We start from the raw sequence: 226,299 nt of genomic DNA on the forward strand, positions 1-226,299 counted from the left end.
CACGCTCAACAACGGTGTCGCCATGCCGCAGCTCGGCTTCGGTGTCTGGCAGGTGCCCGACGACGAGGCGGCGCAGGCCGTCACCACGGCCCTGGAGGCCGGCTACCGGAGCATCGACACGGCCGCGGTCTACAAGAACGAGACGGGCACCGGCAAGGCCGTCGCGGCGTGCGGCATCGCCCGCGAAGAGCTCTTCGTCACGACAAAGCTGTGGAACGGCGACCAGGGGTACGACGCGACGCTGCGCGCGTTCGACGCCTCCCTGGACAGGCTGGGCCTCGACTACGTGGACCTGTACCTCATCCACTGGCCGCTGCCCGCCAAGGACGCCTACGTGGACACGTACCGGGCCTTCGAGAAGATCCACGCGGACGGCCGCGCCAAGGCCATCGGCGTCTCCAACTTCCTGCCGGAGCACCTGGAGCGGCTGATCGGCGAGACGTCGGTCGTCCCGGCCGTCAACCAGATCGAACTGCACCCGCAGCTGCAGCAGTCGGCGTCGCGCGAGGCCCATGCCAGGCACGGCATCGCGACCGAGGCGTGGTCCCCGCTCGGCCAGGGCAAGGGCCTGCTGGAGGTGCCGACGGTCGTCGCGATCGCCCGGAAGCACGGCCGCACCCCCGCCCAGGTGGTACTGCGCTGGCACCTCCAGCTCGGCAACGTGGTGATTCCCAAGTCCGTGACGCCGTCCCGGATCCAGGAGAACATCGACGTGTTCGGCTTCGAGCTGGACGCCGACGACCTGGCCGCGTTCGCGGCGCTCGACGAGGGCAGGCGGCTCGGCCCGGACCCGGCGGAGTTCGACGTCGCCTGACCCGCAGGGCCGGTCCGACCCGGACGAGACGGCGCAGCCGCGCGCACGCGGCTGCGCCGTCGGTCGTACGCGGGCGCCGGCTGCTCGGGGCGGGTCGACGCACTGCACGGCGTCTTCCACGTCGGTTGCGCACAGCGGTAGTCCAGGCCGCAGGCGGAGTCCGCAGGACCGACTGCCGGCTGCTCGCTGCCGGCTCAGTGATGTGACAAGCACGGGAGCGGGTTCTTCGGGGCGCGGATGCGCGGGAGCGGTGCGCTGGGCCACGACGCATCCCGACCGTGCCGGCATCCCGGCAGCCCGGGCGGACGGATCGCGTCGCACCGGCTGCCCCCTGTGCCGCTGCGCCCGGTGCGCGCGGTGCGAGGATGGTGGCGATCGTCGGGGAGAGGCAGGGACAGTGAGCGGGCCACTCGAATCGGGGCTCTACCTGGTGCGCAACGTCGGCAGCGGGCTGGTGCTGGAGGTGGCGGGCGGCGCCAGGGGCAGCGGCGCGCGCGTGCAGCAGGCGAAGGAGTCGGGTGCACCCGGCCAGCGGTGGCGGATCGACCCCGTGCCCAACGGCAGCGGGCTGTACCACTTCGTGAACGAGGCGAGCGGCAGACGTCTCGACGTCGCGGGCGCCTCCACGGAGAACGGCGCACGCATCCAGCAGTGGAAGGCCAACAACTTCGGGGCCCAGGAGTGGATCGTCGAGCGGCATCTCGACGCCCCCGGCACGGTCACGCTCGTGAGCTTCGTCAGCGGGCTGCTGCTGGAGGTCGCCGATGGCAGCACGGCGGACGGCGCGGACATCCGGCAGTGGGAGGACACCAACGGGCCCCACCAGTGGTGGCAACTGGAGCCCGTCGGCCCATGAGCGCGCCCGGGGTCAGGGCACGGCCGTCCGGACCCCGGTGCGGTGCTCCTGCGGGCTGATGCCGCGTACGCGTTTGAACGCCGCGCTCAGGGCGAACGACCCGCTGTAGCCCACCTTCCGGGCGATCGCCTCCACGGTGGCGTCGCCGTCGCGCAGGAGGTCCGCCGCCAGGGCGAGCCGCCAGCCGGTGAGGTACGCCATGGGCGGCTCCCCCACGAGGTCCGTGAACCGCCGGGCGAGGCCCGCCCGGGACACCCCGCACCCGGCCGCGAGCGAGGCCACGGTCCACGGGCGGGCCGGATCGTCCTGCATCAGCCGCAGCGCCCGGCCGACGACCCGGTCGCCCATCGCCCGGTACCAGCCAGGCGTTTCGGCGTCCGGCCCGGAGAACCACGCGCGCAGCACCGCGATCAGCAGCAGATCGAGCACGCGGTCCAGGACGACGCTCTGGCCGGGGTCGTCCCGTGCGATCTCGTCGGCGAGGACGTCCGTCAGGGGGCAGTTCCATGCCTCGGCCGGCAGCCGCAGCAGCGGCGGCAGGGCGTCCAGCAGGCGGCCGCTGACCTCGCCCCGCATCCGGTACGTGCCGATGAGCATGGCCGTGTCGCCGTCGGGGGCGTTCCCCCACGTACGGACGCCCAGGTGCATGGACCGGGCCAGCGGCTCCCCCCGCAGGGTGTGGCATGTTCCGCCCGGACCGATCCTGGCCTGCGGCTCGGCACCGGGCTCGTGCGAGACGGTGTAGGGCTCCGGACCGCGCGCGACCGCCACGTCACCGGGCCGCAGCCGTACGGGAGCGCCGGCGGCGGGGGTGATCCACGCCTCGCCCTCGGTGACGCACATCAGGCACAGCGGCGCCCGGTCGTCGACGCGTACGGACCAGGGCGGCGCCATCACCATGCGGAGCAGGAAGGCGCCCTTGGCCCGTGGCCCGTCCAACAGTCCGGCGAGAGCGTCCATGACGCCCAGCGTAGACGGACGCGTATGCGGTTGAGCCTTTGACGCATGGAGAGTCCAGCCGCGGGCCGCGAGCCTTGAGGCATCACGGGGAAACGACAGCGAGGGGAACGGACATGACGACCATCGGCACGGTGCTGGTGACGGCGGCGACGGGCAAGACGGGCCGGCGGGTGGCGCGCCGCCTCGCGGCCGCCGGTGCGGACGTGCGCGCCGGGTCACGCGGCGGCGACGTCCGCTTCGACTGGGAGGACGAGTCGACGTGGGAGCCGGCGCTGCGGGGTGCGGACGCGGCATACGTGAACTACTTCCCCGACCTCGCCTCGCCCGCGGCCCCGCCGGCCCTGCGGACCTTCGGCCGGCTCGCCGCCGGGACCGGGGTGGGGAGACTGGTGCTGCTGTCCGGCCGCGGGGAGCCGGAGGCGGTGGTCGCCGAGGGCGCGCTGCGCGAGTCGGCGGTGGACCTGACGGTGGTGCGGGCCGCCTTCTTCGCGCAGAACTTCAGCGAGGGCCTCCTCCACGAGGGTGTGCTGGCCGGGGAGTTCGCCTTCCCGGCGGGGGCGACGGCGGAGCCGTTCGTCGACGCGGACGACCTGGCGGAGGTGGTGGTGGCGGCACTGACCGAACCGGGCCACGGCGGCGCGGTCCACGAACTGACGGGCCCCCGGCCGGTCACCTTCGCGGAGGCGGCCCGTGAGATCGGCCGCGCGACGGGCCGTGAGGTGCGGTACGTGCCGGTGGAGGCCGGGGAGTACGCGCGGATGCTCGAGGGCTACGGCCTCCCGGCGCCGGAGGCCCGCTGGCTGGCGGACCTTTTCGCGGGCCTGCTGGACGGCCACAACGCGTCGGTGACGGACGACGTGGAACGCATCCTGGGCCGCGCACCGAGGGACTTCACGGAGTGGGCGAAGGAGACGGCGGCATCCGGCACATGGGACGCGTGAGACGCGCCCGCCGGGCGGGGGCGATACGGGCGCAGGCGCACGCGAGGGCAGGCGGCGCCGGCTCAGGGCGAGGCGTGGCGTGCCGCCATCGCGCGGGCCGTCGTCGCGAGGCGGGTGCGGAGCGTCCGGGGCTCCAGCACCTCCACCTCCGTGCCCAGCGCGAGGAACTGGGCGAGCGCACGGTCCTCCGACTCGATCGGGAGCACGGCCCGCGTCCAGCCGTCCGGCTCCCTCACTCCCGTCTCGGCCAGCGCCCGGGCCGCCGCGCCGGTCAGGCCGGCCGCGGCGGCCGGTGAGAGGCGGACCACGGCCTCCCCCCGGTGCAGGTTTGCGAGGAAGTCCGCCTGGTAGCGCTCCCAGTACGCCGCCAGGTCGAAGCCCTCGGGCGGCGTGAACTCCGCGTCCTGCACCGTGAGTTCGAGGATCTGGTCCACGCGGTAGGTGCGGGGCCCCGGCCCGGCCACGACGTACCAGCGGCCCGCCTTCAGCACCAGGCCGTACGGCTCCAACCGCCGGTCCACATCGGTCGGTTCCTTCCAGCGCCGGTAGCGCACGGCGAGCACCCGGCTGTGCCACACCGCGTCCGCGACCGCCGTCAGATACGGGACCTCGTCGTCGGCGGCGTACCAGCCGGGCGCGTCCAGGTGGAAACGGGCCCGCATCCGGTCCGCCTGGTCGCGCAGGGCCTCGGGCAGCGCGGCTCGCAGCTTGAGCTGGGCGGCCGCGAGCGCGGGGCCGAGCCCCAGTTCGGCTGCAGGGCCCGGGATGCCGGACAGGAACAGCGCCTCGGCCTCCCCGGCCGACAGGCCGGTGAGGCGCGTGCGGTAGCCCGCGAGCAGCTGGTAGCCGCCGGCGTGGCCGGCATCCCCGTACAGCGGCACGCCCGCCGCGTGCAGCGACTCCATGTCCCGGTAGACGGTGCGCACGGACACGTCGAGCTCCCGCGCGAGCTGCGCGGCGGTCATCCGCCCACGGGTCTGCAGGAGCAGCAGGATCGAGACGAGACGGCCGGCCTTCACTGACACAGGATGTCAGTGAAGGGGCTCTAGCGTCCACGTATGGCATTCGCAGAGAAATTCCTGTGGTCGCTGCCGCCCGTCGAGGCGGGCGGCCGCCGCATCAAGCGCTACCACGTCACCGCCGACCCGGCCGGCATCGCACCGGAGGTCGAGAAGGCGGCGTACGCGATCCTTCCCGACCTGCTTCCCGAGCCGGACGGTACGCCGCCGGTCACGTTCGTCGTCCTCCACAGGGGAGGGGACGACGGCGCGTACCTCAACGCGTACAGCTGGGTGTGGGACAACGTGCTGCACTTCGCCGGCGCGGCCGCGGGCCAGCCGGTGCTCGGCTGCCCCGACCGGGACCCGGCCCACTTCGTGCGGACGGACCCGGGGAGGTCGTGGATCGGCTGCGTGTGGGAGCTGCCGCCCATCCGGCACGAACGCGACGCGTGGGTCCGGCACATGCTCGCACCGGACCGTCCGGACCTGGACGCCTATCTGTCCGACTCGATGCCGGACGGCATGACGGGGGATGTCGCATGAGCACACCGAACGGCGTCGAAGTCGAGCACGTCCCGGGCGGGCCGGGGCGTCAGTTCGCGCCGTGCCCGGGGGCGATCTTCTCGACGCGGTCGGCGAGCGCGAAGTCCCGTTCGGTGAGGGCGTTCACGTCGTGGGAGTGCACGGTCAGCGCGAGGGTGTTGTAGCCGAGCGTGAGGTCGGAGTGGTGGTTCAGCTCCTCCTGGATCTGGGCGATGTGCACGACCATGGCGGTCGCGGCGAAGTGCGAGGCCAGGCGGTAGGAGCGGGCGATGCGGTCGCCTTCGAGCGACCAGCCGGGAAGCTCCCGCAGGCGGTCCTCGATCTCCTTCTGCGACAGCGGCTCGGTGGGCATACCGTGATCCTTCCGGAAGGGGGCGACGGACGGGGACACCATAGATCCGATGCCCGATAATTCGGATGCCTGCACCGGGACGCGCTGTGTACGTTCCACCGAGTGGAACCTTTGACCGACAAACAGATCCGCACGTCCTTCGTCAACTGCACGAAGGGCGAGGCGTCCCGGATGCGCCTGCCCGCGGACTTCTCCGAACTGCCCTGGGACGACCTCGACTTTCTCGGCTGGGTGGACCCGGGTGCGCCGCTGAAGGCGCACCTGGTGCTGCCGCGCGAGGACCGGCTGGTCGGCATCACCCTGCGGATCCCCTCCACCGGCCGCACGAGCGCGCTGAAGTCGAGCATGTGCCACGCGTGTCTCACCGGGCACGCGTCCTCGGGGGTGACCCTGTTCGCCGCGCCGCTGGCCGGTGCGGCGGGCCGCGAGGGCAACACGGTGGGTACGTACCTGTGCGCGGACCTGGCCTGTTCGCTGTACGTACGGGGCAAGAAGCAGCCGAAGCTGCGGCACGGGCGCTACGAGGAGAGCCTGACGCTCGAGGAGCAGATCGCGCGCACGACCGGCAATCTGTCGGCGTTCGCGGACAAGGTGCTGGGGCTGCGCTGACACCGCCGTCGGGACGGCGTCACGCCCGCGCGGACGCGAGGACCTGGTCGATCGTGTCGGCCTGATCCGCCGGCTTGTCCGGCCGGTGGCGCAGCACGCGGGCGAACCGCAGCGCGACGCCGGCCGGATAGCGCGGCGAGCGCTGCAGCCCGTCGTAGGCGATCTCGACGACGAGCTCGGGGCGGACGCGGACGGTGAACCCGTCGTCGTCGACGGCGAGTTCCCGGAGCTTCGCGGTCTGCCAGCGCAGCATCTCGTCGGTGAGACCCTTGAACGTCTTGCCGAGCATGACGAGGCCGCCGTCGTCGGCGCGGGCGCCGAGGTGGAGGTTGGACAGGTAGCCCGTCCGGCGTCCGTGTCCCCATTCGGCGGCCAGGACGACGAGGTCGAGCGTGTGCACCGGCTTGACCTTGAGCCAGGAGCGGCCGCGGCGGCCGGCGACGTAGGGCGTGTCGAGGGCCTTGACGAGGACGCCCTCGTGGCCGAGGCGCAGTGTCTCGGTGAAGAACACCTCCGCCGCGGCGACCTGCTCCTCGGAGGAGGGATCGTCGACGACATGGCGGCGGACCCGCATCGGCGCGGGCACGAGCCGGGCCAGGTACGCGTGCCGTTCGCGGCCGGGCAGGTCGAGGACGGGCTCGCCCTCGGCGGCCAGGACGTCGAAGTAGACGGGCGACAGCGGCAGTGCGGCGTGCGCGGCCTCGACGTCGAGGCGGGAGCCGACGCGCGAGGCGGTGACCTGGAACGGGAGGGGCCGTCCGTCCGGGCCCAGGGCGATCACCTCGCCGTCGAGGATGAACCCGTCCCCCGCCATCTCCCGTGCGCCGCGCACCACTTCGGGCAGGCGGGCCGTGATGTCGTCGAGGGACCTGGTGTACACGCGGACGTCGTCCCCCGTGCGGTGCACCTGCACCCGGATGCCGTCGAGCTTCTCCTCGACCGCGCAGCCGGTGCCGAGCGCCGCGACGGCCTCGGTCACGGACTTCGCGGTGTGGGCGAGCATCGGCTGCACCGGGCTGCCGACCCGCAGCCGGAAGCGGGCGAGGGCCTCGGGCCCGTCGGCGAGCAGCGCGCGGGCGACCCGGGGCAGCGAACCGTCGAGCATCACGGCACGGCGTACGTCGCCGGCGGGGGCGCCGGCGGCCTGGGCGACCGCCTCCAGCGCCACGGCGTCGAGCGCTCCCTGACGTACCTCGCCGGTGAGGAGCCGGATCAGGAAGTGCTGCTCCTCGGCGGTGGCGGCGGCCATGAGGGTACGCACGCGGCGCCGGCGCTCGGCCTGTGCGCCGGGGCCCGCGACCTCGGCGAGCGTGGTGAGGGCGGCGTCCGTCTCGGTGACGGTGAGGCCGGGTTCGGCGGCGGGCGGAACGCGCTCCTTCAGCACACTCCAGCCGATACCGATGCGTCCCTGTGGGACGCGTCCGGCGAGGTACGCGATGACGAGCGCGACGTCCTCGGGCCGGGCCTCGGTGAACAGCTCCGCGAGCGCGGCGATCTTCCGGGAGCGGGCGGAGGTGGCGGCGACCTCTCGGGACACGTCGGCGAGCCGGGCGAGGAGCATGCGCCCATGGTGCCTCGCGCCCCCGCCCCGCGCACCCGTGCACGCCGCGCCTGCGGCCCCGGGTGCCTTGTGCCCGGGGGCGCAGGCGTCCTCGTCGGGGCTCCCCCCCGGGGGCGCCGCGTGCTCGTCGGGGCCTCCGCCCCGAACCCCGCGCCTCGATCTCCCCCTACGGCCCGGAGGCCGTGGGAGGTGCCCCCAGCCCGGCTGAGTTTCCCGGCGGCAGCCCCGGGCCCGAAGGGCGATACGGGCCCGGGGGCGAAGCCCCGGAGGCCAAGGAGTCCGGTGGCGCCCGCGGTCCACGCGCCCCGCCAGGGCGACGCGACCCGAGGCCGAGCCTCGTAGAGGTTGCCGTCGCGGCCGGGTGTGCAACGGCCGGGTACCGTCTCCCCACCCGTCACTCAACTCCCCTACTGTTCCGTCGACTTGACCACTCGACACAAGGACAGAGCCCATGGGGAAGTTCCTGCGCGCCGCCGCGACGGCCACCGTCGCCGCCGGCCTGATCGCCGCCGCACTCGCTCCCGCCGAAGCGGCCCACGCGGCCCAGGCGGCCGAGGCGGCGGACCCGGGGCAGCTGCCCTACTCCGCCACCACCTGGGTCGGCGTGCACAACGCCTACGAGCAGGCGAAGTACCCGTACTTCGCGGACGCGCTCGACTCCGGCGCCGGGATGCTGGAGATCGACGTCTGGACCAACGCCTTCGGCCGATCGTGGCGGGTCTCGCACAACAACCCGCTGGGGAACAACAACAATTGCGTGGGCGCCGCGCACGCCGGTGAGCTGCGCACGAAGCCCAGGAATCAGGACCTCGGCGGCTGCCTGGCCGACATGAGGGCCTGGCACGACGCCCACCCCGGGCACCGTCCGGTGCTCGTGAAGATCGAGCTCAAGGACGGCTTCCAGAACAACCTCGGCCGCGGTCCGGACGAACTGGACGCGCTGCTGACGGCGAAGCTCGGCGACGCGCTGTTCCGTCCGGCGGATCTGGCCGGCGGGCAGCAGGACCTGGACTCGGCCGTGCGCGCGAACGGCTGGCCGGTCCGCTCCGCGATGGCCGGCCGGTTCGTCGTCGAGCTCATTCCGGGCACGGTCGAGGAGGGCAATCCGGCCGACTCGCTGTGGACCGACCGCGAGTACGCCCAGCACCTGAGGGACCTCAAGGCCGCGGGGCGCCTCGGTACGGCGGGCGCGTTCCCGGCGGTGCACAAGGCGGCCGCGGGCGACCCGCGCACCCGGTACGCCGACGCGTCGCTCCGGCCGTGGTTCGTCGTGTTCGACGGCGACGCGAGCACGTACGCGGGCGGCTCGATCGACACGTCCTGGTACGACCGCAACCGCTACCTGGTGGTCATGACCGACGCCCACCAGGTCGCGCCGGCGATCGACGGCACGCGTCCGGCCGAGGCGCAGGCGCGGGACCGGGTCGCGCTGCTGGCGGGGCGGCACGCCAGCGTGGTGTCGGCCGACTGGTATCCGCTGCCGTCGGTGCTGGCGCTGGTGACGCCCCGGGGAGCCGCCGAGTAGAGGGCAGAACTTTACGGGGAGTAACGCACATCACACGGGGTCGGAGGGCGGCCGGGAACGCCGACCGGTGGTTTATCGTTCATCTATATGCGGGTGCGGCACGGGACACCGTCCCAGGCCCCCGCCCCTCTGACCGCCCCGGCCGGAAACCCCCGTCCGGCCGGGGCCCCCTTTCGCTCGCGCGCCCCTTCCCCGCGCACCTCGCTGGCGGTTTTCGGCCACCCCTCCACCGCCCGGAAACCGGACGATCGGACCCGAAGCGCGGAATACACGGACCCGACCGGGCAGGCGTCCCTTTTACGGGGAAATGCGATGGCGCAAAGGTCTGGCCATCCGGCCGCCAGAGTTCGAAGGTGGGTGATGCAGGTCACACGCGCCACTGGTGTAGCTCGCGTACGGGTGAGCCCTGCCGTGACGTCGTCCCATGCAGAAGGAGCAGACCGCACAGCAGTAAGAGGAGCGAGCGATGTCACCCTCCGTCGAGCAATCCGTCGTGGCCCGTCTCATCAGCGACGCGCCCCACTCCCTGGCCGTGCCGGTGATTCTGCGTTACCGCACCACCGACCCGCTCGCCGTCCGCATGGTCTTCCCGCCGGAGGCCTGCCTCAACGACACGGGCGTCACCTGGACCTTCGCCCGCAGCCTGCTCGACTCCGGGCTTCGTGCCCCCGCGGGCGAGGGCGACGTCCACATATGGCCCTGCGGCCGCGTCCAGACCATGGTCGAGCTGCGCTCGCCGGAGGGCGTGGCACTGCTCCAGTTCGACACCGCGACCCTGCGCCGCTTCCTCGTCCACGCGTACGCGGCCGTGCCCGCGGCCGCCGAGAGCGCGGCCATGGACATCGAGCGGGCGCTCGCCGCCCTGCTCGGGGAGGCGAGGGGCTGACACGCGCCGGGAAGCACCGTAATACGGTCGGGGGATGACACCTGTCGTTTCCGGTACGGGCGTAGGCCCGCTGCTGCGGGGCTGGCGCGAGCGGCGCCGGATCAGCCAGCTGGAACTGGCGCTGCGCGCCGACTCCTCGGCCCGCCACATCAGCTTCGTCGAAACGGGCCGCTCGCGGCCCAGCGAGGAGATGGTCCTCCGGCTCGCCGAGCACCTCGACGTGCCCGTGCGCGAGCGCAACGCGCTGCTGCTCGCCGCCGGATACGCCCCGCGGTACGCGGAGACGCCCGTCGACGACCCCTCCCTGGGCGTGCTCCGGGACGGCATCGAACAGCTGCTGCAGGGGTACGAGCCGTACCCGGCGCTCGTCGTCGACGGCTCGTACACCGTGGTGGCGGCGAACCGCGGCATCGCGATGCTGCTCGACGGTCTGCCGGAGCACCTGCTCACACCGCCGCTGAACGCCATGCGGATCACGCTGCACCCCGAGGGGCTCGCCCCGCGGATCCGCAACCTGCGCGAGTGGCGCGGTCACCTGCTGGCCCAAATGGAGCGGCAGATCGCGCTCGCCCGCTCGGCGTCGCTGCGCGCGCTGTACGACGAGGTCGCCGCCTATCACCTGCCGGACGGGGGCGGCGACCCGGACGACCGGGAGGACCCGGCGCCCTTTCCGTATTTCGCGCTGCCACTGCGGATCGAGCACGAGGGGCGGGTGCTGTCGTTCGTCTCGTCCATCTCGACCTTCAACACCCCGTTGGACGTGACCGTCGCGGAGCTGGCCATCGAGACGTTCCTCCCGGCCGACCCGGCGACGGTCGCCCACCTGCGGTCGCTCATGCCCTAGGGAGTGTCTTGTCGATCAGGCCGGACAGGACCTAGCCGTCGCGTTCAGGGCCGACCACTGCATCACCGCGAAGCCGGCGACGGTCAGGGCCTGCATCACGGTCCACACCGCGCCGGCCGTGGTCGGCTCCAGCCAGAGCCCGAGTGCGGCGATGCTGAGGACGGCCCACAGCACATTGGCGTCGACGACGATCTTGACCGGCAACGCGGGCGGTCTGCGCCGGGCGGCGAGCAGGCCGACCGCGGCGCCGAAGAGCGTCAGGAAGACGCCCAGTTCGAGCAGGAGCAGGTCGTCGACCCCGAGGAGCCGGCCGAGCGGCCCGGACGCGGCGGCGTACGCGAGCCCGTTGGCGCCGGTGACGACGGCGTCGACGGCGAGGAAGCGGCGCAGCATCGTCCGGGGCTCGGTGGTACGGGAGATGCCGGCGAGCAGGGCCTGGGACATGACGGATCAGCCTCCATCTGTGCCGCGACCGGCAATGTGTGATTGCCGGGAGGGCACCTGGGTCGTACGGGCGGGACCCGGAGTCCGGACGGAGTGCGCCGCCCGGGCTCCGGTGACCTCAGACTGCCGTGCGGCCGATGGACCGTCGATTACGTGGCAGGTAATGCGCGTGCGTCGCGGGTCGTGCGCGTCAGGGCGCGGCGTGCGGGGTGATCACCGTGACGCCCGTGGCCGGTGCGGTGTCCAGCGCCATGAGCGCGTCGGGCACGGCGTCGAGGGCGATCTGCGCCGTCACGAGCAGTTCGGGGCGCAGCGCCCCGGAGGCGACCATCGCCATCATGGCGGGGTAGTCGTGGGCGGCCATGCCGTGGCTGCCGAGGATCTCCAGTTCCAGGGCGACGACGCGGTCCATGGGGACATGGGCTCCGGAGGGGAGAAGTCCCACCTGGACGTGGCGGCCCTGGCTGCGCAGGCCGAGGACCGAGTTCTGGCAGGTCACGGCCGAGCCGAGGGCGTCGAGCGAGAGGTGGGCGCCGCCGCCCGTCGCCTCGTGGACGGCTTCGGGGACGCCACCGGGCAGCGCGGAGGCGTCGAGGGCCACCTCGGCGCCGAAGGTGTGGGCCATCTCCAGCGCGCCGGGCGACACGTCGACGGCGACGACGCGGGCCCCGGCCGCCGCGGCGATCATCACGGCGGACAGGCCGACCCCGCCGCAGCCGTGCACGGCCACCCACTCCCCCGGCCGCACGCGGCCCTGGCCGACGACCGCCCGGAAGGCGGTCGCGAACCGGCAGCCGAGGCTCGCCGCCGTGGCGTACGGCATGCCGTCGGGCAGGGCCACCAGGTTGGTGTCGGCGTGGTGGACGGGGACGTACTCGGCGAAGGAGCCCCAGTGGGTGAAGCCGGGCTGTTCCTGGCGTTCGCAGACCTGCTGGGCGCCCCGGGCACAGGCGGCGCAGCGGCCGCACGCGCAGATGAACGGGACGGTGACGCGGTCGCCCGCCGACCAGCCGGTGACTCCGGCGCCGACGGCGGCGACCACGCCGGACAGTTCGTGTCCGGGGACGTGCGGCAGGACGATCCCGCTGTCGTGGCCCATCCAGCCGTGCCAGTCGCTGCGGCACAGTCCGGTCGCCTCGACCCTGACGACGACGCCGTCGCGCGACGGGACCGGGTCGGGCACCTCCCGTATCTCAGGCCGCTTGCCGAACTCCTGGAACACGACGGCTCGCATCCGCTTCCTCTCCTTGCTGCCGGGCGGCCTTGATCCTTCGGGCCGACATCCAGGCGTACACCAGCACACCGGCGAAGAGGAAGAGCACTCCTTGTTGAAGCGTTCTCTCGACTTGTGCCGAGAGATTCCCTTCTACCTTGCGGCGACGGGCTTGACGCGACGAGCACGCCTCACGACTGCCCTCCCGGCAGCCGGGATGAGCGCGAGGCCCATCCGGTACAAGTGCAAGACGTTCCGGGAAGCGTTGTGATCGGCGTTGCCTGACCACCCGCAGTCTGGGTTCTTGCACACGAACAGAGCCTGGTTCTCCCGGCTGCCAGGCGTAGTGAAGCCGCAGGCTGAGCACCGCTGGGAGGTGCCAGGGGCTGGAACCTTCTGGAGGGTACCGCCGTTGCGGGCTGTCTTGTACGTCAGCAGCTCGATGGTACGGCCCCATGCCTCAGCGCTGATGGCGCGGTTGAGGCCGCTCTTCTGGGCCACGGTCTTACCCGGGGCCATCACGGTGCCTTTGGCGGACTTGACCATGTTCGTGACGGTGAGTGCTTCGACCACAACTGTGCCGTACTTCTTGGCGATGGCGGTGGTGGTCTGATGCTGCCAGTCCAGACACCTGCGCTTGGCTCTCGCGCGAAGTGCCTGGATCCGGTCGTAGGTGCGATGCAGACGTCGGGAGGTCTTTTCCCCTCGCTCGCGGAAGCTCTTGCGGTGCGCGGCACGCCGCTCCAACCGGACCAGCTTGACCTGCTCCTTCCCGGTCAGCCACGGGCGGTGGGTCTCGGTGCCCCCGTCCGAGAGAGCCAGGGGAACGGTGAGGCCCACGTCGATGCCGACCTCCGGGCCGGTGTGCGGCTTCGGCTTCGGCTCCAGCACCTGGACGCGGAAGGCGATGTGCCAGCCCAAGGCATCCTTGACCATGCGTGCACCGGTGATGCGGTTGTCGCTGTTCGCGCGCCTGCCGACGGGGAGGTCCTTGGTCCAGCGGAACCGAACACGACCGATCTTTGGGATGTTGACCATGCCCCAGCGGCGGTGCACGCGGGTGACGTTCAGGTCCCGGCCCTGCGGGATGTCCACCGACATCACGGTGCGGAACCTGGCTTTGAAGTTCGGCGCCTCAGCACGACCGTCCCAACAGTTCTTCCACGCCTGGAAGTACGTCTTGAGGATGGCCTGCGCGGCCTGCGCCGGGAGCAGACCAAGCCAGTCGATCTCCTTGCGGGCCTGACGGATCGCGGCATCTGCTGCCACGAGAGACCGCTTCTCTTTCGGCAGCATCGTCCACCAGTCATGCAGCAGGTTCCACATCGCACGAGCGGCGTGCGCCTGTTCATCCACGAGACGGGCCTGGGCCGGGTTCAGCGCGAGCCGGGCTGAGTGCCCGAACTTCTTTCTCTCCCAGACCAGTTCATCGTTCACTCAGCGACGGTAACCTGCGCAGGACCAGCAATAGCGACACGGAGCCACAATTCACCACACGAACACGTCATCGAATACCGATCTAGCCTTCCACCGCTTTGTCGCGAGTGACCGGCACCTCCGCCGGCCGGGCGGCGCGCGTCCCGATCGGGACCTGCGGTCCCTCGCACTCCCGCAGCCAGCGCCGGAGGACCCGGTGCACCCGCTCGGCACCGACCAGTTCGACGCCGGGCGGGACCGGCGGCGACAGCTCCAGCGGTGACAGCACGAACGCCGTCGACTGCTCCCCGCCGAGCCCTCCGTGGGAGCCGATCTGCTCCTCGAAGGCGTGCACCACGCCCGTCCTCGGGTCGTACATCGAGTTGACCATGATGTCCGCGACGTGCGGGAACCCGTCGGTGCGCCGCACGGCGTCCACCGCGCCGGGGCCGAAGACGGCGAGCGGCCCGGCGTCCCCCTCCTTGAGATCGGCGAGCGGCACGGCGGTGCCGCCACCGGCGAGCACCACCGACCCCTGCTCCTCGCTGTGCACCAGCAGGAACCCGATGCCCGGGTGGTCGGCCAGGGTCGGCAGCAGAGCGGGGTAGCGGCGCCGGATCTCCTCCCGGCTCACCCGGTGGGGCACGTCGGGGAAGGAGATCAGCGCGAGATTGCCCGACGCCAGCACGATCGGATCGGAGCCCGCCACGGGCTGCTCCAGCTCCCCGTCCTCCTCGACCTCCCGGTGCAGGGCGGTGCGCAGCGCGTCACGCGCCGCGTCGCGGGCCTCCGCCCCGCTCTTGGAGCGCTCGGCGCGGCGCGGCACCGGCAGCCCGCAGCCCGCGCGCACCAGATCGCGCAGGGTCAGCCCGTACGCGTCCTCGAAGGTGCTCCCCGGGCTCTGGCCGTGGTCGGACAGCAGCACGATCCGGTAGGTGCGGGGCGCGTGCTCGGCGACCTTGGCGATCAGGGCGAGCGACCGGTCGAGCCGCTCCAGCACCGCCTGCGCGTCGCGGCTGTGCGGGCCTGAGTGGTGGGCCACCTCGTCGTAGGCGACCAGGTCGGCGTAGACGGCGGTGCGTCCGGCCAGCATGTCGCCCATCACCGCGGCGACCACCACGTCGCGTTCGACGACGGTGGCGAACGCGCGGATGAACGGGTAGAGCCCGCCGCGGCCGACCCTCGGCTCGTCGCCGCGCAGCCGGGCACGCGTCGACTCGCCGATCTCGCGGACGACCTCGGCGACGAACGACACGGCGGTACGGACGGCGTTCGCCGGATCGGAGAAGTAGGCGAAGTAGCCGGCGCGCGAGCGGTTGGCGCGGCCGCGGCGGGCCGCGACCGACAGGACCAGGGCCAGCTGGTCGGCGCCGCCGCTGAACAGGTTGCCGCGGCTCGCGCCGTCCACCGTGAGCAGCCCGCCGTCGGCGGTCCGCGCGATGGCGCGGCGCTGCAGCTCCGCCGCGCTCGCCGGCCGGTTGCTGACCACGATCCGGCGCCGGTCCTTCTCGTACCAGCGGAAGGCGGGCACGTCGTGGTTGGAGCCGTGCAGGATGCCGAGCTGGCTGGCGCTCGTCTGGCTCGACCAGTCGGTCCGCCAGGGGGTGAGGCGGTGCGTGTCGCCGAGCCAGCTCGCGACGGTGGGCATCACGCCGCTGTCGGCCGCCCGCCGCAGCACGTCGTGGCCGACGCCGTCGAGCTGTACGAACACCGTCCCGGGCGCGCGGGAAGCCCCGGGGTCACCGCGGCGGCGGCTGCGGCGGTGGGCCAGCCGCGAGAGCCTGCGCCGGTAGGCGTCGTCGTCGCGGACGGCGAGCGCGGTGGACGTCGCGGAGGCGACCGCGGACATCACGGCGGCCACGACGACGGCGGTCTCCGGTTTCGCGGCGCCGCGGCCGTCCGGGATCAGCCACAGGGCGATGAGCAGCAGCGAGCCGTTGAGGAAGAAGACCAGCAGGCCGAGGACGAGCGCGGGCACGAGCAGCAGGGCCCGGACGATCACGGGCCACACGAGGGCCCCGAGCAGACCGAAGGCGCCTGCCCCCCAACCGGCGGTGACCGCCGTGCGCGTGACGCTGTCCCCGTCGGCGGACTGGAGCCGGAAGTCGGGCAGCAGTCCGGCGAGCGCCAGCATGGTCGCGGTCGACACACCCCACACCACGACGACCCGGAAGACGGCTCCTCCGGCAGTGCGCCACCGCCCTGCGACCACGCGCGCCACCTCACCCCTCGAGCAGGACTCCAGCGTGGCACAGCGCGGCCCCTTCGGAGCGGCGTCCGCCCCGGACCCGGCACGGGCGGGCCGGGGGACAACTACGCTCGTACGGTACGGGGGACCTGCTACGAGGAGGCGTCGCGTGCCGGTGGAGATCACCTGGTGGGGTCATGCCACCTGCACGATCGAGGACTCGGGGGTCCGGGTGCTGACCGACCCTCTGCTCGTGCGGCGGCTGGCCCATCTGCGCAGGCGCCGCGGCGCCCTGCCGCCCCCCGAGGCCACCGCGGTCGAGGCCGTGCTCGTCTCCCATCTGCACTCCGACCACCTCCACCTGCCCTCGCTCGCACGGCTCGTGCCCGGGACGCGGCTGGTCGTGCCGCACGGCGCGGCGCGCTCGGTGCCGGGGCTGCGGCGGGTCGCCGCGTCGGCCGGCCTGTGCGTCACCGAGGTCGCACCCGGCGACGAGGTGCGGGTCGCCGATGTGCGCATACGGGCCGTGCCGGCACTGCACGACGGACGCAGGCTGCCGCTGGGGCCGCACCGCTCCCCCGCGCTCGGCTATGTGGTCAGCGGCGAGGCCGACACGTACTTCGCCGGAGACACCGGTCTGTTCGACTCCATGGCGGACGAGGTCGGCCCGGTCGACGTGGCGCTGCTCCCCGTCGGCGGCTGGGGGCCGTACCTGGGCCACGGTCATCTGGACGCGGGGCGCGCGGCGCAGGCGCTCGCCTCGCTCGCGCCCCGTGCCGCCGTGCCCGTGCACTACGGCACGTACTGGCCGATCGGGATGGACGGCATCCGGCCGCACGAGTTCTACGCGCCGGGCGACGAGTTCGTCCGCAAGGCCGCCCGGCTGGCGCCGAAGGTGGCCGTGCACCGGCTCGGGCACGGCGAGCGGGTCAGACCGGAGGCCGGGCGGTGAACGCCGGCATCCCGGCGGTGGCCGCCCGGCTCGCGGAGGCCGCACCGCTGCTGCCGCCGGAGTCGACGCAGCAGGCGGTCGGCTATCCCTCGCTGTTCCTGCTGGTGGCGCTCGGGGCACTGGTGCCGGTGGTGCCGACCGGCGCGGTGGTCAGCTCCGCCGCGGTGGTGGCCGTCCATCAGACGGCGCCGCTGGCCCTGCTGTTCGTGTTCCTGGTCTCGTCGCTGGCCGCCTTCGCGGGGGACGTGACGCTTTACTGGCTCGGCCGGCGCGGTGTCCGTTCGAGGAACGGTTCGCGCTGGCTCGCCGCGCTGCGGGAGCGCGCGGCGCCCGACCGGCTGGAGCAGGCCCAGGAGAAGCTGGCCGAGCACGGGGTGGCGGTGCTGGTGCTGTCGCGTCTGGTGCCGGCCGGGCGGATCCCGGTCATGCTGGCCTGCCTGCTGGCCCGGATGGAGCTGCGCCGCTTCATGCGCGGCAACGCTCCGGCGTGCCTGGCGTGGGCGGCGACGTACGGGCTGATCGGCATCCTGGGCGGGTCGCTGTTCCCCGAGCCGTGGCAGGGCGTGGTCGCCGCGGTGGCGCTGACCGTGCTGGTCAGCGGGGCGCCGGGGGTGTGGCGCAGGCTGCGGCGGCCGGACACGCAGGGAGAGGCGTGAGGCGTACGCGGGAGCCCGGCGGGGGACGGAAGCCCGGGCCTCCGCTTCACGCGGTCAGCACCCGCGAGCCGCCCACCGGCAGGTCCCACAGCTCGTGGCGCGGCCGGCCCGTGCGGTGCCACGCCACAAGCAGCCGCTCCAGCGGCTCCCCCACGGGCTCCGCGGAGAGCACGAACGTGGCCCAGTGCATGGGCGCCATGATCCGCGCGCCGAGGTCCTCGAAGGCGCGCACCGCCTCCTCCGGGTCCGTGTGCACATCGCTGAGCCACCAGCGCGGGGCGTACGCCCCGATGGGCAGCAGCGCAAGGTCGATGCCGGGATGGCGGCGGCCGATCTCCCCGAACCAGTGTCCGTAACCGGTGTCGCCCGCGAAGTACACCGAACGGCCCCGGCCGTCGGTGAGCACCCAGCCGCCCCACAGCGAGCGGCAGGTGTCGAAGAGGGTGCGCTTGGACCAGTGGTGGGCCGGTACGAAGTCGAAGCGCACGCCGCCCAGTTCGGCACCCTCCCACCAGTCGAGTTCGGTGACGCGGCTGAAGCGGCGCCGGCGGAACCAGCGGCCGAGGCCCGCGGGCACGAACAGCGCGGTGCGGCGGGGCAGCCGCCGCAGCGTGGGTGCGTCGAGGTGGTCGAAGTGGTTGTGGCTGATGACGACCGCGTCCACGGGCGGCAGATCTTCCCAGCGCACGCCCACCGGAGTGATGCGCGCCGGGGTGCCGAGGATGCGGCGGGACCAGACCGGATCGGTGAGCACGGTGAGGCCGCCCATGCGCAGCACCCAGCTGGCGTGCCCGGCCCAGGTGACGGCGACGGTGGTGGCGTCCGCCTCGGGCAGCGTGCCGGGTGCGAAGGGCAGCAGCGGGATGTCCCGCAGGCCGTCGGGGCCGGGCCGTACCGCGCCCTCCCTGGCGAGCCGGGCCAGGGCGCGGACGCCGGGGAGAGGCGCGGTCAGCCGGTCGGCGAAGGACCTGGGCCAGATGCGGGTCCCGCCGAGGGGGCGGGTCGTGCGGGGCGGGGGCGCCGTACGGCCCGGTCGCATGGCGGCCGGGTGCTGTGCGGGTCCGGTCTGTTCTGCCTGCTCCGTCATCAAGGTCTCCCGTCAACGCGTCAGCGCAGCTCGTCGAAGGCCGATCCGAGGTCGCTCAATGCCCGCTCGACATGGGGCAGTTCCAGAGGGGCGGGCGAGGCGAGGGCGGCCAGCTGCTCGTCGGCGGTCGTGCCGAGCAGGGGCCCCGTGGACAGCCGTACCCGCAGCGCGCCGAGCTCGTCGCCGAAGCGGTGCCCGCCGGGGACGGACGTGTGGAGGCGGTCGCTCAGGTACTCCTCCAGTTCCATGGAGTCGCCGACGCCGCGCTCGGCCAGCCGGCCGCGCAAGGGGCCGAGGTCCGCGTAGAGATGGCGGCCCGCCTGCGGAGGGCGGGAGACGGCACCGGCCTTGAGCACGGCGCTGTGCACGGCCGCGGCGACCTGCGCGTGCAGGGCGGCGGCACCGGCGGCGCGTTCGGCCACCTCGGCCGGCTCGCCCAGCGCATGGGCCGCGGCGGCGGAGAGGGGCGCGGGGACGGCGGCGCCCAGGGCGGTGAGGAAGTCGAGCGTGCGGGCGCGCCGGGCGGCGCCCTCCGCGCCGGACGGGAAGCGGGCGATCGCGACGGGCCAGGAGTCGGGCATGAGGGCGCCCGAAAGATCGCTGATGACGGTGACGTCGCCGGGGCACATCTCCGCCGGGCTCACCAGGACGGTGTCCCGCGGCCCGTGGAGCGTGTCGCGCCACGTCTCGTCGCTGATGATGTGCAGACCTTCCCCGACGGCGGCCTCGCACGCCTCGCGCACGGTCTCGGGCGGGGCGACGGTGGCGGTGGGATCGTCGGGGACGCACAGCAGGAGGAGCCGGGGCCTGCCGCCCTCACTGCGGACCCGCCGCACGGTCTCCAGCAGCGCGAACGGGTCCGGCACGCCGCCGCATTCGGCCGGGGTGGGCACGTGGTAGGCGGGGCGGCCCAGCAGCCGTGCCTGCGGGGTCCACCACGCGGGGCAGGGGCGGGGCATCAGCACGTCGCCGTCGTACGCGCCCAGCAGGGCGAACAGCAGGGGCTGCGCACCGGAGGCGGCGACGACCTCGTCGGGACCGCTCGACAGGCCGCGCCGCTGCCAGTACCCGCAGGCGGCCTCGCGGAGCGCGCGGCCGCCGCCGGGCGGCTCGCTCCGGGCGGCGCCGGCGGCACCGGCCAGCACCGCGGCGGAGCCCTGCGGCACCGGCAGGCCGGTCTCGGGCGCGTGCGGCCCGTACCGGACGGGGCCACGTCCCTCGGACGCCGTGCCCTGCATCCCGCCACCTCCACGGCTCGCTCGCTCGCTGCCGGACGCCTGCCCGGCCTCCCAGCCCTTTATACGAAGGTTTGGCCGATGCCGCCGCGCGGGCGGTGGCAGCGGGGCGGACCGGGCTCGGCCGCATGGAGCCGGACGGGTCGCGAGCGGCGTGGGGTGAACGCCCATGGGGTAACCGCCTGGCATGCCAGAAGTCGACGCACAGGCAACCACGCACCTCCGCGAGAGGATCACCGGACTCCTCGGCACCTGGGACCGGCAGCTGCACCGTGCCGTCGCCGAACGGACGTGGCCGGGCGCGGAGCCGGTCCTTCCGCGGCTCAGCAGGAGCGCCGACCACGGGCTGCTCTGGTTCGCGACGGCGGCCGGGATCGCCGTCCTGGGACGCGGGGCACGCTCCCGGCGGGCGGCCGTGCGGGGTGTGGCCTCCCTCGCGGTCGCCTCGGCCGTGATCAACACGGTCGGCAAGCGCGCGGTCCGCAGGAACCGGCCCCTGCTGGACGCGGTACCGGTGATACGGCAGCTGAAGCGGCATCCGTTCACGACGTCCTTCCCTTCGGGGCACTCCGCGTCGGCCGCGGCCTTCACCACCGGGGTCGCGCTGGAGTCCAGGGGCTGGGGCGCCGCCGTCGCGCCGGTCGCCGCGTCCGTCGCGTTCTCCCGCGTCTACACGGGCGTGCACTATCCGAGCGACGTGCTCGTGGGTGCGGCGCTCGGCGCGGGCGCGGCGTTCGCGGTGCGCGGCATGGTGCCGACGCGGTCCCAGCTGCCCGCGCCGGGCCGCCCGAAGGCGCACGCGCCCGCGCTGCGGGGCGGCGAGGGCCTGGTGGTCGCCGTCAACCGCGAGTCCGGGTCGGCGGACTGCGCGTCCGAGGTACGCACCCGACTACCGCTCGCGGAGGTCATGGAATGCGCGCCCGACGAGCTGCCGGCCGAACTCGCCAAGGCCGCGGGCCGGGCCCGGGCGCTGGGCGTCGTCGGCGGTGACGGCACGGTCAACCGGGCGGCTGCCGTGGCCGCGACGTACGGCGTCCCGCTCGCGGTCTTCCCCGGCGGCACGCTCAACCATTTCGCCTACGACCTGGGCATAGAGTCCGTGCGGGACACCTGCCGGGCCGTGGAGGCGGGGGACGCCGTCGGGGTGGACCTGGGGCGCTTCACCCCCGGGCCCGGCGGCAGCACGGAGCCGGGCTATTTTCTCAACACGTTCAGCCTGGGCGTGTATCCGGAGCTGGTCCGCATCCGGGAGCGCTGGTCGCCCCGGATCGGCCCATGGCCGGCCGGAGTGCTGGCGGCGGCCCGGGTACTGCGCGGCGAGCATCCGCTGGAGGCCGAGGTGCAGGGCAGGCGCCGCCCGATGTGGCTGCTGTTCGCGGGCAACGGGGTGTACAGGGGCGTCGGGCCCACACCCGGTCACCGCGGCAATCTGGCGGACGGGCTGCTCGACGTCCGTGTGGTGCACGGCGGACGCGCACCCGGCTGGCGGCTGCTGGCCGCCGCGCTGGCGGGCAGGCTGAAGCGGTCGCCGGTGCACGCGGCGCGGCAGGTGCACCAGGTCCGCATCGGCGGTCTCGCGCCGGGCACACCGCTGGCGTACGACGGCGAAGTGGCCCCGGCTCCGCCCGAGTTGACGGTGGACAAGCTGGTGGACGCGCTGACGGTCTACCGGCCTCAGGAGTTGCTGTAGGGCCGTCGAAGGGCCGGGCCGGTGCCCTGTTCTGCCCGTAAATCGGTTCGACGTGGTCCCCGCGCGTCCCGCACCATGGCACAGCGCGCTTCGGCGGCCGGCCACGGGGGTGCTGGTCGCCGGGGCCCCTCGTTCAGGTCCGTGCGGTGTGTGCGAAGCGCTCGACGTAGCGCCGCTGCCACGGTGTCTCCACCGCGTGCCGGTCGTAGTGGGCGCGGACGTACGCCACCGCCTCGCCGGCCGGGACGCCGTCGAGAACGGCGAGACAGGCCAGGGCCGTTCCGGTCCGGCCGCGGCCGCCTCCGCACGCGACTTCGACACGTTCGGCCGCGGCCCGCTCCCACGCCTCGTGCAGCAGTTCGCGCGCCTGGTCGCGATCCGCGGGGAGACGGAAGTCCGGCCAGCGCAGCCAGCGTGCCTCCCAGTCGGCGGGCGGCGGCTGCTTGCCGAGCAGGTACACGGCGAACTGCGGCCGCGGCCCGTCGGGCAGCGGGCGGCGCAGGCCGCGGCCACGGACCAGCCTGCCGGAGGGGAGCCGGAGCACGCCGGGTGCGGTCGGGTTCCAGGTCTGCGTCATCCGCCGATTGTCGCCCGCGCGGTGGTCGTGCGGGGCGGAACCGCGGAGTCCTGCAGACGGGCCGCGGCAGCGGCGCACCGGCAGGAGGCGGCCCGCCCGCACCCCGTCCTCAGTCCATCATTCGAGATGCATATCTCGCCATTCAGGACGAGCGCGATACGGTGGTGTTTCCCTCAGCGAAGGAGACCGCCATGCCGAAGGAGACCGCCGTCTACACCCACGGACACCACGAGTCCGTGCTGCGCTCGCACACGTGGCGGACCGCCGAGAACTCCGCGGCGTACCTGATCGACGCTCTGCGGCCCGGAATGGACGTGCTGGACGTCGGCTGCGGGCCGGGCACGATCACCGCCGACCTCGCGGCGCTCGTCGCGCCCGGCCGGGTCACCGCGGTGGACGCGGAACAGGACGTGCTGGTGCGCGCCCGTGCGCACGCCGAGGGGCGCGGGCTGGACGACGTCCGCTTCGCGGTCGCCGATGTCCACGACCTGGACTTCCCCGACGATTCCTTCGACGTCGTCCACGCCCATCAGGTCCTGCAGCACGTGGGCGACCCGGTGGCCGCCCTGCGTGAGATGCGCCGGGTGTGCCGTCCCGGCGGGATCGTCGCGGCCCGCGACAGCGACTACGGCGCGTTCACCTGGTACCCCGAGCTGCCGGTGCTGTCCGAGTGGCAGGAGCTGTACCGGCGGGTGGCCCGTGCCAACGGCGGCGAGCCCGACGCCGGACGCAGGCTCGTGTCCTGGGCCCGCGCCGCCGGCTTCACCGACATCACGGCGACCGCCGCCGCATGGTGCTTCGCGGCGCCCGAGGAGCGCGCGTGGTGGAGCGGGTTGTGGGCGGACCGCACGACCGCCTCGGCGTACGCGCGGATCGCGGTGGACGGCGCGCACGCGACCGCCGCGCAGCTCGCCGCGATCGCCGACGGCTGGCGAGCCTGGGGCGAAGAGGACGACGCCTGGTTCATGGTCCCGCACGGCGAGATCCTGTGCCGGGTCTGAGCCTGCCTGCGGACACACGCCCCTGACAGGGCACACCGGGGCCAACTACCCTCCCCTGCATGGAGATCCTCGGAACCACACTCCGCATCTGCGTCGACGACCTGGAGACGTCGGCCGCCTTCTACGAGCGGCTCACCGGCGCCCCGCCGCTGCGCTTCGAACGCGGCGGCGTCTCGGTCGCGGCGGTCGGCTGCTTCCTGCTGATGAGCGGTCCGGAGTCGGAGCTCGAGGTCCTGCGGAAGGTGTCGGCGACGATCGCGGTGAAGGACGTGGACGAGGCGTACGAGACGCTGACCGCGGTCGGTGCCCGGGTCGTGGCCGGTCCGGTGCCGACCCCGGTGGGGCGCAACCTGATCGCCGTCCACCCCGACGGTTCGGTGTTCGAGTACGTGGACCGCAAGGCGGCCTGAGCGCCCGTAAATTCCGGCGGGTTCTCGTCCCGGTCCCCGTAGTCTTGACCGCCGACGGATTCGGGCGCGGCAGGGCGAGGCAGAGGGTGGCGCGGACATGAGCACGCAACACACGTACCGGGTGATCGTGCGGGGTACGTGGGACGGTCTGACCGAGCAGGGGCGCGCGGCGCTCCTCGCGGACGCGGACCGGCACGGCCTCGCGGCGGCACGGTTCACCGAGGAGGGGTCGCTCGCCTACGACAGCGCGCTCCGGCACTTCACGTACCGCTTCGTCGTCGTCTCGGACGCGGCGGACGGCGAGGAGATGGCGGGGGCGATCGCCGAGGACCGGGCCGAGCGGGCGCTCGCGGCGCTCGGACACGGCTGGCGGGACCTCAGGTCGTCGGCGACCGACATGGACACGATGAAGGTCAACGACCGGCGGCGGCGGTCATCTCGCGGGTGATCGCCCAGCGTTCGTGGTCGCGCCAGGCGCCGTCGATGTGGAGGAAGTCGGGCGAGTAGCCCTCCAGCCGGAAGCCGGCCGACCGCACGAGGCCGAGGGACGCGGTGTTGCCCGGCTGGATGTTGGCCTCCAGGCGGTGCAGCCCGAGCGTCCCGAAGGCGTGGCCGATGAGGAGGCGCAGCGCCTCCCCCATGAGCCCGTGTCCGGCGGAGTGGGCGAAGGCCCCGTAGCCGAGCGCACCGCTGAGGAACGCGCCCTCGACGATGTTGTTGATGTTGATGAAGCCCGCGATGGCTCCGGTGCCGCGCTCGCAGACGAGGAAACCGGCTTTCGCCGGGTCCTCGATGAGCCGGCCGGCGTAGGCGGCGTAGGCGTCCGCGGTGAGCGGCGGAAAGAGCCAGGGCCGGTGATGCCCGATGCTCTCGCGGGCACGCGCGGTGAACTCGTCCCCGTCGGCGTACGTGAGGGGGCGCAGCACGATCCGCTCACCGGTGGCGGCAGGGGGAGCGGGAGTCGGCGACATCGCGCCAGCCTAACGGGAGCATCGCGGGTGGGCGGGGGACGCCCACCGGGGCGGCGCGGGGCGGGCCGACGGGCCCGGCGCCGGGCGGGGTTGCGGGCACGCGCCGCGCGCAGGAGGGGCGGACGCGCAGCCCGTGACCCGGACGCGCAGCCCGTGGCCCCGGGCCGCACGGGAGGGACCGCCACCGCCCCGCCGGCGTCGTCAGTGGTGGGCGATCACCAGCGCGGGCTCGTCCGCCGTCTCCGCGTCCGCCGGGTCGGGGCGCTGGATGAGCAGCGAGGTGACGACCCCGACGCCGAGGAGTGCGAGAGCCGTGTACATGGCGTGCTGGTAGCCCGCCGCGGTCGGCCCGTGGGCGTCGCTGCCCGCCGTGATCATGGCCGAGGCGAGGGCGATGCCGAGCGAGGCCCCGATGCCGAAGCAGGCGCCGTTGAGCCCGGAGAGCGAGCCGGGCTTGTCCTTGGGCGCGGTCGTGACGGCGAGGCCGTTGAGGCCGGTCAGCATGAAGCCGCCGTAGGTCACGCCGAGAGCGGCCAGCGAGGCCACGAGGATCCACTCGTGGTGCAGGAAGAGTGTGGCGAAGACGAAGATCGCGAAGTTGGCGACGGCTCCCGTCACCACGATCCGGCGCCAGCCGACCTTCGGCCCCAGCCGTCCGGTGAGGGGCGCGGAGATCACGCCGATGAGCTGGATCGGGGTGAGGAACAGGACGGCGGCGGCGACGGCGGACAGGCCGAGGCCGACCCGGGCGTCCTGCGAGAACAGCGGGATGGTGAGCGCGATCGCGCCGAACGCGCCGCCGAGGGTGCAGATCGTGGTGATCAGCAGCGGCCAGGCGCGCCGAGAGGCGAGTACGTCGATGTCGATGACCGGGTTGGCCGCGGACCTCTGCGAGACGACGAACAGGACGAGGGCCAGCAGGCCGCCGAGCAGGAAGGCGAGGGTCAGCGGGGAGGTCCAGCCCCAGGCCCCGCCCTGGGCCAGGCCGACGAGCACACCGGTGAGGCCGGCCGACAGGGCGGTGATGCCGCGCGAGTCGAAGGGGGCGTTCGCCGTGGTCGGCGGCACGTCGGGGACGTACCTGCGGACACCGATCAGGCCGGCAACGGCGATGAGCGTGGAGCACACGAAGATGCCGCGGAAGCCGATGGTGTCGGCGATCTGGCCGCCGGCGATGGCGTCGACGCCGGCGAGTCCGCCGTTGACGGCGGTGATGATGCCCGCGGCCTTGCCGAAGCCGGCCGGGGTGAGCAGCTGGTTCAGGGTGAGGAAGGCGAGGGTGAACATCGCGGCGGAGACGCCCTGGAGGATGCGGCCCGCGATGAAGATCTCGATGTTCGGGGCGAAGACGCACATCAGGTTGCCCGCGATGAGCACGAACGCGCAGACGATCATCATGGGCTTGCGGCCGCGCTGGTCGCTCAGGCGGGCCAGGGTGACCTGACCGATGGCGGCCATGAGGAAGAACAGCGTCTGCGAGAGGCCGGCGGCCGCCGTGGTGGTCCCGAGGCGCTCGATCACATCGGGCAGGGCGGGGCTGAGCATGGTCGCGTTGATCTGGTAGCCGAGCACGGCGAGCACCATGGCCAGCAGCATCGGGCCCCGGCCCGCGAGATCGGATTCGGACCCGGAACGCGTCCGGCCGAGCGTGGTGGACATGTCGGCCCCTTTGCCTTGGATGTCATGCCTCGACGGAAATACGCACAGGAGCCTTGTCAGACAAGCTGTGCCCACACAGGGTGGAATCTACGTGCGTAGAACGTCAAGACCCCCGTGACGTGACGCACACCGGCCCCGGTTGAAAGGCCAGAAGGGACGCGATCCGCGTTGCTCCGGAGGCGCGCGCTCGCATAACTTGCTGACAAGTGAGCCGAGGAGGGCCAGTGGCAGTCAGCGGGCAGCAGCGGAGACCGGTCGTGGTGCTGTACGAGCGGATCGCGGACGCCATCCACGACGGCACCTATCCGCCGGGGTCCACCCTCCCCTCCGAGCCGCGCCTCGCCACCGAGCTCGGCGTGAGCCGCCCGGCCCTGCGCGAGGCGCTGCTGCTGCTCCAGGAGGACGGCCTGCTCTCCGTGCGAAGGGGCGTGGGCCGTACGGTCAACGCCAGCCCGCCCAGGCGCGGTTACGAGCACATCCAGCCGCTGGAGGAGCTGCTCGGCGCGGGCCGGGCGCTGCGGGTGCGGCCGCTGCTGCGCACCGTCGAGGAGCCCACCGACTTCACCACCCAGCATCTGCTCGCGCCCGCCGCGGCGGAGCTGCGCTTCTGGGAGTCCCTGCTTGCCGGGGACGGTGCGGCGGCCGCGCTCAGCCAGGAGTGGGCGGCCGCGGAGCAGACGCTGGAGCGGTACCACCCGGACTTCGCCGAGGCGCTGCGGTCGGCACCGGATGCGGCCTGTTCCATGGTCGCGGTCCTCGCCGCCGCGTCACGGGGCACGGCCCTGACGGCGCACAGCCAGATCAGCGCGACGCTGCTCGGCCGGCGGCGCGGGGAGCAGCTGGGGCGTCCGGCGGACACGCCCGCGGTCCTGGTCACGCAGGTGGTGCGGGTGGACGGCACCCCGGTCCTGGCGGCCAAGCACATGCTCCCGACGGGCGCACCGGCCCTGCCGGTCCTCCAGTCGAACTGAGGCGCCTCCCGCATCGGCGGGCGGTACCGTACACTCCCGATGCATGCACTTGTCTGACATCCTCCGCGCTCCCAAGGTGGTCCTGCACGACCACCTCGACGGCGGTCTGCGCCCCGCCACGATCATCGAGCTGGCCCGCGCCTGCGGCTACCGGGCCCTGCCCACCCAGGACCCGGAAGCCCTCGCCGTCTGGTTCCGCGACGCCGCGGACTCGGGGTCGCTGGAGCGCTATCTGGAGACGTTCGCCCACACCTGCGCGGTGATGCAGACGCGCGAGGCGCTGGAGCGCATCGCGGCCGAGTGCGCGGAGGATCTGGCCGCGGACGGTGTCGTGTACGCCGAGGTGCGGTACGCGCCCGAGCAGCACCAGGAGGCGGGCCTCACGCTCGACGAGGTCGTGGACGCGGTGAACAGGGGCCTGCGCGAGGGCGAGCGGCGCACGGGCGGGCGCATCACCGTGCGCGCCCTGCTCACGGGTATGCGGCACACCGACCGGTCGCTGGAGATAGCCGAGCTGACCGTCGCGCACCGCGAGCGCGGCGTGGCGGGCTTCGACATCGCGGGCGGCGAGATCGGCAACCCGCCGGCCCGGCACCTGCCCGCCTTCCAGCACCTCAAGCACCACAACTGCCACTTCACGATCCACGCCGGCGAGGCGGTCGGCGCCGAGTCGATCCACGAGGCGGTGCAGGTCTGCGGCGCCGAGCGCATCGGCCACGGTGTGCGCATCACGGACGACATCACGGTCCACGACGACGGCACGGCCACGCTCGGCCACCTCGCCTCGTACGTGCGCGACAACCGCATCGCGCTGGAGGTGTGCCCCACCTCCAACCTCCAGACGGGCGCGGCCAAGTCGTACGACACGCACCCGATCGACCTGCTGCGCCGCCTGGGCTTCCGCGTCACCCTGAACACCGACAACCGCCTGGTGTCCGGGACGGACATGAGCCTGGAGTTCGTGCACATGGCGGAGGCGTTCGGCTACGGCCCGGAGGTCTTCGAGGAGTTCACGATCGCGGCGGCGGAGTCGGCGTTCCTGCCCCTGCCGGAGCGCCGGCGCCTGATCGACGAGGTGATCCGCCCGGGCTACGCGGCGCTCAACGCGTAACCTCCGCAACGAACCACGCCCAGCTCGCCCGGGACACGCGCAGTCCCGGGCGGGCGGTGTCCTTGGAGTCCCTGACGTGGACGGCGTCGACGGACGCGGCGACCTCGACGCAGTCGCCGCCGTCCGATCCGCTGCAGGTGCTCTTGAACCAGTCCAGCCGGGCCGGACCGCGCTGGAGCGCACGGACAGGAGTCCCGGGCCCAAGTGGTGGGTCCCCTGGTGCGGTCGTAGCGTCGATACAGGAGCACCGGGTTCGAAGGGGCCGGGAGCGCCTGTCGGGATGCGCTGCGAGGTGTGGGGCGCGGTGGGCGGTACAGGTGCGTGGGGACGGTTGGCCAGGTGGCTCGGGGAGAGACGGCTGGGAGCAGACATGCAGAGACGTAAGCGGAGGACCGCGGCCGTGATCTTTGCCGCGACATCGCTCGCAGTAGGCCTTGTACCGGCAACCGCCTCGGCGTTCCCCTCCGTGACGGTACAGCCCGGCGACCGAGTCGTGATCGTGGACTGCTTCACGAAGGCGCAGGTGCGCCCGAGCGAGTTCCTGATCGCCTGCGGGGACGGCAACAGTGGGCTGACCGAACTCAAATGGTCGTCGTGGGGGCCGACGTCAGCCGTGGCCACCGGGCTGAACGTGGTCAACGACTGCAAGCCCTACTGCGCCGCGGGGAAGTTCCACTCGTACCCCGTGACCGTCACACTCGAGCGCCCGCAGGCATGGGAGAAGAACCCCGATCAGCAGCGGTACGGGCAGCTCCACCTCAGCTTCCTCGGCAGCAGGCCCGAGCACCTGCCGCCCGAGGTGACGTACAAGCTGTGGGACTGACGGACGGCAATCAGGGCCGATGGGACGCGATGCCCCGGCGCTGGTGTTCACCAGTGACAGAAAAGGCGTGCTCGGCCACACCGGGGACAGCGTGGTCCGCGACCCGGCTGCAGCGCGTGTACAGCAGCGTGTCGTACCCGAGCTCGCCGTCGCCGTCCTCGCCGGTCACGGCGACGGCGTACCCCGCACCACCGGCAGCTCCAGCACCCCCGTGTCCTCCGGCGTGCTCACCACCGTCACCGGCTTGACTCCCCGGTTGCCGAAGTACGCCGTGTCACTCGCCGCGATCACGAACTCCAGCCGGTGGCCCGTCTCGTAGCGGTGCACGATGGCCGGCAGGTCGACCGTGAACGGCTTGGTCACGTCCGGGACGCGGACCGGGGCGACCAGGCGGTTCACCAGGGTTCGCGTGCCGTTCGGCGCGATGTCGTAGATCTTGGCGAACAGCACCAGCTTGTCGGCAGCGTCGTTCGAGTGCTGGACGCGTTCCGTCGCCGGCGAGACCACCTTGAGCCGGGCCCTTGGCGCGCCCACCACGTCGAGCGGTGCCTTCAGCGGCTCGCTGCGCCAGCCCAGGTACGTGCCCGCGGTGTCGTAGGGCTGCGGGTCGGTGAGGCCGATGAGGCCGGACAGGGACGACTCGGAGTGGCTGGTGGGCACCAGCCAGTTCGCGTACGTGCGGCTGCCGCGGGCGACCTCGGCGCGGGTGTCGACGAGCGCGCCGTCGCCGGAGAGGTAGAGCTTCCTGGAGAGGGACGGAACGGCGCCCGCCTCGCCGTAGCCGCTCTGCCAGTCGCGGTAGTAGGCGAAGGCCGGACCGGTGTCCGCGTTCGCGTTCTTCCGCAGGTACCGGTCGAACCAGGCGAGGATGCGCCGCCCCACGTAGCTGGTCTCCAGGTTCCCCTCGCCGATGTTGAGCTCGCCGGACGCGGGATCGGTCATGCCGCCGCTGTGGCCCCAGGACTGCCAGATCATCTTGGTCTCGGTGCCCTGGGCCTTGAGCGTCTCGTAGCTGGCCTGGGCCTCGTTGAGGGTGAACAGGCTGTCGGCCTGGCCCTGGACGAGCAGAGTGGGCGCCTCGACCCGGGACAGATAGGAGACGGGTGACACGCTGCGGGCGAAGTCCTGCATCTCCTCGACCTTGTCGGCCGGGTAGCGGCCGGAGTTGAGCAGGCGCAGGGTGTCGCAGGCCCTGGTGACGAAGTGCAGGCAGCCGAGCGTGTTGATGCGGGACGGGTCGAGGCTCGGCGCGAGCAGCGGCTGTCCTTCCCCGATGAGCCAGAAGCCGTTCGTCCACTGCCACTTGAAGACGCCGGGGACGGTCGTGCCGTCCGCGTTGTTGGGGTCCAGGGAGTGGTTGAGGTCGTTCCAGGTGATCAGGGGGACGAGCGCGTCCACCCGGCGGTCGACGGCGGCGGTCGCGAGCTGGATGGCGCCGCCGTACGAGCCGCCGATCATGCCGAGCCGCGGGTCGCCGCCACCGTCCTTGGTCACGAAGTCGATCGTGGTGCCGTCGTCGGCGGGCCGCGTCCCGGCGAGGAAGTCGATCAGGCGGGAGGCCGCCCGGCCGTCGATGTCCGGGTCGTCGAGGGAGATGAGACAGCCGGAGCCGCCGAAGCCGAGTCCGGAGTAGGCGAGGGCCACATAGCCGCGGGAGGCGAACGCCTCGGCCGTGTCCGCGGTTCCGTCGGACTTGCTGCCGCCGAAGCCGTTGGTGGTGAGGACGGCCGGGGCGGTCCGGTCGCCGTCGACGCCGGCGGGGCGGTAGAGGTCGGCGTCGACGACGCAGGTCCGGTCGCCGGCCTCGACGGTGAACTTCAGTGCGGTGACCGTGTATTCACCCGCCGTCGCGGCCGGGACGGCGGCCGTGGCGGGGGACGCGAGCGCGAGCGGCGCGAGCAGCGCGGCCCCGGCGGCCCATACGAGAGGCTTGCGGCTTCCGGGCAGGGCACGTGACACGAGGACCTCCACATCGAGGACGCCATACCGACCAGTAAGGAGGTGGCCGCCGCCCATGCTGTGACACGTGTCAGATGCACGTCAACGCCCGTGCGCGCACTTCTTGACGCCAATTCAGCGCCCGCCTACGCAAAGGAGAGCGCCCGCGCAAAGGAAACCACCCCCCGCGCCCCCGACCGTCAGAGCAGCGCCGGCTCCACGAGCGTCAGCGTCCTGGCGTCCGCGTCCAGCGTGGCCCGGACGCCGAGCGGCACCGTCAGCCCCGTCTCGCCGTGCCCGAAGCCGAACTCCTCCACCACCGGCACGCCGAGGTCCCCCAGTCGGTCGAGCAGCACCGCACGCACCTGCTCGTACGGACCGCACTCGGCCCACGAACCCAGCAGCACCCCGGCGACGCCCGCCAGCCAGCCGCTGCGCAGGAGTTGGGTGAGCATGCGGTCGATGCGGTAGTCCTCCTCCCCCACGTCCTCCAGCAGCAGGAGCCCGCCGCGGGCGGACGGCCGGGCGTGCGGCGTGCCGACGTCGGCGGCGAGCAGGGCGAGGCAGCCCCCGAGGGTGACACCGCTCGCCTTCCCAGGCACCATCGTGCGGGCCTCCGGCAGGCCCTCGACGGTCCGCACCGACTCCGGCTCGAACAGGGTGGCCCGCAGCGACTCCTGGGTGCGGGCGTCCTTGAGGAAGGTGACCGCACCCGTCATCGGCCCGTGCAGCGTCGCGAGCCCCATCCGGACGGCGAACGCCTCGTGGAGGGCGGTGACATCGCTGTAGCCGACGAAGACCTTGGGGCCCGCCGCCCGCATCGCCGCCCAGTCGACCAGGTCCACCATGCGCTGGACGCCGTAGCCGCCGCGGGCGCAGATCACGGCGGACACGGACGGATCGCACCACGCCTCGGTCAGGTCGCGGGCACGCGCCTCGTCGCTGCCCGCGAGGTACCCCAGACGCGCGTGGGTGTCGCGGACATGGGGCATCACCACCGGGTCGAGGCCCCAGCCGCGCAGGATGTCGAGACCGGCGTCGAGCCGGTCGCCGGGCACGGGACCGCTGGGCGCGACGACGGCGACTCGCGCGCCCGGGGCCAGCCGGTGGGGCCGTGTCATTTCCTGAGCTCCAGCAGGGGGATGTCGGACCGGGTGATGCCGAAGACCTGGGCGTACAGGGACAGTTCCGCCTCCAGCGCCCGGATCATGGTCTCCACCCTGCGGAAACCGTGCCCCTCGCCCTCGAAGGCGATGTACGCGTGCGGGATGCCGCGCCCGGCCATCTGCGCCAGGAACCGTTCGCTCTGCACGGGCGGACAGATGACATCGTCCAGGCCCTGGAGCAGCAGGAACGGCGCCGTGATGCCGTCCGCGCGGGTCAGCGGCGACCGCTCCCGGTAGCGGCCGGGCACCTCGGACAGCGGGCCGACGAGCGATTCCAGGTACCGGGACTCGAAGTCATGTGTCCCGTCGGCGGCCCAGGAGAGCAGGTCGAGGACCGGGTAGATGATGGTGCCGCACGCGTACACGTCCGTGGTGGCGAGCGAGACGGCCGCCGTCCAGCCGCCGGCGCTGCCGCCGCGGATGGCCAGCCGCCGCGGGTCGGCGGTGCCCTCGTCGGCCAGCGCCTCGGCGACTGCGGCGCAGTCCTCGACGTCCACCACGCCCCACTGCTCGCGCAGGCGGTTGCGGTAGGCGCGGCCGTAGCCGGTGGAGCCGCCGTAGTTGACCTCGGCGACACCGATGCCGCGCGAGGTGAAGTAGGCGATCTCCAGGTCGAGTACGAGCGGTGCCCGGCCGGTGGGCCCGCCGTGCGCCCAGATCACGTAGGGCGGCAGCTCGTCGTCGGGTGCGACACGGTCCGGGCTGTGCGGCGGATAGATGTGGGCGTGGATCTCCCGGTTGTCGGGTCCGGTGAAGGTGCGGATCTGCGGCTCGGGATAGTACGCGGGGTCCACCGGGTCGTCGTGGGCGCTGCCGATGACGCGGGTGCGCCCGGTGCGGGTGTCGAGCTCGACGATCTCGGGGGCGCTTCGGGGGCTGGCGGCGACGCCGATCACCCGGTCGCCGCAGACGGCGAGCGTGGACGCCCATTCGCTCCAGGGGCCCGCGGCGTCGACGAGTTCCCCGGTCTCCGGATCCAGTATCCCCAGCGAGGTCGTGCCCCTGCCGTGGACGACGGCGACCAGTCCGCCGGCGAGCGGACGGAACCACTGCTGGCCGGTCTTCCACAGCGGTCCGCCGAACTCCTCGCCCCGGCCCGGACACAGGGCGGTGGCGTGGCCGAAGGCGGTGCCCGACAGGCGGATACGGCGCAGTTCCCACCAGCCGCCGCGGTCGGAGGCGAACAGCAGGGAGCCGTCCGGGGCCCATTCGACCTGGCAGACCGACTCGTCCGCCTCGCCGACGACCGTGCGCACCGCCGTGAAGGGTCCGTCATCCGTCACCTCTGCGAGCATCACCACCGTGGCGTCCCAGGGCATCTGCGGATGGTCCCAGGCGATCCAGGCGACGTGCCGGCCGTCGGGCGACACCTGGGGGCCGGTGACGAAGCGGTGCCGGTCGTCGCCGAGTTCACGGACGGCGCCCCGGTCGTCGGCGGCCGAGCCGTCCAGCGGCACGGCGGCGATCACCCGGCGCACATCGGTGGGCGCCTCGCCCGTGAACTCCTCCATGACACACCAGACTTCACCCTGCTCTACCCGCAGTCGCAGATCGGCCCATCGCAGGCCGCCGCCGACGGACGACAGGGGCGTGAGCGGACGGGGCTGCGCGCCGGGCAGGTCCGGCTCGTACGCGTACAGCCGCTGGTCCGCGAAGTGGACGAAGACGATCAGCGGACCGCCCTCGGCCCGTTCGGTCCCGGCCCAGGGCAGGCCGCCGTATTCCATGACCCGGCTGCGCACGTTCCACGGCACGGACAGCACCGACTCCTCGCGGCCGTCGGGGCGCCGGCGCATCAGGGCGCGCCGGCCGCCCTCCGTGGGGCGCGGCGCGGTCCACCACACCTCGTCGCCGACGATGCCGAGGTGGTCGGGCTGTCCGTCGTGCGAGGCGGCGAGGGCGGCGCCGATCGGTGAGGGCCAGGTTCCGTAGGGCCCGGTGGGTACCATGTGCCGCTTCTCCTTAGGTCCTGTCCGGTCGATCAGGCCAGATCAGTGAGTTGGGGGTCCCCCCACGCCCGCAGGGCGTAGGAGGAGGGTCTGGTGCTGGGGGCACTCCCCCTGGCTTCGCCGGGGGGACCCCCACCCGTGCCCGAAGGGCTACGGGGGTGGGGGTACCTCCCGCGCCGGAGGCTGCGGGGGAGCGTGCCAGGGCACGCGAGCCCGGCAAGATCGGCCGGACAGGGCCTAAGCACTTCGCAGGTAGTGGTCGAGCACGTGGACGCCGAAGTGGAGGGCTTCCACGGGAACACGTTCGTCGACGCCGTGGAACATGGCTGCGTAGTCGAAGCCGGGCGGCAGCTTCAGCGGGGAGAAGCCGTAGCCGGTGATGCCCAGCCGGGAGAACTGCTTGGCGTCGGTGCCGCCCGGCATGCAGAACGGCACGGTGCGGCCGTCCGGGTCGAACCGCTCGACGGCGGCCCGCAGTTTGGCGAACGTCGGGGAGTCGACGGGCGCCTGGAGCGGCACCTCGCGGTGCTGGAACTCCCAGTCGACGTCCGGGCCGGTCAGCCGGTCCATGGTCGCCTCGAACTCGTCCTCGCCGCCGGGCAGCATCCGGCCGTCCACGTACGCGGTGGCCTGACCAGGGATCACATTGATCTTGTATCCGGCCGCCAGCATGGTCGGGTTGGCACTGTTGCGCACGGTCGGCTCGACGAGGGCCGCGGCGGGCCCGAGCTTGGCCATGAGCGCGTCGGCGTCGAAGCCGGGCGCGTGCACGTCGGTCTCGATGCCGTGCAGCACGGCGAGTTCGGCGAGGGCCGCCCGTACGGTGGGGGTGAGCCGCACCGGCCACTCGTGCTCGCCGATCCGGGCGACGGCGGCCGCGAGCCTGGTCACGGCGTTGGCCCGGTTCACCTTGGAGCCGTGGCCCGCCGTGCCGCGGGCGGTGAGCCTCAGCCAGGCCGTGCCGCGTTCGCCGGCAGCGATGGGGTAGAGCGTCATGCCGGGGCCCGCGTGGAAGGTGAAGGCCCCGGACTCGCTGATGCCCTCGGTGCAGCCCTCGAAGAGGCCGGGGTGGCTGTCGGCGAGGTAGCCGGAGCCGTCGATCGCGCTGGCCTCCTCGTCGGCGGTGTAGGCGATCACGATGTCGCGCCGCGGCCGGATGCCGTGCCGCGCCCAGGCCCGTACGACGGCGAGGACCATCGCGTCCATGTTCTTCATGTCGACCGCGCCGCGGCCCCACACCACGTCGTCGCGCACCTCCCCGGAGAAGGGGTGGACGGTCCAGTCCGCGGGCTCCGCGGGGACGACGTCGAGGTGGCCGTGGACGAGGAGCGCGTCGGCCGAGGGGTCGGTCCCCTCGATGCGGGCCACGACGTTGGTGCGGCCCGGTGTGCGTTCCAGGAGGGCGGGTTCGAGTCCGGCGGCGGCGAGCTGCTCGGCGACGTATTCGGCGGCGGGCCGCTCGCGGCAGTCGCCTGCGCCGCGGTTGGTGGTGTCGATGCGGATGAGTTCGGAGGTGAACGTCACCACTTCGTCGAGGGCCTGGGCATCCATGGGCGTCGTCGTCACGTCAGCCATACTGCTCCTCCACGGCCGCGGAGACGATCGTCGTGACCGCCTTGAACGTCCGAATGCCTTCGTACATGGTCTCGCTGGTGTACGCGACGCGCCGCTCGCCGTGTGCCCGGTCGACGCCGGGGACGACGGTCGCGGCGGCGGCCAGATGTTCGGCGTCGAACTCCAGCTCCACGGTGAACGGCCCGCCGTGCACCGGGTCGTGCCGCACGGCGAGCGCCGCGGCCTCCTTGGCGGCGGCCCGGATCTCGGACGCGGTCCTGGCCGGGGTGCGGCAGACGGCCGCGTACCGCGAGACGTGGTCCTTGACGGCGACCTTCAGCGCGCCGGGCGCGTAGCCGAGCGCGTCCTCGCAGGTGAGGTCGTCGCCGGTGACGAGGACGACGGGGACGCCGTACTCGGCGACGACATGGGCGTTGAGCAGTCCCTCGCTCGCGCGGACGCCGTTGACCCAGACCCCGGTGATGGAGTTGGCGAGGTAGGTGTGGGCGAGGACGCCCTCGGACCCGGCGCCGGTGTGGTAGCCGACGAAGGCGATCCCGTCGACGTCCCCGTGCTGCACGCCCTCCACCATGGACAGCGACTTGTGGCGCCCGGTGAGCATCTGGGCACGCTCGTCGAGCTGTTCGAGCAGCAGGTTGCGCATGGACCAGTGCGCCTCGTTGATGAGCACCTCGTCGGCGCCGCCGTCGAAGAAGCCGAGGACGGCGGCGTTGACGTCGGAGGTGAACATCGCACGGCAGCGTTCCCACTGCGGGGTGCCGGGCAGCACGTCGGCCGGCCAGGTCACCCCCGTGGCGCCCTCCATGTCGGCGCTGATCAGGATCTTCACAGCCACTCTCCGTTCCACGGGTGCACGGTGCCCAGGGGCGCGAGTTTAGACGGAGAGTGGCTGTTCAGGGGGGTGCCGGTCGCTATCCGCCGAGGACCTTCTCCAGCGAGGCGAGGGCGCCCCGGAGCTCCTCGGCGGTGATGGTGAGCGGCGGCGCGATCCGGATGGTGGAGCCGTGGGTGTCCTTGACGAGGACGCCCTCGGCCAGCAGCCGTTCGCTGATCTCGCGGCCGGTGCCGACCGCCGGGTCGACGTCGACGCCCGCCCACAGGCCGCGGGCACGGAAGCCGACGACTCCCCGCCCGGTCAGGGCGGCGAGGCCGTCGCGCAGGACGGTGCCGAGGTCGGCCGCCCTGCGCTGGTACTCGCCGGTGGCCAGCAGATCGACGACCGCGGAACCGACGGCCGCCGACAGCGGGTTCCCGCCGAACGTCGAGCCGTGTTCGCCGGGGCGCAGCACGGACATGACGTCACGCCGCGCGACCACCGCGGAGACGGGGACGATGCCGCCGCCGAGGGCCTTGCCGAGCAGCAGCATGTCGGGCAGGACGGACTCGTGGTCGAGGGCGAGCGTGGTGCCGGTGCGGCCGAGGCCGGACTGGATCTCGTCCGCGATGAACAGGCAGCCCGCGCGCCTCGTCAGGTCGCGTACGCCGGTCAGGTAGCCGTCGTCGGGGATGACGACGCCCGCCTCGCCCTGGATGGGCTCGATGAGCACGGCCGCCGTGGTCTCGTCGATCGCCGCTTCGAGCGCCGCGAGGTCGTTGTAGGGGACGATCCGGAAGCCGGGCGTGAAGGGGCCGAAGCCGCCGCGGGCACTCTCGTCGGTGGAGAAGCTGACGATGGTCGTGGTGCGGCCGTGGAAGTTTCCGTCGGCGACGACGATCGTGGCCCGGTCGGGGGCGACGCCCTTGACCTCGTACGCCCATTTGCGGGCGACCTTGACGGCGCTCTCGACGGCCTCGGCGCCGGTGTTCATCGGCAGGACCATGTCGAGGCCGGTGAGGGAGGCGAGGCCCTCCGCGAAGCCGGCGAGCCGGTCGTTGTGGAAGGCGCGCGAGGTGAGGGTGAGCTCGTCGAGCTGGCGGTGGGCCGCGGCGACGAGGTCCGGGTGGCGGTGGCCGAAATTCAGGGCCGAGTAGCCGGCCAGCATGTCGAGGTAGCGGCGTCCCTCGACGTCCTCCACCCAGACGCCCTCGGCCCGGGCGACGACGACGGGCAGCGGGTGGTAGTTGTGCGCGAGGGTGCTCTCCTCGGCGCGGATCAGCTCGGCGGAGGAGCGCTCGGTGCGTTCGGACGTGAGGGTCATGCGCGGATCTCCTGGGTGCAGCACTTGATACCGCCGCCGGCCTTGTGGAATTCCGACAGGTCGACGGGGACGGGGACGTAGCCGTGGGCTTCGAGGCGGCCGATGAGGCTTTCGGCCTGCGGGGCGACGAGGACGTGGCGGCCGTCGGAGACGGAGTTGAGCCCGAAGGCCATGGCGTCCTCGCGCGTGGCGGTCACCGCGTCGGGGAACAGGCGCTGCAGCACCTCACGGCTGCCGGGCGAGAACGCCTCGGGGTGGTAGGCGATGTGGGCCGCGCCGTCCGCGCCGCCGTCGTCGAGGACGAACAGCGCGGTGTCCAGGTGGTAGAAGTACGGGTCGACCAGCTGGAGGCCGATCACCGGGACGCCGAAGAACTCCTGCACCTCGCGGTGCGCGGCGGGGGTGGTGCGAAAGCCGGTGCCGGCGAGGACGAAGCGGCCCGCGGGCACCAGGTCCCCCTCGCCCTCGCACACCGACTCGGGCCGGTGGACCTCGAATCCGGCCGACTTGAACCAGGTCTCGTACGCGGCCTCCTCCGGCCTGCGCTGCGGTGCGTGGAACCGGGAGCCGAAGACCCGGCCGTCGAGGACGAGCGCCGAGTTCGCGGCGAACACCATGTCGACGAGGCCGGGCTCCGGCCTGACGTGCTCGACGGTGTGGCCGAGGTCTTCGTACGTGCTGACGAGGGTCCGCCACTGGGCGAGGGCCAGGTCGTGGTCGACCTCGCTGTCCTCGCGCATCCAGGGGTTGATGGCGTACTGCACGTCGTAATAACGGGGTTCGCAGACCAGGTAACGCCTGGGCCGGGGCACACGTCTTTGTGGCACCGAGGGATTCCTCCCGCTTCGTCTCGATGTCCGGTGGACGTCTCAACGGTAGGAATCGGGACGGAGTGGCGACAAGAATCAAGAGCTGCGTGTACGCGCAGGAATGCTGCGTTGTCGGGCACCTGCGCGGCAGTTCGTTTCACACTCCGCCGGAGGGGGGTTCCTCCCTGGGCGCGGCCCTGCCCGCCCCGGCCTCGGGGCTGGAGGTGAGCAGGTGGGAGAGCACCATGTAGCTGATCGTCTTGCGGATGAAAGGCTCCGCCCGGATGCGCTCCAGCACCTCCTCGAAGTGCTCCACATCGGTGGCCCGCACGTGCAGCAGCGCGTCCGCGCCGCCGGTCACGGTCATCGCGGCCATGATCTCGGGGTAGTCGCGTACGACCTCGGCGAGGCGGCGCGGCGGCGCGGCGCTGTCGCAGTACACCTCGACGTACGCCTCCGTGCGCCAGCCGAGCGCGGACGGGCGGACCGTGGTGGTGAACCCGGTGATGATGTCGGCCTCGCGCATACGGTCCACGCGCCGCTTGACCGCGGTCGCCGACAGGCCGATCGCCGCGCCGATCTCCGTGAAACTCGTCCGCGCGTTGGCGACGAGAGCGGCGACGATCTTGCGGTCCAGCTCGTCGAACGGCTCGGATCTGTTGGTCATGGCGGTGTTCCTCCGGACGGCCCTGCTGCGCGCGGACCCTATCGGAAGATGGCCATGGCCTGCACTTCGAGCACCGAGTCCGCCGCGTTCCAGTCCTGCACCTTGCCGAGGCAGCGCGCCGAGAAGGTGCCTCTCGGGACCTCGTTGCGCAGCCCCTCGGTCGCGCAGGTGACACGGACCCGCGGACCGGACGACGGGTCGTCGGGGTCGCCGTAGGGGGCGAGGAGGACCGTGGACTCGGGCGATTCGCCGATCTTGCGGAACCGGCCGCGGATGAGGACGAAGTCCTCGATGTCGCGCAGCCGCACGTTCTGCGCCGGGGACGTGCCGGACCGCGGGTGGTCGGCGAGCGCGCGGGCGAGCGCGGCGTTGCGCCGTACCGTTTCACCCACGAGGTCGACGTGGACGATGACGTCCTTCTTCTCCAGGACGTCCATGACGACGCCGATGACGGAGATCGGTTCGGCGACCTCCAGGTACTTGCTGACGATCTCGCTGTTGTCCTTGCGACCGCCACCCGCGCTCAGCCCGAAGACCTTCGCCCGTACGCTGCCGTCCTTGCTGTCACTGGTGCGCTGCTCGACCTCCTTGCGCAGCGCCGCCGCGTAGCCGCGCATCTGGTAGTGGTCCATGACGGTCCGGTCGTGCAGGTAGAAGCAGATGCTGTACGTCAGGTCCCGGCCGCCGCGTGCGCCGCGGACCAGCCGCGTCACGGCCAGGGCGAGGAGCGCCCCCGCGCCCGCGGCCGTCATCAGCCACAGGAGCATCCAGGGCCACCACACGCCCCACCACGCCTCAGTGAACACACCCACGGATCTCCTTGAAAGCGCTGAGGAGGGAACGGCCGGTGGCGTCGACCATGCGGCCACCCGTCGCCCGTGCCCCCCGGTCCAGTTCGTCGTCGTCCGCCTCGCCGTAGCGGACGGTGTAGGTGCGCACCGCGCGGACCTCCTCCGGCAGCCGCGCGTGGCGGCGGACGAAGGCGTCGAGACCGATGCCGGCGTTGTTCTCGCCGTCCGTCATCAGCACGATGGACACGCTGCGTCCCGGCCGCTCCCGCAGCGCCGCGGACACGCTCCGGTAGGCGGCCTCCAGGGACGACCAGACGGCGGTGCTGTCGTCGAAGTCGTCGGACGCGACGAAGCCGCGCAAGCGGTCCAGGTCGGCCTGCCCCTCATACGTGACGCTGCGCTCGTCCAGTACGCGCCCGCCGAAGCGCATCACGGTCAGCGTCTCGCCCCGGTAGAAGCGCACGAACTTGCCCGAGCGGGAGTCGTCCGCGCCGGCGAGCCCGTCGAAGGTGGCCCGCAGTCGTTCGATGCGTTCCCCGCGCATCGAGGTGGAGAAGTCGAGCAGGAACACCACCTGGGTGGTGCGGTCGCGCCGCGGGTCGCCGTAGTCGTCGAGGAGCCGGTCGACGACCTTCTGGTCGTCGGGGAAGTACAGCGCGTTGCCGACGCCTTCGCGCAGCGGCGCGATGCGGGGCACCGCCGGGTCGATCGGGCGGCGCAGGGTGCGTTCCATGATCCTTTTCTGGACGGGTTCGCTGCGCAGCCACTCCACCAGCCGGTCGTACGCGGCGCGCTTGGCCGGGTCGAGGAGGAGCAGCGGATAGTCGGACAGGACCATGCCGTCCGCGGGGTAGACGATCTCGAGCGGTTCGCGGAGCCGGCCGCTCCTGTTGAGTACGAGCAGTTCGGACTCGTAGGTGATCAGGGCGTCCAGCTCGGCCTGGCGGGCCACGTAGCCGTCGGCGAGCGAGCCGGAGGCGTCGCTGGTGAGCGCGTGCCCGGCGAAGAAGCCGCGCAGCCGGTCGCAGGAGACGTCCGCCGGGCGCAGGGCGGTGCCGGTGCCGGCGGCGGCGGTCGCCACGCCGACGAGCGCGGCGAGCCCGCTGTTGCTGCGGCGGGGATCGGCCATCCCGAACCGCAGCGAGCCGTCGGCCGCGGCATCGGCCGCGTCGGCCCACGAGATCCGGCCGTCCGGGGTGTTCCCGCGCAGCCGGTCGGCCACCGCGGGCTTCATGCCGATGACGACGGGCGACCGCATGGTGTTGGTCGTCAGCGGCTTCTCGCCACTCGCGCCGTTCGCCTTGGACTTCAGCAGGTAGTACCGGTCCGACGACAGCCATGCCAGGTCGTGCCGGCGGGGGCCGGGCCCGGCCAGCTCGTTGCTGGCGTCCACCGTCCCCCGGTGGTCCATCTCCAGCGTGATGCCGGTCTCGCGGCGCAGGTCGTCCAGCAGGGGTGCCATGTCGGCGAGCTCCGTACTGGCCAGCACCCGCAGGGTGACCGGGTCGGGCCGGTCGGCGGAGCAGGCCGTGGCCGCGGCGAGCCACAGAGTCGCCAGGCACAGGGCGACCAGCCGGGTCGCCCGGCGGGGCGTCCCCATCAGGGCTGCCCGGACGCCACGTCGGCGGCGGGGCAGTCGCCGACGGCGGAGATCATGCGCTCCAGATAGCGGAGCCGGGGCATGGCCGACCTGGTGTCGTCGCCGTCGATGGCGGGCGCGGGGACCTCGCGCTCCTGGAGGAAGCCGGTGAGCTGGTCGCCCGCGACCTGTCCGGCCGGGTCCAGGATCCGGAACCCGAGTTCCATGGCGCGGCGCCGCAGCTCCGGGTCGCGGGTGATGAGTTCGCCGAGCCGGTCGCCGTCCTTGTTGAGGGAGATGAACTGCGGCTGGGTGACGAACTGTCCGGACGGGTAGAGCAGCACGCGCTGCGCGTCCGGCTTGCCGTACTGCTTCCGGTACTGCACCTGGTAGGCGAGGTACTGGTGCTCGTAGGCGACCACCACGGGGGCGATGTTCTTTCCCTCGGGCGAGATGTAGGTGCGGAAGACGTCGGCGGCCGGCAGGCCCTGCTCCATAAGATGCCTGATGTGCCGGCCTCGTTCGTCGGCCTCGCGGTCCGTGTCGGGGACCTCGTCGCCGCCGCCGTTCCAGGTGAAGGCGACCAGCGCGAGGTAGGTCCCGGCGGAGTTGGAGCCGCACACGTCCGGGGTCTGGGCGACGATCCGGTTGGCGTTGGCGATGCCGTGCCGCTGGACCCCGATGTCGTTCCAGCGGCGCTTGTCGTGGATGTGCTGGAGGAACTTCCGCATGTCCAGCACGTAGTAGAACGGCCGGTCGGCCCCGGAGCCCGGCTGCGCGGTCGCGATGCCCGCTTCCGCGAGCGTCTCGGCGTACTCGCGGTAGGTGGCGAGCGCGATGGGGCTGACGAACGGGCGGTGGACCTTGGCGTACCGGTCGGCCGCCGCGCGCTCACCGGTGATCAGGTCGCCGGCGGGCTGCCCGGAGGGGAAGACGAAGTCGTACGAGGAGATGTCGTGGACGGCGACCTCGCGCGAACCCGAGCTCGTGATGTGCACCCGTATGTGATGCTTCATCAGGATGCGCTGGACCTCCGCGTCCTCGAAGAAGTCCCGCTTGGAGGCCATCTTCCCCTCCAGCGTGACGACCCGCTCCAGGGGAAGCAGGATGTTCCCCGACACGGCCAGCGCCGTCGTCCCCGTCAGCACGGCGGCGAGCAGCGGCAGGAACGTCAGGAGGAAGCCGCGCCGCGACCAGGGCGAGCGCGCATCGCGCCTGATGCCCAGCCGCGGTTCCTCGGTGGTCCGTCTCTCGCCGTCCCCCACGGGCGCCGCCTCCCCCTCGTCCCCGGTGTCACCTCAAGGGAGATCCTTTCGGCCCCGGGTGACGGCCTGCGGGACTTACGACCAACCCCTGGTGAACAGCTCAACTCCCTTTGCTTACAAGGCCGTTGACCTTTCCCTCGGGTCGGGCCGGCGGGCCGTCACGGCAGGGACAGTTCGCACCAGACCGTCTTGCCCCGCGCCGTACGGCTCGTGCCCCACTCCCGCGCGAGGGCGCTCACGACGCGCAGGCCCCGCCCCGCCTCCTCGTCCGGCCGCGCACCGCGCAGCGTCGGCAGGGTGTGGTCCTCGTCGGAGACCTCGCACAGCAGCGTCCCGGCCCGTACCAGACGCAGCTCGGCGCGGCGCCCGTCGGTGTGCCGCACGGCGTTGGCCACGAGCTCGCCGACGAGCTGCTCCACGGTGTCGGTGAGCGCGTCGAGCCCCCAGGCGGTGAGCTGTTCCCGGACGAGCCGGCGGGCGCGGGCGGCCTCGCGCGGTGCGAGCGACAGCTCCCAGGACGCGACGGAGTCGGGCTCGATGCCGTTCAGGCGGGCCATCAGCAGGGCCACGTCGTCCTTGCGGCCGCCGCGCGTGTTCAGGGCACGGATGATCGTGTCGCACGCGTCGTCCATGGACGCGGCCGGATGCGCGGCGGACTCGCAGAGCGCCGCGAGGCCCACGCCGATGTCCTCGCCGCGCACCTCCACCAGTCCGTCCGTGCACATCACCAGCCGGTCACCGGGCGACACCGGCACGCGGACGCTCTCGAACGGCACGCCGCCGACGCCGATCGGGGCGCCGGTGGGCAGGTCGAGCAGTTCGCTGCGGCCGTCCTCGGCACGGACGATCACCGGCGGCACATGGCCCGCGTTCGCCAGGTGCAGTTCGCCGCGGATGGGGTCGTACACGGCGTAGAGGCAGGTGGCGAGGTAGTGCTCGCCGAGGCGCTGGGCCAGGTCGTCGAGGCCCCGCAGCAACTGCTCGGGCGGCAGGTCGAGGGCCGCCATGGTCTGCACGGCGGTGCGCAGCTGGCCCATCATGGCGGCCGAGTTGAGGCCGTGGCCCATGACGTCGCCGACGACGAGCGCGGTGCGCGAACCGGGCAGCTTGACCGAGTCGAACCAGTCGCCGCCGACCCGGCCCAGCAGGGTGCCCGGCAGATAGCGGGTGGCCGTGTCGCAGCCCGCCATGCGCGGGGTGACCTGGGGAAGCATCGAGTCCTGGAGGGTCTCGGCGACGTTCTCCTGGTAGGTGTACATGCGCGCGTTGTCGAGCACCAGCCCGGCGCGGGCCGCGAGTTCGGCGCCGGTGACGCGGTCCATGTCGTGGAACTCGGGCCGCTCCGGATGGCGCAGCAGGATCATGCACCCGAGGACCACGTTGCGCGCCTTGAGCGGTGCGATCAGCATCGAGCGGCCGTTGATGAGCGGACGCATGTCGCGCTTGTCGAACTGCTCCGCGATCGCGGTGCCCATCTCCTCGGTGATGCGGGGCACCAGGACCGGCTCGCCGGTGATCATGCACTGGAAGAAGGGCGTGTGCGCGGGGAACGGCATGGACTCGCCGACCGGCACGACATCGTCCCAGCGCCCCGGCTCGTCGACGTGCTCGAAGGCGACGCGGTGCCACAGGGTCGTGGCGTCGGGATCCCCCTCCGAGAGGCCCTCGCCGGCGACGACCTCCTCCCTCAGGTAGGTGCAGGCCACATCGCTGAACCTGGGCACGACGGCCGCGCTGACCTCCTGGATCGTGCGGGCGAGGTCGAGCGAGGAGCCGATGCGGCCGCTGACCTCGTTGAGGAACTCCAGGCGCTCGCGCACCGCGGCGTACTCGAGGTCCTGCTCCGGGTCCGCGGCGTCGACGGGATGCCCGGCCGCGGTCACCTCCTCGGCGGCACGGCGGCGGGCGAGACGCTCGGCCCTGCGCGGCACGCCCCAGTCCGGGGTGACGGGCACCCGGTCGTGGTGGCTGAACTCCAGCACCGGATAGCCGAGGTCGAGTATCTGGGCGACGATCCGGGTGGACTCCCGCACGCTCATGCTGGGCAGGATCTCGGGGAGCCGGCGCGCCAGTTCGCCGAACCCGGGGAAGTCGGTGTGCAGGGCGAAGCCGGGGGCGATGCGCTCGACGCTCTCGTCCGCGTCGGCGAACTGGCCGGCGTCGGCCGCGAGGACGACCAGCCGTTCCCTGCCGGGTCCGACCATGGGGTAGGCCCACCACAGCACGTCGACCCGGCCCCGGCCGGGGTCGGACAGCCGGGCGCGGCCCGCGGCCGGATAGTCGGTGAGGCCGCCCAGGGCGTCGTCCAGGGCCGGGCCGCCGTATCCGTCGACGAAGTCGTCGGCCGCGTCGGCGGCCAGGGCACCGAAGACGGGCAGCAGTTCAACGGCGGGGCAGCCGACCGCCTCCTCGCGCGCCGGGCCGAAGAGGCGCCGGGCACCGGTGGACCAGTGCGAGACCAGGCCGTCGCCGTCCACGACGACCACCGCGAGCGGAATCCGCCCCGCCGCGGCGTACTCCTGCGACGGCGCCGACGGAACACCAGTGTCCATGGGCGGAGCGCTCCTTCCCGGTCGGCCTGGGTCTCCACGGTACGGCGCTGCGAGGTCCACGCGCCGGGCAAACGGCCAAGTGGTGGTGCGCGGGCGCGCAATTGACGGTCGGTCAAGCTCCGGACACATGCCGCTCGCGGCGGTGACGGACCGTGCGCGCCGCCCCAGGGCCCGGCCTGATCGACCGGACAGGACCTAGGGCCTCTCGTTTGGATCATGCCGGGCTCGCGGGCCCTGGCACGCACGCTCGCCGCGTTGTCGTCGGTCGCCATGGCTCCGCCATTGTCTCCCTCCTCCGCCTTGCGATCGCACGCACCAGACCCCGCTCACTGATCCGGCCTGATCCAAACGAAAGACCCTAATCGGCATGGCCCAGCTGGAGGTCGCGTTCCGTGCGGCCGCCGCCCGCGACCTGGAGCACGGTGGCGACCGGCGGGTAGCCGGCGGCGATGACCGTGTACTCGCCGGACGACAGGTCCACGAAGCGGAACGTTCCGTCCGGCCCGGTGGTGAGGGTGTCGACCACATTGCCGGCCGCGTCGAGCAGAGTGACACGGGCGTCGTCGACCGGTCGTCCGTCCCCGGCGCGTACGGTGCCGCGCAGCAGGGCCCCGCCGGCCAGTTCGATGTCCTGACGGGTCTCGCGGGACGGCTGGACGCTCACGGGGTGCGCGGCCGGGCGGAAGGCGGGGGCGCTGGCGGCGAGGGTGTACTCCCCCGCGACCAGCTCGCTGATCACATAGCCGCCCTCCCGGCCGCTGCGGGTGGAGGCCACGACCTCGCCGCGTACATCGGTGAGCGTGACGGCCGCGTCGCGGACCGGTGAGCCGTCGGCGGTGACCACGACACCGGCGAGCCGGCCCGCTCCGCCGAGCACGACGTCGAGTTCGACGGGCCGTTCGCCGACGGTGACCGTGACGGCCTGCGGCTGGTGGCCGCCCGCGGCGGCGATCATCACGTACGAGCCGGAGCCCGGCACGCTCAGCGCGTACCGGCCGTCCTCACCGCTCGCGCCGCGGCCGATCTGCCGCCCCTGGACGTCGATGAGGGTGAGCGCGGCGCGCGGGACGCTGCTCCCGTCGTGGTGCTGCACGGTGCCGCAGACGGGGACGCCGGCGACAGCGGGCGCGACGGGGCCGGGGGCGGTCCCCACGGCGGTGCGGGCGTGCGGGACGGCGGCGGGCTCGGCGGCGGAGGCGTTGTGGGACACCAGCGGTTTCTCCTTGAGGAAGAAGGCGAGGAAGAGGCCGAGGACGAGCACCGGCACGAGGTAGAGGAAGATCCGTGGCATCGCGTCCGCGTACGCCTGGATGTAGCCCTCGCGCAGGGCGGGCGGCATGGCGTGCACCAGCTGCGGGGTGATCGACTCGGGATCGGGCAGGCCCGCACCGGCGGGCAGGCGGCCGGCGAGCGCGTCGGTGAGCCGGTCGGCGAACAGGGTGCCGAAGACGGCGGCGCCGACGCTTCCGCCGATCTGGCGGAAATAGTTGTGGGCGCTGGTGGCGGTGCCCAGGTCGGCGGGCGGCACGGTGTTCTGGACGGCGAGGATCAGGACCGGCATGACGAGTCCGATGCCGATGCCGAGGACGGCCTGCCAGATGCTGTACTCGAGGCGCGGCGTGTCCGCTTCGAGCCGGGAGAGCAGCCACATGCCGACGACGGAGACGGCCCCGCCGGCGACGGGGTAGACCCGGTAGCGGCCGGTTCGGCTGATGAGCTGGCCGGAGACGATGGAGGCGACGACGATGCCGCCCATCATCGGCAGCATCAGCAGGCCGGACTCGGTGGCACTGGCGCCGTCGACCATTTGCAGGAACGTGGGAAGGTAGCTCGCCGCGCCGAAGAGCGCGACACCCACGACGGCGCCGACGAGCGAGGTGACGACGAAGACGGGGTCGCGGAACAGCCGCAGCGGCACGATCGGTTCGGGCGCGAAGTGCTCGACGACGAGGAAGAGGACGGTGCTCGCGGCGGCACCGGCGGCCAGGCCCAGGACGACGCGCGAGTCCCAGGCGTACTCGGTGCCGCCCCAACTGGTGAGCAGGACCAGGCAGGTGGAGGCGGCGGCGAGGAACAGGGCGCCGAGGACGTCGAGCCGGGCCCGGGTGGCGGGCTTCGGCAGCCTGAGCACGAGGGAGACCACGGCGAGGGTGATCAGGCCGAAGGGGACGTTGAAGTAGAAGCACCATCGCCAGGACGCGTGGTCGGTGAAGAACCCGCCGAGCAGGGGGCCAGCGACGGAGGCGAGGCCGAAGGCGGCGCCGATGAGCCCCATGAACCGGCCGCGTTCGCGCGGCGGGACGATGTCGGCGATGATCGCCTGCACGCCGATCATGAGGCCGCCCGCGCCGACGCCCTGGACCGCGCGGAAGGCGATGAGTTCGTTCATGCTGCGCGACCAGCCGGCGAGTGCCGATCCGATCACGAAGACGACGATGGCGAACTGGAACACGCCCTTGCGTCCGAAGAGATCGCCGAGCTTGCCGTAGACCGGCAGGCCGATCGTGGCGGTGAGCAGATACGCGGTGATCGCCCAGGGCATCCGGTCCAGGCCCTGGAGTTCCCCCACGATCTTCGGCAGCGCGGTGGCGACGATCATCTGCTCGAGCGCGGCGAGGAGCAGCGCGAGCATGAGGCTCACGAAGACGAGCCGTACGCGGCGGGGGCTCAGCGCCTCCGGCGCGCCGGAGGCGGGAGGCGGCGGGTCCGCCGGACCGGCGGGGGCCGGTGCGGCCTGCCCGTCCTTCACCAGAGTGCTGCCGCTCACGTCCTGCTCCCCTCATCACGCTGCGCGGCGTCATTCTTCGCATTGCGCATGAAGGGGGAGCAAGTCGGGCACGCCTACCGGCAGGACGTTCGAGAGGCCCCAACAGGCCGTGCACACGGCGCACTTGGGGCGCTCATCAGGGGCTTTCCCGCGGCGCGATGCGCGGGCCGCGCACATCCGGGCCGCGGGGAAAACCACCCGATCCGGTGAGGCTACTTCTCTACGTGGGCGGCGAGCCGGTCCAGCACGCTGTCGTAGATCCGGCCGAGCCCCTTGGGCGCGAAGGTCTTCTCGAAGAAGCCGCCGATGCCGCCGGCGCCGTTCCAGACGGTGGTGACGACGGCCCTGGACTTCCCCTCGCCGGCCGGGGTGACCCGCCAGGTGGTGACCATGGAGGAGTTGCGGTCCTTCTCGACGAGCTCGCCGTCGGTGGGCTCGGTGACCTCCAGCAGGCAGTCGCGGACGCGCTTGCTGGTGGCCTGGAGCTTCCAGTGGACGAGGGTGCCCTCGCCGTCGCCGCCCTCGCGCACTTCGTACTCGCTGAAGTGCTCGGGCAGGAGCTTCGCGCGGGTGCCCTCGTAGTCGGCCAGCGCGTCGAACACCGTCTCCGCGTCCGCCGAGATGATCCGTTCCGTGGTGGCCTCGACCTGCGCCATGTCCTGTTCCTCCAGCAGTCGCTCCATCGGGATGCGGCCAGCCAATCACCTCCCGGGCGCCGTCCCAAATCACGGTTGAAGCGATCATGGGAACAGGTGTTCTATTCTCTCGTGCAGTGCGACCGAGGAGGCACCCCATGCGCTGGGACAATCTGGCCGACAGCCCCGCCACCAACGGGGAAACCGCCCTGTTCGGTGCGTCGGCGGTGACCACCCGGACCTTCGACACCCCCGAGTTCCGGGGCATCACGTTCCACGAGGTCCGCGCGCGTTCGATCCTCAACCGGGTGCCCGGCGCGTCCCGGATGCCGTTCGAATGGACGGTGAACCCCTACCGGGGCTGCACGCACGCCTGCGTGTACTGCTTCGCCCGCAAGACCCACAGCTATCTGGACCTCGACACCGGACTCGGCTTCGACTCGCAGATCGTCGTGAAGGTCAACGCCCCCGAGCTGCTGCGCCGCCAGCTCGCCTCCCGCCAGTGGCAGGGCGCGCACATCGCGATGGGGACGAACGTGGACTGCTACCAGCGCGCCGAGGGCCGCTACCGGCTGATGCCGGGCATCATCGCGGCCCTGCGCGACCACGCGAACCCGTTCTCCATCCTGACCAAGGGCACGCTGATCCTGCGCGATCTCGACCTGCTGCGGCAGGCCGCCGACGTCACCGAAGTCGGCATCTCCGTCTCGGTCGGCTTCACCGACCGCGAGCTCTGGCGCACGGTGGAGCCCGGTACGCCCTCGCCGGAGCGCCGGCTCGATGTCGTACGCGCCCTCACCGACGCCGGGATCGGCTGCGGGGTGCTGATGGCGCCGGTCATCCCGTTCCTCGGCGACCATCCGGACCAGCTGCGGGCGACGGTCCGCGCGATCGCCGCGTCCGGGGCGACCTCGGTGACCCCGCTCGTGCTGCATCTGCGGCCGGGAGCGCGCGAGTGGTTCATGGCCTGGCTGCGCGAACACCATCCGTACCTGGTCGCGCGCTACGAGCGGCTGTACGCGGAGGGGGCGTACGCCCCCAAGTGGTACCAGCGCCGTATCACCCGTCATGTGCACGAGCTGGCGGACGAGTTCGGGATCGGCCCCTCGGCGCGCGCCGGCGAGCACCGGCGCCTACCGGTACGGCCGGAGCCCGCGCTCCCGGAGCCCACCCAGCTGACGCTGCTCTGAGCCACGGGCGACCCGCCCCGGCCTCGGTGTCAGCCACCGGGGCCGCACAGGCGGGTCCCCACCGCGCCGCCCCGGCCGGTGTCGCCAAGGGGCGCGCCAGTCTGCGGGCCAGACAGGCCGGTCGGCACGACGCCGCCCCCAGGGCGGTCACGCGCCCCGCACCACGCCGCCCCCGGCGCGCCCCGCCGCGCGGTTACGCGCCCCGGGGCGGGTCCGGGAGGCGGGCCAGGGCCGCCGAGGCCGCCGCGGTCAGGCGGGGGTGGGGCAGGGACGCCCGCAGCACCCGTTCCGCCCGTGGGTCGCCAAGTGCGCCGAGGCCCTCCACGCAGGCGAGGGCGACCCGCCAGTGCGGGTCGCCCGGGCTCAGGCGGCGGCCGAGGACGGTGATCAGCGCCGGTACCGATTCGGGCGCCCGCAGGCGCGTCAGCAGCCGCACCGGCACGAGCGCGTAGGCAACACGCAGCTCGTTGGTGGCGAGCGCGGCCGCGGCGCGCGGTGTGCGCGGGTCGGCGAGCCGGCCGAGCGCGTGGGCGGCGGAGACGCACCGCTCGGGATCGCGGTGGTTGAGGAGCAGCACCAGCGCCTCGAAGGCCCGCCGGTCACCGGCGCAGCCGAGGCGGAACGCGGCCATCTCCCGTGCCCACAAGGGGCGTTCGTGCTCGGTGAGGACGGCGGCGAGCTCCTCCCGGTCCGAAGTGGCCAACAGCCGTTCGTACGCGGGGCCGCCGCCCGCCTCGTCGCGCAGGCGCGTCGCGAGCGACCGCAGCTCCTCGTCCATGGCGGTCAGCGTATCGGCGCTCCACGGCGGCGATCCAGATCACACCGCCCGAGGGGTGGCGCGCTCGTTACCCGCAAGTTAATCTCATGTGAGCGGGTAACCCCCGCACCCCGCGGCGGCCTGGTGACGCAGCCGCCGCTTGGGGGTCCCCCATGCCGAAGGCTATGGGGGAAGTCGGTTCGGCAGTTCTGCCATGCAGTACGACGTGACAAGGGACAAGTCCGTCGGCCCACGCGAACACCCGCGCGCCCTACGCTCGTTCAGCGTCCTCCGCGCGCGCTCCTCATAGTCGTCACTCATCCCTGGAGTCCCCCGATGGACACCCCTCTGCACACCATCGCCGTCGTCGGCCTCGGCACCATGGGCACCGGCATCGCCGAGGTCCTCGCCCGCGCCGGCCGTGAGGTCATCGGCATCGACGTCAGCGACGCCGCCGCGCGCCAGGCGGTCACCGCCCTCGAGGCCTCCACCGCCCGCGCCGTGGAGCGCGAGCGGATCACCGAGGAGGAGCGCCGCAACACCCTCGCCCGCTTCCGCACCTTCTCCGACCTGCAGGCCGCGGCCGACGCGGACCTCGTGATCGAGGTCGTGCCGGAGTCGTACGAGGCCAAGCAGCAGGTCTTCCGCGAGCTGGACTCCGTCGTCCGCCCGGACACGATCCTCGCCACCGGGACGAACGCCCTGTCGGTGACCCGGCTCGCCGCCGAGTCCCAGCGCCCGGAGCGCGTGCTGGGCCTGCACTTCTTCAATCCGGCCCCGGCGATGAAGCTCGTCGAGGTCGTCTCCTCGGTGCTGACTTCGCCGAAGGCCGTCGAGGCCGTCACCGCGCTCGCCCGCGAGCTGGGCAAGCAGCCGGTCGCGGTCGGCGACCGGCCGGGCTTCATCGCGGACGGCCTGCTGTTCGGCTACCTCAACCAGGCCGCCGCCATGTACGAGGCCCGGTACGCCTCCCGCGAGGACATCGACGCGGCGATGAAGCTCGGCTGCGGCCTGCCGATGGGCCCGCTCGCCCTGCTCGACCTGATCGGCATCGACACCGCCCGCACCGTGCTGGACGCCATGTACGCCGCCTCGCACGACCGGCTGCACGCCCCCGCGCCGATCCTGGGGCAGCTCAGCGAGGCGGGACTGACCGGCCGCAAGGCGGGCCGCGGCTTCTACACCTACGCCGCCCCCGGCTCGGCCGAGGTCGTCACGGACGCGCTCACGCCGCTCGGAACGGCCGCGGCCGCCACCGGCCGTGAGATCCGCTCGGTCGGCGTGGCCGGCTCGGGCACGATGGCGAGCGGCATCGCGGAGGTCTTCGCCAAGGCCGGCTACGACGTCGTCCTGGCGGCCCGCAGCCTGGAGAAGGCCGAGGTCGCCAAGGGCCTCATCACCAAGTCGCTGCGGCGCTCGGTCGCCCGTGGCCGGATGGCCGAGGAGGCCATGGAGGCGACGCTGGCCCGGATCACGCCCGCCGGTTCGCTGGACGCCTTCTCGGACGTCGACCTGGCCGTCGAGGCCGTCGCCGAGGACCTGGAGATCAAGCAGCAGCTGTTCGCCACCCTGGACAAGGTGTGCAAGCAGGGCGCGGTGCTCGCCACCACGACCTCCTCACTGCCCGTCGTGGCCTGCGCCCGCGCCACCTCGCGCCCGCAGGACGTCATCGGGATGCACTTCTTCAACCCGGCCCCGGCGATGAAGCTGGTCGAGATCGTGCGGACGGTCCTGACCGCCGACGACGTCCACGCCACCGTCCGCGAGGTCACCACCCGGATCCGGAAGCACCCGGTGGACTGCGGCGACCGCGCCGGATTCATCGTGAACGCGCTCCTCTTCCCGTACCTGAACAACGCGATCAAGATGGTCGAGGAGCACTACGCCTCCCTCGACGACATCGACGCCGCGATGAAGCTGGGCGGCGGCTACCCGATGGGCCCGTTCGAGCTGCTCGACGTCGTCGGCCTCGATGTCTCGCTCGCCATCGAGAAGGTGCTGCACCAGGAGTTCCGCGACCCGGGCCTCGCGCCCGCGCCGCTGCTGGAGCACCTGGTGGCCGCAGGGTGCCTGGGGCGCAAGACGGGGCGCGGTTTCCGCGAATATGCCCGGCGCTGATACCGACGGCGCGTGGGGCGGGCTGCTCGGTCCGGGGAGCCCGCCCCCCGCGTCCGAGCGGGCCGGGCCCGACCCGCAGGCGCGCCCGGCTGCACGAATGCAGTACGTTCAGGTCATGCCCCAGCCCGCTGACCCCGCCCGCCGGCCCGGCCGCGCCGGTGCCGCCACCGACGCTCCGGAAAGTGCCGCAGGCTCCCGCGCCGCCGCGCAACGCCTGAAGATGCGCCGCGAACTCGCGGCGGCGGCCATGGAGTTGTTCGCGACCAAGGGGTACGAGGCGACGACGGTCGACGAGATCGCCGCGGCGGCCGGAGTGGCACGCCGGACCTTCTTCCGCCACTTCCGCTCCAAGGAAGAGGCGATCTTCCCCGACCACGACGACACCCTGGTGCGTGCCGAGGCGGTGCTGAACGCGGCTCCGCCCCACGAGCACCCGCTCGACACGGTGTGCCGGGGCATCAAGGAGGTCATGCGCATGTACGCGGCCTCCCCGGCCGTGTCCGTCGAGCGCTACCGGCTGACCCGTGAGGTGCCGACGCTGCGGGAGCGCGAGATCGCCTCGGTGGCCCGCTACGAGCGGCTGTTCACGCGCTATCTGCTGGGCCACTTCGACGAGCGGGACCACCACGACGGCAACGACGACCCGCTGCTGGCGGAGGTGGCCGCGTCCGCGGTGGTCACGGCCCACAACCATGTGCTGCGCCGCTGGCTGCGGGCGGGCGGGCAGGGCGACGTCGAGGCCCAGCTGGATCACGCGTTCGCCATCGTCCGCGACACGTTCGGCACCGGGATAGGAGCCGGCCGCAAGGCCGCGCACACCTCGTCAGCCACCGAGCAGCCCGCCGCCGCCGTGCGGAGCGAGGGCGAGGTCCTGGTGGCCGTGGCGCGGACGGACGCGCCGCTGAGCGAGGTCATGCGCACGATCGAACAGGCTCTCAAGGAGTCCTGACCCTCTCCCCCGCCCTCACACGACGGCCGCTCGATTCGGGCGGCCGTCGCCTGTTTTGCGCCCTGATTCGATCGATCATCGCTCATATGTGTCCACCGGATTGCATCTGAGACAAATTCTTGGCACGCAGTGTCTTGTCACCTGGCACGCCGTGCCATACGTTGAAGGAGTCCGGGCGGTCGGCGTGCAGAGAACACTCGCACGCCGGCTGTCCCAGCAACCCTCCCGGTTGCCCGCCCGGACGCCTGCGTCACAGGCACCTTTCGCGCACACCAGCGCTGCCAGCAGCACCACCGGCCGAACCGACGGCACACCTCCACAGCAGCACCACCCGACGTACCCCTCAGCGTCCGCGTACGGACGCTTCTCGCCGGAGGCAACACCGTGAAGGAAATCCTGGACGCGATCCAGTCGCCGGACAGCACGTCCGCCGACTTCGCCGCACTGAAGCTCCCCGAGTCGTACCGCGCGATCACCGTGCACAAGGACGAGACGGAGATGTTCGCCGGTCTCGAGACCCGGGAGAAGGACCCGCGCAAGTCGATCCACCTGGACGACGTCCCGGTGCCCGAGCTGGGCCCCGGAGAGGCCCTGGTGGCGGTCATGGCCTCCTCGGTCAACTACAACTCCGTGTGGACCTCGATCTTCGAGCCGCTCCCGACCTTCGCCTTCCTGGAGCGGTACGGAAAGCTCTCCGAGCTCACCAAGCGCCACGACCTGCCGTACCACATCATCGGCTCCGACCTCGCGGGCGTCGTCCTGCGCACCGGCCCCGGCGTGAACGCCTGGACCCCGGGTGACGAGGTCGTCGCGCACTGCCTGTCCGTCGAACTGGAGTCCTCCGACGGCCACAACGACACGATGCTCGACCCCGAGCAGCGCATCTGGGGCTTCGAGACCAACTTCGGCGGGCTCGCGGAGATCGCGCTCGTCAAGTCCAACCAGCTGATGCCCAAGCCGAAGCACCTCAGCTGGGAGGAGGCGGCGGCACCGGGCCTGGTCAACTCCACCGCGTACCGCCAGCTGGTCTCCCGCAACGGCGCCGGCATGAAGCAGGGCGACAACGTCCTGATCTGGGGCGCGAGCGGCGGACTCGGCTCGTACGCCACGCAGTTCGCGCTCGCGGGCGGCGCCAACCCGATCTGTGTCGTCTCCAGCGAGCAGAAGGCGGACATCTGCCGGGCGATGGGCGCCGAGTCGATCATCGACCGCAACGCCGAGGGCTACAAGTTCTGGAAGGACGAGCAGACCCAGGACCCGAAGGAGTGGAAGCGCTTCGGCAAGCGCATCCGCGAACTCACCGGCGGCGAGGACATCGACATCGTCTTCGAGCACCCCGGCCGCGAGACCTTCGGCGCCTCCGTCTACGTCACCCGCAAGGGCGGCACCATCACCACCTGCGCCTCGACGTCGGGCTACATGCACGAGTACGACAACCGCTACCTGTGGATGTCGCTGAAGCGGATCATCGGCTCGCACTTCGCCAACTACCGCGAGGCGTGGGAGGCCAACCGCCTCATCGCCAAGGGCAAGATCCACCCCACCCTGTCGAAGGTGTACTCCCTGGAGGACACCGGCCAGGCCGCGTACGACGTGCACCGCAACCTCCACCAGGGCAAGGTCGGCGTCCTCGCACTCGCCCCGCAGGAGGGCATGGGTGTCAGCGACCCGGAGATGCGCGAGAAGCACCTCGACGCCATCAACCGCTTCCGGAACGTCTGATGACGGAACGGAAGAAGGACCGGCCCTGGCTCATGCGGACGTACGCCGGTCACTCGACCGCCGAGGCGTCCAACGAGCTGTACCGGCGCAACCTCGCCAAGGGCCAGACGGGGCTGTCGGTCGCCTTCGACCTGCCGACCCAGACCGGTTACGACCCCGACCACATCCTCGCCCGCGGCGAGGTCGGCCGGGTCGGGGTCCCGGTGTCCCATCTGGGCGACATGCGCCGGCTGTTCCAGGAGATCCCCCTGGAGCAGATGAACACCTCGATGACCATCAACGCCACCGCCATGTGGCTGCTGTCGCTGTACCAGGTGGTCGCGGAGGAGCAGGGCGCCGACATCACCAGGCTCCAGGGCACGACGCAGAACGACATCGTCAAGGAGTACCTGTCGCGCGGGACGCACGTCTTCCCGCCCGGTCCTTCGCTGCGCCTGACCACCGACATGATCACGTACACGGTGGCCAACATCCCCAAGTGGAACCCGATCAACATCTGCAGCTACCACCTGCAGGAGGCCGGGGCCACGCCCGTGCAGGAGATCGCGTACGCGATGTCCACGGCGATCGCCGTGCTGGACGCGGTGCGGGACTCGGGCCAGGTGCCGCAGGAGAAGTTCGGCGATGTGGTCGCCCGGATCTCGTTCTTCGTGAACGCGGGCGTCCGCTTCATCGAGGAGATGTGCAAGATGCGCGCGTTCGGCCGCATCTGGGACAAGATCACGCGCGAGCGGTACGGCATCGAGAACGAGAAGCAGCGCCGCTTCCGCTACGGCGTCCAGGTCAACTCCCTCGGCCTGACCGAGGCGCAGCCGGAGAACAACGTCCAGCGCATCGTGCTGGAGATGCTGGCCGTGACACTCTCCAAGGACGCCCGGGCGCGGGCCGTGCAGCTGCCCGCCTGGAACGAGGCGCTGGGGCTGCCCCGGCCCTGGGACCAGCAGTGGTCGCTGCGCATCCAGCAGGTGCTGGCGCACGAGTCGGACCTGCTGGAGTACGAGGACATCTTCGCCGGCTCGCACGTCATCGAGGCCAAGGTCGACTCGCTCGTCGCCGAGTGCCTGGCGGAGATCGACCGGATCCAGGAGATGGGCGGCGCGATGGCGGCCGTCGAGTCCGGCTACCTCAAGTCGCAGCTGGTCTCCTCGCACGCCGAGCGGCGGGCCCGGATCGAGGCCGGCGACGAGAAGATCGTCGGCGTCAACATCTTCGAGACGACCGAGGAGAACCCGCTCACCGCCGATCTCGACACGGCGATCATGACGGTGGACCCGGCGAACGAGGCCCGCGTCGTCGCCAAGCTGCACGAGTGGCGCGCCGACCGTGACGAGTCCCGTGCCGCCGAGGCCCTCGCGGCGCTGAAGAAGGCCGCGGCGGGCACCGAGAACCTGATGGCGGCCACCGTCGAGTGTGCGCGTGCGGGCGTCACCACCGGCGAGTGGGCCTGGGCGCTGCGTGACGTCTTCGGCGAGTTCCGTGCGCCGACGGGCGTCAGCAGCGCCCCGGTGGCGGTCGCCGCGGAGGCGGGCACACCGCTCGCCGCCGTACGCGAGAAGGTGGCCCGCACCGCCGAGGAGCTGGGTGCGGGGCGGCTGCGGCTGCTCGTCGGCAAGCCCGGCCTGGACGGCCACTCCAACGGTGCCGAGCAGATCGCCGTACGGGCTCGTGACGCCGGGTTCGAGGTGGTCTACCAGGGCATCCGGCTGACCCCGGAGCAGATCGTCTCGGCCGCCCTCGCGGAGGACGTGCACTGCGTCGGTCTGTCGATCCTGTCCGGCTCGCACGCCGAGCTGGTGCCGGACGTGCTCACGCGGCTGCGCGAGGCGGGTGCGGCCGACATCCCGGTGATCGTGGGTGGCATCATCCCGAACGCCGACGCCACCGAACTGAAGGCGGCTGGTGTGGCCGCCGTCTTCACCCCGAAGGACTTCGGCATCACGGAGATCATCGGCCGTATCGTCGACGAGATCCGCCAAGCGAACAAGCTCAACCCCCTTGAAAGTACGGAGGTCCACGCATGACCACGCCTGTGCACCCGGTGAACCGTCTCCGTCCGCGCCGTTCCTGCCTGGCCGTGCCCGGCTCGAACCCGCGCTTCCTGGAGAAGGCCCAGGGTCTGCCGGCCGACCAGGTCTTCCTGGACCTGGAGGACGCCTGTGCGCCGCTCGCCAAGCCGGAGGCGCGGCACACCATCGTGAAGTTCCTCAACGAGGGCGACTGGACGGGCAAGACGCGGGTCGTGCGCGTCAACGACTGGACCACCGAGTGGACCTACCGCGACGTCGTCACCGTCGTGGAGGGCGCCGGCCAGAACCTCGACTGCATCATGCTGCCGAAGGTGCAGAACGCCGAGCAGGTCGTCGCGCTCGACCTGCTGCTCACGCAGATCGAGAAGACGATGGGCTTCGAGCTGGGCAAGATCGGCGTCGAGGCGCAGATCGAGAACGCCCAGGGCCTCAACAACGTCAACGAGATCGCCCAGGCGTCCCCGCGCGTGGAGACGATCATCTTCGGCCCGGCCGACTTCATGGCCTCCATCAACATGAAGTCCCTGGTCGTCGGCGAGCAGCCGCCCGGCTACCCGGCCGACGCCTACCACTACATCCTGATGAAGATCCTGATGGCCGCCCGCGCCAACAACCTCCAGGCGATCGACGGCCCCTACCTCCAGATCCGCAACATCGACGGCTACCGCGAGGTCGCCGGCCGCGCCGCGGCCCTCGGCTTCGACGGCAAGTGGGTGCTGCACCCGGGCCAGGTCGAGGCGTCCAACGAGATCTTCTCGCCGTCCCAGGAGGACTACGACCACGCCGAGCTGATCCTGGACGCGTACGACTACTACACGTCCGAGGCGGGCGGCAAGAAGGGCTCGGCGATGCTCGGCGACGAGATGATCGACGAGGCCAGCCGCAAGATGGCGCTGGTCATCTCCGGCAAGGGACGCGCGGCCGGCATGCGGCGCACCACCAAGTTCGAGATCCCGGAGGGCTGAGCGCCATGCAGTTCGGACGCACGTACGAGGAGTTCGAGGTCGGGGCCGTCTACAAGCACTGGCCCGGGAAGACGGTCACCGAGTACGACGACCACCTCTTCTGCCTCCTGACGATGAACCACCACCCGCTCCACATGGACACCAACTATGCGGAGAGGACGACGGACTTCGGCAAGAACGTCGTCGTCGGGAACTACATCTACTCGCTGCTGCTCGGGATGTCCGTGCCGGACGTGTCCGGCAAGGCCATCGCCAACCTGGAGATCGAGTCGCTGCGGCACGTGGCGCCGACCTTCCACGGCGACACGATCTACGGCGAGACCACGGTGCTCGACAAGACCCCGTCGAAGTCGAAGAACGACCGCGGCATCGTCTACGTCGAGACCAAGGGCTACAAGCAGGACGGCACCCTCGTCTGCGTCTTCCGGCGCAAGGTGATGGTCCCGACCGAGACGTACATCAAGGAGCGCGGCGGCGAACAGCCCGGCCGCCCCGAGCTCAAGACGCAGGAGAAGTAGTCATGGCCCGACTCGCCCGGACCGCAGGTCTGACCGACGTCCAGCAGGAGATCCTGTCCACCGTCCGGGACTTTGTCGACAAGGAGATCATTCCTGTCGCCACGGAGCTGGAGCACAAGGACGAGTACCCGCAAGAGATCGTCGATGGCCTCAAGGAGCTCGGCCTGTTCGGCCTGATGATCCCGGAGGAGTACGGCGGCCTGGGCGAGTCCCTCCTCACGTACGCGCTGTGCGTCGAGGAGATCGCCCGTGGCTGGATGTCCGTCTCGGGGATCATCAACACGCACTTCATCGTCGCGTACATGCTCAAGCAGCACGGCACGCAGGAGCAGAAGGACACGTTCCTGCCGCGCATGGCGCTCGGCGAGGTGCGCGGCGCCTTCTCGATGTCGGAGCCGGGGCTCGGCTCGGACGTGTCGGCCATCACGTCCAAGGGCGTGAAGGACGGCGACGAGTACGTCCTGAACGGCCAGAAGATGTGGCTGACGAACGGCGGGACGTCCACTCTGGTCGCGGTCCTGTGCCGGAGTGACGAAGGACACCCGGAGGGCACGGCCCCGCACAAGTCGATGACGACCTTCCTGGTCGAGAAGGAGCCGGGCTTCGGCGAGGTCCGTCCGGGCCTGACCATCCCCGGTAAGATCGACAAGATGGGCTACAAGGGCGTCGACACGACCGAGCTCATCATGGACGGACTGCGCATTCCGGCCAATCGGGTGCTCGGCGGGGCCACCGGCCGAGGGTTTTACCAAATGATGGACGGCGTCGAGGTCGGCCGCGTGAACGTCGCGGCGCGTGGCTGCGGTGTCGCCCAGCGTGCCTTCGAGCTGGGCGTCTCGTATGCCCAGCAGCGTCACACTTTCGGCAAGCCGATCGCCGCCCACCAGGCGATCCAGTTCAAGCTGGCCGAGATGGCTACCAAGGTCGAGGCCGCGCATGCGATGATGGTCAACGCAGCTCGCAAAAAGGACTCCGGGGAACGAAACGACCTGGAGGCAGGGATGGCGAAGTACCTCGCCTCCGAGTACTGCAAGGAAGTCGTCGAGGACGCCTTCCGTATCCACGGCGGCTACGGCTTCTCCAAGGAGTACGAGATCGAGCGCCTCTACCGCGAGGCTCCGATGCTGCTGATCGGCGAGGGTACCGCCGAGATCCAGAAAATGATCATTGGACGTCGGCTGCTCGAGGAGTACCGGTTCCAGGGTTGATTGCCGCTTTTGGGTCGGTTTGGCCGCGAAGAAGATCACACCCTGTCATCATCTTCCGGCCGCCGACTCGACTTCTGGCTTTCCCAGTTGCGGTCCGCACCCGATAACATCGCCGGAAAGCCGCCGTCCCCCGTTACCAGCGCGGCATCATCCGCTACGAAGGTCATCCATGCCCCACAGCCAAACCTCTGCACCACGCGACAGCCGTGTCGGCGTACGCCTCGCGCGCGGAGCATCGCCGTGGCTTCTGCCGACCGTCGCCACCGCTGCACTCAGCCTGGCCCGTGCCCGCCGTTCGCGGCGGGCCGCGGCCATTGCCGTGCCCACCACCGCGCTCGCGGCGGGCATGCTGTGGTTCTTCCGCGATCCCGAGCGTGAGATCGCGTCCGGGCGGGTCATCTCGCCCGCCGACGGAGTGGTGCAGAGCATCATGCCGTGGAAGGACGGGCGCACCCGCGTCGCGATCTTCATGAGCCCGCTCAATGTCCACGTCAACCGCGCGCCGCTCGCCGGCACGGTGACGTCGGTAGAGCACATCCCTGGCGGCTTCGTCCCCGCGTTCAACAAGGAGAGCGAGAACAACGAGCGCGTTGTCTGGCACTTCGACACCGAACTCGGCGACATCGAGATGGTGCAGATCGCCGGCGCGGTCGCCCGGCGCATCGTGCCGTACATCCCGCAGGGCACCAAGGTCGAGCAGGGTGATCGCATCGGTCTGATCCGCTTCGGCTCGCGCGTCGACATCTACCTTCCCGAGGGTGTCGAGGTCGCGGTCGAGGTGGGCCAGACCACGACGGCGGGGGTGACTCGCATTGACCGTGATTGATCCCGACACACAGGCGAACTGGGTGGCGGAGGCCGAGGAAGAGGACGACGCGGAGGAGATGCCGCTCTCTCTGCGGCTGTCGATAGCGGACACCCTCACGCTCGGTAACGCCACGTGCGGATTCATGGCGGTGTACTTCACCACCACCGGAATCCTCATTCCGCACCTCCAGGGCAGCCAGGAGACCGGCATGGCGCGGCACAGCGCCGCGACCGCCGTGATCCTCATGCTGCTCGCGGCCATCTTCGACCTCTGCGACGGGCTCGTGGCCCGCAAGCTGCGGTCGTCGCCGATGGGCGCCGAGCTGGACAACCTCTCGGACCTCATCAGCTTCGGCCTCGCGCCCGCGTACTTCGTGCTGGTCTACGGCATGGTCGCGGACGACGCCCATCAGCGGGTCTCGGCGGTGGCCGCGATCGTGGTGCTGCTGGCGGTGGTGCTGCGGCTTGCGAGATTCTCGTGCGTGACCATGAAGGACGGCATGTTCCAGGGCATGCCGAGCCCCTTCGGAGCGCTGACCGTCGTCTCGATCGTGCTGCTGGAGCTGCCCTTCATCCCGACGCTGCTGGCGATCATCGGCACGGCGTGGCTGATGGTGAGCCGGGTCGAGTACCCCAAGCCGCGGGGTGTCCTCGCGGTGGCGATGCTCGGCTGGATCGTCGCGGCGATGGGCATGCTGGCGGCGTGGGCGTTCGACGCGCCCGGCGGCCAGGTGCTGCTCCAGATGGGCTGCGCCCTGCAGATCGTGATGGCGGCGACGATCCCCCTCTTCGCCACCGCCCGTCGCGTGAACACGTTCCGCGACAACCGCCGCGAGAGCCGCGAGGCGCGTGCGGCACAGGTGCCGTAGCGCGCCGGAGGCGCGCAGATCGTGAACGCCGGGGGCCCCGGATGCAGAGCATCCGGGGCCCCCGGCGTGTTCGGTCGACCGGGCTGGCCCGACGGCGTGCCCGGCGACCGGTGACCGGCGCCCCCGGTGACCGGGCGGCCGACGGCGTGCCCGGCGACCGGTGACCGACGGCGTGCCCGGCGATCGGTGGCCCGATACGCGTCGGCCGGCTCCGGGGGCAACCGGTGAGTGGCGCCGCCGCAAGGCGCATGCGCCGCGTCCCGTCACGGGCGGTAGCGCAGCGGATGGTCCTCGGGTACCTCGACCACCGCGATGCGCACCCCGTCCGGGTCCGCGACCCACATCTCGACCAGGCCCCACGGCTCCTTCAGCGGCGCACGCAGCACCTCGACACCCCGTTCCCGCAGCTCGTCGTGGGCGGCGCGGACATCGGGCACCTGCAGCCACAGGCGCACCGCGGGCGAGGGCGGGGAATCGGAGCGGCCGGAGAGTTCGAGGAACCCGCCGCCCAGGAAGTACACCGTCCCCCGTTCCTCGCCGGTCCCGAATTCGCGGTAGACCGCCAGCCCCAGAGCGCCGCCGTAGAAGTCGCGCGAGCGCTGCGGATCCGTAGGGCTCAGCAGAATCCTGCTGCCAAGTACATGCACCATGCGGCAGAGCGTACGGGTCGGGTCAGCCGGGCTTGATGCGACCGCGCCAGCCTCCGCTCTCGCCGCCCTGGTGCTCGATGTACTCCTTGAAGCGGCGCATGTCGCCCTTGACGCGCCGGTCGATCATTCCGGTCATGTCGGCGGTCTTCTCGGCGGCACCCGAGGGCTCGACGTCCATCACGAGTTCCACCCGCGTGTGCGTGTCGTCCACGCGCCGGAAGCTCACCATGCCCTTCTGCTTGGTGTCGCCGCTGATGGTGCGCCACGTGATGCGTTCGTCGGGGAGCTGGTCGACGATCTCGGTGTCGAACTCGCGCCGCACTCCCCCGATCTTGGTGGTCCAGTGGTTGTGGCGGTCGTCGACCTGGGTGACCGCCTCCACGCCTTCCATGAAGTTCGGGAACTCCTCGAACATCGTCCACTGGTTGTAGGCGGTGCTGACGGGGACCTCGACCTCGACGGTCTCCTTCACCGTGCTCATTGCTGCGCCTCCTCCTGGATGTGCCCGCAGAGCAGTGAGCCCCACGGGGCCGTGCACGTCACGCGGGTACCCCATGGCGGCCTTCCTACAACCGTGCGGGTTCGGCCCCCGGGCCCGGGCCGGAAAAATGACGCCGCCCCGGCGGGCAGGGCCCGCCGGGGCGGCGTCGTGGCGCAGCGCGGGCTCACCCGCGTGCCCCGCTACGTCAGGAAGTCCCGCGCGATCGACTCCGCCGCCTGCTCCAGCAGCGGGCCCGCCTCCGCCATGCACTTCGCCGGGTCCGGCTCCAGCGCCGTCAGGGCGTAGGCGCGGCGGATCCCCGCGCGGCCCAGCGCCTCCGGGGGGAGGGCCAGGCGGCCGCAGACCGCGACCACCTCGATGCCCTGCGCGCGGGCCGCCGCGGCGACGCCCGCCGGGGCCTTGCCGTGCAGGGTCTGCTCGTCCAGCGAGCCCTCACCGGTGATGACCAGCGTCGCCCGCTCCAGCGCCGGCGCGAAGCCCAGCACGTCGAGCATGACCTCGATGCCCGGGCGGAAGCGGGCACGCAGCGCGACCAGCGCGCCGTAGCCGATGCCGCCTGCCGCGCCCGCGCCGGGCGCGTCCGCCAGGTCGGGGCCGAGAACGGCCGCGTAGTGGGCGAGCGCCTTGTCGAGCTCGGCCACGTCCTCCGGCGTCGCGCCCTTCTGCGGGCCGTAGACCGCGGGCGCGCCCTTCGGGCCGGTCAGCGGGTTGTCGACGTCGCTCGCGAGGATCAGGTCGACGTTCTCGAAACGGGCGTCGAGGCCGGACAGGTCCGCTGTCGCGAGGGCGCTCAGGCCCCCGCCTCCCGGCGGCACGGGCTTGCCGTCCGCGTCGAGGAAGCGGGCGCCGAGCGCGGCCAGCATCCCGGCTCCGCCGTCGGTGGTCGCGCTGCCGCCGACACCGAAGACGATCGTGCGCGCGCCCGCGTCGAGCGCGGCGCGCAGCAGTTCCCCGGAGCCGTACGTCGTGGCGGTGAGCGGTGCGAACACGCCGGCCGGGAGGTGCTGGAGGCCCGATGCCTCGGCCATCTCCACGACCGCGGTCGCGTCCCGAAGGGCGTACGCCGCGGTCACGGGCGCGCCGAGCGGCCCGGTCACCCGCACCTCACGGCGTTCGAAACCCGCCGCCACCGCCGCCGCGACCGTGCCGTCGCCGCCGTCGGCGACGGGCAGGGTGTCGACCTCCAGGTCCGGGACGATCCGCCGCAGCCCTGCCGTCACCCGCTCGGCGACCTGCACCGCCGTGAGCGAGCCCTTGAACTTGTCAGCTGCGACGAGCACCCGCGCAGGCTGAGAAACTGCTCCGTCCCTCACCGTGTATCCCTTGCTGTCGAACAGGCAGTCGCGCCGTCCCCGACCCTATCCGCACCCTCGGGCGCCCTGCTACCCCGGCATCGGACGGCATCACGCCACGCGCGTGGGCGTTTCCTCCATATCGTGCACCGCCGGGGCATGGCACGCATGCCCCGGCGAGGGCGCGGGCCTACGCTGCCGCCGTGACGACCTCCGATTACGCCGCCTACATCGCCTCACTCCCCCGCATCCTGGCCGGAGCCGCCGCCCTGTTCCGGGACGCCGAAGGGCGGGTGCTGCTCGTCGAGCCCAGCTACCGCAAGGGCTGGGCACTGCCCGGCGGGACCGTGGAGTCGGACCTCGGCGAGACACCCCGTCAGGCCGCCCGGCGCGAGACGCTGGAGGAGATCGGCCTCGATGTGGAACTGGGCGCGCTGCTCTCGGTGGACTGGGTGCCGGGCGAGGGGCGGCCGCCGATCGCCGCGTACGTCTACGACGGCGGTGTGCTGACCGAGGCACAGCTCGGGGCGATCAGGCTGGCTGAGGACGAGTTGCTGTCCTGGCGGCTGGTGCCGCGGGATGACCTGTCCCACTACCTGCTCGGTTCGCTGGGCCTTCGGGTCGCGGCGTCGCTCGACGCGCTGACCGCCGGCACGGGGGCGGTCGAGCTGGAGAACGGTCTGCCGCCGAAGGCGTGATCCTCACCGCGGGCACCCCAACGTGGGCGTTTCGTCCCGAATGCCGGTAACCGGCGTGCCGTAGACGGGCGTTCATGGGGCGTTGTCCGCACCGCCCCGGTCCGTGCACACCCGCCGGGCAGCCTCCGGATCCCCAGGACTCCGGAGGGACCATGCTCACGCACCTGCGCGGCTGGCTGACCACCGCCGCCGCTCTGGCGCTGACCGTCGCCGGCGCGGCCCCCGCCGCCACCCCGCACGAGATCCCCGCACGACCGACGCAGGCCCCCGCCAGGACGCCCCAGCTGCCCGCACGGCCGCTGCCCGCCGCGGTCGACGGCGGTTCCTGGCGCTCGGGCCATCTCCAGGGCATGGCGCTGGACCGCGCCGGCGGCCATCTGTACTTCTCCTTCACCGACACGCTCGTCAAGACGGACCTGAGCGGCAGGCCGATCGGGTCGGTCCGGGGCATCGGCGGCCACCTGGGCGACCTCGACCTCGACGCCGCGGACGGCCGCGTCTACGGCTCGCTGGAGTACGGCAAGGACGCCGCGTTCTACATCGCCGTCTTCGACGGCAGGCGTATCACGCGCATGAACATGGACGCGCGGACCAGTGGTGTCCTGACCACCGTCCATCTCGGCGAGGTCGCCCGCGACTTCACGGCGGACATGGACGGCGACGGGCATTTCGACGGCGACACCGGCGACACGGCCGACCACCGGTACGGGAACGCCGGCATCGACGGGGTCGCCTTCGGCCCCGCGTTCGGGGCGAAAGGCGGCCCGCTGATGCTGACCGTGGCCTACGGCGTGTACGCCGACACCCGTCGGCGCGACAACGACCACCAGGTCCTGCTCCAGTACGACGTAGGGGACTGGAAGCGGTACGAACGCCCGCTGGACGAGTCCCGCCCGCACCGCAGCGGGCCGGCCGGGCACGACGGCAAGTTCTTCGTCCGCACCGGCAACACGACGTACGGCGTGCAGAACCTGGAGTACGACGGGCACAGCGGCACCTGGCTGATGGCCGTGTACAAGGGCACCAAGCCGGGCTTCCCCAACTACGGCCTCTTCGCCGTCGACGGCGGCAGGCCGCCCGTCGACGGCGACATCCGGGGCCAGCGGCGGCCGGAACGGGGCATGCTGCTCTCGCTGCTGCCGCGGGGCGAGCACCACGCGCCGTCGGGGACGTACGGCTGGCACGCGCCGGGCCAGTTCGGCCTGGTCTCCCTCGACGACGGCCGCTTCTACGTCGGCGAGTCGACGAAGGCGCGCGGCGGGACGGCCACCCAGAAGGGGAAGGCGCTGCTGCACCGCTGGACCGGCCGCGCGCCCATGCCGTTCACCCCGCTCACCGGCTCCGGTGCGGCAACCGGCTGACGCCACCGACGCGCCACGCCGCCCGCCGTCAACGGCCCGGAGGCGGAGCGGCTCTGACAGAGCATCAATGGGTCTGGGTATGCGCTCTTACGGGTGTTGTCCGCCGGAGGGTACGGCGGACAACGCCACCGCCGGGCACCATCCGGACTTCGAGGACACCGGAGGGATCATGCACAGGCACGCGTACGGCCTGCTGACGGCCGCCGTCTTCGTGACCGCCGCGACGATCGGCGTCACGACCCCCGCGACCGCCGCCGGCCCGCCCCCCGCGGCGGACCCGCCACCCCTCACGGTGGACGGCGGCGCCTGGCAGTCGGGGCATCTGCAGGGCATGGCGCTGGACCGGCAGAAGGGGTTCATGTACTTCTCGTTCACGAACCTGCTGGTCAAGACGGATCTGCGGGGCAGGCCGGTCGGCTCCGTGACCGGGTTCACCGGTCATCTGGGCGACCTGGACTTCAACACGGAGGACGGGCGGGTCTACGGCTCGCTGGAGTACAAGGCCGAGCAGGCGTTCTACATCGCGATCCTGGACGGCGACCGGATCGACCGGATGGACATGGACGCGGCGACGAGCGGCGTCCTCACCACGGTCCACCTGCGGGAGGTCGTGGAGGACTACACCGCGGACATGGACGGCGACGGGGTCTTCGACGGCAACACGGGCCGGACCGCCGACCACCGCTACGGGTGCAGCGGCATCGACGGGGTCGCGTTCGGCCCGGCGTTCGGCAAGGAGAACGGGCCGCAGAAGCTGACCGTCGCCTACGGCGTGTACGGCAACGCGACGCGCCGGGACAACGACCACCAGGTCCTGCTCCAGTACGACGTACGCCGGTGGCGCACGTACGAGCGGCCGCTGACCGAGTCGGCGCCGCACCGCAGCGGCCCGGCGCGCCCCGACGGCAAGTTCTTCGTGTACACCGGCAACACCACGTACGGGGTGCAGAACCTGGAGTACGACGGGCACAGGGGCGACTGGCTGATGGCCGCGTACAAGGGCACCAAGCCGGCCTTCCCCAACTACTCGCTGTTCGTCGTCGACGGCGCGGGCAAGCCGCGGTGGGGCGAGGTCCGCGGCCTGCGGGAGCCCGAGCGGGGGCGGCTGCTGCCGCTGCTGCCGGAGGGGCTGCACCACGAGCCCTCGGACACGTACGGCTGGCAGTCGACGGGGCAGTACGGCCTGGTGTCGCTCGACGACGGGCGCTTCTACCTGGCCGAGACCGCGAGGGTCCAGGACGGCGACGCGGTGAAGGAGTCGGGCAGGGCGGTGCAGCACCGCTGGACGGGCTCGACGCCGACACCGTTCGCCAAGGTCACCCCCTAGGGACCGTCCGCGGAGCGGCAGTCAGGCGGGCAGGCGGCGGTCAAATCGGTCGCCGCCGGCCCGCCGGGCTGCGTACGCTCGTTCGTATGACACTCGTCGCGATCCTCAGCGGCGCCGGTATCTCCACCGACTCCGGCATCCCCGACTACCGCGGCCCGCAGGGCCTGTGGCGGCGGGATCCGGAGGCCGAGAAGCTCGTCACGTACGACTACTACATGTCCGACCCCGACATCCGGCGCCGCTCTTGGATCATGCGCCGCGAGAGCGCGACCTGGCGCGCCGAGCCGAACGCCGCGCACCGCGCCGTCGCCGCGCTCGACCGCCGGCCCGGGGTCGCTGTCCGGGTGATCACGCAGAACGTGGACGGACTGCATCAGCTCGGCGGCATGCCCGACCGCAAGGTGCTCGAACTGCACGGCACCGCACGCACGGTGACGTGCGAACGCTGCCATGTGCGCTCGCCCATGGCCGATGCGCTGGCACGCGTGGAGGCGGGCGAGGAGGATCCGGCGTGCACCGAGTGCGGCGGCATCCTGAAGTCCGCGACGGTGATGTTCGGCCAGCGGCTCGACCCGGTGGTGCTGGGCCAGGCCATGGCGATCGCGAAGGCGTGCGAGGTGTTCGTCGCGGTCGGCACCACGCTGAAGGTGCAGCCCGCGGCGTCCCTCGCCGCGATCGCGGTCGAGCACGGGGCGCGGCTGATCGTGGTGAACGCGGAGCCGACGCCGTACGACGAGCTGGCCGACGAGATCGTGCGCGAACCGATCGGCACGGCGCTTCCGCCGCTGCTCGACCGTCTGGCGGCCCAGCCGCCGGAGCACCTGGCGTCCTAGGGGCGGTCCCGGCCGCGCGGACAGGGCCTAGAACAGCGCGTCGTCCGGCGTGCCCAGTTCGAAGGCGAGCAGGCGCTGCTTGCGCGCGAGTCCCCCGCCGTAGCCGACGAGTCCGCCCGAAGATCCGATCACCCGGTGGCACGGGACGATGATCCCGATCGGGTTCCTGCCGTTGGCGAGGCCGACAGCGCGGGAGGCCGCCTTGTTGCCGAGGGCCTCGGCGAGTTCGCCGTAGGTGCGGGTCGCGCCGTACGGGATGCGCCGCAGCTGGTCCCAGACGCTGCGCTGGAACGGTGTGCCGTCGAGGTGCATCGGCAGGTCGAAGTGGGTGAGTTCACGGGCGAAGTAGGCCGCCAGCTGCTCGACGGCCGCGCCGAAGGGCGTCTCGTCGGGGACTCCGAAGGTCTCCTCCGCCGGGCGGTGCCGCTGCCCGGTCATGTAGAGCCCGCTGAGCACGCCGTCGGTGGCGACGAGGGTGAGCGGGCCGTAGGGGCTGTCGACGACGGTGTGCTGCCTGGTCATGCTCCGGACTTCCTTACGCGGGGAGGTGGTTGATGGGGTGGTCGTCCGTGGCCCAGAGGTACTGGACCGCGTACGCCCGCCAGGGGCGCCAGGCCGCGGCGCGTGCGGTGAGCGCGGCCGGGGTCGCGGGGAGGCCGAGTCCGGCGGCGGCGCGGCGCATCCCGAGGTCGGTGGGGAGGAAGGCGTCGGGGTCGCCGAGTGCGCGCATGGCGATCACCTCGACGGTCCAGGGGCCGAAGCCGGGCAGCTCGGTGAGCTGTGCCCGGGCCCGGTCCCAGTCGCTGCCCGGGTCGAGGCTCAGCGAGCCGTCGGCGAGCGCAGAAACGAGGGTGGTGAGGGTGGTGCGGCGGCTGCGCGGCAGCGCGAGGGCCTCCGGGTCGAGCGCGGCGAGGGCGTCGGCGGCCGGGAAGAGGTGGCTGAGGCCGCCCTCGGGGTCCTCGACCGGCACACCGTGCGCCGTGACCAGCCGGCCCGCGTGGGTGCGGGCGGCGGCGGTGGAGACCTGCTGGCCCAGCACCGCGCGTACGGCGAATTCGGCGGCGTCGACGGTACGCGGCACACGCCTGCCGGGTGCCTTGTCGACCAGCGGGGCGAGCTCCGGGTCCGTGCGCAGCCGGTCGTCGACGGCGACGGGGTCGGCGTCGAGGTCGAGCAGCCGCCGGCAGCGGCTGATGGCGATGGTGAGATCGCGCAGGTCGGTCAGGGACAGCCGGCAGGCGACGTGGTCGGGCCGGGGGGTGAGCGCCACGATGCCGTGCCCGTACGGGAGGGACAGGGTGCGCCGGTAGGCGCCGTCGCGCCACTCCTCGACGCCGGGGACGCCGGTGGCGACGAGGTGCCCGAAGACGTTGCTCGGTTCGAGGGGCGCGCGGTACGGCAGCCTGAGCGCGATCACCCCCGGCGTCGTCGGCGGCGCGGACCGGACGCGCGACGCACGGGTGCGCAGGTCGCTCGGGGACAGGGCGAAGACCTCGCGGACAGTGTCGTTGAACGTGCGGATGGAGGCGAACCCGGCGGCGAAGGCGACCTCGGCCATGGGCAGCGAGGTCGTCTCGACGAGCAGCCGGGCGGTCTGGGCCCGCTGGGCACGGGCCAGGGCGAGCGGTCCCGCACCCAGCTCGGCGAGGAGCTGGCGCTCGATCTGTCGTGTGGAGTACCCGAGCCGGGCGGCGAGGCCGGGCACGCCCTCGCGGTCGACGACGCCGTCGCCGATGAGCCGCATGGCGCGGGCGACGGCGTCGGCACGGGCGTTCCAGGCGGGCGAGCCGGGACTGGTGTCGGGCCGGCAGCGCTTGCAGGCGCGGAATCCGGCCTGCTGGCAGGCGGCGGCGCTCGGGTAGAAGGTCATGTTCTCGGCCTTCGGCGGCACGGCCGGGCAGCTGGGGCGGCAGTAGATCCGCGTGGTCAGGACGGCGGTGAAGAACCATCCGTCGAACCGCCCGTCCTTGGACTGGACGGCGCGTACGCAGCGCTCGGTGTCGGTGTGCATGGGTCAAGCATCGGGGACGTGTCGTGCGGGGGCTGGCGGAAATCCGACATCAACGCTCGACTGCCTGGACTGGGCCGATGCCCCGCCCCGGCCGATTGAGTGCCGGGCCCGGGGCGGAGCACCGGCAGCCTGCGCCCACCGCGGCGCAGGACTGCGAGGTCCGGGGCGAAGTCCGGGTCCCCCTGTCGGCCACGAGTGGCACCGGGGCACACCGCCCGGAAGGGGTGGTACCAGCCCGGGGGCGGAATCCAGTCAGCCTGCGCCCGCCACGGCGCAGGGCTGCGGAGTCGGGGGGAGTCCGGGGTCCCCCGTCGGCCACGAGTGGCACTCGGGCGGACGCGGGCGGTCACCGTACCCCTCGCGCCGGTTTCGGCGGGCCGGACGGGGGCACTCACGGCGTCGTCGGCTATTGGTCGCCACGCGCTCAAGAGGCGCATATCGGCATAATCTGGTGGTATTCACCATCCACGATTGCCTGGGGGTAATCATGGAACTCGGCTTCCTCAAACCGCTCTTCGCCCGTCCAGGCCCATGGGCTTCCGTCTACATCGAGACCACGCGTGCGACCGAGGACGCACAGAAGGTGCAGCAGCTCCGCGAGCGCGCCGTCGCGGCCCAGCTCATCGAGGCGGGTGCCGACGCGTACACCGTCAGGGCGGTCATGGACCGGCTCGCCCAGGAACCTGTTTCCGGCGCGCCGCCCGGGCGGGCGCTGTTCGCCGCGGGTGCCGAGGTCGTGCTCGACACCCCGCTCGCGGTGCCTCCGGCCGGCATCCCCTCGACGTGGTCGATCCTGCCCCACGTCGCGCCGCTGGCCGACCTGCGGGGCGACCGGCCCGCATGCCTGGTGGCGTACATCGACCGCGCGGGAGCCAATCTCGAGCTGCGGGACGCGCACCACCGCGAACCCCTGGGCCAGGCGAACGGCAAGGAGTGGCAGGGCCGCGGGCACCGGAGCATTCCCGCCGACCGGTACGAGTGGCACTACCGGAACAAGGTCGAGAACAGCTGGAACGAGACCGCCGACATCATCGCGCGCGAGCTCGCCCGGCAGCTGCCCGAGACGGAAGCCGAGCTGATCGTCCTGACCGGCGATCCCCGCGAGCGCCGGGCCGTGTTCAACCGGCTCCCGGAGCGCGTCCAGGCCGTCACCGTCGAGGCCGAGAACGGCAGCAGGTCGCCGGGCGCGTCCACGGACGTGCTCGACCGGCAGATCGCGGAGGCGTGCGAGAAGTTCGCCCACGACCGGCTCCAGAGGGCACTCGAACGCTTCCGTGTCGGCCGCGGCCGGCCCGGCGAGCACCGCGAGGCCGCCGCCGTCGACACCGGACCCGGAGAGGCAGCCGAAGGCATGCCCGCTGTCGTCGACGCGGTGCGCAAGCACCAGGTCGCCACCCTGCTGCTCACGCCGGACGCGTCCGACGCGGGACGCGAGGTGTGGATCGGCCCCGGTGTGGACCAGGTCGCCGTACAGCGCGGCCAGGCGCAGGCGATGGGTGTGGCCAAGCCCGAACGGGCGCGCGCGGACGACGCGCTGCTGCGGTCCGCCGCGGCGTCGGGCGGCGAGGTCCTGGTGGTCCCCGAGGGCATGCAGGGACCGGCGGGCGGACTCGGGGCGGTACTGCGCTGGAGCATGTGAGGGAGTGGAAGCGCCCGGGCCGGACCCGGACCCGGTGACGCAGCGGTAGGGGCAGGACGACGATGGCGCCCCCGGTGCCGGAAGCGACGTCGGCCTGGGTGGTCGAGCGCCCGGGGCCGATCGCGACCGCCCCGCTGCGGCCAGTGGAACGCCCGACACCGGAGCCCGGGCCGGGCGAACTCCTGCTGCGGGTACGGGCCTGCGGGGTGTGCCGGACCGACCTGCACCTGGCGGAGGGCGACCTGCCGCCCCGCGTGCCGGGCCGCACACCGGGCCACGAGGTTGTCGGCGAGGTCGTCGCCGCCGGGCCGGGCGTGAGCGGTGTGCCGACGGGCGACCGGGTGGGAGCGGCCTGGCTGGCGGGAACGTGCGGACGCTGCCGCTACTGCCGGGCAGGGCGGGAGAACCTCTGCCCGCGGTCCCGCTACACCGGCTGGGACATCCACGGCGGGTTCGCCGACCACATCGTGGTGGACGCCTCGTTCACCTACCGCCTGCCGGAAGGCTGGAGCGACGAGGAGGCCGCGCCGCTGCTGTGCGCGGGCATCATCGGCTACCGGGCCCTGCGCCGGGCGGAGCTGCCGCCCGGCGGCCGGCTCGGCATCTACGGTTTCGGGGCCTCCGCGCACCTCACCGCCCAACTCGCCGTCGCCCAAGGCGCCGCCGTCCACGTGGTCACCCGCTCGCCGGAGGCGCAGCGCCTGGCGCGGGAGCTCGGCGCGGTCTCCGCGGGAGCCGGTGAACCCCCGGAGCCGCTCGACTCCGCGATCCTGTTCGCCCCGGCCGGGACCCTGGTGCCGGTGGCGCTGGCGGCGCTGGATCGCGGCGGCACGCTCGCCGTCGCCGGTATCCATCTGAGCGCCGTGCCTCCGCTGGACTACGCGAGACACCTGTTCCAGGAACGCACCGTGCGCAGCGTCACCGCCAACACCCGGGAGGACGGCCGCGCCTTCCTCGCCGAAGCGGCACGGCTGCGCCCCTCGGTGCGGGTCACGCGCTACCCCATGCGCCAGGCGGACCGCGCCCTGTCGGACCTCGCGGCGGGCCGTATCACGGGCGTGGCCGTGCTCGTGACACCGTGACGGGGCTGCGGGGGGCGAGGCCGGTGCGGCGGGGCGAGGGCCGCCGCACCGCCGGGTCCAGGTCCAGCGGGCCGGGGCACCAGGGCCGGGCCGCCCCGCCACTTCACCGGGGCGAGGCAGCCGGGTCCGCCAGGCCGGGTCACCCGGTCCGCCGGGGGGTGTCCGCCGGAACCGGGTCGCCCGGGCCGTGCCGCTGGGGCCGGGTCGCCCGGACCGCAGCGGCCAAGTCGCCAGGCGCCGGTGCCCGGCGTGACCGAGTCGCCGGGACCGGGCCGGTGGTCCGTGGTGTCAGCCCTCTGACGCCAGCGCCGCCTGGAAGTGCGCGTACGCGTCCTCGTCGAAGAGCACGAAGCGCACTTCGGCGACCGGCGGCCTGGCCGCCTCGCGGACCGTGCGGACCGCGATGCGGGCGCCGTCGTCCATGGGCCAGCCGTAGACGCCGGTGGAGATGGCGGGGAAGGCCACGGTCCGCGCCCCCAACTCGCCTGCCAGGCGCAGCGATTCGCGGTAGCAGGAGGCGAGCAGGTCCGACCGGTCCTCCGCACGGGACCAGACCGGCCCGACGGTGTGGATGACATGGGCGGCGTCGAGCCGGCCGGCCGTGGTCGCGACGGCCGCGCCGGTGGGCAGGCCCTTGCCGTAGCGGGAGGCGCGCAGGGCCCGGCACTCGGCCAGGATCTCGGGACCGCCCTTGCGGTGGATGGCGCCGTCGACGCCGCCTCCGCCGAGGAGCGAGGAGTTGGCGGCGTTGACGATGGCGTCGGCGTGCTGCTCGGTGATGTCACCGCGTACGAGCGTGATGTCCGTGGCGTGCTGGGTCATGCGCTCATGATGTCCCGGAACCCGTCCGGCACAGCCGCGGCAGGCCGCGTCAGCCCTGCCGCAGCCGCCGCCAGACGGCCTTCGCCGCGTGATGACCGGACATGCCGTGCACCCCGGGGCCCGGCGGGGTCGCCGACGAGCACAGGAACACGGCGGGGTGCGCGGTGGCGTAGGGGACGCGGGCCAGCTTGGGGCGGAGCACGGTCTGGAGCCCGGCGAACGCGCCGCAGGCGATGTCACCGCCCACGTAGTTCGCGTTGCGCGCGGCGAGTTGGGGCGGGCCGGCGACGGCCCGGGCGAGGACCAGGTCGCGGAAGCCGGGCGCGAACCGCTCCAACTGCCGCTCGACGACCTCCGTCGCGTCGCCCTCCCAGCCGGCCGGCACATGGCCGTACGCCCACAGGACGTGCCGGCCGGCGGGGGCACGGCTGGGGTCGATGAGGCTCGGCTGCGCGGTGATCAGGAACGGGACCTGGGGGTCGCGTCCCTCGACGGCCCGCCGCAGGGCCTCGTCGATCTCGCCCGCGGTCGGGCCGATGTGCACGGTCCCGGCCGCGCGGGCCTCCTTCGCGGTCCACGGCACCGGGCCCGAGAGCGCATAGTCGATCTTGAACGCGGAGGCGCCGTACCGGTAGCGCCAGTAGGCGTGGCCGAGTCCGGCGATCCTGGCCAGCGCGGTCGGCGAGGTGTCGAAGACGTACGCGCGGGCGGGCGGCAGCTCGTCCAGGCGCCTGACCTCGATGCCGGTGTGGATGGTGCCGCCGAGCTCGCGCAGGTAGGAGGCGAGGGCGTCGGAGATGGCCTGGGAGCCGCCGCGGGGCACGGGCCAGCCGACCTCGTGGGCGGCGAGCGCGAACATCAGGGCGATACCGCCCGTGGCGATGCCGCTCGTGGGCGCGATCGCGTGCGCCGCGAGCCCGGCGAGCAGCGCCCGGCCCTTCTCGCCCTCGAAGCGGCGGGCCAGCCAGGACGCGGGCCGGATCGCGTCGAGCCCGAAGCGGGCGAAGCGGTACGGGTGGCGGGGCAGCCCGTCCCAGGGGGTGCGCAGGAAGTCGGCCGCGAGGGCGTCCCAATGTCCCAGGTACGGGGTGACCAGGCGGCGGTAGGCGCCCGCGTCGGCGGCGCCGAGGGCCATGGCGCTCTCGCCGACCGAGCGGCTGAGGATCGCGGCCGTGCCGTCGGGGAAGGGGTGCGCGAGGGGCAGCTCGGGGTGCAGCCACTCCAGGCCGTGCCGGGCGAGCGGCATGCGGGCGAACGCGGGCGATCCCACGCCGAGCGGATGCACGGCGGAACAGGGGTCGTGGCGGAAGCCGGGGAGGGTGAGCTCCTCGGTGCGCGCACCGCCGCCCACGCTGTCCAGGGCCTCGAACACGGTGACGGACAGGCCGCGGCGGGCCAGTTCGACCGCGGCTGTCAGTCCGTTGGGTCCCGCCCCCACGACGACGGCATCGAGCATCGACGGCACCTTCGGACTCCTTTGTCAGCCGACGCCAAGAGCACCCAGGATATTCCGGGGCACGGACAGCGGGGGCGGCGGTACCGTTCCCCCGCGATGGAGACCTTGATCGAGACGATGTCCCGGCGGCTCACAGCGGTTGCGGGAATCCGCGCGGTGACGCTCGGCGGCAGCCGGGCACGCGGCGCCCACCGGCCGGACTCCGACTGGGACCTGGGCGTGTACTACCGCGGCGAGCCCGATGTCGCGGCCCTCGCGCGGCTCGCGTCCGAGCTGACCGGTCGGCCGGTGGAGGCGGCCGGGCCCGGCGGCTGGGGGCCGTGGGTCGACGGCGGTGCCTGGCTCACGGTGGACGGGGTGCAGGTGGACTGGATCCTGCGGGACCTGGACCGGGTGCGGCGGGTGTGGGCGGACTGCAGCACCGGCCGCTACGAGACGGGTGTGCAGCCGGGGCATCCGCTGGGCTTCTGGTCGCCGGCCTACGCCGGCGAGGTGGCGCTGTGCCGCGTACTGTCCGACCCGTCGGGCGAGTTGACCGAGCTTCGGGCCCGGACCGCGACGTACCCGGAGCCGTTGCGCGCGGCGCTGGTCGAGGCCGCGTGGGAGGCGGAGTTCTCGGTCGCGGCGGCGCGCAAGTCGGCGGGGTCGGGGGACACGCTGCACGTCTCGCTGTGCCTGTCCCGGGCCTTCGGCGTGCTGGTGCAGTCGCTGCACGCGTACCACCGGGTGTGGTGCCTGAACGAGAAGGGCGCGCTGGCAGCCGCCGCCGCGCTCCCGGGCGTGCCGGGTGACTTCACCGCGCGCGTGTCGGCGGCGCTCGCCGGTCTGGACGCGGCGGCGGTCGAGTCCGCGGACGAGCTGGTGCGGGAGATCAGGTCACGGCTGACCTGATGGGGCCCGAGGGTCAGGTCAGCAGCTCCCGTATGCGCCGCGCGGTCGCCTCGTCGCGGGCGGCCGTGAAGGGCAGCGCGTTGCCGCCCGTGATGCGGAACGGCTCGCCGGACACGGTGAGATGCGCGCCGCCCGCCTCCGTGACCAGCAGCAGTCCGGCCGCGTGGTCCCAGGCGTACTCCCACGAGAAGGCGACGGCGTCCAGCGCTCCCCTGGCCACGTCCAGGTACTCGAGACCCGCCGACCCGCACGGACGCGCCTGCACCGCGGGCACCGCGAGGCCGAGCAGCGCCCGCTTCTGCTCGGGGGTCGTGTAGTCCGGGTGGGACATGGCCACGTCGAGTACGGCGCCGGGGGCGGGCGAGCCGGAGCGCAGCACCTCGCCGCCCAGCCGGGCACCCCCGCCGCGCACGGCGACCGCGAGCTCGTCGGGAACGGGCGCGTACGTCCAGGAGGCGAGGACCTCGCCGCGGTGCGCGAGCGCGACCAGGGTGCAGAAGCCGGGGTCGCCGTGGACGAACTGGCGCGTGCCGTCGACGGGGTCGACGATCCACACCGGGGCGTCGCCGTGCAGGGCCTCGTAGACCGCGGGGTCCGCGTGCACGGCCTCCTCGCCGACGACCACGGAGCCCGGCAGCAGGGCGGTCAGCGAGGCGGTCAGATGGGCCTCGGCGAGCCGGTCGGCGGCGGTGACGAGGTCGTGCGGGCCGTTCTTCTCGACGATCTCGTGCTCGGCGAGCTGCCGATAGCGCGGCATGATCTCGGCGGCGGCCGCCTTGCGCAGCGCCTCCTCGACGTCGGAGAGATCACCGGTCAGGAAGTCATCGATCATGCCTCCAGCCAATCACGTCCCGCTGACATCGCGGGAGGCGCCCGGTGCACCGACCCGTAACCCCGCGTTTCTCCCCGGTTCGCTCCGGCCGGCGGCCGGCGGCAGGCGGTCGGCGGCGCAGCTCAGGTGCCGTCGGCGGAGAAGTGCTGGTAGTCGGGCGGCGACCAGTGGCCTCCCCACTCCCACCCCGCGCTCTCCATGGCCCGGGCGACCGGGTCGCCCGGCACGATCAGCCCCTCGGTGGCCGGGTTCCGCTCCAGGTGGCGCCGGGCGGCCGGCGGGTGGACGGCGCCCGCGCGGTCCACGTACGGGTTCTCCAGGGGGTTGATGTCGACGGCGTCGCCGTAGGAGTGGCGGGACAGGTGGCCGGCGTCGCCCGTCACCCGGCGGCAGTTGAAGGCGGAGGTGTTGTCGTCCGCCATGGCGCGCGCGTCGCTCCCGTCGTACTCGGCCATGACCCGCATGCGCCGGATCGGGAAGCGTTCCTCGAAGATCTTCCGGAAGACGCGCAGCACGGGGCGGACGGCGTCCTGATGGACGATCAGTTCGCCGCGGTGGACGCGTCCGTCGAAGCCCCAGTGGTTCATGGTGATCAGCCGCAGCCGCTCCGGCGGCACCGGGCAGCCGGGCGTGTGGCTCGCTCCGAGCTTCTCCCCCGTCACGTCCCGCACGGTGGCGGCGAGCCGGGGCGCGTCGGCCGCGGCGGCGTGGCCGGGCAGGAGACCGAGCGCCAGCCCCAGGGCCAGGGCCGACGCGGCGCATCGGCGAGCGATATGCACCCTTTCAGGGTAATTTTGTGGGGTCCGGCCCGCATCAGCCGGACATCACCGCCCGGCGGGCGGTACGGGCACCCCGGGCCGTACGGGCACACCGTTGCCGTGCCCGGGTGCGACCGCGCCCCGCGCGAGCAGCAGCAGCGCGTCGACCAGGTCCTCGGCGGGCCCACCGGTGGCCAGTCTGCGCAGTTGCAGGCCCATCACCAGGGCGACCGTCGTCGCCGCATACCGCTCGGCGTCGGGGACGCCGAGACCGGTCAGGATCTGGACGGCGAGCCGGTCGTACGCGGCGAACGCCTCGGCCGCCGCCTCCCGCAGCCGCTCGTCGCGCCCGGCCTCGACGTACAGCTCGAACGTGGCGATGTGCTCGCTGTCGAAGCCGATGCCGCCGGCCACCCGGCCGGCGAGTGCCGCCGCGCCCGCGATGTCGATGCCCTCGCTCCGGCACTGGTCGGCGAGCGCGGTGAAGCGCCGGGTCTCGTCGCGGACGAAGTGCAGCAGGCTCTCCCGCAACAGGTCGTGCTGGGTCGCGAAGTGGTATGTCACCGAGCCGAGCGAGACCCCGGCCTCTTTGGCTATTCGCCGGTTGGTGACCGCCGCGACCCCGTCCCTGCCGATGATGTGCAGGACGGCCTCGATGATGCGCTGCCGCGTGGCGGCGGAGCGGGCGGCGGTGGGCATGGGCGTCATTGTCCCATCGGCGCACCTGCGCTGGTCAGGGGGTACCGACGACGGCCGCCGGGTCGTGCGGGGACGGAGGACGTCTCTCGTACCACCGCAGGTCGGCCTCCAGTTGGGCGGCGAGCGAGATCAGCCGTTCCTCGCTGCCTGCCGGGCCGAGGAGTTGGGCACCGACGGGCAGTCCGGCGGAGGTGAGACCGGCGGGCACGTTCACCCCGGGCCAGCCGAGCACGTTCCAGGGCCAGGCGTACGGGCAGGCCGCGGCGATGCCGATGTCCGTGCGCCGCGCGGACAGTCCGTCGAAGGCCCCGATGCGCGGCGGCGGCGCGGCCGTGGTGGGGGTGAGCAGCACGTCGACGTCGTCGAAGAAGGCCCCGATCCTGCGGTGCTGGGCGGCCTCGCGGGCGCGTGCCGCGGGCACGAGGCGGCCGAGGCGGTGTCCGGAGCGGGTCGCGGACCGGGTGCGGGGGTCGAGCAGGGCGGGGTCGGGGTGGCGGTCGGCGTACTCGGCGATGCCGGCCGCCGCGCGGGGCAGGAAGGCAAGCCCGATGAGGCCGTAACGGGGTCGGGCCTCCTCGACGTGGTGGCCGAGGCGGGCCAGGGTCTCGGCGAGCGCGGTGACCGCGCGGCGCACCTCGGGATGCGGGCGGGTGCCGGTGAGGGTGAGCGGCGGTCGCAGCGCGAGGGCGATGCGCAGCCGTCCCGGTTCACGGCGGGCCGCCGCCGTCGCGTCGATCGCGGCCGGCCGGTGACGCTCCCTCGGGTGGGCGCCTGACGCCGCGTCGAGCAGCAGGGCGGCGTCGGCGACGGTCCTGGCGAGGGGGCCGTTGACCGTCAGACCCTGGAAGCAGTCGTCGTACGGGTGGACGGAGACGCGGCCCCGCTGCGGTTTGATGCCCACGAGGTGGGTCCAGGCCGCCGGGATGCGGATGGACCCCGCACCGTCGGATCCGAGCGCCGCGGGCACCAGCCCCGCCGCCACGGCCGCCGCCGAGCCGCCCGAGGAGCCGCCGGGCGTGTGGCCGGGGGACCAGGGGTTGCGGGCGGCGCCGAAGGCGGGGCCCTCGGTGAACGGCCACTGGCCCAGCTCGCACGTGTTGGTCTTGCCGACGACCACGGCGCCCGCGGCCCGCAGCCGGCGCACCGCCTCACCGTCCTCGGCGGCGGGCGGGATGTCACCCGCGCAGCCGAAGTAGGTGGGCACCCCCGCCACGTCGGTGTCGTCCTTGACCGCGACCGGCACCCCCAGCAAGGGCAGCCTCTCGCCCGCCGCGAGCCTGCGGTCGGCGGCGCGCGCCTCCTCGACCGCGGCCTCGCCGCGCACGGTGCGGAAGGCGTTGACGGTGCCCTGCGTGGCCTCGATACGGGCGAGCGCGCCCGTGACGAGTGCCTCGGACGTGGTCTCGCCCGCCGCCAACGCCCTTGCGCATGCGGCCAGTCCGCCGAACAGGTCTGTGGACACGCTTGCCCCGCCTCCTTATTGTTCGTTCGAACGAACAGAACTGGAGGGTAACCAGATGCGGATCAGCGGAGCAAGCGTTCTGCTCACCGGGGCGACCGGCGGTATCGGCGGCGCGCTGGCCGCCGAACTCGCCGCTCGGGGCGCGAAGTTGACGGTGAGCGGCAGGCGGGCCGAGGCTCTTGACCCGCTCGCCGAGCGCCACGGCGCCCGCGCGATCGTCGCCGATCTGGCCCAACCGGACGACGTGCGCCGCCTCGCCGAGGAAGCCTCGGGCGCGGACCTCCTGATCGCCAACGCGGCCCTGCCCTCCAGCGGCGACCTGCTCGACTACACCCCCGAGCAGGTCGAGCGCGCCTTCGCGGTGAACCTGCACGCGCCGGCCATGCTCGCCCGCCTGCTCGCCCCGACCATGGTCGCGGCGGGCCGGGGCCATCTGGCGTTCGTCGGCTCCCTCTCGGGCAAGGCGGCCACGAAGTCGGCGTCGCTGTACAGCGGCACCAAGTTCGGGCTGCGCGGTTTCGCGCTCGCGCTGCGCCAGGACCTGCACGGCACGGGCGTCGGGGTCTCCGTCGTCCAGCCCGGCTTCGTCCGGGACGCGGGCATGTTCGCCGCGACGGGCGCGAAGCCCCCGGCGGGCATACGGACGGTGTCGCCGCGGCAGGTGGTGGCCGGGGTGATGCGGGCGGTGGAGCGCGATGTGGCCGAGATCAACGTCGCTCCGCTGGAGCTGAGGCTGCTGGGCGCGATCGCCGGACAGTTCCCGGGCTTCGCCGAACGGATCCAGCGGGGCGGGATGGGCGAGAAGACCCTGCGGCAGATGGTCGCGGCCCAGCGCTCCCGCCGCTGAGGGCCTGTCGGCGGCCCCTGTTGCGGTCGCACCGCCCGCGGCCGCAACAAGGGAGATCCGTCGTGCGCGGGGCCCGGCTGCGCGGGCCCGTTTCCCCACCCCGCCCCTTCCCGTAACCGGGGACTCCGCCCCCGGACCCTCCCCCTACGGCCTGGCGGCCATGGGAGGTACCCCCCCTACGCCCTGCGGGCGTGGGGGACCCCCAGCGCCTCAATCGCCGGCGGCGCTCCAGGGGCTCCAAAGAGCGGCCCCGTCAAGCCCCGCGCCGCGATCCTCGCCGGCTGACGTGACCACCTGGCCGCCGCCCTCACTGCGCTATTCGCCGGCCGCTGACGCCCGTCAGCGCCGTGTACAGCAGCAGCGACGCCAACAGGCCCACCGCCCAGCCGTAGTCCGCGAGCGGACGGAGGAACGGGATCAGCCCGTCCGAGGGGAAGGGGCCCTTGCCCGGCGCCGAGTGCGAGCCGCCGACCGCGAGCACGCCGCCGACCGCGAACGCGGCCACCGCCCGCAGGTTCCAGCCGGACGTGTACCAGTAGCGCCCGCCGGGCGTGTAGAGCGCGGGGAGGTCGAGGACGGTGCGCCGCACCAGCCAGTAGTCCGCGATGAGGATGCCGGCGACCGTGCCGAGCAGTCCGCCGACCAGACCGAGCCAGGTGAAGATGTACAGCTCCGGCGTCTCGGTCAGCTTCCACGGCATGATCAGTACACCGACGACACCCGTGATCAGCGCACCCGTACGGAAGTTGACGAACCGCGGCGCCAGGTTCGCCAGGTCGTACGCCGGTGAGACGACATTCGCCGCGATGTTCACCGAGATCGTCGCGACGAGCACGGTCACCAGGGCGAAGAGCAGTCCGAAGACGTTGTCGGTCTTGGCCGCGAGCGCGACCGGGTCCCACACCGCCGCCCCGTACACGGCCTGCGAGCCGGAGGTGACGAAGACGGACAGCAGGGCGAACAGTGTCATCGTGGTCGGCAGCCCGAGCGTCTGCCCCCAGATCTGGGCACGCTGGCCCGCGCCGAAGCGCGTGAAGTCGGGGATGTTCAGGCTCAGCGTCGACCAGAAGGCGATCATGCCCATCAGGGACGGGAAGAACACCGGCCAGAAGTCCGCTCCCCAGCCGAGTCTCGACGGCTGGTCGAGCAGCGGCCCGAGGCCGCCGGCCTTGGCGGCGATCCACGCCAGCAGCACCAGGGCGCCGACGATGACGAACGGCGCGGCCCAGTTCTCGAAGCGGCGCAGCGCCTCCATCCCCCGGTAGATGATGGCCAGTTCGAGCGCCCAGAAGAGAACGAAGCACACCCACAGCGTCCACGGCTGCCCGCCGACCTTCGCCGCATCCGCCCAGCCGCCGAACAGCTTGCCCAGCAGGACGAAGATGCCCTGGCCGCCGATCCAGGTCTGGATCCCGAACCAGGCGCAGGCGACGGCGGCCCGGATCATCGCGGGCAGGTTGGCGCCGCGCAGCCCGAAGGATGCGCGGGCGAGCACCGGGAAGGGGATGCCGTACTTGGGCCCGGCGTGCCCGGTGAGCAGCATCGGCGCCAGCACGATGACGTTGGCGAGCGCGATGGTGAAGACGGCCTGCTTCCAGTCCATGCCGAGTGCGACGAGGCCGGAGGCAAGCAGCCAGGAGGGGATGTTGTGGGCCATGCCGACCCACAGGGCCGCGAAGTTGTAGGTGGTCCACCGGCGGCGGGCGACGGGCACGGGCAGCAGGTCGTCGTTGACGAAGCGGCCGTCGGCGGGGAGGGCGCCCGGCGGGAGTTCGACGCGTCCCGCCGGGTCGGATATGGGTCCTTCTGAGGGCACGGGCGGGACGGTCGCGGTCATGCTGGGCGGCCTTTCAGCAGATGGGTCATCTGGTGAGAGCGGGGATGATCTGCGCGCCGTACGCGTCGATCGTCGCTTCCTTCGCGTCGTGCATGGCGTAGACGGCGAACTGGTCCACGCCCAGGTCTCGCAGGGCCTTGAGCTTGTCGATGTGCGCCTCGGCGGGGCCGAGGAGGCAGAACCGGTCCACGATCTCGTCGGGCACGAAGTCGGTGGACGGGTTCCCGGCGCGGCCGTGGTGGCTGTAGTCGTAGCCGTGCCGCTCCTTGATGTACGCGGTGAGCGCCTCGGGGACCATGTCGGAGTGCTCGCCGTAGCGGGAGACGAGGTCGGCGACATGGTTGCCGACCATGCCGCCGAACCAGCGGCACTGGTCGCGGGCGTGCGCGAGGTCGTCGCCGACGTACGCGGGGGCCGCGACGCAGATGGTCACGGACGACGGATCGCGTCCGGCGTCGGCGGCAGCGGCGCGCACGGCCCTGACCATCCACTCGGTGAGGTAGAGATCGGCGAGCTGGAGGATGAAGCCGTCCGCCTTCTGCCCGGCGAGTGCCAGCGCCTTGGGCCCGTACGCGGCCATCCACACGGGCAGTCTGCCCTCCTTCACCCAGGGCAGGCGGATCGGCTGCCCGTCGACGACCGCCTCCCGGCCCTCGGCCAGATCGCGGATGACGCCGATGGCCTCGCCGAGCCGGGCCAGCGTGTTGGGCTTGCGGCCCGCCACGCGCATCGCCGAGTCGCCGCGGCCGATACCGCACACGGTGCGGTTGCCGTACATGTCGTTCAGCGTGGCGAAGGTGGAGGCGGTGACCTCCCAGGTCCGGGTGCCCGGGTTGGTGACCATGGGGCCCACGGTCAGCTTCTGTGTGTGCTCGAGGATGCGGCTGTAGATGACGAACGGCTCCTGCCACAGCACCGCGGAGTCGAAGGTCCAGCCGTAGCGGAAGCCGTTGCGTTCCGCGCGCCGCATCAGTCCGACGACCGCGGACGCGGGCGGGTCGGTCTGCAGGACGAGTCCGAAGTCCACGACGGACCTCCTAGTTCAGGTACTGGCAGGTGGATCGGGGTGTGTACACGCCGTGGCCGGCGCGTCCCGTGAACTCCCGCCGGTCGATGACCACGGCGCCGCGCGACAGGACGGTCTCCACCTGCCCGGTGACGGTCCGGCCCTCGTACGCCGAGTAGTCGACGTTCATGTGGTGGGTCTCGGCCGACAGGGTCTGTTCGGCGTGCGGGTCGTAGATCACGACGTCCGCGTCGGCGCCGGGGGCGATGGTGCCCTTCTTGGGGTAGAGGCCGAACATCCTGGCCGGGGTGGCGCAGGCGATCTCGATCCAGCGGCGGCGGCTGATGTGCCCGTCGGCGACGGCCTGGTGGAGGAGGTCCATGCGGTTCTCCACGCCCGGCAGCCCGTTGGGGATCTTGGAGAAGTCGCCGCGGCCCAGTTCCTTCTGGCCGCGGAAACAGAAGGGGCAGTGGTCCGTGGAGACGACCTGGAGGTCGTTGGTGCGCAGACCGCGCCAGAGCGCGGCCTGGTGCTCCTTGGGCCGCAGCGGCGTGGAGCAGACGTACTTGGCGCCCTCGAAGTCCGGCTCGGCGAGGTTGTCGGTGGACAGGAACAGGTACTGCGGGCACGTCTCGCCGAAGACGTTCAGGCCCTTGTCGCGGGCCGCGGCGAGCTCGGCGACGGCCTCCTCGGCCGACACGTGCACGACGTACAGGGGCGCTCCGGCGACCCGGGCGAGCTGGATGGCGCGATGGGTGGCCTCGGCCTCCAGCAGGACCCTGCGCACCTCGCCGTGGTACCGGGGGTCGGTCTCGCCGCGGGCGAGCGCCTGCTCGACGAGGACGTCGATGGCGATGCCGTTCTCCGCGTGCATCATGATCAGGCCGCCGTTGGACGACGAGCGCTGCATCGCGCGCAGGATCTGTCCGTCGTCGCTGTAGAAGACGCCGGGGTAGGCCATGAAGAGCTTGAAGGAGGTGACACCCTCCTCGACCAGCAGGTCCATCTCCTTGAGCGAGGACTCGTCGACGTCGGAGAGGATCATGTGGAAGGAGTAGTCCACGGCGCAGTTGCCGTCGGCCTTGGCGTACCAGGCGTCCAGGCCCTCGCGCAGGGAGCGCCCCACGGTCTGTACGGCGAAGTCGACGATGGTGGTGGTGCCGCCCCAGGCCGCCGCGCGGGTGCCGGTCTCGAAGGTGTCCGAGGCGAACGTGCCGCCGAACGGCAGCTCCATGTGGGTGTGCGCGTCGACGCCGCCCGGGATGACGTACTTGCCCGTGGCGTCGATCGTGCGGTCCGCCGTCCAGGACTCGGCGGCGGTGGTGCCGTGGGCAGCCAGTGCGGCGATCCGGCCGTCGTCGATCAGGACGTCGGCGTGCATCTCGTCGGCGGCGGTGATGACGAGACCGCCGCGGATCAGGGTGCGGGTGCTCATGGTCTCCTCGTATCCGGACTAGACGGCGCGCAGGGCCTGTGCGAGGAGGGACGCGCCCTCCTCGGCCTCGGCGACGGTGAGCGAGAGCGGCGGGGCGATGCGCAGGACGCTGGTGTTGTGACCGCCGCCCTTGCCGATCAGCAGGCCGCTCTCGCGGGCGGCCTCCAGGACCTTGCCGGCGGCCTTGGGGTCGGCCTCGTCGGTGCCCGGCTTCACGAGCTCGATGCCGATCATCAGGCCGCGTCCGCGTACCTCCCGTACGGCGGGGACACCCGCGCCGATCGCGCGCAGCCGCTCGATGAGCAGCCCGCCGACGCGCCGGGCGTTGCCTTGGAGGTCGTGCTCCAGCAGGTGGTTCAGGTTGGCGAGGCCCGCGGCCATGGTCACGGGTGAACCGCCGAAGGTGGAGATGGAGTTGGCGTCGAGGCAGTTCATGACCTCCGCGCGGGCCACGACGCCACCGATCGACATGCCGTTGCCGATGCCCTTGGCGAACGTGAGGATGTCCGGCGGGCCGTTCTGGGCGTGCGCCTGCCAGCCCCAGAAGTGCTCGCCGGTGCGGCCCCAGCCGGTCTGCACCTCGTCGGAGATCCACAGGATGCCCTGCCGGTCGAGCACCTCGCGGAAGGCGGCGTACAGCCCGTCGGGCGGGGAGGTGAATCCGCCGACGCCCTGCACCGGTTCGGCGATCAGCGCGGCGACGTCGCGGGTGTGGCCGAGCAGGTCCTCCAGATCGGCCACGCACTCCCGGATGAACTGCGCGTCGGACAGCCCGGCGTAGGGCCCGCGGGTGCGGACCCCGCCGTGCACGTACAGCGTCTGGAGCGGGGACAGGCTCGTCGGCGACCAGGCCTGGTTGCCCGTGATGGAGACCGCCGAGAAGGACCGGCCGTGGTAGCTGTTGCGCATCGCCAGGATCTGGTTGGAGCGGCGGTGGGCGGTGGCGAGCAGCAGGGCGGTGTCGTTGGCCTCGGTGCCGGAGGTGGTGAAGAAGACGCGCGCGTCGGGGATGCCGGAGAGGGCGGCGATGCGCTCGGCGAGCTCCACCATCGGGCGGTTGAGGTAGAGGGTGGAGGAGTGGATGATCCGCGCGGCCTGCTCGCTCACCGCCTTGGTGACCTCGGGCAGGGCGTGGGCGGTCATGGTGGTGAGGATGCCGCCGAAGAAGTCCAGGTAGCGGTTGCCGTCCGCGTCCCAGACGTGGCGGCCCTCACCGTGGGTGATCTCGATGGGGCGGTCGTAGTAGAGGGCGAGCCAGTCGGGGAGGACGGCCTTGTGGCGCCCGTACAGATCGGTCACGGCTGAACAAGCCCTTCGTACGCGTCGGGGCGGCGGTCACGGTAGAACGCCCACTGCTGCCGTACGGCCTCGATCAGGTCGAAGTCGAGGTCGCGTACGACCAGTTCCTCCTCCTTGTCGCTGGCGAGGTCGCCGACGAACTGGCCGCGCGGGTCGACGAAGTAGCTGGTGCCGTAGAAGTCGTTGTCGCCGTACTCCTCGATGCCGACGCGGTTGATGGCGGCGACGAAGTACTCGTTGGCGACGGCGGCGGCCGGCTGCTCCAGCTGCCAGAGGTGGGAGGACAGGCCGCGGTGGGTGGCGGACGGGTTGTAGACCAACTGGGCACCCGCAAGGCCGAGTTGGCGCCAGCCCTCCGGGAAGTGGCGGTCGTAGCAGATGTAGACGCCGACTCTGCCGACGGCGGTGTCGAACACCGGCCAGCCCGCATTGCCCGGCCTGAAGTAGTACTTCTCCCAGAAGCCCTTGACCTGGGGGATGTGGTGCTTGCGGTACTTGCCGAGGTAGCTGCCGTCGGAGTCGATGACCGCGGCGGTGTTGTAGTAGAAGCCCGCGCCCTCGCTCTCGAAGACCGGGACGACGATCACCATGCCGGTCTCGCGGGCGAGGTCCTGCATCCTGCGGACGGTGGGACCGTCCGGGACGGGCTCGGCCCAGCGGTAGTGCTCGGGCTCCTGCACCTGGCAGAAGTACGGAGCGTTGAAGACCTCTTGGAATCCGATGACCTGGGCGCCCTGCCTGGCGGCCTCGCGGGCGTGTTCCTCATGCTTGGCGATCATCGATTCGGTGTCGCCGGTCCAGGTGGCCTGGACGAGGGCGGCGCGTACGACATGGGCCATGAGCTGCTCCTTCGACGGGACGCCAGAGAGCCTCTACGCACGTAGACGCAATACGCAGATGGAGAACGTAAGCCACGTCACACAGCGGGGCAAGACCATCGTCGTCAACCCGCGGAGTCGATCATGTTTCGCACCCGGGCGGTCGATTTCGGAACTATTTCGTCCCGGTCAGGCACCGAGGTACCCGGCCACGCGCAGCGCGTGGACGAGGTCGCGCTCGCGGTCCGGGAGGGCGCCGCGTACGGCGTCGAGCAGGGCCGGGACGAGGCGGGCCGGGTCACGGGCGGCGACCCTGGCGGCGTCCTCGGCGGGGCGTACGTGCGCGTACGCGGCGAGCAGCGCGCGGGCGCGGGCGCCGTGGCCCTCGTCCGCCAGCGCGATCGCCGCGTCGGCGATCTCCTCGGCCGGGCGCGTGACCCCCAGGCGCAGCAACTGGCGCCCGTCGTCCGGGCGTCCGGCCGCGGAGAGCGCGTCGGCGGCCGCGGCGAGGTGCCCGGCGGGCTGGGACGCCACCTCCCACAGGAGGGTGGCCCAGTCGGCGTCGAGTCCGCCGCGGTGGAGCTCGGCGGCGAGCGCGGGCAGCCAGCCCGGGGGCCGGGCGGCGGCCTCGCAGAGCACGACGTGCGCCTCGCCGGTACGGCCCTCGGCCCGCAGCCGCCCGAGGACGGCGACGGTCTCGCGCGCGGCCCGGGCGGCACCGTCGGGCTCGGGCACGGGCTCGGGCTCGGGCTCCGGCTCGGGGGCGGAGGCCGCGCCGCCGTACCGCGCGCCACGGGGGACGTCGTCGGCGACGGGCAACACGGGCACGGCGACCGCGCCACCCCCGTCCCCCTCGACCCCGGCGAACCGGGCCCCGCGCCGTGGCTTCTTCTTCCGCCCCGCACGGGGGCCGGGGCCCTGCGGGGACCCGGCGGCAGGGACGGCACTGTCCGCGCCGGGCCCGGCGTACGCCCTGGTCGCGTCGGTCCCCTCGGCCGCACGATTGCCGCTCGTGTAGGCCCGGTCCGGGGCGGGGGCGGGGACCGGGGGCACGTCGGGCGCATCGGTCACGCCGTGACCCCGGTGCCCGGGCGGGGCGAACCAGCCGGGTGGGGCGTCCTCCCGCGGGAGGGACGCGAGGCGGGACGTCAGTTCCGTGATGCGCGACGTCGCGCGGGCGTGGTCGTCGCGGGTCCAGGACAGCTCGTGGGTCAGGCGTTCCGCCTCCGCCGTGCCCTCCGGCTCGGCGGCCAGCCTCCGCAGCAGTTCCGCCGCGCGGGACGCCGCGTACGCCTGCTCGCCGCGCATCAGCTCCCGCCGCTCCTCCAGCGCCTCGCGCCCGCCCGGCAGCCGGTCGTGCGCCGCCGCTGCCGCCGCGTGGAGCGCCCGCGCCCGGCTCGTCTCCCGCTCGGCCTGCTGCGGGCCCATCAGCGTCGCCAGGTCGTGGAGCAGGGACTCGACCACGTCCCACGGCGGGATCTCGGCGCCCTCCAGACAGGCCCGCATGCCGTCGGGGTCACGCTGCCGGAAGATGGCGCACCAGCCGCCCGCACGGTCGACCCGCTCGGCCAGCTCTCCGAGGTACCGCGCGAACGCCGCGTTGTCCGCCGGGAGTTGATGCACCGTCATCGCCGCCCCTGCACCAGTCGGAGGTAGAACCGCAGGCATTGGACCGCAACCGTGTTACGCCGTTGCTACGTGCCGTTTTCGGTGGGGAACCGCGATGCCCCGCCTCCGCCGGCCGCTCTCGTGAGCTTCCGGGCGGCCGTCGGGTCAGGCGGCCGGCACCAGGGCGCAGCGCACGACCAGTTCGTCCATGGACAGGCCGAGCGTCGCGGCGAGCGCGGCAACGGTGAAGAACGCGGGGGTGGGGGCGCGACCTGTCTCGATCTTGCGCAGGGTCTCGGCGGACAGTCCGGCCGCCGCCGCGACCTCCACCATGCTGCGGTCGCCGCGCGCCTGGCGGAGCAGCCGGCCGAGCCGTTCGCCGCGTTCGCGCTCTTCGGGGGTGAGAGGGGTGCGCACCATGCCGTTATTCTAATCCCGGTGGTGCCGGTATAAGAATAACGGCTCGACCGGTATAGTAATTGGCATGGTTGAGATCAAGACAGACGCGTCGATCGAGGCGATGCGCGAAGCCGGCCGCATCGTGGCCCAGGCCCTCACCGCCGCACGGGAAGCGGCCGCCGTGGGCGTCGCGCTCGGCGAGCTGGACAGGGCGGCCCGGGCGGTCCTGGCGGAGACCGGGGCCGGGTCCCCGTTCCTCGGCTATCACCCCGACTGGGCGCCCGTCCCCTTCCCCGCCGTCCTGTGCGTGTCCGTCAACGACGCGATCGTGCACGGCATCCCGGGCGACTACCGGCTCCGCGACGGCGACCTGGTCAGCATCGACTGCGGAGCCGTCCGTGCGGGCTGGGTCGGCGACGCGGCCGTCACCTTCACGGTCGGCCGCAACCGGCCGGCCGACTCCCGCCTGATCCGTACGGCCGAGGACGCGCTCGCCGCCGGCATCGAGGCGGCCGTCGTCGGCAACCGCATCGGGGACATCGCCCATGCCGTCGGCACGGTGTGCCGTTCGGCCGGGTACGGCATCCCGGACGGCTTCGGCGGGCACGGAGTGGGCCGGCGCATGCACGAGGACCCGGGCGTGCCCAACGAGGGACGCCCGGGCCGGGGCATGCGGCTGCGGCACGGCATGGCGCTCGCGATCGAGCCGATGGTCATCGCGGGTGGCCGCGACGACCACTACACGGCGCGCGACGGCTGGACGGTCCGTACGGCGGACGGCAGCCGCGCATCGCACGCCGAGCACACGATCGCGATCATGGACGACGGCCCGCGGGTCCTGACGGCGCTGTAAGGCATACGTCCCGGCCCGGCGGCCCGCACTTCACAGCCGGGCCGCACGTCCCCCGGTCGGCGGGCCCGGACGGCGCTGTGGAGCGCACGTCCACGGCCCGCCCGGAGCCGCACCGCTCAGGGCTTGTCGGCGAACCGCTGGGCCAGTTCGTCGCCCAGCCGGACCGCCGCCTCGTGGCTCTCGATCGGGGTCGCGCGCGCATTCTTGAACAGGATGTAGGTGACGCCCGAGGGCGCGCCGCCGTGTGTCGGGTGCGGATCGATGCCCAGCGCCTCGGCCGCCGCGTACGACGCCTCGCCGATGATCCCGGTCGGGCCGGTGTCGCCGACGACGCCGTACACGACGCGGTCCCGGTACACCATCGCCGCCACGGTGCCGCCCCGGATGCCGGAGGCCCGGTAGTCCCAGATGTCGCTCGGGACCGGCACGACGACGAACGGCAGCTTCTCCGCGTTGAGGTACTTCCCGTCGGACTGCCGGAACGAGGTGTTCGGCTGGAACCAGCGGTCGGTGGCGCTGTTGCACCTCGCGGTGCGCACCCCGTCGCAGTCTATGTCCAGGTCGGCGGTCCAGTACACGACGTCGTCCCGTTCACAGACGGGGATGTCGGCGCGTGCGCCGTTGTCCGTGCGGTACTTGCCGTCGGAGATCTGCCGGCATTTTTTGCCGAGGGCGTCCAGCAGGGCGTCGGCGCCGACCGTGCCCTCGGCCGGCGGGGCTGCCCGGTGGGCGGAGAGGGCGCGGGATGGCGTGGCCGGCGCTGCGGCCGCGGGCAGGGCCGCTGCGGCGAGAAGGACGGTACCGGCGGCCGCGGTGAGAGTGGTGCGTGATATGTGCACAATAATCCCTTCTGTCGAAAGGATTCCTACCCGCGGGCGCACGAACCGGCCAGGTATGTCCGCCGGACAGGTGACGCCGCCGTGCCCCGGCCTCCCTCGCACTTCACCGCGCCGGGTGCACCACCATCGCCGAACCGCCGCCCCGCCGTACCTTCTCGGCCGCGGCGAGCCATCGGCCGTCGGGCAGCCGCTGGACGCCGGTCGCCGCGCCGATCTCGGGGTTCAGCCGGAAGGCGTGGCCGATGGCCTGGAGTTCGGCGCGCAGCTCCCGGTCGTTCCACAGGTCCGGTTCCAGCTCCGTCGTCGCCTGGTTGCGCTGGCTGGCGCGCGGCGCGGCGATCGCCTCGACGAGCGGCAGCCCCCGGTCCAGATGCCCGGTCAGCGTCTGCAGGACGGTGGTGATGATGGTGGCGCCGCCCGGCGAGCCGAGCGCCAGCACGGGACGGTCGTGGTGATCGAGCACGATCGTCGGCGAGATGGACGAACGCGGCCGCTTGCCGGGGCCGGGCAGGTTGGGGTCGTGGACCGCGGGATCGGCGGGGGCGAAGGAGAAGTCGGTCAGCTCGTTGTTGAGCAGGAAGCCGCGCCCGGGCACGGTGATGCCGCTGCCGCCCGTCGACTCGATCGTCAGCGTGTAGGCGACGACGTTGCCCCACTTGTCGGCCGTCGTCAGATGCGTGGTGTTCTCGCCCTCGTACGTGGTCGGCGCGGCCTCGCCGGTCGAGCCGCAGGCGGTCGGCCGGCGCGGGTCGCCCGGTGCGAGCGGGCTCGTCAGGACGGCGTCGTCCTTGATGAGGCACTCGCGCGAGTCGGCGAACCGCTGGGACAGCAGCCCCTGGACGGGCACGTCCTCGAAGGCGGGGTCGCCCACCCAGCGGCCCCTGTCCGCGAACGCGATGCGGCTGGCCTCGATGAAGCGGTGCAGGTACTGCGCCCGGGTGGCCTTCGCCTTGGACAGGTCGGTTCGCTCCAGGATGTTGAGCGCCTCGCCCACGGTGGTGCCTCCGGAGGAGGACGGGGCCATGCCGTACACGTCGAGTCCCCGATAGGACACCTTCGTGGGCGCGCGGCGGATCGTCTCGTACGCCCGCAGGTCGCGCCGGGTCAGGTCGCCTGGGCGCACGACCCGGTCCGCGCCCTCGGCGACGGGGGGCTCCTGCACGGTGCGGACGATGTCGTCGGCGATCGGCCCGTGGTACAGGGCGCCGACGCCCTTGCGGCCGAGCTCCTTGTAGGTGGCGGCCAGGTCGGGGTTCTTGAACACCGAGCCGACGGCCGGGAGTCGACCGCCGGGCAGGAACAGTTCGGCGCTGGCCGGGAAGTCGGCGAAGCGCTCCTGGTTGGCCTGGGTCTGGGAGCGGAAGGTGGCGTCGACGGTGAATCCGTCCTCGGCCAGCCGCTCGGCCGGACGCAGCAGTTCCTTCAGCGGCTTGCTGCCCCAGGCGCCGAGCGCGGTCCGCCAGGTCGCGGGTGTGCCGGGCGTGCCGACCCCGAGCCCCGAGGTCATCCCCTCGGCGAACGGGATGGGCTTGCCGTTCTCCAGGAACAGGGACGCGTCGGCGGACAGCGGTGCGGTCTCGCGGCCGTCGACGGTGTGGACCGTACGGGACTTGGCGTCGTAGTGGACGAAGAAGCCGCCACCGCCGATACCGGCGGAGTACGGCTCGGTCACACCGAGCGCGGCGGCGGTCGCGACCGCCGCGTCCACCGCGTTCCCGCCCCGCCGCAGGACCTCGATGCCGGCGGCCGACGCGTCGGCGTCGACGCTGGCGACGGCTCCGCCGTATCCGACGGCGACCGGGGACTTGGCGGGTGCGGCGTCCGGCGGGGAGGAGGTCGGTGGTGCCGCCGCGCCGATCGAGGCGACGGCCGCGGCAACGGCCAGTACCGACACATTCCGTACGACGGAACGACGCATGCGTACCTCCCGAGGGCGAACGTCCGCGCAGCCTAACCCCGCCGCTGCCGCCCCGTCAGGACCACCTGGTACGCCGTTCGGCGGACACCGCTAGCATGCGCGCCCATGACGGACGACGTACGCAACATCGTGCTGGGTGTGGTGGCCGCCGGGATCAGCGCCTCGATCGGCTGGATCGCGCGCACCTACCTCTGGCGGCGCAGGCTCCGCCGCAAGCAGGCGTTCTTCGGCCTGCCCGGCAACGCGGAGTGCCTGCTCGTCGTCAACCGCGAGGCGGGGCGGGACGGTTCGGTCCACCGCTTCGACGTGTTCGCGCTGCTGGAGCTGTCGGCGCTGGTGAAGGACTGCGGGGCGAACGCGCAGATCATCTGGCACGACGCGACCAGGCAGGGCTTCGGCGAGCGCACCGAGTTCTGTGTCGGCGGACCCTACAGCAATCGCCGGACCGCGGCCCATCTGCAGAGCCTGCTGCCGGGCGTGCGAGTCGACACCGACACCGAAAGCGGCCCGGACCATGGGTCGTTCGAGATCGGTACGGAGCGCCACCGGATGGACCCGGGCACGGCCGAGTACGTGCTGCTGGCGCGGCTGACGGCCGGTGAGGGAAGCCGCCCGGTGTTCCTGTTCTGCGGCCAGCGCGCCATCACCAACCAGGCCGCCACCCGCTACCTGGCCCGCCACCACGAGAAGCTGTACCGCAAGCACGGCCGGAACTCCTTCTGCCTGCTGCTGAAGGTCGTCAACTCGCAGGCGTACGGGCCGGACGTGGTCGAGGTCGTCGCCGACGTGACGAGGGCGGCCCTCAGCGCCCTACCCGCGCCGCGCACCTCGGAACACTCGGCTGGCTGACGGCTCGTCACAGAAGCGCGATCGGCAGCGATTTGATGCCGTTGATGAAGTTGGACACGAGGCGGCGGGGCGGGGCCGCGAGGCCGTACGGCGGCAGCAGACCCCGTGCTTCCTCGTGCAGGACGCGCAGCTGGAGCCGGGCGAAGTGGGCTCCCAGGCAGACGTGCGGACCGTCCCCGAAGGAGACATGGGGGTTGGGACTGCGGGACAGGTCCAGACGCCGGGGGTCGGTGAAGACGCGCTCGTCGTGGTTGGCGGACGCGTGGAAGACGACGACCTTGTCACCGGCCCGGACGGGCCGGCCGGCGAGGGTCACGTCCTCGGCCGCGGTGCGGCGGAAGCTGAGGACGGGCGGGTGGACGCGCAGCAGTTCGTCGACGGCCGTGTCCACGCCGACGTCGCCGTCCCGCAGTCTGCGCTGCTCGCCGGGTTCGGCGGCGAGGGCGAGGAAGCCGCCGGGGGCGGCGCTGCGGACGGTGTCGTTCCCGGCGACGGTCAGCAGGAAGAAGAACATCTCCAGCTCGGCGTCGGTGAGTCCGCCGGTGGCCAGAGCCGTCATCAGGTCGTCCGCCGGCCGGCGGCGCTTGTGGGCGGCGAGCTGCTGGGCGTAGTCGAACATCTCCTGGAGCATCGCGGGAGACCGCGGGTTGACGGGTCTGCCGTCGGGGCCCGTCACCGGGGGCTCGTCGGGGTCCTGATAGGCGATGACCCGTTCCGTCCAGGTCAGCAGGAGGTGCCGGTCCCTTTCGGGGACGCCCAACAGGTCGGTCAGGTTGAGCAGGGCGTAGTCGTCGGTGACGGTGCCGACGAGGTCGAACTCCGTGCCCCTCTCCCGGGCCGCGCCGAGGAGGGCCCGCGCGCGTGCCCTCGCCGCGCCGGTGAAGCGGTCGATGCGGCCGGGGGTGAAGGCCCGGCTCACCAGCCGCCGCAGCCGGCCGTGCTGCGGTGGGTCCTGGTTGAGCATCATGCGCCGGATGAAGGGCAGGTCGGCGGGGTCGGGGTCGCGGATCTGGGTGGCGCCCAGGCGGGAGGAGAACGTCCGGGCGTCCTTGAGGACCCGTACGACGTCGGCGTGCCGGGTGACCGCCCAGAAGCCGGGACCGGGCGGCCAGCCCAGGACCTCGTACTCCTCCTGCCAGGCCACCGGGTGGTGGTCGCGCAGTTCCCGGAAGGCGGCGTGCGGGATTCCGGTGGCGTAGATCCGCGGGTCGAAGACATCGGGCACCGTCATGCCGCCCGATCCTGCCGGTTTCCCCGGGCGGGGCGGAAGGCCGGGCGCGTCGCGCGGCGGCCGTCCGGGCGACCGGCACGGGAAGCCGCACATCACCGTCACGAGCGCCGGCCGTCATGAGCACCAAGGAGAGCGGCACCCTCGTCGCCCAGCTGTACGACGGGGGCCCGCTCGGCCTCGGCAAGCCGGTCGGCCACGCGCCGTACACCCTCCACGGCAGGACGCCCGGCCGGCCGTTCACCGTAGACCTGGAGCTGTTCTCCACCGCCTACGACGTCCCGGCCGGCCACCGTCCGGCCGTGGTCGTCGACACTGTCGACCCGCTCTACATCGAGCACAACCCGGCCGGCGCGCAGCTGACCTTCTCCTCTTCGGCAGCCGACCCGTCCTGTCCGTCGGTCCCGCTGCGCAGGGAGTGATCACCGGCTGCCGCCGGGCCCTGCACACGCAGGGCGGGGTGGTGCCCCATGAGCTGCTGCCCCCTCTCCCCCGGGCCGACAGGCGCGGGGGGCCCCGGACAACAGCGTTCGTGGTGCGGCCGGCGCTGCACACGCGGCCTGTGTGACCCTCGTCTACGGGGACGAACTGCGGCGGCGGGCGCCGCCCTGAGCGCTATGAGAAGTAGGTGTTGACGTCAGCTCGATCAACGGATCGACGGCCATACGCTGCCCTGCCCCTTGTCGCTGTGTCGCGGTCAGCGCAAACTATCCAGCCCGACAAGGCACTTCACGCCCGACACGCATAAAGAAGGCATAAGCCGTATAAATCGAGAATTCCTCTGGGCGGAGGTGTGCGGGGAGCGCCCGCACTGGCGGGCGGCCCGGCGGACGCCCGTCCGCCCAGGAACGTCGGCCGCCGGCCCCGCCGGGTCAGGCCTCGGCGGCCTCCGCGTAGACCTGGGAGAGCTCCGGCGCCCCGTTGACCGCCCACTCCAGGCCGGCCTCCACAACGCCCACCTCGCGGCCTGACGCCAGCCGCACCACCGGATGACCACCCGGCCAGACGTGCCACGACGCGCCCGGGACCGTCCGCACAATGACAGTGCCCAGATACAGGCCCGCGTCGTTGCCCAGCCAGGGCAGCTCCTCCGGGTCGTCCCGCCAGCGCGGGGGCAGCTGGTCGAGCGCGGTCAACGAGGCGGGGGAATCATCCAGTTCCAGTCCGGCCTGCCCCGCTCGGACGCGCAGCAGCTCGCACTCGGACAGCAGCTCGGTGATCGCCGCGGCGCGCTCCGGATCGGACTCCTTCGCGGCGGCCCCTCCCCCGTGCTCCCGATCATCGTCATGGCGCCTGAGCCAGTTGTCCAAGAAAGGGATGTTCATACCGCTCAGCCTCGCATCCCCCCGGCCGGACGCACCACAGGGCGCGCGTCAACAAACGCTAGATGTCGAGATCGACAACAACGGGTGCGTGGTCCGAGGCACCCTTGCCCTTGCGCTCCTCGCGGTCGACGTAACTGTCCTTGACCGCCGTGGAGAACGGTCCGTTCCCGTAGACCAGGTCGATGCGCATGCCGCGGTTCTTGGGGAAGCACAGCTGGCGGTAGTCCCAGTACGTGAAGGGGTGCTCGTACTTCAGGGGGCGGGGGACGACGTCCGAGAGGCCGCGCTTGCGCAGCGCCTCCAGCGAGGCGCGCTCGGGCGGGGTCACATGGGTCAGGCCCTCGAACGCGGCGACGTCCCACACGTCGTCGTCGGTGGGGGCGATGTTGAAGTCGCCGAGGACCGCGAACGGGCGCTCACCCGACGCGTCCGCCGTCACGGCCACCGACAGCGCCTCCAGCCAGCGCAGCTTGTAGCCGTAGTGGTCGTGGGCGACCTCGCGCCCGTTCGGCACGTAGACCGACCAGACGCGGGCGGGGCCGCAGGTCGCGGAGATCGCGCGGGGCTCCTGCACGCCCTCGTAGTCCGGGGCGCCGGGGAGGCCCCTGACCACGTCGTCGAGGCCGACCCGGGAGACCAGCGCCACGCCGTTCCACCGGCCCGTGGCATTCACCGCGGACTCGTAGCCGAGCTCACGCAGGGCCTCGGCGGGGAACTGCTCCTCTGTGCACTTGGTCTCCTGGACGCACAGCACATCGGTGCCGCTGCTCTCCAGCCAGGTCAGCAGCCGCGGCAGCCGGGCGGTGATCGAGTTGACGTTCCACGTGGCGATACGCATGCCGCAAGCCTAACGGCGAGGTGTGACAGCCACCGGTCCGCCCGGGGCCCGCCCGTCAGAGGTCCTCGGACTCCCCCGGTGCCAGACGCCCGTGCTCGGCGCCGCCGAGCCCGCCGATCTGCCGGTCGTAGATCGGCCGGGCGATGTCGGCGAGATAGGCGTCGTGGACGTCGATGGCCCGCCGCGGCCGGACCTCGCGCACATAGTCGATGACCTCGGAGATCTTGTTCCACGGCGCGTGGACCGGCAGCATCAGGGTGTCGACCGGACGGTCGGGGACGGTCAGCGCGTCGCCGGGGTGGAAGAGCGAACCGTCCACGAGGTAGCCGACGTTCGTGATCCGCGGGATGTCCGGGTGGATGACGGCGTGCAGTTCGCCGTGGACCTGGACGTCGAATCCTGCGGCGGTGAAGGTGTCGCCGTGGCCGACGGTGTGGACCCGGCCGGGGAACGCCGCCGCGACCTGGTCCGCGACGCTGCGCAGGGTCCAGATCTCGGCGGCCGGGTTCGCCTCCAGGGCGGCCCGCAGCCGTCCCTCGTCGAAGTGGTCCGGGTGCTCGTGCGTGACCAGGACGGCGTCGGCGCCCAGCGCCGCGTCCTGTTCGCTGAAGCCGCCGGGGTCGATGACGAGCGTCTGCCCGTCCTTCTCCAGCCGGACGCAGGAATGGGTCTTCTTGACGATCCTCATGCCCCCATCCTGCTATGCGCGGGGCGTCGTCTCCTCGAGGATCACCGACTGGGCCACCTTGAACGCCGAGTTGGCCGCCGGGACGCCGCAGTAGACCGCGGCGTGGAGGAGGACCTCCTTGATCTCCGCGGGCGTCAGCCCGTTGCGCAGCGCCGCGCGCGTGTGGAAGGCGAGCTCGTCGAGGTGGCCGCCGGCGACCAGGGCGGTGAGGGTGACACAGCTGCGGGTGCGCCGGTCGAGGCCCTCGCGGGACCACACCTCGCCCCAGGCGTAGCGGGTGAGCAGGTCCTGGAAGTCGCCGGTGAAGTCGTCGGCGGTCGCCGTCACCCGGTCCACGTGGGAGTCGCCGAGCACCTCCCGGCGGATCTTCATCCCCGCGTCGTACGGGTCGGGTCTGCCGGACTGCACCGCCATCGGCTGCTCGGGCGCGGCCGGGGCGATCTCGGCGACGGGCGAGACGGGCGCGGAGGTCGGGGGCGCCTGCGGGACCGGGATCGACGCCAGGGTGTCGTTCCAGGCGGTGTCGAAGTGGTGGGCGAGCAGGTCGGTCACGGCCGCGGGCTGCTCGACGGGCGCCAGGTGCGAGGCACCGGGCACCAGGGCGAGCCGGGCGTCCGGTATGCCGGCGACCAGGGTGCGGGCCTCGGCCGGGCCGGTGACCTGGTCCTCGGAGCCGACCAGGACGAGGGTGGGGACGCCGACCCGGGACAGTTCGGAGCGTACGTCGAAGGCGGCCAGGGCCTCGCAGGCGGCGATGTAGCAGCCGGGGTCGGTGGTGCGGACCATCTGGACCGCCCACTCGACGATGGCGGGCTGGGCGGCGGCGAATCCGCCGGTGAACCAGCGCTCGGGCGCGCTGCGGGCCATCGGGTCGAGACCGTTGGTGCGCACGACCACACCGCGCTGGCGGAACTCGTCGGCGGTGCCGAACCGGGGCGAGGCGGCGACCAGCGCCAGCGAGGCAACCCGGTGCGGATGACGCAGGGCGAGCTCGATGCCGACCGCGCCGCCGATGGAGCAGCCCGCGTACCCGAAGCGCTGCACGCCGAGCAGGTCGAGGGTGGCCAGCAGCCGGCCGGCGAGTTCGCCGACGGAGTCGGCGGGGTGCGCGGGAGCGCCGCCGTGCCCGGGCAGATCGAACCGGATCACCCGCCACCGCGCGGACAGCTCGGCGATCTGCCGGTCCCACATGTGCCACGTGGTGCCCAGCGAGGGGCCGAGGACGAGCACGGGGGCGTCGTCCGGACCGTCGATGCGGTACTGCAGGGTCTTCGGGGGCGTCTGCGTCTCACTCACGTGCCCCACGGTAATGAGTGGAACGACCCGATCCGGTCAGGGGGTCGCCCCCTGGGGCCCGTTACGGCTGCCCCGGGTCCGGGATGTGAACACCGTGTGGATTCCCGGTGTGCATCCGGCCCGGGACAGCGGCCGGTTGACCGGCTAGGGGTGTCCGGTGGATCAGGGCCGGACAGGACGCGGCGTCTGGTGCATGGGGTCTCCCCAGGCCCGCAGGGCCTAGGGGAAGCATCGCAAGGCGCCGGAGTGCCCTGACAGCGGAGCTGTTCGGGCATTTCGGCAACGCTGGGGGCACCTCCCGTGCCCGAAGGGCTACGGGGGAGAGGCGCGGTGCCAGGCGTCGCGAGACCGGCAAGATCGGCGAGACACCCCCTAGGGCGTCGCGGTGGACACGACGTACACCCAGGGCTTGGCCGGTTCCGTCAGGTCGACGGTGATGTCCTGGGTGGGGCGCGGGTCCTTGTTGGCGTGCGTGGTGCCCGCCCAGGCGCGGCCCTTCAGGCCGAAGTTCCAGCCGGCGACCTCGCTGTCGCGGTCGTTGATGGTGACCTTGCCGTCCTCCAGGGCGGCCCGGCTGGTGCCGACGCCCTTGAGGAACGTGTCGAGCCCGTTGGGCGTCGTGCGGAACTGCACGTACAGGCGGCTGGTCTTCCAGTTGCTCGTCTCGTAGTAGCCGACGCGCCAGGAGCCCTCCGGGATCGGCACCTCGAAGATGCGGCGCTTCATCAGCGAGGGCCACTTGTCGCGCAGGCCGGTGGCCGACGACTCGGCCTCCTTGTCCCGGCCACTGGCGCGGCTCTGCTCGGCGGAGATCACGAGGTAGCCGGCCGGGATGCCGACGAGCAGCACGATGGTGATCGCGGTCAGCCAGCGGCGCACCAGCATGTGCCGCCTGCCCTCGGGGGCCGGCGGGACGGTCTGTCGGGTCAGCGTGGTGGTCATGACGGCGGTTCCTGGGTGGGACGGACGGAGCTCGGACTGCGCAGGGCCTGCGCGTAGCGCTCGTATCGTTCGTGGCGCTCCACCCGGCGTCGGTTGGCCCGGCGGAAGCGGCGCGCGACCAGGCGAGCCAGGTCGGCGGCACCGACCATACCCGCCTCCGGTCCCAGCTGGGCCTTGGCGATGCGGGCCTCGGGCCGGTAGCCGCGGCCCGTGAGGTGGCGCCGGAAGGCGTCCCGGGCGGGGCCGATGAGCAGGTCGTCGGCGGCACTGACGCCGCCGCCGATCACGAAGCAGGAGGGGTCGAGGGCGGCGGCGAGGTTGGCGATGCCGACGCCGAGCCACTGGCCGATGTCCTGGAGCAGTTCGACGCACATGGCGTCGCCCTCGCGGGCCAGTTCGGTGATCAGCGGTCCGGTGATGTCCCGGACGTTGCCGCCGACCCGGTCGATGATGCCGTGCGCCACCGGGGAGTCGGCCAAGGCGAGCTCCCTGGCCTCGCGCACCAGCGCGTTCCCGGAACTGTACTGCTCCCAGCAGCCGCGGTTGCCGCACGGGCAGCGGTGGCCGCCGGGCACGACCTGCATGTGGCCGAACTCACCGGCGACCCCGTACTTGCCCCGCTTGACCTGGCCGTCCTCCAGGATCGCGCCGCCGATGCCGGTGCCGAGGGTGATCATGACGAGGTGGTCCTCACCGCGGCCCGCGCCGAAGCGCCATTCCGCCCAGGCGGCGGTGTTGGCGTCGTTGTCGACGAGGACCGGCACGGCGAGGCGGGCGGAGAGCGCGTCGCGCAGGGGCTCGTTGCGCCAGGCCAGGTGGGGGGCGAACAGGACCTTGGAGCGGTCGGCGTCGACCCAGCCGGCCGCGCCGATGCCGACCGCGTGCACGTCGTGCCGGTCGGAGAGGTCGAGGACCAGCTCGCAGATGGTGTCCTCGACGACCTTGGGGCTCTTGGACTTGTCCGGGGTCTCGGTGCGGACCTTCTCCAGGATGACGCCGTCGGCGTCGACGACCCCGGCCATCACCTTGGTGCCGCCGATGTCGATGCCGACGGTGGGCACCCGGGGCGCGGTGAGGTGGGAGCGCCGCTCGCGCGGCCCGACGGTCTTGAGGACGGTGCCGCGCGCGGCGCCTCGGTGCGTGAAGTCGCGGTACGTGCTCAAGTCGTCCCTGCGGTTCGTCGTGGCGGTCCGGACCCGGACCCGGTCCCGGGGCGGGCGGCGCCCGCCGCCCTCGATGCTAATGCCCTTCCCGGCAGGCTCTGCCGGTCACGGCACTAGGGCCTCTCGTTTGGATCATGCCGGGCTCGCGGGCCCTGGCACGCACGCTCGCCGCGTTGTCGTCGGTCGCCATGGCTCCGCCATTGTCTCCCTCCTCCGCCTTGCGATCGCACGCACCAGACCCCGCTCACTGATCCGGCCTGATCCAAACGAAAGACCCTAGCCTGCGGCGGGCGGCTTCTTGACGTCGTGGCCGCCCAGGTGGGCCGGGGCGGGCGCGCGTTCCAGTTCGTGGCGCAGGTCCTCCAGCTCGCTGCCGCCCGCCATCTGGCGGGTGAGCTCGTCGAGCGTGACCGAGTCCTTGGTGTGGCTCGCCGCCATGACGCCGCGCTTGAGCAGGACGAAACGGTCACCGACGAGATAGGCGTGATGCGGATTGTGGGTGATGAGCACCACGCCGAGGCCCGCATCGCGTGCCGCAGCCACGTATTTGAGGACCACACCGGACTGCTTCACCCCGAGCGCGGCGGTCGGCTCGTCCAGCACCAGCACCTTGGCGCCGAAGTAGACGGCACGGGCGATGGCCACGCACTGTCGCTCGCCGCCGGACAGCGTGCCGATCGGCTGGTCGACGTCCCTCAGGTCGATGCCCATGCGCAGCAGCTCGGAGCGGGTGGTCTCGCGCATCGTCCGTACGTCGAGGCGCTTGAAGGGGCCGCGGCCGGTCGTCGGCTCGGAGCCGAGGAAGAAATTGCGCCACACCGGCATCAGCGGGACGACCGCCAGGTCCTGGTAGACGGTGGCGATGCCCCGGTCCAGCGCCTCGCGCGGGGAGTTCAGCGTGGTGGTCTCGCCCTCGATCGAGAAGGTGCCGGCGTCGTGCCGGTGCAGTCCGGCGATGATCTTGATGAGGGTGGACTTGCCTGCGCCGTTGTCACCGAGCACGCAGGTGATCCCGCCCGCGTGGACCTCCAGCGAGACGCCTTCGAGGGCGCGGATGTTGCCGTAGTACTTGCTGATGCCGTCGAGCTCCACCAGTGCGCTCATGAGGTCGCCTCCGCACGCTTGCGCACCCATGCGTTGAGCAGGGTGGCCAGAAGGAGCATCGCTCCGAGGAAGAACTTGAACCAGTCCGGGTTCCACTCGGCGTAGACGATGCCCTTGCTCGTCATGCCGAAGATGAACGCGCCGACCGCGGAGCCGATCGCCGAGCCGTAGCCGCCGGTGATCAGACAGCCGCCGATGACGGCCGCGATGATGTACGTCAGCTCGTTGCCCACGCCTTCGCCGGACTGCACCACGTCGAACGAGAACAGCAGGTGCTGGCCCGAGACCCAGGCGGCGAAGGCGACGCCCATGTACAGCCCGATCTTCGTCCGCTCGACCGGGACGCCGACCGCGCGGGCCGCGTCGGCGCCGCCGCCGACCGCGAAGATCCAGTTGCCGAAGCGGGTACGCAGCAGGATCCAGGTGGCGAGCGCGATCAGGACGAACCACCACAGGACGGTGACCTTGAGCGTCACGTCGCCGAGCGTGAGCTCGGAGGCGAACAGCTTCCTGGCGGAGGCGAAGCCCTCCATGTCGCCGATCGACTTCGTCGAGACGGTGCCGCTGATCAGTTTCGTGAAGCCCAGGTTGAGACCGGTGAGCATCAGGAACGTGCCGAGCGTGATGATGAAGCTCGGCAGTTTCGTCCGGGTCAGCATGAGGCCGTTGAAGGCCCCGATGGCGAGGGTGACCAGCAGCGAGACGCCCACGCCCACCCAGACGTTCGCCGTCATCTGGTAGCTGAACATCGAGGAGACCAGCGCCGAGCTGGTGACCAGGACGCCGGCGGACAGGTCGAACTCACCGCCGATCATCAGCAGCGCGACCGGCACGGCCATGATGCCGAGCGTCGACGCGGCGTACAGGACGGTGGAGAAGCTCGACGCCTTGAGGAACGAGTCGGCGAAGACCGAGAAGAAGACGAACACGGCGGCGGCGCCGACGACCGAGCCCAGCTCCGGCCGGCCCATCAGCTTGCGCAGCGGGGAGGTGCGCAGCAGGCGCTCGTCGGTCTCCTGCGGTGCCTTGCCCGGTGTGGCGGGTGGTGCGGTCGCGCTCATCGGGTCCCCCGATCCGTGTATTCCGCGAGCTCGGCGGCGTCCTTCTCGGTGATGATCTGCGGCCCGGTGAGCACGGGCCGGCCGCCGCCGAGGACGTCGGCGTTGTACTTGTACAGCCACAACAGGTCGACGGCCTCGTAGCCCTGGAGGTAGGGCTGCTGGTCCACTGCGAAGCCGAGGCTGCCGTCCTTCAGGGCGGCGGCGACCTTGGAGTTGAGGTCGAAGGTGTCGATCTCGGCCTCGGACCCGGCGCTCTTCTTCGCCTGGACCGCGGCGTCCGCGAACGGCGCGCCGAGCGTGACCACCGCGTCGACGGAGGGGTCGGCCTGCAGCTTGGCCTCGATGGACGCCTGCACGTCGGGCATGTTGGTGCCGTCGACGTACAGGTTCTGCATCCGGCCGCCGAAGGTCTTCTTCGCCCCGGCGCAGCGCTGCTCGTGGCCGACGTTGCCCTGCTCGTGCAGGACGCACAGGGCCTTCTTCCTGCCGCGCGCGTCGAGCTCGTCGCCGACGGCCTCGCCGGCGACGGACTCGTCCTGGCCGATGTGGGTCAGGGCGCCGAAGTCCTTGGACTGCTCGGAGCCGGAGTTCACCGTGATCACGGGGATGCCGGCCTTGCGGGCCTTGGCGACGACGCCCTTCATGGCGTCGGGCTTGGCGAGCGTGACGATCAGGGCGTCGACCTTCTTGGAGATGTACGAGTCGACGAGCTGCGCCTGCTGCTGGCCCTCGTCGCTGTGGGCGTAGAGGAAGTTGATGTTGTCCTTGGCGGCCGCCTCCTTGGCGCCGCTCTGGACGATGTCCCAGAAGGTGTCGCCGTCGCCCGAGTGCGTGACCATGGCGAAGGTCCAGCGCGGGGTGGTGACGGCGGACTTGCCACGGGCGTTCTGCGCGGCCTTGCGGGCGTCCTCGGCACGCTTACCGCCCGTGCTGCTGCACCCCACCAGGCTCGCTCCGAGTACCGCTGCCAGCACCGCGCCCAGTGCGCGTACCCCTGTCCTTGCCCGTGCCACGACGCCGTGCCCTTCTTGCCGTACTCGCTGTGCTGCCCTCTGCGGCCGGTGATCGGGGCGACCCGACCCGGCCGCCCAAGTATGGGTCACGCCTGGTCGCCGGGTCGGCATCGGGTGCGCCGCGGTGCGGGGTAGGTGCGGCGTGCGGGGCGCCGCGGGAGGCGGCGCGGTGCGGGGCGGGTGCGTCATCGGGTGCCGGCTGCCGTGAGCTTCTCCAGCGCCGGGACGTCCTTGTCGGTGACGAGGGCGGGACCGGTCAGGATGGGCCTGCCGCCACCGATGACGTTGCGGTTGACCTTGTTCAGCCACAGTTCGTCGACGGCGAGGTAGCCCTGCAGGTACGGCTGCTGGTCGACGGCGAAGGCGATCTCGCCGGCCTTGAGGGCCTTCACCACGTCGGCGTTGAGGTCGAAGGTGTTGATCTCCGCATCGGAGCCGGCGCCGTCCTTGGCCTTCACCGACGCGGCGGCGAAGGGCGCCCCGAGGGTGACGACGGCGTCGATGTCCTTCGCGCTCTGCAGTTTCGCCTCGATGGACGAGGTGGTCGCGGGCATGTTGGTGCCCTCGACGTTGAGGTTCTCGACGGTGCCCTCGAAGGTCTTCTTCACCCCGGCGCAGCGCGCCTCCAGCGAGACGTTGCCCTGTTCGTGGATGACGCAGAGGGCCTTCTTCCTGCCGCGCTTGTTGAGCTCTTCGCCGACGGCCTCACCGGCGACCGACTCGTCCTGGCCGATGTGGCTGAGCGCCCCGAGGCCCTTGGAGAACTCGGCGCCCGAGTTGATGGTGACGACGGGGATGCCGGCGGCGACGGCCTTCCTGACGACGTCGCTCACCGCCTCCGGCTTGGCGAGGGTGACGACGATGCCGTCGACCTTCTGGTCGATGTACGTCTGGACCAGTTGGGCCTGCTCCTTGCCCTCGGGGTTCGCCGCGTAGAGGAACTGGACGTTGTCCTTGCGGGCCGCGACCTTCGCGCCGCTCTGGACGATGTCCCAGAAGGTGTCGCCCTGGCCCGAGTGGGTCACCATGGCGATCTTCATCCGGGGTGTCTTCGCGGCCTCGCCGCCGCCGTCCGAGGAGGGCTTCTCGTTGCCCTCCTTCCCGCCGGAACTGCTGCATCCGGCGATGACGACCAGGGCGCTCGCGGCGAGCAGTGCTGCTGCCGTGCGGGGTGTGCGACGCATGGTGGGGTCCGCCTCCTTACCCGGCCGCCGGGTTGCGGCTGGGTGAGTTTCTACGGTGGCCCCGCGAGCCCGTCAAGACTTTGTCCGAACATTCTTACGCGGCAGGGGTGCGCGGGCGGTGCCTAGGAACGCACCAGCAGCTGGAATTCGAAGGCGTAGCGCGAGGCCCGGTAGATGTGCGACCCGAACTCGACCGCACGGCCCGTGTCGTCGAACGTGGTGCGCTCCATGGTGAGCAGCGGCGCCCCCGCCTCCTCGCCCAGCAGCTCCGCCTCCCCCTCGGCGGCGGCGCGGGCGCCGACCGACTGGCGGGCGCTGTGCAGGGTGATCCCCGCCGCGCGCATCAGCCGGTACAGCCCGGTGGACTCCAGTTCGGCGGTGTCGCAGTCGAGCAGCCCGGCGGGGAGGTGGTTGCGCAGCCGGGCCATCGGCTCTCCGTGGGCGTAGCGCAGCCGCTCGACGAGCCGGACCTCGCTGCCCTCGGCGACGCCGAGCGCGGCGGCGACCTCGGCGCTCGCGGCCTCGACGGTGTTGTTCAGTACCACCGTGGCGGGGCGCTGGCCGGCCGCCTCCAGGTCGTCGTAGAGGCTGCTGAGCTCCAGCGGGCGCTTGACCTGGCTGTGCACGACCTGGGTGCCCACGCCGCGCCGGCGCACCAGCAGGCCCTTGTCGACCAGGGACTGGATGGCCTGCCGGACGGTGGGCCGGGACAGGCCGAGACGGCCGGCGAGCTCGATCTCGTTGCCGAGCAGCGTGCCGGGCGTCAGCGCCCCCCGCTCGATCGCCGCCTCCAGCTGCTGCGCGAGCTGGAAGTAGAGCGGGACCGGGCTGGTGCGGTCCACGCTCAACGCGAGCGAGAGGGACGGTTCCGTCTCGTGACTGGGCTGCTTGGGCACGTGGGCGAGCGTAGTCGCACGCCATGTTGACGGGAAGTCGTGAGGTTCGATTGTCAGGACAAAGTCTTGACAGGCGGCTGTGCCGCCTTCACCTTTGGGCCATGCGCATCGGACTGATCGGCACGGGACGTATCGGCAGCTTTCACGCGGGGGTGCTGAGCCGCCATCGCGAGGTCGGCTCACTGGTCGTGGCGGACACGGACGCGGCGCGCGCCGTGGAGACGGCGGACCGCTGCGGCGCCACCGCGGCGCCGAGTGCCGACGAGGTCTTCGCCTGGGGCGTGGACGCCGTGGTGATCGCCTCGGCGACCGCCGCGCACGCCGACCTGATCGCCCGCGCGGCCCGTGCGGGCCTGCCGGCCTTCTGCGAGAAGCCGATCGCCCTGGACCTGCCCGGGACGCTCGGGGCGCTGCGCGCGGTGGAGCAGGCAGGCACCGAGCTGCAGCTCGGTTTCATGCGCCGCTTCGACGCGGGGTACACGGCGGCGCGCGAGCTGGTGCGCTCGGGCAGGCTCGGTCGGCTGCACACCGTACGGGCGATCACCTCCGACCCGGCGCCGCCGCCGGCCGCCTACCTGCCGCTGTCCGGCGGCCTGTACCGGGACTGCCTCGTCCACGACTTCGACATCCTGCGCTGGGTGACGGGCCGCGAGATCGTCGAGGTGTACGCGGCCGGGTCGGACGGGGGGCCTGCGATGTTCCGCGAGGCGGGCGACGTGGACACGGCGGCGGCGCTGCTCACCCTGGACGACGGCACGCTGGCGACGGCGACGGCGACACGCTGCAACGGTGCGGGGTACGACGTACGGATGGAGCTGGCCGGGGAGCTCGACCAAGTGGCGGTCGGGCTGGACGACCGTACGCCGATCAGCTCGACGGAGCCGAAGGGCCTGCCGCCGGTGGACAACCCCTGGCCGGGCTTCCTGGAGCGGTTCGCTCCCGCGTACGAGGCGGAACTGGACGCGTTCATCCGCCTCGTGCAGGGCGAGGCGGAGAACGCGTGCGACGGCCGCGAGGCGCTGACGGCGCTGCGGGTGGCGGAGGCGTGCGAGCTGTCACGGCGGGAGCGGCGGCCGGTGCGGGTGGAGGAGATCCCGGCGGGCTGATGCCCCGGGGGCGCGCTTCCCCCACCCCGCCCCTTCCCGAAACCGGGGCTTCGCCCCGGACCCCGTAGCCCTACGGCCTGGCGGCCGTGGCCCCCGCCCGGGCCGGGGACGAGGCCCGGAACCGGGCCACGCGCCCACGCCGGGCAACGCACCGGGGCCGCCGCACGGGGGCACGCATTCAGCCCCGCCGGCGATTGAGGCGCGGGGTCCGGGGCAGAGCCCCGCAAGCGCGTCGCACCGCCGCGTGGCGTTACCAGCGGACCGGGAGGGATTCCGGGCCGCGGATCAGCATGCCCGTGCGCCACGGGAGCGCGGCCGGGTGCGCGTCCAGGGACAGGTCCGGGCAGCGTTCGAGCAGTGAGCGGATCGCGACACGGGCCTCCAGGCGCGCCAGCGGCGCCCCCAGGCAGTAGTGGATGCCGTGGCCGAAGGCCAGATGGCCCCGCGTGTCGCGGCGGATGTCGAAGCGGTCCGGCTCGGGGTAGCGGGCCCCGTCGCGGTCGGCGTCCGCGAGGGCGACCAGCACCAGCTGTCCGCCGCCCGGGATCACGGTGCCGCCGATCTCGTAGGGCTCGACGGTGAAGCGGTACGTCGGGGTCTCCACCGGCCCGTCGTAGCGCAGCATCTCCTCCACGGCGCCGTCCATCAGCGAGAAGTCGGCCCGCAGAGCCGCCAGTTGATCGGGGTGGGTGAGCAGGGCGAGGACGCCGTTGGAGATGAGGTTGACGGTCGTCTCGTGGCCCGCGATGAGCAGCAGCCAGGCCATGCCCATCAGTTCGTCGCCGCTGAGCCGGTCATCGCCGTCCCCGTCGGCCTGGTGGATGAGCGCGCTCAGGAGGTCGTCGCCCGGCTTCTCGCGCTTCTCGTCGAGGAGCCCGGCCAGGTACCGCGTCAGTTCCCCGGCCGCCGCCTCGCGCTCGGCGCGGTCGGTCGACGCCAGGGCCGTGTTCGACCAGCGCCGGAAGGAGCTCTGGTCGAGGAAGGGCACGCCGAGCAGTTCGCAGATGACGGCGATGGGCAGCGGGAAGCAGAACGCGTCGACGAGGTCGGCGCTGCCCGTCGGCCCCATGCGGTCCAGCAGGCCGTCGGTGATTCGCTGGACGCGCGGGGCCAGCTGGTCGACGCGCCGCATGGTGAACTCGCGCGCCACGAGCTTGCGCAGGCGTGTGTGCCGGGGCGCGTCGGCGCTGAGCATGGTGATGCCGGACGACAGCTGCGATGTGCCGAGGTCGGGGGCGGCGTTGCGCCACTCCTTGGACAGCGCGTCGTCGGCGAGTACGGCGCGGCCGGCGTCGTAGCCGACGACGAGCCAGGCCTCGTGGCCCTCGGGCAGCCGGACCCGGTGGACGGGCCCCTGCGCGCGTAACGCGGCGTAGACGGGATAGGGGTCGCGGGTGAAGTCCGCGCCGAGCGCGGCGAGATCCACGGTGGCGGCTTCGGTGGTCACGGCGTTCCTCTCACATCGTCAGGTGTGGTGTGCCACGGGAACGCGCGGCCGGAGCGGCTCGTGCCACGGTCCCGGGCCGTGGGTCGCCGGCCTACCAGCGCACAGGCAGGTGGCGGACGCCGCGCATCAGGAGGCCGGGGAGCCACTCGTACGCGCCGGCGGGGTCGTCGAGGGCGAGCGCCGGGCAGCGCTCCAGGAGCGAGCGGATCGCGACACGGGCCTCCAGGCGTGCCAGCGGCGCGCCCAGGCAGAAGTGGATGCCGTGGCCGAAGGCCAGATGGCCCCGGGTGTCGCGGCGGATGTCGAAGCGGTCCGGGTCCGGGAAGCGGCCCGGGTCCCGGTCACCGGCGGCGAGACCCACGAGGACCGTAGAGCCGGGCGGGATGACGGTGTCGCCGTACGGGACGGGGGCGACGCTGAAGCGGACGGTCGCGTTCTCCACCGGGCCGTCGTAGCGCAGCATCTCCTCCACGGCGCCGTCGAGGAGCGAGAAGTCGGCCCGCAGGGCGGCGAGTTGATCGGAATGGGTGAGCAGGGCGCGCATGCCGTTGGAGATCAGGTTGACCGTGGTCTCGTGGCCCGCGATCAGCAACAGGTAGGCCAGTCCCCGCAGTTCGGCGGTGGAGAGGCGGTCGTCGTCCGCGGCACGCGTGCACAGCAGGGCGGAGAGCAGGTCGTCGGCGGGTCCCGCGCACCGCTTGTCCTCGATCAGCTCGTCGAGATAGTCGCGCAGCCGGTGCACGGCCTCCGCCTCGGCCTCGGCACCGGTGGGGGCGACGATCTCGTTGGACCACTTGCGGAAGTCGTCGCGGTCGGCGGCCGGGATGCCGAGCAGCTCGCAGATGACGATGATCGGCAGCGGGAAGGCGAGCGCGTCGACCAGGTCGCCGCGGCCCGCCGGCAGCATCGCGTCGATCAGTTCGTCGGTGATCTGCTGGATCCTCGGGCGCAGCGCCTCGACGCGCCGGCCGGTGAACTCACGCGCGACGAGCTTGCGCAGCCGGGTGTGGTCGGGTGGGTCGAGCACCAGCAGGTTGGGGCCGATGACCTGCTCGTCGAGCATGGTGACGCCGACCGTGCCCGGCCTCTTGGACAGCCGTGCGTCGGCGAGCGCCGACCGCGCCTCCTCGTGACCGACGATCAGCCAGAACAGGCGGCCGTCGGCGCCCCGCACCTGATGGACGGGCCCGGCCTCGCGCAGGCGCGCGTAGTACGGATACGGGTCCGCGATGAAGTCGGCACCGAAGTCGGCGAGCTCGACGATCGTCATCTGCCCAGCCTACGGTGACTTCTGGGGACCGTCCTCGTCGAGCAGCCCGGCGTCATGGGCCAACAGCGCGATCTGGACACGGTTGTTGAGCCCCAGTTTGGCCAGAATCCGTGAGACATGGGTCTTGACCGTCGGCACGCTCATGTACAGCGTCGACGCGATTTCGGCGTTCGAGCGGCCCTGGCCGACGGCGACGGCCACCTCCCGTTCGCGCTCGGCGAGCGCCGCCAGTCGTTGCGCGGCCGCCTGCCGGCGCGTGCCGGTGCCGGAGCCCGTGCCGGTGCCTGTGCCGCCGCCGTCCGCCACATGCGCCATCAGCTGCCGGGTGACGGCCGGGGACAGGACCGGGTCGCCCGCGGCCACCCGGCGCACGGCGGCGACGATCTCGGCGGGCGGGGTGTCCTTCAGGACGAAGCCGGCCGCGCCCGCGCGCAGGGCGCGCAGCACCTGCTCGTCGGCGTGGAAGGTGGTCAGGACGACGACATCGGGTGCGTCGGGCCGCGCGCGCAGAGCCTCGGTCGCGCTCAGACCGTCCGTCACGGGCATGCGGATGTCCATCAGGACGACATCGGGCCGGTGCCGGTCGACGAGCCCGGGGACCTCCGAACCGTCCGCCCCCTCCCCGACGATCTCGATGTCGTCGGCGCCGCCGAGCATGAAGGACAGGCCTGCCCGTACCAGGGGGTCGTCGTCGACGACGATCACACGGATGGTCATGAGGGCCACGGTAGCCAGGCCGCCACCCGGAAGCCGCCGTCGGCCGTCGCTCCGTGCTCCAGGCGGCCGCCCGCCAGAGTGGCGCGTTCCGTCAGCCCGATCAGTCCCTGGCCCGAACCGGGGACCGGCTCGACCTCGCCGGCCGGCGGCGGGTTGACGATCTCCACGGAGAGTCCGTCGCCGGGGCCGCCGTGCACGGCGACGGTCACCTCGGCACCGGGCGCGTGCTTGCGGGCGTTGGTCAGGGCCTCCTGGGCGATGCGGTACACGGTGCGGCCGGTGGCCGCGGGCACGGCGGCCGGGTCGGCGACGGTCGAGTCGAGGGCGACCTTCATCCCGGCCTGCCGGGACTCGGCCACCAGCGCGTCGAGCGTGGTCAGGGTGGGCTGCGGCCGTTCCGGTCCGTCGTTCTCGCCGGGGGCGCGGAGCACGCCGATGATCTCGCGCAGATCCTGCAGCGCCTCGTGAGCGCTGTCGCGGATCACACCGGCGGCACGGGCGACCTCGGGCGGGGACGCGTCCGGCCGGAACTCGAGCGCGCCCGCATGCACGGACAGCAGTGTGAGCCGGTGGGCGAGCACGTCGTGCATCTCGCGGGCGATGGCCTCGCGGGCGAGGCGCTGCGCCTGCTCGGCCCGCAGCGCGGCCTCCGTCTCGGCGCGGCGGGCGCGTTCGCGCAGGGCCCTCACGAGCTGCCGGCGGGAGCGGACGAGCATGCCCCAGCCGGTCATCAGCAGGACGAGCACCGTGCCGGTGACCGTCGAGGCGAGGAACGACATCTCCGGGTCGGGCCGTACGGCGGCCTGCACCGCGCCGGACGCGATCGCGAGCACTCCGAGGACGGCGACGGGCCGGAAGGCGCGGTGCACGGCGAGGCTGAAGAGGCTGAGCATCAGGGCGCCTCCCGCGGCGGGCGCGACGGCGGCGACGACCACCAGGGCGGCGGCGAGTCCGACCGGCGCGCGCCGCCGTACCCACAGGGCACAGCAGGCGGCCGCGCCGAGGAACTGGTCGACGAGGACGACCGCCTCGGAATTGCCGGCCTTCGCGCTCGACAGGCTGGCCAGCAGGCCGATGCCGGCGGCGATGACGAAGAAGAGGGTGTCGACGATCCAGTCGCGCACGGTGCGCCGCGGCCTGGCCGTGCCGCGGCCGGGGGCCGCGTCGGGGTCGAGGGGGTCGGACATGGCCGACGGCAGCAGCCAGGGGTACTCCGTGCGCGTCATGTCGACAAAGCTACGCAGCGGATGGCGGGGATGCGGCCGTCCGGAGGGCAGTGGCTACCAAAGTCGCGGAACCCGGGACTTTGGTCGCACGGCCCGTGTCCCGAAGCCGGACGCGCACGGGTACGGGTCCGCGCGAGCCTTCCGGCATGAAGAAGATTCTCGAGGTGGTCGGCTTCCTGCTGTTCGTCTGGGGCGCGGCGGGCGTACTGCACGAGCTCACCGGCTGGTTCAAGCTCTGGGGCGTCGTGGCGCGCCTGGACTTCCTGGACGGCCACGAGCTCTACGCGAGCATCGTGCTGGCGGTGCTCGGCGGCGCACTGATGGTGGCGTCGGACCGAGTGGGCCGCGGCGGCTGAGCGCCGGGGCGGCGCGGAGCGCCTTACGGCGCGGGTCTGCCCCGGTGGCGACCGGCGACCACGGTCCGGCGGCGCCGGGCGGCGCTGGTACGGGTGCCCGCGCCGGCAGCGGTCCTCAGCAGCGGCCCAGCAGGGTTGACGGTCGGCGCCGCACCAGTGCGGCGCAGGCGGCCCGGCGGCGACAACGCCCCGGCAACGCCGCGGGGTTGGCGGTCGGGGGTGGAGGCAGCGCGCGGGACAAGCCGTCCCTGGCCGCATGTCCGTCCCCGCGGCGCGAGCCGTCCGGTGGCTCCCACGGCCACACGGCCCCGCGGCGCACGCCGCCGCCGGGGGCGCCCGCTACGCGGACGCCGCGCGGCGGCCCCATGTCGTACCCGTGAGCACGAGCGCCGCGCCCAGCAGGCCCGTCGTGCCCAGGTGTTCGCCGGCGATCGCGATGCCCGCCGCCGCCGCCCACAGCGGCTCCGTGCCGAGCAGGAGGCTCACGCGTGACGGTGACGTGCGGCGTACGGCCCACATCTGTACGAAGAACGCGAACAGCGTGCAGAACACGGACAGGAACAGCAGCCCGGCCCATTCCCGGGGCCCGAAGCCGGCGGCCACGGACCACGGTGTCGCACCCGCCCCCGGGGCGGCCGCCAGCAGGGCGAACACGGCCACCGCGGCACCTAGTTGGACGGTGGTCAGCGAGAGCGCGTCCGCGCCGCGCACCGTCTTCATGCGGGCCATCGCCAGGACGTGGACGGTGCGCGCGACGGCGGCGAGCAGCATCAGCAGGTCGCCGAGGGAGGGCGTGGTGAAGCCGCCGCCCTGGGTCAGCAGCACCACTCCCGCGACCGAGACGACGGCCGCGGCGACGAAGGAGCGGGCGGGCCGCTGCCTGGTCACGGCCGCTTCCGCGAGCGGGGTGAAAATCATGGTGAGGCTGATGATGAGCCCGGCGTTGGTGGCGGAGGTGTGCACGACGCCGTACGTCTCCAGCAGGAAGATCCCACTCAGGACGAGTCCCAGCAGTCCGGCCCCGCGCCATTGCGCCGCGCTCAGGGCACGCAGCCTGCGCCGGCCCGCGACCACGAGCACCGGCACGACCAGCGCGAAGCGCAGGACCAGCACGGCGACGACGGTGTGCGTGGTGGTGATGCCCTTGGCCGCGAGGTAGCTGGCGCCCCAGACGACGGCCACGAGCAGGACGGGCAGGTCGGTGAGCCAGGCGCGGCGCGGCGCGAGTGCTGGCGCGGGTACGGCGATCGACGACACCTTGGGTCTCCCACGTCTCCGGCGGACAGGCGTGGCGGAGACGTCGGCGGCTCGCTCACGGAGTGATCACCGTACCGGGACCGGACGTGTGGCTGCTACATGTTTCAGGCGTAGCTGCCGTACTCGGGGCGGCCGGCCAGGTCGTACGTGTGGATGGCGATGCCGGAGCCGGTGGTCCTCGCGTCGACGTGCCGGAAAGCGGTGGGCGTCGCGCCGTCGGCGAACAGCCGCAGGCCCTCGCCGAGTACGACCGGGAAGACGAGCAGGTGGATGGTGTCGATGAGGTCGTGCGCCATGAGCGACTGGGCGAGGCGGCCGCTGCCGTGCATCTGGATCTCGCCGTCGGTGCGCTCCTTCAGGTCCGTGACCTCCTTGACCACGTCGCCGCGGAGGATGCTGGTGCCCGACCAGTCGGCGGTTTCCAGGGTGGTCGAGGCGACGTACTTGGGCAGGGCGTTGAGCTTGGTCGCGACCGGGTCGGCGGGGTCGGTCTGCAGGGGCCAGAAGCCGGCGAAGATCTCGTACGTGTATCGGCCGAGCAGGAAGGCGGCGGGCCGTTCGAAGACCTCGTTGATGAAGTGGCCGAAGTCCTCGTCCCCGTACGGGACGGACCAGCCGCCTTGGTCGAAGCCGCCGCGACGGTCCTCGTCGGGGCCGCCGGGGGCCTGGTAGACGCCGTCGAGGGAGACGAACTGGGTGAGGCTGAGCTTTGCCATGATGCGGGCCTTTCACAGCGGTTCAGATGGGTTTCCTCGGATGTCACAGCTCTGACTCCACTGTGGCCCGGAACTCATCGGCCCGCCGACCGCGATGTCCGATCACCGCCAGCGCCGGACGCCCCGCCCCGCTGTCATTGAAGACGCAACCATTCACAGGGACGCCCATGGAGGCTTCGATGAACGGCAAGGTGGCACTGGTGACCGGCGGAAGCCGCGGAATCGGCGCGGCGACGGCGCTGCGGCTGGCCCGCGACGGCGCCGATGTCGCGATCACGTACGCCGCGGGGAAGGACGCGGCCGAGGAGGTGGTCCGCAAGGCGGAGGCCCTGGGCCGGCGTGCGGTGGCGCTGCGCGCCGACTCGGCGGACGCGACCGAGGCGGCCGATGCGGTGGCACGTGCCGCGGACGCGCTCGGCGGGCTCGACGTGCTGGTGAACAACGTGGGCGTGGGGCTCCTCGCGCCGCTGGGGAACATCACCGTCGCCGACGTGGACCGGGTGCTCGCCACGAACGTCCGCGGCGTCTACCTCGCCTCCCAGGCCGCGGCGGCGCGGATGGCGCGCGGTTCGCGCATCATCACGATCGGCACCTGCATGACGCAGCGCGTACCGGGCCCGGGCGGCACGCTGTACGCGATGAGCAAGTCGGCCCTGATCGGCCTGACGAAGGCCCTGGCACGCGAGCTGGGCGAGCGCGGCATCACGGCGAACATCGTCCACCCGGGGCCGGTCGACACCGACATGAACCCGGCGGACGGCCCGTACGCGGAGCCGCAGAAGGCGGACACGGCGCTCGGCCGCTTCGGCGGGGCGGACGAGATCGCCTCCATGGTCGCGTACCTGGCGGGTGAGGGGGCGGCGTACGTGACCGGTGCCGAGTTCTCCGTCGACGGCGGCCACTCCGCCTAGAGCGCGGAGGCGCCCAGCGGAAGCGCTCAGCGGAAGCGTTCATGCGTGCGGGGCGCACCGTTGCTGTCGGCCGGTGCGCCCCGCGCGCGGAGGCGGGGAGGGTGTCGTGCCTCCCCGCCCGCGGCGGCCGTCAGCCGCCGAGCTCCTGGTGGCGGGCGGTCAGCCGGGCCGTGCCCTGCTCGGTCGGGGAGCCGAACAGGCGCAGGCGGGAGATGCCGCCATCGGGGTAGATGTCGATGCGGGCGTGGGTGCCGACCGCCGGGGCCGCCAGCACGAAGCGGTGGTTGGTGTCGGGCTGGAGGCGGGTGCGCGGCAGGACCTCGCGCCACTCGCCGCTCTCGCCGTCGCGCACGGACAGGGCGGCCCAGCCGGCGCTGTTGCCCTTGAGGTAGGCGGTGTCGATCTCGACGGCGCGGATCTCGGACTGCTCCACCAGCTGGTAGCGGATCCAGTCGTTGCCCTTGTCGCGGCGGCGGCGGGTCTCCCAGCCGTCGTCCATCTTGCGGGAGCGGCCGGGCTGGATGGTGTTGGTGGCCGGGGAGTAGAAGCGGTCGGAGGCGTCCTCGACCTGTCCGCCGTTCTCCAGCGCGACCAGGTCGAAGGTGCCGAGCGCGGCCAGCCACGCCGGGTCGGGGGCGACCTCGCCGTACACGCGCAGGCGGGCGATGCCGCCGTCGGGGTGCTGGTTGACGCGCAGGTGCGTGAAGCGCTGTTCGGTGTCGACGGCGAAGCCGTTCGCGGCGTGGCCGCCGACGGCCGTGCGCGGGACGAGCACCGTCCACTTCACGTCGCCGGAGAGCAGTTCCTCGGGCGAGGGGGACCCGGCGACCGAGGTGCCCTCGATGGACACGGCCTGCGGGTAGTTGCCGCGGAAGTGGGCGGTGTCGACGACGATGCCGCGTACGACGCCGGGCGCGCCGAGGCGGATCAGCGCCCAGTCGTGGTCCTCGTCGGTGGGGTGGGGCTGCGCGGCGGAGAGGCCGCGGCGGCGGCGGGTCTCCCAGCCGTCCATGATCTTGCCCTTGTGGCCGAAGTGCTCGGGGTCGAACTCGGCGGCTTCGGGCTTCAGCAGGTTCTCGCGCTCGGCGAAGAACTCGTCGTTGGCCGCGATGACGCCCGCGCCGAGGCGGCGGTCGGCGAGGTCGGCGTACCGGGTGAAGGAGAAGTCGGCCGTGCGGTAGTCGGCGTACGGGTCGCCGCCGCCGTAGGGGCTGGCGTCACCGGTGAAGGAGGGTATGGAGGATGCAGACACGGTTCAGTTGTTCCTTTCGAGCAGCCGGCCCGTCGGCTCGGCCAGGTTGCCGTTCTCCACGATCCGCTCGCCGCGCAGCCACGTCGACCGGACGACGCCGTGCAGGGTCTTGCCCGCGTAGGCGGTCACCTGGTTGCGGTGGTGCAGTTCGGCGGGGTCGACGGTGAACGTCTCGTCGGGGGCGAGGACCGCGAAGTCGGCGTCGCGGCCGGCCTCGATGGCGCCCTTGGTGCTCAGGCCCGCCAGTTCCGCCGGGGCGAAGGACATCCAGCGGACGACGTCGTCGAGGGTGTGGCCGCGCCTGCGGGCCTCGGTCCAGATGGCGGGGAGGCCCAGCTGGAGCGAGGAGATGCCGCCCCAGGCGGATGCGAAGTCCGGGGTCTTGAGGTCGGTGGTGCACGGGGAGTGGTCGGAGACGATGCAGTCGACGGTGCCGTCGGCGAGGCCCTGCCAGAGCAGGTCCTGGTTGGCGGCTTCCCTGATCGGCGGGCAGCACTTGAACTCGGTGGCGCCGTCGGGGACTTCCTCCGCGGTGAGGGTGAGGAAGTGGGGGCAGGACTCGACCGAGACCGCCACGCCCCTGCGCTTGGCGGCGGCGATCAGCGGCAGCGCGTCGCTGGAGGACAGGTGCAGTACGTGCACCCTCGCCTTCAGCCGCTCGGCGTGGGCGATCAGGCTCTCGATCGCGGTGTTCTCGGCGTCGCGGGGCCGGGAGGCGAGGAAGTCGGCGTACTTGGGGCCGCTGCGCTGGGGGGCCGAGGCCAGGTGGTGCGGGTCCTCGGCGTGCACGATGAGCAGGCCGCCGAAGCCGGCGATCTCGGCCATGGAGCGGGCGAGCTGCTCCTGGTCGAGCTCGGGGAACTCCTCGACGCCCGACGGCGACAGGAAGCACTTGAAGCCGAAGACGCCGGCGTCGTGCAGGGGACGGAGGTCCTTGAGGTTGGTCCCGATGGCGCCGCCCCAGAAGCCGGTGTCGACATGGGCCTTGGGCCGGGCGACGTCCTGCTTGATCCGCAGGTGCTCGACGGTGGTCGTCGGCGGGAGCGAGTTGAGCGGCATGTCGAGCAGGGTCGTGATGCCGCCGGCCGCGGCGGCGCGGGTGGCGGTCCAGAAGCCCTCCCACGCGGTGCGGCCGGGGTCGTTCACATGGACGTGGGTGTCGACGAGGCCGGGCAGCAGGGCGTCGTCGCCGACGTCCTCCAGGCGGGCGCCTGCCGGCACCTCGGCGTCGTACGGTCCCACGGCCGCGATCTTCCCGCCGGCGACGGCGACGGTCGCGGCGCGCGTCCCCTCCGGGGTGACGACGCGCGTCGAGCGCAGCACCAGCTTCACGTCCACGGTCCCGTCCACGGTCACGTCCACGTCGGACACCAGCTCCCCTCACATGCATGAACGCAGGCGAACGCCGATCTCTTCGGCGGGCCCAGAAATTCAACGAACTGTTGAAGGAGTCTTCACTTCCGGTCGGCACCCGTCAAGACCCACCCGCCCGGAGCCGCACTCAGGAGCGCCCGGAGGCACACTTTTGGACGTTTCCACAAAGTGGAAGTAAGATTCCACTGTCATGTGGGGTGCTTCACCCAACCCAGAGGCCGCCGGCCCGCCCGAAAAGCCCGCAGACACCCGGACAAACGGGCTCTGACCGGCAAGGACGCCTCGACTTGAGCGATGTGCCCCGCGCACACGCCCGGTAGGCTGCTGACTTGCCCTGCCTGCCCGAAAGGACCGCCGACGTGTCGACGTCCAGCGCCAGCACCACCGACGCAGCCAAGCCCGCCGCCACTGGCGGTGTGCAGTCCCTGGAGCGCGCCTTCGACCTGCTCGAACGCATGGCCGACGCCGGCGGCGAGGTCGGGCTCAGCGAGCTGTCCGCGAGCAGCGGCCTCCCCCTGCCGACCATCCACCGGCTGATGCGCACCCTGGTCGCCTGCGGGTACGTGCGGCAGCAGTCCAACCGCCGCTACGCGCTCGGCCCCCGGCTGATCCGGCTCGGCGAATCCGCGTCCCGCCTGCTCGGCACCTGGGCACGCCCCTACCTGGCCCGCCTGGTCGAGGAGACCGGCGAGACGGCGAACATGGCGCTCCTGGACGGCGACGAGATCGTGTACGTGGCACAGGTGCCCTCCAAGCACTCGATGCGCATGTTCACCGAGGTCGGCCGGCGCGTGCTGCCGCACTCCACGGGCGTGGGCAAGGCGCTGCTGGCGCACACGCCGGCGGACGAGGTACGGGCGCTGCTGTCGCGCACCGGTATGCCGGCCGCCACGGAGAAGACGATCACGACGCCCGACGGCTTCCTGGCCGCGCTCGAACAGGTGCGGCGGGCGGGGTACGCGGTCGACGACAGCGAGCAGGAGATCGGCGTGCGCTGCCTCGCCGTCCCCGTGCCCCATTCGCCCACGGCGGCGGCGATCTCGATCTCGGGCCCGGCGGGCCGCGTCACGGAGAAGGCCACGGAGAAGATCGTCCCGATCCTCCAGGAGGTCGCGCACGACCTGTCGGCCGCCCTGGCGAACACGTCCCCCCAGTCCTGAGCGCCTGGGGGCCCGCCCCCACACATACCGCCGGGGCCGCCCCGGCGTCAGACCTGACGCCGGGGCGGGACGTCGCCGAACGTGTCCACCGCGTTCCGCACCTGCATCAGCGCGGGCGACAGCGCGCTCACGGATCCGATCGCGCCCGCGATGAGCAGCAGCGAGCGGCGCATGCGCGGTATCTCGGGGTCGCCCGCGGCGATCATCGCAGCCAGTACGGCCAGTTCGTCCTCGGCGATCGCCCGATCGCCGAACTCTGCACGATACCCGGCCAGTTCACGGCGGAGCTGGGCGACCGCAGCACGCAACCGCGTCGCTCTCGGATCCTCGCCGCTCCCTGTCACCCGCGTCTGCCCCACGCTCCGCAACAAAGCCCAGCCCCTCGCACGTCCTGGTGCCCGCGACCGCGTTCCGCCGGAGGGCCGAACGCCCGCGGGGTGCGGGCCAGTTAACGCCATCCGGCCCGCGACGCGCCACAGTACGGACAGAATTCAGGACGAAGGGGCGGGATCGATCGCGTTGCGCCAGACTGTGACATCGAGCGTAATGAATTGGCTCGGGTCGGTGTCGGGCGACTTCCCCTGATAGGTCGCCACACCCACATGTCCCGCATCCGTCAGCACGCAGAACTTGGCGCCCTTCGACAGGACGTCCAGGTCGATGCTGGTCGCGTAGCGCGTCTCGGTCCGGCAGGTGTCGAGGTCGGCCGTCTGGCCGGTGCGCAGCAGGATGTACCGGCCGTTCTCCGTCCGGATCTGCTCGCTGATGTCGCTGTAGTAGACGTCCGAGGGCGAGTCGTCGTCGATGGGCTTGAGGGGATCGTCGTCGAGGGTGAGGTGGTACTGGTCCACCAGGTTGATCCCGGTGTGCGTCTTCGGCGTCGGGTCGGCGACCGGCTCGTCCGGCGGCGAATCGACGCCGTTGCCGCCGTCACCCTGTTCCGCGGGGGTGCCGTCCGGCTTGGGGGTCGAACTCTGCTTGTCCGAACCGCCCTTGTCCTGGCTCTGGTTCTCCTTGCCCTTGTCGTCACCGGCCAGTGCGAAGTACGTACCTCCGCCGACGGCGACGCCCAGCACCAGCGTGGCCGCCACGGCGATGGCGAGGTTGCGCGCCGTCTTCTTCTTGGGCGCGGCGGAAGCCGTCTGTCCGGTGGCAGCGGCGGGGTTGTAGGGGGCGGGGCCGCCGGGCTGCGGGTGGGCGGCCGTCTGCGGATAGCCGTACCCGGGCCCCTGCACGCCGGGCTGCGGGTAGCCGTACGTCGGCTGGACGTGGGGCTGCGGCTGGGTACCGGGCTGGGCGCCCGGCTGCGTGTGCGGCTGCCCGTACAGGCTCTGCGGACCGGAGTGGCCGTGCGGCTGCGTGGGCGGCTGCGGCGCGGGGCCGAAACCGGGCGGCGGGGTCGACGGCGCCGCGTGCGCGGTGGGCATGTGGGTGGGGGCGGCGGTCGGCGGCTGGGCGGGAGCGACCGGGGGCTGCCCGCCCGGCGGAGTGGCCGGCGGTGCCGGCGCGGCCGCGCGGGTGGTGATCTCGGCGGCCACCACGCTCGGCAGCCACTCCTCGGGGCGGCGCAGCACCGTCTCGCCGTTGGCCGCCTGGCAGATGCTCAGGATCTCGGCGACGGAGGGGCGGCCCTCGGGCTCCTTGACCATGCACCGGGTGACCAGTTCGCGCAGCTGGTCCGGGAGTTCGGTGAGGTCGGGCTCCTCGTGCACGATCCGGTAGAGCACCCCGTGCGAGGTGCCCTCGCCGAAGGCCGCCCTGCCGGTCGCCGCGTACGCCGCGATCTGGCCGAGCGCGAAGATGTCCGTCGCGGGCGTGACATGACTGCCCGCCGCCTGCTCCGGGGCCATGAACGAGGGCGTGCCGATGGTGACGCCGCTGCTGGTCAGCGAGGTGGCGTCGGCGGCGCGGGCGATGCCGAAGTCGATGACGCGCGGGCCGTCGGCGGCAAGCAGGACGTTGGCCGGCTTGAGGTCGCGGTGGACGATGCCCGCGCCGTGGATGATCTGCAGGGCCTCGGCGATGCCGGCGACGAGCAGCAGGACGGTCTCCACCGGCAGTCTGCCGTGCTGGGCGACGGCGTCGGAGAGTGAGGGCCCGGGCACATAGGCGGTGGCGAGCCAGGGCTGTTCGGCGTCCGGGTCGGCGTCGATCACGGGCGCGGTGAACAGGCCCTGCACGCGCTGCGCGGCCTGCACCTCCTGGGCGAACCGGCGGCGGAACTCGGCGTCCTGGCCGAAGTCGGGCCGGATCACCTTGATGGCGACCGGCCGGCCGCCCGGGGTGTACGACAGATAGACCTTGCCCATGCCGCCGGCGCCGAGGCGGGCTGCGATCTTGTATCCGGCGACCGTCCTCGGATCGTCCTCACCCAGCGGCTGGAACACCGCTCCCTGGTGCGCGCGCCCACTCATCGACTCTCGATCCCCCTGGCAAACCTCAGTATTGGAGGTGAACCTTATCCAAGGTCACCCCGCACTCTCCACGTCGGACGGCTCGGGCGGCCCGCGCGGTTGCAGCCCGCGCGAAATGCCCGGATGAGCCGGCGCCCCTCGTGCCCGAAATGGACCAAGGAGTCCTCATGTCACATCCTCAGCCGCCGCTCTCCGAACGCCAGGAACCCGTCGTCGCGGGCCTGTTGCTCGCGGCCGGCGGCGGGCGGCGGCTCGGCGGCCGGCCGAAGGCGCTGCTGACGCACCGCGGCAGGCCGCTCGTCGAACACGCCGTACGGGCGCTGCGCGAGGGCGGCTGCGGCCCCGTGCACGTGGTGCTGGGCGCGGCGGCCGGCGCCGTGCGCGAGGAGGCGGATCTGTCGGGGTGCGCCGTGACGGAGAACCCCGACTGGGAGAGCGGGATGGGCTCGTCGCTGCGGGCGGGGCTCGGTTCGCTGCCCGCCGAGGGGGTGGACGCGGTGCTGGTCCTGCTGGTGGACCAGCCGGGCATCGGCGCGCGGGCGGTGGCACGGGTGCGGGCCGCGGGGTCGTCGCGCGCTGCGCTCGCGGCGGCGGCGTACGGAGGCAGGCGGGGGCATCCGCTCGTGTTCGGTGCGGACCGCTGGGCGGACATCGCGGCGAGCGCCGTCGAAGACCGCGGGGCGCGGGCGTACGTGGCGGCGCACGAGGGCGAGCTGACGCTCGTGGAGTGCGGCGACGTGGCGGAGGAGTACGACATCGACACGCCCGGAGACCTGAGGCACCTTGAGTGAACGGCGTGGCACTGAGCGCCACGTTCTGTCGACCCGGAGAATCTCGACATCAACAAACCATTGAACTTCCACCATGCGGTAACTACTATCCACTGTTCAGAAGCGCCTGACCATCGGAGGGCGCCCCTCGGCCGTACCTCGAAGCCGCGGCACTGAGTGCCATGCGGTGGCGACCCGGCGGCCGCCCGGCGCCCCTCGTGAAGCCCGCGACGCTCGCACCAAGCTCATTGATCGCTCGCTGAAAGCTCGCTGAAGGAAGTGACAGCTCATGTCCGCACCAGCGCCGTCCCCGCTGGCCATCGTCGAAGCCGAGCCCCTGCCCCGGCAGGAAGAGGTCCTGACCGACGCGGCTCTCGCGTTCGTGGCAGAGCTGCACCGCCGGTTCACGCCCCGGCGCGATGAGCTGCTCGCCCGCCGCGCCGCCCGCCGCGCCGAGATCGCCCGCACCTCCACGCTGGACTTCCTCCCGGAGACCGCCGCGATCCGCGCGGACGACTCCTGGAAGGTCGCCCCGGCGCCCGCGGCCCTGAACGACCGCCGGGTGGAGATCACCGGACCCACCGACCGCAAGATGACCATCAACGCGCTCAACTCCGGCGCGAAGGTCTGGCTCGCCGACTTCGAGGACGCCTCCGCCCCCACCTGGGAGAACGTGATCCTCGGCCAGCTCAATCTGATCGACGCCTACGAGCGCCGCATCGACTTCACCGACCCGCGGTCGGGCAAGTCGTACGCCCTGCGCCCGGCCGAGGAGCTCGCGACCGTCGTGATGCGCCCGCGCGGCTGGCACCTCACCGAGCGCCACCTCCGGGTCGACGGCACCCCGGTGCCGGGCGCCCTGGTCGACTTCGGCCTGTACTTCTTCCACAACGCCCAGCGCCTGCTGGACCTCGGCAAGGGGCCGTACTTCTACCTGCCGAAGACCGAGTCGCACCTGGAGGCCCGCCTCTGGAACGACATCTTCGTCTTCGCCCAGGACTACGTCGGCATCCCGCAGGGCTCGGTCCGCGCGACCGTCCTGATCGAGACGATCACGGCGGCGTACGAGATGGAGGAGATCCTCTACGAGCTGCGCGACCACGCCTCCGGCCTGAACGCGGGCCGCTGGGACTACCTGTTCTCCATCGTCAAGAACTTCCGTGACGGCGGCGAGAAGTTCGTGCTCCCGGACCGCAACGCGGTGACCATGACGGCCCCCTTCATGCGGGCCTACACCGAGCTGCTGGTGCGCACCTGCCACAAGAGGGGCGCGCACGCGATCGGCGGCATGGCGGCGTTCATCCCGTCCCGCAAGGACCCCGAGGTCAACAAGGTCGCCTTCGAGAAGGTCAAGGCCGACAAGGACCGCGAGGCCGGCGACGGCTTCGACGGCTCGTGGGTCGCCCACCCGGACCTGGTCCCGATCGCGATGGCGTCCTTCGACGCGGTCCTGGGCGACAAGCCCAACCAGAAGGACCGCCTGCGCGAGGACGTCTCGGTGGCGCCGGGCGACCTGATCGCCATCGACTCCCTGGACGCCCGGCCCACCTACGAGGGCCTGCGCAACGCCGTCCAGGTCGGCATCCGCTACATCGAGGCGTGGCTGCGCGGCCTCGGCGCGGTCGCCATCTTCAACCTGATGGAGGACGCGGCGACGGCGGAGATCTCCCGCTCCCAGATCTGGCAGTGGATCAACGCGGGCGTCGTCTTCGAGCACGCCGGAAAGACAGTGCGGGCCACCCCGGAGCTGGCCCGCAAGGTCGCTGCGGAGGAACTCGACGCGATCCGCGCGGAACTCGGCGAGGAGGCGTTCGCCGCGGGCAACTGGCAGCAGGCGCACGACCTGCTGCTGAAGGTGGCGCTGGACGAGAAGTACGAGGACTTCCTGACGCTGCCCGCGTACGACCAACTGGTCGGCTGATCCTGCCTGTTGGTTTCTGTCACCGCCCCCGGTACCGCACAGCACCGGGGGCGGTGGTGCGTCAGCGCGGCGCCATGGCTGTGACGACGTCGGAGGCGGCGAGCAGACGTACCCGCGTCGCATCCTGGGCGTGCGGGTACAGCGCGAACACCTCGCTGCCATCGGGCAGTTCGACGTCCCCGCGCAGCAGGAAGGCCAGCCGGGGCCGCGCCGAGGGCTCGGCCCCGTCGGTGTCCGGTGAGCCGATGCGGTCCACGAATCCGGCCACGTCCTCGCCGTCCCGCCGTGCGTACACGCTCCGCGAGCCGTCCGTGTGGCGCAGGACGACCGTGGCCGCCCGGGCCGCGGCCTGCCACACCGCCAGCTCGCCCAGACCGACACGGGCACCCGAGGCGAACAGCTCCGTGAGCCGGTGGGTGAGGGTGGCCAGCGCGTGCGCGTGCCGCCACACCGCGTGCTGCGTGCCCGTGACCCCCTTGACGACGTCGAGCCAGCGCATGGTGCGTTCCTCCACGTCGACGACCAGCGGCACGCAGGCGCGGCTGCTGCCGGTGAGGTCGAAGCGCTGCTCGACGGCACGCGCGTCGAACACCGGCCCCTCGTTCCCGGACGCGTCCCGCACCATCAGCCCGGCGAAGGCGTCCGCCAGGTCGCCGAAGGGCACGTTGTTGTACGAGTAGACGACGGCGACGACGTACCGCACCCCGGCCTCGGCGAGCCGCTCCGGGTCGAGGTCGACGAACTCGGACGCGCCGAGCGGGGGCGGGGCGTCCTGGAGGTCGCCCGAGTGCACCGCCGCCGTGCCCCGGTACCGCAGCCCGGTGTAGTCGCACTCCCCGATGTGCCGCCAGTCCGCGTCGAACATGGCGGCCGACAGGTCGAGGTCGGTGCGTCCCGAGGCGGGACTCTCCATCCAGTGCAGGAACAGGCGCAGCGCCCTGCCCTTCGGTACGGCGAGTTCACTGCCGCGCGGAAGGGTCACCAGGGCCCGCGACGCGGTCCGTTCGATGAACGGCGCGACCACGCCGTCCAGCGCGGCGTCCACGACCGCGACCTCCACGGGCGCCGCCGCACCGGCGCGGCGCAGCATCTCCGCCGTGAGCACGCCGGTCACGGACCGCACGAGGGCGGCGGGCAGCGCCGGCCTGCCGTCGCCGGTCACATGGGCCCGCGCCGCCGCGCCCTTCGGGAAGAACACCCGTACCGTGCGCTCGCGCGTACGCGTGCGGATCGCACCGAGCGCGGACAGCACCACGGCGGGCGCCACGCGCCCGACGCCCCGCTCCAGCGCGGCGACGACGGCGCGCCCCTCGTCCGCGTCCCCGGTAAGGCGCAGCAGGTGGTCGAGACGGCGGACGAGTTCGCCCGGCCGCTGCCCGAGCAGGGCGAGCGCCCGGTCGAGGTCGCGCCCGGCGAGGGCCGTCTCGACCTGGCCGCCCCAGGTGCGCACGGTCACGACCGGGCCGGTGACGTCGACGCCGTCGATGCCGTCCGCGGCCTTGCGCAGGGCGAGCGACAGGGCGTCGTCGCCGAGCGCCGTACCGCGCAGCGCGGCGAAGGCGAGAGCCGCGCGGGGGTACCGATGCGTGTGCTCGAAGGGGTGCAGCAGTTCCGCGGCGTGTATCCAGGCCCGCCGGTACCGCCGCATGTCCTGGGCCGCCCGCGCCGGGTCGAGAGCGTCCAAGGCCGCCAGCAGGGCGCGGCGCAGGGGACGGGACACGCGGGCGAAGCGCGGGATCCTCACGAGCCCCGCGTCGCCACCGGACCGGACCGCGAGCACGCGCAGCACGTCGGTGGCGGTGTCGACGAGGCCGGTGACGAAGGGCAGGGTCGCGGGCAGGGCCGCGGGGTCGGCGAGCAGCCAGGCGACGAGACGGGCCTTGGTCTCCCGGCCCGGCACGGCGGTCGGCAGCAGGTCGAGGTCCTCGCGGGTCCGGGCGGCCAGCAGGGCGTCCAGGTGGTCGGTGTCCTGCGGACTCAGGGCGCCGGTCCGGGCGAGCAGGTTCTCCAGCTCCCGGGCGGCATCGCGCTGACGGTCGCTCAGGTCACCGCCGTACGCCAGAAGTCGCAGCCGCTGGGGCCGCGCGGGAGGACGGGAGAAGATCCGGCGCGGACGCCTGGGGCGCAGGAAGGGATCTGCGGGGTCGATGCGCCGCTCGCACACCGGGCACGCCGAGAAGTCGGCACCGTCGAAGCACGTGCCGCACACGAGGTGGGCGCAGGGCGCGACGGGCACGACGGAGTCCACGGTGCCGCACAGCACGCACGGCTGCTCGGGCCGCTGGAACAGCACGGTGAGCACGCGGTCGACGTAGTGCGCGTACGTGTCGTGCGGGGTGCTGTCCGGGAACCCGCGCAGCAGGGGCTCGTGCGGCCGGTCGGCGCCGGTCTCCCGGTCGATGTCCTGGAGCAGCGCCCGGCCCATGGCGCCGAGGGCCCGCGCGTCGAGCGCGGCGAAGGCGGCGCGCAGCGGGGAGGCGACGAGATATCCGCGCTCGACAAGATCGGCCTCGATCAACGCGGCGCCCGCGTGGCCGGCGGGCTCGGAGACGTCCCCGCCCATGGGCAGGTAGACGACCCCGCGCCGTGCGAGGAGCACGGCGGCGAGGCTGCGCGGAGTGGTGGCGGTGGTGCGGCTGGTGGCGATGGTGCTGGACACGTCTGGTTCTCCCCCTCCCGGATGACCGGGTGTTGCGCGGGGCGGGAAGTGAGCACGCTGTTTCGTCAAAGGAAGTTGAGGAAGGAAGCACGCTCGGGAGCCGCCCCGCGCGACATCAAGCTAACAGGGGGCGGGGCGGCTGATCACCGGGTTTTCCGGGGCGGTCCGCCGGCCGGTCGGGCGTGGCACGGCGGCGCGGCACAATGACGCGCCTGATCGGCAAGCGGGTCACGCATCGCGCCCTGGTCCACGAGGCCAAGCGCGACGCTTTTGCTCCGCTGGAGCAGTGGCTCGGCTACGGGCTCGCGAGCGAGGACGGCCGGATGCATCGCATCGCCACCGGCGGACTCCTCGGCTGGAGCATCGAGCACCGGTCGGCGCGTCCGGTCGACGACACCAGGCTTGTGCCGAGCGCGTCGCGCACGAGCGCCACCGACGGAGCGGCGGAGCTCGCGCTCCGGCCCACCCCGGGAGCCCGTATCGCAACCGAGGCCCAGGCCCTGATCGACAAGGCGGACGAGCTCGTCCGCCTCGCCGAGCGCACAGGCGGAAGCTGCGGGGCACGCGTACCGGACGGCCACGCGTGCGGCCGAGACGGCCCGGCGGGAGGCGTGGCAGACGATCACTGCCTCACCCAGCACCCGGGGACTGCTCGCGCAGGGCGTGGCCGACGGCGGCGTTCCGGCTGCGGCGGCACAACTCCTCGGGCTCATCGAGGGGATGCGCAGGCAGCTTCCCGGCCTGGCGGAGCGCATCGACGGGGCGCGTGCGGAGGCGCGACAGTTGAGCCGAACTTGCTGCTGTCGAGGCGCACACGGTGCTCGGCGATGCAGCCGACGATCTCGTCATGGTCCGGCTGGAGTCGGGCCATGAGCTGCATGCCCCCGCCCCGCCTCCCACAGGACGCGGGGCAAGAGGTGCGCGCCATGACGGCGCTGCCTCAGGTCCCGCCGTCACCGGAGGGACCTGAGGCGAGCGTGCCCGAGTCCTAGACGATGTGGTTGTAGGACTGCCATGAGTCGAAGAGACTGGACATTCCCTTCCGGCCGAGGAAGGGACCAGCGGCGTTTCCGGTGCCTTCGTAGATGTATATCTCCCCGTACGGGGCCCATACATACAGGTCGGGGCGCCCGTCGCGGTTGGCGTCGCCGGCGCCGACGATGTGGGTGTAAGGGCTCCAGCCGCCGCCGATCTTGACGCGGGTGGTGAAGGTGCCGTCGCCGCGGCCCTGGTAGAGCCACAGAACGCCCGCCTTGTCGCGGGCGACGAGGTCGCCGGCCGGACCACCGGCGATGTTGCCGGTGGCGGTGATCTGGTTGAACGTCTGCCAGCCGCTCTGTCCGACCTTCTTGCGGGCCGCGAACGGCGCGCCGGCGTTGCCGGTGCCCCTGTGGAGCCAGAGAGCCCCCGCGGTGTCGGTGGCGACCAGGTCGGCCCTGCCGTCGCCGGTCACGTCGCTGCCGGCGGTGAGGTGCTGGTAGCCCTGCCAGCCGCCGCCGACTTTGACGCGGGTGGTGAAGGTGCCGTCGCCGCGGCCCTGGTAGAGCCACAGCACGCCCGCCTTGTCGCGGGCGACGAGGTCGCCGGCCGGACCGCCGGCGATGTTGCCCGCGGCCTCGATGCGGTTGTAGATCTGCCAGCCGCTGCCGAGGAGTTTGCGTCGGCCTTCGCCGTGGTGCTTGTTCAGCAGGTCGTAGCTGGTGTCCTCGCGCCAGAGCCTGCCGGAGCTGTCCCGGGCCAGGAAGTCCGGGGAGGTGTTGTCGGTGTAGTCGTGCGGGCCGGGCGTGCGCTTGACCTTGAACGTTCCGGTGACGGTGAGCGCGGGGCCGATGCCGTTGTCGGGAGTCGCGTGGATCTGCCACGTGTAGTCACCGTTGGGCGCAGCCACTGAGCGGCCGTTGTCGTTCAGCGTCCCGTTCCATGTGCCGCCCACTTCTTGGGCGAGGGGCGTGGTCTCGTTGTAGGGGGTGTCGTAGGTCTGCGAGGTGAGCCCGGTGCGGTTGTGGCGCAGCGTCATCGTGAGGTGGACATTGAGGCGGGAGAGTCGCCATGCCAGCTCGGCCTGGCCGCGGTTCTGGTCGAGGTCGACGACCGCGGGAACGCTGTGTCCGAGGAAGGCCAGCTTGGTCGGCTGCCCCGTGCTGGCCACCAGTTGGGTGGAGGGTGCGGTGTCGGCGCCGGTGATGATGCGGTAGACGCCCTCCCCCTCGTCGAGAGTGCCGCCCATGGCCAGCAGACCGCCGCCCGGGGTCGGGGCGAGCGAGGTGACGTGATCCAGCAGTCGTACGCTCGGGCCGCCGGCCACAGGAACAGCTGTCAGCGCCATTGGTCTGTCGGGATGACCTTGGTGGATCGCGGTCCTGTTTCCGTAGGTCACCCACCCGTCGGCCAGGCCGACAACCGGCGCATACATCTGGGAGGTCGTCACACGGCGTACCTGGCCGCCCCGTTCGGCGATGTTGAGCACCATCGTGCCCGAGGTCAATGTCGGGTCGAACCACGCCAGATGCGTGCTCGACAGCGCGGCTGTCAGCGGGCTGCCGTCGAAGCCCACCGTGTGCGTTTCCGTCACGGCCGCGGTTGCCAGGTCGACCACGGACACATGCCAGGTGTCACCCGAGCCGGTGCTGTACCGCAGCAGCACCGCTTCCTCCGTTGCGGCGTCCAGGGTGATGTTCCACGCGTCGTCCGGCAGGCCCGTCACCGTGCGGTAGGACGCGCCGCTGCCCTTGGCGACCAGATGGATCTGCTGCCAGTTGGGCGTCGGGTCCGACCGGGCGATGAGCGTCGACCCGACCGCACCGAGATACCGGGCTCCACCTGCCACATGGCGCAGATCGACCCGTACGGGTGCGGCGCCCGTGGCCATGTCGGACACATCCAGGACGCGGGCACCGAAGGTCGGCAGGAAAGGCTGCGGGACCACGACGGTGTCGGACACCGCTCCGTGCCATTGGGTTTCGGTGAACTGGCTGCTGTCGCGTCCCAGCACGGTGCTGGTGCCGTCGGCGTACCGGGTCCAGCGCACGTCCGCATCGGCGTCGGTGGTCAGAAAGCCCGTCGTACCGGCGCTGACGATCTCCGAGCCCGGCTCGATGGACACTGTCGCGCTCGCGTTGTCCTGTGCCACGTCCGGTACCACTGTCTCGGTCACCGGGCTCGCGGCCGCGGTCGCCGTGGACGTCACCGTGCCGACAGCGAGCGTGAGCGCGACCGCGCTCGTCAACCGCTGACGAGGCATACGTCGTGCATGCTTCATGTAGACCCTCCCCTGGAAGCCGCCACGCACCCGTGCACGTCGGCGGCGAACGCGGAGGCGGTGCAAGGCACCCCCAGCCCGAACGGCATCCGCGGCATATGCGCGCGGATCTTAGCAAGCACGGGTCAGGATCCCCGCTCACAGAGTGCGGCGGCGCTGAGAAGGTCGCCGGCATGGGGCACCGCCACGGTCGGAAGCCGCAGACGCCGGGGAAGACCACGCTGAGGGTGGGGAGCCGGACGAGCAGGTCTGGCCACCGGTATCTTCTGACAGCCGCAAGATCGACTGATCGTCCGGGAGCGGCCCGCGCCTGCCCGGAGCGGCTCGCTCCCTGTACATCGCGCGGCAGAACACCGGCTCTGTGCCGGGCGGTCCCGCCCAGCACAGAGGCAGACGCGGCCGTCGAAGCCGCTTCCTGCAGGACAGCGTCAGGCTTGCCAGCACGATCCCGGCACACAGAGCGTTCGGGAGCGTGACGACCCGACAACACATCGAAGGATCTCCATGCACCGAAGAACGTGGCGGCGAATAGCCGCCATGAGCGCAGCCACCGGTCTGTTCACAGCAGCATCCCTCATCAGCTCCGCCCCGGCCATGGCCGATGACGGTCTGCGGGTCACGGGACGGGACGAGGTGCTGCCGCCCAACTCCAGCTGGTTCACCGGGGTGGACATCGCCGGCGAGACGACGGCCAGAGGCCAGCTGGTGCTGGCATACGCGACCCGGCCGCTCGACGGCACGGGAGAGGACGCCGGGTGGCCGTCGTCGTTCTCCATGAGCTTCCACGAATGCCAGGAGATCCCCGGCTACCAGGCCGTCTTCACATGCAAGTTGGGGGCCTACTACCAGCGGCCTCCGCAGTTCTTCGTATCCGCAGACGCCGCCGACATGACGACCGCGTACCGCGGATACGCGTACGTTCCCCCCGGCGGTGACCTGGCCGAAGGCATCGACGCCGCCCGCAACTCCGGCGTCAGGCCTGCCACGGCGACCTCCGGAATATCGCAGGCCGTGGTCAGGACCCACGAGAGCGCCCAGCGCAACACCGTCGCCTTCGACCTGCCGAACACGCCTGCGGGCAAGACGGTGCAGCAGCGGCTGCACGTCCACGCGATCGACGCCGGACGGCTGTACCTCTACTTCCGCCCCGCGGACGGACAGGTCGAATGGCGTCGCGAGGACATCCGGATCGGGAACGTCACCACCGGCCCCGGAGCCTCGTGCACGGTCAACTGGCCCAAGCTCGCCGACGGGGTCCTCAACCTCATCTGCCAACTGGAACCCGGCGACCACACCATCGGCTACGAACTCACACCGGCCTCGGGCGTCCGCGCATGGCGCATGCAGGCCGCGACGATGTACGACATCTACACCAGCCCCGGCCGCGACGACCGGTACGTCCGCCAGGCCGGGACCTTCTCCACCGAGGGCGCACCCGTGTTCCCGCGGCACCACCTTCTCGCCCGCGACACCTCCGGGCAGCTGTTCCTGTACCACGGCAAAGGCACAGCCGGCACACCCTTCTCCCCTCGCACACTCGTCGGTGACGGCTGGCAGACGTACAACAAGCTCACCCGGCTGTCCCCGCTGGCCGAGGACCTGTACCTCTCACAGGCCACCGCAGGCGCCACACGCGGCCGCGGTGAGCTCGTCGCCCGGGACAGCGCCGGATACCTCTGGTACTACGACCGGCAGTTCGTGTACGGCAAGCCGTACACGACCCGCGTGAAGGTCGGCGGCGGCTGGAACGTCTACAACCAGCTCACCGGAGCAGGCGATGTGGACCGGGACGGCCGGATGGACCTCCTGGCTCGCGACGCGTCAGGGGCCCTGTGGCTGTACAAGGGCACCAGCAGCAGCACCGGCAGTGCCCGGTTCGCGAGTCGGATCAAGGTCGGTGGCGGCTGGCAGATCTACAACCAGGTCACCGCAGGCGCCGACCTCAACGACGACGGCAGGCCCGACCTTCTTGCCCGCGACGCATCCGGCGTGCTGTGGCTGTACAGGGGAACCGGCAGCTCCACCGCTCCGTACGCATCCCGGGTCAAGGTCGGCACGGGCTGGCAGGTCTACAACCAGCTCTCCCTCACGGGTGACCTGACGGACGACGGCAAGGCCGACGCCATTGCCCGCGACGCCTCCGGCGTGCTCTGGCTGTACAAGGGCACGGGCAGCACCACCGCGCCCTTCGCCACCCGCACGAAGATCGGCGGCGGCTGGAACGTCTACAACGCCGTCCTCTGACCGAGCTCTGTCCCCACCGAATGGCTTACCGACCCACGTGATCGGTAAGCCATTCGGCGTTTCGCGCAAGCACCTCCAAGGCATCGAGGGGCGGGCGTTCAGCCGGTTCAAGGCCAAGGTCCGCACCACCTTGCGCTCCTCGCTCGTTGACGAGTCGTGGATCCGCTCGGCGAGGACCCGGTCCGCCTCCGGCATCTCGGCGATCTTCGCGGGCACGTCCCGCTCCGCTGCCGCGTCCTTCTCGCGGCGGCGCGGCGCCGTGGGATGAGACGGGTCGGGGCGGGAGTGCGGGGCCGAGGGTCAGAACAGCGCAGGCGCCGTGGACGGCGCGGGGGCGAGCGACCCGGCGGCCTCCCAGGCGAATCCGTCCGGGTCGGTGAAGGGGCCGACGGTGCCGGCGAGGACGATGCGGTGCGAGCCGGTGCCGTCGGCGGGGACGCCGAGGTCCTTGGCCAGGCCGCGGCGCTTGTACAGCGCCAGCTTGACGGGGCTGGACTCGCCGGAGGCGAACTCGGCGTACTTGCCCCCGAAGCTCTTGGCCACGGTCAGACCCCGGCCGACGTAGAACTGCCTGCTGGCCTTCACGTCCTCGACGCCGAGCAGGAGGACGACCTCGTCGATCTCACGGGTGGCCGGGCCGGTGTCTTTCTTCGCCGAGGTCGCGATCTTCCAGATCGTCCCGTCCGGGGCCTGGACGACGCCGCCGTAGCCCCACAGCGACTTCGCGGCGGGCTTCAGCACCGTTGCGCCGGCATCCATGGCGGCGCCGACGAAGCCGTCGACGGTGGCCGGCCGGGACACCGTGAGCGCCAGGGTGAAGCCGCGGAATCCGGTGGAGTGTGCCTCGGACGCCCGCAGGCGTATGTGCGTGTCCACTCCGAAGGCGGTGTAGAAGCGGCGGGCGGCCTCGGGGTCGGCCACCTCAAGGGTGACGGATGCGATGGACGTGCTGGATGCGGTGGAAGTCGTGGTTGCCATGGCCATCACGCTAGGGGCTGCCCGGTGGCCGGGGCTTCTCGATTCCTGACCGGTCATGTCACTTGCTTCGCCACACACGCCGGTATCCCCTCCACCGTGATCGCAGAGCCCACATCGTGGGCTGCACCCACAGCATCAGCATGGCCGGCCGCCACAGGCGCCGCCTGGCACCGGAAGGCCCGGGCGGCATGCCGACCAGCTCGGCGGAGCGGGTGGTGAACGTGCCCAGCGACGCGCAGCCGACCGCGAAGCAGACCTCGGTGACGCTGAGGTCGCCCCGCCGCAGCAGCGCCGTCGTGCTCTCGATACGACGCGTCATCAGGTACGCGTACGGCGACTCACCGTAGGCAGCGAGACGTCTACGAGCGCATGGGGTGCCTGCCGAGGCAAGCACCCCATGCGCTCAGCTATGCGCCGACAAGACCACGGAATGTGGAGAGTGGAACAGTGAGAGGATTGCGAGGGTGACGGCAAGAACCAGTGACATCGAGAAGGCAGCCGGTGTGCTGCGCGCCGGAGGCCTGGTGGCCTTCCCCACCGAAACCGTCTACGGCCTGGGCGCCAACGCCGAGGATCCCGCCGCTGTCGCGGGCGTCTTCCAGGTCAAGGGCCGCCCGCCCTCCCACCCGCTGATCGTCCATATCGGCGGCGCGGAGCACCTGGGCGACTGGGTCGAGGACATGCCCGCGACCGCGCGCCTGTTGGCCGAACGCTTCTGGCCGGGGCCGCTCACACTGGTCCTGCGGCGCGGTCGCCGGGTGCCCCTCGAAGCGACGGGTGGCCTGGAGACGGTGGCCGTGCGCGTGCCAGGCCACCCCGTCGCACTCGCGCTGCTCTCGGCTTTCGGCGGCGGTGTCGCGGCCCCGTCCGCAAACCGCTTCGGCTCGGTCAGCCCCACGACAGCGGACCACGTCCGTGCCGAGCTCGGTGACGCCGTCGACTTCGTGCTGGACGGCGGCCCCTGCGAGGTCGGCGTCGAGTCGACCATCGTCGACGCCACGGGCGAGACTCCGAGCGTCCTTCGGCCCGGCGGGGTGACGCGCGAGGACCTCGAAGCGATGCTGGGCTACCCGCTTGCGGTCCCTACGACGAGCCGAGTGCGAGTGCCGGGCCAGCATCCGTCCCACTACGCGCCGCGGGCGCGGGTCGTCCTCGTCGAGCCCGAGAAGGTCGTCGCCGAAGCGGAGCTCGCGCAGGAGCTGGGGCACCAGGTGGGCGTGTTTCTCCCTCCCCCCTTCGCCGGCGCCCCGGTGAAGGCGCACGCCGTGGTGGCGGTCCCCAGTTCGGCGGCCGCCTACGCGCGCGGGCTGTACGGGTTCCTGCGCCAGCTCGACCAGCGGGGGTGCGACCTCATCGTCGCGTCCTTGCCGGTGGAGGAGGGGCTGGGACTGGCGATCGCCAACCGGCTCCGCCGCGCCGCCGGCCCCCGGCCCTCCTCCACCGGCAACACCCCTCGTCAGTGATCAACGTTCCCCACCCGTGGCACCCCTCGCATTCCGCGGCAAGGGCCAGGCCGGCGCGAGGTTCGGGACGGGCAGCACTACCAGCTCCGTGGGCCGTGCGCGGCGTGACGTGGCTGTGCCACGGCCGGCGGATCTTCGGTCACGACGCGGAGTCGGCGGCGACTTCGAGGCCGCGGGTGGTGACCAGGTGGGCGCTGCCGTCGTCCAACCGGTAGGACAGGCCCACCACGGCAGTCCGTCCGGCCTTCACCTGGTCGGCGAGCACCCGGGAGCGGTCCAGCAGCAGGTCGACCGTGTGCCGTGTGTGCTCGGCGATGACGTCACTGTCCCGGGTGAGGCCGGCGGAGCGGGCGGCCAGCACGCTGGGCGTGACACGCTCGATGACGTCCCGTACGTACCCGGGCGCGGTCACTCCGTCCTCCACGGCGGCGCGGGTGGCCGCGACCGCGCCGCATGAGTCGTGGCCGAGGACCACCACCAAGGGGCAGTTCAGCACGCTCGCCCCGTACTCGATGCTGCCCAGTACCTCTGGCCCGGTTACGTGGCCCGCGGTGCGGACGACGAACAGGTCGCCGAGCCCCTGGTCGAAGATGATCTCGGCGGCCAGGCGGGAGTCGGAGCAGCCGAAGAGCACCGCGAAGGGGTTCTGGGCCGGTGCGATGTCGGAGCGGCGTGCGGCGTCCTGGTTGGGGTGTTGCGGTGTTCCCGAGACGAATCGCTGGTTGCCGGCCAGCAGCATCTCGAGGGCTTCACGGGGAGTCAGCGTCGAGGTGTCAGTCATGACCGCAGACTACGACCAGGCGGGAACCGTCAGGACACTGCGGCCCACATCCTTTCGGTTACGGCGGCCGACGGGTTCGCGCCGGGCTCGCCATTGCCGGCGTCGTCCAACCGCACGGCGATCGAGATCAGCCGGCCCCCTTCGTCCCGGGCGTACGACACGGACCAAGCGGTCGGTTCGGCGTCGTGCGATCCGCGGGTCGGCACGGCCCGGCCGGTCACGCCTGCGGTGCCCTTCCCGCCGGAAGCGTCCGTCAGGGCCGACTGCAGCTGCTCGGCGGTGTTCCGGCTGATGACCTGCTGCGATGCGCCGGAAGTCGCGGAGGATGCCCCGTCCTCGGGCTTCTGTACCGTTCCGTCACCGAGTACAACGGTGTCGACCATCGACGTGGCCACGGACCGGCCGCCGTTCGCGACGACCGCCATGACCTCCGCCATCTTGAGCGGTGTGGACGTCACGCCACCCGCCCCGATGCCGGAGAGAGCGACGTCGTGCTCCTTCACCTGCCCCATGGGGTAGGTGCTTTCCGCGACCCGCACAGGCACGTCCGACGCATCGTCGTTGAACCCGAACGCCTCGGCCGTCGCCGCGAGGTTGCTGTGGCCCAGCTCGACGGCGATGGCAGCGAAGACGTTGTCGCACGAGTGCCGCAGCGCGGCCCGGATCGAGGCGCGTGCGCACTGGGCAACGTCCGAGGTGATCTGGGTCGTCGTCCCCGGCAGTGTGTACGGCAGCGGGGCGTGCGTGGCCTCGTCGACCGACCGGTACAGGCGGTTCTCCAGCGCGGCGGCTGCCACGACGACGTGGAACGTCTCGCGCGGCTCCACGGCCTCGCGCAGCGCCCGGTTGAGCATGGGTTTGTCGCGGTCGTCCTGCAACTCCTTCCATGCCTTCTCGTCCGACGAGAAGTACCCACTGAAGGTGGACGGGTCGTAGGAAGGCGTGCTCACCAGCGCCAGAATGCCGCCGCTGTCGGCGTCTACAGCGACCGCGGCGCCCTTCCGGTCTCCCAGGGCGTCGGCAGCGGCCGTCTGGAGTTCCGGGTCGATCGTTGTGGCGACGTGGCCCGACAGACTGCCGGTGCCCTTGGCTCCGGCGGACAACACGTCGTTGTACACGCCTTCGAGGCCCGCCTGCCCGTAGGCCATCGACCGGTAGCCGGTGACGGTGGCGTACAACGGCCCGGACGCGTAGGTGCGCTGGTACGGGAGCTTCGCGTGCTCCGACGGTTTCGAGCCGGTGACGGGCCGACCGGCGACGAGGATGTTCCCCAGACCCTCGACGGGGCGGGGCACGTCGTCGGGCGTCGTGGGCGAAGGCCCTTTCTCCCCACGCGCTTTGGGACCGTCCGTACGCGTCTCGGCCGAGCAACCGAGGCCCAGTAGCGGCAGTAGAGCCAGAACGGCAGGGAGGACGGTGCGGCGTCGGATGCTCGGCGTCATGAAGATCAGCCTAGCCTCGACGGCTCTGCCCGGGAGCATGCCCCAGCGCCCGGCGGGGGGCGTGTATCAGCACTGCTCCTGAGCTCAAATAACCGCTGTGAGCGGCAAGTTGACCCATGAGGGAATCGGTGGTCTTCAAGCGGCATCGTACGGCGCTTGCCATGTTGAGCAGCCTCGGAATGATGCTCGGATCGGCTCAGCCGGCGTCCTCGGGGACACCCGGACGAGCGGCCGTGCGCCGTCGACGGGGCGTCCGCCATGACCGCTGGGGCCGCTCGGGCGCTGGGGACGCGGAGGTCGCTGTCGAAGGGGCACCACCTGCACAAGGCGACATCGGTCACCTGGTCACGGGACAGCCCCAGGCCGGAGCCGACAGGACTGGACTGGACTGCAGGACGGGAATACTCACCTGGATGACGACGCCGACTTCTCGTCTCACCGATCCGCGGGTCCTCTGAAAGGTGACCGCCATGGCCTCTGCTCCCCTTGCCGGCTCCATCGTCCTGACCCAGATAGACGGCCTGGCCGGAAAGTTGGTGTGGCTGCTCCAGGCCATCAACGGAGACCTGAGCCGCTGGACGCACGTGGCGGTCGCCCTGGACGACAGCACCGTGTTCGAGGCTCAGCCAGGTGGGGCTGTCATCACCCCCTGGTCGAAGTACGAGGCCCGGCCGCATGCCGTCGTCCCCTGGGACCTGCGGAGCGACGAGCGGGACGCCGTGGTCGCCGAGGCCCGCAGCCGGGTCGGCACCGGCTACAACTGGACGACCTACTTCTACCTGGCGGCCTATCGCCTCCGGCTGCCACTGGTGACCCGCTTCTTGCGTTCGCGCGTGGCGCGTTCGGACAAGATGATCTGCTCCCAGGCGGCCGACGACATCTACCGCACCTGCGGCATCCACCTGTTCGACGACGGGCGGCTCCCCTTCGACGTGACGCCGGGAGACCTCGCAGACCTGCTGGACCGCCGCCGCTGAGCGCGAGCCGGGGCCACCGGGCACCGTCGGGTGGCGCGCGGCGCCGTACATCGTGGTCGCGCAGGCGTACGGCACCACGAAGTCGGCAAGTTCTCCCTGGTCAACAGGACTGCCCAGGCGTTGAGGCACGGGACTCGACGTCACCGGCATCCGCACGGAAAAGCGGCCCCCCACGGGAGCGCGGCCGGGCTCCGCGGATGCGGAGTCGGGTCGCGGACTGGTGCTCGTCGAGGCACACACCTGCGAGTTGGCGTCTCGCCGCGCACCGCGGCACCCAGACATTCCCGTGGAGCAGATCGGAATCTGCGTGCCGACGAACGCCATGGCTCAGGAAGTCGCCTATGCCTTGGCTCAGTTCGGCATCCGGGCCATCGAGATCGGTCCGGACGGGCCGCGCGGCGACGAGGGGGTGCACATCGGCACGATGTTCCGGTTCAAGGGACTGGAGTACCAGCGGATGATCATCGCAGGTGTCGCGCAGGGGCTCGTACCCCGTGAGGCCGTGCTGCGGCTGGAGTCGGTCGACGCCCTGCGCCATCGCAGGGAGCTGCAGCGGGCCCGATCGCTGCTGTTCGTCGCCGCGACGCGGGCCCGGGACAGTCTGGACATCTTCTGGCACGGAACACCGAGCGAGTTCCTGGAACCCCTGCTCCCCGCCGCCGGCCGCGGCTGAGTGCCGGGCGCGGCACGGCCACCTCCTCAGCCGATCCGCGCCCCCGTCCCCGTCACCCGCACCCGCTTGTCCCCCTCCCTCAGCTCCACCGTCAGCATGCCCGGGCGGCCCATGTCCTCGCCCTGGTGGAGGGTGAGCACCGACGCTTCGGGGACCAGGCCCAGTTCACGCGCGTACGCGCCGAACGCGCCCGCCGCCGCGCCCGTCGCCGGGTCCTCCACCACGCCACCCACCGGGAACGGGTCGCGTACGTGGAAGACGCGCTCCGACTCCCGCCACACCAACTGCACCGTGGTCAGGTCCAGTCGCCGCATCAGGGACTCCAGGCGGGCGAAGTCGTAGGCCAGGTCCGCCAGGCGTGCACGGGTCGACGCCCCGAGCACGAGGTGGCGGGCGCCCGCGAAGGCGATGCGGGGCGGGAAGGCCGGGTCCAGGTCGGTGGCGGGCCAGTCGAGCGCGGCCAATGCCTCGGCCAGGTCGGCATCGGCGACGGCCTCGGTGTGCGGCTCCACCGTGGTGAGCGTGGCCCGGACGGTTCCGCCCTCCTCGCTCACTTTCACCGGCACGATGCCCGCGCGCGTGGCGAACACAAGGTCGCCGGTCCCGATGCGCTCGCCGAGCGCAATGGCGGTGGCGACGGTGGCGTGGCCGCAGAAGGGCACCTCCGCCTTGGGGCTGAAGTACCGGATGGTGTAGGCCCGCCCGGCCTCCCCGCCGAGCCCCTCGGGTGGCGCGAACAGGAACGCGGACTCGCTGTATCCGAGTTCGGCGGCGATGGCCAGCATCGCGTCGTCGTCGAGCCCCGACGCGTCGAGTACGACCCCGGCGGGGTTGCCGCCGACCGGGTCGTCGGAGAAGGCGGTGTAGCGCAGGACTTCGTGCGTCGTCGTCATGATCGGCGGAACGAGGGGCCGCAGAGGTTTGTTCCCGACCGGGAGCCCGCGCCCGGCGCCCGGCCCGCGGTGGCGGACCGCGTCGAGTTCCCGGATCGCCTCGGCCGCCTCCTGCCGGACCTCCGGGGCGGGGTGGCCGAGGAACAGCTCCACGGTCTCCCGGGCTCGCTCGTCGTGCGTCGATGCGAGGCTGAACAGGATGTGTTCGAGGAGGCCCGGCTGCTCGACTGCGTGAGCCCGCGTCGCCAGGGGTTCGAGCAACTCGTACGGCAAGGTGTACGCGACAACGGCCTCGGCGATCGCGTTCAGCGCGGACTCCCGTAGGGCGTGGGACGTCTCGGCCAGGGAGCAGGCCACGAGGCTGCGTACGACCCGCTCCGCGTCCGCCGTGGACAGGGACCGTGCCCGCAGCAGGTCGCCGAGGCTGCCCGCCACGTGGTCCCGGTGCGGGGTGTCGGTGCGGCTCAGTGCCGCGAGTTCCGCCTCGGCGCGTTCGCGGGCCTGTTCGTATCCGTCCACGTCGGGATCGTAGAGGGCCGCGCTACCGCACGATCACCGTCCGCTGCGCCGAGAAGTCCCCCCACCTCCCGTCCGGGAGCTTCGCGCGGAGCTTGATGCTGTAGCGGGTGCCCGGGGGGTCCGTGACCGTCATCGTGTACGTCGCCGTGCCCGCCGGCGGCTCCGCGCCCCAGACGATCGTCGTCGCCGGGCGGCCGTTCAGGTACAGCTGGTGCTCGCGCACCGGGGCGCCCGTGCGCGGGGGTGTCCAAGAGAGGTCGATCGCGCCCTTGCGGGCCGTGGCCTTGAGGGAGATCGGGGCCGTCGGCGGGGTCTTGTCGCCCGGGGCCGGTGCGGTGGTGAGGTCGAGCGGGGTGCTGTCGGGGGACGAGTTCTCGGCCGCGTCGCGGGCGCGGACCGTGAACGTGTAGACCGTGCCCGGGCGCAGGCCCGTCACCCGGGCCGTCGTGCGGGTGCCGGGCATGCTGTGGACGCGGGAGTCCTCCTGGTAGATGTCGTACGACGTGACGCCCGTGTCGTCCGTCGACGGGGCCCAGGTCAGGGTCACGGCCCGGCTGCCGTCCACCGTGCCGCGCAGGCTGCCCGGGGGCGTGGGGGCGCCGCGGTCGTCCGGTGCGGGGGCCGGGGTCGTGACCGATATCGGCGTGCTCGGGCCGGAGAGGTTGCCGGCCGCGTCGCGGGCGCGGACCGTGAAGCGGTACGCGGTCCTCGGGGTCAGGCGGTCGACGTCGACCATGTGCTTGGCGGCCCGGAGCGTCCTGACCCTGGTGCCGTTCTCGTAGACCTCGTACCCGGTCACCGCCGTGTTGTCCGTGGACGTCTCCCACATGACGTGGACGGACGTGGCGCTGCTCGCCTGGGCGGTGACGCCGGCGGGGGTGGTGGGGCGTTCGGTGTCCTCGGGCTCGCCGGCGCAGGCCGTGAGCGACAGGGCGGTGAGCGGCAGGGCGGCGAGGCAGGCCAACGCGGCCAGGGTGGGGGGACGTTGCACGGTCGGGCCTCCGCGGGCGGCAGACTGACGAGCATTGGTCCAGACCTGTATGGCACACCTCCCTGCCCGCTTCAAGCCCTGCGGCGCGACGTACCTTGCCTCAGCCTCATGGCTTTCTTATGGCTTCTTGAAGATGGCCTTCCGGAACACCATCCGGGCCCGCTCCGCCCTACGCTCTCGGTCAACCCCCCACGAATCCCGGTGGGCGCGGTCGCGCCTGCCGGGATCTTTCGTTGGACCGACCATCCTTCGAACGATCGCCGAGGTGCCTTCCGTATGGGTTCCCACAGAGCCGCCCGAAAGCCGTCCCGCTCCCACGCCAGGCCCAAGGGAGCGCCACGGGCCCGGGGCATCGTTCTGGCCCTCGGTGCGATCACCGTCGCGGCAGGCGCGGGCGTCACCGCTTTCTCGGGCGGGGACCAGGGCAGGATCGCGGACCGGGTGACGGCCAACGGCGCCGACACCGCGAGCGGCTCGGCCGACGAGGTCGCGGGCGGTGCCGTCCCTCTCACCTCGCCCTCCGCGAGCGCGAGTACGAGTCCGTCGGCGCCGCACACCACAGCCCCCACCAGGCCGGCGAAGCCCGTGAAGAGCGCGAGCCCCACCCCGACGGCCGAGAAGTCGGCGGAGGCGAAGCGCGCGGCGAGCAGCGACAAGAGCACGGGCACGGGGAGCAGTACGCCCGGCACACCCGTCCGTACGGCCGAGGCGACCGGTGACAGCACGGCGAGCGGCCCCGAGGCCCAGGTCCTCGCCCTCGTCAACAAGGAGCGGGCCGCCGCCGGCTGCGCACCGGTCACCGCCAACGACCGGCTGACGCGGGCCGCGGACGACTACAGCGACGTCATGGCCGACTCCGGCGTGATGTCCCACACCGGCCCCGACGGCTCGACCATGACCACCCGTGTCGAGGCGGCCGGTTACGCCTGGTCCACGCTCGGCGAGAACATTGCCCGCGGGCAGGCCGACGCCGAGTCCGTCATGGACGCGTGGATGAACAGCCCCGGCCACCGCGCCAACATCCTCAACTGCTCCTTCGAGGAGCTGGGCGTCGGCGTCCACTTCGGCGACGACGGCCCGTGGTGGACGCAGAACTTCGGCGCGAGCCGGTAGACCCGCCGTTCAGGCACCCGCCAGCGCGAACGACACCCGCACCCGTGCCCCTCCCATGGGGGCGCGGGTGATGCGCAGTTCGCCGTCGGCCGTGTGCGCCGCGCGGGCCACGATGTCCAGGCCCAGGCCCGTGGAGCCGCCGACGCTCACGCCCCGGGTCAGCGCGGCCTCGGGATCGTCGACGCCGGGGCCCGCGTCGTCCACGGTCAGCAGCACATGCCGGTCGGTGCGCTCCACGCGTACGGCGAAGGCGGTGCCCTGCGGGGTGTGCCGGAACACGTTGCCGATGAGGGCGTCGACGACGGCGGCGAGGTCGTCCTCCGGGAAGTGCACGGGCGTCGGCCGCGGGGTGAAGGAACGCTCGCAGACCCGGTCCTGCTGCGTGGCGAGCACGGCCCAGAAGTCCAGCCGCAGCGCGACCACTTCCGTCACCTCGCACGGCCGCCCCGGCGCTCCCTGGGAGGCCGGTCCGGCCGCGAGCGGGGTCCGGGCGGCGGTGATGATCGAGTCCAGTTCGCTCTCCAGCTGGCCCACGGCCGCGGTGATCCGCCGCGCACCCGGCGTACCGCTCATGAGGTCCGCCTCCAGGTACAGCGCGGTCAGCGGGGTGCGCAGCCGGTGCGAGAGGTCGGCGACCATCTCCCGTTCGATGGCGAGCAGTTCGACGACCCGGTCGGCCATGGTGTTGAACGCGGCGCCGGCCTCCTGCAGTTCGGGCGGACCGTCCGGTTCCACCCGTACGTCGAGGTCGCCGGAGCCCAGGGCGAGCGAGGCGCTCTTAAGCCCGCGCGAGGAGCGGACGACCCGGGCGCCGAGCCGGTCGGCGACCAGCACCGATCCGCCCACCAGGCCGAGTGCGAGCAGGGACATGACGCCCCACGAGGCGCCCACACCACGGGTGAGGTCCGCGGCCGGTACGTACGCCTCGACGACCGCGACCCGGTCGCCGCGCAGGACGACGGGCTGGAGGTAGACCCAGCCCTCCGGGATGTCCATGGCCAGCGTCTCCCGCTTCCGCACGGCGCGTTCCAGCGCCTCGTCCGGTGCGTGCGGAGTGCCGACGAGGTCGCCGCCGGGGAGCCGCACGGCGAGTTGGTCGCGAGAGTCCAGCTCGGCCACCGCCTGCTGGACGTCGGACCGCTTCGTGGTCAGGGCGAGGACGGGGGACAGCGCGCCCGCGCGCTGTTCGGCGGTCGTGGTGACGCGGTCCCTGGCCTGTTCCCGGACGAGGAGGGCGAGCGGGATGAGGAAGGACAGCGCCACCATGGAGGTCACGGCGAGGGCGATGCCGGCGAGCGCTCGTCTCATGGCGTGGTGACCAGTTTGATACCGATACCGCGCACGGTGTGCAGATAGCGCGGTTCGGAGGCTTTTTCGCCCAGTTTCCTGCGCAGGGCGGACAGATGGACGTCCACCGTCTGGTCCTCCAGGTACGGCTGCTGCCACACCTCGGCGAGGATGCGGCTGCGGGACATGACCTGGTCGGCGTGGGCGGCGAGGTAGGCGAGCAGGTCGAACTCCCGCCGGGTCAGGCTCAGCTCCCGGCCCGCGAGGTGCGCGGTACGGGCGAGCGGGTCGATCCTGAGGTCCGCCACCTGTACGACCGGCTGCTGGTCGCGTTCCTGTCCGGCCGGTACGGAACGCCGCAGCACGGCGGCGATACGGGCGGCGAGCTGGCCTCCGGAGAAAGGCTTGACCATGTAGTCGTCCGCGCCCGCGTTGAGGAGCCTGATGACCTCGGAGTCGTCGTCGCGCGCGGTGGCGACAAGGACGGGGACGCGCGATATGCCCCGGATCATGCGCAGGACGTCGAGACCGTCCAGGTCGGGCAGTCCGAGGTCGAGCACGACGATGTCCGGCGGGGCCTGGGTGATGTCGCGCAGCGCCTCGAATCCCTGGTGGGCCGTGCGGACCGCGTAGCCGTGCCCGGTGAGCACCTCGATCAGCGCGGCACGGATCACGGGGTCGTCCTCGACGACAAGTACGCAGGCCATGGGCAGGCACGTTAGCCGGTCCGTCACTATGGTGTCGTGTCCCGCCTCCTGCGCTACCTGTTGATCTGGCTGTCGTGCACCGCGGCCAGCGTCACGGCTGTCATGATCACGATCCATTTCGTGGTGGGCTCGACCCGTCCGACCGCGCCCGTGGCGCAGTCGGCGCCGAAGGACTTCGCGGCCGCGCCCCACGCCTCGGCGTCCGCGCGGCCCAGCCCGTCGCCGAAGCCCAAGCCGACGCCGACCCGCACCGCGACGCCGAGACCGTCCCCGACGACGGTCAAGCCGCGCCCGGTGACGCCGTCGCCCGCGTCCCGCACGACGCCGCCCCCGCCGTCGGAACCGTCCGGGCCCGCCGGAGAGGACGGGGGCGACTGGTGCGAGGAGGGCGGTTCGGGCGTGCACACGATCTCGTCGCGGGGCGGCAAGGCGACGGTGCGCTACGGGAGCGGCGGGGTGTGCCTGATCTCGGCCGTGCCGAACCAGGGTTTCACCGCGAGCACGGCGCAAAGTGCGCCCGAGACGCTGACGGTGACCTTCGACGGGACCGGCCACCGCTCGGAGATCACGGCCACGACGGAGCCCTCGGACCGGGCGAGCGTACGGGAGACGTCGTACTGACCTCGCGCCAGACGCCTGGCACCGCCGGATGCGCGGAGGGGCGGCCGCGTTGCTACGGGTCGAGGCGCGGCGGCAGCTCCCAGCGGCCGGAGTGGCCGGGTGAGAGCGCCATGTCGCGCCGCACCGCCGCGTAGTACGCCTCCCGTGCCGCGCGCTGCTTCTCCAGCAGGGCCGTCCAGGCGTCCGGTGCCCGCCGGCCCTCGCGCAGGAAGCTCTCCATCTCCAGCGCCACGACGACCCATTCGCGCGCCTTCTGCACCTCGTCGCGCGAGCCGAGCATCAGCAACGCCTCGCCCGACGGGTCCCGGGCGTCGCTCGCCTCGGCGAGGAGGGGAGCCGCGTCCTCGGGCGACAGCGGGTGCGGATGCGGGTCGTTGCCGAGGTGGGCCGCGACCCGGTACGCCAACGTGACCGACTTCTTCAGCGACCGCGCGTAGTCGGAGTACACCGCCAGCCGCCGTTCCTCCCAGCGGGCCGCCTGTTCGCGGCGGAAGCGGGCGCGGTCGCCGCGCATGATCGCCGCATAGGAGCCGAGTGCGCCGATCACCACACCCAGCAAGGCGGGAAGCTGTTGTATGAACACGGACATGACGCCACGGTATCCCCCGCTCCGTGGCGCCACGGGGTCAGCGGCGGCCGCGCCTCGCCGGTCGGTGCGGGGGCTTCAGGGCGTGCGCCGCGGCGTCCGACACCCGCTTGTCGGGGTGGTGGTCCCGCAGAGCGGTCAGGGGGCGGTGGGCGGTGGCGGGGTCCGCGTCGGCCAGGGCCCGGATCAGGGCCGGGGCGCCTCCGGTCCAGGCGGCGGACTCCGCGTCGAACGCGGCGAGCAGGGTCGTCGGCGGGATCTCGTCCGGCATGGGGATGCGGGTGTCGCCGTTCTCGTAGCGCTCCTTCACGTGTGCGCGCATGTCGTCCGTCCACCGTGCGTCCAGCTCTTCGGCGAGCTGCGTCGCCCGGGCGCTCAGCGGCACGCTCTCCTCGGGAACGTCCTCGCCGCGCGCGAGCAGCAGGCGGCGCGCCTCCGCACCGGTCACGGGGTCGGTGAGTGCGCTGCGCAGGGCGGCGGCGGGGATGCCGGCGCGGTCGAGGAGGGCGAAGAGGGCGCGTACGCGGGTGCCTTGGGGGTCGCCGGACTTCGCGCCGGCGACCGCGGCGAGCAGCGGGCCCCAGGCCGCGCCCGGCTCCTTGTCCGTGCCTTCGTTGCGGTCCGCCCAGGCGGCGAGGGTGCGTGCCGCGATGCGCGGGGGCCAGTGACGGACCGCCTCGACGGTGGTCGCCGCGTCCCAGCCGGCGACGGTGTCAGCGTCGGGCGCGGCGACCTGTCCCGCGGTCATCACGTGCCGCATGACCGCGCCGCCGAGCGGCGTCAGGCCGAAGGTGTCGCCCCGGCGGAAGACGCAGCCGGTCTCGGCCAGGCGGTCGACGAGTGCGGCCAGGGAGCGGGCGGTGGGGTCGAGTTCGTCGCGGTCGGCCTCGGTGCGGCCGGGCAGCCCGAGCAGCACCGACAGCTCCTCGGGGGACGGGGTCTCGTACGCCGCCGGTGCGATGGCGGGCACCTGTTCCGGGGCGTCCTCCAGCTCGGGCGGGATCTCCGCGACCTGGGTGTCGGAGGCCTTGCGGGCCACCGAGTCCGGGGTGCTGCCGCGTTCGTAGAGGGCGTAGAGGATGTGGGCGCCGTCCACGGACCAGCTGTCCTGCGGGCCGCTCACGGTGGGCAGCAGCTCGACCTGGGCGGCCAGGACGTCCGCGGCCAGCTCGATGAGTTCCTGCGGCGTGCCCTCTTCCCAGACGGCGGTGGCGGGGCCGGGGAGGCCGCAGCGTTCGGCGATCTCGCGTCGTTCGTCGTCCAGGTCGCCGCCCGCGGCCAGGGCGGCCGGGAGCGGGGCGATGTGCAGCAGGCCCCGGATGTCCTCTGGCGCGGGCACGCGGGCCGGCGGGGGCAGGGGCACCGAGGACGCGCCGTAGTAGTCGAGGTGCTCGTCGAGCATGCGGTCGGCGAGCGCCGCGTGGGGCAGCGCCTCGGGGCCGGGTGCGAGGCCGGCGTGCGGCCCGGCGAGCGCCTCGGTCAGGCCGGCGGCGGTCCAGCGGCTCGTCAACGCGTCCGCGATGCGCTCCAGTTCCGTGCCGAGCGCGTCGTCGGGCCGGTCGGCGTCGAGCGGCGGGGCGGGGAGCAGAGGGCCGGCCGGGGAGGCGCCGGTGGTGTCCCGTGCGAAGGCCGCGAGCAGCGCCTCGGCGAGCCGTGTCCGGGTGGCGAAGGTCCGGTCGGCCATCTCGAAACGGTGCAGGGGCGCGGGGAGCACGGGCCGCTCGGCCCGCGGTGCACGCTCGTGGGCGGCGAGCCAGGCCCGTACGGCGTCGGCGTCGTCCGGGTCCGTGCCGTCGGCCCGCAGCAGCGATGCGTACCAGCGCGGCCACGTCAGGCAGGCCGGGTCGGCCATGGCGGCCCGGAAGCCGGGCACGGCCTCGTCGACCGCCGCGAGGAGGCGGGCGTGCCGCTTGGCGTTGAGGCGGCCCGCCGCGCGGACGCGGTCCGCGAGCGCGGCGAGCACGGCCGGCACGGCGTCCAGTTCCTCCTCGGACGCCCAGAGCAGTCCGGGCAGGTCCTCGTGCAGCACCCGGGCGACCAGCTGCGGTGTCGGTTCGGGCACGCCGCTCCTGCGGTCCGCGCCGCGCAGCGCGAGCAGGGTCAGCACCGCGTCCGCGGGGCGCGCGGGCAGGGCGGTGCCCCGCTCCCGGGCGGCCCAGGCGAGGAAGTCGTCGAGTCCGGTGTTCAGCGCAGTGGTACGAGTCACGCGGGGAGCGTATGAAACCGGGCAGCTGTGCGGGGGTCCACGGGACGCGGGGTAGCCCGATCGAGCGAGCGACCGGGCTACCTGGCCGCGCCGGGGGGCGGGGATGGCTGCTCAGCGGGGTGCCCGTGGGGGTGGGGGCGGCTCCCCGCTCGATGCCTGCGCGCCCCGAAGGGGCCGACGGCCCGGCGCGGACACCCACGCGCGCCCCGAAGGACCGACTCCCGGCGCGCCGGCGATGAGTTTCGGCGGCGCGGCCGGTCATCACTGCATGACTGCCTCCGACACGACACCCGACCTCCGGTCCGCCGCCGACGGCATCCTGAAGCTGCTCCCCGCGATCGGCGACGAGCAACTGGGCGATCCGACCCCCTGCCCCGCCTACGCCGTGCGCGAGATCCTCGCCCACATCCACGGGCTGGCCACGGCCTTCCGCGACGCCGGGCGCAAGGACCTCGGTGCCACCACCGGGACCAGCCCCGACGCGGCGCTCCCGGTCCTGGCCGACGACTGGCGCACCGCGATTCCGCAGCGCCTGGACGAGCTGGTCGAGGCGTGGCGCGGCCCGGCCGCGTGGGAGGGCATGACGCAGGCCGGCGGCGTCACACTGCCCGGGGCCGTAGCAGGCCGGGTCGCGCTGAACGAACTCGTGATCCACGGCTGGGACCTGGCCCGCGCCACGGGTCAGCCGTACGCGCCCGACGAGGCCAGCATGTCCGTGTCGCGGGACCTGCTGACCCCGGCGGACGGCGACGAGCTCCGGGGGGACATCTTCGGACCGGTGGTGGCGGTGCCGGAGAGCGCGCCGCTGCTGGACCGGATCGTGGGCCTCAGCGGCCGCCGCCCGGACTGGGCGCCGACGGACGCCCGCTGAGCCGACCCGGGCGGACCGGGGCCGGGCCGCACGGCCCGCCCCGCCCGCCCGCGGAAATCCGCAGGAGCCGCGGGCCCCGGCCCTGCCATGCTCCCTCCATGCCCCACACGTCAGGCTCGTCCCGCACCTCACGCACCTCACGCACCTCTCGCCGTACGCGACCGAAGCCCTCGCTCTACATCTCCGTCGACGTCGAGGCCGACGGCCCGATCCCCGGCCCGTATTCGATGATCAGCCTCGGCGCCGCCGTCGCGGGCCGTCAGGACGCGGACGGCTATGTGCCGGCCGATCCCGAGGTCCGCACCTTCTACCGCGAACTGCGGCCCATCAGCGACGACTTCGTGCCGGAGGCCCTTGCCGTCAGCGGTCTGGACCGCGAGCGTCTGCTGCGCGAGGGCGGCGAACCGGGCGCCGTGATGGCCGAGTTCGGCGCGTGGGTGCGCGAGGCGGCCCGCGAGGCGGGGGCGCAGCCGGTGATGTGCGGGTACCCGGCCTCGTACGACTGGACGTTCCTCTACTGGTATCTGATCCGCTTCACCGGCGGAAGCCCGTTCGGCCACTCCGGCTGCCTGGACATGAAGACCCTGTACGCGACGAAGGCCCGCCTGCCGCTGCGTGCCGTGGCCAAGGGCACGATGCCGCCGGCGCTGCTGTCCGCGCGCCGGCACACCCACCACGCCCTGGACGACGCCGTCGAGCAGGCGGAGCTGTTCAGCAACCTCATGCTCTGGGAGCCCGACAGGATTGAGTGACCGTCAGGCAGGCAAACGATCGAAACGCTCAATTACGTCAGCTGTATTGAGCGATTGAGCAATCCGGTGCTAGAAACCGGTCACTTGGCCGCCCCTCGCTCCGGAGGACCCCGATGACGACCGCCTGGAACCGCCGCGGTTTCCTGCACGTGACAGGCAGCACCGCCCTCGCGCTGACGATCGCCGCTCCCGCCTCCCCCGCCGGAGCGGCCACGACGTCAGGTACGGCGTCCGAGGCAGCTGCCGCCGACGAGTTCGCCACCTTGCGCGCCACATGGCGCGACCTCGTCCTCGGCAGCGGCTTCAGTCCCACCGCCGAGCCGTTCCGCTCCCGCCTCGCCGAGCTGGGCACCACCGCCGCCGGCTGGCGCGACTCCATGAATCCCCAGTCCGGCTCGCTGTGGCCCGATCTGGTCTTCGCCGACCCCGATCCGGACACCGACCAGGAGTCGTACGGCTACTCCGCGAAGATCGTGGACAGTTACGCCCGCCTGCTGACGATGGCGGAGGCGTACGTGCGCCAGGGCACCGGTCTCACCGGGAACGCCGGGCTGGCCACCGCCGTCCTCACCGGCCTCGACCACGTGTACACCGAGGTGTACAACGAGAACCGCACCCGGTACGGCAACTGGTGGAGCTGGCAGATCGGGGCACCGCAGCGCCTCCTCGACATCTGCGTCCTGATGTACGACCTGATCCCCGCCGACCGCATCGCCGCCTACTGCGCCGCCGTCGACCACTTCGTGCCGGACTCGGCCGTCGGCTCGTACACCGGCACGAGCACCGGCGCCAACCGCGTCGACCTGTGCCGCGTCATCGCGGTGCGCGGAGTCGTCGGCGGCAACGCGGCGAAGATCGCCCTGGCCCGGGACGCGCTGTCGCCGGTCTTCCCGTACGTGACCTCCGGCGACGGGCTCTACGCCGACGGGTCCTTCGTCCAGCACACCTGGGTGCCGTACACGGGCTCGTACGGCTCGGTCATGCTCGGCGGCATCGGGCTGCTCCTGGCGCTCCTGACCGGATCCTCCTGGAGCGTGACCGACCCGGGCCGGCAGATCGTGCTGGACGCGGTCGAGAACGCGTGGGCCCCGTTCCTCTACAACGGTCTGATCATGGACGGTGTCTCCGGCCGCGCGCCGAGCCGCGGGGTGTCCGCGTCCGACGCCAAGCGCATCCAGCAGGACGACCACACCCGCGGCCACATCGTCCTCGCGGCAATCGTCCTGCTCGGCCAGGGCGCGAGCAGCGCCGAGAACGCGCGCTGGCGCGGCCTGGTCAAGGGCTGGATGCGGCGCGACTACTACAGCCCCGCGCTCCAGGACCCCTCACTCCCCCTCTCGGCGCTGGCCAGACTGGCCGGGGTGCAGAACGACACCTCGGTCTCCCCCGTCGCCGAACCCACCGGGCACCGGCTGTTCGCGGCCATGGACCGCGCCACCCACCGGCGGCCGGGCTGGGCCGCCTCGCTCAGCATGGCGTCCCGGCGGATCACGCACTACGAAACGGGCAACGGGGAGAACCTGCGGGGCTGGCACACCGGCAGCGGAATGCTCTACTGGTGGGGCGACAGCTACGGCAACGGCCAGTACTCGGACGCCTTCTGGCCGACGGTCGACCCCTACCGGCTGCCCGGCACCACCGTGTCGAAGAAGCAGCTGGCCGACGCGGCGGGCGGCGACTGGGGTGCGTCCCGGCCGGACGCGACGTGGGTGGGCGGCGCGACCGACGGTACGTACGCGAGCATCGGCCAGCATCTGAAGGGGCTGTCCAGCACCCTGACGGCGAAGAAGTCGTGGTTCTGCCTCGACGACGCGATCGTGTGCCTGGGCGCGGGCATCACCTGCACCGACGGCACGGCGGTCGAGTCGGTGGTCGACAACCGCAACCTGGGGGCGTCGGGAACGCACGCGCTGACCGTCGACGGCACGGTCCGGCCCTCGACGCTCCCGTGGTCGGCGTCCCTCGCGGGGGCCGACTGGGCGCACATCGGTGGCTTCGGCGGTTACGTGTTCCTGGACGGCACCGGCCTCAACGCGCTGCGCGAGCAGCGCACCGGCAGATGGAGCGACATCAACAGGGGCGGCTCCACGACCACGATCAGCAGGCGCTACCTCACCTTGTACGTGGACCACGGCACGGACCCGGTGGACGCGGGATACGCGTATCAGGTGCTGCCGGGCGCGAGCGCCGCACGGACGGCGGCGCGCGCGGCGGATTCCGCCCGGACGCGGATCCTGGCCAACACCGGTGGCCAGCAGGGCATCCGGGTGGCCCCGCTCGGCTTCACCGGGGTCAACTTCTGGTCGGCCGGGACCGCCGGCCCGCTGGTGGCGAGCGCCCCGTGCGCCGTGATGATCCGGGAGAAGGACGACGGCACGGCGGTGGTCTGCGTCTCGGACCCGATGCGGGCGCAGACGTCGCTGACACTGACGTGGAACCGTGCGGTCGCCTCGGTGATCTCCAAGCCGCCGACGGTCACGTCGGCGACGACGGGCTCGTCGCTCCGCCTGACGTTCGGAAACCTGACCGGCACGGCGGGCGCCACCCAGAAGATCACCGTCCGCCTCGGCTGACACGGCGAGCGCGGGTGGCGCCCGTTGCCGGGCCCGCACGTGGGCCTTGCCGTCCTGGCTGACGCGAGGCGCCCCCGACGCCGGCTTGCGATCCGGCCCGGCCGGCGACGGCGGGATTCCGTTCCGCGGATCGTCGGACGGGCGGTGTGCCGCAGGACGTCCGCCTCGGCTTCCGCGAGGGGGCTGGTGGCACGGCCCCGGTCGGGCCCGCGGGCCTGCCGCCTCGGCTGACCTGGCGTCGGCACCCCTGGCGCCTGCTGCCGGTCCGGCGGTCCGGCCGGTGACGGTACAGGGTTGTGGTCCGGCCGGCGAGGCGGAGTTCGGTACCTGGCCGGCGGCGCGCACTCCGGTCCGGCACGGCACGAGGGCCCTCCGTCCGGACGGGCCGGCGGCGCGCACCCGGGTCCGGCACGGTCCGGCACGGCACGAGGGCCCTCCGTCCGGACGGGCCGGCGGCGCGCACCCGGGTCCGGCACGGCACGAGGGCCCTCCGTCCGGACGGGCCGGCGGCGCGCACCCGGGTCCGGCACGGCACGGGGGCCCTCCGTCCGGACGACCGCACGATTCCTGGGTCCGGCACGGACGGGTCGCTCAGGGCGTCGGTGTGCCGCAGGACGCTCGGATTCTCAACTCGGGGAGCAGGTCCACATGCTGACGCGGCGACGGCCCGACGCCCGCGTCGCGTTCGGCGAGTCGTTGCAGCAGCAGGCCGGCCGCCAGGCCGCCGACCGACCGTTTCGGCGGTGCCACTGCGGTGAGCGGGACGTCCGCCATGCCCGCCACCTCGTCGTCGTAGGCGACGAGCGCGAGGTCGCCGGGGACGGCGATGCCGTGCGCCTGCAGCCTGGGGACCAGGACGATCGCGTCCTCGTCGCTGTGCACCAGGGCCGCGGTCACGCCGTGCCGGGTCACGGCCTCGGCGAGATGGCGGGCCGGCGCGTCGTAGCGGGCGTGTCCCACCCGGTCGGGCGCGAAGGTGAGGGGTGAGCCCGGGGCGGGGTCGAGTCCGAGGGCCTCCACGGCCACCCGGTAGCCCGCGGTGATCTGCGCCGCGTGCGGGCCCTCCTGGACCACGGCGGTCACCTTGCGGTGCCCGAGCGCGGCGAAGTGGGCCATCGCCAGCACGGCTCCCTGCGCCCGGTCCGTACGCACCCGGTCGAGTCCTGCCGCCGGATTGCCCGCGGGCGCCCAGCGTTCGACGAGGACGACCGGGGATCCGCACGCCAGCAGCCACTCCTCCTGGCCGTCCGATGGCACTCCCCCGAACCAACTGGGGGCCACCAGCAGCGCGTCGGCGCCGCCGGCGAGCAGTCGGCCGGCCTGCACCGGGTCCTCGGTGTCGAGGTAGCCGGTCATGCCGAGGACGAGCCGGCCGCCCTGCGCCTCGACCGTTTCGCGCGCGCCGCGCACGATGTCCGCGAAGATCGATCCGGTGGTCGGCACGATCATGCCGATCACCGGCCCGTCGCCCTCCGTCTCGCGCGGCTCGTCGGCGCTCGCGCCGGGCCACAGGACAGCGCCGTGCGTGCGCCGCAGGCGCCCCTGGGCGGCGAGCGCCTCCACGTCGCGGCGCAGGGTCACGGCGGAGACGCCCAGTTCGTCGGCGAGGTCCGCGACGCGGAGCCTGCCCCGCTGCCTGACCAGCTCCAGCACGCGCGCATGGCGCTGATCGACGTGCTGCCTCATGTCCGCCCCCACATTCCGCTCCGCCGACGGCGTGCATCGCGGCAAGCGTAGCGATCGCAAGCGTATCGATCGGTTTTCGATCCCAACGATCGGCGGCAGATCTGAGCATGCCCGGGGGTGTACGCAGCCCGGCGCCCGCTGGTAGGAAAGTTTCCTAACAGAGTAACTCCCCGGCCAACTCCCCCTGGAGGCACGGTGCCCACCCCCCACAAGCGCACCCGTACCCGGCTCGGACTCCTTCCGCGTGTGGTGCTCGGTGCGATCCTCGTCGCCCTGCCCGCCACCGCCGTCGCGGCGGACGCGACGGAATCGGATCCGCAGCGGCACAGCCGGCCGGCGGCCGCGCCCGCCGCCCTGGGTCTCGACGATCCGGTGAAGAAGGAGATCGCCATGCAGCTGGTCTCCGGCGCGGAGAACTCCTCGCTCGACTGGAAGGCCCAGTACCGCTACATCGAGGACATAGGCGACGGCCGCGGTTACACCGCCGGCATCATCGGCTTCTGCTCCGGCACCGGGGACATGCTCGACCTCGTCGAGCTCTACACGCAGCGCAAGCCGGGCAATGTCCTGGCGAAGTACCTGCCCGCGCTGCGGAAGGTGGACGGCACCGACTCGCACGAGGGACTCGACCCGGGCTTCACACGCGACTGGCGCAGGGCCGCCGAGGACCCGGCGTTCAAGAAGGCCCAGAACGACGAACGCGACCGGGTCTACTTCGACCCCGCCGTGAAGCGGGGCAAGCAGGACGGCCTCGGTGTGCTCGGCCAGTTCGCGTACTACGACGCCATCGTCATGCACGGCGACGGCGGCGACAGCACGAGCTTCGGCAGCATCCGCAGGAAGGCGCTGGCGAAGGCCAGGCCCCCGGCCCAGGGAGGCGACGAGAAGGCGTACCTGCACGCGTTCCTCGACGCCCGCGTCTGGGCGATGAAGCAGGAGGAGGCGCACGAGGACACCAGCCGCGTGGACACCGCGCAGCGGGTCTTCCTCGACAAGGGCAATCTGCGCCTGGACACCCCGCTCGACTGGAAGGTCTACGGCGACAGCTACCACATCGGCTGACACCGCACGGCACGCCGAACGGGCGGCCCGGGAGTGTTCCCGGGCCGCCCGTTGCGTCGTGTCCGTGGGCCGGGCTCAGTGCACGGCGGCGGCCGGTGCCGGGACCTTTCCGGACTCCGATGAGGCGTCCTCCTGCGAACCGCCCTTCTTCCCCCAGTGGTTGAAGGCCAGGTTGAGCACGATCGCCACGATGCACCCGGTGGAGATGCCCGAGTCCAGCACCACCAGCAGGTCCTTCGGGAAGGCGTGGTAGAACTCCGGCGCCGCGATCGGGATCAGTCCGATGCCGACGGCGGCGGCCACGATCAGCGCGTTCTCGCCCTTCTCCAGGGCCGCCGTCGCCAGCGTCTGGATGCCGCTCGACGCGACCGTGCCGAAGAGCACGATGCCCGCGCCGCCGAGGACCGGCAGCGGGACGAGCGCGATCACGGACGCGGCGACCGGGCACAGACCGAGGAGGATGAGGATGCCGCCGCCCGCGGCGACGACGAAGCGGCTGCGCACCTTCGTCATCGCGACGAGCCCGATGTTCTGGGCGAAGGCGCTGCACATGAAGCCGTTGAAGAGCGGGCTGATGGCCGAGCCGAGCGTGTCGGCGCGCAGGCCGCCCTCGATGGTGCGCTCGTCCGCGGGGCGGTCCACGATCCGGCCCAGCGCCAGCATGTCGGCGGTGGACTCGGTCATGCACACCAGCATCACGATGCACATGGAGACGATCGCCGCGATCTCGAACTGCGGTGCGCCGAAGTGGAACGGCGTCGGGAAGCCGACGAGGCCGGCGTCCTTGATGGCGTCGAGGTTCGTCATGCCGAGCGGCAGGGCGACAAGGGTGCCGACGACCAGGCCCAGCAGGATCGCGATCTGCTGGAGGAAGCCGCGCAGCAGTTTGCGCAGGGCCAGCACGACGACGAACGTGAGCGCCGCCATGCCGATGTTCTTCATCGAGCCGTAGTCGTCGGCGGTGGAGTTGCCGCCCTGCGACCAGTTGAAGGCGACGGGCAGCAGCGAGACACCGATCAGGGTGATGACCGTGCCGGTGACGACGGGCGGGAAGAAGCGGACGAGCTTGGAGAAGTACGGAGTGAGGATGAAGCCCAGGACGCTGGCGACGATGATCGCGCCGAAGATGACGGCGATTCCGTCGTACCCGCGGTCGCGGCCTATCGCGACCATCGGCGTCACGCCGGCGAACGAGACGCCGTTGACGAACGGCAGCCGGGCGCCCACGCGCCAGAAACCGAGCGTCTGCAGCAGGGTCGCGATTCCGGCGGTGAACAGACTCGCGCCCATGAGGAACGCGGTGTCCTTGGCGTCGAGGCCCACGGCGGGTCCGACGATCATCGGCGGGGCCACCACACCCGCGTACATGGCGGCCACGTGCTGCAGCCCGGTGGTGAACATCTTGAAGGGGGGAAGGGTCTCGTCGACCGGATGTTTCCGGTCTGATGCCTCGGCGGTCGAGGTGTGCGCGGCCACGGCGGTGCCTCCGGTCGGGTAACACGTCGTCGGGGACATGGGTGTCAGGGAGGTGGTGCGGGGGTGCAGTTGTAGCTCGTGATGCGGCGTGCACATACCGGGTCGCCCAGACCGGTGGTGCGGAAGGTGACCGTGCCGGAATCTGTTGGCACGAGTCACCTTCACCGGGGGGTACGCACCTTTATCGCGCGTACCCCCCGGCAAGGGCTGCCATGGACCCCGCTCGGGTCCACGGCCGCCGGCCGGGGGCCGTCCCCCCCTGCCGGACTTCTGGGGGGGTCAGCCCTGCGCGGCGATACGCGCGAGGCGCTGCGCCTCGTCCCGCGTGGCGCGGGCGATGGCGTCCTCGTCCACCGTGGTCAGGTGGTTGTTCTCGACCACGGGCTTTCCGTCGACGAGGGAGAGCGATACGGGAGCGGCCGCGCCGAAGACCAGCGCGACGACCGGGTCGGCGATGGAGGAGTGCGCGAGCGTGTCGAGCTTCCACAGCACGAGGTCGGCGAGCTTGCCGGACTCCAGCGAACCGATCTGGGTGGCGCGGCCGAGGACCTGCGCGCCGCCGTAGGTGCCGAGCCGCAGCGCCTGGCGGGCGTTGAGGGCGGCCTCGCGGTGGGCGCCGAGCCGGTTGATCAGCAGCGCGTTGCGCAGTTCGGTGTGGAGTTCGCCGGACTCGTTGGAGGCCGTGCCGTCGACACCGAGGCCGACCGGGACGCCCGCCTTCAGCATGTCGGGGACGCGGGCGATGCCGGCGGCGAGGCGCGCGTTGGACGAGGGGCAGTGCGCGACACCGGTCCTCGTGCGGGCGAAGGCCTCGATGTCGGAGTCGTTCATGTGGACGCAGTGCGCCATCCACACGTCCTCGCCGAGCCAGCCGGTCGACTCGAAGTAGTCGGTGGGGCCCATGCCGAAGAGTTCCTTGCAGAACTCCTCCTCCTCCACGGTCTCCGAGCCATGGGTGTGCATGCGCACGCCCTTGCGGCGGGCCAGTTCGGCGCCTTGGCGCAGCAGTTCGGTGGAGACGGAGAACGGGGAGCAGGGCGCGACGGCGATCTGCGTCATCGCGTCGAAGGAGGCGTCGTGGTGCTTGTCGATGGTCTCCTCGGTGGCGGCGAGGGCGCCTTCGAGGGACTCGACGGCGAAGTCCGGCGGCAGGCCGCCGTCCGACTTCCCGCGGTCCATGGAGCCGCGGGCAAGGGTGAAGCGCACGCCCATGTCGCGTGCGGCACCGATGATCGCGCCGGACAGGTCGCCGGACCCCTGCGGGTAGACGTAGTGGTGGTCCATGGCGGTGGTGACGCCGCCGCGGGCCATCATCGCGAGCGAGCCCTGGGCGGCGGCGCGGGCCATCGGCTCGTCGATGCGCGCCCAGGTCGGGTAGAGGGCGACCAGCCAGTTGAAGAGGTTGTGGTCGGTGGCCAGACCCCGGGTGATCCACTGGTAGAAGTGGTGGTGGGTGTTGATCAGTCCGGGTGTCGCGAGGTGGCCGGTGCCGTCGATGCGGCGTACGACGTTCTCGAGGCCCTGGGGGGCCGGTCCCGCTCCTACCGACTCGATGCGGTTGCCGGCGACGACGAGGTGGCCCGAGGCGTACTCGGTGTCGTCGGCGTCGACCGTCGCGATCGCACAGTTCTCGATGACGATGCGCTCGAGGGCGCCGTCGTGGGCTGCCGAAGGTGCCATGGTGCTTCCTTCTTCTGTCTTGGCGGGTGGCTTGGGGTCCCCCCTCGGACGAAGTCCTCGGGGAGAGGGCACGGCAGGACCCTAGGAGGATTTGAGTGCCACAGCCTGGCGGCTGCGGGTGCCGAGATGGTGGAGGAACAGGTTGAGCAGGACCGCGACGAGTGCTCCGGCGCTGATCCCGGAGCCGAGGACGGTCTGCGCCCAGGCGGGGAAATCGGCGTGGAAGGTGGGCGCGGCGAGCGGGACGATGCCCGTGCCGAGCGCGACGGCCACCAGGATGATGGGGGAGCTGTCGTCGAGTCCGGCCTCGGAGAGCGTACGGATGCCGCTGACGGCGATCGAGCCGAACAGGACGATGCCGGCGCCGCCGAGGACGGGCATCGGGACGAGCGAGACGACCGCGCCGAGGACGGGGAAGGCGCCGAGGACGAGCAGGGCACCTCCGGCGACGGCGACGACGTAGCGGCTGCGCACCCGGCTCAGGGAGACCACGCCGACGCTCTGGGCGAAGGCGGAGGCGGGGAAGCCGCCGAAGACGGGTCCGACGAGGGTGGCGATGCCGCTGGTGCGCAGTCCACGGGTGATGGTCCGCCCGTCGCCGCGGCGCCCGCAGATCTCGCCGAGCGCGAGCATGCCGGCGCTGGACTCGGTCATGAGCACGAGCATCACGATGCACGGGGAGAGGATCGCGGCGGGCTGGAACTCGGGGGCGCCGAAGGCGAAGGGGCTCGGCAGGGCGGCGACCGGTGCCTCACGCAGCGCGGTGAAGTCGGCCATGCCGAAGGGGATCGCGGCGAGCGCGAGGGACTTCATGGCGCCGGAGTCGGCGGCGGTGGCGTCCCCGCCCCGCGCCCGGGAGACGGGCACAGGCATGAGCACAAGCGCACCGGCACCACAGAGGAACGTCGGGCTCGAACCCGCTGCTCGAACGAGTGAACGGTCAGCCTTACCAGGGAACTTGGGAAGCATCGACAGGTAAGCCGCCCTGCACGCGAGGCAGTTCGGTCGGGCGCCGGTGGCAACCGCTCCGGCATCACCGGAGTGATGATGCCGGACATCGGAGCTTCCAGGCCTGCCCGGGAGGTGCCGCGTGAGAGGGACCTCGCCCTCCACGGATTGGATGCGCGGGACGCATGCCGCCACCGTGGCGTGAAAGCGGGGAACCAGGTCGCCCAAGACCGTTCGGGGCGTCCCGTTGCGCAGGACGACAGTTCGGCTCAACGCCCAGGAACGGTGACGACGCCCGTGTACACGAGGGCGAAAGGCAGGAGAGCGGTGCCGATGCGCCGCCGAACGCGGCCCGGCGCCCGCCACATGGGTGCAGGTGCCGCGGACCAGCTCCGGTACAGGCTGTGCCATGGTCTTCCCTCCGGTCCGGACCCGCCCCCGCCGGCTGCGGCGGGGACGGATCGGTCCCGCGTCAGAGGTTGGTCATGTCGACCGGGATCTGCGGCTCGACGCCGTCCCGCAGGATGGTGGCCTCGATCAGGCCGTAGGGGCGGTCGGCCGCGTAGTAGACCTCGTTGTCGTTCTTGAGGCCGAACGGCTCGAGGTCGACGAGGAAGTGGTGCTTGTTCGGGAGCGAGAAGCGGACTTCGTCGATCTCGTTGCGGCTGTTGATGATGCGCGAGCCCATCTGGTACAGCGTCTGCTGCAGCGACAGCGAGTACGTCTCGGCGAAGGCCTGGAGCATGTGCTTCTTGACCTGCTCGTAGGACTTCTCCCAGTTGGGCATCTTCTGCTCGTCGTCACTCCAGTTGAACCGCCAGCGGCCGGACACCTGGGTGGCCAGGATGCGGTCGTACGCCTCCTGGAGCGTCGTGTACTTGTCCTTGACGTAGCCCCAGAACTCGGAGTTCGTCGAGTTCATCACGATCAGGTCCTTGAGGCCGGAGATGACCTGCCACGTCGAACCGTCGTAGGTGATCTGGGTGACCCGGGTCTCCTGGCCCTTGCGGACGAAGGAGTGCTTGACCTCGTCGGAGCCGATGAACTTGGAGTTGGCGTCGGACGTCTCGATGCGCTCCCAGGCGTACTCCTCGATCCGGATGCGCGCCCGGTGGATCGGCTCCTGGCTGGTCACGAAGTGACGGGCCAGGTGGATGCCGAACTGCTCGGCGGACTCGATGCCGTATTCCTTGGCGAACGCGTACACCGTGTTCTTGGTGGTGTCGGTCGGCAGGCAGTTGGCGTTCGACCCGGACAGGTGGACGTCGGACATGTCGCCGGAGAGGGCGACCGAGACGTTCAGGTCCTTGATGTGGTGGGTGTCGCCGTCCCGCGTGATCTTGACAACGCGGTTCTCTGCCTTGCCGTACTGATTCTGGCCGAGAATCGTGGGCATGTCTGCTAGCTCCCTCGGTAAACGGAGTAGCCGAACGGGTTGAGCAGCAGCGGTACGTGGTAGTGCTCGCCCGGTACGACGGCGAAGGTGATCGCCACCTCGGGGAAGAACACGCCGCTGTCCCGTAGCGCGGGGGCGTCCTGCTGTGCCTCGGCTTGCTTCTTCTTCTCGAAGTACGTCTCGGTCTCGAAGTCGAGACGTACATGGGTCGTGCCCTCCGGCAGCGCCGGAAGGTCCTTGCAGCGCCCGTCCGCGTCGGTCGCCGATCCGCCGAGCTGCTGCCACTCCGCCGCCGGGCCGCTGCGGGCCGACAGCGAGATGGCGACGCCCTCGGCGGGGCGGCCGATGCTGGTGTCCAGGATGTGCGTGGACACCGATGCCGTGGTTTCCGTGCTCATGCTTCTTCCTCTGCGAGCTCTACGAGGCGGGTCAGCCGAATGCGGTTGATCTTGCCCAGTTCGGTGCGGACGATCTCCCGCTCCTGCTCGGGCGAGTGGTCGATCCGCTCGCGGACGGCGTCCCTCATCTGCTCACCGGTACGGCCGGTGGCGCAGATCAGGAAGACATGACCGAACTTCTCCTGGTAGGCCAGGTTCAGTTCGAGCATCTCGGCCTTGAGCGCCTCGGACGCCCCGGCCATGCCGCTCTGTTCGCGGGAGGAGGTCGGGTCGCCGGGCTTCGGCCTGCCGATCGGCGGGTGGCCGGCCATGGCCTCGGCCAGATCGTCTGCGGTCAGCTCCGCCATGGCGGCGTCACTGGCCTCGAAGAGGGCTTCGGTGCTGGCGTACGGCCGCTGGGCGAGGATCTTGCTCCCCCAGGACGGACTGGCGCACACCTCGTGCAGGGCGGCCTGGGCCGCGCTGTCCTCGGAGGCGTTGAACCGGGCGAGACCCGGGTTCGGAAGTGAAGTCACGGGAGCCTCCGTGGCTTGTTCATCGTGGTGCTTCGGACGGGCTGCGGATAGCTAACGCCCTCCGGAACACGACGTCAACACTTTGTTGAAAACTCGCGTACACAAAAGCCGCCGCCCGGTGAGCCGGACGGCGGCGGCGGCAGGCCGGAGCTCAGTCGCCCTTGGCCGCGTTTTCCCTGTTCAGGTAGTTGTAGACGGTGAAGCGGCTGACGCCGAGCGCGCCGGCCACCGTCTCGACGCCGTGGCGGACGGAGAACGCTCCCCGCGCCTCCAGTGTCCTGACGACCGACTGCTTTGTCTTCCGGTCGAGTTCCGCGAGCGGCCTGCCGTGCTGCCGCTCCAGCGCCGCGAGAATGTGGTCGAGGGAGTCCGCGAGCTGCGGCAGGCGGACGGCGACGACCTCCTCGCCCTCCCAGCTCAGCACGACGTCGTCCTCGCGGGCCTCACCGGGCGTGATCAGCACGCCGCCCATGGCATCGACGAGAGGCTTGACCGCCTGGGCCAGCGCGTGATCGACGGACACGGTCATCCCTCCCCCTCCACCACGTTGACCTGCAGGGACACCCGGGTCGCACCGGTCTCCAGCGCCTTGCGCAGCAGCGCGTCGACGGCGCCGATCACCTGGTCGGCGCCGCCCTCGGCGGTGTTGCCGAAGGGGCCGACGTCCACCTTGTCCAGGCCCGCGCCCTGCACGACCTCGCGGACCGCCAGCGCGTGGGCGGGCGGTTCGTCCAGGTCGAACGGCTCGGTCGTGAACTCCACTCTCAGTCGCACCATGCCCCCACGGTAGCCGTGCCCTGCGGCGCTCCGACCCCCGATCCCCCCGTGCGAGATCCGCGAAAAACCGCGGTCCGCCGGCGACGGACCGGCGTTACCCGCGCGTAGAGCGGATGAGCACAGGAGCCCGTGGGTCAGGGAGGGGTCTGCAGATGACAGGACGTACGCGAAGAGGCGTCAGGGCGACAGCGGTGGCGACCGCGGCGATGGCGGCGCTCACCGCCTCCCAGGGCCCGGGGACCGCCGCCTCCGCCGGGCAGCGGGGACCCGAGCACGCGCAGGGGCCGAGCGTGACCGGGGACAGCACGTACCGCACCGAGCTTCCGCCGCTGCGGGTACCGGGCGCGGGCGGCGCCAGGGAGCGGCAGTCGGCCGGTACGGCGGCCCCGGCGTCGGTCGGCGCGCTGCCCGCCACCGTGTTCGCCGCCTACCGGGCCGCCGAGTCGGAGCTGGCGCGCAGTGCCCCCGGCTGCGGGCTGCGCTGGCAGCTGCTCGCGGCGATCGGCCAGGTCGAGTCCGGCCAGGCACGCGGCGGCCGGGTGAGCGCGGACGGCACCACGCTCACGCCGATCCTCGGCCCCCGCCTGGACGGCAACGGCTTCGCGCTCATCCGGGACACCGACGGGGGCCGCCACGACGGGGACACCGCGTACGACCGGGCCGTCGGGCCCCTGCAGTTCATCCCCTCGACCTGGGCGAACTGGGGCGCCGACGGCAACGGCGACGGGCTCCGCGACCCCGGGAACGTCTTCGACGCGGCGCTCGCCGCGGGCCGCTACCTGTGCGCGGGCGGGCGCGACCTGTCGGCCGCGGGCGACCTCGACCGGGCCCTGCTCGGCTACAACCACTCCACGGCGTACCTCCTCACCGTGCGGGCCTGGTTCGCGTACTACCTCGACGGGCACTCGGTGGTGCCCGACCGCGGGGCCGCCGGGGAGCCGCAGGGCGAGGTACGCCCCTCGCCGGCGCGTACACCGTCCGCGGAGCCGACGGCGTCCGGGGCGAAGCCCCCGGCCCCCACGCCGTCGCGGTCCTCCTCTCCGCCCGCGTCCCGGTCCGCCTCCCCCTCGCCGTCGCCGTCCTCGTCCCCGACCGAGCCGGCCGGCACGACCGGGCCCGCCGAGCCCGTGCCCTCCCTGCCCGTCCCTGTCCCAGTGGTCCCCGGAGCCACCGTTCCCACGGCACTGACCAGCGCAGACTGAACTCGACGCCCCCTCCGGCAACGGAACGGACTCGATGGGGTCCACCCTCTCCACAACTCCGGATACCGGGCGGTAATGTCGCCATCCGCCGGACAGCACGAGACCGGTGGTGAGAGCGAGGGGGCCCTCATGGCGACGGACACACAGCCTGAGCACTCCGGTGGACCGTGCGCCGGCCCGGCGCACGAGCGCTGGCAGCGCGCCTGGAGCCACCGCGAGCAGCTGCTGCGGGTGGCCCGGCGCCGGTCCGTCAGCATGGAGGACGCCGAGGACGCCGTGCACGAGGCGATGCTCCGCGCCGCGGAGCAGCCTCACCTGGACGACGAACGGCTGGGCGCCTGGCTGACGACGGTGACGATGCGGCTGTGCGTCGACCGGCACCGCCAGGTCAGCCGTGAGGCGGAGGTCCGCACGAGCCCGACACTGCACCCGCCGCGGCCGGTACCGGTGGACGAGGCGGTCTGCGACCGGGCGGAGGCGCGCTGGCTGGCCGTACGCAGCGGTGAGCTGCCCGCCCGGCAGGCCGAGGCGCTGTGGCTGAAGTCGGAGGACCTGGACGTCGGCCAGGTCGCCGTGAAGATGGGCCTCAGCTACCGGACCGTCGAGTCCCTGCTGGCCAGGGCCCGGCGGACACTGCGGAACTCGCTGGCCGCGACGCTCGGTCTCGCGCTGTTGCTGTGCGGCCGCGGCCGCCCGCGCGGGGGCCACACGCAGGCGGTCGCGCTGGCCTCGACGGCGGCGACGCTGGCGGTCGCGGGCATGGTTTTGCCGTACGTGCACGGCCCGGACGCGCCCGCCCGGCCCCGCCCGGCGTCGCCGGCGGTCGCCTCCGAGCCGACCGCCCCGCCAGCGCCGGGATCGGGGTCCCGGCCGGCGGGGACGCCGTCGCCGCTCGGCTCGCGGCAGGGGCCGGTGCCGGTGCCGTCGGACGGCGCGCAGGCGGTGCTGCCGGAGGTGACGCTGCCCGAGGTGTCCCTGCCGCCGCTGCCGCTGGAGACGTCGTCGGTGCCGCGGCTGCCGGTGCTGCCGGAGGACGTCGAGGTCCCTGAGCTGCCGCTCCCGGGGGGCCCGGAGGTCGCGTCGACGACCCCGGAGCTGCCGGAGGTCACGCCGCCGCCGGTGCCGTCGCAATCGGCGCCGGTCCCGCTCCCGACGGGCCCCTGAGGGGGGTCGCTTCCCCCACCCCGCCCCTTCCCGTAACCGGGGTCCGCGCCTGCCCCACGTCGTGTGCCCGGGGCTCCGGCGACGGGGGCGTCGCGCCCCTGCGGCGCGGCTCACCAGGGCTCGGCGCCCCCGGCTTCCGTACCTCCGCCCGACGGGCGCGGGCTTCGGGGGCCCTACCGCCTTCGGCGGTAACCGTGGATTCGGAGATCTGGGGCACGTCCCCGCACCTGCGCACCTGCGCACCCACGGCCAGCCAACGCGGGCTTCAGGAGCTCCGTCCGGCGCCCCCGCACCGCCCCTCGGAGCGGTGCACCCGCGCCCTCCGCCCCCGCCCATGGCCCGGTGCCCGACGGGCACGGGCTTCGGGGCTTCGCCCGCCTCCGACTGACGCCTCGGGCCGGCAAGGGGCACCGCCCCCGCACTCGGGCTCCGCCCGCCCCTCGCAGCGGCCCCCTGCGCCCCGGGCGGCGCGGCCCCCGACGGGACGCCCACCAGCCTCGCCGGCGATTGAGGCGCGGGCCCCGGGCCCAGACCCGCCGCGGGCTGCCCCGCTTAGCGCTCCCGTAACCCACCCGAAAAAAATTTCGCCCCGTCGCGACGGACGACCCGTCCCTCCCCGTAGAGCAGGTGTCGGACCGCTCCACAGCTGAAGGGTGAACCGGATGGGTGTCGAGATCTGTGTGGAAGGGCTTACCAAGTCCTTCGGGCACCAGGTCATCTGGCAGGACGTCTCCCTGACCCTGCCCGCCGGTGAGGTCTCGGTCATGCTCGGGCCCTCCGGCACCGGCAAGTCGGTCTTCCTCAAGACCCTCGTCGGACTGCTCCGGCCCGAACGCGGCTCGGTCAAGATCGCGGGCACGGACATCACCAAGCTCCGCGAGCACGAGCTCTACGAGGTCCGCAAGCTCTTCGGGGTGCTGTTCCAGGACGGCGCGCTCTTCGGGTCGATGAACCTCTACGACAACATCGCCTTCCCGCTGCGCGAGCACACCCGCAAGCCGGAGAGCGAGATCCGCAGGATCGTCCTCGAGAAGATGGACATGGTCGGCCTCATCGGCGCCGAGGACAAGCTGCCCGGCGAGATCTCCGGCGGCATGCGCAAACGCGCCGGACTCGCCCGTGCCCTCGTGCTCGACCCGGAGATCATCCTGTTCGACGAGCCGGACTCGGGACTCGACCCGGTCCGCGTGGCCTACCTCAACCAGCTCATCGTCGACCTGAACGCCCAGATCGACGCCACGTTCCTCATCGTCACCCACGACATCGCCTCGGCCCGGCAGGTCCCGGACAACATCGGGCTGCTGTTCCGGCGGGAGCTCGTGATGTTCGGCCCGCGGGAGCAGCTGCTCACCAGCGAGGAGCCGGTCGTGCGGCAGTTCCTGAACGGGCGCATGCAGGGCCCGATCGGGATGGCGGAGGAGAAGGACGCCGCCCAGGTCGAGCAGGAACTCGCGCAACTGGGCGAGGAGGACGACGAGCAGCAGGGCATACCCGAGCTGACGCCCCGGCTGCTGCCCACCAAGGGCATCGACCGGCCTCCCCGCTGGGAGACGATCGCCGAGCGCGAAGCTCTGCGGCAGATGCGCGCCGCCGTGCGCGGGAAGGCGGCGGGCGCATGAGCTGGTCCCCGACAGGCGCGCTGCGGCATTCCGGCAGCCTGTTCGCGATGGGTCTGGACGTCCTGCGGACGATCCCCAAACGGCCCTTCCAGGCACGGGAGTTCATCCAGCAGGCGTGGTTCGTCGCGAGTGTGACGATCCTGCCGACCGCGCTGGTGTCCATTCCGTTCGGCGCGGTGATCGCCCTGCAGATCGGCAGCCTCACCCGGCAGCTGGGCGCGCAGTCGTTCTCGGGCGCGGCCTCGGTGCTGGCCGTGCTGCGGGAGGCGTCGCCGATCGTGACGGCGCTGCTGATCGCGGGCGCGGGCGGCACGGCGATCTGCGCGGACCTCGGCGCGCGCAAGATCCGCGAGGAGATCGACGCGATGCAGGTCCTCGGCATCGATCCGATCCACCGCCTGGTGGTGCCGCGGGTGCTCGCGACGATGCTGGTCGCGGTGCTGCTCAACGGGCTCGTGTCGGTGGTCGGCGTGGCCGGCGGCTACTTCTTCAACGTCGTTCTCCAGAACGGCACTCCAGGCGCGTACCTCGCCTCCTTCACCACCCTCGCCCAGCTGTCCGACCTGTGGGCGGCCGAGCTGAAGGCCCTGGTCTTCGGGGCGATCGCGGCGATCGTCGCCTCGTACAAGGGGCTGACCGCCAAGGGCGGGCCGAAGGGCGTGGGAGACGCGGTCAACCAGTCGGTGGTCATCACCTTCATGTTGCTGTTCGTGACGAACTTCGTGATGACCGCCGTCTACTTCCAAATCGTTCCGCAGAGGGGCTGAGCGATGCCGCTGTTGAATCGTGTGCTGCCACCTCAGCTCGAGGAGCTGGGTCGGCAGCTGTCCTTCTACGGCCGTTCGCTGGCCTGGACCGGGCGCACCCTGCGCCGCTACAAGAAGGAGATCCTGCGACTGCTCGCGGAAGTGAGCTTCGGCCGTGGCGCGCTCGCCGTCGTCGGCGGGACCGTCGGTGTGATCGCGTTCCTGTCGTTCTTCACCGGCACCGAGGTCGGCCTGCAGGGATACGCGGCGCTCAACCAGCTCGGCACGTCGAACTTCGTGGCGTTCCTGTCCGCGTACTTCAACACCCGTGAGATCGCCCCGCTGGTGGCGGGCCTGGCCCTCTCCGCGACGGTCGGGGCCGGTTTCACCGCGCAGCTGGGCGCGATGCGGATCAGCGAGGAGACCGACGCGCTCGAGGTGATGGGCGTCCCGTCGCTGCCGTTCCTGGTGACGACGCGGATGATCGCCGGGTTCGTCGCGGTGATCCCGCTGTACGTGATCGGGCTCCTGTCCTCGTACTTCGCCGCCCGCACCATCACCACCGGCTACTACGGGCAGTCCACCGGCACCTACGACCACTACTTCCAGCAGTATCTGCCGCCGGTCGACGTGTTCTGGTCCTTCGGCAAGGTGATCGTCTTCGCCGTCGTGATCATCCTGGTGCACTGCTACTACGGCTACTACGCGAGCGGTGGCCCGGCCGGTGTCGGCGTCGCGGTCGGGCGTGCGGTGCGGACCTCGATCGTGGCGATCAACATTCTCGACTTCTTCCTCAGCCTGGCGATCTGGGGCGCCAACACGACCGTACGGATAGCAGGGTAGGGGCCGATGAGCATCGAAAGAGGCGCCGCGGCACGCAGTGGCAGGCTGCGGCTGTACGGCATCGTGTTCCTCGCCGTCATCGCCCTGCTGCTGTCGCTTTCCGTGGCCGCGTACCAGCAGGTGTTCACCTCGGTGGTGCGCATCACGCTCGAGGCCGACACGCTCGGCAATCAGCTCGACCCGCGGGCCGACGTGAAGCTGCGCGGACTGCTCGTCGGCGAGGTGCGCGAGGTGCGGGCCGACGGCGAGAAGGCGACGCTCGACATCGCTCTGAAGCCCGAGCACGTCGAACGGATCCCGGCCGATGTGCAGGCACGGCTGCTGCCGAAAACGCTCTTCGGTGAGAAGTTCGTCGATCTGGTGGCGCCGCCCGGCTCGTCCGGCCGGCACATCCGGGCCGGTGACGTGATCACCCAGGACCGCACCAGGGCCGGCATCGAGGTGCAGCACCTGATGAACGACCTGCTCCCGCTGCTGCGCACCGTGCGGCCCGCGGATCTCAACGCCACACTGCACGCGTTCTCCACCGCGCTGGAAGGGCGCGGGGACCGCATCGGCGACAACCTGGTCCGGCTGGAGCGCTATCTGCGCAAGCTCAACCCCCATATGCCGTCCATGCAGGAGGACATCTCCCGCTTCGCCGATGTCGCCGAGGTCTACGGGGACGCGGCACCGGACCTGATGAACATCTTGCGCAACTCCGTCACCACGAGCCGCACGATCGTGGAGAAGCGCGAGCAGCTGGCCGCCGCCCTGACGGGAACGGCGAAGGTCGCGGGCACGGCGGAGAAGTTCTTCGACGACAACGGGGAGCGGCTGATCACCCTGGGCCGTGTCTCCCGCCCCACCCTCGACCTGTTCGCCCGCTACTCGCCCGAGTACCCGTGTCTCCTGGAGGGCCTCGAGCGCCAGACCAGGGAGTCGGAGAAGGCGTTCAGGGGCGGCGAGATGCGTATCACCCTCGAATTCGTCCATCCGCGACCCGCGTACCGACCCGGTGAGGAACCGCGCTATGCCGATCGCTCCGGCCCCAACTGCAGAAGCCTCCCCAACCCTTCCGTGCCGTCGGGACACACCAAGCTCGACGACGGTACGAAGGATGTCGCTGCCGGCGGCCCGCCCGGAGCCGGGCCGGTCTCGGCGACGGCGGCCGAGCAGCGGGCCGTCGGCTCGCTGGTCGCGCCGGTCCTCGGGGTGCCTGCCGACCGGGTGCCCGCGGTGGCGACGCTGCTCTTCGGGCCCATGGCACGCGGGACGGCGGTGAGTGTGGCATGAAGGCTTCACGGGCCACCGCGACCGCGGCACCGCTGGTCAAGTTCCTTCTCTTCGGCGTGGTGACGATCCTGGCGACGACGCTGCTCGCGGCGACGATCGTCAACCTCTCCTTCACCCCGGAGCACACCTACCGTGCGGTGTTCAGCGATGTCACCAGCCTGGAGGAGGGCGACGACATCCGCGTCGCGGGAGTGCGGGTCGGCGAGGTCGAGGACATCCGCATCAAGGACCGCACCCTGGCGGAGGTGACCTTCACCGTCTCCCACGACCGGCCGCTGCTGACCAGCACCGGTGCGGTCATCCGCTACCGGAGCCTGGTCGGCCAGCGCTATGTGGCGCTCACCGAGGGCGCGGGCGACGGGACGAGGCTGAAGCCGGGCGGGACGATCCCGCTGGCGCGGACGCAGCCGGCGCTCGACCTCAACGCGCTGCTGGGCGGCTTCAAGCCGCTGTTCGCCGCGCTCAGCCCGAAGGACGTCAACCAGCTCGCGACCGAGATCATCAAGACGCTGCAGGGCGAGGGCGGAACGGTCAACAGCCTGCTCGCGCACACCGCGTCCCTGACCACGACCCTCGCCGACCGGGACGAGCTGATCGGATCGGTGATCGACAACCTGAACACCACGCTGCAGACCCTCGACAAGCGCGGCGCGCGGTTCTCCGGGCTGCTCAAGCAGCTGCAGCGGCTGATCTCCGGACTGTCCGCCGACCGCAAGCCGATCGGGTCCTCGCTGGAGAACATCGGCTCGCTGACCGAGGCGACCTCCGGTCTGCTCGAGGACGCCCGGCCGCCGCTGAAGGGCGACATCGCCGAGCTGAGGGACCTCACCAAGACGCTGAACGACAACGAGAAGACCGTGGAGGGCGTGCTGAAGCGGCTGCCGAACAAGCTCAACAAGCTGACGGGGACCGCCTCGTACGGTTCCTGGTTCAACTTCTACCTCTGTGACTTCGACGGCCGGATCGTGCTGCCGAAGACCCGAGAGGTGATCACTCCGGAGCTGCACGTGGCACGGGCGAGGTGCGGCGGATGACGACACGGCTCCTGCCCAGGCTCGGCCCGTTCCGCGACAGGAACCCGGTGGTGATCGGCGCGGTCGGTCTCACCACGCTCGCCCTGCTGGCGACGGCCGCGTTCAACGCCGACGACCTGCCGGTCATCGGCAGCGGCGACACCTACAGCGCCGCGTTCTCGGAGGCCGGCGGGCTCAAGCCCGGTGACGAGGTGCGCATCGCCGGGGTCAAGGTCGGCAAGGTCGACGAGGTCGATCTCGACGGCGACCATGTGAAGGTCGTCTTCCGCGTCAAGGGAGACCCGAAGTTCGGCACGAGGACCGGCGCGGCCATCCGGATCAAGACGATCCTGGGCGCGAAGTACCTGGCCCTGCAGCCGAAGGGGTCCGGACAGCTGCGGCCTGGCAGCGAGATCCCGCTGGAGCGCACGACCCCGGCGTACGACGTCGTCCAGGCGTTCAGTGATCTGACGACCACCAGCGAAAAGGTCGACACCGAGCAGCTGGCGAAGGCCCTGGACACCATCTCGACGACCTTCGAGGACTCGCCGGAGGAGGTACGCGCCTCGATCAAGGGACTGTCGAAGATCTCGAAGACGGTGGCCTCGCGTGACGAGGACCTGCGCGAGCTGCTGAAGCACTCCAACTCGGTCACCAAGGTGCTCGCGGAACGCTCCGGTGAGTTCACCAGCCTGGTGAAGGACGGCGACGCACTCTTCAAGGAGATATCCCGTCGCCGGGCGGCCATCCATGCGCTGCTCAAGAGTTCGGCGGCGCTCGGCATCCAGCTGTCGGGCCTCGTCAAGGACAACGAGAAGGAGATAGGCCCGGCGCTCAAAGGGCTGAACCAGGTGGTGCGGATGCTGGAGCGCAACCAGGCCAGTCTCGACCGCAGCGTCGCCCTGCTCGCCCCGTACGTGCGGGTCTTCACCAACACCCTCGGCAACGGCCGCTGGTTCGACAGCTACATCCAGAACATGGTCGCCGCACCGGTGGTCCCCCGGACAGGAGGGTCGCGATGAAGGGCCGCATCCGCTTCAACCCGAAGGGCCGTACGGCCCGGCTGACGGCCGCCGCCGTCGCCACGGCGCTGCTGGTCTGCGCCGCGGTCGTGCTGTGGCCGCGCGAGGAACCGGTGCGCGTCACGGCGTACTTCCCGCGCACGGTGGGCATCTACCCGGGCTCCGACGTGCGGGTGCTCGGCGTACGCGTCGGTGAGGTCACCGAGATCGTCCCCGAGGGCGGCCGGGTGCGCGTGGAGCTCGAGTACGAGCCTGGGCGCAGGATCCCGGCCGATGCCCAGGCCGCCATCATCAACTCCTCGGTCGTCAGCGACCGTTACGTACAGATGCTGCCGGTGTACAAGGGCGGGCCCGTGATGCGCGACGGCGCGGTGATCCCCCAGAGCCGCACGGCGGTGCCGGTGGAGCTGGACCGGGTCTTCGACAGCCTGCACACGACGGCCGAGGCGCTCGGTCCGAAGGGTGCCAACAAGGACGGCTCGCTCTCGCGGCTGCTGGGGGTGAGCGCCGACAATCTGGACGGCCAGGGCGAACAGATGCACCAGACTGTGGAGGACCTGTCCCTCGCGGTCACCACGCTGTCCGACGGCCGGCAGGACCTGTTCGGCACCGTACGCAATCTGCAGGTGTTCACCGCGGCGCTCGCCGCCGACGACAAGAGCGTGCGGTCGTTCAACGACAGTCTCGCCGCGGTCGCCGATCAGCTCGCCGGGGAGCGCAAGGACCTCGCGGCGGCTCTCAAGCATCTGGGAGTGGCGCTCGGGGACGTGTCGAGGTTCGTGAAGAACAACAAGAAGGCGCTGACCGAGGACGTGAAGGGACTCAGCAAGGTCACCAAGGTGCTGGTCACCCAGCGGGCGGCGCTGGCGGAGCTGATGGAGGTCGCGCCCACCGGCCTGTCGAACCTCCAGAACGCGTACAACCCCTCGTCCGGCACCCTCGACACCCGCAACAACCCCGACCATCCGCAGGACCCGGCGGCGCTGCTGTGCTCGCTGCTGAAGACCACCGGCGACGCCGGGGGCAAGAACCCCGACTGCGCTGAGTTGGACAAGCTGTTCGACTCGCTGCCCAAGGTGCCGGCCTCCGGCCCCGTGTCGGGCACCGGCCAGGTCGACCGGACGCTCGGCGGAATCCTGGAGGCACGCGCATGAGTGCACCCCGCAGGCGCAGGGCCGTGGCCCTGGTGACGGCCATGGGCTCCGTGCTGCTCACCGGCTGCGACTTCAACGGCCTGTACGACGTGAACCTGCCCGGCGGCGCGGCCGCCGACGGCAACGCCTACCAGGTGACGGCCGACTTCAGGGACGTCCTCGACCTGGTCCCGCAGTCGGCGGTCAAGGTCAACAACGTCACCGTGGGCGCGGTCGAGAAGGTGGAACTGGTCGGCTGGCACGCCCGGGTGCGGCTGCGTATCGCCGACGATGTGAAGCTGCCCGGTAACGCGATCGCCGAGCTGCGGCAGACCAGCATGCTCGGGGAGAAGTACGTGGCCCTCTCCCCGCCGGTGGGCGTCGAACCCAGCGGGCGGCTCACCGACGGTGCGCGCATCCCGCTGTCGCGCACCGGGCGCAACCCCGAGATCGAGGAGGTGCTCTCCGCCCTCTCCGCGCTGCTGAACGGCGGCGGTGTGGCGCAGCTCAAGACGATCACCGTGGAGCTGAACAAGGCGCTGGAGGGCCGGGAGAACCGGGTCAAGGACCTGCTCGGCGAGCTGGACACGTTCATCGGCGGGCTCGACGAGCAGCGCAAGGAGATCGTCCGGGCGCTCAAGGGCATCGACCGGCTGGCGAAGCGGCTGGCCGCGGAGAAGAAGACGATCGCGCAGGCCGTGGACACGATGCCCGGCGCGCTGAAGGTACTGGCCGACCAGCGCCGCAATCTGACGACGATGCTGACCTCGCTCTCGGAGCTGGGGAAGACGGGCACCAAGGTGATCAACACCTCCCGCGCGGACACGGTGGCCAACCTCAAGAGCCTGCAGCCGATCCTGCAGGAGCTGAACAAGGCCGGCAGCGATCTCCCCAATTCGCTGGAGCTCCTGACGACCTATCCCTTCCCACGGAACGCGACCGGCGCCATCAAGGGCGACTATGTCAACCTCAAGATCACCGCGGACCTGGACCTCGCGAGCATCTACGGCAACCTCGCGGAGGAACCGAAGAAGCCCGGCACCCCGCAGGAGCCCGAGCTGCCGGAGATTCCCGGCGTGCCCGAGGTGCCGGGCCTGCCGCAAGCGCCTCTGCCGACCGGGCCCCCCTCGGTCCCCGGCGCCCCGACGCCGGGCGCTCCTCCGCCCCCCGGCGGCGACGGACCGCTGTGTCCGCCGGTGTGCACCGGCAGCCACGCCTCCTACGAGGGCGCGTCCGGCGACGAACGCCGGCTGCCCGCGGGGATCGATCTGGCACTGGCCGAGCTGATGCTGAAGGGGATGCAGCCGTGATCACACGAACGGTCAGGGCCCAGTTGATCGCCTTCTCCGCGGTCACCGCCGTGGGGTGCTCCTACGTCGGCGCCCAATACACCGGCCTGGTGGACAGCCTGCTGGACCGCGGATACACCGTGCGGGCCGACTTCGCCGACTCCGGCGGCATCTTCCAGGGCGCCGAGGTCACCTACCGGGGCGTTCCGGTGGGCCAGGTCGGTGACCTGCGGCTCGCGGGTGCGGACGGCGTCTCGGTGGCGCTGGACATCGAGGACGGGACCCGGATACCGGCGGACACGCTGGCCGTGGTGGCCAACCGGTCCGCGGTCGGCGAGCAGTACGTCGATCTCCAGCCGCGCCGCTCCAGCGGCCCGTATCTGCAGGAGGGAAGCGAGATCCCGCGCGCCGACACCCGGGTCCCGCTGCCCACGACGGCGCCCATCCTCAGCCTGGACCGGCTGGTGAACTCGGTCGGCAAGGACGATCTGCGGGTCACGGTCGACGAACTCGGCAAGGCCTTCGCCGGCACCGGCCCGCATCTGAGCAAGCTGGTGGACTCCGGAAACCAGCTGGTCGAGTCGGCCTCGCAGAACCTGCCCGAGACGATCTCGCTCATCGAGGACTCGCGGGTGGTGCTGAAGACCCAGAGCGACAAGGGGTCGGCGATCACGTCGTTCTCCCGCGACCTGGCCGCGCTGACCGCGGAGCTGAAGGCGCGTGACGGCGATCTGCGGCGACTGGTCGGCAACAGCGCCCCGGCGGCGCAGGAGGTCGACTCGCTGCTGAAGTCCAACGAGACGCATCTGCCGGTGCTGCTCTCCAATCTGATCAGCGGCGGCCAGGTCACCGTGGCCCGCCTGCCCGGCGTGGAGCAGGCGCTGGTGACGTTCCCGGTGATCGTCGCCGGCAGCTACACCGTGATCCCCGGGGACGGCACCACCCACTTCGGCATGGTCGTGAACGCCGACGACCCGCCGCCGTGCCGCCAGGGTTACGGCACCCAGCGGCGCGACCCGGCGGACACCTCTCAGCGGCCCGCCAACACCGGGGCACGCTGCACCGAGCCGCGCGGCAGCGGTACCTCGGTGCGTGGCGCCCAGAACGCGCCCGGCGCTTCCTCGGGGCCGGGCGGCGCGCGGCAGGCGGCGCACGTCACCCCGTACGACCCGGAGACCGGCACCCTCGCCGGGCCGGGCGGCACGCTCGTCGAGATCGGTTCGACGGGCGGCGAACAGAGCACGTTCGGAAAGGACTCGTGGCAATGGCTGCTCGTGGGACCGATGGCATGACCGACAACGCCACGGCGGCGCGGAGCGCGCAGGGCGCGCGGGAGACGGCGTCGGATCCGGGCGTCCCCGAGGACGGGACGCTCCTGTCGGCCGCCCAGGATGCCGGGGACACCGGCGCACTGGGCGGGCAGGACGACGCCGACGCCGCACACGAGGCGGACGACGCGCCCCGGGACACACGCGCACACGACGCGGACGACGCCCCCAGGGGCGAAGGCGGTGGCGCGTGGCGGCGGCTGCGTGGGGCCGTCGGGCGGGGAGCGCGGACGCGGTGGACGGCCGTGGGGCTCGCCGTCGCGACCGTCGCCGTGACGGCGGTCAGCGGCTGGCTGTGCGTGCAGGTGTACGAGCAGCGTGCCGAGGGCCGGCGGCACCAGGACATCCTGGCCGCCGCCCGCCAGTCGGCGCTGAACTTCACGTCGCTCGACTACCGGCACTACGAGCGCGACAGCGCGAACGTGCTCAAGGGGGCCACCGGCGACTTCAAGGAGCAGTTCGCCGCCCAGACCGCCGAGTTGACGAAGCTCGTCGCCGCGAACAAGTCGGTGTCGCAGGGCCAGGTGCTGGAGGCGGGCATCGCCCGGGCGGACGAGCGGTCGGCCCGGGTGCTCGTGGTCGCCGACAGCAAGGTGACCAACACCGCAGCGCCCGAGGGGCAGGCCCGCACCTACCGGCTGCAGCTCGACCTGGTGCTCGAGGGCGGCCGCTGGCTGACGTCCAACGTCGAGTTCGTCGGCTGACCGCCCCCGACGCCCACCCGTACCACCAGCAGTGAGGAGCAGGACCATGGCGAATCCGACGACCCGGGGGCGCGGCGCCGCGTCGGCGGGGCAGCGCACGATGGCCGCCGCCGCGCGGGCGGCGGCCAAGAGGACCGAGCGCGTCAGGGCCGGAGCGCCGGGCTCCTCGGACGGTCCGCGCGGTTCGGGCCTCGCGGCGGCGTCCCGTGCGGTGCCGCTGGAGGAGGTTCCCGCAGAGGCCCCGGACGACGTCTCGCAGGCCCGCAGGCCCGAGGAGCAGCACGTCGGACGGGTGCTGGTGGCCGCCGATACCGCGCGGGGCCGCCGGGTCACTCGCGGGAGAGTGTCCGCCGTGCTGGCCGTGCTGCTGGTGGCGGCCCTGGTCGCGGCCGGTGTGCTGGGCCGGGAGTACGCCCTCGGCCGGGGTACCGACGCCGCCCGCACCGAGGCCCTGGCGGCGGCCCGCAAGGCGGCTCCGGTGGTCCTGTCGTACGACCACCGGCGGCTGGACAAGGATTTCGCGGCGGCCCGCACGTGGCTGACCGGCTCGTTCCGCGACGAGTACGGCAGGACCACGAAGACGGTGGTGGCGCCGACGGCGACGAAGTACCGCGGGACCGTCAAGGCGTCGGTGGTGCGCCCGCCGGACGGCGGCGCCCCGGCCGCGTCGGTGGTGTCGGCGTCGCCGGACAAGGTGGTCGTCCTGCTGTTCGTGAACCAGGTCACCACCAGCACCCAGGTGACGGGCTCGCGCGTCGACCTGAACCGGGTGCGGATGACGATGACGCGTACGGACGCCGGCTGGAAGGTGAGCGCCGTAGACGCCCTCTGAGGCTCTCCGAGAGCCGTATCCTCCCCTTCCCGCGCCTCCGGGCCGGGACGGCAGCAGCCCCGCCGGGCCGCGCCGTCCCAGCTCGGAGGCGCTTTTTTGCGTCCGCGTCTTGACAGCTCAGGGCACCGCTCGACAGAATTCCATTAAGCAGAAAGAAACTTCCGCAATACGGAAGGAGCGCACAGCCCTCATGGGATACGCGGACCAGCGCTTCGATGTGAACCTCTCGATCCTCTTCACGGAACTCCCGCTTCTGGAGCGTCCCGCGGCAGCCGCCGCGGCGGGCTTCACGGCGGTCGAGCTGTGGTGGCCCTGGATCGAGACCCCCACCCCGCCCCAGGCGGAGCTCGACGCCCTCAAGAAGGCGCTCGACGACGCCGGCACCCAGCTGGTGGGCCTGAACTTCTACGCCGGGCAGCTGCCGGGCCCCGACCGCGGCGCGCTCTCCGTGCCGGGTGAGGAGTCCGACCGCTTCCGGGCCAACATCGAGGTGGCCGCCGACTTCGCCGCCTCGGTGGGCTGCAAGGCGCTCAACGCGCTCTACGGCAACCGTGTCGACGGCGTCGACCCGCAGATCCAGGACACCCTCGCCCTCGAGAACCTGGTCCTCGCGGCCCGCGCGGCCGACCGTATCGGCGCGATCCTCCTCGTCGAGACCCTGAACAAGCCGGAGTCGCCGCTCTACCCGCTGGTGAGCGCGCCCGCCGCGATCGAGGTCGTCGACAAGGTGAACGCGGCGACGGGCCTCGGCAACGCCAAGTTCCTCCTGGACATCTACCACCTGTCCATGAACGGCGAGGACGTCTCGCAGGTCATCGCGGCCTACGCCGACAGGACCGGCCACGTCCAGATCGCCGACAACCCGGGCCGCGGCGCGCCGGGCACCGGCTCACTCCCGCTGGAGCAGCTCCTCGACGAGCTGAAGAAGGCCGGTTACGAGGGCTGGGTCGGCCTGGAGTACAAGGCCGGCGACCGCCCGAGCGCCGAGTCGTTCGACTGGCTGCCCGCGGCGGCCCGAGCGGCCAACTGACTTACTTGCAAGCGTTTTGAGAGAGGTACCCTCATGAGCACTCTTACCGATTCCTCCCGCGCCACCCGCCCGGCGGTTGCCTGGATCGGGCTCGGCATCATGGGCTCCCCCATGTCCGAGAACCTGCTGAAGGCCGGATACCAGGTCACCGGCTTCACGCTGGAGCAGGACAAGCTGGACCGCCTCGCCGCGGCCGGCGGCACCGCGGCCTCCTCGATCGCCGACGCGGTCCGTGACGCGGACGTGGTGATCACCATGGTCCCGGCGTCGCCCCAGGTCGAGGCCATCGCCTACGGCCCCGACGGCATCCTGGAGAACGCCAAGCAGGGCGCGCTGCTGATCGACATGTCGTCGATCACGCCGCAGACCTCGGTCGACCTCGCGAAGGCCGCCGCCGACAAGGGCATCCGCGTGCTCGACGCCCCGGTCTCCGGCGGCGAGGCGGGCGCCATCGAGGCGGTGCTCTCGATCATGGTCGGCGGTGACCAGGCGGACTTCGAGACCGCCAAGCCGATCCTGGAGGCCCTCGGCAAGACCATCGTGCTGTGCGGCCCGCACGGGTCCGGCCAGACGGTGAAGGCGGCCAACCAGCTGATCGTCGCGGTCAACATCCAGGCGTGCGCCGAGGCCGTGGTCTTCCTGGAGAAGTCCGGCGTGGACCTGACGGCCGCGCTCGACGTCCTCAACGGCGGTCTGGCCGGCTCGACCGTGCTGACCCGCAAGAAGGACAACTTCCTGAACCGGGACTTCAAGCCCGGCTTCCGGATCGACCTCCACCACAAGGACATGGGCATCGTCACCGATGCCGCCCGCAACGTGGGCGCCGCCCTGCCGGTCGGCGCGGTCGTGGCCCAGCTGGTCGCCTCCCTGCGCGCCCAGGGCGACGGCGGCCTGGACCACTCGGCCCTGCTGCGCGCCGTCGAGCGCCTCTCGGGCTCCCAGGTCTGACGAGCGGCCCCGGCCGCCCCGTAGGCCCCGGGTCCACCCCGTGGTCGGCCACCACCGGCAGAAGCCACCAAGGCCCCTGCCCAGGCCGACCACGGCCCCTTAGACCCCGGGCCCACCCCATGGTCGGCCACCGCCGCAGCAACCACCGAGGCCCCTGCCCAGGCGGGCCACGGCCCCATGAACCCCGGTCGGTGTCGGCGCTGACACCTGTCCTGTCGCGCCCAGGCGCCGGCACCGGCCGGAACACCCTCCTTCAATTTCAACAAACTGTTGACGTGAGGTCGGGAGCGTCCTTACGCTCCTCGCACCGCCAGCAGCTCCCGTACGTATCGGAAGGTCACGATGTCGAAGCGCGTGCTTACGACCGAGTCCGGCGCCCCGGTCGCCGACAACCAGAACTCCGCCACCGCCGGCGTCGGTGGCCCGCTGCTCCTGCAGGACCAGCACCTGCTGGAGAAGCTCGCCCGCTTCAACCGTGAGCGCATCCCGGAGCGCGTGGTCCACGCCCGCGGCAGCGGCGCGTACGGCTACTTCGAGGTGACCGACGACGTCACCGGCTGGACGAAGGCCGACTTCCTCTCCGAGGTGGGCAAGCGCACCGAGACCTTCCTGCGGTTCTCGACCGTGGCGGACTCGCTCGGCGGCGCGGACGCGGTCCGCGACCCGCGCGGCTTCGCGGTGAAGTTCTACACCGAGGAGGGCAACTACGACCTCGTCGGCAACAACACCCCGGTGTTCTTCATCAAGGACCCGATCAAGTTCCCCGACTTCATCCACTCGCAGAAGCGCGACCCCTTCACGGCCCGTCAGGAGCCGGACAACGTCTGGGACTTCTGGGCGCACGCACCCGAGGCCACGCACCAGGTGACCTGGCTGATGGGCGACCGCGGCATCCCCGCCTCGTACCGTCACATGAACGGCTACGGTTCCCACACCTACCAGTGGACCAACGAAGCGGGCGAGGCCTTCTTCGTGAAGTACCACTTCAAGACCAACCAGGGCATCCGCTGCCTGTCCTCCGACCAGGCGGCCGAGCTGGTCGGCAAGGACGCCAACTCGCACCAGACGGACCTGCTGCAGGCCATCGAGCGCGGTGTGAACCCCTCGTGGACCCTTTACGTCCAGGTCATGCCGGCGGCCGAGGCGGCGGACTACCGCTTCAACCCGTTCGACCTGACCAAGGTGTGGCCGCACAGCGACTACCCGCTGCAGCGCGTGGGCCGTCTGGTCCTCGACCGCAACCCGGACAACGTGTTCGCCGAGGTCGAGCAGGCCGCGTTCTCCCCGAACAACTTCGTGCCCGGTATCGGCCCCTCGCCGGACAAGATGCTCCAGGGCCGTCTCTTCGCCTACGCGGACGCCCACCGCTACCGGCTCGGTGTGAACCACACCCAGCTGCCGGTGAACGCACCCAAGGCGACGGTCGCGGACAACTACCGCCGCGACGGCTTCATGGCCACCCGCAACGGCTCGCGCCACGACAAGAACTACGAGCCCAACTCGTACGCGGGCCCAGCCCAGAGCGACGCGGCGCTGTCCGCCCCGCTGGCCGTCACCGGCTGGACCGGCACCCACGCGGCGCCCGCCCACGTCAAGGACGACGACTTCTTCCAGGCCGGTGAGCTCTACCGCCTGATGTCGGAGGACGAGAAGCAGCGCCTGGTCGCGAACATCGCCGGCGGCCTGTCCCAGGTCACCCGCGACGACGTGGTCGAGAAGAACCTGGCCCACTTCCACGCCGCCGACGCCGACTACGGCAAGCGCGTGGAGGAGGCGGTCCGCGCCCTGCGCGAGGACTAGTCACAGACGGCGCACCGCGGCCGACGTCATGTCGGCTGCGGTGCGCGGTCCGGACCGGTGGCCCGGATGAGGGGTGGCCACCGGTGCGGACAGCTTGAGGACCGCGGCGGCCGTGCGATGCCAGTGCGGTGGTGAAGGTGCCGGTCTTCCTCTCCGACCTGACGTGAGGAGGACCGGCGGCCAATCGCCCCGCCGCGGTCCCGGGCAGCCCGGGGCCCGCCCCGCGGGGAGGAACCCTCCCCGATACGCCGGACTCCGTCCGGCGACCCCTCCCGGAACCCGCCCGGCGGCGCGAACGACCATCCCGAACGCCGCCCTCGCACCGTCCCCCAGCCCAGCGGCTGGGAGGTGCCCCCAGCGCAGGCTTCGGGCGGCTGCGCCGGACTCCGTCCGGCGACCCTCCAAAGACCCCGCCCGGCGGCGCGAACGTCCTGTCGCGCCAGCCTCGCACCGTCGGGCGGCAACAACTTCACAGACAGAGCGCGGAGTCGGTTACGGTCCCGTACTTCGCGCTCGGTGATCAGGGCCCGGTCTGCGCACAGAGACCGGGCCCTGATCCGTCTACGCCCCGTCGCCTCCGTCGCCCCTGTCGCCCCCGTCCGCGCGGCGGCGCGCACGCCAGTGCTCCCAGGCGTCCTCCGCCACGGAGAAGAGGCACAGGAACCCGGCCGCCACCGCGGCGGTCACGGTGGCCTCCCCGCTTCCCAGGTCCTCGACGAACGCCACCCACAGCCACAGCGCCGCCGTCACCGGCAGCAGGGCGACCAGCAACGGCCGCCATTTCGGCCGGAATCCCGTCACGGCGTCCTCCCTCGTTCGTCCCCGCCGGCGCGCCGTACGCGCCGTACGCGCCCCGTGGCTGCCCTCCGGTGAGACAGAGCGGGGCCTGTTCGCGGTTCCCCGCACCGGGGGTCCGCGGGGACCCGACGGCGGCCTCGGCGCGAGCGGGAGCCGGCGGGACCACCGAAGGGCCCGTCCGCACCGGCACCACCCGGGTACGACGAAGGCCCGGTCCGCTGGTGCGGACCGGGCCTCCATGCCCCGCAGGGCGGTGGATCAGACCTTCAGGGGCTTGATCGCGGTCGGGGCGTGGCCGGGCTCGGTGGCGACCTCCTCGAACTCGGTCACGTCGCTCATGTCGACCGTCTTGCTCATCGAGATGTTGGTGATGCGCTCCAGGATGGCCTCGACGACGACCGGGACCTGGAACTCCTGCGCCAGCTTCTTGGCCTCCTCGAAGGCCTCGCCCAGCTTGTCCGGGTCCTCGACGCGGATCGCCTTGACGCCCAGGCCCTCGGCGACCTTGACGTGGTCGACGCCGTAGACGCCGATCTCCGGGGTGTTGATGTTCTCGAACTCGAGGTTGACCTCGAAGTTGATGCCCAGCCCGCCCTGTGCCTGACGGATCAGGCCCAGGTAGGCGTTGTTCACCAGGACGTGGACGTAGGGCACCTTGTGCTGCGCCGCGACCGCCAGCTCCTCGATCATGAACTGGAAGTCGTAGTCGCCGGACAGCGCGACGATCGGGGTCTGCGGGTCCGCTGTGGCGGCACCGATCGCGGCCGGAATGGTCCAGCCGAGCGGGCCGGCCTGGCCGCAGTTGATCCAGTGGCGCGGCCTGTAGACGTGCAGCATCTGCGCGCCGGCGATCTGGGAGAGGCCGATGGTGGTGACGTAGCGGGTCTCGGGACCGAACGCCTTGTTCATCTCCTCGTAGACGCGCTGCGGCTTCATCGGGATGTTGTCGAAGTGCGTACGGCGCAGCAGGGTGGCCTTGCGCTCCTGGGCGGAGGCGGCCCACGCGCCGAAGTCGGGGAGCTTGCCCTCGGCCTTGAGCTCCTTCGCCACCTCGATGAAGAGTTCCAGGGCGGCCTTGGCGTCGGAGGCGAAGCCGTAGTCCGGGGCGAAGATCTTGCCGATCTGGGTGGGCTCGATGTCGACGTGGACGAACTTCCGGCCGTTGGTGTAGGCGTCCAGGTTGTAGCCGGTGTGGCGGTTGGCCCAGCGGTTGCCGATGCCGAGGACGAAGTCCGACTCGAGGAAGGTCGCGTTGCCGTAGCGGTGCGAGGTCTGCACGCCGACCATGCCGGCGCTCAGCTCGTGGTCGTCCGGGATGGTGCCCCAGCCCATCAGGGTGGAGATGACCGGGACGCCGGTCAGCTCGGCGAACTCGACGAGAAGGTCGGAGGCGTCGGCGTTGATGATGCCGCCGCCGGCGACGATCAGCGGGCGCTCGGACTCCAGCAGGAACCGGATGGCCTTCTCGGCCTGGGCGCGGGTGGCCCGCGGCTTGTAGACCGGCAGCGGCTCGTACGCCTCCGGGTCGAACTCGATCTCGGTCAGCTGGACGTCGATCGGCAGGTCGATCAGGACCGGGCCGGGACGGCCGGAGCGCATCAGGTGGAAGGCCTCCTGGAACACGCCTGGGACCTGGGCGGCCTCCAGGACGGTGGTGGCCTTCTTGGTGACCGGCCCCGCAATCGCGGCGATGTCGACGGCCTGGAAGTCCTCCTTGTGGAGCTTCGAGACCGGGGCCTGGCCGGTGATGCACAGGATCGGGATCGAGTCCGCGATCGCGGAGTACAGGCCGGTGATCATGTCGGTGCCCGCCGGGCCGGAGGTACCGATGCAGACTCCGATGTTGCCGGCCTTGGCGCGGGTGTAGCCCTCGGCCATGTGGGAGGCGCCCTCGACGTGGCGGGCCAGGGTGTGGCCGATGCCCCCCACGTTCTTGAGTTCGCGGTAGAAGGGGTTGATCGCCGCGCCAGGCACGCCGAACGCGTTGGTGACGCCTTCGCGCTTGAGGATCTCAACGGCCGCTGCGGCGGCGGTCATACGTGGCATGGGAGGGCTCCTGCTTCGCCTTGGGGATCGGCTCCGTCGCGCCACCTGAGAGCGTCGTCCCGCGTCGGTGTCCAGTGTTCGTTCCGCATTACGGAAGTCTAGTTCTGCTATACGGAAGCAATGTAAAACGCGCCCGGTCCGGCGTCAAGGGAGGCAGGATGGGAGGGGCGCCGCCGGAGCACGGGGGCGCAGTCCGGGAAGGACCTCGCCAACTCCCCGCCGTTGTTGGACGATGGACGGCAGCCACGAGGGGAGGTGCCGTGACGATCGAGAGCGTGCCGGTGCGCTGTCCGGCCTGCCGCCGCGACCATCTGTACGCACCGCCCGTCTACCCGTGCGCCTGCGGCGCACCGCTCGCCCCGCCGCTGATACGCGGCGCTCCCCCGGAGCCGATAACCCACCGCACCTGGACGGACGACTGGGTGACCGTCCGCTGCCCCTTCTGCGAACGGCAGGACCAGTGGCCGCAGCCGGAGCTCGGGTGCCCCTGCGGGACGGTCCTGCGCATCGTGGTGCGCCCGGTGAGCACGCCCGGCCCGGCCGCCGGCCCGCCTTCCGCCACCGCCGCGGGGGCGGACGACCCCCGCCCCGCCCACATGCCGCTGCCCCGCACCGCGACGGCGGCCCGCCCCTGCTTCCGGCCGGTGACCATCCGCACGGCACGCGACGCGGTGACGGCCGCCGCGATGTACCTGAGGTGGCTCGGCTTCCAGGACGTCGTCCAGCCGGAGACCAGACCGGTGTCGGGCATCGACCTGCGCGGGGCGGGCGTCGTGGCCCAGGTCGACGCCTCCACCCGGCCGGCCGGCCTCCGCGACATCGAGTGCCTGTGGCTCAACGGCCTCAGCGCGTCCGCCCAGAGCGTCTTCTTCTCCCTCGCGGGTTACGCGGACGACGCCCGGGCGCGCGCGGACCGGCTGGGCATCCCGCTGTTCGTCATGGACCTCACGGGCTGCCCGCAGCCGGTCAACGCGCCCGCGGACGAACTGATCACGATCGGTACGTAGCCGCCGGAACCGGGCCGAAATCTCAAGTAGAGCTCAGAATCGGCGGTTTCGGGCTTCACGCCCCCGCCCACACGGGCACATATCCCCTACAGCCGCAGACACGGCCTCGGGGGAGGTGGGCGCGATGCCCTTCGACATGTGGTGGTTCACCGGAGCGGCCTGCGTGCTGCTCGCGGCGGCGGCCCTGCTCCTGCGTGCCGGTACGCCGCGCGCGGACGCGGCCGGCCCGCCGGGGCCGCAGTCCGTAGCCCTGCTGCGCGGCGGCCGCCGGGCGGCCGTGACCGTGGCGCTCGTCGCCCTACAGCAGCGGGGCGTCGTCACGAATGGGCGCCCGGGCACGGTACGGATCGACGGCTGGGGCACGGCGGTCCGCGACCCCTTGCAGCTCGCCGTCCACACCTCGCTGCGCCGCCCGGTCGGCATACGGGTGCTCCTCACCGTGCCGCGGGTGCAGCGCGCGCTGGACGCCCTGCACGACCAGTGCGCGGCCCAGGGCCTGCTGCGGCCCGGCGGGCGCTGGCGCGCGGCGCGCGCGCTGCTGTGCGCGGTGCCGGTGACGGTCGCGACGGGCCTGGTGGCCACGCCCGGCTCCCTCGTCGGGACGGCGGCCGCGGCGGTGCCGGTCGCGGGGGCGGCCGCGCTGTGGTTCGTGCCGCGGCAGACACCCGCGGCGCGCCGCCTGCTGGCCTCGCTGCACGCGTCGTACCCGCTGCCGGACCGGCCGCTGCGCGGCAGCACGAGTGTGCCGCGGGTCCAGATGTCGGTGGCGCTGCACGGCGACAGGGCGCTCGTGCTGCACCTCCCCCACTTCGCACGCGGCGGCGGCCTCCTGGGCCGCGGCAGCCGCGAGACGGGCTTCGCCCCGCCGGAACCGTCCTCGGGCGGCGGCGGGTCGTGCGGCGCGTAGCCCCTGCTGCTGGGGAGGTGAACGCGGGGGCTGACGCCCCCGCACCCCCTGACGCGCCACGGCGCAGCACCCCTACGCGCCGCGCTTCTCGCGCGGCCCTCCCGGCGGCCCCGGCCCCGGGCACCACCCCCTTGCAGAGGCCGCCCCGGGGACGCGACGCCCCCGGGCGCCGCACCCGCGTCAGCCGAAGCGGTGGCGGAGTTCGACCTTGCGGACCTTGCCGCTCACCGTCATCGGGAAGTCCGTCAGGATCTCCACCCGGCGCGGGATCTTGTAGTGCGCGAGCCGCTCCCGGCAGAACTCCGTGATCTCCTCCAGCGTCGGCGCGTCATCCGCGTCGCGCGGGATCACGCACGCCAGGATCTCCTCCCCGTACCGCTCGTCCGGCACCCCCACCACCTGCACGTCCGCGATCTTGGGGTGCGTGTAGAGGAACTCCTCGATCTCGCGCGGGTACACGTTCTCGCCGCCCCTGATGATCATGTCCTTGATCCGGCCGACGATCTGGACGTACCCGTCCTCGCGCATCACGGCCAGGTCGCCCGTGTGCATCCAGCGGCCCGCGTCGATGGCCTCCGCCGTCTTCTCGGGCTCCTCCCAGTAGCCCAGCATGACGCTGTAGCCGCGCGTGCACAGCTCGCCCGCCTCTCCGCGCGGCAGTGTCACGCCGGTGACCGGGTCGACGACCTTGACCTCGACGTGGGGCATAACGCGGCCGACCGTGCCCGTGCGGCGTTCCAGGTCGTCGTCGCGCCGGGTCTGTGTGGAGACGGGGGACGTCTCGGTCATGCCGTAGCAGATCGACACCTCCGCCATGTTCATCTCGGCGACGACCCTCTTCATCACCTCCACCGGGCACGGCGAGCCCGCCATGATGCCGGTGCGCAGCGAGCCGAGGTCGTAGGAGGCGAAGTCGGGGAGGTTCAGCTCCGCGATGAACATGGTCGGCACCCCGTACAGCGACGTGCACCGCTCCTCGGCGACGGCCCGCAGCGTCGCGGCCGGGTCGAAGGAGGGCGCGGGGATCACCATGCACGCGCCGTGCGAGGTGGCCGCGACGTTGCCCATGACCATGCCGAAGCAGTGGTAGTAGGGCACGGGGATGCAGACGCGGTCCTGCTCGGTGTAGGCGATCATCTCGCCCACGAAGTACCCGTTGTTGAGGATGTTGTGGTGGGAGAGCGTCGCCCCCTTGGGGAACCCGGTCGTCCCCGACGTGTACTGGATGTTGACGGGGTCGTCGCAGGACAGCTCCGCCTCGCGCGCGGCGAGCCGGTCGTCCGTGACGGACGCGCCCGCCGCCACCAGCGCGTCCCACGAGGCGTCCCCGATGTAGTGCACGGAGCGCAGCTGCGGACACGAGGCGCGGACGGTGTCGACCATCGCCCGGTAGTCGCTCGTCTTGTGGGCCAGGGAGGCGACGAGGACCGAGATCCCGGCCTGGTTCAGGACGTACTCCAGCTCGTGGGAGCGGTAGGCCGGGTTGATGTTCACCATGATCGCGCCGATGCGGGCGGTGGCGTACTGGATCAGCACCCACTCCGCGCAGTTGACGGCCCAGATGCCGACCCGGTCGCCCTTGGCGACGCCGGAGCCGAGCAGGCCGCGCGCGACCAGGCGCACGGCAGCGCCGAACTCGGCGTACGTCCAGCGGCGGCCCGACGGTACGTCGACGAGCGCCTCCCGCTCGGGCCAGGCCGCGACCGCGCGGTCCAGGTTCGCGCCGATCGTGTCGCCCAGCAGCGGCGTGCCGCTCGTGCCGTGCGCGTAGGACAGCGGCGCGGACTCGCTCGTGCCGTGCGCGGAGGACGGGTTCATCGCAGGTCTCCCTCGGCGTACTCGGCGGCCGAGCCCTCGGCGGTGAGCCGGCGCAGCTCGACCCGGCGGATCTTCCCCGACACGGTCTTGGGCAGATCGGCGAACTCGATCCGGCGGATCCGCTTGTACGGGGCGAGGACCGCCCGTGAGTGCGCGAAGAGCACCTTGGCCGTGTCGGGCCCGGGCTCCCAGCCCTCGGCGAGGACCACGTATGCCTTCGGCACCGCGAGGCGCACGGGGTCCGGGGCAGGCACGACCGCGGCCTCGGCCACCGCCTCGTGCTCCAGCAGCGCGCTCTCCAGCTCGAAGGGACTGATCTTGTAGTCACTGGCCTTGAACACGTCGTCGGACCGGCCCACGTACGTCAGGTACCCGTCCTCGTCCCGGGCGGCGATGTCCCCGGTGCGGTAGTAACCGTCGGCCATGGCCTCGGCCGTACGCTCGGGGTCGCCGTGGTAGCCGGTCATCAGGCCGACCGGGGCGGCGGACAGGTCCAGCGCGATCTCGCCCTCCTTCGCGCCGGGTTCGCCGGTCACGGGGTCGAGGAGCTCGACCGTGTAGCCGGGGCTCGGCCGGCCCATGGAGCCCGTCTTGAGCGGCTGGCCGGGACTGTTGGAGACCTGCACGGCGGTCTCCGTCTGGCCGAACCCGTCGCGGATGGTGACGCCCCACGCCGCCCGTACGGTCTCGATGACCTCGGGGTTGAGCGGTTCACCGGCGGCGACGACCTCGCGTGGGCGACGGGCGAGGCCGGCGAGGTCGGCCTGGATCAGCATCCGCCACACGGTCGGCGGCGCACAGAAACTGGTGACGCCCGCACGGTCCATCTCGGCCATGAGCCGGGCCGCGTCGAAGCGGGTGTAGTTGTGGATGAAGACGGTCGCCTCGGCGTTCCACGGGGCGAAGAGGTTGGACCAGGCGTGCTTGGCCCAGCCGGGCGAGGAGATGTTCAGGTGCACGTCGCCGGGCCGCAGACCGATCCAGTACATCGTCGCCAAGTGGCCCACGGGGTACGACACATGGGTGTGCTCGACGAGCTTGGGGCGGGCGGTGGTACCGGAGGTGAAGTAGAGCATGAGCGTGTCGTCGGCCCGCGTGGGCCCGTCGGGCTCGAAGGCGGCGGGCGCGTCGTCCGCGCCCGCGTACGGCCGCCAGCCGGCCGCCTCTCCCCCGACCACGATCCGGGTGTAGTCGCCCGGCACCTCGCCGAACTTGCCGACGTCCCCGGCGCGCACGATCACGTGCCGCACGCGGCCCCGGTCGACGCGGTCGCGCAGGTCGGCGGGGCCGAGCAGCGGGGTTGCGGGGATCATGACGGCGCGCAGCTTCATCGCGGCGAGCGCGGTCTCCCACAGCTCGGCCTGGTTGCCCAGCATGACGAGGATGCGGTCGCCGGCGCGCACCCCCTGGGCACGGAGCCAGTTCGCCGCGCGGTTCGACCGTGCGGACATCTCGGAGAACGAGACACGGGTCTCGGGGCCGTCCTCCTCGACGATGTGCAGGGCGGTCCGGTCGTTGCCCTCGGCGATGACGTCGAACCAGTCGAGTGCCCAGTTGAAGTGCTCGAACCGGGGCCACGCGAAGCCCTGGTAAGCGCCCGCGTAGTCCTCCCGGTGCTGCAGCAGGAAGTCCCGGGCTGCCCGGAACTTCTCCGTCGCGCCGCCAGACGTCATGTTTCCTCCTCGTTGCGGGACCGGCCACGGACATCGTGTAATCGGTGACCCGGGTCTCACTACCCCCGAACGGGGGTGTCGTCCCCGCCGTCCCCGCCGTCCCGCGCGGGACACGGGATGTGCGGGACACCGGAGGCGCGGGACAGCCGAGCGCGGGACACCGGAAGAAGGAGGCCGGCATGCCGGGAACCGACGAAGCGGTGGAGATACGCGCGGCACTGCTGCGGCTGCGGCGTACCACCGGCCTGCCCGTGGCCTTCGGCGGTCTGCTGCACGACTCCCGGCAGCTGCGCATCGCCGAGCTGAACGGCGCGGCCACCGGTGCGCTGCGCGGCCTCGCCGTCTGCACCGGCAACGGCCTCGGCGGCAAGTCCATGGCACTGTCCCGGCCGTGCGCGGTGACCGACTACGCGGCGGCCCGGCACATCAGCCACGAGTACGACGCGGCGGTGGCGGCGGAGGGTCTGCGCTCGGTGGTCGCGGTGCCCGTCGTCGTACGGCGCAAGGTGCGCGGCCTGCTGTACGGGGCGCTGCGCCACCCGCTGGTGCTGGGCGACCGGGTCCTGGACGCGGCGGTGGCGGCGGCGCGGGACGTGGAGCAGGCGCTGGCCGTACGGGACGAGGTGCAGCGGCTGCTGGCCGAGGCGCGTCCGCAGACCGGGGACCGCGGGCCGGGCGCGTGGGAGTCGGTGCGTGAGGCGCACGGCGTGTTGCGGGCGCTGGCGCCCAGGATCGCGGACCGGGAGCTGCGGGAGGAACTGCTGGCGGTCTGCGGCCGGCTCGCCTCCGCCGCGGGTGCGGACGCGTCGCGGACCGGCGCCGTGGCGCTCGCGCCGCGGGAGGTGGACGTGCTCAGCTGTGTGGCGTCGGGGGCGACGAACGCGGTGGTGGCGGAGCGGCTGGGGCTGCGGCCGGAGACGGTGAAGGCGTACCTGCGCTCGGCGATGCGGAAGCTGGGCGCGCACAGCCGGGGCGAGGCGGTGTCGGCGGCGCGCCGGAGCGGGTTGCTGCCCTAGGTGTACTGCCCAGGGACATTGGTCAACCTGGTGATGGGCGGTTTGCCACCGGTTGCGGTGCGGGCCGTCGTGGCCGTCGCCCGCCGACGGGTCAGCCGGTCTCGCCCACCTCCGCGAACAGGACGTCGTGCGTCCGGGCCGAGGTCATGGTGGTGAGCAGACCGGCGGCCTCGTCCGTCAGTGCGGCGCGCTGCGTCCGCGTCAGCGGGGCGAACGGCTGGACGGTCAGCGTCGCCGTGTCTTTGACCTCCTCCAGCCGCCAGTTGCCAGCCAGGAAGCCGTCGACGAGGAAGGTGCAGAAGGCCTGGTTCCCCTTCCACATCCGCGTCCGGTACTCCGGGGGCACGACCCGGCTCCGGTCCGCGTGCGACAACAGCAGGTTGTCGAATTCCGGCAGGAAGCGGGGCGCCGCCGGGGTGTCCGCGTCGGGGCGGGGCGCGTCCGGAAGGTCGAACAGCTCGGTGCCGTGCTCGTCCTCGAAGACGAGGAGCCCGGGTCGCAGCCGGTCGAACACCTCGCGTGTCCGGGTCAGCCCGGACCACGTCTGGAAGTCCTTGACCGACGCGGGCCCGAAGGCCGCGAGATAGCGGCGCACGGTGTCGTCCGGCGCGGGCGCGGGCTCCGGCTCCCTGCCGAACCAACGCTCCGCGGTGGTCAGCGCCACCTGCCCGCTGCTCCCCCACAGGCCGCGCGGCGTGACCTGCACGAGCGGCAGGCTGCAACGGGCGGCGACGGACAGAGCAAACGGGTCGGCGTCCGGCCAGTGCACGAGCAGCGCGTCCCTCAGTTCCTTCATCGTCCGCGGCCTCTCCTCCACGAGTTCGCGGGCCACGGCGGCGAGCCGCCCGAGGTCCACACCCGCGAGGCCCTTGCGGAACTGCCCCAGCTCACGGTCCCGCGCGGCCTGCACCAGAGGCCGCAGCGTCATGCAGTCGTCGGCGGTGTGCGTGTGGATCGTGGATCGCATCGTCACCATGCGGGCGACCCGGCGGTCGGCCATCGCCGCCGACAGGTCCTCGGGGGCGAAGTCGGCGAGCCGGGCGGCGAGCGCGTAGTAGGGCGGCTTCACGTTCTGCGCCTGGAGCCCGACGAGATGCCGCACGGCACGTTCGGCCGTCATCGCGGTGCGGGGTGCCCGGCGCAGCAGCAACTGTCGCTGCAGGGTGGCGCGGTTGAGCGCGCGGGTGCCGAGCCGGGGATACGTGGTCTTCGTCGCCATGTCCCGTACGCTACCGAGCCTTGCGGACAGGTTCTGTCCTCGACGGGATCCGGTCGGGCCACCTGGTGCGGCTATCCTGCACCGGGTCCGGCACACACCGGCGCGGCCGTACGACGAGGCGGGAGGCGAGATCCCCGATGGCACGTTCCCCCAAGCGGCACCACTGGCGCCGCCGCCCGGATCCGCCGGCCGCGGCGCGCCCGGCGGATCCGGCACCGGGGTCCGGACCCTCCGCGGTCCCGCCCGTCCGCAAGGACCACGGCAGCGTGGTGCAGGCCGTGCTGTACCGCGACGGACGCCGTGTGGCGCACCCCGAGTCGCTGGCGGAGACGTTCCGCCAGCTGCGCCAGTACCCCGGTGGCATGGCGTGGATCGGCCTGCACCGCCCGAGCGAGGCCGAACTGCACTCGCTGGCAGCGGAGTTCGACCTCCACGAACTGGCGGTCGAGGACGCGCTGGAGGCCCACCAGCGCCCCAAGCTGGAGCGCTACGGCGACACGCTCTTCGTCGTGCTGCGCGCCGCCCGCTATCTGGACGCGCAGGAGGAGGTCGAGTTCGGTGAACTGCACGCCTTCGTCGGCAAGGACTTCCTGATCACGGTCCGCCACGGCGCCGCCCCCGACCTGTCCGCGGTGCGCCACCGCATGGAGGAGACCCCCGAACTCCTCGCACTGGGCCCCGAGGCGGTGCTGTACGCGATTCTGGACGCGGTGGTCGACGGCTACGCGCCGGTCGTCGCCGGAGTCCAGAACGACATCGACGAGATCGAGACGGAAGTCTTCGGCGGCGACCCAGCGGTCTCGCGCCGCATCTACGAACTGGCCCGCGAAATGGTCGAGTTCCAGCGCGCGACCCGCCCCCTGGTCGCGATGCTGCACGCGCTGATGGCGGGCTTCGCGAAGTACGGCACGCAGGAGGAACTGCAGCGCTACCTGCGCGACGTCGCCGACCACGTCACCCACACCAGCGAACGCGTGGACGGCTTCCGCCAGGCCCTCGCGGACATCCTCACGGTGAACGCGACGCTGGTGACCCAGCAGCAGAACGCGGAGATGCGGGCACTGGCGGAGGCGGGCTTCGAGCAGAACGAGGAGATCAAGAAGATCTCGTCGTGGGCGGCCATTCTGTTCGCCCCGACGCTGGTCGGGACGATCTACGGCATGAACTTCGACCACATGCCGGAGCTGCACTGGGCGGGCGGGTACCCGTTCGCGATTGCCCTAATGGGTGTTGTTTGCACCACTTTGTACGTCATCTTCAAGCGGCGGGATTGGCTCTGAGCAACCAATGGAGCAGCCGGACGCTCACCGAGCCGCGCGAGCACCGAGCCAGACGGCCTAACGACGGCGAGTCCCAGCCCGTCCCCCGACGTACGTTCGTCAGGAGGCCGAGGGAGGCACTGATGACCGATCACCCGAACATCGCCGTGTTCAACCGTGCCATGACCGCCTTCTCGGTGGGCGACATGGACGCGCTGGCCGAGGTCTTCCATCCCGACGTGGTGTGGCACATCGGAGGCAGGAATCCCCTGGCGGGCGACTACCGAGGACGCGAGGACACGTTCGCCCTGTTCGGCCGCGAGTTCCAGCTGACGGGCGGCACCTACCGCCCGGTGCTCCACGACGTCCTCGCCAATGACAACCACACGGTCGCCCTGCTCCACGTCACGGCATCACGCGAGAGTGAGACGCTCGACATGGACTACGCCCTGGTCCTTCACATCAACGACGGCCGGATCACCGAGGGCTGGGTGGTGACTACCGACCCGGCGGCATACGACGAGTTCTGGTCGTAGGCGTTCGGTCAGCCATGACGGCAGCGCGGGCACAGCCCCTGATGAGGCTTCACGAAATTCTGGTGTCACTGCGTGTCCGGCCGAATGTTCGCGTTCAGGCGGAAGAAGTTGGCGGGATCGTACGTGTTCTTGAGGGACACCAGCCGCTCGTAGTTCCCGCCGTAGGCCGCCCGTACGCGCTCCTCCCCCACGTCTCCCAGGTTGTTCACGTATTCGGCTTCCAGAGCGAAGGGGCTCACCATGTCCCACCACCGCCGGACCCACTGCGTCTGCGTCCGGAGTTGTTCCCCCGGGCCGGTCCAGATGGACGCAGCGAAGTTGTCGTACTGTGCGTTTCGGGGACGGAAAGCCGTGGCGGATGGGTCGACTCGGCTGACGGCACCGCCGTATTGCTGGAAGACGATGAGGGACCTGGGGGACGGGGCGCCGGCGAAGTGGTCCACCGTGGCCTCCACGGTTTCGTCGGCGATTCGCTCCAGAAAATGGGACTTCCAGTAGTAGTCGAGGCCGGTGGGGAAGAACGCGTCGGCGGCGGCCTGCAGTTCCGTGTACGCGACCGGGCCGATGTCGTCGACGAGCGGCGGGCCGAACTGCCGGAGTGGTTGCAGCACACGCTCGCCCTCCTCCACCGACCCGACGTAACACACGGAGATGGCGAGCATCGGGTCGCCATCGGGCGACGTCAGGAAGATCGCGTCGGCCGACAGGTCGTCGGGTGCCGACAGGGAGTACTCCCCGTAGAACCTCAGCGCGTCCTTGGCTGTCTTCAAAGGGTGGACGACGACGCCCCCGAGCACTTCGGGGCCCACGCGGTGGAGCTGGAACTCGAAGGAGGTCGTGACCCCGAAGTTGGCTCCGGCGCCGCGCAGGCCCCAGAAGAGGTCGGCGTTCTCGGATGCGTCTGCTCTCACCACCCGGCCGTCGGCGGTGACGACCTCCGCGGCCAGCAGATTGTCGCAGGCGAGACCGTACCGCCGGGCCAGCCGGCCCACACCGCCGCCCAAGGTGAGCCCGGCGACACCCGTGTGCGTGACGACGCCCGCCGTCGTGGCCAGGCCCGATGCCTGCGTGGCCCGGTCCAGTTCCTTGAGGGTCGCACCTCCCTCGACTCGGGCCGTGCAGCGCTCCGGATCGACGTCAACACCTCGCATGGGCGAGAGGTCGATCATCAGGCCGCCGGTGCACACCGCTTTCCCCGCGATGTTGTGCCCGCCTCCTCGTACCGACACCAGTAGGTCGTGCTCACGGGCAAAGGCGACGGCGCGAACGACGTCGGCCGCTCCGGAGCAGCGGGCGATGAGCGCGGGCCGGTGGTCGATCAGGCCGTTCCACACCGCACGCGCCTGCTCGTACGCGTGATCGTCCGGGCGGAGCAGCCCGCCGCGCAACCCCTCACCCAAGCGCTCGGCAGCCGATTCATCGAGGACCACCAGGTCGCCGGTTCGCGATTTCACCTGCAGGGATGGCATCACCACGCCTCCCCGAAGTCTCTCGGAGCTCTGTTTCGGATGCTACGCCGCCCGCCATCCGACCGCAGTGCGGAGCCGCCGAACTGGTCCCACGCGCGGTCTCGGCCGACCAGGAACGTTGCCCGAGCCACCCGGTGCAGAGAGCACATCCGCCGCGGGGACAGAGGCATCCGCCGGAGCAGACGCCTGCCCGCCCCGGCCACCCCAGGGGCGTCCGAGTCCCTCGTCGGGGCGGTGCTGCTGGGGCGTGCGTCTTTCCCCAGCACCCGCGGGGAACCCCTCCGCGCTCCGGCGCATGCGGGTGGGCCCGGCAGGAGGTCCACGCCCACTGCGGACCAGTCGATGCGACCTTCCGCATCGGCGTCGACCAGGGCGGCCGCGACGACCTTGTCCCACCTGCAGTCCGCCGACCAGTGCCTGTGTCTCTCGTGCACGGTCCTCTACGCGCCGAACCGCTCAGGCAGATCCCGCCACGGCACCCCGTGTGCTGCCGAAAAGGGATCCCGTTTGTCGATCCGCGATGGCTCGCCCAACGCCCGCCCCGCTGACGGGACTTCGGCAGATGTGGCCGCAGTCCCGCCCATTCCTCTGCTCCACATGGACCTCGACCCGGCGCTGCTTGCCAGCTGCTGCTATGCCCGCTTCCATCCGCGCTCGGGGGTCGTGCGCATCGTCCGTGCCGGCCACCTCCCGCCCTTGCTGCGCCTGCCCGACGGGCAGGCCGAAGTCCTGGATGTGCCCGGCGGCCCTCTGCTCGGCATCGACGCAGAGCCGACGCGCTGCTGCGGGACGCCTGCCGGTCCCCCGGCAGGGCGCGACATCGCACTCCTGCTCACCGAGTACGCCCCGCTGCGGTAGACCCGGCACCGCCGTCACTTGGCCCAGATCTTCCGGTACGCCTCCTGGTAACCCGAGGGGTCCCAGGTCGTGGCACCGTCGCTGTTGTCGGCCGTGGTGATGTGGATGGGGGCCACATATCCGCTGGCCGGACGGCCGGAGAAGGCTCGGTTGAACTCGTCGACGATCTGCCAGCCCTGCTGGGACAGCGGCTCGGGCACGGTGGCCGCCTGGTACTGCTCGCTGTTGATGCGCTGGAAGGCGGAGGGGTCGCCGTCGCCGGCGCCGATGTTGAACGGCGGGCCGGAACCCTTCCTCCCGGCCGCACGGAAGGCAGGGGCGGCATCGGCGAAGTAGAGGTCGTTGATGGCCACGGAGTACGTCCACCGGTCCTGGAAGCGGGAGAGGAGCGAAGAGACCTCCCGGGGCGTGCGGCTGCTCGCGTCCGGGATCGGGATGTTCTGGTACGCCAGCAGCTTCACGCCCGAGCAGGTGGCGAGTTCCTTCCGGATCAGCTCGGACTTGTTCTTGGCGAACGGGATCGAGGCGTCGGTGAAGACCACGACCCCGGCGGTGCCGTTGGAGCGCGAGATGACCCACTGCGCGCTGACTCTGGCCACGTCCTCGACTTTGGTGGTGACGTTGGTGAAGAGCTCGGGCCGCCGGCTGGGGCCGGGGGCGGCGACCGCGTGCCAGCCGATGAGCGGGATGCGTGCCGTGTTCGCCCGCGCCACCTGCCGCGAGGTCGAGTTGGGGTCGAAGCCTCCGATGACGATGCCCGAGGGCCTGAGGGCCACGGCATCGCTCATCGCCGCCTGGATGCCGGCGGGGGTACCGCCGCCGTCGATCACCCGGACGTTCCAGCCGATGACCCGCGCGGCTTCCCGCACGCCGTCGGCGGCGCCCGCAACTCCGGGGTTGGTCATGGTCTGGGCGACGTAGACGATGGTCTTGCCGGCCACCGCCGTGGGGCCGCTGGTCGGTCCGTTCCAGGAGACGTCGGTCTGCTCCGCCCGCCGCACGGCGGCCTGGGCACTGGCTTGGACCGCGGGGCAGCCGTTCGGGCCCGAGGTGGAGTCCCCCGGGCCACTCGACGAGCCGCGTTCGCACCCGGCCAGGACGGTTGCCGCGGCCAGCAGGGCGGTGGCGACGGAGCGGGCCTTGAAACCGCCGGGCATGGCCTTGCGGTGGTAGTGCACGGAAGCTCCTCGCGGAGGGATGAACAGGAGGATGCGGGCCGGGCGCGGTGATGACGGCCGCGGCGTGGGTCATGGAGTGCTGCCCGATGTGCCGTCGCCCCGTCTTGGGGATGACGGCGCCTCCGGTGTCCCGGCGGGCGAATCACGGGCCGCGACGGCGCCGGTGCGCAGCCGGCGGCGAGCGGCGTAACCGGCCAGGCCGACGGCGACGAGCAGGGTGCCGCCGTGGAACAACGGGGTCGTCCAGAAGTCGGCGCCCATCTGCCCGATGCCGGTGAGGCCGACGGCGAGGACGGCGACGGCGACCACTGTGCCCATGGCGTTGGGGCGGCCCGGTTTGATCGCGGTGGAGCCGAGGAGGGCGCCGACGAAGGCGGGCAGCAGGTAGTCGAGGCCGACGCTCGGATTGCCGATCTGCTGCTGGGCCGCGAGCAGCACACCGGCGAAGCCGACGATCAGTCCTGATGCGGCAAAGGCGTAGACGGTGTACTTGCGGATCGGGATGCCGACGAGGTCGGCGGCGCGCGGGTTGGACCCGACGACGTACAGGTACCGGCCCAGCGGCAGCCGCTCCAGCACCAGCCAGAGGGCGACCGCGAGCGCGAGCACGTAGAAGGCGGGGACCGGTAGGCCGAGGAACGTGGAGTTGTAGATGTCGGTGAAGGCGGCCGGGAGGCCTTGCGGGCCGGGGACGATCCGGCCGCCGTCGGTGATCCAGCCGGTCAGCGCGTACAGCATGCTGCCGGTCCCGAGCGTGGCGATGAACGAGTCGATCCGCCCGAACTCGACGATGACACCGTTGACGACGCCCACGACGCCCCCTCCGACGATCACCGCGAGGCAGACGAGCGGCCAGGGCCACCCCTCGTTGACGACGAGCTGCATCACCATGACATGCGCCAGGCCGAGGCCGTAGCCGATGGAAAGGTCGAACGCGCCGGTCACGATGGGGACCATGGCGGCGAGCGCGAGAACGGCGGGGATCGACTGGTTGGACAGGATCGAGTCGACGGTGTCCAGGGTGGGAAAGGTACGCGGCAGAGTGAGGGAGAAGAGCAGGAAGAGCAGGGCGGTGAGGGCCAGGAGGCCGTAAGCGCCGATGAGGTGCCCGCCGGGTCGGCTCGGCCCGGCCCGTCGGCCGAGTCGGCTCAGCAGGCCCGGTCGACGTGGTTGCCTCCGGGGCGAGGACGGGGAGGGCGGGGCGGTCACGGGTTCGTCGCGGTTCCGGAGGGGGGCATCGCCGAAGCCGCCCGGGTGAGCCCCGCGACCGTGAGGGCCGGACCGCTCAGCTCGGCCGTCACGGACCCGCGGACGAAGACCAGGGCGCGTCGGCACACGCCCGCGACCTCCTCGAAGTCGGTGGAGATGAGGAGGACGGCAAGACCCGCGGCCAGCGCCTCTTCGAGCAGGCGGTGGATCGCGGCCTTGGCGCCGATGTCCACGCTCGCCGTCGGCTCCTCGAGGATCAGCAGGCGCAGGCCCACCCGTAGCCACCGGCCGATCATGACCTTCTGCTGGTTTCCGCCGGACAGGGTGGCGATGGGCGCCTCGCTGTCGCGGGGACGCACCGAGAACCGTTCGATCAGGGTGGCGGTCTCGCCGCGTTCGCGGCGGGGACTGATCCAGCGCGGCGCCGACCGGCCTCCCGCACGGGGGTTGGCCAGAAGGTTCTCCCGTACGGTCAGCTCGGCGAGGCAGCCCTCGCGCTGCCTGTCGCCGGGCACGAAGGCGACACCGAGTCCGACGGCGTCGGCGACCGTACGGGGACGGTACGGGCGGCCGGCGAGGACGGCGCGTCCGCCGAGCAGGGGCCGGCAACCCGCGAGGGCTCGCCCCAGGGCCATGTGTCCGGCGCCGGAGAGGCCGACCAGACCGAGGACTTCCCCGGCCCTGAGCTCCAGGTCCACCGGTCCCGCACCGGCTGTCCGTACGCCGTCGAGGGTCAGGACGGCCGGGCCGCCGGCCGGGGCCGTGGCGGGGCGGTGTTCGGGCAGTTCCTCGCCGATGATGTCGTGCACCAGGCGGGCCGGGGTGTGGTCCGCCAGCGAGCCGTGGCTGACGAGGCGGCCGTCGCGCAGGACGGCGAAGGTGTCGGCGACCTCGTACACCTCGTCCAGGCGGTGGCTGACGTAGAGGATGCCGTGCCCCCGGTCGCGCAGGGCGTGCAGGACGCTGAACAGCCGGGCGCAGTCGGCGGCCGGGAGGCGGGCGGTCGGTTCGTCGAGGACGATGAGCTTCGCCCGTGCCGCCAGGGCTCGTGCGATGGCGACCAGGGAACGCTCGGCCGGGGGGAGGCCGGCGATCGGGGCGTCGGGATCGAGATGTCCGGCGACGATCCGCAGTGCCTCGGTGCACCGCTCTCGGGTCCGCCGCCAGGAGATCAGTCCGGCGCGGCGCGGATACCCGGTGCTCAGGGCGATGTTCTCGGCGACCGTCATCCATTCCACGAGTCCGAGGTCCTGGTGGATGAAGGACATGCTCCCGGAGGCGGCATGGCTGCCCAGCGGCTGCCCGGCCACGGTGATCTGCCCGGCGTCGGCGTGGTGGACACCGGCGAGCACCTTGATGAGCGTGGACTTTCCGGCTCCGTTGGGACCGAGGAGGGCGAGGACGCTACCGGTGTGGACGTCGAGGTCGACCCCGGCCAGCGCGAGGGTCCCACCGAACCGCTTGGCCAGCCCGCGGATACGGACCAGGGGTTCCGCCTCGAAGGACGGGACCGCCGGCGCAGAGGTGTCGTGAGCGTCGTGCACGGACGACTCCGGGGATCGGCCTGGCGAGTTCTTCCCGACTCGCGTCAGTGATCCTAGCCGGACATATCGGAATACTTCAGGCACCTTGTCGCCGTCTGTGACTCCAACGGATCAGTGGCCGCGCCTCTCTTCAGCGCCTCAGGCGCCATCGAGCCCGCATTCGGCCCAGATGACCTTGCCCTCCGGGGTGTAACGCGTGCCCCAGCTCTCTGCCAGCTGAGCGACGAGGAACAGGCCGCGGCCCCCCTCATCGGTGCTGGCCGCCCTGCGCAGATGCGGAGCGGTGTTGCTGGTGTCGGAGACCTCGCAGATCAGGGTGCGGTCGTGGAGCAGCCGTACCCGGATGGGCCCGGCACCGTGGCGGATGGCGTTCGTGACCAGCTCACTGAGCATCAGTTCAGCGGCGAACGCGACCTCGTCGAGCCCCCAGTCGGCCAGTTGCCGGGTGGCGGAGGAGCGGACCTCGCTGACGAGGGCCGGATCCGCGGGCAGATCCCAGGTGGCGATCCGCCCGGGGTCCAGGGCGTGGGTGCGGGCGACGAGCAGGGCGATGTCGTCGCAGGGGTGGGCCGGCGCCACGGTGTCGAGGACCGCCTGGCAGGTCTCGTCGGGTCCGCGCTCCGGGTGGGCCAGGACCCCGCGCAGCTGATCGAGGACCACGTCGACGTCGCGGTGCCGGTCCTCGATGAGTCCGTCGGTGTAGAGGACCAGCTGACTGCCTTCGGGGAGGTGGATCTCGGCGGCTTCGAAGGGCAGACCTCCGAGGCCGAGCGGGGGCCCGGCGGGCAGGTCGGGGAACGACACGGTGCCGTCGGGGCGGACCAGGGCGGGCGGGGGGTGGCCGGCGCGCGCCATGGTGCACTGCTGCGAGGTCGGGTCGTAGATCGCGTACAGACAGGTCGCGCCGATGATGCCGGCGCCCTCGGCGGCGGGCTCCTCCCGGTCCAGGCGTCCCACGAGGTTGTCGAGGTGGGTGAGGACCTCGTCCGGGGGGAAGTCGAGTTCGGCGAAGCTGCGTGCGGCGGTTCGCACCCGGCCCATGGTGGCGGCGGACAACAGACCGTGGCCGACGACGTCACCGACGAAGAGGCCGACGCGGGTGCCGGACAGCGGGATGACGTCGTACCAGTCTCCCCCGACGTCGGATTCGGCGGGCAGGTAACGATGGGCGACCTCGACGGCGTCCTGGTCGGGCAGCCCGTGCGGGAGCAGGCTGCGCTGCAGGGCCAGGACCATGGTGCGTTCGCGCGTGTAGCGGCGGGCGTTGTCGATGGACAGCGCGGCGCGGGTGGCGAGCTCCTGGGCCAGCGAGCGGTCGTCGTCTCCGAAAGAGGCGGGATCCTCCGCCCGATAGAAACCGGCGACCCCGAGCACGACGCCGCGTGCGACCAGGGGCACCGCGATGAGGGAGTGGACGTGGCTCAGCAGCTGTTCGGAGTGCTCGGGGTCCTGCGCGAGCCAGCCCGCGGCGGCCTGCAGGTCCGGTTCCAGCACTGCCTGCCCATTCGTCAGACACCGCATCTGCGGCGTCATCGGGCCGTAGTCGATGTGCTTGCCCACCGGACTGAAGGGACAGCCGTCGCGAATGCCGTGGACCACCGCACGGCGCAGGTCACTGCGCGGATCGGCGGACTCCTCGCCACGCAGTACGGCCTCGGGCAGGTCGATGGTGACAAAGTCGGCCAGTCGCGGCACCGCCGTCTCGGCGAGTTCCCGGGCGGTGCGGCGCACGTCCAGGGTGGTGCCGATGCGGACGCTGGCCTCGGACAGCAGCTCCAGGCGGCGGCGCGCGGCCAGGGCGTACGTTCCCACGTGCGGCTCCCCCACCATCACGAGCCCTCTGGCCGAGGGCGGGGAGTCGGGTCGATCGTCCGTCACGCCGTCGATGTCGGCGATGCCCTCGCCGGCCACGGCGGGCCGGCCGGGTGCCGTCTCGGGAGGATGCTGTCCGGACGGTGGGGTGAGGGAGAGATGCCAGGGCACCACGGCGGCGGGAACGGCCCCGGAGAGCGGGGGGACAGGGGCCACGGCAGGCTCGGCGGGGAAGCCCAGCGGCTCGTCGACCTGGTGCGGGATGGCGAGACGCTCGCGCGGCGGGGGGCCGGGGAGAACGGCCTCGATGGCGATGCCCTCCACTCCGGAGACACTCGTCATCGGGCGGCTCACGAGCGTGACCCGTCGGCCGTCGGGCAGGGGCACGTCGACGGCCACCCGCTGTGCGCGGGAGATCAGCTCGGCCGCCTTCTCCATGAGGACAGCCCGGTCGCGGGGGTGCAGCTCCAGGGCCAGTGCCTCCACCCCGACAGTGTGGTGAAGGCCCGCGGCGGCCTCGGCTCCGGCGTCCAGGTACGCCCGCAGCAGAGCGCGCTCACGCGCGGAACTCTGCTCCAGCAACCGCCGCTCGATGGCCTCGGCCGCCTTGCGTATCACCGTGTCCAGCGCCGGATCCTCGGAGCTGCGGGGGTAGCCGAGGCACAGAACGCCCTCGATGCGGCCACTGAGCGGGTCGCGGACGGGAAGCGCGCGGCAGGCGCTGCCTTGGGAGCGCTCGGCGAAGTGCTCAGCACCATAGACCCGGATGAGCTGCCGCTCCGCCAGGGCGAGACCGATGCCGTTGGTACCGGCGAGCTGCTCGGCGAACACGAACCCCGGGACGCTCTGGATGGCCGGGAGAGTTCTGACCAGCGACGCTTCTCCGAAACGGCGCAGGAGCACCGTCCCGCTCGCATCGGCGACGGAGATGTTCATCGCGCTGCCGGCGAATGTGGACTGCAGCCGGTCGAGCACCGGCACAGCTGCGCGGACTATCCGTCCGTCCGGATCGAAATCCTCCCGGTAGGGAAGGTCGGACTGGTCCGGCGACAGCCCCAAGGTCCGGCAACGCTGCCAGGAATTCAGGATCGAGGTTCGCACACCCGCCCCGACCGAATCCCCCTGCAGAAACCGCTCACGGGAACGGGCGGGCCCCGTGCCGCCTGTCGCACGCCCCGTCGGTATCGGTTCGCCGCCGGACCGATCCACGCTTCGCCTCACGCCTTCGACAATCCGCTCTTCGGAAATATCTGGCATTGATGAGGATACGGGCATTAGGGGTATTAGTCATGATTCGTCAGATTCCTCACGGAAGGCAACCGGACCGGGTCTGTCACAGGACCGCGACCGGGGTGACGGGCGAGCCCGTCCCTCTCGGGACGTTCAGCGGCGGGCGCCCGCTCCCGATACCGGGCCGCCCGACCCGGGAGGTCAGCGCAGGAGGTCGGCGATCGCCCGGGCCGCTTCACGCGCCGGGCGGCCGACACCGATGAGGGTGGCGGAGGCGGGACCGGTCCAGTCGCCGTAGCCGAGGAGGTGGAGTCGCGGTTCGGCGACGGCACGGGTGCCGTCGGTGGGGATGTGACCGCGGGGGCCGCGGACTCCGAGCGGGGCGAGGTGGGCGAGGGCGGGGCGGAAGCCGGTGCACCAGATGATCGCATCGGCTTCGGCAGTCATGCCGTCGGCCCACGTGACGCCGGTGGGCGTGATGCGGTCGAACATCGGCTGGGCCTTGAGGAATCCCGCGTCGCGGGCAGCGCGGACCGGCGGTACGGCGACGATGTCGCCGAGGGAGGCGACGCCGCCGTTGGCCGTACGGCCTTCGTCGAGGGCGCGGCGGCGGGCGCTCGCGTGGTCGAAGAGGGCGCGGCCGTCGATGTCGTCGGCGAGGTAGCGCGGTTCGCGCAGGGTGACCCAGGTCAGATCGGCGTCGTACGCGAGGTCGGCGGCGATCTGCGCGCCGGAGTTGCCGCCCCCGACGACGACGACGCGCTCGCCGGTGAAGTCCTTCGGCCCGCGGTACTCCACGGTGTGGAGCTGCCGGCCGCGGAACTCCGTACGGCCGGGGACGGCGGGCAGGAAGGGGCGCGACCACGTGCCGGTGGCGCTGACGACCGCACGGGCCTGCCATGTACCGGCGTCGCTCTCCACGCGCAGGAGTTCGCCGTCGCGGTGGACGCCGGTGACCCGTACGGGGCGGTGGACGGGGAGGTCGTACCGCTGCTCGTAGTCGGTGAGGTAGGCGACGACGTGGGCGGCGTCCGGGTACGTCTCGTCCGCCTGCGGTGGCATCAGCCGGCCCGGCAGGGAGGAGTACGCGGCCGGGGAGAACAGGCGCAGCGAGTCCCAGGTGTGCTGCCAGGCCCCGCCGGGCGTCGCCTGGGCGTCGAGGACGACGAAGTCCAGGCCGAGGCGGCGCAGGTGGTAGCCGGCGGCGAGCCCGGACTGGCCGCCGCCGATCACCACCACGTCCGTGTGCTGCGTCACGCGGTCGCCTTCGGCCGCATGAAGACGACCGCCACCAGGGCCAGGCCCACGACCGCGCCGACGAGCTGCACGCCGACGAAGGCGGGAACGGAGGCGGGGGCGATGCCCGCGAACGTGTCGGTGAAGGCTCGACCGACGGTCACCGCGGGGTTGGCGAAGGAGGTGGAGGAGGTGAACCAGTACGCGGCGCCGATGTACGAGGCGACCGCGACCGGCGCGAAGCGCAGGCGATCGGTACGCGCCAGGCCGAAGATCAGCAGGATCAGTCCGGCCGTCGCCACGACCTCACCGAGCAGCAGGTTTCCCGCCGAGCGGTCGTGGGTGGACCACTTCACCAGCGGCTCGCCGAACATTGCGTCGGCCAGGACGGCGCCCGCTATCGCGCCCACGATCTGGGAGGGCACGTAGACGGCCAGCTCGCGCGCATCGACCCCGGCGCCGCCGCGGCGAGCGGTCCACCACTCGGCGAGCGTGACGACGGGGTTGAAGTGGGCACCCGAGACGGGGCCGAGGAGGGCGATCAGAACGCCGAGGCCGAAGACCGTGGCCGTGGAGTTGGCCAGCAGCTGAAGCGCCACGTCCTGGGTGAGGTCCGTGGCCTGGATGCCCGAGCCGACGACGATCGCGACCAGCGCGGCGGTGCCGACGAGTTCGGCGGCGGCGCGCGCCACGAGGGGCGTACGCGGCGGGGTGGCACCGGGTGCGGGCCGGGGCTCGTCGGCGGCTGTGACGGACTCCGCGGCGGGGGCGGTGCCGACGGGCTCGGTGACGGACAACGGTTCTCCTCGGGCAGGTGCGGCGGAAAGGGCGGGGCTACGGGCAGGCGCGCTTGACGTTCGCCTCGGCGGTGTCCCGTGCCGTCCGGGCGAGGTCGGCGAACTGGCCGGCGAGCTGGTCGATGACATCGGGGCGGAGCTTGTAGTACGTGAACCGGCCGCAGGGCTCGGACTCGACGACGCCGGCCTCGCGCAGCACTCTCAGGTGGTTGGAGAGGTTGGTCTGCTTGGCGCCGGTCTCCTCCACCAGGTGAGTGGTGCACAGCGTCTCGCGGGCGAGCAGGGTCACGATCTGAAGCCGCAGGGGGTCGCCCAGCACCCGGATCAGTTCAGTGTCGACTGACGTCATCATGGACTGATACTCTCACATCACCCGAGGCTGATACCAGCCTGGGCTGACTCCTGTAGACCCGCCGAAGGGGGTTCTCCTGCCATGACCGCGTCCTCGCGCCCGGTCCTGCCCGACGACCGCCACGCGGCGGGCGTCGCCCGTCCCGCCGTCCGCCACCGGGGCCGGTTCCCGGTCGATACCGGGCAGCGGCCGGTCGCCGACTCCTGGCCGCTGCCCCGCTCGCGCACCGCGCGGGCGACGAGGTGACCGTCTCCTCCGCGGCCACCGTCCGCGACGCCCTCGTGGATACGCCCCGCTCCTGAAACCCGCTCCCCACCAGGTCCGCTCGTCTAAGGAAGTACCGATGTCCTCCGCTCCGCTCGCCTCCGTCCTCTTCGTCTGCGTCCACAACGCCGGCCGCTCCCAGATGGCCGCCGGGTTCCTGCGCCACCTGGCCGGCGACCGCGTCGAGGTCCGGTCCGCCGGCTCCGTCCCGGGCGACCAGGTCAACCCCTCCGCGGTCGAGGCCATGGCCGAGCTCGGCATCGACATCGCCGACCAGAAGCCCAAGGTGCTGACCACGGAGGCCGTCCAGGCGTCGGACTACGTCATCACCATGGGCTGCGGCGACGCCTGCCCGATCTTCCCGGGCAAGAAGTACCTCGACTGGGCCCTGGAGGACCCGGCCGGCAAGGGCGTCGAAGCCGTTCGCCCCATCCGCGACGAGATCAGGACCCGCATCGAGGCCCTCATCGCCGAGATCGACGCCCAGCAGGAGGCGTGACCCCGGCTTCCCGCAGGGCATCGACGGCCCCGCCCTCATGGACACCATGCGGGCCCAGGCCGAGCGATTCTCCGCCGAGATGATCGGCGACGCCATCGTCTCCGTCGACCTCAGGCGAGATCAGGGAGCTCACCGACGCTCCGGCCGCGCGGGTGCGCGGCGTCAGTGCCCCCGCGGGGCGTACATGATCACGGCCATGCCCGCGAGGCAGATCAGCGCCCCGGTGACATCGAAGCGGTCGGGGCGGTAGCCGTCGGCCACCATTCCCCAGGCGATCGATCCGGCGACGAAGACGCCGCCGTACGCGGCCAGCACCCGGCCGAAGTTCGCGTCCGGCTGGAGCGTCGCGAAGAATCCGTACAGGCCGAGCGCGATCACGCCCGCTCCGATCCAGATCCACCCCCGGTGTTCCCGCACCCCCTGCCACACCAGCCACGCGCCCCCGATCTCGAAGAGGGCCGCGGCGGCGAACAGGGCGATGGAGCGGGCGACGAGCACGGGGTACGTCCTTCGGCGACGGCGGTCACGGGCAGCGGGGATCATACGGCCCTCCGGTGACCGTCCTGTCGCGCCGGTGTCAGCGGGCCGGCAGCAGGCGGTCGACGAGCGTGTGCCAGCCCGCCTCCAGACGGTCGAGCGGCAGTCCGCGTTCGACGACCAGGTGGTGGACCAGGGCGGTGTCGAGCGACCCGAGCAGGGTGTGGGCGATCAGTTCGGCGTCACCGGTCACGCCCGCCCGGCGGAGCAGCATCACGACGTGGGCGAGGCGCAGCCGTGCCGCCGGCACGCTGTAGGGGCGGACCGGGTCCGTCCGGGCGGCCAGGATCAGGTCGTGGTGATCGCGTTCGTGGCGCAGCACGGCGGGGCCGAAGGCATGCAGCCGCTCCAGGGCGGGGGCGTCGGGGCCGAGCGGCGGCGGGCCCGAGAGGAAGGCGGCCTGAAGCTGCTGCTCGCGGTGGTCGAGCAGGGCCAGGAACAGGCCGGCCCGGTCGCCGAACCGCCGGAAGACGGTCCCCTTGCCGACTCCCGCCGCGGTGGCCAGCGCCTCCATGGTGAGGTTCGCGGCGCCGCACTCGGCGACCAGTCCCGAGGCGGCCTCCAGGAGCCGCGTGCGGTTGCGTGCCGCGTCCGCCCGCAGCGCCGGCGGTTCGCCGGCCCGCCCGAGGGCGAGGTCCGTCGCGCCGGGCACGCCGTCGGGGCCGGAGTCGGACGGGAGGAGGGGGAGAGACGGGAAGCGGCCGTTCATGGATCCAGCGTAGCCGGAGAATCCGAGAAGTGGACCGCGGTCCGGATAGGTGGTAGAAATAAACCGGACCTCGGTCCGGTTAATGCCTCCACTTGCCTGCCTCAGGAGTTTCCATGTCCGTTCGCATCCTCGCCCTCGTCGGCAGCCTCCGTGCCGGCTCGCACAACCGTCAGCTCGCCGAGGCCGCCGTCAAGCACGCTCCCGAGGGCGTCGACATCGAGATCTTCGAGGGTCTGGCGGACGTGCCCTTCTACAACGAGGACATCGACGTCGAGGGCACCGTGCCGGCCTCCGCTGCTGTGCTCCGGGAGGCCGCGGGCCGCGCGGACGCGCTGCTGCTGTTCTCGCCCGAGTACAACGGCACCATGCCGGCCGTCCTGAAGAACGGGATCGACTGGCTGTCCCGCCCGTACGGCGCCGGGGCCATCTCCGGCAAGCCGGTCGCCGTCGTCGGCACCGCCTTCGGCCAGTACGGCGGTGTCTGGGCGCAGGACGAGGCCCGCAAGGCCGCCGGTGTCGCGGGCGGCGCGGTGCTGGAGGACGTCAAGCTGTCGATCCCCGGCTCCGTGACGCGCTTCGCCGCGACGCACCCGGCCGACGACGCCGAGGTCGTGGCCTCCCTGACGGAGGTCATCGAGCAGGTGACGGCCCAGGCGACTCCCGCCGCGGCCTGATCCCGCGGCCCGACCTGGCCGCGCTCTCCGCGCCACCGCCGCCGCCCGCCCCCGACCGGGGCGGGCGGCGGCGTCTTCTGTTCTCGACGCCATCGGTTACCAGGCAGACCGGCCTGGCGGAGGCGGCTGGCGTCCGCAGGGCGGTGAGACAGCCGCCAAGACCGGTCCTTCCGAGTTCGCCCCAGCCCGGAGGTATCGCCCCGACGACGGCGGGGCGGTGCCGGTCGCGCCGGAAGACGGCGGAGCCGAAACGGCCCCCTCCACGACCGACCGGGCGGCGTGTACCGGGAACTCGTCCGCACGCAGGCGGTCCTCAACCGCAAGCCTGCGCAACGTCTTCGGAGCGATCGGCGTACTCGGCCGCAACCTGGCCCGCGGCCAGACCAACTTCGCCCGCATGCTGTGGAAGTTCGGCAGCGTCTACAACGTGAGGCGCCAACTGGCGGACCACCGCCGCTCCGTGGAGTACGAGCTTCCGCCGCCCGAGCACCGCGCCACGCCGCCGGGGCGGCAGGACCTGTTCATCCACAGCAGGGCACTGTCACGCCCGCCTCTACGCACCGACCCCGAACCGGAGACCTCCTAGCAGGGCCGGCGGCTAGGGGGTGTCTCGTCGATCAGGCCGGATGAGGGAGTGGAGGTCCCCCCAACGCCCGCAGGGCGTAGGGGGAGGGTCTGGTGCCGTGCATAGCAAGGCGGAGGAGGGAGGCGACGCGGAGCGTCGGCGACCGACGACAACGCTGGGGGCACCTCCCGTGCCCGAAGGGCTACGGGGGAGAGGCGCGATGCCAGGCGTCGCGAGCCCGGCAAGATCGGCGAGACACCCCCTAGGGCCCGATCCTGCGCAGGGCGGCGCGCGCCAGCGCCTCGGTGGTGCCCGCCGACGTGGCGTACGTCTCCCGGCCGCCCCCTTCCTCGCCCCCCACATAAGTGACGGTGAGCAATACGTTGTCGACGCGGACGACGGTCTCTGTCATCGTCCCTCCGTACGGAGGGCGCTTGACCAGGCTGACGGCCTCGTCGCCCAGCTCCGCGGGCCTGCGGGTGTACACGGGCGGGTAGAGGTGGGTGGTCGCCTCGGCGGCGAAGCGCCGCTGGGCCAACTGCACCGGGCTCACGCCCGCGAGGGGTTCGAACAGCACCGTCTCCACCTGCACGTTCGGGGACACCGGGATCACCTGGGCGTTATGCCACCAGCACACCGGGCCGCGGTCGCAGTCGCCGAGGATCTCGGGCTCGGGCAGCACCCGCGTGAGGTCCGTGCGGTCGAGCAGGTCACAGGCGGGCGGGACGGTGAGACGCGGCCCCGGCGGGTGGGGAAGGTGGACGACGCCCGTCCACACCGTGACGGTGCCCGCCAGGAAGACGGTGGTCACCAGCGGTCCCGCCATGGAGGCGACCCGGTGCCGGACGCGGGCGGCGCGCGGACACGTGGCCGGGGCCCGTAGGACCGTCGCGCGGGCCGCGCGCGGATCGGGCGCCGGGGCCCGTGGGTCCGGCGGGGCCTCGGTACGGCCCATGAGGCGTTCCTGGAGCCGGGCGTGGCGGAACCGGTAGTACGCGCCCGACTGCCGCAGGATGCCGCGCCGGTGGGCGTCGTCGAGGAAGGCGAGCAGGTCCCAGGGCAGTTGGCCGGTGAGCCAGGGCCACACCCGCGCGGCCGCGAACGCGCCCGAGGCGGACAGGGACATCCCGCACACCGCCACGGCCGCGGCACATCCGCCCGCGGCGACGGCCCATTCGGCGGCGCCGACCCGGCCCCGTCCCGCGTCGGCCTGCCAGGTGGCCAGTGCCGCGAGGGGCAGGACCGCGAGGGCGGCCGCGCGCAGGAAGCGTCCGCCGCCCCCGATCAGCCCGGCCAGTCCGAGGGAGGTCAGCGTCGCCCTGCGGTCCTGCCGGAGCAGCCGGGCGGGGCTGTCCGCGGTGGCGACGTGGACGGAGGGGTGCAGCACGAGGACCAGGGCGCCCGCGCAGACGAGGGGCACCACGAGAAGCGGTGCGTCGAGCAGCCATGCCGCCAGGAGGGCGAGGCCGGCGACCGGCAACCCGCCGAGCAGGAGGCGCCCCGGGGACGCGGGGCGGTGGAACCGCCGGGGCACCGGCACGTACCCGCGGGCACCCCAGGCCACGTCGACGACGACCAGCGCGCTCAGCAGGGCGAAGGCGCTCCAGAGGGCGAGGCCCCCCGGCCCGGCCCCGGCGCCGTCGCCGCCGAAGAAGTGGCGCATGAGGAAGGTCGCCGTGGCGAGGCCCAGGGCGACGCCGCCGGTCCGCAGCGCCCACGGCGCCGCGGCGCCGAGGCGCCACCACGCGAGGTCCTGCGTCCCGAGGGCGTCTAGCCTGCGGGCGAGGAAGGCCAGCCGGCGGGTGGTCTCCTCCGGGTAGTCGCAGACCGACGGAATCAGCGCGTCCAGCAAGTGGTCCTCGAGGGCGGCCCGGGTCGGGAAGCGGGCGGGGTCGAGGAGTTCGGCCGGATCGCGGGCCGTCTCGCTGTAGGCGGTGCGTGCCAGGAAGACCATGAGGGGTGTCGACAGCACGGCGCTCAGCGCGCGCGTCTGCGCGGTGCCGGGCCGTTCGCGCAGCCGGGCGAGGACGGCGTCCCACTTGGTGGTCGTCCCGTCGCCGGAGACGCGCCTGCGAGTGGTGCGCCGCAGGTGGCCGGACACGTCGTCCACGGTCAGCGGCTCCAGGCGGACGGCGGCAGTGGCCGGCAGGACGGCGTCGGTGGCGGCGACAGCGCTCTCGTACTCCTCGGTCCGGCTGGTGAGGAAGCACGGGTCGGACGGCGGCAGGCAGCCGCGCAGCCGGCGCAGGGCCTCGGGCCGGGCGTCGGCGCGTATCTCGTCGAATCCGTCGAGGACGGGCAACAGCCGCCCCTCGCGCCACAGTTCGGTGGCCAGCGGCGATCCGGTGGCGGTGCGGGCGGCCAGCCAGGGATGGTCGAGGATCAGCCGCCCGGCCGCCCACGACGGGAGGTCCTGCGTGGCCGGGTCCCAGGAGGCGAGCGGCAGGAGCACCGGGACGCGGTCGCCGGGTGCGGCGGTCAGGAGCCGGTCGTGGGCGAACCTCAGAGCGAGCACGGACTTGCCCGCTCCGGGGCCGCCGAGCACCAGGAGCCGGCCCGAGGGCACCGCGGCGTGGACGTCTGCGACGGAGGCGAAGTCGCCGCGCAGGTCGAGCGGTGTGTCGTCGTCCGTGCCCCGGATGCTCGCCCAGTGGTCACCGAGAGCCTCGTCGGTGGTCCAGCGCACCGCCAGCGGGCCGGGGTGCGCGAGCATGCGCAGCTTCTCCTCGTGCGCGAACCGGGCGCGCAGCGTGTCCGCCAGGATCTGGGCCGCCCGGTCGAGTCTGCGCTCGTGCCGCCGTCGCGCCGCGGGGCTGGTCCGCAGCCGGGCGCGCTGCCGGGCCCGGAGGCGGCGGGTCGCGGACGGGCCGGCGAGGGCGAGCGCGCCCAGTCCCGCGATCAGGGCGACGGCGCGCGGGCCGCCGCTCACCGGACCAGGAGCGTCGGTCAGCGCGAGAACGATCAGGGCGATGCCGGCGCACATCAGCAGCAGGGGCGCGCCGAGGACCCCGGCGGCGGGGGCCGCCTCGTCGGGCGGTGGCGGCTCGTCGTCGGCCGGGGCGGCGGGCTGGGTGATGTAGAGGTCCCGGCCCGCCAGGTAGATCCGTGCGTGGTCCTGGGCGTGGGCCTCCAGCCGGACCTCGGGCGGGTCCGGCTCGCGGACCGGTCCGCTCATGCGCCGGTGATGTGCTGGTCCCCGCCCGCCATGTAGATCCGCGCGCTGTCGTGCGCCTCGGCCTTCATGACGATCGACCGGGCCCGGTCCCGTTCGCCGTCCGGGAGCGCGGGGGCGAGGTGTTCGTCGACGAGCCGGCGCAACTCGGCCGCGAGGCCGGGGTCCTGGCGCAGGAGCTCGTGCAGTCGCAGCCGCCAGCTGCCCGCCAGCGCCTCCTCGGTGTCCGTGTCCCCGTCCTCGCGGGCCGCGAGCACCTGGCCGCGCAGCACGTCGAGTTCGGCGCCGATGCCGTCGGCGCGCTCGGGCCGCATCCGCCGCCACAGGTCGACCGTCGCGGCCCGCGCCTGCTGCCAGGCGTCCGTGGCCATGGCGCCCACGAGCGCCGTTCCTGCTGCCAGCACGATCGGGTCCATCCGCCGTCCCCCTGTGACCAGTTGACCGTTCCGTCGACCGTTCCGCGGTGCTTCCGGTGAACCACTGTAGGTCGGCGGCGTACCGGACCGCGGGGAGTTCACCGGGTCGTGACCGGCGGCCGCCGGAAACCTGATGAAGTCATCCGGCGCTCGTTCTCGGCCATGTCGAAGCGCCCCTAACGTCATTCGCATACTCGGCAGCCAAGAAATGATCAATTTCGGCGCCAGATGGGGGAAATCATATGGCTCCGCCATCCGAACTCCTGGACCTCAAGAATGACAGCGGGGTCTGCGGGCGAATTCTGGAACTCCTCGAGACCGAGGGAGCACGTTTCCGGCTGCTGCACCACGCGCCGGAGGGCCGTACGGATGTCGCGAGCCGGCTGCGCGGACACCCGTTGAACCAGGCGGCCAAATGCATGGTCGTGCGCGTGAAGATCACGAAGCGCAGCAGCCGGTACGTGCTGGTCGTCGTCCCCGGCGACCGGCTCGTGGACCTGGAGGGGATCCGGCGCCTCTACGGGGGCAGGGACGCCTCCTTCGCGCAGCGTGACACCGCCGAGGAGCTGGCGGGCGCGGTGTGCGGGTCGATCACGCCGTTCTCGTTCCACGCCGGCCTCGAAGCGGTGGTGGATCCGGAACTGCTGCGGCAGGAGGAGATCTTCTTCAATGCGGCCCGGCTCGACCTTTCCGTCGCCCTGAATTCCGACGACTTCGTGTCGATCACCCGGCCGCGTATTGCGACCGTCGCCCTGAACACGCCCGACGCAATTGCCGATCACGGTCGATCATCACTGAACTGGAGTGGAAACATGACGATTCTGGACACCACGACAACGTCCTCCGTCGCGCCCGCCGCGGTCCGGCCGCCGCACGCGTGGGGAAATCAGCACGGCGAATTCCTGAAGGCTCTCCGATCGCCGTGGTACAAACTCGTGGCCGATCTTCAGGATCTGATCCACAGGACCACGGCCGAGTATGCGACGTCGCGCGGCCTCAAGGCGCTCTACCTTCCGCTGACGGTCCGCACCATCACGTGCCCGACCGGTCTCGGGAGCGACTCCGAGCCCGTCCCGGTCACCGTGAACGGCGTCGACACCTATCTGCCGGACTCCAGCCAGTTCATGCTGGAGTACGGCATGCGCCTCGCCCCGGGCGGCTGCTACAACATCATGCCGTCGTTCCGCGGCGAGCAGCCGGACACGACGCACCTGAACCAGTACAGCCACAGCGAGGCGGAGATCCCCGGCGGCATCGACGACCTGATCGACTATGTCGAGGGATACGTCAAGGCGCTCGCCGGTGCCGCCCTGGAGACGTACGGCGACCGCATCGCGGCCGCCGCCGGCGACACCTCGCACCTGCGCCGCATGGCCGAGTACCAGGGCCACTTCCCGCGGATCACCTTCGAGGAGGCCGTCTCGCTCCTGGACGGCGAGGAGGGCTGCGTCCGCGACGAGGGCAGCTGGCGCACGCTGACCCGCAAGGGCGAGCACAAGCTGATGGAGGTGGTCAGCGAGTTCATGTGGGTCACCCACTTCGACCACCTGTCGGTGCCCTTCTACCAGGCGTTCGGCGACGAGGAGCAGCGCACCGCCGCCAACGCCGACCTGTTCTTCGGCATGGGTGAGGTCGTCGGCTCCGGCGAGCGCCACTCCGACGCCGAGCAGATCCGCAAGGCGCTCGCGATACACCAGGTGCCCGAGCGCGACTACGCCTGGTACGCGGAGATGAAGCAGGAGCTGCCCATGCGCACCTCCGGCTTCGGCATGGGTCTGGAGCGGTTCCTGATGTGGGTCCTCAACCACGACGACATCCGGGACATCCCGCTGGTGTCGCGGGTGGACGAGGACAAGAAGTGGCCGGAGAGCGTCCACCGCCCGTGACCGCCGCTCCAGCAGTGTGAACAGCGGGGCCCGCAGCACGCCGACGACGGCGGGCCCCGTTCCGCACGCCTACCGAGGACCGTGTCATGGGCGTCTATCTGAACCGCAACTTCCTTCTGTCCTACGTCGCGTCGTTCGTCTCGCTGTTCGGCTCGAAGCTGCTGATGATCTCGTACGTGGCGTTCGTCTACGGCGAGACCGGCAGCGCCACCCTCGCGTCGGCCGTCTTCGCGGCCGACTGGATCGCGAACCTGTTCATCGGTCTGCTCGTCACCCGGTCCGTCGACCGTGCCGACGCGCGCAGGCTCCTCGTGCTGCTGAACGTGGTGGCCGCCGCCGTCACCCTGCTGTTCCTGGCCGCGCTGTCGCCCCGGATGTTCCCGCTCGCCGTCGGCGTCGTCTTCGCCCGCGCCCTGCTGGGCAGCGCGGTGAACGCGGCCCGGGTGAAGGCGCTGGTGCAGTTCTTCGACGAGGAGCAGACCGACACGTATTCGACGGTCTTCAACTCCAGCCTCTTCCTGGCCATCGCCGCGGCCGGAGCGGTGGGCAGCTTCATCCTCCGGTTCGTCGATCTGCGGACGGTCGTGCTCCTCGACGTGGCGACGTTCCTGCTGTCGGCGCTGCTGTTCGCCCTGGTACGGCCCAACCGGCAGCGCATCGAGGCGGCACGGCGGGAGAGCGCCGGGGCGCGGGAGAGCGTCGTCGCCAACCTGCGCTCGGCGGCCGCCGTCATCGCCCGCAGCCCCGTGATCTCCTCCGCCGTCTTCTACATCGTTCTCGCCGTCACCGCGCTCCAGGCGACGTACGAGGTGCTGATCACGGCGGTGCCGGAACTCTGGTTCGGTATGGCCAGCTCCGGGATGGCGGTCTTCTTCACCGCCGAGTGGCTCGCCGTGTTCGCGGGCGTCTTCGTCTACCAGTACCTGAGCCGCCGCGGGATGGTGCCGGAGCACCTGCAGGGGCGTCTCACCGTGGCCCTGGTCGGCTTCGCGGCCCTCATGTACGCCGTGCTGCCGCTGGCCCGGGGCAGCCTCGGGCCCGCGCTCGCGGTGTTCGTGCTGCTGGTGTTCGCCGGGGAGATCGTCTGGGCCCACCAGTACAAGCGGCTGATCGCCCACTCCCCCGACTCCCGGGTGTCCTCGGTGGTCGGACTGCTGACGGCGGTCTACTACAGCCTCATGGCGCTGTCCGGCTTCGCCTTCTCGTTCGGCATGGACACCATCGGCGTCGAATGGGCCATCGGCATCGACGTGACCGTGATCGTGCTGCTCGTCGCGGGCTGGGAGTACGCCGCCCTGCGCCGCAGGCAGCGCATCGGTGCCGGCTCCCCTGGACCCGGCCTTCCCCGCGCGGGCGCCCTGCCCGCGCGCCCGCTCGTATCGGTGACCGCCCCGGCCGAGGGGCGCCCCGCGAAGGAGGAAACGGCATGACCGCCGCCGACCCGGCCCCCGCGCACGCCGCGCCGCACACCGCCGTGTTCATCGGCACCCGGGGCCTCGAGGCGTTCGACCCCGGGCTGTTCGAGGATCCGTCGTCCGTACGGCTCGTCGGGATCTTCTCCGAGCTCGACGCGCCTCATCTCACCGACGTCCGGCGCGGCTGGTTCGACGAGGTCCATGTCGTGCCGACGGCGGAGCGGGACCCGTCTCCCCTCGTCACCGCGCAGATCGACGTGGACGCGGGGACGGAGATCGTCGCCGCGCTGCTGCGGGGCACGAGCCGGGAGCGGCTGACCGTCCACACGTATCTGGAGCAGAACGTGCTGGGCGCGGCGGAGATCCGGGAGCGGCTGGGGCTGTCGGGGCCGCACCGCGCCGATGTGATCCCCTTCCTCGACAAGCTGGAGATGAAGCGGCGGGTGGCGGCCGCGGGCGTGCGCGCACCGGCGTTCGGCGCCTGGGACCCGGCGCGCCACCGGGCGGGCGCCCGCGCCCACTTCGAGCACATCACGGGCCGGGTCGGTCTGCCGTTCGTGCTCAAGCCGACCGACTCCGCGGGCTCCATCGGCGTCGTCACCGTCGAGAGCTACCAGGACTTCGCGGCGCTTCCGGCGGACGGCGACCTCGGGCGGGCGTACGAGTACGAGGAGTTCATCGACGGCCGCGTCTACAGCGTCAACATCATCTCGGCGGCGGGCAGGACCGTCTTCGGCGGTGTCACCGAGTACCTGGTGAACTCTGCGGACGTGGCGGGCGGCCGGGTCAACGCCGACATCAACCTGCTCGACGAGGACCCGCGGGTGGCGCGCATGGTCGCCTTCGCCGGTGAGGCGCTGGACGCCCTGGGCAGGCCGGACGGCGCCTCGCATCTGGAGCTGTTCCTGACCGGGGACGACGAACTGGTGTTCCTGGAGGTGGGTGCGCGTTTCAAGGGTCTGTCCGGCCTGGCCGCGATGCAGCGCCACTACGGCGAGGCGCTGGTGAACGTCGCGTTCGGCATCGAGAGCGGTGTCCGCAGCCGCCCGTGGGAGGGCGAGCAGGTGTACTGCTTCGACGCGTGCATGCCGCTGCGCGCGGGAGTGGTCGGCGACCGGCTGGAGCCGAAGATCGACAGCTCGTACGAGATGCGGTGGACGGTGCACCCCGGCGACCGGGTCGAGGGAACGTCGGACCTGGTGACGGTGGGCGGCACGTTCCTGGTGTGGAACCGGGACTTCGACGCGCTGTACCGGGACTTCAGGCTGCTGGCCGAGTACCAGCCGTTCACCTACGCGTAGGCGGAACCCGGCCCGGCCCCGGTGGTCACGCCTGGGCAATCAGCCGGTCGACGATGGCGGTGGCCGAGGTGTACCCGGCAGCCATGGCCCCGGCCGCCGGGCCGCCGGTGCGGCCCCTGCCGTCGGCCGGGGCGAGGCCCTGGGCGGCGACGGGCTGCTGCGCGAGGGCGAGCGGAGCGGCCTGGGCGAGCATCGGCCGCACCGGCTCCGGCGGAGGCGCCGGCGCCTGGACCGGCGTCTGCCGCCCGTACAGCACCTGTTCCATCGCCGAGACGAGCCGCAGCACATCGGGGTCGGGGCGCACGACGAGGCGTACGAACCGGCTGGAGCTGCCGATCTTGTTGCCGCATTCGCGGATGAGGACGCCGTGTTCGGCGAGCAGCCGGTCCCGCAGGACCGATCCGTCCGCGCCGTCAGGGAGGCGGACGTAGACGAAGTTGCCCTGGGAGGGGTAGACGGTCAGGCCGGGCACCTGGGAGAGCCGCCAGATCATCTCCTGCCGGTCGCGGCACACCTGGCGCAGGCTCTGCGCGTACTCCTCGCTGTGTTCGGCGAGCATGAACACCACGGTCTCGGCGAAGGAGTTGAGGTTCCACTTCGGCAGTGCGTCCCGTACCCGGCGGGCGAGCGCAGGGTTGGCGACGAGGTAGCCGAAGCGCACGCCGTGCAGGCCGAAGTTCTTGCCGAGGCTGCGCAGGACGATGACGTTGGTCCGCAGGACGGCCTCGGCGGCGACGCTCGTGTCCTGGCCGCCGTCGGCGAATTCGAGGAACGACTCGTCGACGACGACCAGGTCGAGATCCTGGAGGTGGTCGAGGAGGGAGAGGACCTGCTGCTTGGACAGCAGTCCGCCGTCGGGGTTGTTGGGGTTGCAGACGACGGCGGCGCGCGAGCCTCTGCTGCGGACGAACTGCACGAAGGAGGCGGGATCGAGGGCGAACCCGCGTGCCTCCGGCAGGAGCAGCATGTCGACGCGTTTGCCGGTCTCCATGGGCTGGTCGGTCCATCGGCCGAAGGTCGGTACGGGCACGGCGAGGGACTCGCGCACCAGCAGGTGGTCGATCCAGGTGATCAGTTCGGTGGAGCCGTTGCCCATGGCGACGGTCTGCGGGTTGAGGCCCAGCAGCCGGCAGAGCTCGCCGGTGATGGTCTCGGCGCTGCTCGGGTAGTAGGTGAGGATCTCCCGCAGACGGCCGGCGAGTTCGTCGAACATGGCGGGGGTGGGGAAGTAGGGGTTGCAGGGAATGCAGAAGTCGACGATCTCTCCGGCGCCGTCGCTCGCCCTGCCGAGGGAGAAGTAGGACGGGCTGTGCGCGGTGGACGCGCGGAACAGCGCGGTGACATTGCTGCCGGCCAAGACGTACCTCCTGCCTGTCGGCGACCGCCGGTACACGCCCGCCGCCCACAGGTACGCACGCCCCGGGCCCGCCGTTCATTCCCGGGCGCGGGGCCGCCGGCTCCCGGCTCCCGGCGGGAGCGGGGGCTTCCGCCGGACCGCGGGCGCCGGTCCGGGCGCGGGGCCGCCGGGCCGACGCCGGTTGCGGCGGGTCCGCGGGCGGCAGGGGTGCTGGGGCGGCAGCCCCGCACTCCCCCGCCGGGGCCCGCGGGCGCGCACCGCTGGTGCCGGGTGCGCCCATGAGGTCCCCGCCCCTGGCGGGAACGGGGCCGCGGGCACGACGCCCGCGAAGTCGGCGCCCGGCCCCGGGGGTCAGCAGGCCGCTCGCTGGGGGTCCGAGCACGCCGTGGGCCGGCCCGTCGGGCCCCGGCGGGTCGGCGGGCGGCGGCCGTGCAGGAGCAGGTAGAAGCGCTCGACGGACTCCGTCGCGCCGTGCTCGAAACGCTTCACCACCTTGCCCAGCGGGTTCCAGACCCGGCCGTCGGGCATGCGGATGCCCACGGTCTGGCCGAACAGCTCCCGCTGGTCCGCGTCCAGGTCGACCCACCGCGCGCCCGCCCGGCGGACGATCACCTCGCCGACGTACGCGCCGAGCCCCTGCAGGAAGCGGTCGACGCCCGAGCGGTCCGGTCCGCCGCGTCTGAGTCCGTCGACGACGAAGTCCACGATTCTCAGGCTCACCACTGTGTAGTCGAGCGGCAGTCTGCTGCGCTCGTTCATCTCGGCGACGAAGCCCGCGGCATACCCCTGCATGCCGTCGGCGTCCGGCAGCTGCGCTGCACGCCCTTCGATCGGCATCCGTTTCCTCCCCACGCAGACAGCCCATGACCAGCTCGTCTGTCCCAGCGGAAGCGGTGCGGAAAGCATCACGGCTCGTGCCTGGTGTCTGTTCTCACAGAAGCAGTGAGGCGCGCGCGTACAACCATCGGTGCGCTTCAGGCGTCGTCGAGGCAGCGGCCACTCCCAGGACTGGTCGTGTGCCACACGATGACCGTGACCGTGGCGCGCGGACCGCTGGGATGTGCGAGTGCCCGCGCACGTCGCATGCCGTACCGACCACCACGGGACGCGTGCAGCGACGGCAGCGCTCAGGGGATCACGGGAGGGACCTGCGGCCGCGAGTTGTCCGGTGGACCGGCCCTGTCGCCGGGGCCGCGCATCCGGGCGTGTGCTCTCAGTTCTTGGGGAGCTGCCGGTGCCGCGGCGAATCGTTCCTGTCCTTGCCCGGCGGCGTGTCCGGCGCCTTGCCGCCCACCTCCGGGCGGGACTGCTTCGGTGCTTCGCCCGCTGAAGCGGGCCCCGTGGCCAGCAGCCGCGCGCAGTACTCCGCGACGGCCTGCGGGCCTCCCGCCGCCGCCTCCAGGCGCTCGCGCATCGCGCCCGCCCCGGCCGTGTCGTTGTGCCGCTGCGCGCTGTCGTACGCGCGGCAGTGCGCCACCGCGTCCTTCGCCGTCGGCGGGCGCTCGCCCGCGGCCGCGCCCGACGTCCCCGTCGTGGGCGGCCGCGACTCCTCGCGGACGGTGTCCGAGGTCGCTTCCCCGGCGCCGGACGAGGCGCCGGGCCCGGGGGACGTGCCCTGCGCCGGCTGCTCGCCGAAGGGCACCGGGATCCCTCCGGCCGCCATCGCCACTCCGCCGAGCATCACGCCCCCGACGAGCGCGCCGATGCTCGCCTTGAGCCCTCGTGCCCGGAGCCTCGGACGGGCCGCGGGGCGCCAGTCGTCCTCGGGCCGGGTGGGCAGGCCGAGTGCGCCCTCGGCGCGCGCGGTGCGGAACGCCGCGAGGGCGTGTTCGGCGGCCTCCGGCTCGACGGGTGCCGGGCGCGCGGCGGCCGCCAGCACCTCGTCCAACGCCGGCGTCGTGGGCGGCTGCGATTCGGCCCCGGAGCCCATGGCGTCTCCTGATGGGTTTTCGGTCATCTCGCCCCTCCCAGCGCGCAAGGGTCCGAATCTGTCACACGACCCTGGGGGCGGAGCGAGGCGAGGTGCTTCTCGAGTCGTTTCAGACCGCGGTGGGTGGCCGAGCGGACAGCGCCGGGCCGCTTGCCGAGCACGCGTGCGGCGGTGGGTCCGTCGAGTCCGATGACCGTCTGGAGCAGCACGGCTTCGGCCTGCTGGGGCGGGAGTTGGGCGATGAGCGCCAGGGCCTGCTGGGTCGAGACGGTTTCGAACGCCTCTTCCGCGGTGTCCTGGCGGGCCGGTATGTCGGCGAGGTCGTTCTCGAGGAAGGTGCCGCGCGGGCGGCTGCGCACCCTGCGCAGATGGTCGATGGCCCGGTTGCGCGCGATGCTCGCCGTCCAGGCCCGGAAGCCGGCTCCGTCTCCCCGGAAGCGTCCGATGTCGCGGGCGATTTCGAGCCAGGCGTCGGAGGCCACGTCCTCCGCGTCGTCGCCGACGAGTCCGCGCAGGAAGCCGAGGAGAGGGGGGTGGACGATCCGGTAGGCCCGGGAGAAGGCCGCCTCGTCGCCGCGCTGCGCCCTCGCGACCGCGTCACCGAGCTCCGTGTCGTGCGCCGCCTGCGCACGCCGGTCACCCCGCTCCTTGCCCACTCGTTCCTCTTCGTCGTGGCGGTCACGCCATCCCCATGTCCGTGACCCGCATGTGCCCCCCTGCACACATGTCAGCGCCAGGACTCACAGAAACGTCACAGCTGACATGGGGAGGACGACGCGGACAGGTGGACGCCGTTACGCCACCGATCCGATCCGGCCCGCGACGGCGCCGGGACCGTCGTGATGGATCGGCGTGTGCGCACCGGTCAGGGAGATTCCACTGCCGCCGCGGCGATTCGCCACGATCTCGGCGCCGATGGACAGTGCCGTCTCCTCCGGTGTGCGGGCGCCGAGGTCGAGGCCGATCGGGGAGCGCAGCCGGGCCAGTTCCAGCTCGGTGACGCCGACCTCCCGCAGCCGCCTGTTGCGGTCCTCGTGGGTGCGGCGCGAGCCCATGGCCCCCACGTACGCGACGGGCAGCCGCAGCGCCCGTTCCAGCAGCGGGACGTCGAACTTGGCGTCGTGGGTCAGGACGCACAGCACCGTGCGGCCGTCCACCTTCGTGGACTCCAGATAGCGGTGCGGCCAGTCGACGACGATCTCGTCGGCCTCCGCGAAGCGGGCCTTCGTCGCGAAGACGGGCCGCGCGTCGCAGACGGTGACGTGGTAGCCGAGGAACTTGCCCACCCGCACGAGGGCGGAGGCGAAGTCGATGGCACCGAAGACGATCATGCGCGGCGCGGGGACGCTCGACTCGACGAGCAGGGTCAGCGGGCGGCCGCAGCGCGAGCCGTCCTCGCCGATGACGACGGTCCCGGTGCGGCCCGCGTCCAGCATGGCCGCGGCCTCGCCGGCCGCCGTGCGGTCCAGTTCCGGGTGGCCGCCGAGCGACCCCTCGAAGGTGCCGTCGGGGTGTACGAGCAGGGGGCGGCCCGCCAGTTCTGCGGGGCCGTCGGTGATCCGCGCGACCGCCGCCGCCTCCCCACGGGCGGCGGTGGCCAGCGCGGCCGCGAACACCTCCCCGCCGGGAGCGTCCGCGGATACCGGGGTGACGAGGACGTCGATGACGCCGCCGCAGGTCAGGCCCACGGCGAACGCGTCCTCGTCGCTGTATCCGAAGCGTTCCAGGACGCTTTCGCCGTCCTGGAGCGCCTGGGTGCACAGGTCGTACACCGCGCCCTCCACACAGCCTCCGGAGACCGAGCCGATCGCCGTGCCCTCGCTGTCGACGGCGAGCGCTGCGCCCGGCTGGCGGGGCGCGCTGCCCCCGACGGCGACGACGGTGGCGACGGCGAACGAACGGCCCTGCTCGACCCACCGGTTCAGCTCTTCGGCGATGTCCAGCATGTCGGTCTCCTCTGGATGACGTGTGCGGAGGACGGCGGCGGTGCTACTTGACTCCCAGCCAGCCCTCGATCGGATTGAGGGCGAAGTAGGCGAGGAACACGGCGGACAGGACCCACATCAGCCAGCCGACGTCGCGCGCCCGGCCCTGGACCGCCTTGATCAGCACGTGGGCGATGACGCCGGCGGCGATGCCCGCGGTGATGGAGTAGGTGAACGGCATCAGCACCGTGGTCAGGAAGACCGGGATGGCGGTGGCGGAGTCGTTCCAGTCGATGTGCTTGGCGTTGGTCATCATCATCGAGCCGATGACGACCAGCGCGCCGGCGGCGACCTGGGTCGGGATGAGCTGGGCCAGCGGAGTGAAGAAGAGGCAGAGCGTGAACGCGAGGCCGGTCACGACGCTGGCGAGGCCGGTGCGGGCGCCGTCGCCGACGCCGGCGGTGGACTCGACGAAGACGGTCTGGCCGGAGGCGCCCGCGAGGCCGCCCATCGCGCCGCCCGCGCCGTCGATGGCGAGGGCCTTGTTGAGGCCGGGCATCTTGCCCGTCTCGTCGGCGAGGTTGGCCTGTTGGCCGATGCCGATGATGGTGCCCATGGCGTCGAAGAATCCGGCCAGCACCAGGGTGAAGACGATGACGCCGACGGTGATGCCACCGACGTCGGCCATGCCGTCGAAGGAGACGGAGCCGAACAGACCGAAGTCAGGGGTGGAGACGATCGATCCGGTGATCTCGGGCGCGTTCAGACCGCCCCAGGCAGCCTTGTCGAGACCGGCGAACTGGTGAACGACAGCGGCGAACAGCGTGCCGCCGACGATGCCGATGAGGATCGCGCCGGGGACCTTGCGCACCTGGAGCAGGAAGATCAGCAGGACGGTGACGCAGAAGCAGAGCACGGGCCAGCCGGTGAGCATGTCGTGCGTGCCGAGCTGGATCGGCTTGGCGCCGGCGATGCCGCCCTCGCCGGGCATGGAGGTGACGAATCCGGCCTGGACGAGGCCGATGAGACAGACGAACAGACCGATACCCATGGTGATGGCGTGCTTCAGCGCCAGAGGGATCGCGTTCATGATCAGTTCACGCAGGCCGGTGACGACGAGCAGGACGATCACGGCGCCGTAGATGACGCACATGCCCATCGCGTTTTCCCAGGACATCTCGGGCGCGACCTGGAAGGCCATCACGGCGGAGACGCTGAGTCCGGCGGCGAGGGCCAGCGGCACATTGCCCACGAGGCCCATCACGATGGTGGTGGCGGCTGCGGCGAAGGCGGTGGCGGTGGTCAGCTGATCACCGTCGAGCTTCGCGCCGTTCACATCGGGCACCGACAGGATCACCGGGTTCAGCAGGATGATGTACGCCATCGCCATGAAGGTGGTGATGCCGCCGCGCACCTCCTGCCCGATGGTCGACCCTCTCTTGGTTATGTGGAAGTACCGGTCGAGCCAGGATCGGCCGGCGGGCTGGCGCGTACCTGCGCCGGCGTCCTCCGCCGTGGTCCTCGGCTCAGTGGACTGCTGGGTCATGGTGCCTACTCCCAAGGTTCACAGGGGCACCCGCCGGAAGGATTTCGGAGCGGGATTTGGGAAGGTGCTTCGGCTGCACGACCCGGGGGACGGCCCGAGACGAACTTGCTCTGCGGGTACTGCGGGTACTGCTCGTACTGCTCGTACTGCGAGGGTGGTGCTGTGGCCGCGAGCGGTGCGGCACTGGGTTTCTCCGGGCGGCACGGGCAGTGCGGAAGTGACGTTCCTTTGGAGGCATGGCACGCACCGCCCGGAGAAGTGGAAGGGATCTGTCAGGTGCCGGTGAGGTGCTCGGGGCGCACCGGCGTCCTGTTCAGTTCGAGACCCGTCGCGTTCCGGATCGCCGCGAGGACGGCCGGCGTGGACGACAGGGTCGGGGCCTCGCCGATGCCGCGCAGCCCGTACGGGGCGTGGTCGTCGGCGAGTTCGAGCACGTCGACCGGGATGGTCGGCGTGTCGAGGATGGTGGGGATCAGGTAGTCCGTGAAGGAGGGGTTCCTGACCTTGGCGGTCTTCGGGTCGACGATGATCTCCTCCATGACCGCCACGCCCAGGCCCTGGGTGGTGCCACCCTGGATCTGGCCGATGACGGACAGCGGGTTGAGCGCCTTGCCGACGTCCTGGGCGCAGGCCAGCTCGATGACCTTGACCAGGCCGAGCTCGGTGTCCACCTCGACGACCGCGCGGTGCGCGGCGAACGAGTACTGGACGTGGCCGTTGCCCTGGCCCGTGCGCAGGTCGAACGCCTCCGTGGGACGGTGGCGCCACTCGGCCTCGATCTCGACGGCCTCGCCCTCCAGCACGTCGGCCAGGTCGGCGAGGACCTCGCCGCCGTCGGTGACGACCTTGCCGCCTTCGAGCAGCAGCTCGGCGGTGGCCCAGGCCGGGTGGTAGGTGCCGAACTTGCGGCGCCCGATCTCCAGGACCTTCTCGCGGACCAGCTCGCAGGAGTTCTTCACCGCGCCGCCGGTGACATACGTCTGGCGGGAGGCGGAGGTGGAGCCGGCCGATCCGACCTGGGTGTCGGCGGGGTGGATGGTCACCTGGGTGACGCCCAGTTCCGTGCGTGCGATCTGGGCGTGGACGGTGACACCGCCCTGGCCGACCTCGGCCATCGCGGTGTGCACGGTCGCGACCGGCACGCCTGCCACGACCTCCATGCGGACCTTGGCGGTGGAGTAGTCGTCGAAGCCCTCGGAGAAGCCGACGTTCTTGATGCCGACCGCATAGCCGACGCCGCGGACGACGCCCTCGCCGTGGGTGGTGTTCGACAGACCGCCGGGCAGCGCGCGGACGTCGGCGCCCTCGGTGGTCTCCCACTGGCGCTCGGGCGGCAGCGGACGGGCCTTGACGCGGCGCAGCAGCTCGGCGACGGGGGCCGGGGAGTCGACCGGCTGCCCGGTCGGCATGAGCGTGCCCTGCTCCATGGCGTTCAGCCGGCGCAGCTCGACCGGGTCCATGTCGAGGGCCTTGGCGAGCTTGTCCATCTGGGCCTCGTAGGCGAAGCACGCCTGGACCGCGCCGAAGCCGCGCATGGCGCCGCAGGGCGGGTTGTTGGTGTAGAGCGCGATCGCCTCGATGTCCACGTCGTCGATCACGTACGGGCCGACGGCGAGCGAGGAGGCGTTTCCGACGACCGCCGGCGAGGCGGAGGCGTAGGCGCCGCCGTCCAGCACGATCCGGCACTTCATGTGCGTGATCTTGCCGTCCTTGGTTGCGCCGTGCTCGTACCAGAGCTTCGCCGGGTGCCGGTGGACGTGGCCGAAGAACGACTCGAACCGGTTGTAGACGATCTTGACGGGCTTGCCGGTGCGCAGCGCCAGCAGGCAGGCGTGGATCTGCATCGACAGGTCCTCGCGGCCGCCGAAGGCGCCACCGACGCCGGAGAGCGTCATGCGGACCTTCTCCTCGGGCAGGCCGAGGACGGGGGCGATCTGGCGCAGGTCGGAGTGGAGCCACTGGGTGGCGACGTACAGGTCGACGCCGCCGTCCTCGGCGGGCACGGCGAGGCCGGACTCGGGCCCGAGGAACGCCTGGTCCTGCATGCCGAAGGTGTACTCGCCGGAGACGATGACGTCGGCGCGCCTGGCGGCCTCGTCCGCGTCGCCGCGGATGATCGGCTGGCGGTGCACGATGTTCGGGTGCGGGACGTGGCCGGCGTGGTGGTCGTCGCGGCCCGGGTGCAGCAGCGGCGCGTCGGGGGCGGTCGCGGAGGCCTCGTCGGTGACGACGGGCAGCTCCTTGTACTCGACCTTGATCTTGGCCGCGGCGCGGCGGGCGGTCTCGGGGTGGTCGGCGGCGACGAGAGCCACGGGCTCGCCGTGGTGGCGTACGACGCCGTTGGCGAGGACCGGCGTGTCCTGGATCTCCAGGCCGTAGTTCTTCACCTCGGTGGGCAGGTCGTCGTAGGTGAGGACCGCGTAGACGCCGGCCTGGGCCAGGGCCTCGGAGGTGTCGATGGAGACGATCTCGGCGTGCGCGACCGTGGAGCGCAGGATCTGGCCCCAGAGCATGTCCTCGTGCCACATGTCCGAGGAGTAGGCGAACTCGCCGGTGACCTTGAGGGTGCCGTCCGGGCGGAGCGTGGACTCGCCGATGCCGCCCTTGGTCGTCTGGGTGACCTTGGCGGGAGTGCCCGCGGGAACGGAGGCGACCCGGGTGTTGTGCGTCATCGTCGGACCGTCTCTTCCTGACGCTCCTGGCGGGCGGCCGCGAGGCGGACGGCGTCCAGGATCTTCTCGTACCCGGTGCAGCGGCAGAGGTTGCCGGACAGGGCCTCGCGGATGTCCTCGTCGGTCGGGGACGGGTTGTTCTCCAGCATCTCGTCGGCGGCGACCAGCAGGCCGGGGGTGCAGAAGCCGCACTGGACGGCGCCCGCGTCGATGAAGGCCTGCTGGATCGGGGAGAGCTCGGTGCCCTCGCCGGTCTGCGAGTCAGTGACCCCGTCACGAGGCACAGCGGACCTCCCCCAGACTCCGTCCGGGGGTGCCCCCAGCTGGGCGTCCTGGAGGCTCGTCCCGCAGGCGCCGGTGGCGCAGCTGCGCTCCTCGCGCTGCTTGGCGTAGTCGGCGAGGCCCTCGACGGTGACGACCTCGCGGCCCTCGACCTGGCCGGCGGCGACGAGGCAGGAACAGACGGGGACGCCGTCGAGTCTGACCGTGCAGGAGCCGCATTCGCCCTGCTCACAGGCGTTCTTGGAACCGGGCAGGCCCAGGCGCTCGCGCAGGACGTAGAGCAGGCTCTCGCCCTCCCAGACGTCGTCGGCTTCCTGCCGGCGTCCGTTGACGGTGAAATTCACGCGCATGGTCATGCAGCTCCTTCAAGCGTGCGGGCGGTGCCGCGGTACTGCTCCCAGGTCCAGCCGAGCGTGCGGCGGGCCATGATGCCGACCGCGTGACGGCGGTACTTGGCGGTGCCGCGCACGTCGTCGATGGGGTTGCAGGCGCCGGAGGCGAGCTCCGCGAACTGCTTGGCGATCGCGGGGGTGATGATGTTCCCGCTCTCCCAGAATCCGCCTTCTTCGAGCGCGGCGTTCAGGAAGTCCTCCGCGGCCTCGGCGCGGACCGGTGTGGGGGCGGCGGAGCCGATGCCGGTGCGCACGGTGCGGGTCTCGGGGTGCAGGGCGAGGCCGAAGGCGCAGACGGCGATCACCATCGCGTTGCGGGTGCCGACCTTGGAGTACTGCTGGGGCCCGTCGGCCTTCTTGATGTGCACGGCGCGGATGAGCTCGTCGGGGGCGAGCG

At 72.2% G+C, this 226,299-nt stretch carries 200 protein-coding genes and 5 pseudogenes (2 of these 205 cut by a window edge); 85 read left to right on the forward strand and 120 right to left on the reverse strand.

From position 1 onward, the window contains the following. Positions 1 to 814 carry the 3' portion of an aldo/keto reductase gene (locus tag ACF08N_RS01905; RefSeq protein ID WP_392322578.1) on the forward strand. It extends 20 nt beyond the left edge of the window, so the window shows 814 of its 834 coding nt (coding positions 21-834); its start codon lies beyond the left edge, outside the window; it ends in the stop codon at positions 812 to 814. A gap of 397 nt (positions 815 to 1,211) precedes the next feature. Beyond that, positions 1,212 to 1,670 (forward strand): RICIN domain-containing protein, encoded by a 459-nt coding sequence (locus tag ACF08N_RS01910; protein ID WP_392322579.1) that lies wholly within the window; start codon positions 1,212 to 1,214, stop codon positions 1,668 to 1,670. 12 nt (positions 1,671 to 1,682) lie between these two features. Here ACF08N_RS01910 and ACF08N_RS01915 read toward each other — a convergent pair whose 3' ends face one another. Continuing rightward, positions 1,683 to 2,630, reverse strand: coding sequence for an AraC family transcriptional regulator (locus ACF08N_RS01915; protein ID WP_392322580.1), 948 nt, complete (start codon positions 2,628 to 2,630; stop codon positions 1,683 to 1,685). Between the two features lie 113 nt (positions 2,631 to 2,743). Here ACF08N_RS01915 and ACF08N_RS01920 point away from each other — a divergent pair, with 113 nt between their 5' ends. After that, positions 2,744 to 3,571, forward strand: coding sequence for an NmrA family transcriptional regulator (locus tag ACF08N_RS01920; protein ID WP_392322581.1), 828 nt, complete (start codon positions 2,744 to 2,746; stop codon positions 3,569 to 3,571). Positions 3,572 to 3,633: 62 nt separating this feature from the next. On the opposite strand, the gene ACF08N_RS01925 is transcribed toward ACF08N_RS01920, so the two are convergent. Further along, entirely contained in the window at positions 3,634 to 4,590 is a 957-nt protein-coding gene (locus ACF08N_RS01925) for a helix-turn-helix transcriptional regulator (RefSeq protein WP_392322582.1), read from the reverse strand. A 39-nt stretch (positions 4,591 to 4,629) separates the two neighbouring features. Between ACF08N_RS01925 and ACF08N_RS01930 the strand changes: the two genes are divergently transcribed. Then, a complete protein-coding gene (locus tag ACF08N_RS01930; RefSeq protein WP_392322583.1) occupies positions 4,630 to 5,115 on the forward strand; it encodes a hypothetical protein in 486 nt (161 codons plus the stop codon). 49 nt (positions 5,116 to 5,164) lie between these two features. On the opposite strand, the gene ACF08N_RS01935 is transcribed toward ACF08N_RS01930, so the two are convergent. Then, positions 5,165 to 5,467, reverse strand: a complete 303-nt coding sequence (locus ACF08N_RS01935; protein WP_392322584.1) for a 4a-hydroxytetrahydrobiopterin dehydratase — start codon at positions 5,465 to 5,467, stop codon at positions 5,165 to 5,167. A gap of 102 nt (positions 5,468 to 5,569) precedes the next feature. Between ACF08N_RS01935 and ACF08N_RS01940 the strand changes: the two genes are divergently transcribed. Then, positions 5,570 to 6,076: an FBP domain-containing protein gene (locus tag ACF08N_RS01940; protein WP_392322585.1), complete on the forward strand. Its 507-nt coding sequence runs from the start codon at positions 5,570 to 5,572 to the stop codon at positions 6,074 to 6,076. A 19-nt stretch (positions 6,077 to 6,095) separates the two neighbouring features. On the opposite strand, the gene ACF08N_RS01945 is transcribed toward ACF08N_RS01940, so the two are convergent. Next, complete coding sequence (locus ACF08N_RS01945) at positions 6,096 to 7,637, reverse strand: ATP-dependent DNA ligase (protein WP_392322586.1); 1,542 nt, start codon at positions 7,635 to 7,637, stop codon at positions 6,096 to 6,098. A 451-nt stretch (positions 7,638 to 8,088) separates the two neighbouring features. Here ACF08N_RS01945 and ACF08N_RS01950 point away from each other — a divergent pair, with 451 nt between their 5' ends. The 3 genes from ACF08N_RS01950 to ACF08N_RS01960 all read left to right on the forward strand — a co-directional run bounded on the left by ACF08N_RS01950 (position 8,089) and on the right by ACF08N_RS01960 (position 10,892). After that, positions 8,089 to 9,162 carry a phosphatidylinositol-specific phospholipase C domain-containing protein gene (locus ACF08N_RS01950; protein WP_392322587.1) on the forward strand — a complete coding sequence of 358 codons (1,074 nt, stop codon included), beginning with the start codon at positions 8,089 to 8,091 and terminating at the stop codon, positions 9,160 to 9,162. Positions 9,163 to 9,628: 466 nt separating this feature from the next. Further along, positions 9,629 to 10,048, forward strand: coding sequence for an SsgA family sporulation/cell division regulator (locus ACF08N_RS01955; RefSeq protein ID WP_392322588.1), 420 nt, complete (start codon positions 9,629 to 9,631; stop codon positions 10,046 to 10,048). 34 nt (positions 10,049 to 10,082) lie between these two features. Next, complete coding sequence (locus ACF08N_RS01960; protein WP_392322589.1) at positions 10,083 to 10,892, forward strand: helix-turn-helix domain-containing protein; 810 nt, start codon at positions 10,083 to 10,085, stop codon at positions 10,890 to 10,892. Positions 10,893 to 10,907: 15 nt separating this feature from the next. Here the strand turns inward: ACF08N_RS01960 and ACF08N_RS01965 are convergent, their stop codons facing one another. The 4 genes from ACF08N_RS01965 to ACF08N_RS01980 all read right to left on the reverse strand — a co-directional run bounded on the left by ACF08N_RS01965 (position 10,908) and on the right by ACF08N_RS01980 (position 16,177). Then, a complete protein-coding gene (locus ACF08N_RS01965) occupies positions 10,908 to 11,336 on the reverse strand; it encodes a hypothetical protein (RefSeq protein ID WP_392322590.1) in 429 nt (142 codons plus the stop codon). Between the two features lie 190 nt (positions 11,337 to 11,526). Beyond that, complete coding sequence (locus ACF08N_RS01970) at positions 11,527 to 12,570, reverse strand: alcohol dehydrogenase catalytic domain-containing protein (protein WP_392322591.1); 1,044 nt, start codon at positions 12,568 to 12,570, stop codon at positions 11,527 to 11,529. 132 nt (positions 12,571 to 12,702) lie between these two features. After that, positions 12,703 to 13,905 carry an RNA-guided endonuclease InsQ/TnpB family protein gene (locus ACF08N_RS01975; protein WP_392322868.1) on the reverse strand — a complete coding sequence of 401 codons (1,203 nt, stop codon included), beginning with the start codon at positions 13,903 to 13,905 and terminating at the stop codon, positions 12,703 to 12,705. A gap of 163 nt (positions 13,906 to 14,068) precedes the next feature. Continuing rightward, positions 14,069 to 16,177, reverse strand: a complete 2,109-nt coding sequence (locus ACF08N_RS01980; protein ID WP_392322592.1) for an alkaline phosphatase family protein — start codon at positions 16,175 to 16,177, stop codon at positions 14,069 to 14,071. Between the two features lie 145 nt (positions 16,178 to 16,322). Here ACF08N_RS01980 and ACF08N_RS01985 point away from each other — a divergent pair, with 145 nt between their 5' ends. Together ACF08N_RS01985 and ACF08N_RS01990 are read left to right on the forward strand one after the other, a co-directional pair. Beyond that, complete coding sequence (locus ACF08N_RS01985; RefSeq protein WP_392322593.1) at positions 16,323 to 17,105, forward strand: MBL fold metallo-hydrolase; 783 nt, start codon at positions 16,323 to 16,325, stop codon at positions 17,103 to 17,105. After that, positions 17,102 to 17,761, forward strand: a complete 660-nt coding sequence (locus ACF08N_RS01990) for a DedA family protein (RefSeq protein ID WP_392322594.1) — start codon at positions 17,102 to 17,104, stop codon at positions 17,759 to 17,761. The genes ACF08N_RS01985 and ACF08N_RS01990 overlap by 4 nt, the downstream gene beginning before the upstream one ends. A gap of 46 nt (positions 17,762 to 17,807) precedes the next feature. Here the strand turns inward: ACF08N_RS01990 and ACF08N_RS01995 are convergent, their stop codons facing one another. Continuing rightward, a complete protein-coding gene (locus tag ACF08N_RS01995) occupies positions 17,808 to 18,848 on the reverse strand; it encodes an MBL fold metallo-hydrolase (RefSeq protein WP_392322595.1) in 1,041 nt (346 codons plus the stop codon). A gap of 20 nt (positions 18,849 to 18,868) precedes the next feature. Continuing rightward, the gene (locus ACF08N_RS02000; protein WP_392322596.1) at positions 18,869 to 20,086 is read right to left on the reverse strand and encodes an aminotransferase class I/II-fold pyridoxal phosphate-dependent enzyme; all 1,218 of its coding nucleotides are present in this window, start codon (positions 20,084 to 20,086) and stop codon (positions 18,869 to 18,871) included. 184 nt (positions 20,087 to 20,270) lie between these two features. On the opposite strand from ACF08N_RS02000, the gene ACF08N_RS02005 reads away from it, so the two are divergent. Further along, complete coding sequence (locus ACF08N_RS02005; RefSeq protein WP_392322597.1) at positions 20,271 to 21,773, forward strand: bifunctional phosphatase PAP2/diacylglycerol kinase family protein; 1,503 nt, start codon at positions 20,271 to 20,273, stop codon at positions 21,771 to 21,773. Positions 21,774 to 21,906: 133 nt separating this feature from the next. On the opposite strand, the gene ACF08N_RS02010 is transcribed toward ACF08N_RS02005, so the two are convergent. Beyond that, positions 21,907 to 22,350, reverse strand: coding sequence for a protein-tyrosine phosphatase family protein (locus ACF08N_RS02010; protein ID WP_392322598.1), 444 nt, complete (start codon positions 22,348 to 22,350; stop codon positions 21,907 to 21,909). Between the two features lie 191 nt (positions 22,351 to 22,541). On the opposite strand from ACF08N_RS02010, the gene ACF08N_RS02015 reads away from it, so the two are divergent. The 3 genes from ACF08N_RS02015 to ACF08N_RS02025 all read left to right on the forward strand — a co-directional run bounded on the left by ACF08N_RS02015 (position 22,542) and on the right by ACF08N_RS02025 (position 24,209). Beyond that, complete coding sequence (locus ACF08N_RS02015) at positions 22,542 to 23,351, forward strand: methyltransferase domain-containing protein (RefSeq protein WP_392322599.1); 810 nt, start codon at positions 22,542 to 22,544, stop codon at positions 23,349 to 23,351. Between the two features lie 59 nt (positions 23,352 to 23,410). Beyond that, entirely contained in the window at positions 23,411 to 23,761 is a 351-nt protein-coding gene (locus ACF08N_RS02020) for a VOC family protein (protein WP_215176964.1), read from the forward strand. Between the two features lie 97 nt (positions 23,762 to 23,858). Continuing rightward, positions 23,859 to 24,209 carry a DUF6204 family protein gene (locus ACF08N_RS02025; protein WP_392322600.1) on the forward strand — a complete coding sequence of 117 codons (351 nt, stop codon included), beginning with the start codon at positions 23,859 to 23,861 and terminating at the stop codon, positions 24,207 to 24,209. Here the strand turns inward: ACF08N_RS02025 and ACF08N_RS02030 are convergent. Both ACF08N_RS02030 and ACF08N_RS02035 read right to left on the reverse strand, forming a co-directional pair. After that, the gene (locus ACF08N_RS02030; RefSeq protein ID WP_392322601.1) at positions 24,175 to 24,732 is read right to left on the reverse strand and encodes a GNAT family N-acetyltransferase; all 558 of its coding nucleotides are present in this window, start codon (positions 24,730 to 24,732) and stop codon (positions 24,175 to 24,177) included. The genes ACF08N_RS02025 and ACF08N_RS02030 overlap by 35 nt on opposite strands. A 201-nt stretch (positions 24,733 to 24,933) precedes the next feature. Continuing rightward, positions 24,934 to 26,391: an MFS transporter gene (locus ACF08N_RS02035; protein ID WP_392322602.1), complete on the reverse strand. Its 1,458-nt coding sequence runs from the start codon at positions 26,389 to 26,391 to the stop codon at positions 24,934 to 24,936. Positions 26,392 to 26,615: 224 nt separating this feature from the next. Between ACF08N_RS02035 and ACF08N_RS02040 the strand changes: the two genes are divergently transcribed. Both ACF08N_RS02040 and ACF08N_RS02045 read left to right on the forward strand, forming a co-directional pair. After that, positions 26,616 to 27,362, forward strand: coding sequence for a GntR family transcriptional regulator (locus ACF08N_RS02040; protein ID WP_392322603.1), 747 nt, complete (start codon positions 26,616 to 26,618; stop codon positions 27,360 to 27,362). A gap of 43 nt (positions 27,363 to 27,405) precedes the next feature. Then, on the forward strand, positions 27,406 to 28,473 hold the full coding sequence (locus tag ACF08N_RS02045) for an adenosine deaminase (RefSeq protein ID WP_392322604.1): 1,068 nt from the start codon (positions 27,406 to 27,408) through the stop codon (positions 28,471 to 28,473). Here ACF08N_RS02045 and ACF08N_RS02050 read toward each other — a convergent pair. Further along, positions 28,463 to 28,996: a DUF397 domain-containing protein gene (locus ACF08N_RS02050; RefSeq protein WP_392322869.1), complete on the reverse strand. Its 534-nt coding sequence runs from the start codon at positions 28,994 to 28,996 to the stop codon at positions 28,463 to 28,465. The two genes, ACF08N_RS02045 and ACF08N_RS02050, sit on opposite strands and share 11 nt — an antisense overlap. On the opposite strand from ACF08N_RS02050, the gene ACF08N_RS02055 reads away from it, so the two are divergent. After that, positions 28,940 to 29,296 (forward strand): hypothetical protein, encoded by a 357-nt coding sequence (locus tag ACF08N_RS02055; RefSeq protein ID WP_392322605.1) that lies wholly within the window; start codon positions 28,940 to 28,942, stop codon positions 29,294 to 29,296. The two genes, ACF08N_RS02050 and ACF08N_RS02055, sit on opposite strands and share 57 nt — an antisense overlap. A gap of 10 nt (positions 29,297 to 29,306) precedes the next feature. Here ACF08N_RS02055 and ACF08N_RS02060 read toward each other — a convergent pair whose 3' ends face one another. From ACF08N_RS02060 to ACF08N_RS02130, 15 genes are all read right to left on the reverse strand, one after another. After that, complete coding sequence (locus tag ACF08N_RS02060) at positions 29,307 to 29,465, reverse strand: hypothetical protein (protein ID WP_392322606.1); 159 nt, start codon at positions 29,463 to 29,465, stop codon at positions 29,307 to 29,309. Beyond that, complete coding sequence (locus ACF08N_RS02065; RefSeq protein ID WP_392322607.1) at positions 29,462 to 31,267, reverse strand: CocE/NonD family hydrolase; 1,806 nt, start codon at positions 31,265 to 31,267, stop codon at positions 29,462 to 29,464. The genes ACF08N_RS02060 and ACF08N_RS02065 overlap by 4 nt, the downstream gene beginning before the upstream one ends. A 167-nt stretch (positions 31,268 to 31,434) precedes the next feature. Further along, positions 31,435 to 32,355, reverse strand: coding sequence for an LD-carboxypeptidase (locus tag ACF08N_RS02070; RefSeq protein ID WP_392322608.1), 921 nt, complete (start codon positions 32,353 to 32,355; stop codon positions 31,435 to 31,437). Then, on the reverse strand, positions 32,352 to 34,349 hold the full coding sequence (locus ACF08N_RS02075) for a prolyl oligopeptidase family serine peptidase (protein ID WP_392322609.1): 1,998 nt from the start codon (positions 34,347 to 34,349) through the stop codon (positions 32,352 to 32,354). Before ACF08N_RS02075 ends, ACF08N_RS02070 begins: the two co-directional genes overlap by 4 nt. Before the next feature lie 237 nt (positions 34,350 to 34,586). Continuing rightward, complete coding sequence (locus ACF08N_RS02080) at positions 34,587 to 35,924, reverse strand: M20/M25/M40 family metallo-hydrolase (protein WP_392322610.1); 1,338 nt, start codon at positions 35,922 to 35,924, stop codon at positions 34,587 to 34,589. Further along, positions 35,917 to 36,753, reverse strand: coding sequence for a M55 family metallopeptidase (locus ACF08N_RS02085; RefSeq protein WP_392322870.1), 837 nt, complete (start codon positions 36,751 to 36,753; stop codon positions 35,917 to 35,919). Before ACF08N_RS02085 ends, ACF08N_RS02080 begins: the two co-directional genes overlap by 8 nt. An 82-nt stretch (positions 36,754 to 36,835) precedes the next feature. Next, positions 36,836 to 38,062, reverse strand: coding sequence for an ornithine--oxo-acid transaminase (gene rocD / locus ACF08N_RS02090; protein ID WP_392322611.1), 1,227 nt, complete (start codon positions 38,060 to 38,062; stop codon positions 36,836 to 36,838). Beyond that, positions 38,059 to 38,889, reverse strand: coding sequence for a dimethylargininase (gene ddaH / locus ACF08N_RS02095; protein ID WP_392322612.1), 831 nt, complete (start codon positions 38,887 to 38,889; stop codon positions 38,059 to 38,061). Before ddaH ends, rocD begins: the two co-directional genes overlap by 4 nt. 139 nt (positions 38,890 to 39,028) lie before the next feature. Next, positions 39,029 to 39,538: an Lrp/AsnC family transcriptional regulator gene (locus tag ACF08N_RS02100; RefSeq protein ID WP_392322613.1), complete on the reverse strand. Its 510-nt coding sequence runs from the start codon at positions 39,536 to 39,538 to the stop codon at positions 39,029 to 39,031. Between the two features lie 38 nt (positions 39,539 to 39,576). Beyond that, the gene (locus ACF08N_RS02105) at positions 39,577 to 40,350 is read right to left on the reverse strand and encodes a hypothetical protein (protein WP_392322614.1); all 774 of its coding nucleotides are present in this window, start codon (positions 40,348 to 40,350) and stop codon (positions 39,577 to 39,579) included. Beyond that, entirely contained in the window at positions 40,334 to 41,929 is a 1,596-nt protein-coding gene (locus ACF08N_RS02110) for a substrate-binding domain-containing protein (RefSeq protein ID WP_392322615.1), read from the reverse strand. Before ACF08N_RS02110 ends, ACF08N_RS02105 begins: the two co-directional genes overlap by 17 nt. Beyond that, positions 41,929 to 43,173, reverse strand: coding sequence for a hypothetical protein (locus ACF08N_RS02115; protein WP_392322616.1), 1,245 nt, complete (start codon positions 43,171 to 43,173; stop codon positions 41,929 to 41,931). The genes ACF08N_RS02110 and ACF08N_RS02115 overlap by 1 nt, the downstream gene beginning before the upstream one ends. Positions 43,174 to 43,331: 158 nt before the next feature. Continuing rightward, positions 43,332 to 45,725, reverse strand: coding sequence for a SpoIIE family protein phosphatase (locus ACF08N_RS02120; protein ID WP_392322617.1), 2,394 nt, complete (start codon positions 45,723 to 45,725; stop codon positions 43,332 to 43,334). A gap of 358 nt (positions 45,726 to 46,083) precedes the next feature. After that, positions 46,084 to 48,492: an MFS transporter gene (locus ACF08N_RS02125; RefSeq protein ID WP_392322618.1), complete on the reverse strand. Its 2,409-nt coding sequence runs from the start codon at positions 48,490 to 48,492 to the stop codon at positions 46,084 to 46,086. Between the two features lie 212 nt (positions 48,493 to 48,704). Beyond that, positions 48,705 to 49,148 (reverse strand): SRPBCC family protein, encoded by a 444-nt coding sequence (locus ACF08N_RS02130; protein WP_392322871.1) that lies wholly within the window; start codon positions 49,146 to 49,148, stop codon positions 48,705 to 48,707. Between the two features lie 137 nt (positions 49,149 to 49,285). Here ACF08N_RS02130 and ACF08N_RS02135 point away from each other — a divergent pair, with 137 nt between their 5' ends. After that, positions 49,286 to 50,317, forward strand: a complete 1,032-nt coding sequence (locus ACF08N_RS02135) for an Rv2578c family radical SAM protein (RefSeq protein ID WP_392322619.1) — start codon at positions 49,286 to 49,288, stop codon at positions 50,315 to 50,317. 193 nt (positions 50,318 to 50,510) lie between these two features. On the opposite strand, the gene ACF08N_RS02140 is transcribed toward ACF08N_RS02135, so the two are convergent. Further along, positions 50,511 to 51,095 carry an adenylosuccinate lyase gene (locus tag ACF08N_RS02140; protein WP_392322620.1) on the reverse strand — a complete coding sequence of 195 codons (585 nt, stop codon included), beginning with the start codon at positions 51,093 to 51,095 and terminating at the stop codon, positions 50,511 to 50,513. Between the two features lie 315 nt (positions 51,096 to 51,410). Between ACF08N_RS02140 and ACF08N_RS02145 the strand changes: the two genes are divergently transcribed. The 9 genes from ACF08N_RS02145 (at position 51,411) to pssA (ending at position 62,257) form a co-directional block, all read left to right on the forward strand. Continuing rightward, positions 51,411 to 53,192: a 3-hydroxyacyl-CoA dehydrogenase family protein gene (locus tag ACF08N_RS02145; protein ID WP_392322621.1), complete on the forward strand. Its 1,782-nt coding sequence runs from the start codon at positions 51,411 to 51,413 to the stop codon at positions 53,190 to 53,192. Between the two features lie 97 nt (positions 53,193 to 53,289). After that, entirely contained in the window at positions 53,290 to 54,141 is an 852-nt protein-coding gene (locus ACF08N_RS02150) for a TetR family transcriptional regulator (protein WP_392322622.1), read from the forward strand. A 384-nt stretch (positions 54,142 to 54,525) separates the two neighbouring features. Beyond that, on the forward strand, positions 54,526 to 55,863 hold the full coding sequence (ccrA, locus tag ACF08N_RS02155; RefSeq protein WP_392322623.1) for a crotonyl-CoA carboxylase/reductase: 1,338 nt from the start codon (positions 54,526 to 54,528) through the stop codon (positions 55,861 to 55,863). After that, entirely contained in the window at positions 55,863 to 57,884 is a 2,022-nt protein-coding gene (locus tag ACF08N_RS02160; protein WP_392322624.1) for a protein meaA, read from the forward strand. The genes ccrA and ACF08N_RS02160 overlap by 1 nt, the downstream gene beginning before the upstream one ends. After that, complete coding sequence (locus ACF08N_RS02165; RefSeq protein ID WP_392322625.1) at positions 57,881 to 58,855, forward strand: HpcH/HpaI aldolase/citrate lyase family protein; 975 nt, start codon at positions 57,881 to 57,883, stop codon at positions 58,853 to 58,855. The genes ACF08N_RS02160 and ACF08N_RS02165 overlap by 4 nt, the downstream gene beginning before the upstream one ends. Before the next feature lie 5 nt (positions 58,856 to 58,860). Next, positions 58,861 to 59,373: a MaoC family dehydratase gene (locus ACF08N_RS02170; RefSeq protein WP_392322626.1), complete on the forward strand. Its 513-nt coding sequence runs from the start codon at positions 58,861 to 58,863 to the stop codon at positions 59,371 to 59,373. Positions 59,374 to 59,375: 2 nt separating this feature from the next. Beyond that, entirely contained in the window at positions 59,376 to 60,581 is a 1,206-nt protein-coding gene (locus ACF08N_RS02175; RefSeq protein ID WP_392322627.1) for an acyl-CoA dehydrogenase family protein, read from the forward strand. A 169-nt stretch (positions 60,582 to 60,750) separates the two neighbouring features. After that, positions 60,751 to 61,407, forward strand: coding sequence for a phosphatidylserine decarboxylase (locus ACF08N_RS02180; RefSeq protein ID WP_392322628.1), 657 nt, complete (start codon positions 60,751 to 60,753; stop codon positions 61,405 to 61,407). Continuing rightward, positions 61,400 to 62,257, forward strand: a complete 858-nt coding sequence (gene pssA, locus ACF08N_RS02185; protein WP_392322872.1) for a CDP-diacylglycerol--serine O-phosphatidyltransferase — start codon at positions 61,400 to 61,402, stop codon at positions 62,255 to 62,257. Before ACF08N_RS02180 ends, pssA begins: the two co-directional genes overlap by 8 nt. A gap of 263 nt (positions 62,258 to 62,520) precedes the next feature. On the opposite strand, the gene ACF08N_RS02190 is transcribed toward pssA, so the two are convergent. The 3 genes from ACF08N_RS02190 to ACF08N_RS02200 form a co-directional block, all read right to left on the reverse strand. After that, positions 62,521 to 62,907 (reverse strand): VOC family protein, encoded by a 387-nt coding sequence (locus ACF08N_RS02190; RefSeq protein ID WP_392322629.1) that lies wholly within the window; start codon positions 62,905 to 62,907, stop codon positions 62,521 to 62,523. A gap of 22 nt (positions 62,908 to 62,929) precedes the next feature. Then, on the reverse strand, positions 62,930 to 63,388 hold the full coding sequence (locus tag ACF08N_RS02195; protein ID WP_392322630.1) for an SRPBCC family protein: 459 nt from the start codon (positions 63,386 to 63,388) through the stop codon (positions 62,930 to 62,932). Positions 63,389 to 63,588: 200 nt separating this feature from the next. Further along, positions 63,589 to 64,746 (reverse strand): glycerate kinase, encoded by a 1,158-nt coding sequence (locus ACF08N_RS02200; RefSeq protein WP_392322873.1) that lies wholly within the window; start codon positions 64,744 to 64,746, stop codon positions 63,589 to 63,591. Between the two features lie 158 nt (positions 64,747 to 64,904). Here ACF08N_RS02200 and ACF08N_RS02205 point away from each other — a divergent pair, with 158 nt between their 5' ends. The 4 genes from ACF08N_RS02205 to ACF08N_RS02220 all read left to right on the forward strand — a co-directional run bounded on the left by ACF08N_RS02205 (position 64,905) and on the right by ACF08N_RS02220 (position 68,920). Next, entirely contained in the window at positions 64,905 to 65,399 is a 495-nt protein-coding gene (locus ACF08N_RS02205; protein WP_392322631.1) for an NUDIX domain-containing protein, read from the forward strand. Between the two features lie 152 nt (positions 65,400 to 65,551). Then, positions 65,552 to 66,760 carry a YncE family protein gene (locus tag ACF08N_RS02210; protein ID WP_392322632.1) on the forward strand — a complete coding sequence of 403 codons (1,209 nt, stop codon included), beginning with the start codon at positions 65,552 to 65,554 and terminating at the stop codon, positions 66,758 to 66,760. Positions 66,761 to 66,929: 169 nt separating this feature from the next. Continuing rightward, positions 66,930 to 68,087 carry a hypothetical protein gene (locus tag ACF08N_RS02215; protein ID WP_392322633.1) on the forward strand — a complete coding sequence of 386 codons (1,158 nt, stop codon included), beginning with the start codon at positions 66,930 to 66,932 and terminating at the stop codon, positions 68,085 to 68,087. 86 nt (positions 68,088 to 68,173) lie between these two features. Beyond that, positions 68,174 to 68,920, forward strand: coding sequence for an NAD-dependent deacetylase (locus ACF08N_RS02220; protein WP_392322634.1), 747 nt, complete (start codon positions 68,174 to 68,176; stop codon positions 68,918 to 68,920). A gap of 27 nt (positions 68,921 to 68,947) precedes the next feature. Here ACF08N_RS02220 and ACF08N_RS02225 read toward each other — a convergent pair whose 3' ends face one another. Continuing rightward, complete coding sequence (locus ACF08N_RS02225; protein WP_392322635.1) at positions 68,948 to 69,442, reverse strand: methylated-DNA--[protein]-cysteine S-methyltransferase; 495 nt, start codon at positions 69,440 to 69,442, stop codon at positions 68,948 to 68,950. A gap of 13 nt (positions 69,443 to 69,455) precedes the next feature. Then, on the reverse strand, positions 69,456 to 70,931 hold the full coding sequence (locus tag ACF08N_RS02230) for an AlkA N-terminal domain-containing protein (protein ID WP_392322636.1): 1,476 nt from the start codon (positions 70,929 to 70,931) through the stop codon (positions 69,456 to 69,458). Between the two features lie 487 nt (positions 70,932 to 71,418). Between ACF08N_RS02230 and ACF08N_RS02235 the strand changes: the two genes are divergently transcribed. Both ACF08N_RS02235 and ACF08N_RS02240 read left to right on the forward strand, forming a co-directional pair. Then, positions 71,419 to 72,570, forward strand: coding sequence for a hypothetical protein (locus ACF08N_RS02235; RefSeq protein ID WP_392322637.1), 1,152 nt, complete (start codon positions 71,419 to 71,421; stop codon positions 72,568 to 72,570). Between the two features lie 74 nt (positions 72,571 to 72,644). After that, positions 72,645 to 73,652, forward strand: coding sequence for a zinc-dependent alcohol dehydrogenase family protein (locus ACF08N_RS02240; RefSeq protein ID WP_392322638.1), 1,008 nt, complete (start codon positions 72,645 to 72,647; stop codon positions 73,650 to 73,652). A 288-nt stretch (positions 73,653 to 73,940) separates the two neighbouring features. On the opposite strand, the gene ACF08N_RS02245 is transcribed toward ACF08N_RS02240, so the two are convergent. Both ACF08N_RS02245 and ACF08N_RS02250 read right to left on the reverse strand, forming a co-directional pair. After that, complete coding sequence (locus ACF08N_RS02245; protein ID WP_392322639.1) at positions 73,941 to 74,474, reverse strand: O-acetyl-ADP-ribose deacetylase; 534 nt, start codon at positions 74,472 to 74,474, stop codon at positions 73,941 to 73,943. Between the two features lie 49 nt (positions 74,475 to 74,523). Continuing rightward, positions 74,524 to 75,939, reverse strand: coding sequence for a phytoene desaturase family protein (locus tag ACF08N_RS02250; protein ID WP_392322640.1), 1,416 nt, complete (start codon positions 75,937 to 75,939; stop codon positions 74,524 to 74,526). An 87-nt stretch (positions 75,940 to 76,026) separates the two neighbouring features. On the opposite strand from ACF08N_RS02250, the gene ACF08N_RS02255 reads away from it, so the two are divergent. After that, complete coding sequence (locus ACF08N_RS02255) at positions 76,027 to 76,821, forward strand: nucleotidyltransferase domain-containing protein (protein WP_392322641.1); 795 nt, start codon at positions 76,027 to 76,029, stop codon at positions 76,819 to 76,821. A gap of 13 nt (positions 76,822 to 76,834) precedes the next feature. On the opposite strand, the gene ACF08N_RS02260 is transcribed toward ACF08N_RS02255, so the two are convergent. From ACF08N_RS02260 to ACF08N_RS02275, 4 genes are all read right to left on the reverse strand, one after another. Beyond that, positions 76,835 to 77,653 carry an inositol monophosphatase family protein gene (locus ACF08N_RS02260; RefSeq protein WP_392322642.1) on the reverse strand — a complete coding sequence of 273 codons (819 nt, stop codon included), beginning with the start codon at positions 77,651 to 77,653 and terminating at the stop codon, positions 76,835 to 76,837. A gap of 122 nt (positions 77,654 to 77,775) precedes the next feature. After that, positions 77,776 to 78,432, reverse strand: coding sequence for a M15 family metallopeptidase (locus tag ACF08N_RS02265; protein ID WP_392322643.1), 657 nt, complete (start codon positions 78,430 to 78,432; stop codon positions 77,776 to 77,778). A gap of 45 nt (positions 78,433 to 78,477) precedes the next feature. Beyond that, positions 78,478 to 79,119 carry a TetR/AcrR family transcriptional regulator gene (locus ACF08N_RS02270; RefSeq protein ID WP_392322644.1) on the reverse strand — a complete coding sequence of 214 codons (642 nt, stop codon included), beginning with the start codon at positions 79,117 to 79,119 and terminating at the stop codon, positions 78,478 to 78,480. A 25-nt stretch (positions 79,120 to 79,144) separates the two neighbouring features. Continuing rightward, a complete protein-coding gene (locus tag ACF08N_RS02275) occupies positions 79,145 to 80,572 on the reverse strand; it encodes an amidase (protein WP_392322645.1) in 1,428 nt (475 codons plus the stop codon). A gap of 55 nt (positions 80,573 to 80,627) precedes the next feature. On the opposite strand from ACF08N_RS02275, the gene ACF08N_RS02280 reads away from it, so the two are divergent. Further along, complete coding sequence (locus tag ACF08N_RS02280) at positions 80,628 to 81,419, forward strand: SDR family NAD(P)-dependent oxidoreductase (protein WP_392322646.1); 792 nt, start codon at positions 80,628 to 80,630, stop codon at positions 81,417 to 81,419. A gap of 307 nt (positions 81,420 to 81,726) precedes the next feature. On the opposite strand, the gene ACF08N_RS02285 is transcribed toward ACF08N_RS02280, so the two are convergent. From ACF08N_RS02285 to ACF08N_RS02315, 7 genes are all read right to left on the reverse strand, one after another. Further along, positions 81,727 to 83,256: an NCS1 family nucleobase:cation symporter-1 gene (locus ACF08N_RS02285; protein ID WP_392322647.1), complete on the reverse strand. Its 1,530-nt coding sequence runs from the start codon at positions 83,254 to 83,256 to the stop codon at positions 81,727 to 81,729. Positions 83,257 to 83,281: 25 nt separating this feature from the next. Then, positions 83,282 to 84,283: a TIGR03842 family LLM class F420-dependent oxidoreductase gene (locus ACF08N_RS02290; protein ID WP_392322648.1), complete on the reverse strand. Its 1,002-nt coding sequence runs from the start codon at positions 84,281 to 84,283 to the stop codon at positions 83,282 to 83,284. A gap of 10 nt (positions 84,284 to 84,293) precedes the next feature. Continuing rightward, a complete protein-coding gene (hydA, locus tag ACF08N_RS02295) occupies positions 84,294 to 85,697 on the reverse strand; it encodes a dihydropyrimidinase (protein WP_392322649.1) in 1,404 nt (467 codons plus the stop codon). Positions 85,698 to 85,715: 18 nt separating this feature from the next. Continuing rightward, positions 85,716 to 86,996, reverse strand: coding sequence for an aspartate aminotransferase family protein (locus ACF08N_RS02300; RefSeq protein ID WP_392322650.1), 1,281 nt, complete (start codon positions 86,994 to 86,996; stop codon positions 85,716 to 85,718). Beyond that, complete coding sequence (locus tag ACF08N_RS02305; protein WP_392322651.1) at positions 86,993 to 87,835, reverse strand: nitrilase-related carbon-nitrogen hydrolase; 843 nt, start codon at positions 87,833 to 87,835, stop codon at positions 86,993 to 86,995. The genes ACF08N_RS02300 and ACF08N_RS02305 overlap by 4 nt, the downstream gene beginning before the upstream one ends. 168 nt (positions 87,836 to 88,003) lie before the next feature. Further along, on the reverse strand, positions 88,004 to 89,443 hold the full coding sequence (locus ACF08N_RS02310; RefSeq protein ID WP_392322652.1) for a hypothetical protein: 1,440 nt from the start codon (positions 89,441 to 89,443) through the stop codon (positions 88,004 to 88,006). A gap of 144 nt (positions 89,444 to 89,587) precedes the next feature. Then, on the reverse strand, positions 89,588 to 89,842 hold the full coding sequence (locus ACF08N_RS02315; protein WP_392322653.1) for a helix-turn-helix domain-containing protein: 255 nt from the start codon (positions 89,840 to 89,842) through the stop codon (positions 89,588 to 89,590). A 64-nt stretch (positions 89,843 to 89,906) separates the two neighbouring features. Here ACF08N_RS02315 and map point away from each other — a divergent pair, with 64 nt between their 5' ends. Further along, positions 89,907 to 90,674, forward strand: coding sequence for a type I methionyl aminopeptidase (gene map, locus ACF08N_RS02320; RefSeq protein ID WP_392322654.1), 768 nt, complete (start codon positions 89,907 to 89,909; stop codon positions 90,672 to 90,674). Between the two features lie 116 nt (positions 90,675 to 90,790). Here the strand turns inward: map and ACF08N_RS02325 are convergent, their stop codons facing one another. After that, the gene (locus ACF08N_RS02325) at positions 90,791 to 91,513 is read right to left on the reverse strand and encodes a glycoside hydrolase family 75 protein (RefSeq protein WP_392322655.1); all 723 of its coding nucleotides are present in this window, start codon (positions 91,511 to 91,513) and stop codon (positions 90,791 to 90,793) included. Between the two features lie 103 nt (positions 91,514 to 91,616). Continuing rightward, the gene (gene ggt, locus ACF08N_RS02330; protein WP_392322656.1) at positions 91,617 to 93,431 is read right to left on the reverse strand and encodes a gamma-glutamyltransferase; all 1,815 of its coding nucleotides are present in this window, start codon (positions 93,429 to 93,431) and stop codon (positions 91,617 to 91,619) included. A 105-nt stretch (positions 93,432 to 93,536) separates the two neighbouring features. On the opposite strand from ggt, the gene ACF08N_RS02335 reads away from it, so the two are divergent. Continuing rightward, a complete protein-coding gene (locus ACF08N_RS02335; protein ID WP_392322657.1) occupies positions 93,537 to 94,280 on the forward strand; it encodes a hypothetical protein in 744 nt (247 codons plus the stop codon). A gap of 7 nt (positions 94,281 to 94,287) precedes the next feature. On the opposite strand, the gene ACF08N_RS02340 is transcribed toward ACF08N_RS02335, so the two are convergent. Next, a complete protein-coding gene (locus ACF08N_RS02340; RefSeq protein WP_392322658.1) occupies positions 94,288 to 95,511 on the reverse strand; it encodes a cytochrome P450 in 1,224 nt (407 codons plus the stop codon). Positions 95,512 to 95,624: 113 nt separating this feature from the next. On the opposite strand from ACF08N_RS02340, the pseudogene ACF08N_RS02345 reads away from it, so the two are divergent. After that, positions 95,625 to 95,930, forward strand: a pseudogene (locus ACF08N_RS02345) (CocE/NonD family hydrolase C-terminal non-catalytic domain-containing protein); the annotation flags it as partial. 450 nt (positions 95,931 to 96,380) lie between these two features. Here ACF08N_RS02345 and ACF08N_RS02350 read toward each other — a convergent pair. From ACF08N_RS02350 to ACF08N_RS02400, 11 genes are all read right to left on the reverse strand, one after another. Next, the gene (locus ACF08N_RS02350; protein WP_392322659.1) at positions 96,381 to 96,833 is read right to left on the reverse strand and encodes a DUF6278 family protein; all 453 of its coding nucleotides are present in this window, start codon (positions 96,831 to 96,833) and stop codon (positions 96,381 to 96,383) included. 58 nt (positions 96,834 to 96,891) lie between these two features. After that, positions 96,892 to 97,671: an exodeoxyribonuclease III gene (locus ACF08N_RS02355; protein ID WP_392322660.1), complete on the reverse strand. Its 780-nt coding sequence runs from the start codon at positions 97,669 to 97,671 to the stop codon at positions 96,892 to 96,894. 55 nt (positions 97,672 to 97,726) lie between these two features. Then, positions 97,727 to 98,359, reverse strand: coding sequence for an MBL fold metallo-hydrolase (locus ACF08N_RS02360; protein ID WP_392322661.1), 633 nt, complete (start codon positions 98,357 to 98,359; stop codon positions 97,727 to 97,729). A gap of 12 nt (positions 98,360 to 98,371) precedes the next feature. Further along, complete coding sequence (gene pcaC, locus ACF08N_RS02365; protein ID WP_392322662.1) at positions 98,372 to 99,655, reverse strand: 4-carboxymuconolactone decarboxylase; 1,284 nt, start codon at positions 99,653 to 99,655, stop codon at positions 98,372 to 98,374. Positions 99,656 to 100,027: 372 nt separating this feature from the next. After that, entirely contained in the window at positions 100,028 to 100,597 is a 570-nt protein-coding gene (locus ACF08N_RS02370) for a hypothetical protein (RefSeq protein WP_392322663.1), read from the reverse strand. Further along, positions 100,594 to 101,760 (reverse strand): ROK family glucokinase, encoded by a 1,167-nt coding sequence (locus tag ACF08N_RS02375; protein ID WP_392322664.1) that lies wholly within the window; start codon positions 101,758 to 101,760, stop codon positions 100,594 to 100,596. Before ACF08N_RS02375 ends, ACF08N_RS02370 begins: the two co-directional genes overlap by 4 nt. Before the next feature lie 276 nt (positions 101,761 to 102,036). Further along, positions 102,037 to 102,864, reverse strand: coding sequence for an ATP-binding cassette domain-containing protein (locus ACF08N_RS02380; protein ID WP_392322665.1), 828 nt, complete (start codon positions 102,862 to 102,864; stop codon positions 102,037 to 102,039). Next, a complete protein-coding gene (locus ACF08N_RS02385; RefSeq protein WP_392322666.1) occupies positions 102,861 to 103,925 on the reverse strand; it encodes an ABC transporter permease in 1,065 nt (354 codons plus the stop codon). Before ACF08N_RS02385 ends, ACF08N_RS02380 begins: the two co-directional genes overlap by 4 nt. Further along, positions 103,922 to 104,938, reverse strand: a complete 1,017-nt coding sequence (locus ACF08N_RS02390; RefSeq protein WP_392322667.1) for a sugar ABC transporter substrate-binding protein — start codon at positions 104,936 to 104,938, stop codon at positions 103,922 to 103,924. Before ACF08N_RS02390 ends, ACF08N_RS02385 begins: the two co-directional genes overlap by 4 nt. Before the next feature lie 185 nt (positions 104,939 to 105,123). Continuing rightward, positions 105,124 to 106,122, reverse strand: coding sequence for a sugar ABC transporter substrate-binding protein (locus tag ACF08N_RS02395; RefSeq protein ID WP_392322668.1), 999 nt, complete (start codon positions 106,120 to 106,122; stop codon positions 105,124 to 105,126). A 122-nt stretch (positions 106,123 to 106,244) separates the two neighbouring features. Next, on the reverse strand, positions 106,245 to 106,964 hold the full coding sequence (locus ACF08N_RS02400; protein WP_392322874.1) for a GntR family transcriptional regulator: 720 nt from the start codon (positions 106,962 to 106,964) through the stop codon (positions 106,245 to 106,247). A gap of 155 nt (positions 106,965 to 107,119) precedes the next feature. Between ACF08N_RS02400 and ACF08N_RS02405 the strand changes: the two genes are divergently transcribed. Beyond that, the gene (locus ACF08N_RS02405; protein ID WP_392322669.1) at positions 107,120 to 108,124 is read left to right on the forward strand and encodes a Gfo/Idh/MocA family oxidoreductase; all 1,005 of its coding nucleotides are present in this window, start codon (positions 107,120 to 107,122) and stop codon (positions 108,122 to 108,124) included. A gap of 250 nt (positions 108,125 to 108,374) precedes the next feature. Here ACF08N_RS02405 and ACF08N_RS02410 read toward each other — a convergent pair whose 3' ends face one another. The 4 genes from ACF08N_RS02410 to ACF08N_RS02425 form a co-directional block, all read right to left on the reverse strand. Beyond that, positions 108,375 to 109,571 (reverse strand): cytochrome P450, encoded by a 1,197-nt coding sequence (locus ACF08N_RS02410; protein ID WP_392322670.1) that lies wholly within the window; start codon positions 109,569 to 109,571, stop codon positions 108,375 to 108,377. A gap of 91 nt (positions 109,572 to 109,662) precedes the next feature. Beyond that, positions 109,663 to 110,841: a cytochrome P450 gene (locus tag ACF08N_RS02415; RefSeq protein WP_392322671.1), complete on the reverse strand. Its 1,179-nt coding sequence runs from the start codon at positions 110,839 to 110,841 to the stop codon at positions 109,663 to 109,665. A gap of 9 nt (positions 110,842 to 110,850) precedes the next feature. After that, entirely contained in the window at positions 110,851 to 111,558 is a 708-nt protein-coding gene (locus tag ACF08N_RS02420) for a response regulator (RefSeq protein WP_392322672.1), read from the reverse strand. Further along, positions 111,555 to 112,784, reverse strand: coding sequence for a sensor histidine kinase (locus ACF08N_RS02425; RefSeq protein ID WP_392322673.1), 1,230 nt, complete (start codon positions 112,782 to 112,784; stop codon positions 111,555 to 111,557). Before ACF08N_RS02425 ends, ACF08N_RS02420 begins: the two co-directional genes overlap by 4 nt. A 146-nt stretch (positions 112,785 to 112,930) precedes the next feature. Here ACF08N_RS02425 and ACF08N_RS02430 point away from each other — a divergent pair, with 146 nt between their 5' ends. After that, a complete protein-coding gene (locus tag ACF08N_RS02430; RefSeq protein ID WP_392322674.1) occupies positions 112,931 to 113,140 on the forward strand; it encodes a hypothetical protein in 210 nt (69 codons plus the stop codon). 339 nt (positions 113,141 to 113,479) lie between these two features. Here ACF08N_RS02430 and ACF08N_RS02435 read toward each other — a convergent pair whose 3' ends face one another. Beyond that, on the reverse strand, positions 113,480 to 114,397 hold the full coding sequence (locus ACF08N_RS02435; RefSeq protein ID WP_392322675.1) for a DMT family transporter: 918 nt from the start codon (positions 114,395 to 114,397) through the stop codon (positions 113,480 to 113,482). Between the two features lie 104 nt (positions 114,398 to 114,501). After that, on the reverse strand, positions 114,502 to 115,113 hold the full coding sequence (locus ACF08N_RS02440; RefSeq protein ID WP_392322676.1) for a dihydrofolate reductase family protein: 612 nt from the start codon (positions 115,111 to 115,113) through the stop codon (positions 114,502 to 114,504). Between the two features lie 179 nt (positions 115,114 to 115,292). Here ACF08N_RS02440 and ACF08N_RS02445 point away from each other — a divergent pair, with 179 nt between their 5' ends. Continuing rightward, on the forward strand, positions 115,293 to 116,024 hold the full coding sequence (locus ACF08N_RS02445) for an SDR family oxidoreductase (RefSeq protein ID WP_392322677.1): 732 nt from the start codon (positions 115,293 to 115,295) through the stop codon (positions 116,022 to 116,024). Positions 116,025 to 116,154: 130 nt separating this feature from the next. Here ACF08N_RS02445 and alc read toward each other — a convergent pair whose 3' ends face one another. Then, positions 116,155 to 117,276, reverse strand: coding sequence for an allantoicase (gene alc / locus ACF08N_RS02450; RefSeq protein ID WP_392322678.1), 1,122 nt, complete (start codon positions 117,274 to 117,276; stop codon positions 116,155 to 116,157). Between the two features lie 3 nt (positions 117,277 to 117,279). Further along, positions 117,280 to 118,614, reverse strand: a complete 1,335-nt coding sequence (gene allB / locus ACF08N_RS02455; protein WP_392322875.1) for an allantoinase AllB — start codon at positions 118,612 to 118,614, stop codon at positions 117,280 to 117,282. A 395-nt stretch (positions 118,615 to 119,009) separates the two neighbouring features. Between allB and ACF08N_RS02460 the strand changes: the two genes are divergently transcribed. Then, entirely contained in the window at positions 119,010 to 119,810 is an 801-nt protein-coding gene (locus ACF08N_RS02460; protein ID WP_392322679.1) for an IclR family transcriptional regulator, read from the forward strand. Between the two features lie 47 nt (positions 119,811 to 119,857). Here ACF08N_RS02460 and ACF08N_RS02465 read toward each other — a convergent pair whose 3' ends face one another. Together ACF08N_RS02465 and ACF08N_RS02470 are read right to left on the reverse strand one after the other, a co-directional pair. After that, on the reverse strand, positions 119,858 to 120,169 hold the full coding sequence (locus ACF08N_RS02465; protein WP_392322680.1) for a DUF5955 family protein: 312 nt from the start codon (positions 120,167 to 120,169) through the stop codon (positions 119,858 to 119,860). Between the two features lie 132 nt (positions 120,170 to 120,301). Next, positions 120,302 to 122,224, reverse strand: a complete 1,923-nt coding sequence (locus ACF08N_RS02470; RefSeq protein WP_392322681.1) for a protein kinase — start codon at positions 122,222 to 122,224, stop codon at positions 120,302 to 120,304. Positions 122,225 to 122,391: 167 nt separating this feature from the next. On the opposite strand from ACF08N_RS02470, the gene ACF08N_RS02475 reads away from it, so the two are divergent. After that, positions 122,392 to 123,015, forward strand: a complete 624-nt coding sequence (locus ACF08N_RS02475) for an NTP transferase domain-containing protein (protein ID WP_392322682.1) — start codon at positions 122,392 to 122,394, stop codon at positions 123,013 to 123,015. 268 nt (positions 123,016 to 123,283) lie between these two features. Continuing rightward, complete coding sequence (aceB, locus tag ACF08N_RS02480; RefSeq protein WP_392322683.1) at positions 123,284 to 124,915, forward strand: malate synthase A; 1,632 nt, start codon at positions 123,284 to 123,286, stop codon at positions 124,913 to 124,915. A gap of 61 nt (positions 124,916 to 124,976) precedes the next feature. On the opposite strand, the gene ACF08N_RS02485 is transcribed toward aceB, so the two are convergent. Together ACF08N_RS02485 and ACF08N_RS02490 are read right to left on the reverse strand one after the other, a co-directional pair. Next, positions 124,977 to 127,574, reverse strand: coding sequence for an MXAN_6230/SCO0854 family RING domain-containing protein (locus ACF08N_RS02485; RefSeq protein WP_392322684.1), 2,598 nt, complete (start codon positions 127,572 to 127,574; stop codon positions 124,977 to 124,979). 988 nt (positions 127,575 to 128,562) lie between these two features. Beyond that, a complete protein-coding gene (locus tag ACF08N_RS02490; RefSeq protein ID WP_392322685.1) occupies positions 128,563 to 130,833 on the reverse strand; it encodes an FG-GAP repeat domain-containing protein in 2,271 nt (756 codons plus the stop codon). A gap of 537 nt (positions 130,834 to 131,370) precedes the next feature. On the opposite strand from ACF08N_RS02490, the gene ACF08N_RS02495 reads away from it, so the two are divergent. Then, positions 131,371 to 133,077 (forward strand): FG-GAP repeat domain-containing protein, encoded by a 1,707-nt coding sequence (locus tag ACF08N_RS02495; protein WP_392322686.1) that lies wholly within the window; start codon positions 131,371 to 131,373, stop codon positions 133,075 to 133,077. A 37-nt stretch (positions 133,078 to 133,114) separates the two neighbouring features. Next, positions 133,115 to 133,345, forward strand: a complete 231-nt coding sequence (locus ACF08N_RS02500) for a hypothetical protein (RefSeq protein ID WP_392322687.1) — start codon at positions 133,115 to 133,117, stop codon at positions 133,343 to 133,345. A 32-nt stretch (positions 133,346 to 133,377) separates the two neighbouring features. Here the strand turns inward: ACF08N_RS02500 and ACF08N_RS02505 are convergent, their stop codons facing one another. Both ACF08N_RS02505 and ACF08N_RS02510 read right to left on the reverse strand, forming a co-directional pair. Next, positions 133,378 to 134,061, reverse strand: a complete 684-nt coding sequence (locus ACF08N_RS02505) for a glyoxalase (protein ID WP_392322688.1) — start codon at positions 134,059 to 134,061, stop codon at positions 133,378 to 133,380. A gap of 52 nt (positions 134,062 to 134,113) precedes the next feature. Further along, positions 134,114 to 134,374, reverse strand: coding sequence for a hypothetical protein (locus ACF08N_RS02510; RefSeq protein WP_392322689.1), 261 nt, complete (start codon positions 134,372 to 134,374; stop codon positions 134,114 to 134,116). 145 nt (positions 134,375 to 134,519) lie between these two features. Between ACF08N_RS02510 and ACF08N_RS02515 the strand changes: the two genes are divergently transcribed. Next, entirely contained in the window at positions 134,520 to 135,518 is a 999-nt protein-coding gene (locus tag ACF08N_RS02515) for an L-threonylcarbamoyladenylate synthase (RefSeq protein WP_392322690.1), read from the forward strand. Positions 135,519 to 135,657: 139 nt separating this feature from the next. On the opposite strand, the gene ACF08N_RS02520 is transcribed toward ACF08N_RS02515, so the two are convergent. After that, entirely contained in the window at positions 135,658 to 136,299 is a 642-nt protein-coding gene (locus ACF08N_RS02520; protein ID WP_392322691.1) for a carbonic anhydrase, read from the reverse strand. Positions 136,300 to 136,328: 29 nt separating this feature from the next. After that, positions 136,329 to 137,741, reverse strand: a complete 1,413-nt coding sequence (locus tag ACF08N_RS02525) for a penicillin-binding transpeptidase domain-containing protein (RefSeq protein WP_392322692.1) — start codon at positions 137,739 to 137,741, stop codon at positions 136,329 to 136,331. 470 nt (positions 137,742 to 138,211) lie between these two features. Here ACF08N_RS02525 and ACF08N_RS02530 point away from each other — a divergent pair, with 470 nt between their 5' ends. Both ACF08N_RS02530 and ACF08N_RS02535 read left to right on the forward strand, forming a co-directional pair. After that, positions 138,212 to 138,718 carry a hypothetical protein gene (locus ACF08N_RS02530; protein ID WP_392322693.1) on the forward strand — a complete coding sequence of 169 codons (507 nt, stop codon included), beginning with the start codon at positions 138,212 to 138,214 and terminating at the stop codon, positions 138,716 to 138,718. Between the two features lie 280 nt (positions 138,719 to 138,998). Beyond that, positions 138,999 to 139,391 (forward strand): annotated as a pseudogene (locus ACF08N_RS02535) (3'-5' exonuclease); the annotation flags it as partial. A 26-nt stretch (positions 139,392 to 139,417) separates the two neighbouring features. On the opposite strand, the gene ACF08N_RS02540 reads toward ACF08N_RS02535, so the two are convergent. Both ACF08N_RS02540 and ACF08N_RS02545 read right to left on the reverse strand, forming a co-directional pair. Beyond that, entirely contained in the window at positions 139,418 to 140,284 is an 867-nt protein-coding gene (locus tag ACF08N_RS02540; protein ID WP_392322876.1) for a PhzF family phenazine biosynthesis isomerase, read from the reverse strand. Positions 140,285 to 140,825: 541 nt separating this feature from the next. Then, positions 140,826 to 141,794 (reverse strand): fibronectin type III domain-containing protein, encoded by a 969-nt coding sequence (locus ACF08N_RS02545; RefSeq protein ID WP_392322694.1) that lies wholly within the window; start codon positions 141,792 to 141,794, stop codon positions 140,826 to 140,828. A 276-nt stretch (positions 141,795 to 142,070) separates the two neighbouring features. Here ACF08N_RS02545 and ACF08N_RS02550 point away from each other — a divergent pair, with 276 nt between their 5' ends. Continuing rightward, on the forward strand, positions 142,071 to 142,907 hold the full coding sequence (locus tag ACF08N_RS02550) for a CAP domain-containing protein (RefSeq protein ID WP_392322695.1): 837 nt from the start codon (positions 142,071 to 142,073) through the stop codon (positions 142,905 to 142,907). Between the two features lie 9 nt (positions 142,908 to 142,916). On the opposite strand, the gene ACF08N_RS02555 is transcribed toward ACF08N_RS02550, so the two are convergent. From ACF08N_RS02555 to ACF08N_RS02565, 3 genes are read right to left on the reverse strand one after another with little or no spacing between them, the layout of a single operon-like run. Beyond that, positions 142,917 to 144,215, reverse strand: coding sequence for an ATP-binding protein (locus tag ACF08N_RS02555; RefSeq protein WP_392322696.1), 1,299 nt, complete (start codon positions 144,213 to 144,215; stop codon positions 142,917 to 142,919). After that, positions 144,212 to 144,901, reverse strand: coding sequence for a response regulator transcription factor (locus ACF08N_RS02560; RefSeq protein WP_392322697.1), 690 nt, complete (start codon positions 144,899 to 144,901; stop codon positions 144,212 to 144,214). Before ACF08N_RS02560 ends, ACF08N_RS02555 begins: the two co-directional genes overlap by 4 nt. A 53-nt stretch (positions 144,902 to 144,954) precedes the next feature. Beyond that, a complete protein-coding gene (locus ACF08N_RS02565) occupies positions 144,955 to 145,308 on the reverse strand; it encodes a hypothetical protein (protein WP_392322698.1) in 354 nt (117 codons plus the stop codon). Here ACF08N_RS02565 and ACF08N_RS02570 point away from each other — a divergent pair. Next, on the forward strand, positions 145,301 to 145,522 hold the full coding sequence (locus tag ACF08N_RS02570; protein WP_392322699.1) for a hypothetical protein: 222 nt from the start codon (positions 145,301 to 145,303) through the stop codon (positions 145,520 to 145,522). The genes ACF08N_RS02565 and ACF08N_RS02570 overlap by 8 nt on opposite strands. A gap of 52 nt (positions 145,523 to 145,574) precedes the next feature. Here the strand turns inward: ACF08N_RS02570 and ACF08N_RS02575 are convergent, their stop codons facing one another. After that, on the reverse strand, positions 145,575 to 146,111 hold the full coding sequence (locus ACF08N_RS02575) for a hypothetical protein (protein ID WP_392322700.1): 537 nt from the start codon (positions 146,109 to 146,111) through the stop codon (positions 145,575 to 145,577). A 37-nt stretch (positions 146,112 to 146,148) separates the two neighbouring features. Beyond that, on the reverse strand, positions 146,149 to 148,314 hold the full coding sequence (locus ACF08N_RS02580; protein WP_392322701.1) for a hypothetical protein: 2,166 nt from the start codon (positions 148,312 to 148,314) through the stop codon (positions 146,149 to 146,151). 268 nt (positions 148,315 to 148,582) lie between these two features. Between ACF08N_RS02580 and ACF08N_RS02585 the strand changes: the two genes are divergently transcribed. From ACF08N_RS02585 to ACF08N_RS02595, 3 genes are all read left to right on the forward strand, one after another. After that, positions 148,583 to 149,185, forward strand: a complete 603-nt coding sequence (locus ACF08N_RS02585; protein WP_392322702.1) for a TIGR03086 family metal-binding protein — start codon at positions 148,583 to 148,585, stop codon at positions 149,183 to 149,185. 98 nt (positions 149,186 to 149,283) lie between these two features. After that, positions 149,284 to 149,937 carry an exonuclease gene (locus ACF08N_RS02590; protein ID WP_392322703.1) on the forward strand — a complete coding sequence of 218 codons (654 nt, stop codon included), beginning with the start codon at positions 149,284 to 149,286 and terminating at the stop codon, positions 149,935 to 149,937. 113 nt (positions 149,938 to 150,050) lie between these two features. Beyond that, positions 150,051 to 152,510: a polysaccharide lyase 8 family protein gene (locus ACF08N_RS02595; RefSeq protein WP_392322704.1), complete on the forward strand. Its 2,460-nt coding sequence runs from the start codon at positions 150,051 to 150,053 to the stop codon at positions 152,508 to 152,510. A 591-nt stretch (positions 152,511 to 153,101) separates the two neighbouring features. On the opposite strand, the gene ACF08N_RS02600 is transcribed toward ACF08N_RS02595, so the two are convergent. Further along, positions 153,102 to 154,196 (reverse strand): LacI family DNA-binding transcriptional regulator, encoded by a 1,095-nt coding sequence (locus ACF08N_RS02600; protein WP_392322705.1) that lies wholly within the window; start codon positions 154,194 to 154,196, stop codon positions 153,102 to 153,104. 195 nt (positions 154,197 to 154,391) lie between these two features. Between ACF08N_RS02600 and ACF08N_RS02605 the strand changes: the two genes are divergently transcribed. Continuing rightward, positions 154,392 to 155,258 carry a chitosanase gene (locus ACF08N_RS02605; protein ID WP_392322706.1) on the forward strand — a complete coding sequence of 289 codons (867 nt, stop codon included), beginning with the start codon at positions 154,392 to 154,394 and terminating at the stop codon, positions 155,256 to 155,258. Between the two features lie 75 nt (positions 155,259 to 155,333). Here ACF08N_RS02605 and ACF08N_RS02610 read toward each other — a convergent pair whose 3' ends face one another. The 8 genes and pseudogenes from ACF08N_RS02610 to ACF08N_RS02645 form a co-directional block, all read right to left on the reverse strand. Next, positions 155,334 to 156,773, reverse strand: a complete 1,440-nt coding sequence (locus ACF08N_RS02610; protein WP_392322707.1) for a nucleobase:cation symporter-2 family protein — start codon at positions 156,771 to 156,773, stop codon at positions 155,334 to 155,336. A gap of 240 nt (positions 156,774 to 157,013) precedes the next feature. Next, positions 157,014 to 158,414, reverse strand: coding sequence for an 8-oxoguanine deaminase (locus ACF08N_RS02615; protein ID WP_392322708.1), 1,401 nt, complete (start codon positions 158,412 to 158,414; stop codon positions 157,014 to 157,016). A gap of 81 nt (positions 158,415 to 158,495) precedes the next feature. After that, positions 158,496 to 159,296 (reverse strand): annotated as a pseudogene (locus ACF08N_RS02620) (solute carrier family 23 protein); the annotation flags it as partial. 538 nt (positions 159,297 to 159,834) lie between these two features. Continuing rightward, positions 159,835 to 160,758 (reverse strand): factor-independent urate hydroxylase, encoded by a 924-nt coding sequence (gene pucL, locus ACF08N_RS02625; RefSeq protein ID WP_392322709.1) that lies wholly within the window; start codon positions 160,756 to 160,758, stop codon positions 159,835 to 159,837. Positions 160,759 to 160,763: 5 nt separating this feature from the next. Continuing rightward, positions 160,764 to 161,156, reverse strand: a complete 393-nt coding sequence (gene uraH, locus ACF08N_RS02630) for a hydroxyisourate hydrolase (protein ID WP_392322710.1) — start codon at positions 161,154 to 161,156, stop codon at positions 160,764 to 160,766. Then, on the reverse strand, positions 161,153 to 161,671 hold the full coding sequence (gene uraD / locus ACF08N_RS02635; RefSeq protein WP_392322711.1) for a 2-oxo-4-hydroxy-4-carboxy-5-ureidoimidazoline decarboxylase: 519 nt from the start codon (positions 161,669 to 161,671) through the stop codon (positions 161,153 to 161,155). The genes uraH and uraD overlap by 4 nt, the downstream gene beginning before the upstream one ends. Positions 161,672 to 161,822: 151 nt before the next feature. Further along, a complete protein-coding gene (locus tag ACF08N_RS02640) occupies positions 161,823 to 162,200 on the reverse strand; it encodes a helix-turn-helix domain-containing protein (RefSeq protein WP_392322712.1) in 378 nt (125 codons plus the stop codon). Continuing rightward, positions 162,197 to 162,445, reverse strand: a complete 249-nt coding sequence (locus tag ACF08N_RS02645) for a hypothetical protein (protein WP_392322877.1) — start codon at positions 162,443 to 162,445, stop codon at positions 162,197 to 162,199. The genes ACF08N_RS02640 and ACF08N_RS02645 overlap by 4 nt, the downstream gene beginning before the upstream one ends. Positions 162,446 to 162,600: 155 nt before the next feature. Between ACF08N_RS02645 and ACF08N_RS02650 the strand changes: the two genes are divergently transcribed. The 16 genes from ACF08N_RS02650 (at position 162,601) to ACF08N_RS02725 (ending at position 180,396) form a co-directional block, all read left to right on the forward strand. Continuing rightward, on the forward strand, positions 162,601 to 163,650 hold the full coding sequence (locus ACF08N_RS02650) for a lytic transglycosylase domain-containing protein (RefSeq protein ID WP_392322713.1): 1,050 nt from the start codon (positions 162,601 to 162,603) through the stop codon (positions 163,648 to 163,650). 129 nt (positions 163,651 to 163,779) lie between these two features. Next, complete coding sequence (locus ACF08N_RS02655) at positions 163,780 to 164,814, forward strand: sigma-70 family RNA polymerase sigma factor (RefSeq protein WP_392322714.1); 1,035 nt, start codon at positions 163,780 to 163,782, stop codon at positions 164,812 to 164,814. A gap of 662 nt (positions 164,815 to 165,476) precedes the next feature. Next, the gene (locus tag ACF08N_RS02660; RefSeq protein WP_392322715.1) at positions 165,477 to 166,433 is read left to right on the forward strand and encodes an ABC transporter ATP-binding protein; all 957 of its coding nucleotides are present in this window, start codon (positions 165,477 to 165,479) and stop codon (positions 166,431 to 166,433) included. Further along, positions 166,430 to 167,200 carry an ABC transporter permease gene (locus ACF08N_RS02665; protein WP_307712734.1) on the forward strand — a complete coding sequence of 257 codons (771 nt, stop codon included), beginning with the start codon at positions 166,430 to 166,432 and terminating at the stop codon, positions 167,198 to 167,200. Before ACF08N_RS02660 ends, ACF08N_RS02665 begins: the two co-directional genes overlap by 4 nt. Positions 167,201 to 167,203: 3 nt before the next feature. Then, positions 167,204 to 168,022 carry an ABC transporter permease gene (locus ACF08N_RS02670; protein WP_307712735.1) on the forward strand — a complete coding sequence of 273 codons (819 nt, stop codon included), beginning with the start codon at positions 167,204 to 167,206 and terminating at the stop codon, positions 168,020 to 168,022. A gap of 6 nt (positions 168,023 to 168,028) precedes the next feature. Further along, on the forward strand, positions 168,029 to 169,297 hold the full coding sequence (locus ACF08N_RS02675; protein ID WP_392322716.1) for an MCE family protein: 1,269 nt from the start codon (positions 168,029 to 168,031) through the stop codon (positions 169,295 to 169,297). After that, on the forward strand, positions 169,294 to 170,331 hold the full coding sequence (locus ACF08N_RS02680) for an MCE family protein (protein ID WP_392322717.1): 1,038 nt from the start codon (positions 169,294 to 169,296) through the stop codon (positions 170,329 to 170,331). Before ACF08N_RS02675 ends, ACF08N_RS02680 begins: the two co-directional genes overlap by 4 nt. Continuing rightward, positions 170,328 to 171,332, forward strand: coding sequence for an MCE family protein (locus ACF08N_RS02685; protein ID WP_392322718.1), 1,005 nt, complete (start codon positions 170,328 to 170,330; stop codon positions 171,330 to 171,332). Before ACF08N_RS02680 ends, ACF08N_RS02685 begins: the two co-directional genes overlap by 4 nt. Continuing rightward, on the forward strand, positions 171,329 to 172,486 hold the full coding sequence (locus ACF08N_RS02690) for an MCE family protein (protein ID WP_392322719.1): 1,158 nt from the start codon (positions 171,329 to 171,331) through the stop codon (positions 172,484 to 172,486). Before ACF08N_RS02685 ends, ACF08N_RS02690 begins: the two co-directional genes overlap by 4 nt. After that, positions 172,483 to 173,775 (forward strand): MCE family protein, encoded by a 1,293-nt coding sequence (locus tag ACF08N_RS02695; protein WP_392322720.1) that lies wholly within the window; start codon positions 172,483 to 172,485, stop codon positions 173,773 to 173,775. The genes ACF08N_RS02690 and ACF08N_RS02695 overlap by 4 nt, the downstream gene beginning before the upstream one ends. Next, positions 173,772 to 175,046: an MCE family protein gene (locus ACF08N_RS02700; RefSeq protein WP_392322721.1), complete on the forward strand. Its 1,275-nt coding sequence runs from the start codon at positions 173,772 to 173,774 to the stop codon at positions 175,044 to 175,046. The genes ACF08N_RS02695 and ACF08N_RS02700 overlap by 4 nt, the downstream gene beginning before the upstream one ends. Further along, positions 175,043 to 175,786 carry a hypothetical protein gene (locus ACF08N_RS02705; protein WP_392322722.1) on the forward strand — a complete coding sequence of 248 codons (744 nt, stop codon included), beginning with the start codon at positions 175,043 to 175,045 and terminating at the stop codon, positions 175,784 to 175,786. The genes ACF08N_RS02700 and ACF08N_RS02705 overlap by 4 nt, the downstream gene beginning before the upstream one ends. Before the next feature lie 46 nt (positions 175,787 to 175,832). After that, positions 175,833 to 176,618 carry a hypothetical protein gene (locus ACF08N_RS02710; protein ID WP_392322723.1) on the forward strand — a complete coding sequence of 262 codons (786 nt, stop codon included), beginning with the start codon at positions 175,833 to 175,835 and terminating at the stop codon, positions 176,616 to 176,618. A gap of 190 nt (positions 176,619 to 176,808) precedes the next feature. After that, positions 176,809 to 177,648 (forward strand): TIM barrel protein, encoded by an 840-nt coding sequence (locus ACF08N_RS02715; protein ID WP_392322724.1) that lies wholly within the window; start codon positions 176,809 to 176,811, stop codon positions 177,646 to 177,648. Between the two features lie 33 nt (positions 177,649 to 177,681). Continuing rightward, complete coding sequence (locus tag ACF08N_RS02720) at positions 177,682 to 178,596, forward strand: 2-hydroxy-3-oxopropionate reductase (RefSeq protein ID WP_392322725.1); 915 nt, start codon at positions 177,682 to 177,684, stop codon at positions 178,594 to 178,596. A gap of 342 nt (positions 178,597 to 178,938) precedes the next feature. Continuing rightward, the gene (locus tag ACF08N_RS02725) at positions 178,939 to 180,396 is read left to right on the forward strand and encodes a catalase (RefSeq protein ID WP_392322726.1); all 1,458 of its coding nucleotides are present in this window, start codon (positions 178,939 to 178,941) and stop codon (positions 180,394 to 180,396) included. A 561-nt stretch (positions 180,397 to 180,957) separates the two neighbouring features. Here the strand turns inward: ACF08N_RS02725 and ACF08N_RS02730 are convergent. Continuing rightward, a complete protein-coding gene (locus tag ACF08N_RS02730) occupies positions 180,958 to 181,197 on the reverse strand; it encodes a hypothetical protein (RefSeq protein WP_392322727.1) in 240 nt (79 codons plus the stop codon). Between the two features lie 255 nt (positions 181,198 to 181,452). Beyond that, entirely contained in the window at positions 181,453 to 183,240 is a 1,788-nt protein-coding gene (gene gcl / locus ACF08N_RS02735; RefSeq protein ID WP_392322728.1) for a glyoxylate carboligase, read from the reverse strand. Positions 183,241 to 183,506: 266 nt separating this feature from the next. Here gcl and ACF08N_RS02740 point away from each other — a divergent pair, with 266 nt between their 5' ends. Next, the gene (locus ACF08N_RS02740; protein WP_392322878.1) at positions 183,507 to 184,247 is read left to right on the forward strand and encodes a hypothetical protein; all 741 of its coding nucleotides are present in this window, start codon (positions 183,507 to 183,509) and stop codon (positions 184,245 to 184,247) included. A 124-nt stretch (positions 184,248 to 184,371) separates the two neighbouring features. Next, positions 184,372 to 185,154 carry a TIGR04222 domain-containing membrane protein gene (locus tag ACF08N_RS02745; RefSeq protein ID WP_392322729.1) on the forward strand — a complete coding sequence of 261 codons (783 nt, stop codon included), beginning with the start codon at positions 184,372 to 184,374 and terminating at the stop codon, positions 185,152 to 185,154. 180 nt (positions 185,155 to 185,334) lie between these two features. On the opposite strand, the gene ACF08N_RS02750 is transcribed toward ACF08N_RS02745, so the two are convergent. Both ACF08N_RS02750 and ACF08N_RS02755 read right to left on the reverse strand, forming a co-directional pair. Further along, on the reverse strand, positions 185,335 to 186,972 hold the full coding sequence (locus ACF08N_RS02750) for an AMP-binding protein (protein ID WP_392322730.1): 1,638 nt from the start codon (positions 186,970 to 186,972) through the stop codon (positions 185,335 to 185,337). Next, positions 186,969 to 188,645 (reverse strand): AMP-binding protein, encoded by a 1,677-nt coding sequence (locus tag ACF08N_RS02755; RefSeq protein ID WP_392322731.1) that lies wholly within the window; start codon positions 188,643 to 188,645, stop codon positions 186,969 to 186,971. Before ACF08N_RS02755 ends, ACF08N_RS02750 begins: the two co-directional genes overlap by 4 nt. Positions 188,646 to 188,824: 179 nt before the next feature. Between ACF08N_RS02755 and ACF08N_RS02760 the strand changes: the two genes are divergently transcribed. Then, positions 188,825 to 189,661, forward strand: coding sequence for a response regulator transcription factor (locus tag ACF08N_RS02760; protein WP_392322732.1), 837 nt, complete (start codon positions 188,825 to 188,827; stop codon positions 189,659 to 189,661). 91 nt (positions 189,662 to 189,752) lie between these two features. Here the strand turns inward: ACF08N_RS02760 and ACF08N_RS02765 are convergent, their stop codons facing one another. Next, positions 189,753 to 190,880 carry a winged helix DNA-binding domain-containing protein gene (locus ACF08N_RS02765; protein ID WP_392322733.1) on the reverse strand — a complete coding sequence of 376 codons (1,128 nt, stop codon included), beginning with the start codon at positions 190,878 to 190,880 and terminating at the stop codon, positions 189,753 to 189,755. A 137-nt stretch (positions 190,881 to 191,017) separates the two neighbouring features. On the opposite strand from ACF08N_RS02765, the gene ACF08N_RS02770 reads away from it, so the two are divergent. Both ACF08N_RS02770 and ACF08N_RS02775 read left to right on the forward strand, forming a co-directional pair. Further along, positions 191,018 to 192,160, forward strand: coding sequence for a magnesium and cobalt transport protein CorA (locus ACF08N_RS02770; protein WP_392322734.1), 1,143 nt, complete (start codon positions 191,018 to 191,020; stop codon positions 192,158 to 192,160). Between the two features lie 122 nt (positions 192,161 to 192,282). Continuing rightward, positions 192,283 to 192,675, forward strand: a complete 393-nt coding sequence (locus ACF08N_RS02775; protein ID WP_392322735.1) for a nuclear transport factor 2 family protein — start codon at positions 192,283 to 192,285, stop codon at positions 192,673 to 192,675. Positions 192,676 to 192,740: 65 nt separating this feature from the next. Here ACF08N_RS02775 and ACF08N_RS02780 read toward each other — a convergent pair whose 3' ends face one another. Further along, a complete protein-coding gene (locus tag ACF08N_RS02780; RefSeq protein WP_392322736.1) occupies positions 192,741 to 194,129 on the reverse strand; it encodes an FAD-binding oxidoreductase in 1,389 nt (462 codons plus the stop codon). A 612-nt stretch (positions 194,130 to 194,741) separates the two neighbouring features. Here ACF08N_RS02780 and ACF08N_RS02785 point away from each other — a divergent pair. Then, complete coding sequence (locus ACF08N_RS02785; RefSeq protein ID WP_392322737.1) at positions 194,742 to 195,002, forward strand: SpoIIE family protein phosphatase; 261 nt, start codon at positions 194,742 to 194,744, stop codon at positions 195,000 to 195,002. Between the two features lie 14 nt (positions 195,003 to 195,016). Here ACF08N_RS02785 and ACF08N_RS02790 read toward each other — a convergent pair whose 3' ends face one another. From ACF08N_RS02790 to ACF08N_RS02820, 7 genes are all read right to left on the reverse strand, one after another. Continuing rightward, entirely contained in the window at positions 195,017 to 196,159 is a 1,143-nt protein-coding gene (locus tag ACF08N_RS02790) for a substrate-binding domain-containing protein (RefSeq protein WP_392322879.1), read from the reverse strand. Positions 196,160 to 196,249: 90 nt separating this feature from the next. After that, a complete protein-coding gene (locus ACF08N_RS02795) occupies positions 196,250 to 197,389 on the reverse strand; it encodes an ABC transporter permease (RefSeq protein ID WP_392322738.1) in 1,140 nt (379 codons plus the stop codon). Next, the gene (locus ACF08N_RS02800) at positions 197,386 to 198,933 is read right to left on the reverse strand and encodes a sugar ABC transporter ATP-binding protein (RefSeq protein WP_392322739.1); all 1,548 of its coding nucleotides are present in this window, start codon (positions 198,931 to 198,933) and stop codon (positions 197,386 to 197,388) included. Before ACF08N_RS02800 ends, ACF08N_RS02795 begins: the two co-directional genes overlap by 4 nt. A gap of 138 nt (positions 198,934 to 199,071) precedes the next feature. After that, the gene (locus tag ACF08N_RS02805) at positions 199,072 to 202,002 is read right to left on the reverse strand and encodes a SpoIIE family protein phosphatase (protein WP_392322740.1); all 2,931 of its coding nucleotides are present in this window, start codon (positions 202,000 to 202,002) and stop codon (positions 199,072 to 199,074) included. 174 nt (positions 202,003 to 202,176) lie between these two features. Beyond that, complete coding sequence (locus ACF08N_RS02810; protein WP_392322741.1) at positions 202,177 to 203,232, reverse strand: ArsO family NAD(P)H-dependent flavin-containing monooxygenase; 1,056 nt, start codon at positions 203,230 to 203,232, stop codon at positions 202,177 to 202,179. Continuing rightward, on the reverse strand, positions 203,229 to 204,008 hold the full coding sequence (locus ACF08N_RS02815; protein WP_392322742.1) for an aquaporin: 780 nt from the start codon (positions 204,006 to 204,008) through the stop codon (positions 203,229 to 203,231). The genes ACF08N_RS02810 and ACF08N_RS02815 overlap by 4 nt, the downstream gene beginning before the upstream one ends. 37 nt (positions 204,009 to 204,045) lie before the next feature. Beyond that, a complete protein-coding gene (locus ACF08N_RS02820) occupies positions 204,046 to 204,360 on the reverse strand; it encodes an ArsR/SmtB family transcription factor (protein ID WP_392322743.1) in 315 nt (104 codons plus the stop codon). Between the two features lie 81 nt (positions 204,361 to 204,441). On the opposite strand from ACF08N_RS02820, the gene ACF08N_RS02825 reads away from it, so the two are divergent. The 3 genes and pseudogenes from ACF08N_RS02825 to ACF08N_RS02835 form a co-directional block, all read left to right on the forward strand. Beyond that, positions 204,442 to 204,606: a hypothetical protein gene (locus tag ACF08N_RS02825; RefSeq protein ID WP_392322744.1), complete on the forward strand. Its 165-nt coding sequence runs from the start codon at positions 204,442 to 204,444 to the stop codon at positions 204,604 to 204,606. Between the two features lie 97 nt (positions 204,607 to 204,703). Next, positions 204,704 to 205,123 carry an arsenate reductase ArsC gene (locus ACF08N_RS02830; protein WP_392322745.1) on the forward strand — a complete coding sequence of 140 codons (420 nt, stop codon included), beginning with the start codon at positions 204,704 to 204,706 and terminating at the stop codon, positions 205,121 to 205,123. A gap of 1 nt (position 205,124) precedes the next feature. Next, a pseudogene (locus tag ACF08N_RS02835) lies at positions 205,125 to 205,260 on the forward strand (thioredoxin-disulfide reductase); the annotation flags it as partial. Between the two features lie 25 nt (positions 205,261 to 205,285). Here ACF08N_RS02835 and ACF08N_RS02840 read toward each other — a convergent pair. Next, positions 205,286 to 205,621, reverse strand: coding sequence for a YnfA family protein (locus ACF08N_RS02840; RefSeq protein ID WP_392322746.1), 336 nt, complete (start codon positions 205,619 to 205,621; stop codon positions 205,286 to 205,288). A 79-nt stretch (positions 205,622 to 205,700) separates the two neighbouring features. Further along, positions 205,701 to 206,369, reverse strand: coding sequence for a TetR/AcrR family transcriptional regulator (locus tag ACF08N_RS02845; protein ID WP_392322747.1), 669 nt, complete (start codon positions 206,367 to 206,369; stop codon positions 205,701 to 205,703). 113 nt (positions 206,370 to 206,482) lie between these two features. On the opposite strand from ACF08N_RS02845, the gene ACF08N_RS02850 reads away from it, so the two are divergent. Together ACF08N_RS02850 and ACF08N_RS02855 are read left to right on the forward strand one after the other, a co-directional pair. After that, positions 206,483 to 207,043 carry an NAD(P)H-dependent oxidoreductase gene (locus tag ACF08N_RS02850; protein ID WP_392322748.1) on the forward strand — a complete coding sequence of 187 codons (561 nt, stop codon included), beginning with the start codon at positions 206,483 to 206,485 and terminating at the stop codon, positions 207,041 to 207,043. A gap of 282 nt (positions 207,044 to 207,325) precedes the next feature. Further along, positions 207,326 to 207,629, forward strand: a pseudogene (locus tag ACF08N_RS02855) (hopanoid C-3 methylase HpnR); the annotation flags it as partial. A 241-nt stretch (positions 207,630 to 207,870) separates the two neighbouring features. Here ACF08N_RS02855 and ACF08N_RS02860 read toward each other — a convergent pair. Together ACF08N_RS02860 and ACF08N_RS02865 are read right to left on the reverse strand one after the other, a co-directional pair. Continuing rightward, positions 207,871 to 210,783, reverse strand: a complete 2,913-nt coding sequence (locus tag ACF08N_RS02860; protein ID WP_392322749.1) for an NACHT domain-containing protein — start codon at positions 210,781 to 210,783, stop codon at positions 207,871 to 207,873. Beyond that, positions 210,780 to 211,196: a hypothetical protein gene (locus ACF08N_RS02865; RefSeq protein ID WP_392322750.1), complete on the reverse strand. Its 417-nt coding sequence runs from the start codon at positions 211,194 to 211,196 to the stop codon at positions 210,780 to 210,782. Before ACF08N_RS02865 ends, ACF08N_RS02860 begins: the two co-directional genes overlap by 4 nt. Positions 211,197 to 211,438: 242 nt before the next feature. On the opposite strand from ACF08N_RS02865, the gene ACF08N_RS02870 reads away from it, so the two are divergent. From ACF08N_RS02870 to ACF08N_RS02880, 3 genes are all read left to right on the forward strand, one after another. Then, positions 211,439 to 213,082 carry an amino acid--tRNA ligase-related protein gene (locus ACF08N_RS02870; RefSeq protein WP_392322751.1) on the forward strand — a complete coding sequence of 548 codons (1,644 nt, stop codon included), beginning with the start codon at positions 211,439 to 211,441 and terminating at the stop codon, positions 213,080 to 213,082. Between the two features lie 86 nt (positions 213,083 to 213,168). Beyond that, a complete protein-coding gene (locus ACF08N_RS02875; protein WP_392322752.1) occupies positions 213,169 to 214,512 on the forward strand; it encodes an MFS transporter in 1,344 nt (447 codons plus the stop codon). Further along, on the forward strand, positions 214,509 to 215,798 hold the full coding sequence (locus ACF08N_RS02880) for an acetyl-CoA carboxylase biotin carboxylase subunit family protein (protein ID WP_392322753.1): 1,290 nt from the start codon (positions 214,509 to 214,511) through the stop codon (positions 215,796 to 215,798). Before ACF08N_RS02875 ends, ACF08N_RS02880 begins: the two co-directional genes overlap by 4 nt. Positions 215,799 to 215,823: 25 nt before the next feature. Here ACF08N_RS02880 and ACF08N_RS02885 read toward each other — a convergent pair whose 3' ends face one another. The 9 genes from ACF08N_RS02885 to ACF08N_RS02925 all read right to left on the reverse strand — a co-directional run. Then, the gene (locus ACF08N_RS02885; RefSeq protein ID WP_392322754.1) at positions 215,824 to 217,155 is read right to left on the reverse strand and encodes a pyridoxal phosphate-dependent aminotransferase; all 1,332 of its coding nucleotides are present in this window, start codon (positions 217,153 to 217,155) and stop codon (positions 215,824 to 215,826) included. Positions 217,156 to 217,506: 351 nt separating this feature from the next. Beyond that, positions 217,507 to 217,992 (reverse strand): hypothetical protein, encoded by a 486-nt coding sequence (locus tag ACF08N_RS02890; protein ID WP_392322755.1) that lies wholly within the window; start codon positions 217,990 to 217,992, stop codon positions 217,507 to 217,509. Positions 217,993 to 218,368: 376 nt separating this feature from the next. Further along, a complete protein-coding gene (locus tag ACF08N_RS02895; RefSeq protein WP_392322756.1) occupies positions 218,369 to 219,112 on the reverse strand; it encodes a hypothetical protein in 744 nt (247 codons plus the stop codon). Continuing rightward, complete coding sequence (locus ACF08N_RS02900) at positions 219,109 to 219,741, reverse strand: RNA polymerase sigma factor (RefSeq protein WP_392322757.1); 633 nt, start codon at positions 219,739 to 219,741, stop codon at positions 219,109 to 219,111. The genes ACF08N_RS02895 and ACF08N_RS02900 overlap by 4 nt, the downstream gene beginning before the upstream one ends. Positions 219,742 to 219,879: 138 nt before the next feature. Next, positions 219,880 to 221,031 carry an XdhC family protein gene (locus ACF08N_RS02905; protein ID WP_392322758.1) on the reverse strand — a complete coding sequence of 384 codons (1,152 nt, stop codon included), beginning with the start codon at positions 221,029 to 221,031 and terminating at the stop codon, positions 219,880 to 219,882. A 43-nt stretch (positions 221,032 to 221,074) separates the two neighbouring features. Then, entirely contained in the window at positions 221,075 to 222,556 is a 1,482-nt protein-coding gene (locus ACF08N_RS02910; RefSeq protein ID WP_392322759.1) for an NCS2 family permease, read from the reverse strand. Between the two features lie 272 nt (positions 222,557 to 222,828). Further along, positions 222,829 to 225,228, reverse strand: coding sequence for a xanthine dehydrogenase subunit D (gene pucD, locus ACF08N_RS02915; RefSeq protein WP_392322760.1), 2,400 nt, complete (start codon positions 225,226 to 225,228; stop codon positions 222,829 to 222,831). Beyond that, positions 225,225 to 225,860, reverse strand: coding sequence for a (2Fe-2S)-binding protein (locus ACF08N_RS02920; protein WP_392322880.1), 636 nt, complete (start codon positions 225,858 to 225,860; stop codon positions 225,225 to 225,227). The genes pucD and ACF08N_RS02920 overlap by 4 nt, the downstream gene beginning before the upstream one ends. A 2-nt stretch (positions 225,861 to 225,862) precedes the next feature. Further along, positions 225,863 to 226,299, reverse strand: the end of a protein-coding gene (locus tag ACF08N_RS02925) for an FAD binding domain-containing protein (protein ID WP_392322761.1). The gene runs 454 nt beyond the window's last position; 437 of the gene's 891 nt are visible here — the last part of the coding sequence; its start codon lies off the right edge, out of view; its stop codon occupies positions 225,863 to 225,865.

The sequence above is a fragment of the Streptomyces sp. NPDC015127 genome, from assembly GCF_043080095.1.
Lineage (GTDB): Bacteria > Actinomycetota > Actinomycetes > Streptomycetales > Streptomycetaceae > Streptomyces.

Excerpts from the sequence above, each read along its gene's own strand:
- ACF08N_RS01915 (WP_392322580.1), bottom strand. The coding sequence starts at position 2,630 with ATGGACGCTCTCGCCGGACTGTTGGACGGGCCACGGGCCAAGGGCGCC.
- ACF08N_RS01920 (WP_392322581.1), top strand. The coding sequence starts at position 2,744 with ATGACGACCATCGGCACGGTGCTGGTGACGGCGGCGACGGGCAAGACG.
- ACF08N_RS01930 (WP_392322583.1), top strand. The coding sequence starts at position 4,630 with ATGGCATTCGCAGAGAAATTCCTGTGGTCGCTGCCGCCCGTCGAGGCG.
- ACF08N_RS01935 (WP_392322584.1), bottom strand. The coding sequence starts at position 5,467 with ATGCCCACCGAGCCGCTGTCGCAGAAGGAGATCGAGGACCGCCTGCGG.
- ACF08N_RS01945 (WP_392322586.1), bottom strand. The coding sequence starts at position 7,637 with ATGCTCCTCGCCCGGCTCGCCGACGTGTCCCGAGAGGTCGCCGCCACC.
- ACF08N_RS01950 (WP_392322587.1), top strand. The coding sequence starts at position 8,089 with ATGGGGAAGTTCCTGCGCGCCGCCGCGACGGCCACCGTCGCCGCCGGC.
- ACF08N_RS01955 (WP_392322588.1), top strand. The coding sequence starts at position 9,629 with ATGTCACCCTCCGTCGAGCAATCCGTCGTGGCCCGTCTCATCAGCGAC.
- ACF08N_RS01960 (WP_392322589.1), top strand. The coding sequence starts at position 10,083 with ATGACACCTGTCGTTTCCGGTACGGGCGTAGGCCCGCTGCTGCGGGGC.
- ACF08N_RS01965 (WP_392322590.1), bottom strand. The coding sequence starts at position 11,336 with ATGTCCCAGGCCCTGCTCGCCGGCATCTCCCGTACCACCGAGCCCCGG.
- ACF08N_RS01970 (WP_392322591.1), bottom strand. The coding sequence starts at position 12,570 with ATGCGAGCCGTCGTGTTCCAGGAGTTCGGCAAGCGGCCTGAGATACGG.
- ACF08N_RS01995 (WP_392322595.1), bottom strand. The coding sequence starts at position 18,848 with ATGACGGAGCAGGCAGAACAGACCGGACCCGCACAGCACCCGGCCGCC.
- ACF08N_RS02000 (WP_392322596.1), bottom strand. The coding sequence starts at position 20,086 with ATGCAGGGCACGGCGTCCGAGGGACGTGGCCCCGTCCGGTACGGGCCG.
- ACF08N_RS02005 (WP_392322597.1), top strand. The coding sequence starts at position 20,271 with ATGCCAGAAGTCGACGCACAGGCAACCACGCACCTCCGCGAGAGGATC.
- ACF08N_RS02010 (WP_392322598.1), bottom strand. The coding sequence starts at position 22,350 with ATGACGCAGACCTGGAACCCGACCGCACCCGGCGTGCTCCGGCTCCCC.
- ACF08N_RS02015 (WP_392322599.1), top strand. The coding sequence starts at position 22,542 with ATGCCGAAGGAGACCGCCGTCTACACCCACGGACACCACGAGTCCGTG.
- ACF08N_RS02020 (WP_215176964.1), top strand. The coding sequence starts at position 23,411 with ATGGAGATCCTCGGAACCACACTCCGCATCTGCGTCGACGACCTGGAG.
- ACF08N_RS02025 (WP_392322600.1), top strand. The coding sequence starts at position 23,859 with ATGAGCACGCAACACACGTACCGGGTGATCGTGCGGGGTACGTGGGAC.
- ACF08N_RS02030 (WP_392322601.1), bottom strand. The coding sequence starts at position 24,732 with ATGTCGCCGACTCCCGCTCCCCCTGCCGCCACCGGTGAGCGGATCGTG.
- ACF08N_RS02035 (WP_392322602.1), bottom strand. The coding sequence starts at position 26,391 with ATGTCCACCACGCTCGGCCGGACGCGTTCCGGGTCCGAATCCGATCTC.
- ACF08N_RS02045 (WP_392322604.1), top strand. The coding sequence starts at position 27,406 with ATGCACTTGTCTGACATCCTCCGCGCTCCCAAGGTGGTCCTGCACGAC.
- ACF08N_RS02070 (WP_392322608.1), bottom strand. The coding sequence starts at position 32,355 with ATGACACGGCCCCACCGGCTGGCCCCGGGCGCGCGAGTCGCCGTCGTC.
- ACF08N_RS02075 (WP_392322609.1), bottom strand. The coding sequence starts at position 34,349 with ATGGTACCCACCGGGCCCTACGGAACCTGGCCCTCACCGATCGGCGCC.
- ACF08N_RS02080 (WP_392322610.1), bottom strand. The coding sequence starts at position 35,924 with ATGGCTGACGTGACGACGACGCCCATGGATGCCCAGGCCCTCGACGAA.
- rocD (WP_392322611.1), bottom strand. The coding sequence starts at position 38,062 with ATGACCCTCACGTCCGAACGCACCGAGCGCTCCTCCGCCGAGCTGATC.
- ACF08N_RS02100 (WP_392322613.1), bottom strand. The coding sequence starts at position 39,538 with ATGACCAACAGATCCGAGCCGTTCGACGAGCTGGACCGCAAGATCGTC.
- ACF08N_RS02110 (WP_392322615.1), bottom strand. The coding sequence starts at position 41,929 with ATGGGGACGCCCCGCCGGGCGACCCGGCTGGTCGCCCTGTGCCTGGCG.
- ACF08N_RS02120 (WP_392322617.1), bottom strand. The coding sequence starts at position 45,725 with ATGGACACTGGTGTTCCGTCGGCGCCGTCGCAGGAGTACGCCGCGGCG.
- ACF08N_RS02130 (WP_392322871.1), bottom strand. The coding sequence starts at position 49,148 with ATGGCGCAGGTCGAGGCCACCACGGAACGGATCATCTCGGCGGACGCG.
- ACF08N_RS02135 (WP_392322619.1), top strand. The coding sequence starts at position 49,286 with ATGCGCTGGGACAATCTGGCCGACAGCCCCGCCACCAACGGGGAAACC.
- ACF08N_RS02140 (WP_392322620.1), bottom strand. The coding sequence starts at position 51,095 with ATGGACGAGGAGCTGCGGTCGCTCGCGACGCGCCTGCGCGACGAGGCG.
- ACF08N_RS02145 (WP_392322621.1), top strand. The coding sequence starts at position 51,411 with ATGGACACCCCTCTGCACACCATCGCCGTCGTCGGCCTCGGCACCATG.
- ACF08N_RS02150 (WP_392322622.1), top strand. The coding sequence starts at position 53,290 with ATGCAGTACGTTCAGGTCATGCCCCAGCCCGCTGACCCCGCCCGCCGG.
- ACF08N_RS02160 (WP_392322624.1), top strand. The coding sequence starts at position 55,863 with ATGACGGAACGGAAGAAGGACCGGCCCTGGCTCATGCGGACGTACGCC.
- ACF08N_RS02165 (WP_392322625.1), top strand. The coding sequence starts at position 57,881 with ATGACCACGCCTGTGCACCCGGTGAACCGTCTCCGTCCGCGCCGTTCC.
- ACF08N_RS02170 (WP_392322626.1), top strand. The coding sequence starts at position 58,861 with ATGCAGTTCGGACGCACGTACGAGGAGTTCGAGGTCGGGGCCGTCTAC.
- ACF08N_RS02175 (WP_392322627.1), top strand. The coding sequence starts at position 59,376 with ATGGCCCGACTCGCCCGGACCGCAGGTCTGACCGACGTCCAGCAGGAG.
- ACF08N_RS02180 (WP_392322628.1), top strand. The coding sequence starts at position 60,751 with ATGCCCCACAGCCAAACCTCTGCACCACGCGACAGCCGTGTCGGCGTA.
- ACF08N_RS02190 (WP_392322629.1), bottom strand. The coding sequence starts at position 62,907 with ATGGTGCATGTACTTGGCAGCAGGATTCTGCTGAGCCCTACGGATCCG.
- ACF08N_RS02195 (WP_392322630.1), bottom strand. The coding sequence starts at position 63,388 with ATGAGCACGGTGAAGGAGACCGTCGAGGTCGAGGTCCCCGTCAGCACC.
- ACF08N_RS02210 (WP_392322632.1), top strand. The coding sequence starts at position 65,552 with ATGCTCACGCACCTGCGCGGCTGGCTGACCACCGCCGCCGCTCTGGCG.
- ACF08N_RS02215 (WP_392322633.1), top strand. The coding sequence starts at position 66,930 with ATGCACAGGCACGCGTACGGCCTGCTGACGGCCGCCGTCTTCGTGACC.
- ACF08N_RS02220 (WP_392322634.1), top strand. The coding sequence starts at position 68,174 with ATGACACTCGTCGCGATCCTCAGCGGCGCCGGTATCTCCACCGACTCC.
- ACF08N_RS02225 (WP_392322635.1), bottom strand. The coding sequence starts at position 69,442 with ATGACCAGGCAGCACACCGTCGTCGACAGCCCCTACGGCCCGCTCACC.
- ACF08N_RS02230 (WP_392322636.1), bottom strand. The coding sequence starts at position 70,931 with ATGCACACCGACACCGAGCGCTGCGTACGCGCCGTCCAGTCCAAGGAC.
- ACF08N_RS02235 (WP_392322637.1), top strand. The coding sequence starts at position 71,419 with ATGGAACTCGGCTTCCTCAAACCGCTCTTCGCCCGTCCAGGCCCATGG.
- ACF08N_RS02245 (WP_392322639.1), bottom strand. The coding sequence starts at position 74,474 with ATGACCCAGCACGCCACGGACATCACGCTCGTACGCGGTGACATCACC.
- ACF08N_RS02255 (WP_392322641.1), top strand. The coding sequence starts at position 76,027 with ATGGAGACCTTGATCGAGACGATGTCCCGGCGGCTCACAGCGGTTGCG.
- ACF08N_RS02260 (WP_392322642.1), bottom strand. The coding sequence starts at position 77,653 with ATGATCGATGACTTCCTGACCGGTGATCTCTCCGACGTCGAGGAGGCG.
- ACF08N_RS02270 (WP_392322644.1), bottom strand. The coding sequence starts at position 79,119 with ATGACGCCCATGCCCACCGCCGCCCGCTCCGCCGCCACGCGGCAGCGC.
- ACF08N_RS02280 (WP_392322646.1), top strand. The coding sequence starts at position 80,628 with ATGCGGATCAGCGGAGCAAGCGTTCTGCTCACCGGGGCGACCGGCGGT.
- ACF08N_RS02285 (WP_392322647.1), bottom strand. The coding sequence starts at position 83,256 with ATGACCGCGACCGTCCCGCCCGTGCCCTCAGAAGGACCCATATCCGAC.
- hydA (WP_392322649.1), bottom strand. The coding sequence starts at position 85,697 with ATGAGCACCCGCACCCTGATCCGCGGCGGTCTCGTCATCACCGCCGCC.
- ACF08N_RS02305 (WP_392322651.1), bottom strand. The coding sequence starts at position 87,835 with ATGGCCCATGTCGTACGCGCCGCCCTCGTCCAGGCCACCTGGACCGGC.
- ACF08N_RS02310 (WP_392322652.1), bottom strand. The coding sequence starts at position 89,443 with ATGACGGTGCATCAACTCCCGGCGGACAACGCGGCGTTCGCGCGGTAC.
- ACF08N_RS02315 (WP_392322653.1), bottom strand. The coding sequence starts at position 89,842 with ATGGTGCGCACCCCTCTCACCCCCGAAGAGCGCGAACGCGGCGAACGG.
- map (WP_392322654.1), top strand. The coding sequence starts at position 89,907 with ATGGTTGAGATCAAGACAGACGCGTCGATCGAGGCGATGCGCGAAGCC.
- ggt (WP_392322656.1), bottom strand. The coding sequence starts at position 93,431 with ATGCGTCGTTCCGTCGTACGGAATGTGTCGGTACTGGCCGTTGCCGCG.
- ACF08N_RS02335 (WP_392322657.1), top strand. The coding sequence starts at position 93,537 with ATGACGGACGACGTACGCAACATCGTGCTGGGTGTGGTGGCCGCCGGG.
- ACF08N_RS02340 (WP_392322658.1), bottom strand. The coding sequence starts at position 95,511 with ATGACGGTGCCCGATGTCTTCGACCCGCGGATCTACGCCACCGGAATC.
- ACF08N_RS02350 (WP_392322659.1), bottom strand. The coding sequence starts at position 96,833 with ATGAACATCCCTTTCTTGGACAACTGGCTCAGGCGCCATGACGATGAT.
- ACF08N_RS02355 (WP_392322660.1), bottom strand. The coding sequence starts at position 97,671 with ATGCGTATCGCCACGTGGAACGTCAACTCGATCACCGCCCGGCTGCCG.
- ACF08N_RS02360 (WP_392322661.1), bottom strand. The coding sequence starts at position 98,359 with ATGAGGATCGTCAAGAAGACCCATTCCTGCGTCCGGCTGGAGAAGGAC.
- ACF08N_RS02370 (WP_392322663.1), bottom strand. The coding sequence starts at position 100,597 with ATGACCACCACGCTGACCCGACAGACCGTCCCGCCGGCCCCCGAGGGC.
- ACF08N_RS02380 (WP_392322665.1), bottom strand. The coding sequence starts at position 102,864 with ATGAGCGCACTGGTGGAGCTCGACGGCATCAGCAAGTACTACGGCAAC.
- ACF08N_RS02385 (WP_392322666.1), bottom strand. The coding sequence starts at position 103,925 with ATGAGCGCGACCGCACCACCCGCCACACCGGGCAAGGCACCGCAGGAG.
- ACF08N_RS02395 (WP_392322668.1), bottom strand. The coding sequence starts at position 106,122 with ATGCGTCGCACACCCCGCACGGCAGCAGCACTGCTCGCCGCGAGCGCC.
- ACF08N_RS02405 (WP_392322669.1), top strand. The coding sequence starts at position 107,120 with ATGCGCATCGGACTGATCGGCACGGGACGTATCGGCAGCTTTCACGCG.
- ACF08N_RS02415 (WP_392322671.1), bottom strand. The coding sequence starts at position 110,841 with ATGACGATCGTCGAGCTCGCCGACTTCGGTGCCGACTTCATCGCGGAC.
- ACF08N_RS02420 (WP_392322672.1), bottom strand. The coding sequence starts at position 111,558 with ATGACCATCCGTGTGATCGTCGTCGACGACGACCCCCTGGTACGGGCA.
- ACF08N_RS02425 (WP_392322673.1), bottom strand. The coding sequence starts at position 112,784 with ATGACGCGCACGGAGTACCCCTGGCTGCTGCCGTCGGCCATGTCCGAC.
- ACF08N_RS02430 (WP_392322674.1), top strand. The coding sequence starts at position 112,931 with ATGAAGAAGATTCTCGAGGTGGTCGGCTTCCTGCTGTTCGTCTGGGGC.
- ACF08N_RS02440 (WP_392322676.1), bottom strand. The coding sequence starts at position 115,113 with ATGGCAAAGCTCAGCCTCACCCAGTTCGTCTCCCTCGACGGCGTCTAC.
- ACF08N_RS02445 (WP_392322677.1), top strand. The coding sequence starts at position 115,293 with ATGAACGGCAAGGTGGCACTGGTGACCGGCGGAAGCCGCGGAATCGGC.
- ACF08N_RS02470 (WP_392322681.1), bottom strand. The coding sequence starts at position 122,224 with ATGAGTGGGCGCGCGCACCAGGGAGCGGTGTTCCAGCCGCTGGGTGAG.
- ACF08N_RS02475 (WP_392322682.1), top strand. The coding sequence starts at position 122,392 with ATGTCACATCCTCAGCCGCCGCTCTCCGAACGCCAGGAACCCGTCGTC.
- aceB (WP_392322683.1), top strand. The coding sequence starts at position 123,284 with ATGTCCGCACCAGCGCCGTCCCCGCTGGCCATCGTCGAAGCCGAGCCC.
- ACF08N_RS02490 (WP_392322685.1), bottom strand. The coding sequence starts at position 130,833 with ATGAAGCATGCACGACGTATGCCTCGTCAGCGGTTGACGAGCGCGGTC.
- ACF08N_RS02495 (WP_392322686.1), top strand. The coding sequence starts at position 131,371 with ATGAGCGCAGCCACCGGTCTGTTCACAGCAGCATCCCTCATCAGCTCC.
- ACF08N_RS02505 (WP_392322688.1), bottom strand. The coding sequence starts at position 134,061 with ATGGCCATGGCAACCACGACTTCCACCGCATCCAGCACGTCCATCGCA.
- ACF08N_RS02510 (WP_392322689.1), bottom strand. The coding sequence starts at position 134,374 with ATGACGCGTCGTATCGAGAGCACGACGGCGCTGCTGCGGCGGGGCGAC.
- ACF08N_RS02520 (WP_392322691.1), bottom strand. The coding sequence starts at position 136,299 with ATGACTGACACCTCGACGCTGACTCCCCGTGAAGCCCTCGAGATGCTG.
- ACF08N_RS02525 (WP_392322692.1), bottom strand. The coding sequence starts at position 137,741 with ATGACGCCGAGCATCCGACGCCGCACCGTCCTCCCTGCCGTTCTGGCT.
- ACF08N_RS02530 (WP_392322693.1), top strand. The coding sequence starts at position 138,212 with ATGGCCTCTGCTCCCCTTGCCGGCTCCATCGTCCTGACCCAGATAGAC.
- ACF08N_RS02540 (WP_392322876.1), bottom strand. The coding sequence starts at position 140,284 with ATGACGACGACGCACGAAGTCCTGCGCTACACCGCCTTCTCCGACGAC.
- ACF08N_RS02550 (WP_392322695.1), top strand. The coding sequence starts at position 142,071 with ATGGGTTCCCACAGAGCCGCCCGAAAGCCGTCCCGCTCCCACGCCAGG.
- ACF08N_RS02555 (WP_392322696.1), bottom strand. The coding sequence starts at position 144,215 with ATGAGACGAGCGCTCGCCGGCATCGCCCTCGCCGTGACCTCCATGGTG.
- ACF08N_RS02560 (WP_392322697.1), bottom strand. The coding sequence starts at position 144,901 with ATGGCCTGCGTACTTGTCGTCGAGGACGACCCCGTGATCCGTGCCGCG.
- ACF08N_RS02575 (WP_392322700.1), bottom strand. The coding sequence starts at position 146,111 with ATGTCCGTGTTCATACAACAGCTTCCCGCCTTGCTGGGTGTGGTGATC.
- ACF08N_RS02585 (WP_392322702.1), top strand. The coding sequence starts at position 148,583 with ATGACTGCCTCCGACACGACACCCGACCTCCGGTCCGCCGCCGACGGC.
- ACF08N_RS02590 (WP_392322703.1), top strand. The coding sequence starts at position 149,284 with ATGCCCCACACGTCAGGCTCGTCCCGCACCTCACGCACCTCACGCACC.
- ACF08N_RS02595 (WP_392322704.1), top strand. The coding sequence starts at position 150,051 with ATGACGACCGCCTGGAACCGCCGCGGTTTCCTGCACGTGACAGGCAGC.
- ACF08N_RS02600 (WP_392322705.1), bottom strand. The coding sequence starts at position 154,196 with ATGAGGCAGCACGTCGATCAGCGCCATGCGCGCGTGCTGGAGCTGGTC.
- ACF08N_RS02610 (WP_392322707.1), bottom strand. The coding sequence starts at position 156,773 with ATGTCCCCGACGACGTGTTACCCGACCGGAGGCACCGCCGTGGCCGCG.
- ACF08N_RS02615 (WP_392322708.1), bottom strand. The coding sequence starts at position 158,414 with ATGGCACCTTCGGCAGCCCACGACGGCGCCCTCGAGCGCATCGTCATC.
- pucL (WP_392322709.1), bottom strand. The coding sequence starts at position 160,758 with ATGCCCACGATTCTCGGCCAGAATCAGTACGGCAAGGCAGAGAACCGC.
- uraH (WP_392322710.1), bottom strand. The coding sequence starts at position 161,156 with ATGAGCACGGAAACCACGGCATCGGTGTCCACGCACATCCTGGACACC.
- ACF08N_RS02640 (WP_392322712.1), bottom strand. The coding sequence starts at position 162,200 with ATGACCGTGTCCGTCGATCACGCGCTGGCCCAGGCGGTCAAGCCTCTC.
- ACF08N_RS02650 (WP_392322713.1), top strand. The coding sequence starts at position 162,601 with ATGACAGGACGTACGCGAAGAGGCGTCAGGGCGACAGCGGTGGCGACC.
- ACF08N_RS02655 (WP_392322714.1), top strand. The coding sequence starts at position 163,780 with ATGGCGACGGACACACAGCCTGAGCACTCCGGTGGACCGTGCGCCGGC.
- ACF08N_RS02660 (WP_392322715.1), top strand. The coding sequence starts at position 165,477 with ATGGGTGTCGAGATCTGTGTGGAAGGGCTTACCAAGTCCTTCGGGCAC.
- ACF08N_RS02665 (WP_307712734.1), top strand. The coding sequence starts at position 166,430 with ATGAGCTGGTCCCCGACAGGCGCGCTGCGGCATTCCGGCAGCCTGTTC.
- ACF08N_RS02670 (WP_307712735.1), top strand. The coding sequence starts at position 167,204 with ATGCCGCTGTTGAATCGTGTGCTGCCACCTCAGCTCGAGGAGCTGGGT.
- ACF08N_RS02675 (WP_392322716.1), top strand. The coding sequence starts at position 168,029 with ATGAGCATCGAAAGAGGCGCCGCGGCACGCAGTGGCAGGCTGCGGCTG.
- ACF08N_RS02680 (WP_392322717.1), top strand. The coding sequence starts at position 169,294 with ATGAAGGCTTCACGGGCCACCGCGACCGCGGCACCGCTGGTCAAGTTC.
- ACF08N_RS02685 (WP_392322718.1), top strand. The coding sequence starts at position 170,328 with ATGACGACACGGCTCCTGCCCAGGCTCGGCCCGTTCCGCGACAGGAAC.
- ACF08N_RS02690 (WP_392322719.1), top strand. The coding sequence starts at position 171,329 with ATGAAGGGCCGCATCCGCTTCAACCCGAAGGGCCGTACGGCCCGGCTG.
- ACF08N_RS02695 (WP_392322720.1), top strand. The coding sequence starts at position 172,483 with ATGAGTGCACCCCGCAGGCGCAGGGCCGTGGCCCTGGTGACGGCCATG.
- ACF08N_RS02705 (WP_392322722.1), top strand. The coding sequence starts at position 175,043 with ATGACCGACAACGCCACGGCGGCGCGGAGCGCGCAGGGCGCGCGGGAG.
- ACF08N_RS02710 (WP_392322723.1), top strand. The coding sequence starts at position 175,833 with ATGGCGAATCCGACGACCCGGGGGCGCGGCGCCGCGTCGGCGGGGCAG.
- ACF08N_RS02715 (WP_392322724.1), top strand. The coding sequence starts at position 176,809 with ATGGGATACGCGGACCAGCGCTTCGATGTGAACCTCTCGATCCTCTTC.
- ACF08N_RS02720 (WP_392322725.1), top strand. The coding sequence starts at position 177,682 with ATGAGCACTCTTACCGATTCCTCCCGCGCCACCCGCCCGGCGGTTGCC.
- ACF08N_RS02725 (WP_392322726.1), top strand. The coding sequence starts at position 178,939 with ATGTCGAAGCGCGTGCTTACGACCGAGTCCGGCGCCCCGGTCGCCGAC.
- gcl (WP_392322728.1), bottom strand. The coding sequence starts at position 183,240 with ATGCCACGTATGACCGCCGCCGCAGCGGCCGTTGAGATCCTCAAGCGC.
- ACF08N_RS02745 (WP_392322729.1), top strand. The coding sequence starts at position 184,372 with ATGCCCTTCGACATGTGGTGGTTCACCGGAGCGGCCTGCGTGCTGCTC.
- ACF08N_RS02750 (WP_392322730.1), bottom strand. The coding sequence starts at position 186,972 with ATGAACCCGTCCTCCGCGCACGGCACGAGCGAGTCCGCGCCGCTGTCC.
- ACF08N_RS02755 (WP_392322731.1), bottom strand. The coding sequence starts at position 188,645 with ATGACGTCTGGCGGCGCGACGGAGAAGTTCCGGGCAGCCCGGGACTTC.
- ACF08N_RS02760 (WP_392322732.1), top strand. The coding sequence starts at position 188,825 with ATGCCGGGAACCGACGAAGCGGTGGAGATACGCGCGGCACTGCTGCGG.
- ACF08N_RS02765 (WP_392322733.1), bottom strand. The coding sequence starts at position 190,880 with ATGGCGACGAAGACCACGTATCCCCGGCTCGGCACCCGCGCGCTCAAC.
- ACF08N_RS02770 (WP_392322734.1), top strand. The coding sequence starts at position 191,018 with ATGGCACGTTCCCCCAAGCGGCACCACTGGCGCCGCCGCCCGGATCCG.
- ACF08N_RS02775 (WP_392322735.1), top strand. The coding sequence starts at position 192,283 with ATGACCGATCACCCGAACATCGCCGTGTTCAACCGTGCCATGACCGCC.
- ACF08N_RS02785 (WP_392322737.1), top strand. The coding sequence starts at position 194,742 with ATGGACCTCGACCCGGCGCTGCTTGCCAGCTGCTGCTATGCCCGCTTC.
- ACF08N_RS02790 (WP_392322879.1), bottom strand. The coding sequence starts at position 196,159 with ATGCCCGGCGGTTTCAAGGCCCGCTCCGTCGCCACCGCCCTGCTGGCC.
- ACF08N_RS02805 (WP_392322740.1), bottom strand. The coding sequence starts at position 202,002 with ATGCCAGATATTTCCGAAGAGCGGATTGTCGAAGGCGTGAGGCGAAGC.
- ACF08N_RS02820 (WP_392322743.1), bottom strand. The coding sequence starts at position 204,360 with ATGATGACGTCAGTCGACACTGAACTGATCCGGGTGCTGGGCGACCCC.
- ACF08N_RS02825 (WP_392322744.1), top strand. The coding sequence starts at position 204,442 with ATGACCGCGTCCTCGCGCCCGGTCCTGCCCGACGACCGCCACGCGGCG.
- ACF08N_RS02830 (WP_392322745.1), top strand. The coding sequence starts at position 204,704 with ATGTCCTCCGCTCCGCTCGCCTCCGTCCTCTTCGTCTGCGTCCACAAC.
- ACF08N_RS02845 (WP_392322747.1), bottom strand. The coding sequence starts at position 206,369 with ATGAACGGCCGCTTCCCGTCTCTCCCCCTCCTCCCGTCCGACTCCGGC.
- ACF08N_RS02850 (WP_392322748.1), top strand. The coding sequence starts at position 206,483 with ATGTCCGTTCGCATCCTCGCCCTCGTCGGCAGCCTCCGTGCCGGCTCG.
- ACF08N_RS02860 (WP_392322749.1), bottom strand. The coding sequence starts at position 210,783 with ATGAGCGGACCGGTCCGCGAGCCGGACCCGCCCGAGGTCCGGCTGGAG.
- ACF08N_RS02865 (WP_392322750.1), bottom strand. The coding sequence starts at position 211,196 with ATGGACCCGATCGTGCTGGCAGCAGGAACGGCGCTCGTGGGCGCCATG.
- ACF08N_RS02870 (WP_392322751.1), top strand. The coding sequence starts at position 211,439 with ATGGCTCCGCCATCCGAACTCCTGGACCTCAAGAATGACAGCGGGGTC.
- ACF08N_RS02875 (WP_392322752.1), top strand. The coding sequence starts at position 213,169 with ATGGGCGTCTATCTGAACCGCAACTTCCTTCTGTCCTACGTCGCGTCG.
- ACF08N_RS02880 (WP_392322753.1), top strand. The coding sequence starts at position 214,509 with ATGACCGCCGCCGACCCGGCCCCCGCGCACGCCGCGCCGCACACCGCC.
- ACF08N_RS02890 (WP_392322755.1), bottom strand. The coding sequence starts at position 217,992 with ATGCCGATCGAAGGGCGTGCAGCGCAGCTGCCGGACGCCGACGGCATG.
- ACF08N_RS02895 (WP_392322756.1), bottom strand. The coding sequence starts at position 219,112 with ATGACCGAAAACCCATCAGGAGACGCCATGGGCTCCGGGGCCGAATCG.
- ACF08N_RS02905 (WP_392322758.1), bottom strand. The coding sequence starts at position 221,031 with ATGCTGGACATCGCCGAAGAGCTGAACCGGTGGGTCGAGCAGGGCCGT.
- ACF08N_RS02910 (WP_392322759.1), bottom strand. The coding sequence starts at position 222,556 with ATGACCCAGCAGTCCACTGAGCCGAGGACCACGGCGGAGGACGCCGGC.
- pucD (WP_392322760.1), bottom strand. The coding sequence starts at position 225,228 with ATGACGCACAACACCCGGGTCGCCTCCGTTCCCGCGGGCACTCCCGCC.
- ACF08N_RS02920 (WP_392322880.1), bottom strand. The coding sequence starts at position 225,860 with ATGCGCGTGAATTTCACCGTCAACGGACGCCGGCAGGAAGCCGACGAC.